The organism is Pseudomonas sp. FP2309 (genome assembly GCF_030687575.1).
Taxonomy (GTDB): Bacteria; Pseudomonadota; Gammaproteobacteria; order Pseudomonadales; family Pseudomonadaceae; genus Aquipseudomonas.
Genome location: NZ_CP117439.1, coordinates 3,589,133 through 3,816,926, shown reverse-complemented (window position 1 = coordinate 3,816,926; position 227,794 = coordinate 3,589,133). Strand labels below are relative to the sequence as shown.

Here is a 227,794-nt window from a genome sequence, read left to right as displayed (position 1 = left end):
AAGGCCTCCAGCTATATGCTCAGCGAAGGCTTCGATGAGGTGTACCACCTTAAGGGCGGGATCCTGAAGTACCTTGAAGAGGTGCCGCAGGAAGAGACCAAATGGCAGGGCGACTGCTTTGTTTTCGATAATCGCGTGACCGTGCGTCACGACTTGAGCGAAGGCGACTACGATCAATGTCATGCCTGCCGCACACCCGTAAGCGTCGAAGACCGCGCGTCCGAGCACTATGTGGCCGGCATCAGTTGTCCGCATTGCTGGGATAAGCTGCCGGAGAAAACCCGTCGCAGCGCGATCGACCGGCAAAAGCAGATTGAGCTGGCCAAGGCCCGCAATATGCCGCACCCGATTGGCTTCAACTACAAGCAAACCCCTTCCGAGGTCTGACCCATGTCCGCGCGCCTGCTCTATGTAATGGACCCGATGTGTTCCTGGTGCTGGGGCTTTGCCCCGGTGGCGCAGGCGCTGATTGAGCAGGCCCAGGCGGCCGGCGTCGACGTGCACCTGGTGGTGGGCGGTTTGCGCACCGGCAGCGGCGCTGCGCTGGAGCCGACCACCCGGCGCTACATTCTTGAGCACTGGCAGGCGGTCACCGACGCCACCGGCCAGCCGTTCAAACGTGAAGGTGCGCTGCCCGATGGTTTTGTGTATGACACTGAGCCGGCGTGCCGGGCCCTTGTCACGGCACGCAGCCTGGCGCCGGATTGTGCGTGGACGCTGCTTGGGCTCATCCAGCACGCATTTTATGTCGAGGGCCGCGACGTGACCCTCGCCAGCGTGTTGGTGGAACTGGCCGAACAGGCAGGCATCCCGCGTATCGAATTCGCCGGCGAGTTTGACCGTGCCGAGCAACACGCTGCCACGGCGGCGGATTTCACCTGGGTGCAGGATCTGGGCATCGCCGGGTTCCCGACCTTGCTGGCTGAGCGCAATGGTCAGTTGGCACTGCTCACCAACGGCTATCAGCCGCTGTCCGAGCTGTCACCGCTGCTCGCTCGATGGCTGGAGAGAGCGACCTGTGCCTGATGAGCCCAAACGCACGGATCGCCTGACCTGGGCGGAAATTCGCCGCCTGGCCCTGCGTCACAAAAAGTCCCTGTGGATCGCCAATGGCGTCGCCGTGTTGGCGACCCTGTGCAGCGTGCCGATTCCTCTGCTGTTGCCGTTGCTGGTGGACGAAGTCCTGCTGGGCCATGGTGATGCTGCGCTCAAGATGATGAACCACGCGTTGCCGCTGGTTTGGCAGAAAGCCGCCGGCTACATCGGTCTGATGCTGCTGGTGACCCTGCTGCTGCGCTGCGGCGCGCTGGTGTTCAACGTGGTGCAGGCGCGGCTGTTTGCGCGACTGGCCAAAGACATCGTGTACCGCATCCGCGTGCGCCTGATCGAGCGCCTCAAACGCATCTCCCTGGGCGAATACGAAAGCCTGGGCAGCGGCACGGTCACCACCCATCTGGTGACCGATCTGGATACCCTGGATAAATTCGTCGGTGAAACCCTCAGCCGCTTCCTGGTCGCCATGCTGACCCTGGTCGGCACTTCGGCGATCCTGGTGTGGATGCATTGGCAACTGGCATTGCTGATCCTGCTGTTCAACCCGCTGGTGATCTACGCCACGGTGCAGTTAGGCAAGCGCGTCAAACACCTCAAGAAACTGGAAAACGACAGCACCTCGCGCTTCACCCAGGCCCTGACTGAAACGCTCGACGCCATACAGGAAGTCCGCGCGGGCAACCGCCAGGGCTTTTTCCTCGGGCGTCTGGGCCAGCGTGCCCAGGAAGTGCGCGATTATGCGATCCATTCCCAGTGGAAAACCGATGCGTCCAGCCGTGCCAGCGGGCTGCTGTTCCAGTTCGGTATCGACATCTTCCGTGCGGCAGCGATGCTCACTGTGCTGTTTTCCGACCTGTCCATCGGCCAGATGCTCGCGGTGTTCAGCTACTTATGGTTCATGATCGGCCCGGTGGAGCAGTTGCTGAATCTGCAATACGCCTATTACGCCGCGGGCGGCGCGTTGAGTCGCATCAATGAGCTGCTGGCGCGTGCCGACGAGCCGCAATATGCCGGTGGCGCCGACCCGTTCACCGGGCATCAGACCGTTGGCATCGAGGTACGCGGCCTCGACTTTGGTTATGGCGACGAGCTGGTACTCAACCAGTTGCACCTGCAGATTGCCCCGGGTGAAAAAGTCGCGATTGTCGGCGCCAGCGGCGGTGGCAAAAGCACCCTGGTGCAGTTGCTGCTCGGGCTGTACACGCCCCAGGCGGGCAGCATCCGATTTGGTGGTGCAACCCAGCAGGAGATCGGCCTGGAGACCATCCGCGAGCATGTTGCGGTGGTGCTGCAACACCCGGCGCTGTTCAACGACACCGTGCGTGCCAACTTGACCATGGGCCGCGAGCGCAGTGACCAGGCCTGCTGGCAGGCGCTGGAAATTGCCCAACTGGACGCCACCGTCAAAGCCCTGCCACTGGGTCTGGACAGTGTGGTGGGGCGTTCCGGTGTACGTTTCTCCGGGGGGCAGCGCCAACGCCTGGCAATTGCGCGCATGGTGCTGGCCGAGCCGAAGGTGGTGATACTCGACGAAGCCACGTCCGCACTGGATGCCGCCACCGAATACAACCTGCATCAGGCCCTGGCGCGGTTTCTCAGTGGGCGTACTACACTGATCGTTGCCCACCGTCTGTCGGCCGTTAAGCAGGCGGATCGAGTCCTGGTGTTCGACGGCGGTCATATCGCTGAGGATGGCGATCACCAGCAATTGATCGCCGACGGTGGTCTTTACGCCAAACTGTATGGACACTTGCAACAAGTGCGCTGATTTAGCCTAGTCTGTGCCATCGGAAGCGGATGTTTGCGTGCGTATCCAGCAGTGCATATGCAAGGGACTTCATGAAGCAAAAGCGGACTCTCGGAACGCCTCGGCTGTTGGGCATCGTCTGGCCTTTCATCGCTGTCGTTCTGTTTCAGGCATTGTTGGGTTGCGTCAGCCTCTACGTGCTTTCAGCGGTACGTGGTTATGTGGGCGGCGAGAGCTTGTGGTCCAAGGGCCAGAAGGACGCGATCTATTACCTGACGCTCTACGCCGATAACCGTGATCAAGCCACCTACCTCAAATACCAGCAGGCGATTGCCGTGCCCCAGGGCGGGCATGAACTGCGTATCGCCCTGGACCGACCTCGTCCTGACCTCTCTGCGGCGCGCCAAGGCATCCTCAAAGGCGGCAACCACGCTGATGACGTCCCCAGCCTGATCTGGCTGTACCTCAATTTTCGGCACTTCAGTTACCTGGAAAAAGCCATCGAACTGTGGACCATTGGTGATGGTTACCTGATTCAACTGGACGACCTGGCGCGGGAGATGCACGACGCGATCAGCCGCGACCAAGTCAGCGCCAACGACGTACGGCGATGGAAGGCGCATATCACGGCCATCAATGAGGGCGTGACACCCGCCGCCAAAGCCTTCAGCGATGCGTTGGGCGAGGGCTCGCGCATGATTCTGCGGCTGCTGCTGATCACCAACCTGGCCACTGCGCTGGGGCTGATCGTGCTGGCGCTGCTGCGCACCCATAAATTGTTGGCCCAGCGCCATGCATTTGCCGACGCTCTGCAGCAGGAGAAAGAACGGGCCCAGATCACACTGGAGTCGATCGGCGATGGGGTGATCACCACTGACGTAGACGGAGCGATCGCCTACATGAACCCGGCGGCCGAGGCGCTCACTCACTGGAACTCCGCCCAGGCCCAGGGCCTGCCCCTGGCAGCATTGTTCAGCCTGCTGGATGACGATGCCCAGCCCGACGGCTTTACCCTGATCGAACACATCGTCAAGGGCCAACTGCGCGGCGGCAGCGAGCACGCCAAGACCATCCAGCGTCTGGATGGCAGCACGGTGTCTGTCACGCTGGTCGGCGCGCCTATCCGCAGCGCCGGCAAGATCAGCGGTGCGGTACTGGTGCTGCATGACATGACCCAGGAGCGTCAATATATTGCCAACCTGTCCTGGCAGGCGACCCACGACGCCTTGACCGGCCTGGCCAACCGCCGCGAATTCGAGTATCGCCTGGAACAGGTGCTGCACCCTGCCGGGCACCAGCAGGGCGAGCGCCATGCGCTGATGTTTCTGGACCTGGATCAGTTCAAGCTGGTCAACGACACCTGCGGCCACGCGGCGGGCGATGAGTTGCTGCGCCATATCTGCGCGTTGCTGCAATCGGATCTGCGTGAAGGCGACACCCTGGCGCGTCTGGGGGGGGATGAGTTCGGCATCCTGCTGGAGAACTGCCCGGCGTCGGTGGCGGAAAAAATCGCCGAGAGCCTGCGGCATACCGTGCAAAACCTGCATTTTGTGTGGAAGGGCCGGCCGTTCATGACCACCGTGAGCATTGGTCTGGTGCATCTGTCATCCAACACGCCGACTACTTTGGAGACCTCGCTGCGCGCCGCCGACATGGCCTGCTACATGGCCAAGGAGAAGGGACGTAACCGCGTGCAGGTCTACCATTCCGATGACTCCGAACTGTCCCTGCGCTTTGGTGAGATGGCCTGGGTCCAGCGCCTGCACATGGCCTTGGAGGAGAACCGGTTTTGCCTGTATGCCCAGGAAATTTCACCACTCGGCCACACGGATGCCGGCAACGGACACATCGAAATCCTGCTGCGGCTGCATGATGAAGCGGGCCGAATTATCCTCCCCGACAGTTTTATTCCCGCCGCCGAACGTTATGGCTTGATGACATCCCTGGATCGCTGGGTGGTGGAAAACGTATTCAAGATCATCGGCCGTTGCATGCACGAGCGTCCGGCCCGGCCTATGGCCATGTGTGCGATTAATCTGTCAGGAATAACCATCGGCGATGATGATTTTTTAGGATTTTTACGAGAGAAATTCGAGAGTTACAGCATCCCTCCAGAAATGATTTGTTTTGAAATAACTGAAACCAGTGCGATTGCGAACTTGGGCAGTGCGATTCGTTTTATTAATGAACTCAAAGCGTTAGGTTGCCATTTTTCACTCGATGATTTTTGCGCCGGAATGTCCTCGTTCGCGTATTTGAAACATTTACCTGTAGACTTCCTGAAGATCGATGGAAGTTTCGTAAAGGATATGCTGGACGACCCGATTAACCGCGCCATGGTCGAAGTGATCAACCACATCGGCCACGTCATGGGTAAGCGCACAATTGCCGAGTTTGTTGAAACACCGCAAATCGAACAGGCTTTACTCGAAATTGGTGTGGATTACGCTCAGGGTTACCTGATTGAACGACCGCAATTGTTTACCTTTGATAGCTTGCAGTGTCGACCTGTGCGGCCGCAGCCTCTGTTATTCAAGGCGCCCGGCACATTCCGCTGAAACATCTGTTGGTCTGTACAATCACACTAAAAAAGGAGCGTTACAGTGATCGACACATTCATCAGAACCGGTCCGCTTATGGAAGCCTCGAGTTACCCAGCCTGGGCTCAGCAACTGATCCAGGACTGTAGCGAGAGCAAGCGCCGCGTTGTCGAACACGAACTGTACCAGCGCATGCGCGATAACACGCTCAGCGCCAAGACCATGCGTCACTACTTGATCGGTGGCTGGCCTGTGGTGGAACAGTTTGCTTTGTACATGGCACAGAACCTCACCAAAACCAAGTTTGCCCGCCATCCTGGTGAGGACATGGCGCGACGTTGGCTGATGCGCAATATTCGTGTGGAACTCAACCATGCCGACTATTGGGTACATTGGGCTCGCGCCCACGGTGTCAGCCTGGACGAGTTGCAAGCGCAGAACGTACCGCCGGAATTGCACGCACTCAGCCATTGGTGCTGGCACACCAGCTCAGCCGACTCGTTGATCGTGGCGATTGCCGCGACCAACTACGCGATTGAGGGGGCCACCGGGGAGTGGTCTGCGGTGGTGTGTTCCACCGGCGTCTACGCGGCGGCCTTCCCCGAGGAAGACCGCAAGCGTGCGATGAAGTGGCTGAAGATGCATGCCCAGTATGACGATGCGCACCCTTGGGAGGCTCTGGAAATCATCTGCACTCTGGCGGGGATGAACCCGAGCAGGTCCTTGCAGGTCGAGCTGCGCCAGGCTGTGTGCAAGAGCTACGACTACATGTATCTGTTTTTGGAAAGCTGCATCCGCCTGGAAAAAGAGAAAGCACCTGCGTTGGTGCGCGAACGCCAGATGCGCGTCGCCAGCGAAGCGTGATGTAACACAGATGGCGGGGTTTTACCCCGCCATTGCCAAACGGTTACGGCCTTCGCGCTTAGCCACATACAAGGCGCTGTCGGCCCGGCGCAACAGGCTTTCAGCCGACTCAGCGGCCAGCAAGGTCGAGCACCCCAGGCTCACCGTCAGTTCAACGCGTTTATCTTCCACCCAATAATCGTGGGACTGTGCCGCCTGGCGCAGTCGTTCGCCGATCATCCCGGCCGCGTCCCGCCCGGTGTTGGACAGCAGGATCAGAAACTCTTCCCCGCCAAACCGGAACACCATGTCCACGTTACGCAACTGGCTCTTGATTACGGCAGCAACGCTGCGCAATACGCTATCGCCTGCTGCGTGGCCGTGGGTGTCATTGACGATTTTGAAGTGGTCGATGTCCAGCATCAGCAATGACAGTGGGCTCATGTGTCGACGGGCTATATCGATCTCGCGATGCAGCGTCTGGTCCATGGCAATGCGATTGCCTGTCTCGGTCAACGGGTCGCGCAGTGCGCTACGGGTGGCTGCGCGATAAAGCAGGGCGTTGCGCATGGGGTAAAGCAGGGTGGCCAGCAGGGATTCGAGTTGGCCGAGTTCGTCTTCAGCCAGGCGCTGGTTGCGCCGAAAAGCCAGCTCGCCCAAATGCTCGCCTTCATGGCTCAGGTTGTAGCTTACGCAGTGGTGGCCACGCTGGCCGAACTCAAGGCGCAGGTCGCTGGCTTCGTGGCGGTAGTGCAGGGCGTCCAACGGAACCAAGCGTTGAATCTCACGAAAGAACACGCTGAGGATCCGCTCCACCTCCAGGCTGACTTGCAGCTGCTGCACCAACTGCTGGCGCAGTTGCACGACGGTCGTGGGGCGACGGGGGAGCGAAGAAGGCTGGCCAAAGCCCAGGCGTTGCAATTTGGCACTGTCGAAATCGATTGCGTGGGTCTGGGTAGGTGTTTTCATCAGCAATCGGCCTCTAAGCACTTAACTGTCTTACAGGCTCGATGAGCGTGGCGAGTACCAAGCGTTTTGCTGTTCCTTCAATTGCGTAAAACAATGGAAACAGCTTGGATCGCTTTACCAAGGGCTAATGCCCCTGGACCCTGCCGCACGTCTTGTCATCGTTTAACCTGATTGAACAGACATAGAGCCAGATTCGTGCCAGATCGTTCAGTTTAAAAAAACTCCATATTAATCAACGACTGTTTTTAAGCCGAAAAACAGTCGCTGGGTGGAGTGGCAGTTATTTGGCTGACTGCACCAGGGTGCTGGTATCAATCTGCTCAATCGAGGTCACACCGGTCAGCGTCATCGCCACGCGCATTTCCTTGGCGAAGATGTCCAGCAGGTTTTCCACACCGTGCTGGCCATCCGCCGCCAGGGCGTACGCGGTCGCGCGACCCAGCAAGCAAGCCTTGGCCCCCAGGGCAAGCATGCGCACCACGTCGAGGCCGGAGCGGATCCCCGAATCCACCAGCACGGTAAGGTCATCACCCACAGCGTCGGCAATCGGCGGCAACGCCTTGGCGGTGGACAGCACGCCATCGAGCTGGCGCCCGCCGTGGTTGGACACCACGATGCCATCGGCGCCAAAGCTCACCGCGTCCTTGGCGTCCTGAGGGTCGAGGATGCCTTTGATGATCATCGGGCCTTTCCAGAATTCGCGGATCCACTCCAGGTCTTTCCAACTGATCGACGGGTCGAAATTGTTGGCGAGCCAGCCGATGTAATCTTCCAGATGAGTAGGTTTGCCCAGGTATTTGGAGATATTGCCCAGGTCGTGGGGGCGGCCCATCAAGCCGACATCAAAGGCCCATTGCGGTTTGGTGACGGCCTGCAGCATGCGTCGCTGCGCGGCAAACGGCCCGGACATGCCCGAGTGGGCATCGCGATAACGCGCGCCCGGTGTCGGCATGTCGACGGTGAACACCAGTGTCGTCACGCCGGCCGCCTGGGCCCGCTCCAGCGCGTTGCGCATAAAGCCACGGTCCTTGAGCACGTAGAGCTGAAACCAGATCGCCTGCGGGCTTTGCGCCGCCACTTCTTCAATCGAACACACCGACACCGTCGACAGGCAGAACGGGATGCCCTTGTTGGACGCCGCCTTGGCCGCCTGCACTTCGCCACGTCGCGCGTACATGCCGGTCAGGCCCACGGGGCTGAGGATCACCGGCATGTCCAGGGCCTGACCAAACAGCGTGGTCTTCAAGCTCAGGCTGTCCACATTGCGCAGCACGCGTTGGCGCAGGCTGATATCGGCCAGGTCCGAACTGTTGGCGCGCAGCGTGTGTTCGGCGTAGGCGCCACCGTCGATATAGTCGAACAGAAAGCGCGGCAGCTTGCGCTTGGCGGCGGCGCGGTAGTCTGAGGCGGACGAAATGATCATGGACGGTGTCTCTCCAGGGCAGGGTAGCTCCAAGATAGGCAAACATCTGTCATGATAAAAGCAACTTTTATCGCTAGTAGTCAGTCGCTGAAGGAATACTGATGAACCTGAGAACATTGCGTGCCTTTGTTGAAGTGGTGCGCCAAGGCGGCTTCTCCCAGGCGGCCGAGGTGGTGTCTCTGACCCAATCGAGCGTGAGCAAGGCGGTCAAGACCCTTGAAGAAGAATTGGGCATGCCCTTGCTCAATCGCCTGGGGCACAAGAACGAACTCACCGCTGCCGGCGAAATCGCCTACAGCCGCGCCCTGATGCTGTTGGCAGAGCACACTGACCTGGTGGCGGAAATCAACGATCTGCGAGGCCTCAAGCGCGGCGTCTTGCGCATCGGCCTGCCGCCGGTGGGGTGTGGCGTGCTGTTCGCGACGATGTTCGCCACCTACCGCAATCGTTACCCGGACATCGACATCGAACTCACGGAATACGGCAGCAAAAAACTACGCGAATGCCTGGAAGCAGGAGAGGTCGACCTGGCGGCGCTGCTGTTGCCCATAGACGAAGGTTTCGACTATCAACCCGTGCGCAACGAGCCGCTGATGGCCGTACTGCCCAGCAACCACCCGCTGGCCACGCGGGCACGCATCGACTTCCTTGACCTGGCGGATTCACCGTTCATCCTGTTCGAAGCCGGTTTCGCCCTCAACGCCAAAATCCTCGCCGCCTGCGAGCATAAAGGTGTGCAGCCCCGCGTCGCCGCCCGCAGTGGCCAGATCGACTTTATCGTTGACCTGGTCTGCGCCGGCCTAGGCGTTGCCTTTCTGCCACGCATGCTGGCGCACAAACACCAACATCCCGGCATCGCCCTGATCCCCCTGGACGAACCCCACACCGACTGGCACATCGCCCTGGCCTGGCGCGCCAGCGCTCACCTGCCTCCAGCGGCACGCGCCTGGCTGGAACTCGCCAGGGAATCGCAGTGTTCAACCGGTCATCCGGATTAATCCGCCAAAACCGCAGGCAAGGCTTGACTTCTCCTTTTCAATCAGTAACATACGGCGAATTCCGCGATAGCTCAGTTGGTAGAGCAAATGACTGTTAATCATTGGGTCCCTGGTTCGAGTCCAGGTCGTGGAGCCAGATAGGGAAAAGCCTGCAGCGATGCAGGCTTTTTTTTTGCTTTGGATTTTTCCGGGGTGATCAAAGCGCACAGCGTGACCCGCATGAGTTCGTCTCTAATCCCACGATTCAGAGGTAAATGTCATGAAAGTCGCTGCAGTCGTTTCAACCAAAGGCGGGCCGGGTAAAACCACGGTTGGCTTTAATATGGGCGCGTTCTGCGCCTACGCAGGGATCAGTACCCTGCTCATCGATCTGGAGAATCAGCCGTTGCTGTCGTCGTTTTATGCGATATCGCTTGAGAATGGTGCGTGCGTACCTGTTGATCGCCACAACCTCAAGCCTATCGACCTGCCAAATATTTAAATAGTCAGTCCGATCTCTAGAAAGTGTCTCGTCATTGCTATGATCTTCTAGTGGCTTGGCTTTTGGATTTAGTTCTACATTGTCCATCGAAGATTTCAGAACTATTAGAATCTAAGTGAGTGCAGTTCGCGGATTGCTTATATAAAAGGCGTAGTAGTGTGCGCACGTGTATATGAAAGTGCGCAGCAACTTCTTGTTTAGAAAGACCATGCTGCACAATCAACTGATGAGCTAGCTCGCATTGCTGCGACGTGAGCGAAGGACGGCGTCCTACCGTCTTGCCCTCAGCGCGCGCGGCTAACATCCCCGCGCGAGTGCGCTCACTTATAAGTGAACGCTCAAATTCTGCCAGGGCCGCCATCATATGGAAAACTAAACGCCCTCCTGAAGAAGTTGTATCAATATTCTCTGTAATCGAATGAAACTTTACGCGTCGTTTTGCTAGTTTAGCTAACAATTGCACCAGATGTGAAAGAGAGCGCCCTAACCGATCAAGGCGCCATACTACTAATTTCCCTTCTGGTTTGAGGCTTCGAATTGCACTATCCAATCCAGGGCGAGAACTTAGACTGCCGGAATACCCTTGATCTGTATAAATCTTAACACATCCTGCTGCCTTCAAAGCTTGTATTTGGAGGGTCAGATTCTGGTCTTCGGTTGAAACTCGCGCGTATCCAATAATCAAAGCTTTTTACCTTTATAGCTGAAGAGTTCCATCAGCTTAATTCTGCGCTAGAAAAATAGCTGTTAAATGCCTGTCGAACCATTAATCTCTGTTTGCACACCGAAGTTTGCTTCAAGTGAATTCCCAGATTTTTAATCTCTCGAAGTTTAAGATAGAAAACTATAAAGCTGCGAAAAAAGCTTTCGCATTGCTTGTTTACGAAAGCTTCCTGTTTTTCACCGTTAAAGTTCTACTGGCCTATATTGAAATGAGATCCTCGCCCAGATCATAAAAATACTCTTTATTAATAACCATGGTTATCGGCAGCAATGCTTTCGCCGCTGACATCGGCGTAGAACGGCTGGCGCTTGGCGATGAGCCCGTACAGCAGCCCTGCAATACCGGCGCCAAACAGCCAGGAAAACGGCGAGACACTGGCGAACCCAGGCAGCAGCGCCAGCAGGATGGCGATCACCGCCGCAGGAATAAACGCCGCCACCGCGCGCAAATTGACCCCCCGGCTGTAGTAATAAACGCCATTAGGGTCTTCGCTGTACAGCTGCGGCACGTCCACCTGGCTTTTACGGATCAGCCAGTAATCGACCATGATCACGCCGTACAACGGCCCCAGCAGTGCGCCCAGGCCGGAAAGGAAGTACACGATCACCAGCGGGCTGTTGTAGAGGTTCCACGGCAGGATCAGTACGGCGACGGTGGCGCTGATCAACCCGGCGCGGCGGAAGTTGAGGTACTTGGGCGCCAGGTTGCTCAGCACAAAGGCAGGGGCGACGAAGTTGGCCATGATGTTCACCGCCACGGTGACGATCAGAAAGGCCAGGCAACCGAGCACGAGGAAGAAGGTATTGGGGATGGCGGCGATGATCTCGGTGGGGCTTTCGATCACTCGGCCGTTAAGTTGGAATTGCCCGCCGCACAGCAGCACGGTGATGGCGGCAAATATCAGGATATTCACCGGAAGGCCCCAGAAGTTGCCGACCTGAATGGTCTTGCGGCACGGTGAGGAACGCGCGAAATCGCAGAAGTTGAGGATCAGCGTGCCGTAGATCGCCAGCCACAGCGCGCCGCCGGCGAAGATATTGCGCCACATCTCGCCGCCGCTCAGCGGCTCACGGATCGACCACGCAATCTGGCCGCCCGCCTGAAAGTACATCCAACCGGCCAATGCGGCCACCGTAGCCAGAATCACTGGACCGGCGAAGCCCTCATAGCGCCGCACCATCTCCATGCCGTAGGCCAGGATTACCAGTTGCACGAACCAGATCGCCACAAAACAGGCCCAGCCCAGGGTGGATAAGCCCAGGATTGAGTTGTGGTCATAGTCGGCGAATCCAGGATGAATCGCCGTCAGCAACACGCGGAAAACCACCGAGGCCAGGTAGGTCTGGATGCCAAACCAGGCAATCGCGATCACCGCGCGGATCAAGGCCGGAATCTGCGCGCCATGGATACCAAAGCTGATTCGGCTGATCACCGGAAACGGCACGCCGGTCTTCTGCCCCATATAGCCCGACAGGTTCATGAAGAAGTACACCAGCGCCGCGCCGATGCCCAGTGACAACAGGATCTGCCAACCGCCCAGGCCCAGCGCATACAGACCGATGGCGAACGAATAGTTGGCGATGTTGTGCACGTCATTGGTCCACAACGCAAAGATGCTGTAGCGCCCCCAACGTCGACCTTCCACCTTGGTGGGCGCCAGGTCTTTGTTGTGCAGCCGCGGGCTGAGCACCAACGGGCCGGGTTGGGTGGCGTCGGGGGGCAGGGCTGAGGAGGGCAGATCCAGTGCGAGGTCATTCGAGAGGCTTGTACGCATTCCGGCAGGCTCTAGGGCATTTGCAAGTACGCCGCAAATGCAAGGTGTATGTATGTTAGCTGTTTATTGTATACAAGCTGTCCATACCATAAGCCACATGCGTGCCATGTTTTGGATTCATTAACGTCACAGGTAAGTCGTTATTCATAGGTTACTTAACTAACTATCTGATTTTTATGAAATATAAATTGACCGTTTGGATAGTTATTTATTTTCCCTTGTGGGGCGGGGCGAGGTGAAAAATTATAAGCGAAATAGAAGTGTTACATTTAGTGGCGTAATGCGTGAGATTTTTGCGTTAATTGTTACGAAATTACACATTAATGTGTGCAGATTACACATCAAGCGAAATAAGAGAGTCTTGATCCATTCCCATTTGCTTGACGAATCGCGGGTATTGCTCTATAGCGATCGCGGGCGGTCTCCCGTTTAGGGTCATGATTTCAAGGTTGTCTGGCGACGGGGGGAGTAGGTTTAGGTTCATTGGTCTACACGGCGAGTATGCTCTGGTCCTTCGAGATCTCTTGCAGAGCCGTTACAGCTCGACATCTGAGAGCGCAGCCGTACCGTTCGAGTCTGAGCGCCTTGATGGTTTTTTCTGCTTCCATATCCTAGATATCGCTGAAGAATATTTAAAAGTATTATCCTCAAACTGATTGAGCACCAGTTTGAGGATGTCCTAGCCGGAGTTATTGAGATAAGTTCTGACGAGTTCAGCGAAGCTTACGCAGCAGCAGTTCACTTGCCTGTCCTTGGCCAGCGAACTGCGAATCGCGATGGAGCTTCCCACCGCGCCGCGCATATCAAATATATGAGATAGACGCGGTAAAACCTTAAACTTCCACGCGTTTTAAGGGGCTGAAAGGTTTTGTTTTTTATAGAGTTTCAGCTCTCCGCGCATGTTTAAAACACCGCCCTTCGCTTTTTCCCTGATTAGCATTCTTTGCAATGTTCTTGGGTGTACTCTCAATAATTTTGCTACCTCTCGCTGTGTGTGGTGCTCCTTCTCAATTAAGGATCGGGCTCTATTAACCTGCTCGGGCGAGAGCAAATGCGGACGACCTATGGGTTTTCCGCGCGCCCTTGCAGCCGCGATACCTGCTCGCGTGCGTTCGCTGATGAGTGAGCGTTCAAACTCGGCGAGCGCAGCCATCATGTGAAATACCAGCCGGCCCCCAGATGAACTGGTGTCAATGTGTTCGGTTATCGAATGAAAGCGAATATTTCGCCGCCCCAATATTTCTAATAGTTGTACGAGGTGTGCGAGCGAACGACCTAGTCGGTCTAGACGCCAAACTACTAGCTTATCGCCTGATCTGAGGCGCGCCATCGCTTGGTCCAGTCCCTGGCGAGAGTTTTTCGCTCCCGAGACCCCAAAATCTGAATATATTTTGTCGCATCCCAGCTTCTGAAGAGCTTGAGTTTGCAAGTCGAGGTTTTGTTCCTCGGTTGATACACGTGCGTACCCGATCAGCATGGATGATTGCCCTCATTTAAAGGGGGCGAGATCTTTAAGCTGCAGCCATGGTGACTCGTTGAAGCGCACCAAACGTGAAAGCTATCTTTTAGACGCGCCCCCTGTGTTGACAGAAAGGTTCCTTTTTGTCACGAGGGCTGACGCTCATCCAAAATGCCGCGATTGCGACACTTTTCTACATGTTTTCGAACGTAAAAACATCGTTACATAAGGGAACCCTTATGTACACCAGTGGAAGCGATTCGCAAAGAAAAGGAGTTATCGGAGCGCCTTCACGATCGTTCGGTGGCTATTTTGAGGGGCGGGATAATGTCCGTTCCGAAGGCGCTGTATGAGCGACGCCTTTGATGTGCGGACCCATTGCTTGGTTGAATTGCGTAATTACGCTCATTTGGCGGCTGCTTATGGGGACGATTTTGCGGCAGCGGCGATGCGTAAATTGCAACTGTGCACGCATCTGTGGGGCGGCTCGGTGTTTGTTATTGGTTCAGATTGCTTCCTGGTTTCGCTTGCGCAGTTACCGCATGAAGAGCGCCCACTCATTGCTCTTATAGAGCGTTGGCAGTGTGCCTTATTCATGACGGCTTTGAATTTTGGCGGTGTCACGGCGCTGCCGGCAGTGACCGTTGAAGCCGTGAGTGTTTCAAGTGTGGGATTGACTGATGGTTGTTTGCGCTATCCCGATGAGTTGGAGCGCCACGTAGCGCCCTTGTCGTTACCGCCTGTCTGTTATGGAAAACGATGGGCACTGAGCTATGAGCGTGACATGGAGGTGGCGCTCACCTTTTACCGAGCCTTGGCCCAGGGGCAAGCCAACTTAGTGTTTCAGCCAATCGTCCAGCATGGTGCCCCTAGTTCGGTGCTTTATCAGGAAGCGCTGGTTCGTCTAGATACTGGGCTGAGTCAGTCAAATTCAGGGCCCGCACAAGTTGTTCATGTTCTTGAGCGATTGGGGCTCGTCCGAGTGCTAGATCACGCGGTGATGATGGCTGTTGTCAAACGCCTTGAGATCGATCCTTTTATACAGTTGGGTTGCAATATCTCTGCCCAAAGCCTTAGTTCAGATGCACTGTGGGAGTCTCTCATTGAGCGCCTCGTCATTAATCCTGACGTCGCAGCTCGGCTAACGCTGGAGATCACCGAAACGGCGCCACTTTCAAATTTTGATGCTGCGTGCATTTTTGTGCGTCGTCTTCAGAAAACGGGGTGTCGGATTGCATTGGACGACTTTGGGGTTGGGCACAGTAGTTTAGCTTTCGCGAACGCGATTAATCCTCACGTCATAAAAATCGATAGCACTTATGTGCATGCTGCACGCAGCGATCTATCAGCTGCCGATCGGCTTCGTAAGCTTGTTGCTTTTTGTCAGACATTAGCACCTTACGTTGTTGCGGAAGGAATTGAGAGTGCGGACGACATCGAACTAGCCGCCGTGGCTAACATCCGCTGGCTTCAGGGCTACTGCATTGAACGTCCTCATCCCCTTAAACCTCAAGTCGATCTTTGTGTGTTTTACGAAAAAGAGACAGCTTTATGGGGTGGAGCGTATGAGTTTTTATGAGGCGCTTACATGTTTGGCACAAGTCGTCGACTAATTATTTCCGCCTGCCCGGGGTTCGACTTTCATTTAAAAATACGTTTGTTGTTATGTTTAAAAGTTATCACGGGATAGCGCACAAATTTACGAGGCAGGCGACTTGGTCCAATGCGTATTTTATAAATTTGGCCTTACGAGTTATGGATGGCTGCCTTAATTATATAGCACTGAGTTTCGTGATGTCGCGGTGAAGCCAATGCTGGCAAGGGGGTGCCTATTATAAGCCTGTCTTGATCTATACCCCTAGCACTATTGGCCTTACGTGCTTCTTGGGCTGAGGTGACTTATTCGAATACTAAAGTTTTTAGTAATCGGCTCTCTGCGTTCTTACACAGGGCATTGTTCTGTCTTTGAATAAGTTAACCAATAGCACGTATAGCGGTAAATATCTACATGCAATAAGCCTGATGGACTGCTGCACTTATATTCTAGGAAAACTATAATGAATAAAATATACAACGTCGTATGGAATCATGCTCTTCATCAACTGGTAGTTACGTCCGAATTGGCGAGTAAAAAAGTTTCAAGTAGTGCGGCGGGCTGTGCTGGTGACAATCGAGCGCTTTCTGGTCGTTCAAATGCACAGCGGCGGCCTCGTAGGGGCGGGGCGACTAGAGTAGCTGCGCTGGTGGGCGTCATGACGCTCGGCATGTTGGTCTCCGGTGCTTCGATAGGAGCGACTGTCTCGATGGGTAGCAATGGCGTGACCGTCGACGACGGCACTACCGTCGCGATCTACACCTCCACCGGCATGACGATCAGCAATGGCCCTAGCGTCACAACCAGTGGCATCGATGCGGACAGCCGTAAGATCATCAATCTTGCTGCTGGGACATCAGCCACAGATGCCGTTAATTTGAGTCAGTTGGACGCGGCGAAGGCAGCGGCTACCACCCACTACTACAGCGTTAGTTCGACGGGGACGGGAACAGGAAGCAACTACAACAACGACGGCGCATCTAGTTTTGATTCTGTCGCAATCGGTCAGTACGCCCGGGCCTCCGACGCTAGAGCGATGGCAATTGGCTTTAATAGCCAAGCTCAATCAGCGTTTTCGGTCGCAATCGGAGATGCGAGTGTAACGTCTGGCGATAGCGCCGTCGCCATAGGTGCTCGAACTATTTCCAGCGGCGGTAGTTCCATTGCGCTTGGCAATTTGGCAGTAGCCAATTCCGCGCAGGCCATCGCCCTTGGCGGTGGGGCAACAGCCAACTCCTCGCAGGCCATCGCCCTTGGCCCTGGGGCAACAGTCAATTCCACGGGGGCCATCGCCCTTGGCACTACGGCAATGGTGATTGCGAGCGCCCGCAATGCAATAGCTCTGGGCTCCAGCGCGACTGCCACTCACGAAAGTGATGTCGCACTGGGCGCGAACTCAGCTACAGGTTCGGCAAGCTCTCACGCAAGCGACACAATCGATGGTAAGACGTACAGCTATGCTGGCACCTCACCGAGGAGTGTGGTCAGCGTGGGCTCTGCCGGAAATGAGCGGCAAATCACTAACGTGGCCGCGGGCAATGTCGCCTCTAATTCGACGGACGCGATCAACGGGTCGCAACTATCTGCAACTAACCAGGCTATAAACGGCGTTGGTCAGCGTGTCGACATGCTCGGAAATTTGACCGCAACGGCGCTCGGCGGTAACTCGGCTTACGACATCCAGACCGGTCAGCTCAGCATGAGCAATGTAGGGGGCACAGGCCAGGACACAGTCGATGGCGCGATCTCCTCGGTGAGCGCGACGGCTAACAAGGGCTGGAACCTGACCGCTCAGGGCGTTAGTAGCTCCAATGTGGCACCGGGCGCCTCAGTTGATCTGAAGAATAGCGATGGCAACGTTGTGGTTAACAAGGATACCAACAGCAATGGCGTGACCTTCGATTTAGCCAAAAACCTCAAGGCAGATAGCCTGACTACGGGCAACAGCAAGCTTGGTACCAGCGGTTTGACCGTCAATAACCTCGCGAACAGCACGAGCTACACCTCTACCGGCATGACGATCAGCAATGGTCCTAGTGTCACGACAAGCGGCATCGATGCGGGCAGTCTGAAGATCCTCAATGTGGCCGATGGAATGGTGTCGTCGACCTCCAAGGACGCGGTCAACGGATCGCAATTGTTCATCACCAACCAGAACGTGGCGGGCAACACGACGGCGATCAATAACATCAACAACGGCGCGGGGATCAAGTATTTCCACGTCAACTCGACCCTGGCTGACGGCACTGCCACCGGAGCAGACAGCGTGGTTATCGGTCCGAGCGCTAGTGCCACGGCGACCAATGCGATGGCTTTGGGTAACGGTGCCGTTGCGGGAACTGCCAACTCGATAGCCCTTGGCAGTGGTGCCATGACAGCGGCAGCTAATCCCAACACTGGCGGCACAATCAATGGTGTGACGTTCACCTATGCTGGTGGCGCTCCGATTGGAGTGCTTAGCCTGGGAGCCGCGGGTAGCGAGCGTCAGATCACCAACGTGGCGGCGGGTAGCCTCACACGCACCAGTACAGATGCGGTCAACGGGTCGCAACTATTTGCAACCAACCAAACCGTCACCGGCGTTGGACAGCGTTTCCGTACGTTCGGAAGTTCGACCGTAACACTGCTGGGCGGTAACTCGGCTTACGACATCCAGACCGGTCAGCTCAGCATGAGCAATGTAGGGGGCACAGGCCAGGACACAGTCGATGGCGCGATCTCCTCGGTGAGCGCGACGGCTAACAAGGGCTGGAACCTGACCGCTCAGGGCGTTAGTAGCTCCAATGTGGCACCGGGCGCCTCAGTTGATCTGAAGAATAGCGATGGCAACGTTGTGGTTAACAAGGATACCAACAGCAATGGCGTGACCTTCGATTTAGCCAAAAACCTCAAGGCAGATAGCCTGACTACGGGCAACAGCAAGCTCGGTACCAGCGGTTTGACCGTCAATAACCTCGCGAACAGCACGAGCTACACCTCTACCGGCATGACGATCAGCAATGGTCCTAGTGTCACGACAAGCGGCATAGATGCGGGCAGTCTGAAGATCCTCAATGTGGCCGATGGAGTGGTGTCGTCGACCTCCAAGGACGCGGTCAACGGATCGCAATTGTTCATCACCAACCAGAACGTGGCGGGCAACACGACGGCGATCAATAACATCAACAACGGCGCGGGGATCAAGTATTTCCACGTCAACTCGACCCTGGCTGACGGCACTGCCACCGGAAAAGACAGCGTGGTTGTCGGTCCGAACGCTCTAGCATCGTCCCTCAGGTCGATGGCGATTGGCAGTTTCGCATCGGCTTCTAATGAGGACTCCATTGCGATTGGCGCTGACGCCAAAGCCAGTGCCTGGGACTCGGTCTCAATCGGAAGTATCAGTACCGCGAAAGGTGTTGCTGCACTCGCCATGGGAACCAGCAGCGCTGCTAGCGGGGACTATACCATAGCAATCGGACCATACAGTTCTGCGCAGGGGATTGGCTCTGTCGCGCTCGGTACAGATGCACGAGCACTTTTTGCTGATTCCATCGCCCTCGGTAACGGCGCATTTGCCAATAACACCAATGACGTCGCGTTGGGGGCTCACTCGACTACAAGTTCGGCAAGCTCTCACGCAAGCGACACAATCGATGGCAACACCTACACGTACTCGGCTATCTCACCGAGCAGTGTGGTCAGCGTCGGCTCCGCTGGACGAGAGCGGCAAATCACCAATTTAGCCGCAGGCAATGTCTCGTTGACTTCTACGGACGCGATCAACGGTTCGCAACTATTTGCAACGAACCAGGCCGTCAACGGCGTAGGTCAGCGTGTCAACACTGTTGGAAATTCAACCGCAACGGTCCTTGGTGGCAACTCGACTTACGACATCCAGACCGGCCAGCTCAGCATGAGCAATGTTGGGGGCACAGGCCAGAACACAGTCGATGGCGCGATCTCATCGATGAATGCCACGGTCAACAGGGGCTGGAACCTCACCGCTCAGAGCGCTGGTAGCACGAACGTGACACCTGGTGCTTCTGTTGATCTGAAGAATAGCGATGGCAACGTGGTGGTGAGCAAGGACACCAACAGCAATGATGTGACTTTCGATCTGTCCAAAAATCTGACGGCGGACAGTCTGACGACGGGTAACAGCAAGCTCGCTACCAGCGGCCTGACCATCAACGATGGCACAAATAGCGCCACCTACTCTTCTACCGGCATGACGATCATCAATGGTCCTGGCGTCACAATCAGCGGCATCGACGCGGGCAGTCTGAAGATCACCCACGTGGCCGATGGCGCTCTGTCCTCGACCTCCAAGGATGCGGTCAACGGGTCTCAGCTGAACACGACCAACACAACGGTTGCGACTAATGCCACCAACACCAACACCTATTTGGGTGGTGGTGCAAACGTTATGAACGGCACGGCCCCTAGTTACTCAGTGGGCGGCACTACTTACAACAATGTGGGTGATGCGTTCTCTGCTGTCGATAGCGGTGGAGCGGGTGTGGTGCAACGCACTAGCGTAAGCGATGTGGTGACAATGGTGGCTGGTGGCGGGACAGCGGCTAATCCTGGCAGCGCGCAGAAACTGACGAACTTGGCCGCGGGTACTATCAGCAGCAGTTCAACTGATGCAGTAAACGGCTCGCAACTGAACGCGGTTAGCCAGCAGGCCAATGCAGGGTGGAACGTTACGGCACAGGGCGCCAATAGCACGAAGGTGGCGCCGGGCGCTTCGGTGGATCTCAAAAACAGCGATGGCAATGTAGTAGTGAGCAAGGACATCAATAGCAACGATGTGACCTTTAATCTGGCCAAAGACCTGACGGCCGACAGCATGACGACCGGAAACACGTTAGTGAATAAGTTCGGTGTGCAGGTAGGTACCGATGTGAGACTGGGTACCACCGGTTTCACTATCGCGAACGGTCCTAGTGTGACGAATGTAGGTATTGATGCTGGCAGCAAGAAAATCACTCATGTCGCCGACGGTACAGACGCTACCGACGGAGTGAATTTTTCTCAACTCACGAGTGTAGTAGCTGGTAGCAAAAGCCATTACTACAGCGTAAGTGATGGCGGGGCTCAAGGCGGCAACTACAACAACGATGGCGCCACGGGAGCCAATGCAGTGGCTGCAGGTGTTGGAACTGTGGCCTCCGGTATAGATGCGACAGCGTTGGGCAGCAGCAGTCAGGCGACTGCCGCTGGTGCTAGCGCCATGGGGGCGGGCGCTGTAGCCAGTGCTGGCGGTGCAACCGCTGCGGGTAGTGGTAGCCAGGCTAGCGGAACAGGTTCTGTCGCAATGGGTGATCGTGCAAAGGCCTTTGCTGACGGCAGCGTAGCGTTAGGTTCGGATGCCAGTGATGGCGGGCGGGGTGCCGAGAGCTATATCGGCGCTTATTCCGGCGCTCAGAACAACGCCGTGGGCACTGTGTCGATGGGTAATGCTTCAGCCGGTAAAACCCGCACCGTGAGTAATGTTGCGGACGGTAGGCAGGCAACTGACGCCGTAAATCTTCGGCAACTAGATGGCGCGGTAAAGGAGTCCAAGACCTATACTGACACTCAATTGACTAACGTCAACACCAGCGTGACCACGCTGGGCAACCAGGTCACGCAGAACACCGCGAACATCAGCAACCTGCAAAACGGTACCGATAGCTTCTTTCAGGTCAATAACAAAGATGGAAAGAGTAAACCTTCTGCCACCGGGACAAATGCGGCGGCAGGTGGTGCAGGATCTGTGGCTTCGGGTAACAGCAGCTTGGCGTTGGGCACAAGTGCAAACGCTACTGCCAACAATGCTGTTGCGCTGGGCAGCGGCTCTGTCGCTGATCTTGCTTACAGCGTTTCAGTAGGCTCTGTCGGTAACGAGCGGCAGATTACGAACGTAGCAGCAGGTACTGCCTCTACAGATGTCGTCAATGTCAGCCAGCTTAAAAGCTCTGAACAGGGTGGCTTGCGTTACGACTCCAATACCAATGGCAACACTAATTACAACCAAGTAACCCTAGGCAATGGTCAGGCCTCTGGCGGCACGCGTATCTCCAATGTTGCGCCAGGCACTGCCGGCACAGACGCGGTCAATGTAAACCAACTCAATCAGGGTATGACGAGCGCTATTCAGTACACAGATGATCGTTTCAACAAGCTTAATCGCGATATTGGCTCTCTGCGCCAGGACACGTATGCGGGCATCGCGGGTGCGCTGGCCACTGCCAACCTGCCGCAAGCGTATAGCCCAGGCGCCAGCATGGTTGCTGCAGGAGTGGGCAACTACCAAGGGCAGTCGGCTGTTTCTGTTGGGCTTTCGACTCTTTCTGATAACGGTAAATGGGTCCTCAAGGTAAGTGGTACGACGAATAGTCGTGGTCAGACTGGCATAGGCGCTGGGGTTGGGTACCAATGGTGAGGTGCTTGATACACGGATATAAAAATCAAACAGCCAGAGGAACCCATGTGGACAAGAGTCGCAGGCAGCGGTCGAAAAGATTTGCATCGGACGTGGCTTATTATTTAGCTGGGAATGAAAGTACCGTTGTACATGTTTTGTTAGCGCCGAAGGCGTCTAATGATGCGCCAACACTCCGTTGTCCAGTAATTGATCCAAGGTCTTCGCGAATTGAGAATGTGGAGTTTCATCTGCACAAATATAGCACCGTAATACGGACTGACTATTCAAACTACATGGTCTGCGCGGATCAACATTGGGTAACCGTAGACAGGAGCGGGCGCCATGATTTATAAATACTTACCTAGTCTGTCTTCCGGCATAAAAGTTGGCTCAGTGTTCGCGATGCTTGGAGTACTGATTCTTGCTGCTTGGGGGGCGGAGCGGCCTCACACGAAGCCAGAGATCGCTGCCACTGATACAGCTAAAGCTAGCTCAAGTGAGCGTTTTCAGGACTGGGGTATCAATTGCAATGGAGAGTCCAACCAGCGATTTTGCACGTTGGCTTATGAGCTGAGGCGGCGCGAGGACAATCGCCGGATCGTTTTGCTAGAGGTCAAGCCACTCGATACGGACCAAGCCTTGGCGGGCTTGACGTTACCTTTCGGCCTAGCATTGGAGGCGGGTGTAACATTGCAGATAGACGAATCACCCACAGTGCTCACCAAGCGCTATCACTCCTGCATGCCAGAAGGCTGCCTAGTGGCTTTGAAGCTTGATGCCGGTACATTGGATGCGATGAAAAATGGTCAAACACTCAAGGTAAGCGCGCCGATTGTGACGGGAGGCAAAGCAAACTTTATCCTTTCACTCAAAGGCTTTACGACAGCTTATTCGCGTATGGTGCAAATTGCTGCGGCAAATCAGTCAGCCAACCACTAAGGTTTGACAAGGTTGAGTCGCGCCCATTTCCGCCACACCCTTTGAGCTCTTATCGGCGGCACGTCCAACGTATTGGTTGGTGGGGGGTGTCGCTACCAAATAGAAGTCATCGATATATCAACAGTAAAAACCTCAGGAACTATTAGCCATCAGCGCTTACTAAAAATAATTACAGAACCTCTGGATATGAAAAAGCGACTTGTTATAAAAACAAAAAAAGTTCATAAAAGTTCATATTTTGGCAAGGAAGTGAGGGTATGTCGAAGAGCGATGCTGAATACAACAATGATTTGCTTCAGCAATTGCGCCTGCCTTATGGTGCTAGCGGTGTTCACGTTGCTGCGCTTATGCATGAAAGCAACGCTAACATGACGCATACGTGCTTTTCATGTGTGGATATTTTGCCAGGAGACACATTGTTGGAGATTGGTCACGGCAACGGTGCGCACGTGCCTAAATTTTTTGAGACAGTTCCACATATGCGCTACCAAGGGCTTGAGGTGTCTTGGCTAATGCATCATGAAGCGATGAAACTCAACGAAGCCTCAGTAGCGAACGGAACAGCTCGCTTTAAAGTTTATGATGGGAAAAAATTTCCGTTTAATGACCAAGTGTTTGAGAAGATTATAACGGTAAATACGCTTTATTTTCTATCTGACTTGGTGATGTTCTTGAGCGAGTCTTATCGTACTCTAAAAGTTGGTGGAAAGTTTGGAATTGCTTTTGCCTCACGTGAGTTTATGCGATCACTGTCATTCATTCCTCCAGCTTTTAATTTGTATGAGGTAGAGCAGGTTAAACGATTAATCTCAAATGCTGGGTTTGTCGACGAAATAGAAATCAATGTGCATGAAAGGTCAATCATGGGTAATGAATTAACTAGCTCGAAACTTGGTAGGGAGTTTTCCGTCATAGTGGCGAGCAAAAGTCATGCGTAATTATAGTTTATTTGTCTGCGATGTATGAGTTTGATTTTGAGGGGGGATTCTACCCCAGTCCATTGGTAGCTTGAACAAGATGCCAAAATAGATGCTAAAGAGAATAAAATTTAAGTGTTTTCGACGTGGTATCGATCAAATCTATTCAGTACTCATAGCACTAAGCCCCACCTGCTGGCTTTATACCTCTTCTAGGCTAAACTAATACGACAGACTGACATCGACCACTTCTGTCGAATACGATGGGATAGAATTGACTCGAAGCAAGTATTCAGCGATATACGCGACGCTTTGAGGAATCCAGTGCTAAAGAATGATACTTATGAAGGTGGCAAGGATTCAGTGGCTATGTAGGCTGAAAAAGACATCATTGACTCGATCGGAATGTGCTCGTAGGTTGAGGACAACACCGCACTGAGTCGAGCGCCCAACAGGTTCCAGGCACGCCTCTTTTCTTCGGCATAATCATGATGCAGGTAATGGCGTCTCTCCCGAGAGCCGGCCAGTACATGATTTTGGCAGCGATCGATGACATCGAGACTAACGTCTAAGGCTTGTATCATGGTCGCCCCCTTACGGCGCAGGCCATGCGGCGTCCACTCGCTGTTTTGGCCGTTGGCAAGGCCAGGGTATTGTCGCGATGCCGCCTGGAGAGGGCCTTGCGGTTTTTGAACCGGGCCTGGCGATAGACCATTCCTAACCTCTCACTCATTCACGCCAATCATCCGGCCAGCCTGTAGGGCGATTCCTACTGGCTTCGCAGATCCCCAACGCAATATCAGGATTTCCTGATGGCTCTTTGACATGCCTCGAGCTAGAGTGATTGAAAGCTCTAAAAAATCTTGGTTTCTACGCCTCGAATGAAGCCGCAGAACACATTCATAAATGTGGAGTTCATCATGAAAGTCTTAATCGCCGATGACTCATCCATGTCTCGTAAGATGGTCTTGCGTGCCCTGCCAGAATCATTGACCGAGGACGTTCGCCAGGCCTGTAACGGTGCCGAGGTGATGGAGGCCTATCACGCCGGTTTGGTGGACCTGCTTTTTCTCGACCTGACCATGCCGGTCATGGATGGCTTCCAGACTCTCGAGGCGCTCAAGCATGAAGATGCCAATGTGGTAGTCGTGGTGATCAGCGCAGACATCCAACCTCTGGCCAGGCAACGAGTATCCGATCTTGGCGCTGCTGCATTCGTAGCCAAGCCGATTACGTCTGAAGCTTTGCACAATGCTTTGCACGTCATAGGAGTGCTTTGATGGAAACCTTGGACGCGCTCACCGAAGACCAACGTGATGCCCTGCAGGAACTGATGAATATTGCCATGGGGCAAGCGGCCGAGAGATTAGCCCTGCTGACCAACACCATGGTGACGCTTTCGGTTCCCTTTATTCACCCGCTGATCCGGGAACGGAATAACCTGTCCATTCCGGCCCATCTGCGGCAAAGTTTCATGATCGTCACCCGCCAGTCTTTTCTGGGTGAGTTACGCGGAGAGGTGTTCGTTTGCTTCGGCTCAATGGGGGCCGATAAGCTCGCTGAACTGCTGGGCTATAACGACGGCGACCCCGCGCAGCAGGAAGAATTGATGCTGGATGTCACCAACATCCTTTCCGGCGCCTGCATCAGTGGCCTGGCCAAGCAGGTGGGGATACAAGTGAGCTATGACGCGCCGTCGATTCTGGTCCACAGAGAAGAGTCCGCGAACGCACTGGATGAATTGAACTTGAATGAACACCTTGCGATGGTGTTGGAAATTCGCTTCGAGGTTCAGGCTCATCAGTTCTCCTGCGACCTGTTGATCTGCATCACTGAACGAACAGCGAGTGTTGTCGTTCGGGCCATCAATCGTTTGCTGGACGAGCTTTGAAGAGGTCTTATGACAGACACCAAGGCGATTTCCCGGGAAACCCTTGAGTCTATGCTCAAGGCCATCAACATGGGTGTGCTGCTGGTCGACCAGGACTGCACAGTGCTGTTCTCTAATCACTTTATGTCCATCAATAGTGGACGCAGCGCTGAAGAACTTGTCGGCCATACGCTGTTCGAAGCATTTCCTGAGCTGCCAGAGGTCTGGACCAGGCAGAAGATTAACAGCGTCGCCACCCTGCAAAATTTTGCTTTCACCTCATGGCAGCAACGGCCGCATCTGTTCAATTTCGAAAGCACACGGCCGATCAGTGGTCTGGTCCGGCACATGTACCAAAACTGCACCTTCTTCCCCGTGCAAGATGCCGATGGCAGCAATCTGGGCGTGGGCCTGGCCATCAGTGATACGACCGACACTGCTGCGCGCCAGCTCGAACTGACGCACCTTAACAAGTTGCTGGAAGAGGAAAAGGGCGCTCAAGCGCTGCTTATCGCACGGCTGGAAGATGCACAGGCGCAGTTACTGCAGTCCGAGAAGATGGCGGCGATAGGGCAACTCGCTGCGGGCGTGGCCCATGAGATCAATAACCCGATCGGCTTCGTTTGCTCCAACGTCAACAGTCTGCGTCGTTATCTCGTGGACATTTTCGCGCTGCTCGAAGCTCATGAACAGGCGAGCGATGCAGAGCATGCCAATGTGCATCCCGAGCTTGCTGCCATGCGGGACAAGATGGATTACAAATTTATGCGCCAGGACATCGACGACCTGCTTGCCGAGTCGGCCGACGGCCTTGACCGGGTCACTCGCATCGTCAAAGACCTGCGTGAATTCTCCCACGTCGACAGTTATGAATGGCAGTTGAGCGATCTGCACAAGGGGCTCGACAGTACCCTTAACGTTATCTGGAACGAGATCAAGTTCAAGGCTCAGGTGATCAAGCGCTACGGCGATATTGAGCCCATCGAATGCATGGGTTCACAGATCAATCAGGTGTTTATGAACTTGCTTATCAACGCGAGCCATGCGGTGGGCGTGGACGGCGAAATCGTCATCAGAAGTGGCCGGGAAGAGGGCGGAGTGTTCGTCGAGATCGCCGACAACGGTCATGGAATTCCCCTTGAAATCCAAAGCCGAATATTCGAACCCTTCTTTACAACCAAGCCGGTGGGGATGGGGTCGGGTCTTGGCCTGTCGTTATCCTATAGCATCATCGTCAAGCACCACGGAAGGCTCACCGTGGAAAGCGAGCCGGGCAGGGGTAGTCGTTTCCGTGCGTGGCTACCATTACGCCAGCCTGTGATACAGGCCGTCTCTACCTCTGCCAATGAAGGATGCTGAGCATGGAAACTATCTCTCATTGCGCAGAACGCCACACTGTCATGCTGGTGGATGATGAAGAAAGCATCCTCAACAGCCTCCGACGCTTACTGCGTGCAAAACCTTACGACTTGCTTTTGGCCACAAGTGGCGCTCAGGCACTTAGTCTTTTTGAACAGCACCCTATAGACCTGATCATCTGCGACGCACGCATGCCATTTATGGATGGGCCGACGCTGCTTCGCGAGGTACATAAGCGCGACCCGGAATGCATGAATATCTTGCTGACGGGTTACGCTGATATGAGCATGATCACTCAAGCGATCAACGACGGGTACATCTTCCGCTACATCAGCAAACCCTGGAACGATGACGAGCTTCAGCTCAGCCTTGATCAGGCTTTAGAAGTGCAGAGAGCGCGGCGTGGTTGTGACAACTCAATCCAGCCCGACTGATTTTCGTGGCGTGCTGCGCTTATGCGGCTCACGCTATGCAGCAATCCTATCTCTCCACCCTGTTCTTCCGTGGCACCGTTGCGACTAACAGCCAGCAAATGACTGTTAATCATTGGGTCCCTGGTTCGAGTCCAGGTCGTGGAGCCAGATAGGGAAAAGCCTGCAGCGATGCAGGCTTTTTTTTGCTTGAGATTTACCCCCACCCCCAAGCGCATTCATCACCGCACAGACCTCTTTCAATAGCCTTGCCCCCCGGAAAACCCCTCAACACCGCCGTTAGATGCCAAAATCTCCCGACTCGATTGTTTTGGAGAGCTCCATGCTTGGCCTATTTGAACGACGGCTCGACCCTTTCCCGCCCGACGAGGCGCCGCCACCGCCCGAGGGATTGGCGCGGTTTCTGTGGGCCTGCACACGCGGCGCTCGCGGTTATGTCCTCGCGCTCGCACTGCTCAGTGCGGCGGTGTCGATTTACGAAGCCTGGTTGTTTTCCTTTCTTGGACAAGTGGTGGACCTGCTCTCGACCTGGCAGGCCGGTGGCGACGCGGCCGGGCAGGAGGGGCGCGTGCTGTGGGGGATTGGCATCGTATTGGTCACCAGCATCGGGCTGGTGGCGTTGCGTACGATGGTGCAGCACCAGGTCTTGGCGATTAACCTGCCGTTGCGGCTGCGCTGGGATTTTCACCGGTTGATGCTGCGACAAAGCCTGTCGTTCTTCTCCGATGAATTCTCCGGCCGGGTCACGACCAAGGTGATGCAGACCGCGCTGTCGGTGCGTGAAGTGCTGTTCACCCTGATCGAGATTGCGCCGGGGATCGGCGTGTATTTCATCGCGATCATCACCCTGGCCGGTGGCTTCGCCCCCAAATTGATGCTGCCTTTCATTGCCTGGCTGGTGTTGTTCGGCCTGGCCATGGGCTACTTCGTGCCTCGCCTCGGGAAGGTCGGGCAGGAGCAGGCCAATGCACGCTCGTCGATGACCGGGCGCATCTCGGACGCCTACACCAACATCACCACAGTGAAGCTGTTTTCTCACTCCAAACGTGAAGCTCACTTCGCGCGCGCGGCGATGGAGGACTTTAAGCAGACCGGTTTTCGCCAGATGCGCCTGGTCAGTCAATTCGAGATCGTCAACCAGGCGTTAGTAGTCGGGTTGATCATGGGCGCAGGTGGGTATGCCTTATGGATGTGGCACCAGGGCGAAGTCGGTACCGGGGCGGTGGCGGCCATCACAGCCATGGCGTTGCGCATCAATGGCATGTCGCACTGGATCATGTGGCAAATGACCTCGCTGTTCGAAAACATCGGCACCGTGCAGGACGGCATGGAAACCCTGGCACGCGGTCCCAAGGTGCAGGATGCTCCGGACGCCGGCGTGCTGGCCACCCGTGGCGGCGCGGTGACGTTCGACAACGTGAGCTTCAACTACAACGGTGAACGCCAGGTGCTTGATGGCCTGAGCCTGAGCATTCAGCCAGGTGAAAAAATCGGCCTGGTGGGACGCTCCGGTGCGGGCAAATCCACGCTGATCAATCTGCTGTTGCGCTTCTACGACGTGGATAAGGGGGCAATTTGCATTGATGGGCAAAACATCGCCCATGTCACCCAGGACAGCCTGCGCAGTGCCATCGGCATGGTCACTCAGGACACGTCCCTGCTGCACCGTTCCATTCGCGACAACATTGCCTATGGCCGTCCTGATGCGACTGACGAACAGATCCGCAGCGCCGCAGCCAACGCCCAGGCCGATGGTTTCATCAGCCAACTGAGTGATAAACAAGGTCACTCCGGCTACGACACCCTGGTCGGTGAGCGCGGTATCAAGTTGTCGGGTGGCCAGCGTCAACGCGTTGCCATTGCCCGCGTCATGCTGAAAAACGCGCCGATCCTGCTGCTTGATGAAGCCACCAGCGCACTGGATTCAGAAGTCGAAGTCGCCATCCAGGAAAGCCTCGACGACATGATGCAAGGCAAGACGGTGATCGCCATCGCCCATCGGCTGTCGACGATTGCGGCCATGGACAGGCTGATCGTGATGGATGACGGCCGTATCATCGAACAGGGCACCCACAGCGAACTGCTGGCGAAGAACGGCACCTATGCACGGCTTTGGCATCACCAGAGTGGTGGGTTTCTCGGGGAGGATCAGAACGTGGTTGAGACGGTCGACTAGGCGTCGCTGAGGAACGGGTTTACTTCGCGCCCGGGCGCGGGCAAGCCTGCTCACCACTGCGATCTATTCATCACCGAGAGGAGATGGCCGATTTTTTCGGGCCATCGCAGCGCGCAAAAAATTTTTTTGGGTATGCCGCTTGAAAATTTTTCCCCTGAACCTACTTAGGTTTTACGCGATGCCGAAGGCGGGTCGCGTATCAAATCACTTGGAGAAAACTCAGGAGATTTTGCAATGGCTACTACTCTCTCGTTGGCCCCACTGTTCCGTCATTCCGTTGGTTTTGACCGGTTCAACGACCTTTTTGAATCGGCGCTTCGCAGCGAGGCCGGTACCACCTATCCACCCCACAACGTCGAAAAGCACGGCGATGATCATTATCGGATCGTCATCGCGGCCGCAGGCCTGGTGGAGGACGACCTGGAGATCCAGGTGGAAAAAGGCGTGTTGACCGTCGCCGGCGGCAAGCGTGAACACGATGAGGGCATCACTTACCTGCACCAAGGCATTGCCCAGCGCGCGTTCCGTCTGTCGTTCCGCCTGGTCGATCACATAGAAGTGCAGGGCGCGCAACTCGCCAACGGGTTGCTGAGCATTGACCTGCTCAGGGTGGTACCGGAGGAAGCCAAGCCGAAACGCATCGCGATTGGCGGTGCGGCCAAGGCTGAGGTGAAATCCATCAGCGAGCAGTAATGCAGCAATGAATAAAGGCGCTCTTCGGAGCGCCTTTATTCGTATGCCCCACCGATGGGGCGGCTGCACACCAGGGTTGAGCGCATTGTTTGAGCAGGGGACGGCTTTTGTGGTGGGCCTGTCAAATCGTCGCCCCGCAGCGAAGCAGCCCTCAAACCCGCCGCTGCTTCACTCCACCTGCGCGTTCTGCTGCGCAACCTGCGCCTCACGCCCCTCCCACTTGGCAATCACCAGCGGCGCCAACGCATTGCCCAGCACATTCAGCGCGGTGGTCGGCATCTCCATCAAGCGATACACCCCGGCAATAAACGCAATGCCCTCCAGCGGTAACCCTGCGCTGGCCAAGGTGGCGGACAGAATCACGAACATAAAACCCGGCACCCCGGCAGCGCCCTTGGACGTGAGCACCATGGTCACCACCAACAGCGCCTGATCGCCCAGGCTCAGGTCGATGCCATAGAGCTGCGCGACGAACAAGGTGCCGATGCCGAGGAACAGCGAGGCGCCGTCGAGGTTGAACGAGTAACCCACCGGCACCACAAAGCTCACCAGCGAAGGCGGCACGCCGTAGGTTTCAAGCTTTTTCATCAGTTGCGGCATCACCGCCGCCGAGCTGGCGGTGGAGAAGGCCAGTACCAGTTCATCCTTGATATGGCGCATCAAGGCAAACAGGTTGATCCCGCACAGCCGCGCCACCAGGTTGAGCACCACCAGCACAAAGAAGGCGATTGCCAGGTAGCTCACCATGATCAGCTTGGCCAGCGGCAGCAATGAGCTGAAGCCGAAGTTGGCGACGGTCACGGCGATCATGCCGAACACGCCGATGGGCGAGTAAGCCATGATCATCGAGGTGACCTTGAACATCGCGTCGCTCACCCCACGCAACAGCGCGATCACCGGGTCTTTGCGTTCGGCGGGCAAGCGCGCCACACCGAGGCCGAACATCACCGCAAAAAACAGCACCGACAACAGGCTGCCCTGAGCCATGGCGTTGATCACGTTGTCGGGGATGATGCCGACGATGATCTGCCCCAGGCTGTGGCCCGCGCCGTTGCTGGTGGGCAGGGTGATATTCGCTGCGTGCAGACTCGACAGCTCGGTCCCGGCACCGGGTTTGAGCAGGTTGCCCATCACCAGGCCAATGATGATCGCCAGGGTGGTGATACAGAAAAAATAGCTCAGGGATTTAACCCCGATACGCCCCAGGGATTTGCCGTCACCGTGACCGGCGATGCCCACCACCATGCAGGAAAACACGATCGGCACCACAATCATTTTCATCAGCTTGATAAAGATATCGCCCGCCGGTTGCAGCAGGTTCTCCACCAGCCAGGGCCGGGACTCGGGAAAGCGGTGCAACAGGGCGCCAATGGCGATGCCGGCGAGCAGGCCGATCATTATTTGCCAGACCAGCGCAATACGGGGCGTGTGCATGGGATTGCCTCATTTACGATCAATGATTTTAAGTTGTTGTTCTAGGCAGTCAAAAGGCAGCCATCCGCTGGCCACCGGGTGTTGCGGGAAGCCGTCAGCGCAGGTCGAGGCATGCGTCTTTGAGACGACGGCAACCTTCCTCGATCACCTCCGTTGAACTTGCGAACGACAGGCGCACATACGGCGACATGCCGTACGCCGCACCGCTGACCGTGGCCAGGCCGTAGTCGCGCAGCAGGTAGTCGACCAATTGGGTGTCGCTTTCCAGACGATCACCTTGGGGCGTGAGCTTGCCGATCAGCCCACTCACGTTGAGAAACACATAGAACGCACCGTCCGGGGGGGTACACGTCACGCCGGGGATGCCCTCGAGCAGCGCCAGCATGTGCGCGCGGCGTCCTTGATACTCCTCGCGCATGCCGGCGATGGGCGCCTGGTCGCCGGCAAACGCGGCCACCGCGGCGGCCTGGCTCAATGAACTGGGGCAAGTGGTGGTTTGCGAGAGCAGCTTGGCAATGGCCGCGATCAACCACGCGGGCCCTGCGCCAAAGCCCAGGCGCCAGCCCGTCATCGCATAGCCTTTGGAGGCACCGTTGACGATCAGCGTGCGTGGCTTGAGGTCGGGCGCCAAACGCGTCAACGGCACATGCCGGGCATCGCCGTAGACGAAGTGCTCGTAGATCTCATCGGCCATGATCAGCACATGGGGATGACGACGCAAAACCTGGGCCAACGCCAGCAGCTCGGCCTCGCTGTACACCGCACCGCTGGGGTTGTTCGGGCTGTTGAGGATCACCCACTTGGTGCGCGGGGTGATCGCCTGTTCCAGGGCCTGGGGTGACAGTTTGAACCCCAGGCTTTCGTCGCCGGGGATGATCACCGGCGTGGCATCGTTGAGCCGTGCGATGTCCGGATACGACACCCAATAGGGCGTGTGCACGATGACTTCATCGCCACGATTGAGGGTGGCGGCCAGCGCGTGATAGATGATGTGCTTGCCGCCGCAGCCGGCGACGACTTCATCCAGGCCATACGCCAGGTCATTGTCGCGCTGCAGCTTGCGGCAGATGGCCTGGCGCAAGGCGAGGGTGCCGGTGGTGGGGGTGTAGTGGGTGTCGCCGCTGTGCATGGCCAGGCTGGCGGCCTCCAGAATGTGCGCCGGGGTGTCGAAGTCCGGCTCGCCGACGGTGAAGTTGACGATATCGCGACCCTGGGCGCGTAGCTCGGTGACCAAGGCGTTGGCGGCGATGCTGGGGGAGGGCGCGATGCCCAGCACACGGTCAGATAAAAAGTTCATGGCCGCCTCCTTCATGGCGCCAGCCCGGCGTTATCCAGCACCTTGTCGATCCAGCTCTGGCGCACCGCACCGCTGGCGATCTCAGCCTTGACCGCTTCTTCATGCGCGGCATGTTGTGCGGCACGGCGCAGCACTTCGGCGGCGTCGGCCTGGGAAAACGCCACCAGGCCGTCTTCATCGCCCACCAGCACATCGCCAGGGTTGATCAGCATGCCGCCGATGGACACCGGCACATTCACTTCGCCAGGCCCGGTTTTGTACGGCCCGGTGTGCACCACGGCGCGGGCGTAGCAGGGCGTATCCTCAAAACTGGCGACATCACGGATCGCGCCGTCGATCACAAACCCCACGCAACCGCGCTGCTGGGCATACAGCTTGACCAGCTCACCGATCACCGCGTTGTTGGTGTCGCCCTGGCCGTCCACCACCAATACATGGCCCGGTTGCAGCAGGCTCATGGCTTTGTAGATCAGCAGGTTGTCGCCGGGACGGGTCTTGACGGTGATCGCCGTGCCGACCAGCTTGCCGGTGCGGTTGTAGCGCGTCAGGCCCCGGGCGCCGATGTGGCGGCCCAAGTTATCGCTGATGTGCGGCGTGACCACCTGGGCGAATGCTTCGAGCATTTCGGCCGGGGCCATGGGCGCATTGGGAAGGATGCGTGAACCGGGCAAGGACATGGCAAAACTCCAGAATCGTTGGATAGCGTCGGGCTATGGCTGGATCTTAGGAGCGTTAAACGAGGAGTTTTAGCGATATTTTATGATGTGTTAGCATCGCTTTTTCGCATGATTGGCCGGCCATGATCACCTTCAAGCAAATCGACGCGCTGTACTGGATCGCCGAACTCGGCAGTTTCGAAGCGGCAGCCAACAAGCTCAACATGTCTCAGTCGGCCATCTCCAAGCGTATCCAGGAGCTGGAAGACACCTTCGACGTGGCGATTTTCGACCGCAGCAAGCGCAATGCGCGGCTCACGGAAAAGGGCGGCGAGCTGCTGGATTACGCCCGCGACCTGCTCAAAAGCCGCGACCAATTGCTCGAACGGGTCAGCGCCCGGGAAGTGCTGGTGCGCAGGTTCCGCCTGGGCGTCACCGAACTGACCGCGCTGACCTGGCTGCCGGCGCTGGTCGACGCCTTGCGCCAGGCCTACCCCAAGGTGCAACTCGAACCGTCGGTGGAGCTGAGCAGCGAGCTGTTCCGCAAACTGGAAAACGACCAGCTGGACCTGGTGATCGTGCCCGACGTCTACAGTGACCCGCGTTTTCACAGCACACCGCTGCAACGCGTGGACAACGCCTGGATCTGCGCCCCCGGCCTGATCCCCGACCCCGACCCGGTCAGCCTGGACACCCTGGCCAGCTACACCGTGCTCACTCAAGGGTCACAGTCCGGCACTGGCCTGATCTACGAACGCTGGCTGGCCGCGCACAACGTGCAACTGCCACGCACGCTCACCAGCCACAACCTGCTGGTGCAGGTGGGGTTGGCGTTGTCGGGGATTGGCGTGAGCTATTTGCCCAAGGTGTGCCTGTCGCACCTGATCGAGCAGGGCGCATTGCGCGCGCTGGTCACGCAGCCGGAGTTGCCGAGCGTGCAGTACATGGCGCTGTACCGTGCTGATCGGCAATTCGGCTTGAATCAGGACGTGGCGCGAATGGCGCAGGCGTGCTGCGATTTTTCGCGGTTATTGTTTTAGGGCGGTTACCAGCGATACGTCAGCGAACTGACCAACTGCCGCTCATCGCCATACCGGCAAATCGCAAACTCGCAGTAGGTATAGCGTTTGTTGGTGACGTTGTTGGCGTTGAGCGCGATCTCCCAATGCGGGTCGATTTCGTAGCTGGCCCGCGCGTCGTACAGGGTGTAGGCCGGCATCGAAGAAGGCACGCCGGAGGCCTGGGTCGTGCCCTTGTAGCGCGCGCCGCCGCCGATGCGCAGTTGCGGGACACCCAGCGCGGCCAGGCGGTAATCGGCCCAGAGGGCGGCTTGGTGATAGGGCGTGTCTTCGCTGCGCTGGCCGATTTCGCTGGCGATATCGCTTTGGGTGATGCGGGCGTCGATGTAGGCGTAGGACGAGATCAGGCTGAGGTTGGGGGTGACTTCGGTCTTGGCTTCCAGTTCGAAGCCACGGGAGCGCACCTCGCCGACCTGTACTGAGAAGTTGATGTCGGTGCGGTCCTGGCTCAGTACGTTGCGCTGCTCCAACTGGTACACCGCCGCACTCAGCAGCGTGGCGCTGCCTTCGGGTTGATAGCGGATACCGATTTCATATTGCTTGCCTTCGGTGGGAATAAAGCTCTCTCCGGCCTTGTTGGTGCCGGCCACCGGAAAGAATGATTCGCTGTAGCTGATGTAGGGCGCCAGGCCATTGTCGGCTTTGTACACCAGGCCGGCGCGCCAGGTGGTCGCTTCATCGCTTTTGCCACTGTCGGCTCCATTGCGGAACAGCTCGGTGTGCTGGTCGGCCCAGTCGTGACGGCCGCCCAACAGCAAAATCCAGCGTTCGTCGAACTTGATCTGGTCCTGGAAGTAGATGCCTTTTTGCAGGGTGTCGATCTGCGAGCCACGGTCGGTGGCGGGGTTTTTATTGACCACCACTGGCTGGCCGTACTGATAGGTCGCCAGGTTCAACGGCTGGGCGGTGCCGCGGAAATTGTGCGAGTCGTAGCTGGTGTCGTAACCATCGAAGCCCAGCAGGAAGGTGTGCTGCCAGTCACCGAACTGCCATTTGCTTTCAAGGTTGGTGTCGCTGGCCAGGCCCCGCGAGCGCTCTTGGCGGTCGCTGTATTGGCGGCGCAGCAAGCCGGTGGTCTGTGCGGTGGCGATGTTGGTGCCGGCGGTATTGACCTGCAGGTAGCGCCAGGTCACGTCGGATTGGTAGTAACGCAGCTTGTGACTGATGCGCGTGTGCTCATCGAAACGGTGTTCGAACTCATAACCCAGCGCCGACATCTCGCCGTTCATTTCGTCGTAGTCCGGCTCGCCGATAAAGTCGTGGCGGCCGATCTGGAACCGGCCGCTGCCCACACCCTTGGTCAGTTGATAAGGCAGCGGCGCAGAGAAACCGGTTTCGGTCTTCTGATAGAACGACAGCAGGGTCAGCGAGGTGTCGTCATTGGGCCGCCAGGTCAGGGCCGGGGCGACGTAGACCTTATCGTTGTTGATGTGATCGGCCGCAGTGTCGCTCTTGCGGTCGAGCAGGGTCAGGCGGTAGCTCAAGGTGTCGCTGTCGCCCAAGGGGCCGGTGAAGTCGGCGGACAGTTGCTTGCGGTTGTTCTGCCCGGCTTGCAGGTTGACCTCATGGTAGGGCGTTTGGCTGGGACGTTTGCTCACGGTATTGATCAGACCGCCCGGTGACAGTTGCCCGTACAGCACCGATGCCGCACCGCGGATCACTTCGGCGCGTTCCAGGCCGTAAGGTTCCTGTACGCCATCGTAGGAATTGTTTTGCAGGCGCAAGCCATCGCGCAGGGAGCCGCCGGTGGCCGATTCCACATCGAAACCGCGAATGCGGAAGCGATCCGAGGTGCGGTTGAAACTGGTGGGTTGGCTGGTGAAACCCGGCGTCAGGTCGAGGGTTTGCGAGAGGGTTTCCGATTGCCGGTCGCGGATCTCGTCGCTGGTGACCACCGAGAGCGATTGCGGCGTTTCAATGATTGGGGTGTCGGTCTTGGTTGCGCTGAGATTGCGGGTGGCCACATAGCCTTTGACGTGCTCGGTGCTGCGCTCTTCGGCCAAGCCGGTGATGGCTGTGGGCGCCAGTTCCAGCGAGCCGCCTGTGTTGACCGGCACCAGAACATAGCCGTTGGCGCCTTGCACCGCTTGTAAACCACTGCCGCGCAGCAGTTGGGCAAAGCCCAGGTCGATCTGGAAACTGCCTTGCAAGCCTGACGTACTCAAACCGGCCACGGTTTGACTGTCGAACAACAGAGCCACATGGGCCTGTTGGGCGAACCGGTTGAGCGCCGGGCCCAGAGGGCCTGCGGCAATCGCATAACGCGCCGCTTCCTGCGCGGCCACCGGGCCGCACAGGCCCAGGCTCAGCGCAGCAACGCTGGCCAGGTTGATCGCCAGGGCGAGAGGTAAGGGAGAACGCTGGAAGTGGCGCGGCATGGAAGACAGTCCTGTGATTGAAGTGCTTTCTTCCTTGACGGGGCAGTACGCAAAAGCGGAACCCGGCACGCGAGATTATTTTTCGTGACGCTCGATCTGCAACCACAACGGGCTGAACGTGCGGATGCGCACCGGCAATCCGTCGGCAATCAATTGCAGGGCGCGGCGCGGGTTATCCAGGGGCAACACGGCGGACACGCGCAGGTCGGCCAATTGCTCGCGATCGAACTGCACATGGCCGCGATATTGACGCGCCAGTTCATCCAGGACTTCGGGCAAGGGCCGGTCCTGCACCACCAACTGCCGGTAGTGCCAGGCGTCATTTGTGGTGCGCGTGTCGATGTTGCCCAGCAGTTTGACCGTGTCCGGTGTGATGCGCGCCTGTTCGCCGGCACTGACGTTCACGGCGCTGTGATGGCCGGCGTCGGTGGCCGCGACGCTCGATTCGAGCATCGTCAGCAGCGTGCCCGGTGTTTCGCGCCTGACCGTGAAACGCGTGCCGAGGGCGCGCATCTGGCCGTCGTCGGTCACCACCACAAAAGGCCGCGTGGCGTCGTGGGCCACCTGCACCAGGATTTCGCCTTGCAGCAAGCGCACCTGGCGTTGTTGGCCGTTGAAGGTCAGGTCCACCGCGCTGTTGCCGCTGAGGGTCAGTTGCGAGCCGTCCTCCAGGTTCACGCGCCTCCATTCGGCCGGCGCGGTGCGCTGGTCGGCCAGCAGGTAGCTCGGTGGATACGTGCGCAGTGCCAAGGCTATCGGCAACGCCAGCAACAGGCCCAGCAGCACGCGGCCGGCGGGATTGCGTCGGCGTACGCGGGCGGCTTCCAGTGCAGCCTGCACCGGCGCCTGTTGCGGGCGCAATGCCTGCAGGCGCCCCACGAACCCTTGCAGGCGCTCAAACGCCGCCGCGTGCTGTGGGTCGGCGGCCTTCCAGCGTTCAAATTGCTGTTGCTCGCGCTCGCTGAGGTGGCCTTCGTTCAGGCGAATCACCCAGTTGGCGGCCTGCTGGTCGAGGTCGGCGCTCATACGTCCAGCGCGTGGTGGCAGTGCAGCAGCGCACTCATCAGGTGTTTGCGCACCATGCGCTCGGAAATCCCCAGGCGGCTGGCGATGTCGCGTTGGCGCAGGCCCTCAAGGAAGTACAACAGGAACGCCTGCCGCGCCTTCAGCGCCAGCCCGTCGAGGACAAAGGCGATCTGCTCCAGCGCTTGGAGGGTGACCAGGATCTGTTCCGGTGACTGCTGACACTGCTCCATCATGTCGATGGTCAGGGCGAGTTCGCGCAGGTAGGCGTCTTCCAACTGACGGCGGCGTGCCCGGTCGATGATCAGGTGGCGGGCCGTGGTCGTGAGGAAGGCACGCGGCTCGCGCACGGCGCCCAGAGCGTCGCGCGACGCGAGGATGCGCACAAACGTGTCGTGGGAAAGGTCCGCAGCGTTATGCGGACAGCCGAGTTTTTTTCGCAGCCAGCCGAACAACCAGCCATGGTGCTCGGTGTAGAGCGCATGGACGGCCTGATTCAGGGGAAGGTCGCTGGCCGACATGATAGGTACGTCTGCGGATAAGAATTATTCGCAAGATTAGCGGTGTGCCATCAGCGAAAGCAAGCGTGGCCGGATCAATTGTGTCGTAAAGCCCTGAAATCGGCCCGCCGAACGGATTCCCTCGCTGAATCGACGCAGCTGAACGCTATCCGCGGGGCTGACTGTCGGCCAGCGGCAAACCGAGTGCCCGGGTGTAACGCCGGCCGCCGCACTAAAGTGCAAAGTCAGGGTCCATAGGTCCCGCTCAATCCTCACGATAAGATTTAAAAACATGCACTTACGCAGCATTGCAGTCGCGCTCTCAAGCCTTGTATTTCTATCCGCCGGGGCACATGCCCGGGGGGCGATGGACCTCTATTCCAGCCAGGAGCAACGCCTTTCGTTCGACAGCTGCGCCGATATCTTCCCCGCCGCCCCGATCAACACCGCCACCGTCCCTGCGGGTATGAAACCTCTTGCCCTGTGTTCCGATCATTTCGCCGTGCTGTATTCGCAAACCAGCAAAACCCCGCTGCTGGTGGTCGAACGCTTGAACGCTCGCCAGCTCAAGGACGCCAAGGGCGAAGAGCGCACCAACCATTTTTACGCCGACCCGCGTATCCCCAGGAATGGGCGCGCGGAGTTGAGCGACTATCGCGGTCAACACCCGGCCATGGACCGTGGCCACCAGGCGCCGGCGGCCGATGCGCCTGACGCCAAGGCCATGGCCCAGTCGTTCGCGCTGTCGAACATGGTGCCCCAGGACCCCACCAACAACCGCAAGATCTGGAGCAAGGTCGAGGCCGACGTGCGCAAATTCGCCGTGCGCGCCGGCGGCGATGTATTTGTATTCACCGGGCCATTGTTCGATGCCGGCCACGGCACCCTCGGCGACAACAAGGTCTGGGTGCCAACGCGCCTGTTCAAACTGGTGTACGACGCCTCGTCCAAACGCGCCTGGGCCTACGTGCTGCCCAATGCCGAAACGCGCATTCAACGGCCGATGGATTACGCCACCTTTGTGAAGACCACCGGGCTTAAGTTGCTGGGTGATCTTCCGGTATCGGGGTCGGTGGGGCGCGGTTGATCAACGGCGGCGCATCTCGCTCAAGGCCGGTCGTGTGACCCGCCTTACCTGGCCTTTTTCAACGCTTTCAAACGCTGAGTTGCGCGTTGCACGGCGGCCATTTTTTCGGGGCGCTTCATGCGCTTCCATTTACGAATGTCGTCCTTGGTGCGCCCGCAGCTGACGCACAGGTCGCCGCTGAGCTGGCAGGTTGAAACGCATGGGTTTTCGATGTCTTTGGCCACGGTTGCACCTGGGGTATGGAGTAAAGGGGCGGACGCCTGTGTGCCAGTCAGTCAAGCCGTAGAAAGTGCAAAACATACCCTGTGGCGAGCGGGCTTGTCCCGCGCGAGACTGCGCAGCAGTCCCATCGTGAGGCTGCTTCGCGACCCAACGCGAGCAGGCTCCATTCACCTGTGAGGCGGCTCACTTCATGGACGGCGTTGAGGCGTTCGCGACAGCGCCCACGGTATGCGCCCCGACCTGTCATGCGGCGGATACTGGCATCCCCCCACGGCCCGATGCAAGGTGGTCGATGCCCCTACCCACTGGAGGCTGCTTTATACTCACCGCCATTCTTTGAATTGAATCGAGAGACCCATGAGTACCTCCCTCCCCATCACTCCCGTGCGCAAACCTGTCGCGCCGCTGCTGGCCTTTATCCTCCTGGTGCTGGGCGCCGTGTTCCTGCAAAACGCCGTTAGTTCGCGCCAGGTGCTGTTGCTGGTGGTCGGCGCCGCGCTGGGCCTGACCCTCTACCACGCGGCCTTCGGCTTCACCTCGGCCTGGCGCGTGTTTATCAACGAGCGCCGCGGCGCTGGCTTGCGCGCGCAGATGGTCATGCTCGCGCTGGCGGTGTTGCTGTTCTTCCCGGCGCTGGGCGCGGGCACGCTATTCGGCCAGCCGGTGACCGGGCTGGTGGCGCCGGCCGGGGTGTCGGTGGTGTTCGGTGCGTTTATTTTCGGCATTGGCATGCAGTTGGGCGGCGGTTGCGCCTCCGGCACGCTGTTCACCGTGGGCGGCGGTAATGCGCGCATGCTGGTGACGTTGTTGTTCTTTATCTGCGGTTCGCTGATCGCCACGCACCATGTGGATTGGTGGTTTGCGTTGCCGGCGTTCCCCGCGGTGTCCATCGTCAAAAGCTTTGGCGTGGTGCCGGCGTTGCTTGCCAGCCTGGCGATGTTCGCGCTCATCGCGGCGCTCACCGTACGCCTGGAAAAGCGCCGTCATGGCCAGCTTGAAGAGGGTGTGAAAAGTGAGCGCCAGGGCCTGCGCCGCTTTCTGCGCGGTCCGTGGCCATTGGTGTAGGGCGCGATTGGCCTGGCGCTGCTCAACTACGCCACCCTCGCACTCGCCGGGCGGCCGTGGGGCATTACCTCGGCGTTCGCGCTGTGGGGCGCCAAAGTGGCGAGCGGCCTGGGTGTGGATGTGAGCGCCTGGGCGTTCTGGCAAATGCCGGGCAATGCCAAGGCCCTGGCGGCGCCGGTATGGGAAGACATCACCAGCGTCATGGACATTGGCATCGTCCTCGGCGCGCTGTTGGCCGCCGGCCTGGCCGGGCGTTTCGCGCCCAGCCTGAAGATCCCGGCCCGTTCGCTGATCGCCGCGGTGATCGGCGGCCTGCTGCTCGGTTATGGCTCGCGCCTGGCGTACGGCTGCAACATCGGCGCGTACTTCAGCGGCATCGCCTCGGGCAGCCTGCATGGCTGGGTGTGGCTGGTGGCGGCGTTTATCGGTAACGGCGTGGGCGTGCGGTTGCGGCCGTTCTTCTTTGCGGGCGAGCGGCCGCAGGTGGCGTTGAGCGGTTGCTGAGTCAGTCCTGCGGGGAAAGGCTGGGCGCCTGATCGGCCTGCGCCGCCAGCTTTTCCCGTTCCGCTTTGCTGATGTATTTGTCTTTGGATTTGGGCGCCAATTTGGCGCTGGCCTTTTTGGCCTTGGCCTTGAACAACTGCTGCAGTTTTTTCTGGCGATTCATGGGGGCTACCTGGTTATACGTGCCCGGATGATACCAGCTTAAAAACCGCAGCCAATGCCTAGCAGGGCTGTGCCGACAGGCTGTTACTGATGTTGCGCCCCAACACCAGCACCGTCACAAAACCGCAGCCCACCAGGGCCGTGGCCAGGCTCAACAGCACCGCGCTGCCCATCTGGTCGACGATCTGCCCGCCAAAGAACGAGCCCAACGCAATAATCACCTGGAACAGCGCGACGAACAGCGGCATGCCGCGTTCGACATCCTTGGGCGCCACCACAAACATCCAAATGCTCGCGCAGGCCGGGAACGCACCAAAAGCGAAGCCCCACAGCGCGATCAGCATCGCCGCGCCGGTCATGCCGGTGGCGAAGTACGGGAACAGCGCGGTGCTGGTGCCGATCATCAGCGCCACCAGCAGCAGGGTGTGCCGCACGCTGCGGTTGGCCGCGAACCCGGCAAACACATTGCCCATCACCCCCGCCACGCCATACAGCAACAGCAGCGAACCAATGGTCGGGCCGTCAAACCCGGAACTGTGCTTGAAGAACGGTGCGACGTACGTGTAGGCGGCAAAGTGCGCCAGGCCAATCAGCAGCACCGCGATCAAACCGACCCGCGCCTGCGGGTTGAAAAACAACGCCGGCAGGTCACTGACGCGAATGGCCTTCTCCGGGGTGAGCCGCGGCAGCAGGAATACCTGCGCCAGCAACACCGGGATGCCCACCAGCGCCGTCACCAGAAACGTCATGCGCCAGCCCATCAAACCACTGAGCCAGGTGCCGACGGGCACGCCGAGCACGGTGGCCAGGGTCACGCCCATCATGATGATCGAGGTGGCCTTGGCCACGCCCACACCCTTGGGCGCCAGGCGGCCGCTCAGGGCAATCGCCGTGGCCCAGAAACCGCCGATGCTGATACCCAGCAACACACGGCCCAACAACAGCAGGTTGAAGTCGCCGGCAAAGGCCACCACCGAGTTGGCGATGATCATGATCAGCGTCAGGCCGATCAGCAGATAACGCCGGTCCATGGTGCCGATGCTCACCGACAGAAACGGCGCAGCAAGGGCGGCCATGATGCCGGGCAGCGTCACCATCAGGCCCGCATGGCCGGCGCTGATACCGAGGTCGGCAGCGACATCGTTGAGCACACCCACCGGCAGAAATTCACTGGTCACCAGGGCAAAGGCCCCCACGGCAACCGAAAGTATGGCCAGCCACTGCTGTTTGACACTTTGTTGATTATGTTCGGGAAGGCCGCTGGGGGCCTGGCTCGCGCTTGGCATGTATTGAGTTCCAAGAGGGGGATGGCGCCTGAAGACAGGCGCAGGAGAAGAATGGGAGGCGATTATAGGAATCGGTTGCAGTGGCGCCATAGGCGAGCGGTTCGATAGTAATCATCAGTGCTATCGATGCGATGCCCCTGAGCGAGTCGCCTCGATAGCGCATGGCGTCGCGTTTTGCGCGTTATTCAGTGCCGAAACGAACGCCCCCCCACCAAGGGGGGCTGCTTCGCGGCCCGGCGCGGGGCAAGCCCGCTCACCACGCACGGAGGTGGTTGCCTTAAGACCGCCCTACGCATGGGTCAGCCCCGTTAACGTATCCGCAATGGTTTTGGTGCGCTGCGCCGTGCCCTCCGTCGCGCGGCTGGACGCCTCCAGCGCATCGAGCATCTCGCGCAGCGCGCCGACGCCGGTGGACTGGTCTTCGATCTGCTGCGCCACCCGCTGGATCTCGCCCGACAACACATCAATATCCACGCCAATTTCCGCCGCATTCTTGCGCGTGATTTCCGCCAGTTTGCGCACCTCGTCGGCCACCACCGCAAAGCCACGGCCCAGGTCGCCCGCGCGCGCCGCTTCGATGGCCGCGTTGAGCGCCAGCAAGTTGGTCTGCCCGGCGATCTGCTGGATCACCTGCACAATCGACTGGATCCGCAAACTCGACCCCGCCAGCGTACGCGCGCCTTCCACCGCAACATCCGCCTGGCTCGACAACCCCTCCACCGTGGCCCCGGCCTGTTCAGACACTGCATTCTGCTGGTCGATCGTGCTTACCAGCTCATCCATCGAGGCGTGCAATTCACCCGAGTAATGCTTGAGCTGCGCCGCGATGTCTTCCTGCTGACGCTCAGCCTGAGCCAATACCAGGCCCAAGTCCGCCAGCCCTTCGAACACCGGCAGGATATTGCTGTCCAGCCCGCGGGTATTGAGGGTGTTGGAGAAGTCATTGTTCTTGAACGCAGCAATCTGCTTGACCACCACATGGTTCAACCCCGCCAGCTTCTTCACCTGGCGACGTAGGAAGAACGCCTTGAACTCGCCGTAGTGGGCGATGAAATTGTCCACGTACTCGTCCGAGAAACTCGCCCCCTTGGTCACCCGAAAGAAGAAAATCGCCGTCAGCGTCTGGTTCAGGTTCAGCCCCAGAATCTCTCCAAAGGTCGAAAACCCTGCCAACGGCACATCACCAAACGTACCGGCCATGCTGGCCAACTCGGCGCCGTTGTTCAGCCGGCGCAAGATGCAGTCGTTCAAAATCCCCGCTACCGGCTGGCCGCCTTTGCCGCGCAAAAACTGCTCGTAGTCCACACGCGTGGCTTCGCGCAACGGCGTACGCCGCACCATCACCAGTTCCTCGCCGGGCGCCACGTCGCAAAACAACTGCACGATCTGCTGCTCAAAGTCGATACGCGCGATGGACCGCACAAACAACTCACTGCCCACCCGGATTGCAAACGAGTAATCGGCCAGCTTCGATTCCAGCGCCTGGGGCGCGCAACTGAACGCATCACACAGTGCCTGCACCATGCTCTTGATATTGCCGCTGCTGTCGATCACCTGGTCAATCGTGCGGTCCTCCACCGAGGCCGTCAGCACGCTGAAGGTCAAATCCGCCGGTTTGAAATTCTGGCTTTTGAATACGCCAAATCGCACATGCGCGGCGGTCTTCAGAAACACAATCTGTGCATGGTTCTGATAGCTGCGCTGACCATCGTGGATCAGCGTCTTCTGGAAGTCCGACTTACCCCCGGCCGATCCCCCTACAAACAAACACGGAAAACGCCCCGACTCATACAGCGCTTCCATAAAAAACGATTCCGACGCCGACAGCCCATCGAACACCACATAAGCCAACGTATCGCGGTGATCGATCGGCGTACGCACCTGCACCCGCTTGATATGCCCCACCAACTTGGCAATCCGCTCCTGCATCCCCAACCGCTTACCGCCTCCACGAATGTCCTCACACTCCAGCGGCACCATCACCACTTCGGCCGAGGCAATCACACTGTCATCGAACAACTGCAACACCACCCGATCCCAACGCTCGCCCGTGGCGCAATACAACGCATTGGGCGCATTGCACAATTCCCCCGACGTGGTGCACAGGCTGATCGTGGCTTGCGGGAAACGACGCTTGAGCTTCGTGGCGATCTGGTCGATGTCCAGATGCGGCGAAATAAAGCCGGTGATCAGGGTCGGCGTGATGCGCAGGGCGGCGAGGGCGGCGTCCAGCTCGCTGGAGGTGCTGGTGAGCGTGGCGGTGCCTTGACGATCGGCCCGGGCCTTTTTTAGGAATGAGAGTGGGTTCATGGGGTCGACTCGATTGAGTGAGGATGCTGGAATAGGCTTGGAGTTTGTAGGGTTATCGGCAGGTTGGGCGGGGACTGGAGGAGGGATGTAGCAGAACCGGTTGCCCACCCGTTGTGAGGGGCCAAAACGGGGAGTCGGAGAAGAATGTCGCCAAGCCGGGCCGGACGTTGATGTGAAGTCGCGGATCCGCCCGAGGAGGGGTGGTTCAGACGCGTCAGCCGTTGCGCCTTGGATGATCGCTTGCGGTTACTGTCCGTATACCAGATGGAGCCTCACTTAACTGAGAGGCTCAAGAGAAGCCTCTGCCCGTTGTAGCGCCGGTTGTTTGTGCCTGAACATTTGCTGCCAGGCGAGCTGCGCCTGGACAACCGCGACCGCATCCAGGACTTTCTGCGCCCAGCGGTCATCCTCCGGATGCACCACGACCACGCGAAAGCCGTGGTCATGCCCCTCGAGCTGCACGCCCTGCGAATCATCGACGTGCAAGTCGATATCGAACGCCGGCGGATACTTTGAAGGCGCATGCGTCATTCCATGCAGTGTCAGGGCACGGTTGTGCAGGACGCTGTTGACCACGCCGTCGACGCGGATGCCGTACAGCAGCAGCCAGCGCCGAATATAGGCCGGCGTGCGGCCGGACGAGGTGTAGACCCAGATGCTGCAATCCTGGCGACGCAGTTCCCGGATCAGCGAGCGAGTGCCCTTGCGCAGCGGCTCACCCAGCCACCGATGAACACACGCCGGCAGCCGGCTTTGCTCGACATCGCAGTGGTGGAGTTGGCAGGCGAGTGTGTCATCGATATCAAACGAAATCCGCACGCGCTGGCGCTTGAACAACGGCATAGGTAGAACGCCGCGGATGGCCCGCGCGACCTGACTGCCGACGGTGCTGCGTTTGACGCTCATCAATGGCTTCCTTCAGAGACGGACAAAGACGGGCCTTTGAGAAAAAATTTCATGGGGTCGTGTGCTTGTTCTTCTAAAAACGCTGCGTATTTTTTCTTGATCTTGGGCAATTCGTACAACGCCTTGACGCCATGCTTGGCAGAGTTGCGTATCACCGAGGACGGGTTGAAATAGCCTTCGGCGTTTTCCAGTGTCAACACAAAAGGGGGCAGGCCTGCGCGCATCAGCAGATAGCTGACAATAAGCGACCCACTGCGGTGGTTACCCTCGATGAACAACTGCGGTTTGCTGAGAATGCGGACATAGACGCCCGCTGCGCGCTTCCAGACCGAGTCGCTGTGATAGGCACAATACCAGTTGTACAAATCCTTGATGCCCCCCTCGACATTGTTGAAGAAGTGCGCCTCGGTCGCTGCCAGATGCTGCGCGTACTCCAACCGGCGCGCCGGGTCCCGGCCACAGAGCACCGTGGCGTTGATCTCCAGCATCAGGTTCAGTTGCCGAAGATCAAACAGGTCGACGCCGCGGGCAACATACTCGTCAACCAGCGCATAACCTTCAAGCACGTTGTGCAGCACTTCATCGGTCAACGGGTCGCGCGGCTCGGTGAAGTGCTGGCTGAGCTGGGTAAAGCGGCTCTGCACTTCGCGTAGTGCGCGTTCAATCGCGGGTAAATCAAGGCGATGCGTAGCAGGCATTGGTACTCCCTGGAAACACTTGGTAAAAGTCTACCGGATGCCCGCCAAATCCATTTGGCTTCTGCAGGTATGCGGCCTTGACCCGATGTATGGCTTAGCTGAATTTGCCGCTGATGTAATCGCTGGTCATCTGTTCACGCGGGTTGTCGAAAATCTGCGCCGTCGGGCCCATCTCGACCAGATAACCGGTACGCGTACCCTGGGAAATATCCACAGAGAAAAACGCCGTGGTGTCAGCGACCCGAATAGCCTGCTGCATGTTGTGGGTGACCAGGGCGATGGTGTAGTCCTTCTTCAACTCAACCATCAGTTCCTCGACCCGCCGGGTAGCGATCGGGTCGAGCGCCGAACAGGGTTCATCCAGCAGCAGGACTTCCGGCTCGGTGGCGATGGCGCGGGCGATGCACAGGCGCTGTTGCTGGCCGCCGGAGAGCGACAGGCCACTGACCTTGAGCTTGTCCTTGACTTCGTCCCACAGCGCGGCGCCTTGCAGGGCATGCTTGACCCGGTCACCGATGTCGCCCTTGTAACGGTTGAGGCGCAGGCCAAACGCGACGTTATCGAAAATGCTCATCGAAAACGGGTTCGGTTGCTGGAATACCATGCCGATGTAACGGCGCACGACCACCGGATCAACGCCTTTGCCGTAGACGTCCTGTCCAAGGAAATGCACGTGGCCCTCGAAACGAAACCCCTTCACCAAGTCGTTCATGCGGTTGAGGCTGCGCAACACGGTGCTTTTGCCACAGCCGGAAGGCCCGATGAACCCGGTGATCTTATTTTTTTCGATCGGCACATGGCTGTCCCGGACCGCCATGAAGTTGCCGTAGAAAATCTTGTCCAGTTTGCAGTCCATGACTACAGGTGCCTGGGTGACAAACGGAGCGGCTATTTGCGCAGTGGATACGTTCAAGATTAGATGCTCCCGTTCTTAGTACTTGGGCTTGCCGAAAATACGGCTGATGATGTTCACGAACAGCACGATCATCACCAGCACCAGTGAGGCCGCCCATGCGAGCTCAAGCTGGTTATCAAAAGGCATCCCGGAGAAGTTGTAGATCAGCACCGCCAGCGAGGCAGTGGGGTTCATGACTTCGAGGTTGCCCTGGTGGTAAATCCAGTAGTTGCTGAACAGTGCGGTAAACAGCAGCGGCGCGGTCTCGCCAGCGGCACGCGCCACGGCCAGCATGACGCCGGTGAGGATGGCCGGCATGCCGGTTGGCAAGACGATTTTCCAGATCACCTGCGAGCGGGTGCAGCCCATGCCATAGGCGGCATCCTTCATGATCTTGGGCACCATGCGCATCGACTCTTCCGCCGTCAGCACGATGATCGGCAGCATCAGCACAGCCAGCGCCACACCGCCCGCCGGCGCCGAGTAGGTGCCCGTGGTCATCACCACCAGGGCGTAGGCGAACACGCCGGCCAGAATCGACGGCAGACCGGTGAGCATCTTGGCGGCAAACCGTGCGGAATTCCCCAATTTGCTGTCCGGTCCAAGCTCAGCCAGGAAGACTGCGGCCATGATGCCGACCGGCACCGCGATGGCGGCCGCGATGCCGACCATCACGAAGGTACCCGCCATGGCATTACCGAAGCCGCCACCCATCTCGAAGCCGGTCGGCGGCAGCTCGGTAAACACTTCCAGGTTCAGTCGCGCGCCACCGCGGGTGATGAGCATGTAGAGCACAGAAATCAGCGGCACACTGGCCAGCAGTGCGCCCGCCCACACCAGGGTGGTCAGGATCAGGCTGCGCAGCGCGCGGCCTTCGAACTTGCGCTGCAAGCTGGGCAGCGCGCCCGCTGGCGCGGTCAGGTCTGTTGCGGCGGTCAGGTCGGTCATCACTTATTACCCCGTTGCGCATACATCATGATCATCGAGCCAATAATGTTCACGATCAGCGTAATCAACATCAGCACCAGGGCGGCATACATCAACACTTCGATCTCGTTCGGCCCGGCTTCGGGGAAGTTCAACGCCAGCAGGGCGGCGAGGGTGTTGGCCGGAGCAAACAGCGAGAGGGAAATGTTGTTGGCATTGCCGACCAGCATGGCCAGCGCCATCGTTTCACCCAGTGCGCGCCCAAGGCCCAGCACCAGAGAGCCGAAGATGCCGGTGGCGGCAGAGGGCACCATCACTTTGAGAATCGCTTCCCAGTGCGTCGTCCCCATGCCGTAGGCAGCCTGCTTGGTTTTCATCGGTACGCCGGTGAGCGCATCCTGCGACACGGCGGCGATGGTTGGGAGAATCATGATCGCAAGCACCAGCGCGGCGGGTAGCAGCCCGGGCCCGCTCAGGGACGTGCCGAAAAAGGGGACCCAGCCGAGTTCGCTGTTCAACCAGGTAGTCAGCGGCCGAATCGCCGGGATCACCACGTAGATCCCCCACAAGCCATAGACCACGCTGGGAATGGCCGCGAGCAGTTCGACGATGGTACGGAAAACGGCGGCGAGCTTGGGCGGCAGGAAATCCTGGGTCAGGAAAATCGCCATGCTGACGCCGAAAAAACCGGCGATCAGCAACGCAATAAAGGCGCTGTAGAGCGTGCCCCAGATAGCCGGCAGAATCCCGTATTTGCCCTGGTTGACGTCCCAGACGCTGCCCAGGAGCACGTCGAAACCGTGTTTCTCCATGCCGGGAATTGCCTTGCGTCCCACCTCGAACACCAGCGCAAACACCAGCGCCAGAATCAGCACCACGCCGATGCGCGCAAGCGCACGAAAAGTGCGATCAACCAGGAAATCCTTCGTCGAGGGTGGCTGACAGGCTGAGTCCGGATTGACCGGTACGACAAAAGGTTTGTTCATGGGCTAAGTCCGGAACAGGGGGGGCTCTCACGGCGTGGCGCAGACACACGCCGAGAGAGGCCTCACGGTTTTACTGAATGTTGGCGGATGCCTTGCGAACCTGCTCGACGACCGATTGCGGCAATGGGATGTAACCCATCGAATCGGCAATCTTCTGCCCTTCGGTCAGGCTGTATTCCACCATTTCCCGCATCGCCTTGGCCTTGGCCGGGTTGCCGTTGTCCTTGCGGAAGATCATCCAGGTATAGGACGTGATCGGGTAGGACTTGGCGCCTTCCGGATCCGGCAGCCAGGCCACCAGGTTCTCCGGCATTTTCACCGCCGCCAGGGCCTCGGCACCGCTTTCAGCGTTCGGCACGACGTACTGGCCGGCCTTGTTCTGCAACTGAGCAAAGTCGACCTTGGCGAGCTTGGCGAAGCCATATTCGATGTAGCCAATTGCGCCTGGGGTCTGGCGCACGGTAGCCGTCACACCGTCATTTTTCGGCGACTTGATGAACTTGTCACTGGCCGGCCAGTTGACGGTGTTGCCTTCGCCCAGCGCCTGTTTGAAGTCTGCGTTAATAGCTGCCAGGTGCTTGGTGAATACCGCGGTCGTACCGCTGGAGTCCGCACGTACAACCACAGTGATCGGCGTATCGGTCAGTTTCAGGCCAGGGTTGGCGGCAGCGATCTGCGGATCGTTCCAGCGCGTGATCTTGCCCAGGAAGATGTTCGAGTACACATCGCGTGGCAGCTTGAGGCCCTTGGGATTGCCCGGCAGGTTGTAGGCCAGCACGATTTCACCGGCGGTCATCGGCAACAACTGCACGCCTTCGGCGACCTTGGCGATGTCTTCATCTTTCATGGCCGAGTCACTGGCCGCGAAGTCTACGGTCTTGTTCAGGAAGTCCTGTACGCCCGCGCCGCTGCCCTTGGATTGGTAATCCACGGTGACAGTGTCGGATTTCTTGCTGAAGTCCTTGAACCAGGTCAGGTAGATCGGTGCTGGAAAACTCGCCCCAGACCCCGTCAGACGGACATTCTCCGCAGCGAAGGACACGGAGGTGGCGCAAAGAGAAAGCGTAGCGACGAGCGCGGCAGACTTCATAAAACGTTTCATTGGGGACACCTAGTGATTACGGGCTCCCGCACCCTGCATTATTTTTATGACATTTTCATGAAAGCCGAATGGCGGCAGGCCTTTGCTGTTCTGATGATCTGGACAGGATTTTTGCAAGGTGTGGCGGAGGAATTTGAGTTGGTGGAGGTCCTGTAAACCACAGGAACCCAGCGTGGCCAGCTTTTTTAGCCTATACGGCACACGAGATCAGGTCGCGCGTGTGGATGCGTTTTGCGTTCAGTCAAAGAACTGCATACCGGCATACGGCTGGCGCCGGCATTGCTCAAGGCGTGAAGCCAAGCTGCCTACGTGCACTTCCAGGCGGTGCCCATCGGGGTCCAAAAAGTAAAACGAGTGACCTTCGCTCGTATTGGATTTCCACTCAATAACCTTACGCAGGCGCAACAAGGCGGTGACGTGTTCAAAGTCGTCCTGGCTCACCGAAAACGCATAGTGCGTGTAATCGGGCTGTTTTTCCGTCGATCGGCGTTCGTCCAGAGACAGGCACAGCCACAGATCTCTGAGGCAAAGATAAGCCCCGGCGTCCCAGCGTGCAGCCAATCTGAAGCCGGGCAGGGCCGCATAAAACTCAATGCTGCGGGGGAGGTTCGCAACCGCCAGCGTCAGATGATTCAAGCCAGTCAACATGAGCATCTCTCCCGAATACGTGAGGGTATCAATAACGGTGCTGCTCGACGCAAAGGCCAGCGCCGGCGTCCATTGTCGACACGCGTTTCAATTGCCGGGCACGACCCACAGCCATGGGGGGCGTGGATGAACGCTCCACAGCATAGAGAAGAACCGGCGCCGGCCTTAGGTCACCGGACTCGACCACCCACCCGTTTTTCTTTAATTGAACTTGGTATTGCCCAACACTGCCCCATAACTACCCTGTCTCCCTTAACCGCAAGGACAAACCATGACCAACTCAACCGAAACCGCCATCCTCGCCGGCGGCTGCTTCTGGGGCATGCAAGACCTGTTGCGACGCTACCCCGGCGTGCTGCACACGCGCGTCGGCTACACCGGTGGCGACGTAGCGAACGCCACCTACCGCAACCATGGCAACCATGCTGAAGCAATCGAGATCGTGTTTGACCCGGCGGTGATCAGCTATCGGCAGATTCTTGAGTTCTTTTTCCAGATCCATGACCCGAGCACGCCTGACCGGCAGGGCAATGATCTTGGGCCGAGCTACCGGTCGGCGATTTACTACCTGAGCGAACAGCAACGCGACATTGCCGAAGACACCGCGGCTGACGTCGATGCCTCCCAGTTGTGGCCGGGGCCTGTGGTCACGCAGATCGAGCCTGCCGGCGCGTTCTGGGAAGCCGAGCCGGAGCATCAGGATTACCTGGAGCGCATACCCAACGGCTACACCTGCCACTTCATACGGCCAAACTGGAAGCTGCCCAAGCGGGCTTGAACCCGCTTGGCGCCAGCGGCCGCCTCAGGCCGCGCAGCTCTGCCTGGTGACTTCGAACCGTCCAACTTCTTTTACGTGTTGACTGCCAAAAATGTAAATAATGGTGCGACCCACGGAAAGTATCGACTGGTCGCTTCGCATTTGTGCGGCGCAGGCAGCCTTGGTGATGCTTGATTGGATCGCGGTCAGATCGACCCTATCGGGATCGGTGTCGTAGTGGGTCAGCGTTTAATAAAACTCGAGCGCATGATGTCCTGGTTTCCTTTATGTCGGGCCCGCATTAACGGCGCAATGGTTTCAATCAGGCGAAATGCTTATTGCTGTGTCGCTCGGCGTGGCCTGAGTCCAGCCGACCGCGAACACCCCCACAAAAAACAGCAGCGAGCCCCCGTAGGCTTTGTAGGGCAGCCATACGTCAACCGGTGCTAACCAGGAAATTAAGGCGTTCAAGGTGCCCAGCAGCGTGAGCAGCAATGACAGTTTAAGCACGTCGCTTCGCCATGCTGCGGGCGGGCGGTTTAACCGGCGGCCGAACATAAAACGCAGCAAATTGATGTGACACCCTGTCTCCAGAAGCGTGAGCAGCAGCGCAAAAGACACGAGTCCAAAGGCCGGTACATACAGCAACAGGCCTCTGTGGGCGGCTATCAGATCAATGAATGCAAACCCAAGTACCAGGCTCAGCACAAAGGTGTAGGTGAAATACAACAGGTAGGTGCGCCAGAGAACGCTGAACCCCAGGGAAATTCGTTGCTTGATCATGACTTATCTTTCCAAATCACCCACCGCCAACACGTCGGGGGCGTAGCGCAGGTACCACTCGCGCTGGCTGGCCACCAGATTGCGCGTGCTTTTAAGCTCTGCCTCGGACATCGCGGCATAACGCTCGCCCCGATGGCTGATCCGTTGCAGTTGGCTGGCAATTACGCTGTAGAGCCCCCAGCCCTTGCTTTCCATACACAGGCGGCTGCCCTCGTTGATGATTTGTGCTTCGGAGTAGCCCAGTGAGCGGAAGACCTGCACGCCCTGACCATTCTGTTGGTAGTAAATTATTTGAGATTGAACGCAGGCGTTCAAGCTTTCGCTGAACTGAGGGGCGGAAGCGGTGTTGTGCGAGACTTTGAAATAGACGCCGCCATCTTTGAAGTCCATATCCGCGCGGTCCGACACCACGCTTTGTGCCGTGCTCAAATAACTGCCGGAGGGCATAGTAGAGGCGCAGCCGTTGAGCAGGCTGGCGACGAGGGCAAGCATCAGCAGGGAAGGGGGGGTGCGCATCGAGACATCCTTGATCAGTGGAATGGGTCCATCCAGCGGCTGACGTGCCGCCCTAGAGGTGCGCGCATTCTACGGCAACCCCGCCTGTTCTACAGAACTGTCGCGCAGTCCGACGCACCTGACATTTGATTGAACAGTGGCCCCCTCAAGGCGCCTAACCCAGACAGGCCACTTGACGGCAAAGCCCGCTCAATTGGCGTTTACCTGGCTGCGGCTGGTGCTGCGCGACAACGCGTGGGCCGTCACAGGCTTCAAAAGGGGGTTTGCATGACTGAGGATTTCGCAGGATTTTTCACCACGTACACACTGTTAGGCATTTCACTGGCGAACTGGGCCCTGGCCTTGTGCGCCGCCGCACTGAGCTACCTGTTGGCCCGGACCGCGATCGGCTTTGTGTTCCGCAAGGTCCAGGCCAGGGCGTCCGCCGGCAATCGGCATTTGAGTTTCATGGCCAGCGAAGTGTTGTCGGCCACCAGCACCACCTTGCTGTTGTTGGCCTCGATCCTGGTGGGTATCGGCTTGCTGGACTTGCCGGAGCGCTGGCTCGGTCGGGTCAGCAGCCTGTGGTTTGTAGTGGCGGCGTTGCAGATCGGGCTCTGGGCCAACCGCGCCCTGGCGCTGGGGCTGCACCGTTATTTCTCTCGGCACAGCACCAACGGTGCGTTTCAAACCAGTGCCCTGGCCACCTTGAGTCTGTGGGGCGTCAAGGTGCTGTTGTGGACGGTGATCCTGCTCGCCATGTTGTCGAACCTGGGCGTCAACATCACCGCGTTCGTCGCCAGCCTTGGGGTGGGCGGTATCGCCGTAGCGCTGGCGGTGCAGAACATCCTGGGCGATGTGTTCGCCTCGCTGTCGATTGCCGTCGACAAGCCCTTTGAAGTGGGCGATTTCATTGTGGTAGGTGCGCTCGCCGGGACGGTCGAACACGTGGGGCTCAAGACCACGCGCATCCGCAGCCTGGGTGGCGAACAGATCGTGATGGCGAACGCCGACATGATCGGCAGCACCATTCAAAACTACAAGCGCCTGCAGGAGCGCCGGATTGTGTTCGAGTTTCGCCTGACCTATGAATGCTCGCCCGACCAGATCCGGCAGGTTACGCAGCAGGTGGAAGCCATCATCCGTAATGAAGAACTGGCCCGGTTTGACCGGTGTCACTTCAGGAGCTTTGGTGAAAGTGCGCTGGAGTTCGAAACGGTCTATATCGTCCTGGACGCGAGCTACAACGTGTACATGGATGTTCAGCAGCGGATCAACTTGCAGATCATGGAAGCGGTGGCAGATCTTGACGCTTCGTTTGCCTTCCCCTCGCGCACCGTGCATGTGGCGTCATTGCCTGATGCTGCACCCGTGCCTTCGCGCTTACAGCATTCAACGCGCGCCGAACATGCCTGATCGCGTTGCCGACGCTTCTGGAGAGGCCGCCATGCTCACGCGGCCACTCCAGCGACGCAGTTTTGCTTACTGCTTGTAGGCCATGTAGGCGTTCTGCAGGGCAATGTGGTCGGCCACATATTTCGCGTCATGCCATACCCCGTAGATAAACGACGACGCACGGTTCACTAGGTTCGGCAGCCCCAAAAAGTAGATGCCACTCTCTGCCGAAATTCCGCGTTTGTGGAACGGCTCGCCTTTTTCATCAAACGCAGCCACTTTCAGCCAGCTGAAATCGAACGTGAAACCGGTGGCCCAGAGGATGGTGGTGACCCCGGCCTCAGCCAGATCCAGGCTCAGGATCGGCTTAACCAAACACTCGGGGTCTGGCAATAATTCCCACGCGGACGGTTCCGGTGGAAACGCCAACCCGTTGGCCTCGATATACGCGTCCGCATCACGCAGTACCTCAAAATAGGCGCGATCGCCTTCGGCGATGTTGTCGGCCAGCCCCGGCTGAAAAGTCATCACGCCTTCGTTCCACGCCTTGGTCACGCCCACCAGGGTGACGCCCTGCTGGGCCAGGCGACGAAAATCAACGGTCTTGCCGCCCTCGTAGCCACTGACCGCGAACGCTACGTGCTTTTTCTTCGGCTGGATCTTCACTTCGTCCCACAAACCCAAAGCCCCCAGCCACCAGCAGTAGTCGCGGCTGCGGTAAGCGCGGGGCGGGCGGTAGTGTTCGCCCACCGAGAGGTACACGGTTTTGCCGGCTTTTTGCAGTTCTTCGGCGATTTGGGAGCCGGACGCGCCGGCGCCCACCACCAATACCGCGCCTTCGGGCAGTTGGCCGGGGTTTTTGTAGGTGCAGGAGTGCAGTTGGTGAATCGGTGCGGTGGTGGGGACAATCTCGGGGATCGACGGACGTTGGAAGGGGCCGGTGGCGGCGACGACGTTGGCGGCTTCGATCACACCGGCGGAGGTGGTGACTTTGAAACCGGGGCGACCCACGTGACGTTCCACTTGCTGGACTTCTACGCCCGTGCGTACCGGGGCGTTCAATTTGTCGACGTAAGCTTCGAAGTAGTCAGCCATGCGCTCTTTGGGCGCAAAGGCTTCGGGGGAAATACCTTCGAAGGTCAGGCCGGGGAAGCGGTCGTGCCAGGCCGGGCCGTTGGCGACGAGGGAGTCCCAGCGCTCCGAGCGCCAGCGTTCAGCGATGCGGTGGCGTTCGAGCACGATGTGCGGCACGCCCATCTGGGACAGGTGTTCGCTCATGGCGACGCCGGCCTGGCCGGCGCCGACGACCAGGGTGTTGATGGTTTCTACTGACATGGGCGGCTCCTGGAAGTGAGTTGTACGGTTTTGAATACAGGTAAAAGCAACGTTCTCGGGGCTGGCGTGCTTGTTGTGGGGTTGAGAACGGGCTTGTTGCAGTGAGCCGGGCAAGCCCGTTCACCCCCAAAACCAGGCTCGCCCGCAAAAAATTCGCAGGCCATACCTTCAGGGTCCGAGCAGACGGGCCACGGCCGTCAGTGCCAGTTCATACCCCAGCGCCCCGAGCCCGGCGATCACACCGGTGGCGGCCTTGGAGACATAGGAGTGATGCCGGAAACCCTCGCGCTGCCAGAGGTTGCTCATGTGCGCCTCGATAATCGGGCCGTCGAACGCCAGCAGCGCATCCAGGATCGGCACCGAGCTGTAGCTGAGGCCGGCGGCGTTGATCACGAGGGCGTCGCCGTGCAACCGCGCCTCTTGAATCCAGTCCACCAGTACGCCCTCGTGGTTGCTCTGGCGAAAGTCCAGGCTCAGGCCCAGTTCCGTGGCGTGGCGTTGGCAGCGCGCTTCGATGCCGGCAAAGCTTTCGCTGCCGTAGGTGCCGTGTTTGTCCAATCCGTAGAGATTGGCATTGGGCCCGTTGAGGAAATACACGCGGTGGGTCATCGGTGGCTCCAGGTCATTCGGCGACGGTCAGCACCAGGTGGCTGCTTTCATACGTTCCAGTCGTCCGGCACCACGGCGATCACGTCGATTTCCATCAGCCATTCCGGCTGGCCCAGGCCTGAGATCACCAACCCGGTGGAGATCGGAAACACGCCCTTGAGCCACTTGCCGACTTCCTGGTACACCGGCTCGCGGTAGCGCGGGTCGATCAAATAGGTGGTGGTCTTGACGATGTGCGACAGGTCGGAGCCGGCTTCCTCAAGCAGTTGCTTGACGTTTTTCATCGCTTGTTCGGCCTGGGCCCGCGGGTCGCCGAGGCCGACCAGATTACCGGCGAAATCGGTGCCGATCTGGCCGCGCACGTAGATGGTGTTGCCGGCGCGCACGGCCTGGCACAGGTCGTTGTCCAGCGCCTGGTTGGGGTAGGTTTGTTTGGTGTTGAACATGCGGATGCGGGTGTGGGTCGGCATGGCGGGCAACTCGTGGTGAGCGGAATGGGGCCAGCTTCACACCGCCTCCGTTGCGGCGAAACCAGCATTTGTGCGGGGTAGTGCTTAGGAAAAACCGAAGCCCGTAGTCCCCATCGGTTCGCCGGGTACCCGGCACGAACCCTGCAAAGCTGCTTGCACAGTCATTGTTGAGGGGCAGGTGTGATGCTCAGTCGTATTACTCAGCGTCAACTGGAGTATTTCGTGGCGTCGGGCGAGGCGGGCAGCATCAGTGCGGCGGCCGAGCGCATCCATGTGTCGTCGCCGTCGATCTCGGCGGCGATCACCCATATGGAGGCCGAGCTGGGCATCCAGCTGTTTGTCCGCCATCACGCCCAGGGCATTTCGCTGACGGCGGTGGGACGCCTGGTGATGCAGGAAGCCAAACAGATCCTGGAGCAGATGAGCAACCTCTACACCATCGCCTCGGAATCCTTGAATACGGTGCGCGGGCCGTTGCGGGTAGGGTGTCTTGAGTCGTTGGCGCCGATGATCACCCCGGAGCTGGTGTTCGGTTTCGGCCGCGCATTTCCCGGCGTGCGCCTGACCCAGGCTGAGGGCAATCACGAAGAACTGCTGGAAAAACTGCGCAGCGGCGAGCTGGATATCGCCCTGACCTACGACCTGGTGAGCAGCCCGGACATCGACTTCCAGCCCCTGGCGCACCTGCCACCCTATGTGATGGTCGGCGAGTACCACCCGTTGGCGAGTCTGCCGGCGGTCAGCATGCAGGACCTGGAGGCGTACCCGGTGGTGCTGCTTGACACGCCCTGGAGCCGTGACTATTTCCTCAGCCTGTTTATCCAGGCAGGCACCACGCCGAACATCATCATGCGCTCCACCAACCTGGAAACCGTGCGCGCCATGGTGGGCAACGGGATCGGTTACTCGTTCGCCAATGCGCGGCCCAAATCGAACATGTCCCAGGATGGCAAACGCGTGATCCGCCTGCGCCTGGCGGGTGCGCATCGGCCGATGAAACTGGGGTACGCCACGGCCAGCAACACCCAGTTGTCCCGGGTGGTGTCAGCATTTGCCGAGCGTTGCCGCCTGTTTGTCTCCGACCAGTACATCCCCGGCATGGCGCCGCCGAGCTTTTTCGACCCGCATGCGGTGCGGGTATTGAGTGATGTGAGCTGAGGCTGCACTGATAAGTGGCGTGCGCAATGCGGCGACTTCAAGCGTGCACCAAATGTGGGAGGGGTAAGCGCCTTCCCACACTGAGTTTCGGCCCGCTCAGGCCTGCATAGGTTCTGCCTACCCAGTGCCCCGGCTTTTACGAATTGACCCCAAGGCCCCGCCGCCACGACTCTCGTTCCATCGAGGCAGACCCACTTCTTTTTCTGCAAGGCGCAGCGACGATGACATTCGACTGGAATTACCTGTTTGGTTTGCTGGACGATGCCGAGTTCTGGCGTGCGACGTGGACGGTGATCAAGCTCAGTACCCTCACCTGGCTCTTGAGCATCGGCCTGGGCTTTTTGCTGGCGCTGGCCAAACAGTCCAAACACGCCGTGCTCAGTGTGCCGGCCCGTGGGTACATCTGGTTGTTCCGCAGCTTGCCGCTGCTGGTGCTGCTGATCTTTATCTACAACTTGCCCCAGGCGTTGCCGGGTACCTCGGCGGTGCTGGCCGACCCGTTCTGGTCCGGCCTGTTGGCGCTGGTGATCTGCGAGACGGCGTACGTGGCCGAGATTCATCGCGGCGGTCTGCTCTCGATTCCCAAAGGCCAGGGCGAGGCGGCGCGGGCGTTGGGCCTGAGGTTTTTCGGCACCCAATGGCGCGTGGTGATCCCCCAGGCGCTGCGCGTGGCATTGCCGGCGCTGGCCAACGAATACATCTCCATCGTCAAGCTGACCTCGTTGGTGTCGGTGATCTCCCTCACCGAGATTCTGATGGTTGGCCAGCGCCTGTATTCGCAGAACTTTTTAGTGATCGAAACCATGGCGGCGGTGGCGTTCTTCTACGTGTTTATCGTCACCGTGTTCGATTTTTTGCTCAAACGCCTGGAGCGCTTTCTCGATGTGAACACGCGTAACGTGTCCCGCGTGCCCGACGCCCAGGTGCTCGCCCTGGCGACTCAACAACGCACGGTCCTGCAACGCCCGGAAAGTAACGGCGCGGCGGCGCTGCAAGCCTCGCGGTTGCACAAGGCGTACAACGACATCGAGGTGCTCGGCTCGGTCAACCTGCAGGTGCAGCCGGGTGAGGTGGTGTCGGTGATCGGCCCGTCTGGCTCGGGCAAGACTACGCTGATCCGCCTGCTCAACGGCCTGGAGCAGTTGGATAACGGCGAGATTCATATCAACGGCCTGCCGTTCATTCGCCTGAGCAAAGTCGGTGCGCAGAAGCCCCAGTACATCGAGCACGCCGAGCACCGCCTGAACATCGGGATGGTGTTCCAGAGCTTCAACCTGTTCCCGCATTTGAGCGTGCTCGACAACCTGCTGATGGCGCCGAAATACCACCGCCTGGGCCGTACCGATGAGCTCAAGCAACAGGCCTACGCGCTGCTGCACAAGGTCGGCATGCTCGATCACGCCTGGAAGTACCCGCACCAGTTGTCCGGCGGTCAACAGCAACGTGTGGCCATCGCCCGGGCCTTGATGATGCGCCCGCAAATCATGTTGTTCGACGAGCCGACCTCGGCGCTCGACCCCGAAAAAGTCAACGAAGTGCTGCAAGTGATCGAGGCCCTGGCCGAGGAGGGCATCACCATGGTGATCGTCACCCACGAGATGAACTTCGCGTTCAAGGTCTCCGATCGCATCGTGTTCATGGAGAAGGGGCGCGTGGTCTGCGATGACACGCCAGGCGCCTTGCGCAGCGGGCACAACCCACGCGTGGAGGCGTTCCTCAAGGACGTCTCGCTGGCGTGATCTCTCTAACGTTCAGGACAACTCCACATGATTGAACAAGCACACATCGAACAGTTCCAGCGTGACGGCTTCCTGGTGGTAGCAGGGGTGCTCTCGATGGACGAAGTGGCCGCGCTGCAACACGACTTCGACCAGTGGGTCGAAGAGAGCCGCCGCCACGACCAGGGCTGGGGCGCCACCGTGGACGGTCGCGCGCGCTTTGACCTCGAAGGCGACCACCGCGCCGATCACCCGTCGCTGCGCCGGGTGAGTTCGCCCACCGAGATTTCCCCGGCGTATGAGCGCGTGGCCTTGCATTCGCGCATGGCGGCGATTTCCGCGCAGTTGATCGGCGCCGCCGGCACGCGCTTTCACCACAGCAAGATCAACTCGAAACTGCCGCACACCGCCACCCAAGTGAAGTGGCACCAGGACTTTCTGTTCACGCCCCACAGCAACGACGACATCGTCACCGCCTTGTTGATGGTCAGCGAAGTGACCCCGCAGAACGGCCCGCTGAACGTGATCCCCGGCAGCCACAAAGGCCCGCTGTGGTCGCACTGGCAGCAGCAGCGCTTCACCGGTTCGGTGGACGACGCCGTGGTGGCCGAACATTGTCGGCAACCGGTGGCCTGCTACGGCCCGGCCGGTTCCGTGTGCTTCATGCACACCCGTCTGTTGCATGCCTCCAGCCCTAACGAGACCGAACTGCCGCGTACCTTGTTCATCAGCGTGTATGCCGCTGAAGACGCGCTGCCATTCGGCGAAAACCCCTTGCCCAGTGCGCACGCCGGCCTGCTGGTGGCCGGTGAAGAAAGTGGCTTGGTGCGCTGCACCACCAACCATATGCGTCTGCCACAGAAGCCTCGTGGCGCGTCGTTCTTCGTGCAACAGGCCGGACAAGACTCTGCCACTGCCTAACCTCCCTACAACCTTGCGGGTAATGACCATGACAGCCTTTCGTAACAGTGTTCGCCCCTTTGCCGTGTGCCTGCTGGGCGCTGCGGTTGCAGTGACCTCGTTGGCGGCGTCGGCGTTTCAGCAGGACGGCAAGATCATCGCCGGTTCCGATGTGACCTTCTTCCCCTACGAGTACATGGACAACAACAAACCCGCCGGCTTCGACATCGAGTTCATGGACGGCCTGGGCAAGGTCATGGGGCGCAAGGTCGAGACCCTCGACACCCGCTTTCCCAACCTGATCACCGGCCTGCAGGCCGGGCGTTTCGATGTGACCAACTCGTCGATGTACATCACTGCCGAGCGGGTCAAGGTCATCGACATGATCCCCTACCTCAAGAGCGGCGAGTCGATCCTGACCCTCAAGGACAGTGCTTTTCAGCCCAAGACGCCGGAAGCGTTCTGCGGCCATAAGATCGGCTCCATGGGCGCCACCTCGTGGCTGGCGCAGATGAACAAACTGTCGGCCGAATACTGCGTGGCCAAGGGCTTGAAGCCGATCCAGATCAGTGAATACAGCACCGACCCGCAAACCACCCAGGCCCTGCTGGCCCATGCCGTGGAAGCGCAGATCACCGACGCCGCTGTGGCCCGTGGCGTGGTCGACAAACTCGGCAATCGCGTGGTGATTTCCTCCGAGACCTTGATTTACCCGGTGCTCAACGGCTTCGGCGTAAAGAAGGGCAACGACACGGTCAAGCAGGCCTTGCTCGAGGGCCTTGAGAAATACCGCGCCACCCCGGAATACGCGGCCTTGCTCAAGAAGTACAACTTCCAGGCACCCACCGATGCCGACATCGCGGCGCTGATGCCCCAGTAATCTTAATGGCGTGCGCCGCAGCCCGCTGCGGCCGCGCCCAGCGGAGTAAGCGTCATGGCGTTATCCCTCGAAGAACAGACGCGCATCGACCTGGCGGCGACCTTTCGTATCATCGCCCACCTGGGCATGCACGAAGCGGTGGCCAACCATTTCAGCGCGGCCGTGTCGGCCGATGGCAAACAGTTTTTGCTCAACCCTAAGTGGAAGCATTTTTCGCGCATCCGCGCCAGTGACCTGCTGCTGTTGAACACCGACGATCCGGCCGCTGCTGATCACCCCAACGTGGATGCCACCGCCTGGTCGATCCACGGGCAGATCCACCGCCTGTTGCCGCAGACCCGTGCGGTGCTGCATTTGCACCCGGTGTACACCACGGCGGTGGCGTGCCTGGCCACGCCGCATATCCCACCGATCGACCAGAACAGCGCCCGTTATTTCAACCGTGTGGCGGTGGACGAACTCTACGGCGGCATGGCCGACACCGAGGCTGAGGGCGCGCGCCTGGCCGGCTTGCTGAACGGTAAAAGCCGCCTGCTGATGGGCAACCACGGGGTGATGGTCACCGCCGGGACCATCGGTGAAGCCTTCGACGATATCTGGACCCTGGAGCGCGCGTGCCAGATCCTCGTCACCGCGTGGTCCACCGGGCAGCCGCTGCGGGTTTTGTCCGATGAAGTGGCGGAGAAAACCGCGCGGGGCTGGGAAGGCATTGCCGACTTCTCGCGCCGGCATTTTGAAGAAATGAAGCAAATGATGATCGACGCCGACCCCTCGGTAGTCGATTGAGGAGCGCTCAATGACCTTTTCCGTTGTCGCCCGCTGCGCCGAAACCGGCCAGTTGGGCATCGCCATCAGTTCGTCGAGTATTGCCGTGGGCGCGCGGTGCCCATGGTTGCGTCCCGGTGTGGGCGCGGTGGCCTCGCAGAACATCACGCTGCCGAGCCTGGGGCCCGACATCCTCGGTTTGCTGGAGCAAGGCATGGCGCCGAACGAAGCGCTGACGGTAGTGTTTGCAGGGCAGGCGCACAGTGACTATCGCCAGGTGACCGTGATCGATCACCTGGGCCGCACCGCGCATTTCAGTGGCACGCACACCTTGGGCCTGCATGCGGCAATCAGCGGCGAGCAGTGCGTGGCGGCGGGCAATATGTTGGCCAACGCCGGGGTGATCGAGGCCATGGTGCGCGCGTTCGAGCAGGCCACGGGGCCTGTGGCCGAACGCCTGCTGGCGGCGCTGCACAGTGGCGTGGCCGAAGGCGGCGAGGCGGGGCCGGTGCATTCGGCGGCGCTGTTGGTGGTCGATGAGGTGTCCTGGCCCATCGTCAACCTGCGCGTGGACTGGGCCGATGAAGACCCGATCGGCGCCCTCGACCGGCTGTGGCAGGCCTATCGCCCGCAATTGCAGGACTACATCGAGCGCGCCCTCAACCCGCCCATCGCGCCCGGCTATGCGGTGCCGGGGGACGATCGATGAGCAGCAGCCGTGAACTGCTGGCGCAACTGGTGCGCTTCGACACCACCAGCCGCGAATCGAACCTGGCCTTGATCGACTTTGTGCGCACCTACCTGCAGGACCACGGCGTGGCTTGTGAGTTGGTGTTCAACGCACAGAAGAACAAGGCCAACCTGCTGGCGACCATCGGCCCGGCCGACGTGCCGGGCATTGTGCTGTCCGGGCATACCGACGTAGTACCGGTGGACGGCCAGCGCTGGAGCGTGCCGCCATTCGAGCTGACGGAAAAGGCCGGCAAGCTGTATGGGCGCGGCACCGCCGATATGAAGGGGTACATCGCCTGCGTATTGGCGTTGGTGCCGGCATTGATTGCGGCACCGCTGCGCATGCCGGTGCATATCGCACTGTCCTATGACGAAGAAGTGGGCTGTCTTGGCGTGCATGGGTTGATCGAGCGGTTTCAGGCGCAGCCGGTCAAGCCGCTGCTGTGCGTGATCGGCGAGCCCACCGAACTCAAGCCGGTGCTGGGTCACAAAGGCAAATTGGCCATGCGCTGCGACGTGCACGGCGCGGCCTGCCATTCGGCGTATGCCCCGTCCGGTGTGAATGCCATTGAATACGCCGCGCAGTTGATCAGCGAACTGGTGCGCCTCGGTGAAACGCTCAAGGTCCCCGAGAAGCTTGATCCCCGGTTCGATCCGCCGTTTTCCACGGTACAGACCGGTGTGATCAACGGCGGCAAGGCGCTGAACATCGTCCCGCAGCACTGCAGTTTCGATTTTGAAGTGCGCGCGCTGCCGGCCCAAAATCCGTGGCAGGTCGCCGACGCGCTGCGCCATTACGCCGAACACTGCCTGCTGCCGGCAATGCAGGCGGTGAGTGCCCACGCCGCGATCAGCCTCAGCGAGTTGTCCAGTTATCCGGGGTTGGCGACATCCGCCCAAAGCCAGGCGGCCGAGTGGGTGGCGCAGTTCTGTGGCTCAACGAATTACGGCACCGTGGCGTTCGGCACCGAAGGTGGCTTGTTTGATCGGGCCGGTATCCCCACGGTGGTGTGTGGGCCGGGAAGCATGGCGCAGGGGCATAAGCCGGATGAATTCATCGATGTTGAGCAGTTGCAGGCATGCGACCAAATGCTGCAGCGGGTGCTCGCGTTTGTGAGCCAATAACCCAGCACCGTAAACGCTGAAATCACCGAGAACCCTGTGGGAGGGGGCCAGCCCCTGCCACATTGCCCCATGTTGCCTTGAGGACTCAGCGCACCAGGCAAGGCTGTTTGTTGTTGAAGCGCCACCCCGGTATCAGGAATTGCATCGCCACGCTGTCATCCCGCGCGCCGAGGCCCATGCCTTTGTACAGCTCATGGGCCTTGGCCACGGCCTCCATGTCGATGTCCACCCCCAGGCCCGGTTTGGCCGGGACTTTTACGTAGCCGCCTTCGATGGTCAAGGGCTCGCGGGTCAGGCGCTGGCCGTCCTGCCAGATCCAATGGGTGTCGATGGCGGTGATATCGCCCGGTGCGGCGGCGGCCACCTGGGTGAACATGGCCAGGGAAATATCGAAGTGGTTGTTGGAATGCGAACCCCAGGTCAGGCCCCACTCGTGGCACATCTGCGCCACGCGCACCGAGCCTTGCATGGTCCAGAAATGCGGGTCGGCCAGTGGGATGTCCACCGACTGCAACTGGATCGCGTGGCCCATCTCGCGCCAGTCGGTGGCGATCATGTTGGTGGCGGTCTTTAGGCCCGTGGCGCGGCGGAATTCGGCCATGACTTCGCGGCCCGAGTAGCCGTTTTCGGCCCCGCACGGGTCTTCGGCATAAGCGAGCACGTGGTGCTGGTCGCGGCACAGGCGGATGGCTTCCTTGAGTGACCATGCGCCGTTCGGGTCGAGGGTGATACGCGCGTCGGGGAAGCGTTCGGCCAGGGCGGTGACCGCTTCGATTTCCGCGTCGCCGCTCAGGACGCCACCCTTGAGCTTGAAGTCGTTGAAGCCGTAGCGAGCTTTGGCGGCTTCGGCCAGGCGCACCACGGCCTCCGGGGTGAGGGCTGTTTCATGGCGCAGGCGGAACCAGTCGTCATCGGCGTCCGCTTCGTTGCGGTAGGCCAGGTCGGTGGCGTTGCGGTCGCCCACGTAGAACAGGTAACCGAGCATTTTCACCGCATCACGCTGCTGGCCTTCGCCGAGCAGGGCGGCCACCGGGACGTCGAGAAACTGCCCCAGCAGGTCGAGCAGGGCGGCTTCCATGGCGGTGACGGCATGGATGGTGATGCGCAGGTCAAAAGTTTGCAGGCCACGGCCGGCCGAGTCACGCGCGGCAAAGGTGCTGCGCATTTGGTTGAGGATGCGCTGGTACTGGCCGATGGGTTGGCCGATCACCAGGCTGCGCGCGTCTTCCAGGGTTTCGCGGATGCGTTCGCCGCCGGGCACTTCACCGACGCCGGTGTTGCCGCAGCTGTCCTTGAGGATGACGATATTGCGCGTGAAATACGGCCCGTGGGCGCCGCTGAGGTTAAGCAGCATGCTGTCGTGGCCGGCGACGGGGATGACCTGCAAGTGGGTGATGACTGGAGTATTCATGGCAAATTCCTGGGTAGGCTCAAAGTGGTTTGCTGAGGGCGGCGCCGTTGGGCGTCACGTCTGGCGATGCGAGTGCGGCAGAGGGTGCGGTCTTGGCGAAGAACACCAGGATCGCCGCCAGCACCGAGGTGCCGGCCAGGCCGTAGAGGCCGCCCTGGATCGACCCGGTGGTCTGCTCCAAAAAGCCAAAGGTGGTCGGCGCGACGAAGCCGCCCAGGTTGCCGATGGAGTTGATCAGCGCGATCACCGCCGCTGCGATGCGTACATCCAGGTAGCCCTGGGGGATCGGCCAGAACAGTGACGACGCCGACTTGAACCCGATGGCCGCAAAGCAGATCGCCACAAAGGCAAAGACTGGTCCGCCGGTGGTGGACATGAACATGCCTGCCGCCGCAATCAACAGCGCCACCGCCACCCAGGCCTGTTGGAACTTGAACTTGCCCGACAGCGATGCGAAGGCGTACATGGCGATGATCGAGATCAACCAGGGTATCGAGTTGAAGAAACCCACCTGCACATCACTCAAGTCACCCATTTTCTTGATGATGCTCGGCAGCCAGAACGTCGCCGCGTAAATGGTCAGTTGGATACAGAAGTACAGCGCGCAAAACAGCAGGATCTGACGGTCCTTGAGCAGCTTGCCGATCGTTGGTTTGACGCTGGTCAGTGCCTCACGCTGGCGTTGTTCCTCGTCGATAGCGCCGACGAGGGCGTCCTGTTCTTCGCGGGTCATCCATTTGGCATCGTGGGGTTTGGAGTCGAGCCAGAACCATACAAAAAAGCCGATCACCACCGAGGCCAGGCCTTCGATGGCGAACATCCATTGCCAGCCGTGAAAACCAAAGCCTTCGATCTGCAACAGCGCCCCTGACAGCGGGCCCGAGATCAACGAGGCGACTGCCGAACCACTGAGGAAGATCGCGATGGCTTTGCCGCGCTCCACGCCAGGCAACCAGCGCGTGAAGTAGTAGATCACTCCCGGAAAGAAGCCGGCTTCGGCTACGCCCAGCAGAAAACGCAGGATGTAGAAGTGGGTTTCGTTCTGGATGAAGGCCATCAGCGTGGCGACGATGCCCCAGGTGAACATGATGCGGGTCAGCCAGATCCGCGCGCCGACCTTTTGCAGCAGCATGTTGGAGGGCACTTCGAACAGGGCATACCCGATGAAGAACAACCCGGCGCCAAAGCCGTAGGCCGCGGCGCCGATGCCCAGGTCATGTTCCATGTGCGTGCGCACAAAGCCGATATTGACCCGGTCGATGTAGTTGAGGATGAACATGATCACGAACAGTGGAAGCACATGGCTCTTCACTTTGCGCACGGCGCGCGCAAGGACCGGATCACTGCTTGAAGCGGCAGGTGCATGGCGTGTAGGGCTCACCATTGAAAAACTCCCCTTGATTATTTTTATGCGGGTTTGTGCGTCTTGTTGATAGACATCATACAAGTGCTTTTCTTGGGTTCGCAATCCAGGACAGGCGGTTTTTATTTTTATAAGGCTGGGGAGTAGCTGGATGATTCGGTTATTTGCCTTTATTTACTGGGTTTTTTGGATGTTGTTGGGCCATTGAAGTCACAGTAGGTGCCGCAAGCTGAGCCCTGTGAGGCTCGCCAAAAAAGGTCGATAAAGATTGGTTGTCATACAAGTTAAAGGTTTGCGCAATCCACCCTGCGTTGCCCTTGCGCAGGGTGTTAAGCTCCCCGCCAGCCCAGTCCCGTGGACCTGTAGCAATGCCCATTGAAAGCTCGCCTCCTGTGCGTAGACGTTCCAACAACCTGGCCCAAGGCGTGGTCGACGCCTTGACCCAGCGCATCCTGCTGGGTCAACTCAAGCCCGGTGAGAAACTGCCCTCGGAATCCACCATCGTGCTGGAGCACGGCGTAAGCCGGACGGTGGTGCGTGAGGCGCTGTCCAAGTTGCAGGCATCGGGACTGGTGGAGACGCGTCACGGCATCGGCACCTTTGTATTGGCGCAACAGGCCCGGCAAGGCTTGCGCCTGCATGTCGACACGGTCGCCAGCGTGCGCAACATGCTTGAGTTGCGCCTTGGCCTGGAGGTGCAAGCGGTGGCGCTGGCCGCGCTGCGCCGCACCGACGTGCAACTGGCCCACATGCGCCAGGCGCTGGACGACTACCAGGCGTCCCTGGTCAACAACGACAGTTGTGTGGAGGAGGACAAGCGCTTTCATCAGTTGATCGCCGAAGCCACCGGCAATACATTCTTCAGCGAAATCATGCAGCACTTGGGCAATGCGATGATTCCACGTGCCCAGGTCAAGAGTGACGAGCGCGGTGGCGCCGATTTTGCCCAGCTCGGGCAGTTGGCGAGCCGCGAACATGAGGCGATCTTCAACGCGATCAAGCGCCAGGACCCGGACGCGGCTCGGGCCGCCATGGTGTTGCATCTGACCAACAGCCGGGATCGGTTTTCCGGGGAATGATAAGGACCACAGGTTGAACGAACACTCCTTGTCCACGCGCCTTGAGCGCGTGGCAGCGCACGTGCCCCATGGCGCGCGGCTGGCCGATATCGGCTCGGACCATGCCTACCTGCCGGTGGCGCTGCTGCGCCGCGGCGCGATCGAGGCGGCGGTGGCGGGGGAGGTGGCGACCACGCCGTTCCAGGCGGCCGAGCGCACCGTGCGTGACAACGGCCTGGAACAGCAGATCACGGTGCGCCTGGCCAATGGCTTGGCGGCCATCGCACCGGCAGACCGGATTACCGCGATCAGCCTGTGCGGCATGGGCGGCGAGACGATCCGCGACATCCTTGACGCCGGCAAGGCCTGCCTGAACGGGGTTGAACGCCTGATCCTGCAACCCAACGGCGGCGAGCAACCGCTGCGCGTCTGGTTGATGAACAACGGTTACCGCATCGTCAGCGAAGAGCTGCTGCGCGAGAACCGGTTTTTCTATGAAATCATCGTCGCCGAGCGCGCTGAACCGGTGTTGTACAGCGCCGAGCAACTCTACTTCGGCCCGCTCCTGATGCAGGCCCGCAGCCCGGCATTTTTGGCCAAGTGGCAGCGGGCATTGCGCCTGCGACAAAAGACCCTGGCCGGTTTCGCGCAGGCGCAGACGGTGCCCGACGCCAAGCGGCAAGCGATCATTCGGCAGATTCGCTGGATCACCGCGCTGCTGGCTTGATACCCGTTCATTCAACCATCATCACTCTGGAGCCCCGCCATGGCAGACGCCACCGACCAAGCGTTCTACGACCGCGCCGATGCGCACATCGAACTGTCGAACGAACAACTTAAAACCTTCGACAACCTCGGCCAGGTCAGCGCCTCAATGATGTTCGGCACCACCCGCTTCAACGCCTGGGCCCTGGCGCGCAACTTCAAGTCCGGCGAGCACATGGCCGCAGAGCGCGAAGCGATGCTCAAGTATTGCTGCGATCAGTACCGGATGATGCTGGAAGACAACCTGGACGATCACATCAATCATTTTGCTCAGTACATGCAGGTCAAATAGGCGCGGGTGTTTTTGATCAGCCCTTCAAGTTTGTTCGGTTCGCGGCCGATAGATGGCTGTGATTGAGAGCCTTTTGAAATGCGTGTTGGGCAAGCGTCTGCGGCGGTTACAGCTTATCGGCCGCCCTTGAGTGCTTTTGCCCCATTTTCGCGCACACAACTGGCTCCATTACCGTGCCGCCCGCCCTGTTTCGGGGCCCTGGGCCAGCGGCCCGTATCTTGCTAGAGCCAGCCTAATCAATGACATGGCATTTTGCCGTTAGTCATTTCAAGGCTTGGCCCGCTGTTTAATCGAGTGGGTTGTTTGAGGGAGTAGTCGGACATGCACAGCTTGTTAACACCCGGTATCCGCCTGCTCGGACGTTTCGGATTCGCACGTAAATTTCAGATCCTGTTCTTCCTCTTCATGTTGCCGCTGGCCGGCAGCCTGTGGATGATCGGCCAGGACTATCGCGAGAAATTGAACGTGATCGCCAGCGAACAATCCGGCGTGCGCCAGTTGCTGGCGCTCGATACGCTGGACGTTCAACTGAGCGTACAGCGCAACCTGGCGGCGCGCTGGAAAGCGGTCGACCTGCTGCGCGAGCCCACCCCGGCGGCCAAGGCCGCGATGAGTGCGGTGGACGCCAATTACCCGCAGATCGAGCAAAGCCTGCAGGCCCTGAGCGAGACGCTCAAGGCGCAACAGGCCAGCGCGGAGATCCTGTCGCGCTTCCAAAGCCTGCAAGCGGCGGTCAAAGGGATGGACACCCAGTCGCTGCGCACCGTGGGCTGGTGGCCGGACGGGTACGACCGCTTCACCTCGGCGCTCAGTGCCGCGCAGGCGTTGCGCGAGCAGATCGCCCTGGACACCGGGCTGATCCTCGACCCGTGGCTGGAAACCTATCTGATGATGCAGATCTCCACGCAACAGACGTCCGACCTGATCGAGCGCATCGGCCGCATGGCCAGTGTCGGGCAGTCGTCCATTGCCTCGGGGCAGTTCACCCTGCAAAGCCGTTTGCAATTGCGTGACCTGCGTGGCCGCATCGGCGATGCGCGTGACCAGTTGATCAAAGCCGCCGCTTCGCTCAAAGCCAAGCCATACGCAGGCATGGAGCCCTGGACTGCAAAGTACGACAGTGGCCTGCAGGTGCTGGATAACGAACTCAAAGTGCTCGACGACGGTGTGTTCGGCGGCACGATCAAGCTCGACACCGCCGCGTTCGACCGCAGTGTCGACGCCATGCTCGGCGGCCTGAGCGCGCTGCGCAACCAGTCGTTGAACTCGTTGAACGATCGCCTGAGTTATTACCACGATCGCTTGCTCCAACAGTTCATCCCCGTGGCGGCGACCTTCAGCCTGCTGGCGCTGGCTGCGCTGTACCTGTTTATGTGCCTGGAAGCCTCCATCCGCCGCAGCGCCGGTGGCATCACGACGCTGGCCGAGTCCCTGCGCGACGGCAACCTGTGTGTGGAGGTGGAGGTGCAAGGGCGTGACGAACTCGCGGTGATCAGTAAGGCGCTGAACGTGGCGGTGGTGCAATTGCGCACCAGCCTGCTGGGCGTCAACCATGAGACCCAGCAGTTGGGTTCAGCCGTGCTCACCCTCAATTCTCAATCGGGCAGCACCCTCAGCGAAGTGGAAGACCAGCAACACCAGATCAGCCAGATCGCCGCCGCCGCCACCCAGTTGGCCGCGACTTCCATGGGCGTTGCTCGAAGCTGCGAACAGGCGTCCGGCAGTGCCCAGCAAACACGGCGCATCGCTGAAGACAGCAGCCGCGACAGCCAACGCACCACGGCCAGCATCCAGCAACTCAACCAACGCCTCACCGACACCGCCGATGCGTTGCAGCAAGTGAGTCAGCAGGGCCAGCAGATTCAATCGGTGGTCGACACCATTCGCGGCATCGCGGAACAGACCAACTTGCTGGCGCTTAACGCCGCCATCGAAGCGGCGCGCGCCGGTGAGCAGGGGCGTGGCTTTGCGGTGGTGGCCGATGAAGTGCGCAGCCTGTCACAACGCACCCAGGCCTCCACGGCGCAGATCGCCAGCACCGTCGACAGCCTGCGTGCAACGGTCAGCCAGGCAGTCACCCTGATGGGCGTCGCGTGCGAGCAGGCCTTGACCGACGCCGAGTCCGTCACCGGGTTGGGCACGCGTTTGGGCGAGATTGCCGGGGCGGTGCAGAACGTCACCGACACCCTGGCGCAAATCGCCACGGCGGTGGAAGAACAAGCCGCGACGGCCGATGAAGTGAGCGGCAATATCCAGCAGGTCGACCAGGCGGCAGGGCGTTTGCTGGAGGGCGCGCGGGCGGTGAATCGAGCGGCGGACACCCTGAGCAAGGGCAGCCGGGCGTTGAGTGACAACACCGCACGGTTTCGTCTGGGCTGAGGAACGGCTTAACTCACCGTCGGGTTGATAAGGCATTGGGTGACCGCCTCGATCTCTGTGGTGAGCGGCAAGCCCGCTCACAACAACAGTTCAGTTCACCAAAGGGGGCTGACGTTGGAGTCTGGATATATTCGGTCACCACATGACACGGGCGCCTCTCTGGCGGCCAGCTAGCGTCAATGCTCTCCAGACTATTTACGCAGAGCAACGACATGCGCACCCCGCCTCAATCCCATCGACTGCGTCGCGGTCGCTATTCGGAAATCGGCCGCAGTTATCTCATCACCCTGGTGGTTCACCAGCGGCAGCGGCTGTTCACTGACCTGTACCTCGGCCGTCTGCTGGTCGCTGAGTTCCGTCAGGTTCATGAGCTGGGGCTGATTGATTCCCTGGCTTGGGTCATCATGCCCGATCATATTCACTGGTTGTTCGAGCTCAAGCAGCAGAGTTTGGCCGACGTCGTACGTCGTACGACGTACAAAGTCCCACAGCACGCTCACCATCAATCGGCACCTTCGAAGCACCACGCGTGTCTGGCAACCTGGTTATCACGATAGGGCGGTGCGAGCGGAGGAGGACAGTCGCAATATGGCCCGTTACATCATTGCCAACCCGCTGCGGGCGGGTTTGGTGCAGCGCGTGGGGGATTACGCATTGTGGGATGCTGCGTGGCTCTGAACGGGGCTCGCCCGCTGTTCATCGCGACTGAACGCTCCGTGGGTGAGTGATTTATTGCAGTGAGCCCGCTCACTGCAACATGCTCGCTCAGCATAGGTATCGCAGTGACCTCATGGTGTCAGATCGACCCGGTTGCTTGCCCGCAGCTCGCGGTGATGTTCAGTGAAACCGCTGTGGTGAGCGGGCTTGCCCCGCGCTGGGCTGCGAAGCGGCCCCATCAAGCGTACTGCATTCGTCCAGGCGAACCGCGGTGTTGGTTTTAGGGCTGCTGCGCAGCCCGGCGCGGGGCAAGCCCGCTCACCACAACAGGCCTTTTCACAACAAAGCATGCTGACTGGAACAAACCTGAATCAGGAACCTTCGGCCCCCACAGGGCTCACTTGTTAGGTCGCCCTGTTTCACGCCGAAAGGAATCCGCATGCTTTCAGCCTCGCCAGCCATTCCCCAGTACGCCCCCGTAGAACGCGAACTGAGCCTGCGTGCCGTCATCACCGGCACGCTGCTCGGGATTCTGCTCACGCCTTCCAACGTGTACGCCGGACTGAAGATCGGTTGGTCGTTCAACATGTCGATCATTGCCTTGCTGGTGGGGTACGCCATCTGGCAAGGCCTGGCCAGGCGTTCGTCCGCGCAACTGCCGTGGACGTTGCATGAAAGCAATATCAACCAGACCGTCGCTTCGGCCGCCGCGTCGATTATCTCCGGCGGGTTGGTGGCGCCGATTCCGGCCTACACGCTGTTGACCGGTAATCAGCTGGATGCGCTGCCGATGATCGCCTGGGTGTTCTCGGTGAGCTTTCTGGGGATCTGGATCGCCTGGTACCTGCGCCCCTCACTGCTCAATGACAAGGCGCTGAAATTTCCCGAAGGCATGGCCACGCTGGAAACCCTGCTGCACATCTACAACCACGGCCGCGAAGCCGCGACACGCTTGAAGGTGCTGCTCAGCGCCGCGTTGCTGTCCGGGGGGGTGAAGTGGGTGGACACGTTCATGTGGGCCTTCCCGCGCTGGTCGCCGTCGGCCGCGTTGGAGCGCCTGACCTTTACCGCCGATCCGTCGCTGTTGCTGCTGGGGTTCGGCGGCATTATCGGTATTCGGGTGGGCCTCACGCTGCTGCTCGGCGCGTTGCTCGCCTGGGGTGGACTGGGGCCGTGGCTGCTGGCACAGCACCTGGTGACGTTGCCGGCGGGCAGCAGCGGCCCGCAATTTGCCGCGTTGGTGGAGTGGCTGCTGTGGCCGGGTGTGAGCCTGATGGTGTGTTCCACGCTGGCCTCGTTGGCGATTCGATTGTGGGCCTTGCGCACCGCCACCAAGGCCACGGGCGGTGCGCTCTGGGGGTGGCCCAAGCCTGGGCCTGCCGCCGGTTTTATGCTGGCGATCGGTTTGGTGGTGAGCCTGCAAGCGTTGTTGTTCGGCATCAACCTGTGGATGGCGTTGCTGACGATTCCCCTGGCGATCTGCCTGGCCGCCGTTGCCGCGCGCGTGGTGGGCGCCACCGGGATTCCGCCGATCGGCGCCATCGGGCAATTGTCCCAACTGAGCTTCGGCATCGTCGCGCCCGGCCAGGTGCCGATCAACCTGATGAGCGCCAACACCGCCGGCGGCGCGGCCGGTCAGTGCACGGACCTGATGAACGATTTCAAGGTGGGCAAGGCGATTGGCGCCACGCCGCACAAGCAGGTGATCGCGCAGATCCTGGGGATTTTCATCGGCAGCATCGTCGGCGTGTTCGCCTACCTGGCGCTGATCCCCGATCCGCAGTCGATGTTGCTCACCGAAGAGTGGCCGGCGCCGGCGGTGGCCACCTGGAAAGCCGTGGCGCAAACCCTCACCCACGGGCTGGACTCTTTATCGACGAGCATTCGTTGGGCGATTGCAATTGCGGGCGCGGCAGGCGTATTGCTCGGCGTGCTCGACAGCCTGCTGCCGGCGCATCGTGGGCGCTACCTGCCGAGTGCCGCCGCGCTGGGGCTGGCCTTTGTGTTACCGGCGTCTGTGTCGTTGATGATGGCGTCTGGCGCGGTGTTGACGTGGCTGGTGAGCTGCCGTTGGCCGAGCCTGACCGAGCGCTTTGCGATCACCGCAGCGGCGGGCTTGATTGCCGGGGAGAGTATTACGGGGGTAGGGGCGTCGTTGTGGCAGATGGTTTGGCCATAGCCGGTGAGGGGCTGGCATCCCAGCCCCTCACCGGTGTGTCAGTTACCGGGCAAACGCATACTCGCCGCCCTGTTCCAGCGCCTTGTGGTATGCCGGCCGCGCCTGGAACCGTTGCACCCACGCCGCCAGGTGGGGGTAGGCCTGCAACTTGCCCTGGGCCTTGGCGATTTCGCCGATAAAGCTCATCTGGATGTCCGCACCGCTCAACGCTTCGCCCAGCAGGTAGGGCGTGTGCGCCAGCGCATCGTTCAGGTAGCCCAGGTAGTTGGCCACTTCCGATTCGATACGCGGATGCAGCGGCGCCCCGGCCTCACCCAAACGGCCGACGTAGAGGTTGAGCATCAGCGGCAACATGGCCGAGCCTTCGGCGAAGTGCAGCCATTGCACGTACTGGTCGTACTCGGCGCTGGCGGGGTTCGGTTGCAGCCTGTCGCCTCCATGACGGCGAATCAGGTAGTCGACGATGGCGCCGGACTCGATCACCACGCGGCCCTCGTCTTCGATCACCGGCGATTTGCCCAGGGCATTGATGGCCTTGAGTTCAGGCGGGGCGAGGTTGGTTTTAGGGTCGCGCTGGTAGCGCTTGATCTCATACGGCAGGCCGAGTTCTTCGAGCAGCCACAGAATGCGTTGCGAGCGTGAGTTGTTGAGGTGGTGAACAATGATCATGGGAGCTCCGCGGTTGACGAGATGTGTAGGAACAGACTGCCAGTGGGGTGCAGAGTGCCGTTAATCGGCAAAGGCCTCCTGCATAAAGGCGTTCAGGCCATGCTCCTCCAGAATCTCGATGGAGAAATGCCCGAAGCGCTTGGGCAGCCAGATAATGCGCGCGCCGGACGGCGTTTGCAGGTTCTCGCGGGCCAACGGTTGACCGTTTTCGTCCTCGGGCTGCACGCCTGATGCGATCAATTGGTCATACGCCAACTCGATGTCCGGCGTGGAATAGCAGTGACGGTAAATCATGCCTTCGCCGTGGGTGTCCAACAGCGTGCGCAGGTTGCCCGCGATGGGGTGGACCAGCATGAACCGCTCCTGGCCCATCAGCGCCACCGCATAGCGCACGTGCAGGCCGCCGCGGTCCCACACGAACGTCTTGGAAATGCGCGCCTTGAGGGCCATTGCGTAGTAGGCGCAGGCCTCTTCAAGGTCGTTGACCAGTACATCGACGTGGCTGAATTTCAGGTCCATCGCATGTCTCCCTGCGCGCCGTTCAACGCACCACGTCCAGTGCCGTGTATTCATTCACGTAGTGGAACTCGCTCGAGGTCGATTCCAGCGTCAGGGCAATCCCCAAGTCCTCGATAAACGCGCGTGAGGTCTTGTAGTCGCCCTGGTCGCATTCCAGCTTGATGGCATCTCCGCTCAGCGAGGCAAATACCTGCCGTGCCGGGAAGCGTTCGCCGACCTTGCAGGTCAATACGGTGGCGCTCGGTTGGTCGGTAGGCTGGGCGGGGACGTTGATCATCTGCAGGGTGGCGCTCAGGGTTTGGCCCTGCGTCCAGCTGCTCGGCACGTTCAACTCCACCGCGCGGGTTTGCAGGACTCGCCCGTCGCCGATGCCATTCATCTTGGACTTCAACTGAATCAGGTCGGCCTGCACCACGCGGTCGACGTTGAAGGTGTTGGCGTAGACCTCGTTTTTCTTCAACAGGCCACCGTCTGCGGTGAAGGTGACGGAGGTCAGGCTGTCTTTGCTGTTGTCGGCTTTTTTGGAGCGGTAGGTGTAGCTCAATGTCTTGAACTTCGGTTGCAACAGCGGCGAGGTCAGTTGCTGCAGCACACCTGCTGGTATCTCGACATCGTTGATGCTGGTTTCTACCACGGTGCGCGGGTAGTCCACCGGCGCGATGTCCGGGCGCAGCCAGGCCAGCAGCGCGGCATCGACGCCACCCTGTACCGAACAGCTGACGCGGGTCTGCTCGCCGTCCGGCTCTACGATCAGCACACGCTCAACATTGCGCGTACCCGGTGCCTTGCCGGGTTGGGGTTTGATCGCCTGCCAGCGGTCGTCGACCTTGAGTTCACTGCGGATATAGCTGCCATCGATTTTTTGCAGCCGCGCGGGTTGGTCCAACAGCAGGGCAAGACGCCGGGCAACCTCGTCGACACCGCCTTGCACCACAAAGCCCCAGTAGTAATAGCGGCCCAACTGATCCAGGTCGGTAGCCTCATCGGCATACGCCAACAGCTTCAATCCGGCGATGGGCGGTGCACTGACCGGCACTTGGTTGGCCTTGTGATCGCCCCGGTTTACTACAGCAATCCAGCTGAAGTCCTTGTCCTGCTTGAGCGGTGCATAGGCCTGCCACGCCGCGCGGTGGGTGTTCAGGCTGCTGAAGAAGCTGGCGTCGCAGCGCGTGAAGGCCTTGAGCGTGTCGGTCAGCGCGGCATCGTCGGCATGGGCGATAGCCGGCAGGCAGAGGGCGCAAGAGAGGAGCAGGGCGGACGCGGGCAGCTTCATTGAGCGGGATTTCCGTATCGGAGGCGAAGGTGGGCATTATCCAGAGATTGGGCGGCGGCCACTAGCGTTGCAGGCGCACGCGCCAATCGCCGCCGTGCTGGCGCTGGCAGTCTTCTTCAGTGTCCAGGCGCACGCAGCGGTCCACCTGCACGTGCGCCACGTCGGCCTGGTCCAAGGCGGCGGCGGTCAGCTCGCGCATGCGCTGGTCGGCACCGCTTGCGACGGCCTGGTCTTTATTGGCGCGGGTGTCGAACACCCAAATCACCCGCAGGCTACCGGGGAACGCCGCGTAGTCGACGGTGTGGGTCAACCACACGAAGCCGGGGATTTCGGCCTTGGCGGTTTCACAGGCGTCGGTCAGGGTGGCGACCAGGCGCCGTTCGAAGCGGGTGCTTTCACGTGGGGTCAAGGGCATGCGAGGCTCCGGAAGGTAGCGGTTTTTAGACGGGCGTCGGGTATCACCAGGCCGTGTTTATCCTGAAAACACAAATTTCGAGTCGCGGTCGCGGGCGTGTTTCAGTGCCTACGCCTTCAACGCCGTTTGCGCGATTCAAGCGCCTGAAACAGCAGCATTCCCACCACCATCGCCAGCGTGAACAGCGCCGCCTGCCAGCGACCCGTGAGCAACAACGCCAGGGCCGGCCCAGGGCAGAGTCCGGCAATCGCCCAGCCCATGCCGAACACCAGGCTGCCCAGCACCAGTCGACGGTCGATGTGACGCTGAGTGGGCATCTGCATCGGCGCGCCGAGCAATGAGCTGTCGCGCCGTCTGGCGAAGAAGAAAAACACGCTGCTCACCAGCAGCCCACCCAGCATGACCAGGGCCAGCGAAGGGTCCCAGTCGCCGGCCAGGTCGAGAAACCCGAGCACTTTTGTCGGGTCTGTCATGCCGCTGAGGTAAAGCCCGAGGCCGAAGATCAACCCGGCCAGCAACGCGGTGAACTTGCGCATGTTCAGGCTCCCAGCAGATGGCGAATGGCATACACACCGGCGAACCCGCTGCCCATGAAGCAACACACCGCCACCAGCGAACGCACCGACAGCCGCGACAGCCCACAGATCCCATGCCCGCTGGTACAGCCGGCGCCGTAGCGCGTCCCCAGCCCCACCAACAACCCCGCCAGCACCAGCGCAACGCCACCGGCCTGAAACCTTGACTCAGGCAACGTCGCCACCAGCGACCAGATCCAGGGCGATACCAGCAGCCCCACGATAAATAACAGCTTCTCGCCGCGCCCATCGCCTTGCCTGGCCAGCAAACTGCCCAACAGCCCGCTGATCCCGGCGATCCGGCCGTTGAGCAAGATGAACAGGCCGGCGGACAAGCCGATCAGGGCACCGCCGAGCAGGGCGGTCCAGGGGGTGAAGTGGGGGGAGAGGGTCATGGTGGGGGGCCTGGGCGTTTGAGGGGCTAAGCGTATCGATAATGCGGAAGGTAAAACAGTACGGTGCAACAGCCGTTTGCTCGCGGGTCGGCGCAACACTATCGATGTCGACCCGCCTCCTGCTCTATTGGCGCGCTTTCTGACGCTCCCATGCCTGCGTGATGGCGTCCATACTCGGCTGAAATCTGGACAGGTGTCGAATACCGACCACTGGAACCTTACGATCGCCAATGGTCGCGGTAAAGCCGTAGGTCGCTCGATAGGAGGACCTGTCCACGTGGTCGAGTGGGTCCCCGTGTCCGAAGTTCTCCCAAAGAATCTTTGCCGCTGATGGCGCGCCTAAGCCGTTGCTGTAGGCAATGATGAGTTCGGGTTCAGAGAGGCGCATAGTCACCTGCTCGAAAAAATCCATCGATTTATGCGTAAGTGCTTCCAAGTGGTTCACTGAGGATTGTCGCGCAACGTTGCCTATCGACGCCGCATCGCTGGAGCACAGGAGTAACGCGTTGGTATAGATGGTCGAGCGCCAGTCAAAGCCCAGCTCAGTGGGCAGTCGAGTCAAGCGTCGCGCTAATGTCCTCGAACCCCATCCGCCCTCCACACCGTGAGCCACGTTCGAAAATGCGGGCTGTTCGTAACCTGTGCGTACCGCTTCGGCGTTGGTGTGCAGAGCGTCGGCCAGGGAGCCGTTGAAGCCGATCATTATCAAGCGTTTGGTGCTGGGCGGTGCAGCCAGGAGTTCAAACGCGCAGTCGAAGGGACGGGCCGCCAGATCACTGATTTCCAGTGCTTTTAGGGCGCTTAGTATCAAGTCACGCGTGTTGAGTGGCATGGCTACGACCGGGTAACTGCGATTGATATGAAGAGGGGGCCGCCGGTATCGACGGGTCCGCTGCTTGAATTTTTTTAAGCGATAAGCCACGTCGACGTCGGTGTTATCAAATGGTTGATACCCACGGCGTTGCAGCGCTCCAGAATAGGCAGAATGTAAGTAATCGTGCGGTCACCCATCTTACCGTTGGGCTGTCGACGTGCCGCCTGGCAAAGCGGGCCTGCATCAGTTGGTGTCTTATTGGACTGAATGGTGATCGCACGGCTTTCACCGACGTGGCGGTGCTGGTGTAAGTAGTCCAGCGTCTGTTGGAACGCCGCTCGTCGCAGGGTGATGGGGTGTGCGCCACCGCGAGGCGTGATGATCGCGGCGTTTTCATTGATGGAGTCAATGCGAAACCATTTATTTTTTGCCGTGTGCGGTGTCTGCAAATCAACGTCTTTGAGCCGACTGATAAGTGCCCAAAGTGTGCTGTCGACTTGAGTGATGGATCGCATGGGGTAGCTCCTTGCTATTCGGTATTAACAGTCTTTCGTACGGACCACGCGACCCATTTGATCACCCTGGTCCGCCTCGATATCGGCCAGCTGTCATTCTTCCAGCAAGCGGATTCTCCACATGCCACTGTTGCCTTGCTCGCGATAACTGCCTTCGAGAATCAAGCCACCTTCGAACCGGTGCAGCGTCGCACGGCCGTCTGCGAACGAGCGTGAAGACAGTTCGTAATGGCCCTCGCCTTTATCTAAGCCGCGGTACTGCTGGTGGCCTTCATCTTCATACTCAACTGTAATTTCAGCGCCTTCACAGAAGACGACGCACGGTTGGTCCAGCCACGACCCGTGAGCGTTGTAGGTGTCCATCTTCGATTTTGCATACCGCATAGCTATTCTTCCGTTGAATGGGGTGCCGGCATCGTTACAGGGAATCAGGGTGGTGGCAACTGGCTATCTTGGCGCGACGCAGAATTGTTTGGCATGGATGACGGTTTTGTCATCAGCCCCGACTTCAAAGCGGCCTGTCCACCCGCCGCGCATTCCATATCGCCCGATAACGTTCCCCCCAACCGCCCTCCTGGCGGGTGATGCAATGGAGCGCACCTTACCGGTTTGGCTCTGATCTGTCCTCGGTGCAGTGCTGGCTATTTAGCAGTAATGCCAAAAAGTTGTTGGCATAAATGGGCATCTTCTCTCGGGATGAATTCTTCGGGGCTTTCATTACAGGAAAAAGCTTCGAAAACATGGTTGATGATTTTCTTGGCCTGGCTTGCAGTAACGGCTCGCGTGTCTATCACCTCAAGAAGCGCTTCGGCAATCTCGTTTAACCTGATGCAGTATTCTTCGGCAGCCAGCCTGAGCAATGCTCGCATTTCGCTCTGTTTACTCTCTGGACTGACGTTGTTCGTTAGAAACTCAAGTGGGGCTTCCAGGATTTCAAAGGGGTAAATCTTCTGATACCTGTCGCAGTACGCTATGAGGGCCTGCCTAGCTTTCATGCCGTCAAACGATTGAACGCCAGGCTCCAACAGGGCATTGATTTTCGTAGGGGCTATCCAGTTTTTCATGGTGGACTCCGCGTTTGATTATCTGAGTTTGATCCAGGGCGTGATTCATCACCATCAGCGCGGTTGAACCGCCGACGCAAGGAACAACTCGCTGTGCCTGTGCGTCTACCGTTATCTGCTCACCCGTAAGGTACAGCGCAATGGATAAAACGATCACCGTGGATCAACTGCCGACCACTGACCTTGGATCAATCAACGAGATATGGCTCGGCGCAACGCACACCCAGCTATGCCTGTGGCGTGGTGAACAGGTGTTCACCCACGAGATGCTCAGCGAGGGTACCCATGATCAAAATGTTCGACGTCTTTGCTTGCCGTGGGTGGACCCAGGCGATCAGGCTGCAGTGGCCAACGTTGAGCTGATCGTGCGTGAGCGGTTGAAAGTAATCGGCAAGGAGGGCGAGTTTTATCCGGCGCAGGAGGCTGACACTCATCGATAGTCGCTTTGCAGCCACGATAAAGGTGTAGTTGCCAACGGGGCGTGCCGCGACTCCTCGGTAAGAAGGGTCGCGTTATCCAGTTGAGTGATGCCGAGTGCACGGGCGACATTAGCGTGGGCGTAGTGTTCGCGCTGCGACTCGGTGTCACTCCTTGGTCAGATCAACCAACGGCGTCTGCCGCACCTCAGTCTCGCGCCCATCCTGAATCTCGCTCACCTGCTTCAAGGCCTTATCCACCGCCGCCTTATCCGCCAACAAGCTGTAGCTGATGTGGAACTGTTTGTGTTCCTTGGGCCCAATGGTCGGTACCAGGTTCAGTGGCCGCTGATAACGGCGGTTGTAGGAAAAACTTGTGCCCGGCTCCAGACCTGTGACATAGCCCTGGCCTTGGGTATCGGTGTTTTTCCACAGGGAAAACACAGGCAGTGTCTGGGTATTGAAGCCGACCGCAACGCCCAGGCTGCCGGCCTTGTTATGCAACACGGTCAACGTATCGCCCTTGGCATCGGCATACGGCACCACGTTGTAGACCGTTTCGTCGTAGTCCTTGGTCGGCGCGCGGTAGGTTTGCCAGTCGGGCAGATCGCCCTTGGCCTTGTCGTTGAACGGCGACACCTGTTTCACCGGCGCGGCGAAACGAGCGCCTTGCTCCAGGAACGGGGTGCTGAAATTGCTGTGATACAGCGCCTGGTATTCCTTCGGATAGTCGCCGTTGTTGGTCAGGGTGTCGTTGAGGGCGAACACGACGCTGCCGGGTTCGGTGACCAGTTCGGTCGCGACCGAGAAGTCGACCTTCTTGAACGCCTGCTCTTTCAGTTCGCCGCGCAGGGTGATGGCGTACGGTGGTTTTTCATCGATATGCAGGGTGACTTTGTTCGCAGGAATGTTGGCGGCCCGGCCGTGCAGGGTCAGCAGTTCGCCGTTGTCGACGCCGGGGTGGCCGACCCATTCGTATCCGCAACGGGTGACCAGCTCATTGAACCCTTCCAACCAGCCCAGACCACCGCGGCCATTGAGTTCGATGAAGGCCGGGTTGACCACTTCCTTGACCGGGGAATCCCAGCCCATGCGCACGTTGCCGACCGAGGCCTGCAAGACGTTCATCCCGCGAGTCGGTACGACCGAGAGTTTCATCGTGCCGTTATCGATGTCGACGATGCTGACGCCTTCCTGCCGACCGCCGTGCAAGGTACGCAGGGTTACGCTGAAGGGTTTGGCGGTTTTCAGGCCGAGTTGCTGGCTGGTGATCTGCCAGTTCCGGGCGGCTTTGTCGGTGTCGAGCAAAACGTAATCCCAGGCCATGGCGTGGGAGGCAGCGGACAGTGCGCTGAGGGCAACAAAGAGTTTGAGCGGGGTCATGGCAGCAGCCTTTCTTGGAGTTGTGCCATTTTTATAAACCTGATGAAACGTTTCAGCAAGCTTAAAATCGGATTCCCTGGCATCTGCCAAATCGACGATAAGGATTGGCTCTGAGCTCACTTGCGTCTTTGTCTGTTGTTGAAGCACGATGCCGGCTCGACAGTCAGGACAGGCCGATGACCACGCTCCTCGAACAAGGCAGCTCAACGTGAATTCAGCGCATCTCACGGCTAAGAATGACGACCTGGGCAATCGCATGATGAAGGTCGACCATGCAGGCGAGCATGGAGCTATCTGCATCTATAGCGGACAGCTGTTTATGGCCCGGCTTTTCATCCCGGGCATGGTCAATGAGCTCCAAGAGTTCCTCGCCCACGAGCGTCGCCATCGGGCGGTTTTCCAGGATGAACTGCAACGCCGTAGTTATCCCCGCTGCCGTAGTTATTGGTTGTGTGGCATCGGCGGTCTGGCGTTGGGTCTGATGACTGGCATGTGTGGCCGCAAAGCCATTGTCGCTACCACCGTCGCGGTTGAGAGCGTGGTGCTTAAGCACCTGGCTCATCAACTTGATGTGCTGGTCAACATCGATCCTCATGCGGTAGCGGCCATTACTTCGATTGTGGCGGAGGAGCAACACCACCATGACCATTCAGCCTCGCAGATCGATGCGCGCGATCCCTGGTTCAGAGTGTTGGCGCCGATGGTGACTGCATGGACGGAGGCCGTAATCTGGATGGGGATGCGTTCTTAGGCAGCAGGCCTTAACTGGGTTGTTTCAATCCCTCGGAACGATCCGGGCACTCTTTCGATTGAAACCGCGTTGCAGGAGACACAGCACAAATACGGCACCGGTGAAGTCGCGGTACAACAGAGCCGGAAATCGTTTGAACGTCGCTGCAAACGATGCCGGGCGAAGTGGCCGTGATCGGTCAGCAAGCACCGGGGGGGCTTTGTGAGTTTTGTTGCATTACCAAGGCGCAGACGCTCGGATCTGCGGCAGACATCCTACCGATCGGCGCAGCGCCCACTCTGATTTTTCAACGTCGGTAAGCGGCCGAGCTATGGCCGCGGATCAGCAAAATGTGCTGCGTTGCTGGCCACGGCAACTCTGGACATTGCCCTGAATTTCACAGGGCCGTCCACCACCCAATCGGGTATCCGGGCTTATGAAGTCCTCGCACGGCGGACGAAACGGGAAGCCGACTGGCCGAGCGATATTTCTCCGAGTGTCAGGCCCCTATCGAGTCAGACCTGATTGGCGCGTTGGCGCTTTATATGACCCGGCTGAAAGTCGATAGCAACCTGCCGTACGTTTTCGTGCAGATGGCGGCGTGGGGACAACACCGAGCGCAAGAACAACAGTTCTTCGCGCACAGATCTCCACAGGAACAACAACCTCTACTGAGTCAGTGTTGGTTCAGGGGCGACACTTATAAGCGTGGGGCAGCCAACTGCGCTCAATCGACGGTGGAGATTTGTCTGCCGAAATGCGCCAATTAAAGTCAATTAAATGGCGGCAATTTAACGATGTGTGCCGTTCCTCGGCAAAAAAGACGAAATGTTGACAGTGTCTTTCGGATCTAACATTATCGGCCGCGTTTTACTGGCTTAAAGCTACTAAATTGGCATCATTTGACCCGGCGAGCTGAGGCATTTCTCAGGCTATGCAGGGCGATACCCGTGCCACCATCAGCGGACTGAATGCATGAAACCTCCGCTTAAGTCGTCAGGAATAATCTTCATGGAAGTTAAGCGAGTTTTGATTACCGGTGGTGCAGGCTTTATCGGCTCGCATTTGGTCGATGCCTTGCTGGACAGGGGTTACAGCATTCGTGTGCTGGATAACCTGTCGACTGGCAAGACGAGCAATTTGCCGATCGGGAATCCGCTTCTGGATCTCGTTGTGGGGGATGTTGCAGACACCGCCGTGGTTGAGCACGCCATGCTTGATTGCCACGCTGTGGTTCACTTGGCTGCAGTGGCCTCCGTGCAGGCGTCGGTAGACGATCCTGTCGCTACTCACCAAAGCAATTTTGTCGGCACGCTCAATGTTTGCCAGGCGATGCTGAAGGCCGGTGTGAGGCGCGTGGTATTCGCTTCCAGTGCCGCAGTCTATGGCAATAACGGCGAAGGCACGGCCATTGAAGAAGACATCGCCAAGTCTCCCCTGACGCCTTACGCGTGCGACAAACTGGCCAGTGAGTATTACCTGGACTTCTATCGTCGCGAACATGGCCTGGAGCCCGTGATCTTTCGCTTCTTCAATATCTTTGGCCCACGCCAGGACCCGTCCTCCCCGTACTCGGGTGTGATCAGTATCTTCAGCCAGCGGGCAATCGCCAAGCAGCCGATTACCGTATTCGGTGACGGTGGGCAGACGCGCGATTTCGTCTACGTGAAAGATCTGGTGAACATTCTCGTGCAGGCCGTAGAGACCAGCGAAGCGGCGCCTGGCGCTGTCAATGTCGGGTTCAGCCGCGCGACGAGTTTGAACGACCTGATCACCGAACTGGGCGGCGCGACCGGTACTGCTCTGACCGTGACGCACCAGGCGCAGCGCCAGGGCGATATTCGTCATTCCCGTGCGAATAACACGCGCTTGCTGCAACGCTATGTGCTCTCGGAACCGACGTCCGTGGGCCAGGGGTTGGCACAGCTACTTCGCAGTTTGTAACGCGCCGGTATCACCTGTTCGACCTCAACGCCCTCCCAGTCTCAGTCATTTCAAGAGTGCATTATGGAAATCGTTTTTCGCCGGACGCGCGTCCGCGCAATAGCCGAGCGGCTGCTGGCCGCTTTTGCGTTGTTCGTTGGCGGGTCGACTGCGCAGGCCGCGACGTCGCCACAGCCGGCCAGCGTGGCTTTCTGGTATGCCGAGCAGCCGCCCCTTGCGGAGCTGGCGCAGTTCGATTGGGCGGTGGTCGAGCCCGGCCACATGACGCCCGCCGATGTCAAAACCCTGCGCACGCTGGGCAGCGAACCCTTTGCTTATTTGTCCGTGGGCGAATTCGACGGCAATAAGGCGGAGCTCGAAAAAGCCGGCTTGAGCAACGCGGGTTCCCCAGTGCGTAACGATGCCTGGGACAGCCAGGTCATGGACCTCACTTCGCCAGCTTGGCGTGAGCATTTGTTTGCTCGCGCCAAAGCCCTGCAAGCGCAAGGTTATGGCGGTGTGTTTCTCGATACCCTCGACAGTTTCCAACTCTTGCCCCCAGCCCAGCGTGAAGCTCAGCACGTGGGCCTGGTCAACCTGCTGCGTGAATTGCACAAGCGTCAGCCAACTTTGAAGTTGTTCTTCAATCGCGGTTTCGAGGTATTGCCCGAGCTGGATGGAGTTGCCGTCGCTGTGGCAGTCGAGTCGATCCACGCGGGCTGGGATGCCTCCGCCAAACGTTATCGTCCGGTGTCGGAGTCCGACCGAGAATGGCTTGAAACGCATTTGAAACCGTTGCGCGCCAAAGGCATCCCGCTGGTGGCGATCGACTATTTGCCGCCGGAGCGCCGTGAAGAAGCGCGCAAGCTGGCAAAGCGTCTGCGCGAAGAAGGCTACATTCCGTATATCAGCACGCCTGACCTCAATAGCCTGGGCATCAGCAGCATCGAGGTTCAGCCACGCCGTATCGCGCTGATCTTCGACCCGCGCGAAGGCGCGCTGGAAGATGCTGCCGGTCATAGCGATCTTGGCGGCTTGCTGGAATATCTGGGCTATCGCGTCGATTATTTTCCAGCCGACAGCAATCTTCCGCTGTACAGCTTTAGTGGCTTGTATGCCGGCGTCGTCAATTGGATGACCAGCGGTCCGCCGCAGGACCCGGCTGCGTATAATCGCTTCATCAATGCGCGCCTGGACGAACAGGTGCCTGTGGCGTTTTTCAGTGGGTTGCCGGTTGAAGACAAGCTGCTGCTCAAGCGCCTTGGCCTCAAGCGTGATGCGCCGCCCGCCACGCAGGTGGTGACGGTTACTCACCAGGACAAAACCCTGGTAGGGGCATTTGAAGCGCCGGTGGTGCCACGCTCGCGCGACCTCACCGCCGTTTCAGTCATGCCCAATGGCCCAACAGCCGCACTGTCGTTGAAGGGGGCTGGCGGTGAAGTGTTCACGCCGGTGGTGGTCGGCAAATGGGGTGGCTTGGCACTTGCTCCCTATCTGCTTGAAACCAACAACGAGCGCAGCCGCTGGATCCTCGATCCCTTTGCGTTTCTCCAGGCCAGCCTGCACCTGCCAAGCCAGCCGCGGCCGGACAGCACCACCGAAAATGGCCGTCGCATTGCGACCGTGCACATTGATGGTGATGGCTTTCCTTCCCGGGCCGAAGTGCGTGGTACGCCCTATGCTGGGCGCCACACGCTGGACGACTACATCAAGCCCAACCCGTTCCTGACGTCGGTGTCGATCATCGAAGCCGAGATTTCACCGCGCGGCTCGTTCCCCTTCCTGGCCCGGGAACTGGAGCCGATTGCGCGCGAGATCTTTGCCAACCCTAAAGTCGAAGTTGCTACGCATACCTACAGCCACCCATTTTTCATGCAGCCGGATAAAGCCAAGAAGCGCGAGAACTTCAACCCGGAATACGGCATGAACATGAAGGTGCTCGGCTACGACAAAATTGATTTTCGTCGCGAAATATTCGGCTCGCGCGACTATATCAACCAGAACCTGACCACCCCGCAGAAGCCAGTGAAATTGGTGTTCTGGCCAGGTGACGCGCTGCCATCGGCAAGCACTATCAAATTGGCGTATGACGCGGGCCTGAAGAATGTCAACGGTGCCGAAACCATCATGACCAAGGCCAATCCGTCGCTGACCGGACTTAACCCGTTGCTGCGCCCGACCGCGGGCGGCTTGCAGTACTACGCACCGATCATCAACGAGAACCTGTACACCAACTTGTGGAAGGGGCCGTATTACGGATTCCGCGAGTTGATCGAGACGTTCCAGCTCACCGACAGCCCGCGCCGTCTGCGGGGTCTGCACCTGTATTACCACTTCTACTCCAGCACCAAGCAGGCTTCGATCAAGGCCATGCACGAGATCTACGGCTACATGCGCGAGCAGCAGCCAATGTCGTTGTGGATGAGCGACTACCTCGACCGCCTGCACGGCCTGTATCAAGCAAGCCTGGCGCGCACGGCCGATGGCGCCTGGCAGATTCGCGGGATGGATGCACTGCGCACCGTGCGCCTGGACGCCCAAATGGGCTGGCCGGATCTGTTGCAATCGCAGGGCATCGCTGGTGTGCGCGATTTACCGCAAGGGCGCTACGTGGCCCTGAGCAGTGACAAGGCCTTGCTGGTGCTGCGCCCGGATCGAGACCCAAGACCGGCGTTGGAAGAAGCCAATTTGCCCTTGCTGGACTGGCGTTACCTGGATGAGCGCCGCGTGAGCTTTGCGTTCGCCGGCCAGTTCGACCTGACCTTCTCCGTACGCTCGGCCACGGCCTGCCGCGTTGAAGTGGATGGGCAACAATTTGCGGGCAAGGCTTCGGCCGGCCTTTGGACGTTTCAATTACCTATGAAGCAGGTGAGTAATGGTCAGCTCCTCTGCAACTAAAAGCAGCCGCCTGCTCAATCCTTGGGCATTGGCGGTAGTGACAGTCGCAGTGGGTGGCCTGTTGTGGGCGACCTTCCAGCGCGAAGAAGTGTTCCAACCCGACGGTCGCCAGCCTGATGCAGTATCGGCCAACTATGCCGAGCTGCTGCTCACGGCGCACCCGGACGACGATCACTTGCGCCTGCAACTGGTCGATCTGTTGATCCGCCTCGGTGACTACACCAAAGCGCGCCAGCACCTGGATGCGTGGCCCAAGCCGCAGCCTGAAACCCAGGCTTACTATCGCCTTGAACTGGACGCGCTGGTTGCCACCAGCAGCGACGACCTGATTGCGCAGCAGGCGCTGGTCGAGCGTCTGGGGAGCTTCGATTATCACAAGCTGCCCATGCCTCAGTTGCAAAACCTGGCGGCGCGGGCGCTGGCTTTACAGGCGCCCGAGTTCGCCGCCGGGGTGTACGAAGAAATCGCCGCGCGCGATCCGGCACAGCGTGCCGAGGCACTCAAATCGGCCGCGCAGTGGTACATGGCCAGTGGCAAACCGGAGCTTGCTGCAGATATTTACCTGCAACTCAGGCGCGACACCCAGCAGCCGGCAGAGCGCCGTGACTATGCGCAATTGGCGTTCGACAGCCTGCTGTCGGCGGGTCGCGATGAACAGGCCGCGCAGGTGCTGTCCGACGAATTGCCCCAACTGACGAACCCCCAGACCGATGTGGCCTGGCTGGAGCAGGGCGTCGACGTGGCGGTGGCAACCAAACGCTTTGACTTGGCGCAACGCGTACTCAAGCAGTGGCGCGAGGTGCAGCCGGACAACCCGAAAATTGCGCTGAAAGAATTCCACGTGCGCCTGGCCATCAACGACCTGGCAGGCGCCTGGGAAACCGGTCAGCAATTGACGGTCGATTATCCGGACGACATTGAACTGCTCGAGCAAATGGCGCTGCTCGGTGAGTGGCGCGGCGATAACGCAGCAGCCTTGGGTTATTGGATTCGTGTGCTCAAGCTGAAGGAAGACCCGAAAACCCGCGAGCACGCCTGGCGCCTGGCCAGCCAGCAGTTCGATTTCGACCGTTCAATCCCGCTGCTTGCCGAGATCATGCAACAGCGCGCGCTCACTGATATCGAGCTGGACGCATTGATCTACGGCCACGAATCGCGCGGCACGCCTGCCGAGGCCGAGGCCTGGTTGCGCACCTACCTGCGCAAATACCCAGGGCACCGCCTGGCGTGGACGCGCTTGCTGCAAAATGTGGACAACACCGGGCAGTTCGCCGCAAGAAGCAAGGTTTACAACGACTACGCCCAACGCTTCACCCTGACCTCGGCCGAGCGGGTGGACTGGGTCGGCACCGAGATGAAGCTGTTCGACGAGCAGGCTGCATGGGACATCGTGAAGTTGGACGATCCGTCGATCAAGGACCCGGAGTACTGGCACGCACGCGCCAGCCTGGCCTGGGATTTGGAGCGTGATGACGACTTGCGCGTTTCGCTGGAGCGCCTGCTCGCCATCAACGGCAAGCTGGTCAGTGGTGACGAAAGTCAGCTGATCACCCTTTACCGCACCCGTGACCCACAGCGCGCCCTGGCCCTGATGGTCGCCAGTTGGAAACGCGCCCAAGACCCGCAACGCTTGGTCGAGGCCTTGCAGCTCGCCCAGGAATTGCAGGAGTGGGACCAAGTGGTCGCATTGCTCGAAGACGCTAAACAGTACCCGGAGGCCTACGAGCAAGCCCAGGTCCTGGCCGTGCGGGGTGCATTGGCGATTGAGCAGGGCGACACCGCCGAAGCCGAGCGTTTGTACCTGCTGGGCCTGTCGCGCTACCCCAATGACAACCTGTTCCGCGAGCGCATGATCTGGCTGTATGTCGACCAGGGCTACACCGAGAAACTCAAGCCACTGCTGTCCAAGTGGCGCGCCTATGCGCGTGAAGACCGCCTGCTCTGGCTGCCGTTTGCCAGCGCCAGTCAATTGCTGAGTCGCGATACCGAGGCGTTGGCGTGGTACCGCATGTACCTCAAGCTAACCCCGAACGACTGGCTGGTGCAGGCGGCCTACGCCGATGCACTGGACACCGCCGGCTACCAGGACGCAGCGCAACGGCTGCGCTTGAAACTGCTGCGCCATCCCGAGGCTGAAGGGCTGCAACCTTCGTCCCCGCGCTACGCAATCTGGTTGCGATTGATGTCCAGCAGCTACTCGCCACGCAAGGCGCAGCAGGAACTATTGAAGTGGAAAGACGGTTCGCCGTCGATGAAGCAGATGTGGTTCGAGCGCCTGCTGGCACGGCTGGATGCGACCAATCAGGAGTCGCAGAAAGACCAATGGCTGGAATGGGCGCGTGGCCAAGGCCTCAAGGTCGACCGTTACGAGCAGATTCAGGAAGCCCTGCGCAGCCGCAACAAGGCTCAGGTTGAAACCCTGTTGGCCAGCAGCGACTTGAACCCTGCGCAACGTGCGCAGGCACTCAGCCGGTTGGGTCGCGACAACGAAGCGCTGGATACCAGCCTGACCGCACTGGGTGACGAGCAACCGGAGTCGGTGCGCGAGCAACTGCGCCGTCAAGCCGTGGAGATCCACGAAAGCACCCCGCAAGGCGCGCTGCTGTCCTACCAGAAGCAGGACTTCGGTGGTCTCTCGTTTGATGCGCCGCGTTTGGAAATCGCGCACAACCTGGGTGACAACTGGTACGCCGATCTCGAAATGGAGCACGGCAACTACAAGGGCGACGACATTATTTCATCGAGGATCGGTGACGAGAGCAACGCAGCCCTGACCTTGATTCGTTCGGTGGAAAACGGCAGCTGGAAGGTGTTCGCCGACACCAGCCAGCGTAAGGACGACGATCGCAACGGCCTGGGGCTGTCGCGCATGTGGCAACTGGGTACCCGCCATCAACTCGAGACCGGCCTGGACTGGCATCGCAAGAGTGACGACAGCGGCTTGATGCGCGCCTTCGGCCAGCAGGACCGTGCCTGGGTCGGCGGGCGTCATGGCCTGACCGCGCGGGACCAGTTGAGCTGGGAAGTGGCGCAGCGCTCGTTCTCTACCCGTGCCGGCGACTCGCTGGGTACCGGGCATGCGCTGAAGGTGGAGCTTAACCACACGCTGGAATTCGCCGGGCCTAACTGGACGGTGCGCGGCGGTGCGGATTATCAGAAAAACAACGTGAAGGATCGGGAGCTGGAGTACCTGTCCAGCCGCAACGGCGGTGCCGTCAGGGTCACGCCTCAGTCCATAGAGGTCGATACGGGGCTGCCAGATCCTCTTGATGTAGACCCGGTCACCGCCGACAACCTGCTGCAAAGCCGCTACGGCCAACTCTACGTCGGTACCACCTGGCGTCGCGGCATCCCTGGCGCGCTGGTGCGCACCAAGCCGCAATACACCTGGCTGGTGGACGTGACGGCAGGCTGGCAGTGGACAGACCAAACCTTTAACTACGGCATGAACACCGGCATCGGCTTTGAAGTGCTGGGTGACGACGAACTGGCCCTGACCGTCGGGTACCAATCTGCGCCACAAGGCGGGGATGGCAAATCCGGCGGAACACTGGGCATGAGCTACGGCGTGCGTTTCGGGCGCTGATTACAGAATCTCTACGGGAGAAAACCTATGCAAGTAATTCGTAACCTGAGCCTGGCTCTGACAGTCCTGTTCGTTGCCGGCTGCTCAAGCTTCACCAGTGAGACCAGCCCGAACCTGCCGCGCAATGCGCAGTGGGGCATCATGCCGATGGTCAACTATTCGCAGACCCCGCAAGCCGGTGAGCGCAGCGAGCAGATCCTGCTCAGTGTGCTCAGCAGCCATGGTCTGCAACCACGGGTTTACCCTGTCACCACCCAGGGCGAACAAGCCTTGATGGACGACAATGAGCGTCTGGCCGGTGCCCTCGATTGGGCCCGTGAGCAGAAACTCGATTACGTGGTCGCGGGCAGCGTTGAAGAGTGGCAGTACAAGAACGGCCTGGACGGCGAGCCGGCGGTGGGCATCAGCCTGCGCGTGCTGGAAGCCAGCAGCGGCCGTGTGCTGTGGAGCAAAAGTGGCGCCCGCGCCGGCTGGTCCCGTGAAAGCCTGGCGGGCAATGCTCAAACAGTCATCGACAAACTTGTTGGCGCCCTTCGGTTCGAGTGAACGCAATGAATTCTCCACACATGGATTACAGCCTGGCACCGCGAGCCAGCGGGCCGGTGTCTTGGCTGGAAACGATACTGGTGACCGGTCTGGCGATCGGTCTCGGCTTCTGGTTGACGCCTGAAGACCCGTTGCAGATGCATGCCGGTTTCCCTTGGCCGATCCTTGCGCCGCTGCTGTCAGGGGTACGTTACGGTTTTGTGCGCGGGTTGTTCAGCGCGGTACTGGTGGTGGCGGTGCTGTTTGCGCTGCGCAGCAGCGGACACGAAGGTTATACGCAGATTGATCCGTCGTTTATCGTCGGCGTGCTGGTGTGCGGGATGCTGGTCGGTGAAGTGCGTGACCTGTGGACGCGCCGTCTGGAACGCCTGCAAATGGCCAATGAATACCGTCAGTACCGTCTCGACGAGTTCACCCGCGCGCACCAGATTCTGCGGGTCTCCCATGACCTGCTCGAACAGCGTATGGCGGGCAGCGACCAGAGCCTGCGCAGCTCCTTGCTGGGCCTGCGGGACAAACTGCGCGGCATGCCGGTCGAAGGCGATGCACTGGGCGAGTTGGCCGAGCCCATCGTGGCGATGCTCGGTCAGTACGGCGCCTTGCGCGTGGCTGGTTTGTACCGCGTCGACGACAGTGAAAAAAACATACTGCCTCAAGCCCTGGCGATGATCGGTGTGATGGGGCCGTTGGACGCTTCAGATGAGCTGATCAAGCTGTGCCTTGAGCGCGGTGAGCTGGTCAGCGTGCGCCAGGAGTTGATTGATTCCGGCAACTCGTCGCAGTTTTCTTCGCTGCAAGCGTGCATCCCGTTGATCGACGCCGAAGGGCGCCTGTTGGCCATCCTGGCGGTTCGGCAAATGCCGTTCTTTGCGTTCCAGGACCGCACCCTGAGCCTGTTGTCGCTGCTGGCCGGCCACATCGCCGACCTGCTGCGCCGCGACCCGCAAGTGCTGCAACTGCCGAACGCCGACGCCCAGCAGTTCACACTGCAACTCAAGCGCTCGCTGGTGGACATCGAGCAGCATACATTGCCGGCCGGGTTGTTCGCGTTTGAGATGACGCGCCCCAATGACGAGCTGACGCGCCTGATGGAACGCAGCCAGCGCGGCCTGGACCTGCACTTGCCGGTGCGCAACAACCGCGATCACGCGCTGCTGCTGGTGCTGTTGCCGTTGACCAGTCCGCAAGGCACAGAGGGCTACCTGGCCCGTATCAGCCTGTTGCTGCACGAGCATTTTGGTATCGACAGCGACTTCCAGAGCCTGGGCGTCCGGATTATGCCTTTCAATCTGGAGCCTGGCTGTGACCGAAACGGGCTGCGTAATTTCCTTTACAACGAGTGTGGCCTGAATGATCAGCAAGTGGCTGTTTAGCGGAGCCTTGGTGTTAGAGTCGGGCAGCTTGGCGAGCTTGTGGCTCGACGCGCCTCAAATCGACCAATTGCTGGTCTTCACCTTCAGCCACGGCTTCGCCTGCCTGATGCTGTGCGCGGCCGTGTGGCTGTTGCTGCCAGCCCGCTACCGCAAGCCCTTGCCCTGGAGCCCGCTGTTCATCTTCAGCCTGGCGTTCTTTGTTCCGCTCATCGGCACCCTGGGTGTGATGGCCGCGATCTTCCCGGCTCTGTACTTGCCGCGCAAACGCGACAGACAAGCCTGGCAGGCCGTTGGCATTCCAAGCTTGCCGTACCGCGCGCAGACGCAGTTGCACAAGCCGGTTTTCGCGGATGGCGGCTTACAGGATGTGTTGCGCCACGCGCCCGATCCGGACCAGCGTTTGTCGGCCTTGTTGGCCACGCGACGGATGCCCGGCAAGGACGCGGTGCCCATTCTCAAGTTGGCGCTTGGCGACCCCAGCGATGACGTACGCCTGCTCGCTTACTCGATGCTCGACAAGCAGGAAAGCGACATCAACCTGCACATCCAGATGGCCCTTGAGCAACTGGTGGATGTCAGTTCGCGCACTGCAGGTCCGGTCCACAGTATGTTGGCGCGCTGGTATTGGGAACTGGCCTACCTCGGTCTAGCGCAAGGCAGCGTGCTGGAGCACGTCCTCAACCAGGCCAGCGAGCATGCCGAGCAGGGCCTGGCGGCGGGCGAGGGCGGCGAGTTGTTTCTACTGGCTGGCCGTATCGCACTGGAGCGCGGCGAGAACGAGCGCGCCGAATCACTTCTGCGCCTGGCGGAAGAAAACGGCATGGGCTCGGCCCAGGTCTTGCCATTTCGCGCAGAGCTGGCGTTCGAGGCCGGTCGTTATCACGAAATCCCCGGGTTGCTCGCCAGCCTTCCCGAGGAAACCCGCCAGCGGCCACCGTTCGCTGAGTTGGTGAGGAGCTGGAATGAGTAACAAGCAAGAAGCACCGGTTGCAGATATCTGCCTGCTGCTCGAAGGCACCTGGCCTTACGTGCGCGGCGGCGTTTCGAGCTGGATTCACCAAATGATCCTCGGCCTGCCGGAGCTGACCTTTTCGGTGATGTTCATTGGCGGCCAGCGCTCGGCGTATGAGAAACGCCGTTACGAAGTGCCGGCCAACGTGCTGCACATCGAAGAAGTGTTCCTGGAGGATGCGACTCATCCCACCCACCTGCGTGGCGCGCCGCGAGAAGCTAACCCACAGCAGTTGGCCGACTTGTATCGCTTCTTACATCACCCGGACCCGCCTGAGCGTGAGTTGGGTGAGAAGCTGCTCGATTACATCGCCAGCGGCGACATGACCCTCGACGACGTCGTGCGCAGTCGCGCCAGTTGGGAGACGCTCAGCGAAGGTTATCGCCAGCATTGTGCCGACCCGTCCTTCGTCAATTATTTCTGGACCTTGCGCTCACTGCAGTCGCCTTTGCTGATGCTGGCCGAGGCCTCGCGCAAGATGCCGCAGGCACGAGTGCTGCATTCGATTTCCACCGGTTACGCCGGGCTGTTGGGCTGCATTCTCAAGCAACGCTGGAACTGCGCCTATGTGCTCAGCGAGCACGGCATCTATACCAAAGAACGCAAGATCGACCTGGCCCAGGCCTCGTGGATCGCCGAGGCCTCCGGCCAGGCGCTGAACCGCAGCCTCGACGGCGGCTCGGGTTACATCCGTACGCTGTGGGTGCGCTACTTCGAGCGAATTGGCCAACTGGCCTACAACAGCGCCGACAACATCATTGCCCTGTATGACGGCAACCGTCAGCGCCAGATCAAGGACGGCGCCGAACCTGCGCGCACGCAACTGATTGCCAATGGCATCGACCTGTCGCAGTGGAACCGCGTGCTTGAAACACGCGCGCCAGGCATTGCCCCGCGGGTGGGCCTGATCGGGCGTGTGGTGCCGATCAAGGACGTGAAAACCTTCCTTCGGGCCATGCGCGGTGTGATCAGCGCCATGCCTGAGGTCGAAGGCTGGATCGTCGGGCCTGAAGAAGAAGACCCGGAGTACGTCAGCGAATGCCGCAGCCTCATGGCCAGCCTGGGCCTGGAAGGCAAAGTGCACTTCCTCGGCTTCCAGCGTATCCAGGATATCCTGCCCCAGCTTGGCCTGATGGTGTTGACCTCAATCAGTGAGGCGCAACCCTTGGTCATCCTTGAAGCCTGGGCCGCCGGCACGCCGGTGGTCAGCAGCGACGTGGGTTCGTGCCGCGAACTGATCGAAGGCGGCAGCGCCGAAGACCGAGACCTCGGCATGGCGGGCAAGGTTGTCGCGATCGCCGACCCACAGGCCACCTCCGCCGCCATCCTGGAACTGCTGCGCAGCCCCGAACGCTGGCAAGCCGCGCAGGCCAGCGGCCTGGCGCGGGTCAACCGTTATTACACCGAAGCCCTGATGCTGCAGCGCTACCGCGACCTGTACCAGGCAGCCATGGAGAACAGCTAATGGCCGGTATTGGCTTTGAACTGCGCAAGATCCTCTCGCGCGACTCTTACACCGCCACCCTGCATGCCTACGTCTATGCCGGGTTGATCAGCTCCGGGCCGTGGGTGCTGTCGATCATCAGCGTCATGCTGGTGGGCATCATCAGCCTGGGCTTAATGTTGCCCAACTCGCTGGTCGGGCAGTTTCTGGTGACGGTCACGTACCTGATGGCCAGCTCGTTGATCCTGACGGGCGGCCTGCAACTGTTCTTTACCCGGTTTGTGTCCGACCAACTGTTCCAGCGCAACTACGAGCACATCCTGCCCAACCTGTTGGGCATATTGTTGCTGGTCACCGCGGGTGCCGGTGTACTGGGCATCATCCTGCTGGCGGTGCTGTTCGACCAGCCGCTGATCTACCGCGTGCTGGTGCTCTCGAACTTCGTAGTGCTGTGCAACCTCTGGATCGTGATCATTTTTCTGTCGGGGATGAAAAAATATAACCGCATCCTGCTGGTAATGCTGGTGGGCTATTCGCTGATGGTCGCCAGCGCCTACCTGCTGAGCTTCCTGCAAATGCCAGGCCTGCTGCTGGCGCTGTTGATCGGGCACAGCACGCTGCTTTTTCTGTACCTCTACGACATCCTGCGCGAATACCAGGCTGAAAAGCTCATCGCTTTCGACTTCCTCGACCGTCGCAACGTGTTCCTGAGCCTGCTGGTGACCGGGTTCTTCTACAACTTCGGCATCTGGGTGGACAAGATCATGTTCTGGTTCAATCCGGCCACCTCCAACGCCGTCATCGGCCCACTGCGTGCATCAATCCTCTACGACATGCCGATCTTCATTGCCTACCTCGCGATCATCCCCGGCATGGCCGTGTTCCTGGTGCGCATCGAAACCGACTTCGCCGAATGGTACGACCGCCTGTTCCGGGCCATTCGCGACGGCGAAACCCTGCAACACATCGGCTCCCTGAAGACCGAAATGACCTTGTCCATCCGCCAGGGACTGCTGGAAATCTGCAAAGTCCAGGGCCTCACCGTGGTGCTGCTGTTCCTCTTCGCACCACGCCTGCTGGACTGGCTGGGGATCTCCAGCTACTACCTGCCACTGTTCTACATCGACTTGATCGGCGTGAGCATCCAGGTCGTCTTCATGGCGCTGCTCAACGTGTTCTTCTATCTCGACAAACGCCGCGTGGTGCTGGAACTGTGCGTCCTGTTCGCAGTGCTCAACGCCGGCCTTACCCTGCTCAGCATGCACCTGGGCCCGAGCTTCTTCGGGTATGGGTTTACGCTGTCGTTGCTGATGTGTGTCCTGCTGGGACTGGCGCGGTTGTCGTCGGCGCTGGAGGATCTGGAGTACGAGACGTTCATGTTGTCGCGTTGATCGCGGTTTCAGTCGTACGAAAATCCGCGACCACGCCTGCAACAGTCGTTCCGGCATGAAGCCTACGTGGTGAGGTAGGACTTCACAATGTCTTCAAGCATGCCCACCCGTTCAGGATCCATGTAGCGGTAATCATCGGGAATATCGAGAGAGTGGAGCCGTTTGTGTTCCAGAAGACGGGCGTATTCAGCCTGAAGACGATTAAGATGTTTGCGTTCCATGACAAAGATCACGTCAGCCCAGCGAATGTCCGCTGGGCTGATAGGTTTACGTGCATTTGGACTGGTTCCTGCGGAACGGGCATTAAAGCCGGGGCGACGGCGCCAGATCGCTTGCGCAGTAGGACTACGCCATTGGTTACGGCTATAGACGAACAGGAGGTTAGTCACTCTTGATCCAGTAGTTGGCGGGTTGCGCAGGTGGGATAGCTCATCCCGAGTGGGGGTGCTCTGTACCGTTTGGCTGCACGGGTATACATCAGTTTCCAATTTTTTTCTGGCTTGAACTCCAGCGGACGAACTTCTTACCTGAGCGCAATTTGCCGGCGAGCCATGACAGCGCGATCGCCGGAATTGAGAGAAAGGCCGCAATGATGATACCGGCTGCGAGCAACGGGGATGTACCCGAAGTCGCTAAAACCACGGGGATCTGAGAGAGCATTACAATGGCGCCTGCTGACCACTGTGAGCTTTTTAGAACGGCCCCAAGGATCACGGACAACACGAGCGCGGCGGGATAGATGAGGGTCCAGTAACTGGCCAGGTCCCAGGGCTCCGCAGCGCCTGTGATTGCTGAAACAACAGTCCAAAAAAACAGGGACACAACGCAGGTAATAATGAATGGCATGAACAATTCCTGGAACTTGGGGGCAAATCGGCTTTGGTGGTTATCGTAATCGTGGTCGATGGTTCAGTGTCTTGATTTTGTTCTTAACCCTCTCGTGAAAAAATCACAAATTCCCGCGATTGCAGCCATCTTGGAAGTTTTCGGCCTCTGGCCCGCTTCGTCGGCGTGTTCGCGCCAACATCCCCGATATAAGTCATATGCCATCTGAATGTTCACGCACGCCATCGCGGAATTTACTGATCCAGGCGTTGACGAAACCGAGGAACAGCAAAATCCAGAAATCGCCTCATTTTCAGGGGCATGTGCCCAGGTGACATGTGGATCAGGTTGATAGGCGCCGACGAAGGCTCATATTTATCCAGCACAATCTCCAGCAGTCCCTCGCTGACCGCTTCCGCGACTTGATAGTGCAATAACTGAACGACTCCAACGCCATCAATGGCGGCCTGCGCTGCGGCTTCAGCGGTCGTCACCGATAAGCGCGGGGTAATCCGCCTCGTCGATTCCGCCACGCCATGTTTTGAGTGTTGAAAAGGCATAGGGGCGTCAAGTCGCACGGTTGGCAAGTGCTGCAGATCTGCGGGACATTCAGGTCTTCCATACGCTTCCAGCAGCCTGGGACTCGCGCACATTACGGTTCTCATGGCCCCCACCTGAGTGGCGATCATGCCGCTGTCAGCGAGTGTTCCGATGCGTACTGCCATGTCCACGTGGTCGTCAACGAGGTGCGCGTTGCGATCTGAAAGCAAGAGCCGAATGTTGATTTCGGAAAACTCCGCTAAAAACGCGTTGACGATCGGCAGCACATGCAGCCGACCGAACATGATTGGCGCGGTCAGGACCAGCTCGCCTTTGGGGGCAATGAATTCTCCGGCAGCTTCGCGTTCGGCCACCTCCAACTGCTCCAGTATTCGGCGCGCCGCAGCCACATAAGCCACCCCTGCATCGGTCAACGAGAGCCTGCGCGTGGTTCGAATCAATAAGCGGCTGCCTATCAGCATCTCCAGGTCAGAAATTTTCCTGCTGATGGTGGGAAGAGGGATGTCGGCTAGCCGGCCGGCCGCCGTCAGGCTGCCAGCATCAATCGCAACCACGAGCAGCTTCATTGCCTCAAATCTGTCCATGGAATGTTCCGATATTTGGTAGATAGGTTACCGATATTCTCAGATTATGCGGGCTTATTGAAACAGGCAATATAGCCCTATCAAGTGGGTGCGCCTGACGCTCGACAAGCCATGAACTCACCGCCTGATAGACCACTTATCTTTTTCATTCAGTGTCCAAGGAGTTTGCATGAGCATTAAAAGTTTATTAGCGGCAACGGCCCTCAGTGCAGCGCTTGTCAGCGCAGGCGTCGAAGCGGCGGACATTAGCCATCAAAGGGCAAGCGACGTCCAACACCATTTTGTCGAGGTAAAAGGGGTCCGCATCTTCTATCGGGAAGCGGGCGACCCTTCGGCGCCAACCATCGTGTTGCTTCATGGGTTCCCTACCTCATCCTTCATGTATCGCGACTTGATGTCGAAGCTGGCGGACCGTTACCACGTGATTGCCCCTGACTTCCCGGGTTTTGGATTCTCGGACAGCCCTGATCGGGCGAAGTACTCATACACGTTCGACAACATTGCCAAAACCATGGACGGGTTTACTGAAGCGCTTGCGCTTAAGCGCTACGCGCTTCAAGTTTTCGACTATGGTGCGCCTGTAGGCTGGCGGATGGCCGTCGCACACCCCGATAGAATCACCGCAATCATCAGCCAAAACGGGAATGCTTACGTTGAAGGCCTCAGCGAGGGCTGGAACCCGATTCAACGTTACTGGACGGCGCCAACTGTCGAGAACCGCAACGCATTGCGCGAGCTGCTCAAACCAGAATCAATCAAGTGGCAATACACTCATGGCGTAGCGGACCCAGACAGTATCGCGCCGGAAACCTACACCTTGGATTACGCGTTCGTGTCGCGACCAGGTAACGATGAAATTCAGCTGGACCTGTTCGGGGACTATGCCACCAACGTGAAGCGCTACCCCGAGTTCCAGGCATATTTCCGCAAATACCAGCCGCCGATGTTGGCCGTCTGGGGAAAGAACGATCCGTTTTTTCTCCCGGCAGGCGCGAACGCATTCAAGCGTGATATTCCCAAAGCTGAAGTACATTTCTATGACACCGGGCACTTCGCACTGGAAACACACTTGAACGAGATCAGTGGCGAAATCCACCGTTTCCTCGACCGGAATGTCGTGCCGCAAAAATAAGTCCCGTCGCACGTCTGCAGCGGCGGGCCGTGGGCTCGCCGTCTGTGCGGCTTTTTAATCTCACAACCCGTAGCGTGGCGTGGACTGAAGCGGGACAACGTTTATACGCCCGGCTCAAACCCGCTTTTCGAGACGTCTTTTTCGTACTGCAATAATGCAAGCCCGACAATCGCGGCAATCAATCGCCTCACTCATTAAGACTTATCCGGCGGCGGGTGCGCCCGGATCATGTCGTCAGGCCAGGCACCGGACGTACCCGCACGGTGGCCGGAAAACACCCCCTGTTACCCAGAACCGTCTACCATGCCACCCCCGGCAGTGGTTCCACGCGCTACCGATCTCTCTTTTGCAAAGGTATCGCCCATGTCCATCGACCAAATCAGCCTGCCCAAGGGCGTCGGCCCTCATGCCGCCAAGCTGCTGGATGCCATCACCGGCGCGGCCACTCATGAAGAACTCAACCGCGCAGGCGGCAAGGCCGAGGGGTTTGTGTTGGGGTTGGAGTCCACCAAGGCCATCAAGAGCCAGATCGCTGAATCGTTGTACGTGGCTTATGATGACGCGGCGAGTCATCGGGCTGCGGAGTTGAAGGGCTGATACGCAGCCGGTGCGGGGCGTTTCGCTTGTTCCAGGACCTGGGGGTTAACGTGGAGGTTAAGAACCAGGCGCGGGTACACCTTTGGTACGCGCAGCGGTTTGGCCGGCCTTACCCTCAGTTGCATTCGGCGAGGCAGGGGGTGGACCGGTATTTGGTGGCGGGGACCTGCATCGGCTTGGAGATCGCCACCGGCGAGGTGTATGCGCCTTACGGGTTGACGGATGTGGAGCAGGGGGTGTTGCGTATCAACCCACGGCACCCGGAGCCGGTGTTGTTTGCGCAGAAGGCCGGCAGCTATCAGGCGCGCTGGCCTTGGTTGAGGATTGTGGCGCCGGGCTCAACCGACGGTCACGCTTAATAACCAGCCCAAGCCGCCGCTGGCGAGCACCACCAGCCACGGCGGCAACTTCCAGATCATCAGCGCCACCAGGGCGAGCAGTGCCAGGCCGATGTCATAGGTGCTGAATATCGCGCTGGTGATGACCGGTCGGTACAGCGCCGCCAGCAACAACCCCACCACGCCCGCATTCACCCCCGCCAGCGCGGCTTGGGTACGTGGGCTGCGGCGCAGGGCTTCCCAGAACGGCAAGGCGCCGAACACCAGCAGAAACGATGGCGCGAAGATCGCCAGCAGACAGATCAGACCGCCCAGCCAGCCATTCGGGGCCGCGTACATAGCGGCGCCGAGGAAGGCGGCGAAGGTGAACAACGGGCCGGGCACGGCTTGCGCGGCGCCGTAACCGGCGAGAAACAGGTCTTTGCTGATCCAGTGCGGCGCGACCACTTCAGCTTGCAGCAGCGGCAGCACCACGTGGCCGCCACCGAACACCAGCGCGCCGCTGCGGTAGAACGCATCCACCAGCGCCAGGCTTTGGTTGTGCAGCGTTTCGGCCAGCAGCGGCAACGCCACCAATAACAGCGCAAATAACCCTAACCACAGTGCGCCGGTGCGACGGCGGATCGGCATGGGCAGCGCTTCGTGCTCGGTGTTCGGCGTGGGCGTGAACAGCAGCAGACCGGCCACCCCCGCGGCGGCGATTACGCCCACTTGGCCCCAGGCGGAGGCGGTCAGCAGCGCCAACACGGCGGCGATCACCATCAGCGTCACCCGCACCACGCCCCGGCACAGGTTGCGCGCCATGCCCCACACTGCTTGGGCGACCACGGCCACGGCGACCACTTTAAGGCCATGCAACACGCCGCTCGGCAGAGCCTCGCTGTGCTGGGCGAGGCCCAGAGCCAGCACTATCAACAGCAGGGCGGACGGCAAGGTAAATCCGGCCCATGCCGCCAGCGCGCCGCCGTAGCCCGCCCGTTGCAGGCCCAGCGCGATACCCACCTGGCTGCTGGCCGGGCCGGGCAAGAACTGGCACAACGCGACCAAGTCTGCGTAGCTGCGTTCGCTCAACCAGCGGCGCCGGGTGACGAACTCGGCGCGAAAGTAGCCCAAGTGCGCTATAGGCCCACCGAAGGAGGTGAGGCCCAGGCGCAGGAAGATAAGGAAAACCGACAGGGGGCTGTCAGGGCGATGGGTCATGGGCACGGTCGGGATTCCCAGTGTGATCGTCTATATTTCGCAAACCATACTCAATTTTCATGACGCGCAGCGTGGCATTTTTGCGGCATGGATTGAATTTATGCACGGTGGTTTGTGTCACTCAAGCAACGCGCTGCTTTCTCTTCACACCCTTTCAAGGACCGACCATGACTTTTTTTATCTTCCTGCTGGCCTGCGCCGCCGCCGCCAGCACCGGGGTTATCTTCAAGCCCGGTGCCTGGTATGAATCCTTGGTCAAACCCAGCTTCACGCCGCCCAATTGGTTGTTCCCGGTCGCGTGGACGATCATCTACCTGCTGCTGGCCTGGGCCGGTTACCGCCTCAGCCTGATCCCCGGCAGCCAAATGGTGCTGGCGCTGTGGGCTGCGCAGATCGCCTTGAATACGCTGTGGACCCCGGTGTTCTTCGGCGCTCATCGGCTGCTAGCCGGGATGGTGATCATCGTATTGCTGTGGATCACCGTGGCGGCCATGGTGGTGTTGGCCGTGCGCCTGGACCTGATCACCGGCTTGATGTTGTTCCCTTACCTGGCCTGGCTGTGCGTCGCGGCGGCGCTGAATTTCTCGATTCTGCGCAATAACCGCTGATGGCTTATCAACCCTGGCCGGCCAGCGAGCCGGAACTGGCCCAGATGCGCCGCTTCAATCAAACGCTCGCCTGGCTGCCGCGCTTTAAAATTCGCAACCGGGTGACGCCGCGTCTGATCCAGGCGCTGCTGCGCGTCAGCCAGAAGGTCAAGCGTGCAGCTGCGGCGCAAAGCCGCGTCGTGAACGGTGTGCCGGTGCGCATTCTGCGGCCCGCTGGCAAGCCCAGGGGCGTGGTGCTGGATATCCATGGCGGCTGCTGGGTGATCGGCAATGCGCAGATGGATGACGACCTGAACCTGGGCATGGTCAACGCGTGCGACGTGGCGGTGGTGTCGGTGGATTATCGGCTGGCGGTGGACACGCCGATTGAAGGGCTGCTGGAAGATTGCCTGGCGGCGGCGCGCTGGCTGCTGGGTGCCGAGGAGTTTGCCGGCCTGCCGGTATTCTTCGTGGGGGAGTCGGCGGGTGGGCACCTGGCCGCGGCGACCTTGCTGACGCTCAAGCAATGGCCCGAGTTGCTCGCGCGCGTGGCCGGCGCGGTGTTGTACTACGGCGTTTACGATTTGACTGGCACGCCGAGTGTGCGCACCGCCGGGCCGGACACCTTGTTGCTGGACGGACCGGGGATGGTGGACGCGCTGCGCATGCTCACGCCAGGCTTGAGCGATGACGAGCGCAGGCAAGCGCCGTTATCGCCCTTGTTCGGCGACTTAGACGGCCTGCCGCCGGCGTTGATGTTTGTGGGTGAGTTGGACCCGCTTAAAGACGACACGCTGCTGATCGCCGCGCGCTGGCCCCAGGCAGAGGCGCATCTGCTGCCGGAGTCGGCGCACGGGTTTATTCATTTTCCGGTGGCGATGGCGGACGCCGTGTTGGCGTACAGCCGGCGGTGGATCACGATGTTCATCGGTGGTCATCGGGCATAGCGGTCTGCGCAGCGTTGCGTACAGGTCCCGCTCTGCGTTGAACGAGCTCTGCCGCCAAGGGCTGGAGTCGATGTCAGTCTTGGGCGCCTCGAGCGAAACGCGCAGGCTGTCGGCGAACGCCTGGCGGTCTGGCGAGTTTGTCCGCCAGAGACTGGAAGATGCATGTTGGGCCGCGTAACCTTTCGTCCTCCACTCCAGCAAAGGAATGCATGTGAAAAATCTTCAAGGCGCCTTCAGCCTCTGCGCCCTGGCTCTGCTGTGCGCTTGCAGCCCCGCCACCGAACAAACCCTGACCTTCGATGTGCCGTACGGCCATTACGAAACCGTGCTGCGCAAAAACGTCACGGGCAAAGGCCAGTTGACCTGCAAGGTCACCACCGACAACCAGAACCGAGGCGAGAAGTGGGTGCCCTCGGTGATCCTTGCCGCAGCCGAGGATCAGGCCGAGGACGATACGCTGTTCCTGTCCAGCTATTCGCCGCCCGGCACCGACCAGCGCGTGTTCAACCTGCGCACCTTCAACAAGGCCAAGCCAATCATCGACAGTCCATTCCACAAGGTGCCCGATCAAAACGGCGTGTACAGGCTGCGCCTGACCTGGCAGGCGGATGGCGCTATCGGTTACCAGGTCGCCAGCGGCGATACCTGGGATGAAAAGAAGATCGTCCAGGCGCCAGGCTTTACCGTACGCCATGTGAGCGTGCATGCATCGGGGATGAAGGGCAGTGCGGTGTGTGAGTTGCGGGAGTGATCATTCAACTTGTTGTCGCGGCTGATATCCCCGAGGTAATGACCTTCGTCCTGCACGCCCGCGCCGAGCTGTTCCCCGCGCTCAGCGCCACCGGCCTGCCTGCGGACCTGGCGCATTTCGACACCACGTACCTGCAGGGCAATGGGCGCTTTCTGATCGCTCGCAATGGCGATCAAATCGTCGCCGCGATCGGCTATTTACCTTACGACGGGCGTTTTCCGCAGTTGGATTACCAGCACCGCAAGACCGTGGAAGTGGTGCGCCTGTTCGTGCTTCCAGCCTTTCGCCGTTTCGGGCTGGCGGGTCGGTTGTACCGTGCGCTGGAGGAGATGGCCCGGGGGCAGGGGGTTGAGGTGATGTACCTGCATACCCATCCTTTTCTGCCTGGGGCGATTGATTTTTGGGCGCGTCAGGGCTTTGCCGTGGTGGATGTCGAGGCGGATCCGGTTTGGCGCACGACGCATATGCAGCGGTATCTATAGGTCTTTGGCATGCAGGGGGTTGTTGGGGTAAGCCTGCTCACACAAAGCGCCATCTGACCTGGCCCTAGGAGCGCATCCGCAATATCTGTGCCCCGTCAAACGGGTCCGTCAGGTAATGCCCCTGCACCCCGAAGGTGTCCTGCAAGCGCTGTGGCGTGAGCACGTCCAGTGGCGCGCCCAGCGCCACTAACCGCCCGTGATCAAGCACGGCCAAGCGATCACAGGTCAGCGCCTGGTTAAGGTCGTGCAGCGCAATCAGCGTCGTCACCGGTAACGCTTGCACGCCCTTCAAGATCGACAGTTGATGCTGGATATCCAGATGGTTGGTCGGCTCGTCCAGCAACAGAATTTGCGGTCGCTGCGCCAAGGCGCGGGCGATGTGCACGCGTTGACGTTCGCCGCCCGAGAGGCTGCGCCAGGCGCGGCTGCTCAGGTGTGTGGCGTCCACGTCGTGCAGGGCCTGGCGCACGATGCGTTCGTCGTCGCCGGACCACGGGCTTAGCGCCGACAGCCAGGGGGTACGGCCCAGCGCCACGGCGTCAAACACGCGGATGGCGTCGTCGGTGTCGGCCTGTTGCTCCACCACCGCCAGTTGCTGGGCAATGGTGCGGCGGGAGAGGTCGTCCAGGCGTTGGCCGCCCAAGCGCACCTCGCCGCTGCCTGGCTTGCGCAGGCCCGCCAGCAGTTTGAGCAGGGTGGACTTGCCGGAGCCGTTGGGGCCAACGATGCCGAGGGTTTCGCCTGACTGAACGTCCAACTGAATATCGCGCAGCAGCTCGGCCTCGCGCACCTTGAAGCCCAGGCCTGTGCAACTGAGCACGCTCATCGCGCGTTCCTCCGACCGACCAATATCAGCGCGAACACTGGCGCGCCGACCAGCGCCGTGACCACACCCACGGGGATCACCTGGCCCTTGATCAGCGTGCGCGACAGCACATCCGCCGCGATCAGAAACAGCGCGCCACCCAAGGCGCTGGCCGGCAGCAAGCGCGAATGCCCGGTGCCCAGCAGCAGGCGCACGGCGTGGGGGATCACCAGGCCGACAAAACCGATGGAGCCGACAATCGACACCATCACCGCGGTGACCAGCGCGGCGCAGCCCACCAGCACAAATTGCACGCGGCGCACCGGGATGCCCAGGGACGCCGCCGAGTCGCTGCCGAACGTGAACGCATCCAGCGCGCGCCGGTGCCACAGGCACACCGCCAACCCTGCGACCGCCACCGGCACCGCCAGCCACACCGACGGCCAGCGCACACCACTGAGGTTGCCCAGCAGCCAGAACATGATGCCGCGCGCTTGTTCGGAACTGGCGGATTTGGTGATGAGGAACGCGGTAAGTGCATTGAACAACTGCGAGCCGGCGATGCCCGCCAGGATGATCTGCCCGGTGCCGCTCACGGAACCGCTGGCCCGCGCCAGCAGAATCACCAGCGCAAACGCTGCCATGGCGCCAACAAAGGCGCCGGCCGACAGCGAGATCAGCCCGCCGCCTACGCCCATCAACGCCACCAGCACCGCGCCGGTCGAAGCGCCGGCGCTGATGCCCAGCAGGTACGGGTCGGCCAACGGGTTACGCAGCAACGACTGCAAAATCACCCCGCAGGTGGCCAACCCCGCCCCGCAGGCAGCGGCGACCAGCGCGCGGGTCAGGCGATAGTTCCACACCACGCCTTCGTCAATCGGGTCGAGTGCGTAGCCGGCGTTCCACAGTTTATTGGCGAGCACCTGGAGCACCACCTGCGGTTCGATGGCGGTTTCACCGATGGCCACGCCGGCGAGTACGGCGGCCAGCAGCAGGACCAGGGCTATTAGCGTGCGGGTCATTGGGGCAGGTCGTAGCCGTCGATGGCGCCCGCCAGTTGTTCAAGGCCGTCGAACGTGCGGATGCTGGCCTGCAGCGCCAGGGCGTCGAGGATGATGATGCGATTGTGTTTGACCGCGTCCATGTTGCGCGTGACCGGGTCGCTGCGCAGGAAGGCCAGTTTCTTTTCATGATCGTCGGCGGGGTAGCGGCGCCGGTCCATGCGGGCGATCACCAGGAAGGTCGGGTTGGCCCTGGCGATGGTTTCCCAGCCGACGGCGGGCCATTCTTCATCGGACTGCACCACGTTATGCAGGCCGAGGGTCTCGAGCATGAACTCGGGGACACCTTTGTGACCGGCCACGTACGGGTCGCTGGCCATCTCGGCGCTGGAGAACCATACCAATGCACTGGCGTGCTTGAGGCCTTTGCTCTGCACAGTGGCCACCGAGTGGGCCAGGCGCGCCTTAAGCCCGTCGTTCAACTGCTGGCCGCGATCCTGTACGTCGAAAATCTGCGCCAGTTGGCTGATGCTTTTGTAGAGCGTGTCGATGCGAAACGGCTCCAGTCGCGTGCCGTCGGCGCCCACCAGGTTGTCTTTGTTTTCGCAGTCGGAGGGCAGCAGGTAGGTGGGGATCTTCAGCTCGTGGAATTGCTCGCGCGTACCCACCACGCCTTGCGGGCCCACCACCCATTCCAGTTCGGCAGCCACCAATTGCGGGCGCTTGGCGATCACCGCTTCAAAGCTCGGCTCGTTGTTGGCCAGGCGCTCGATGCCATCGTTCTGCGCCTTGAACTGCGGCAGCACGCTGTTGAACCACAGAGAGGTGCCAACCACGGTATTACCCACGCCCAGGGCGTAGAGCATTTCGGTAGCGGCCTGGCCGATGGTCACGCTGCGCGCGGGGGCCTGCCCGAAGGTCAGGGTGCTGCCGCAGTTTTCTACCGTCAGCGGGTAAGCAGTGGGTGCCGCCTGGGCCAGGGCACAGAAAGCCAGGCCAGTGATCAGGGCAATAACGCGTGGCAGCATGGGGCGATCTCCGTTTGAACCGTACGTGGAACTGGGGAGGTACGATTCGGAAATACACCCTCGAGCGTCGTGATAAAGGCAGGCAAGGATGTGCTTCCCGGACACCCCGCCGGTGAGTGATGTTGCTGGGCCGGCAGGTCTCCTGACTGATGCGTCGTCGCCTCGCTCCAGCCTTCCCGGACGGCGTCCAGTGGCGTTGAGGAGCGGGCTCGGCACCTACAGTTGCGGGGGCAGTTTCGATTGGCGCCGCGTGCGGCGTTTCGAATTCCCTATTAGTCCCGTGGGGGAACCGGCGCGGTATGGTAGTCCATCTTGGGCGCTGGGTGGAGGTACAATTTGGGTCCGTCCATAACCAACCCAAGGAAGGCCATGTTAATACGTCTGAGAATAGTGCCACTGTTGTTTTGCATGAGCGCACACGCCGCTGACCCTGCGCTCGCCCGCTACACCGACGCGATCGGCGACAGGGCCCGCGCCATCGCCCAGTTGGATGACGCAACCATTCTTGCCGAGGAAGCCAAACTGGCGCCCGTCGCCAGTGACCTGTTGCGCAAGGTCGCGCCGCTGATCCGCAAGGGCGGCACCGGCACTGCGGTCCAGGAATTTTTACTCGACCAGTACGCACAGCACGGCTGGCTGCCGATGATGTTCGGTTATCGCGGCTACCCGGCAGCGGTGGCGGTGTCGGTGAATAACCAGGTGAGCGCCGCGCCGCCCACCGATGTGCCGTTCCCGGACGCGGCGCTGGTAAAAGTGGAGTTGATCGCGGCATCGGCGCAGGCCCATGTTGCCCAGGTCTGGACGTTCGCCACACCCAATGCCACCCCGGCGCAACGCCAATTGCTGATGACTGCGCGCCGTGCGCTGGCCAACGGAGTCGCCCACGTTCAGGGCGGCCAGCGGCTGGCCAATGTGGGGGCGGCGATACAACAGGAACTGGACGCGGGCCATGCCGTCGCGGTGCGTGAGTTTGCGGGCTATGCCATGGGGCAGGCGCGCATACAAAAGCCGCAAGTGCTCGGTTACAAGGTCGAGGGTGACAGCCCGTTGATGCAACCCGGGCAAGTGCTCAACGTGTATGTGATCGCCAAGGCGGGCACCGTTGGTGTGAGGTATCAGCCACCGGACTTTTGGAGCCTGCTCTCCACGGACGGTGCCGACGGCGTGATGTTGTCGGCGATGGTCGAGGTGACGGCAGATGGGCACCGGCTGCTTAGCCGGATGCTGGATTGATGCGCTGTACCGCCCTGCGAATGCTTGAGCGATGGGGTGACACGCAGTGATGGCTCAATGATATTATTTGCCGCGCCCTTTCGATTCGCCTTTGTTCATGGAGAACTTATGTCTTTTCGCAACGTCCTTGTCCTGACCCGGCTTTGCACCTTGTTACTGCTGGGTGGTTGCGCCCAGTCAGTGTCGTCACCCCCACCTGCTGCGCCAGTGCCGCTTGAACCGTTAGGACAGGTTTTGCCCTCGAACCCTTCAAGGCTGGGCTGGATCGACCAGATCATTGATCAAGACCCCGTCGTCACTTCTGCGCGCAAGCCCGTACTCCAACCGGCTCCGGATAACGACGCGCGCATTGCCAAATTGCGTAAACAAGACGGTGGCGTGCTGCCCGCGGGCTATTGGGCGCTCTACAAGCAGAACCTGGAAGCCATGCAGTACGACTTGAACCACCAGCATGACGCGGCCCGTGCCGAATACGTAAACACCTACCGCGATGAGTTGAGTCGTTTGAACGACGTGACACTGCAAACCATAGCCACCGCGCCCCAGGCACTGGATGCCCACACCCGCAGCCAGTTAAACGCACGCCTGACTGACCGCACCGCGGCCTATATCACAACCAGCAATCAGTCGTTCCGGGCGGCCACGGACGCCCACATTAACCGCATGGCCTTGATGGATCGCCAATACGATGTCTGCGCACGCCACCCGGATTGCTGGGATGCACCAGTCAAGCACTAGCCTCGATACGTCATACACAGGGAGTAAGTCATGAATGCTGATCAATGGATTGTTTTGTTCGAGCGGGCCTTTCGTGAAATGGGCGATAAACTCGAACAGGTGTTGCAACTGAACAGTTGCCGCGAGCACTGGATTCAGGCCGAAATCAGCTTGTATGCCTGGTTCAAGAATGAGATCAGCCTCTGGACCGATTTGCCGATTGGCGAGCGGCGCAAAGCCGACCTGTATGCCCTGGACGACAGTGGCTCAACGAGCATGGTTGCTGAAATCAAGTGTCTGGGCGACATATCCCAAGCCAAGTGCCTGGAGGGCAATTGGTCAGTGAGGGCTGATGTTGAGCGGTTGCGCTCATTCGAATGCCCGGTCCGGTTGTTTGTGCTGGTGATTGCCAAAGGTGAGCGCGAGACCAACACCGGACGACGCCTTCGCGGGGATGAGTGGGTAGATGGGCGTGACTGCGTCAACGTAGACCTGGGGTTTGCCTTGATCCGCCTGTGGGCGCTTTGACGCAGCTGCTTTCCTGTCGGGCATGCGACTGGCTTACTGCGCGAGCAACTGCTGGAAGCAAGTAAGGGCATGCTGCAAAAGCAGTGGGGGAAGTGACGGTCGATTGGTCGAAAAAGCACCGCAGGTCAAAGGTGGGAGCAAGCCCGCTCCCACAGTTGACGGGTGTTGCCTGTTTTATTTGCGGTCCAGCCACACGGTCTGCGCGTTGCAGAACTCGCGCACACCAAAGTGCGACAGCTCGCGGCCGAAGCCGCTCTTCTTCACGCCACCAAACGCCACCCGTGGGTCAGAGACGCTGAAGGCGTTGACGAAGATCCCGCCGGTTTCCAGTTGATCGGCGATATGCCGGGCTTTTGCCGCATCGGCGGTGAAGATGCTGGCGGTGAGGCCGAACTCGCTGTCGTTGGCCAGCGCCACCGCGTGGTCAGCGTCGCGGGCGGTGATGATCGAGGCCACCGGCCCGAACAGCTCCTGTTTGAACGAGGTCATCCGGTCGGTGACGTCTGCCAGTACGGTCGGTTCGTAATAGTTACCGGCCCCTGCGACTTTATTGCCGCCCAATAACAATGTGGCGCCTTCTTGCAGAGTGGCCTGGACCTGGCCGTGCAACTCGTCCCGCAGGTCGAAGCGGGCCATCGGGCCGACGTAGGTGTCGGCTGAGGTCGGGTCGCCCATCACCATGGCGCGGCTGGCCTCGACGAATTTGGCGGTGAAGGCTTCGACCACACCGGCCTCAATGATCAGGCGCTTGGCGGCGGCGCAAACTTGGCCGCTGTTTTGGAAGCGGCCAATCAGCGCGGCCTGTACGGCGGCGTCGAGGTCGGCATCGTTGAGCACGATGAACGGGTCGGAGCCGCCCAGTTCCAGCACGCATTTTTTCAGCGCCGCGCCCGCCTGGGAGCCGATGGCGATGCCGGCACGCACACTGCCGGTGAGGGTGACGGCGGCGATCCGTGGGTCGGCGATGGCGCTGGACACACCCTCGGTGGTCACGTTGATCACTTCAAACAGGCCTTCGATAAAACCGGCTTTCTGGAAGGCTTGCCTGATCAGGTACGCGCTGCCCATCACGTTCGGTGCGTGTTTGAGCACGTAGGTGTTGCCGGCCAGCAAGGTCGGCACTGCGCCGCGCAGGACTTGCCAGACCGGGAAGTTCCACGGCATTACGGCGAGGATCGGACCCAGTGGGCGGTATTCGATGTGCGCGGTGCCGTTGTCCACCAGGGTCGGTTCCGGGGCGAGCATGGCCGGGCCTTGGGCGGCGTACCACTCGCTCAGTTGCGCGCACTTTTCGATTTCGGCACGGGCCTGGGCAATGGGCTTGCCCATTTCCAGGGTGATCATCTGTGCCATCTCCTCCGCTTGTTCGCGCAGGGCAGCGGCCAGGGCCAGTAACCGCTCGGCGCGTCCGCTGACCGGCTGGCGGCGCCAGGTGCGGAAGGCTGCGGTGGCACGCTCGAGCGCGGCGTTGAGCTGCGACGCGGTTTCATACGGATAGCTGCCGACCGTTTCGCCGTTGGCGGGGTTGATCGACAGGGCGTGGGTCTGAGGGGAAATAGCGTTCATGGCACCGTCCTGCGTGTGCGTTGGGATGGTGGTCAGCGTAAGGCGCTGGCTCTTTTCTGGAAACTGAATAATATTAAGCAATACATTCACGATTGGAGAATGACTTGGATCTGGTGCAGCTGGAAATCTTCAAGGCCGTTGCCGAGCAAGGCAGTATCAGCGCCGCCGCGCAGTTGATTCATCGTGTGCCGTCGAACCTGACCACACGCATCAAGCAACTGGAGCAGGACCTGGGCGTGGCGTTGTTTATCCGCGAGAAGAGTCGTCTGCGCCTGTCGCCGGCCGGGTGGAATTTCCTCGGCTATGCGCGGCGTATCCTCGACCTGGTGCAAGAGGCCCGCGCCACGGTGGCGGGGGAGGAGCCCCAAGGCGCGTTTGCGCTGGGGTCACTTGAGAGCACGGCGGCGGTGCGCATTCCGGCGTTGTTGGCGGCGTATAACCAGAAGCACACCAAGGTCGAGCTGGACCTGAGCACGGGGCCTTCGGGCACGATGATCGAAGGCGTGTTGTCGGGGCGGTTGACGGCGGCGTTTGTCGACGGCCCGGTGTTGCACTCGACGCTGGAGGGCGTGGCGGTGTTCGAGGAAGAGATGGTGGTGATTGCGCCGCTGCATCATGCGCCGATCACGCGGGGCAGGGAGGTCAACGGCGAGAACATTTACACGTTCCGTTCCAACTGCTCTTACCGGCACCACTTCGAGCGCTGGTTTGCGCAGGACGGCGCGGTGCCGGGCAAGATCTTCGAGATCGAGTCGTACCACGGCATGCTCGCGTGCGTCAGCGCCGGTGCCGGCCTGGCACTGATGCCGCGCAGTATGTTGGAAAGCATGCCGGGGTCGGCTGCGGTGAGTGTATGGCCGTTGGCCGACAGCTTTCGCCTGTTGAATACCTGGTTGATCTGGCGGCGCGGCACGGTGTCGCAGAGTTTGAACAGCTTTGTGAAGTTATTGGAGGCGCGCGGGCTGGTAGCGGCGTGAATCGAAGGCGGGAGTAGGCAAGCCATCTCCCACTTTTTTTGTTTATCAGCCGCCGAACTGGAAGGTGCCCATGGCCAGCTTCGCCATGATTGCCGTCGCGCCCAGTTGCACCAGCCATAAGGCCAATCCGCCGAGAAAGACCCCCAGGGCCACTTGCAGCACCAGGCTTTTCTGGCGTTTGGCTTGCGGGGCGCGTGGGGTGTAGTCGTGCAGTTCGTCGCGGTCGGCGCGCAGGTCCAGGTCGTCGTTTCTCATAGGGCTCTCACAGCAAAGGGGCGATCAGGGTCAGTCTAGGGGAGCAGGGTGTTTTCCGACAGGCATTAAAAAGGGAAGCCGCGGCTTCCCTTCGTATAGCGCCGTCAGGGTTATAGAACCTGAACGATTGCCTTTGTTACCGCGTCAATGTTCGACTGGTTCAGCGCCGCCACACAGATACGCCCGGTATCCAGCGCGTAGATGCCGAACTCGGTGCGCAAGCGGGTGACTTGCTCAACGGTCAGGCCGGAGTAGGAGAACATCCCACGCTGGCGGCCGACGAAGCTGAAGTCGTGGCCTGGAGCGGCCTTGGCCAGTGCGGCGACCATCTGCTCGCGCATGCCACGGATGCGCAGGCGCATCTCGGCCAGTTCGGCTTCCCACTGGGCGCGCAGCTCGGGGTTGTTGAGCACCGCGGCCACAATCGCTGCGCCATGGGTCGGCGGGTTGGAATAGTTGGTGCGGATCACACGCTTGACCTGGGACAGGATGCGCGCGCTTTCTTCCTTGGAGTCGCCCACGATCGACAGCGCGCCCACGCGCTCGCCGTACAGCGAGAACGATTTGGAGAACGAACTGGAAACGAAGAAGGTCAGACCGGACTCAGCGAACAGACGCACAGCCGCAGCGTCTTCGTGGATGCCGTCGCCGAAGCCCTGGTAAGCCATGTCGAGGAACGGCACCAGATTGTTGGCCTTGACCACGTCCAGCACGTTTTGCCAGTCGGCCGGGCTCAGGTCGACGCCGGTCGGGTTGTGGCAGCAGGCGTGCAGGACCACGATGGACTGGGGTGGCAGGGCTTTGAGGTCTTCGAGCAGGCCGGCACGGTTCACGTCGTGGGTGGCCGCGTCGTAGTAGCGGTAGTTCTGCACCGGGAAACCGGCGGTTTCGAACAGCGCGCGGTGGTTTTCCCAGCTTGGGTCGCTGATGGCGACGACGGCGTTCGGCAGCAGTTGCTTGAGGAAGTCAGCGCCGAGCTTCAGGGCGCCAGTGCCGCCGACGGCTTGTACGGTGACGACGCGGCCGGCATTGAGCAGCGGCGATTCGGTACCGAACAGCAGGGTTTGCACGGCCTTGTCGTAGGCGGCGATGCCATCGATCGGCAAGTAGCCACGGGCGGCGTGTTGGGCCACACGAATGGCTTCCGCTTCGGCAACGGCACGCAAGAGTGGAATCTTCCCCTCCTCGTCGCAATAAACGCCGACGCCAAGGTTGACCTTGGTGGTTCGTGTGTCGGCGTTGAATGCTTCGTTGAGGCCCAGGATAGGATCGCGTGGTGCCATTTCGACAGCGGAGAACAGGCTCATTTTTGCGGCAGCTCTATGGGGGAGGGGAGGGACGTGTCGCGCTCCAGCCGAATGCACTAGAGCGGTGCACAAACGGGGAGCTAGTATAGAGGCCATCACCGCTGAGGGCGACAGGCTAAACGGCTTTTCGGCCAAGTTTTTCGGTTTATTTGCCGACCGTTAGTCTTATTGCAACCTGGCTACGGGACGGCTGGTAGGACGATTGCCTTGAAACCCGTCACATCCGTCACCACTTCTAAAGCTATCATGGTTTTTTCCTGCAACCTGCGATGACTATTCGTGGGTTGCTGAGCTATTTCGTCCCTGGCGGTTTCGAGTCCGGGGTGACTTCACGAGGTACGTTATGTCGGATTTCCAACTCGTCACCCGTTTTGAACCCGCCGGCGATCAACCGGAAGCCATTCGCCAGATGGTCGAAGGCATCGAAGCCGGGCTGGCGCACCAGACGCTGCTTGGGGTGACCGGTTCAGGCAAGACCTTCAGCATCGCCAACGTGATCGCGCAGATTAACCGCCCGACCCTGGTGCTGGCACCGAACAAGACCCTCGCCGCGCAGTTGTACGGCGAGTTCAAGGCGTTCTTCCCCAACAACGCGGTGGAGTACTTCGTCTCCTACTACGACTACTACCAGCCCGAAGCCTATGTGCCGTCCTCCGATACCTTTATCGAGAAGGACGCCTCGATCAACGACCATATCGAGCAGATGCGGCTGTCGGCGACCAAGGCGTTGCTCGAGCGCAAAGACGCGATCATCGTCACCACGGTGTCGTGCATCTACGGCCTGGGCAGCCCGGAAACCTATTTGAAGATGGTGCTGCACGTCGACCGTGGCGACAAACTCGACCAGCGCGAACTGCTGCGCCGTCTGACCAGCCTGCAATACACCCGCAACGACATGGACTTTGCCCGCGCCACCTTCCGTGTGCGCGGCGATGTGATCGACATTTACCCGGCCGAATCCGACCTGGAAGCGATCCGCATCGAGCTGTTTGACGATGAAGTCGAGAGCCTGTCGGCCTTCGACCCGTTGACTGGCGAGGTGATCCGCAAACTGCCGCGCTTCACCTTTTACCCCAAGAGTCACTACGTGACCCCCCGTGAAACCCTGATGGGCGCGATCGAGGGCATCAAGGTCGAGTTGGCCGAGCGCCTGGAATACCTGCGCGCCAACAACAAATTGGTGGAGGCCCAGCGCCTGGAGCAGCGTACCCGCTTTGACCTGGAGATGATCCTCGAACTGGGCTACTGCAACGGCATCGAAAACTACTCGCGCTACCTCTCGGGTCGCGATTCGGGCGCGCCGCCGCCGACGCTTTACGACTACCTGCCGGACGACGCGCTGCTGGTGATCGACGAATCCCACGTGAGCGTGCCGCAAGTGGGTGCGATGTATAAGGGTGACCGCTCGCGCAAGGAAACCCTGGTGGAATACGGCTTCCGTCTGCCCTCGGCGCTGGATAACCGGCCGATGCGTTTCGATGAATGGGAAGCCATCAGCCCGCAGACCATCTTCGTTTCGGCCACACCGGGCAACTATGAGGCCGAACACGCCGGCCGGGTGATCGAGCAACTGGTGCGCCCGACCGGCTTGGTGGACCCTGAGATAGAGATCCGTCCGGCGCTGACCCAGGTCGACGACCTGCTGTCGGAGATCAATAAGCGCGTGGCCCTGGAAGAGCGGGTGCTGGTCACCACGCTGACCAAGCGCATGTCCGAAGACCTGACCGACTACCTCGCCGACCATGGCGTGCGCGTGCGCTACCTGCACTCGGATATCGACACCGTCGAGCGCGTGGAGATCATCCGCGACCTGCGCCTGGGCACCTTTGATGTGCTGGTGGGGATCAACCTGCTGCGTGAGGGTCTCGACATGCCGGAAGTCTCGCTGGTGGCGATCCTCGATGCCGACAAGGAGGGCTTCCTGCGCTCCGAGCGTTCGCTGATCCAGACCATCGGCCGTGCCGCGCGCAACCTCAACGGGCGGGCGATTCTGTACGCCGACCGCATCACCGGCTCCATGGAGCGGGCGATTGGCGAGACCCAGCGTCGGCGCGACAAGCAGATCGCATTCAACCTGGAAAACGGCATCACTCCCAAAGGGGTATTCAAGGACGTTGCCGACATTATGGAAGGCGCCACCGTACCTGGCTCGCGCAGCAAGAAGCGCAAGGGCATGGCCAAGGCCGCCGAGGAAAGCGCCAAGTACGAGAACGAACTGCGCTCGCCGAGTGAGATCACCAAGCGTATCCGTCAGTTGGAAGAGAAGATGTACCAGCTGGCGCGAGACCTGGAGTTCGAGGCGGCGGCGCAGACGCGCGATGAGATTGGTAAGTTGCGTGAGCGCTTGTTAACCGTTTGAGTGACGGTGAGGGTGCTCGCCTCTTCGCGAGCACCTCGGTCTGCCAGAAGCCCCCACGCTGGTGTTAACATTCGCCCCTTGTTTCAATTTTCAGTTCTATCGCCCATTCGAGACCTGCCATGACCACCGTCCGCACGCGCATTGCGCCATCGCCTACTGGGGATCCCCACGTCGGCACTGCCTACATCGCCTTGTTCAACTACTGCTTTGCCAAGCAGCACGGCGGTGAATTCATCCTGCGGATCGAAGACACCGACCAACTGCGTTCCACTCGTGAGTCGGAGCAGCAGATTTTCGATGCCTTGCGCTGGTTGGGCATCACCTGGGCCGAAGGCCCGGACGTCGGCGGCCCGCATGGCCCGTATCGTCAGAGCGAGCGCAGCGACATCTACAAGCAATACACCCAGCAACTGGTCGACATGGGCCATGCGTTCCCGTGCTTCTGCACTGCCGAAGAATTGGACCAGATGCGCGCCGAGCAACAGGCCCGTGGCGAAACCCCGCGCTACGATGGCCGCGCGCTGCTGTTGTCCAAGGAAGAAGTGGCCCAGCGCCTGGCCGCCGGCGAGCCCCACGTGATCCGCATGAAGGTGCCGAGCGAAGGCGTGTGTGTGGTGCCGGACATGCTGCGCGGTGACGTCGAGATCCCGTGGGACCGCATGGACATGCAAGTGCTGATGAAGACCGACGGCTTGCCGACGTACTTCCTGGCCAACGTGGTCGACGACCACCTGATGGGCATCACCCATGTGCTGCGGGGTGAAGAATGGCTGCCGTCGGCGCCGAAATTGATCCTGCTCTACGAATATTTCGGCTGGGAACAGCCGCAGTTGTGCTACATGCCGCTGCTGCGTAACCCGGACAAGAGCAAGCTGTCCAAGCGCAAGAACCCGACCTCGGTGACGTTCTATGAGCGCATGGGTTTTATGCCTGAGGCGATGCTCAACTACCTGGGCCGCATGGGCTGGTCGATGCCGGACGAGCGCGAGAAGTTTTCGCTGCAGGAAATGGTCGACAATTTCGACCTGTCCCGCGTGTCCCTTGGCGGGCCGATCTTCGATATCGAGAAGCTGTCGTGGCTCAACGGCCAGTGGCTGCGTGACCTGCCTGTGGAGGAGTTTGCCAGCCGTGTGCAGCAGTGGGCGTTGAACCCTGAGTACATGATGAAGATCGCGCCGCTGGTGCAGGGCAGGGTGGAGACGTTCAGTCAGGTCGCACCCTTGGCAAGTTTCTTCTTTGCTGGCGGCGTGAACCCGGATCCCAAGCTGTTCGAGTCCAAGAAGCTCTCGGGTGATCAGGTTCGCCAACTGATGCAGTTGATCCTGTGGAAGCTCGAGAGTCTGCGTCAGTGGGAGAAGGATGCGATCACCGCGACGATCCAGTCGGTGGTTGAATCCCTGGAACTGAAGTTGCGCGACGCCATGCCGCTGATGTTTGCCGCGATCACCGGGCAGGCCAGTTCGGTGTCGGTGCTTGATGCAATGGAAATTCTCGGTCCGGACCTTACCCGGTTCCGCCTGCGCCAAGCCCTTGATTTGCTTGGTGGTGTATCGAAGAAAGAAAACAAAGAGTGGGAAAAGCTGCTGGGCGCTATCGCTTAAGCACGCTGTTGCAGCGACGAAACCCCGGTTTTCCGGGGTTTCGTCGGTAAGTGATTGTTATCCCGGCAAAAAAATTTGGAAAATGTTGAAAATAAATTTGACACACTTCCAAGCCGCCATTAAGATTCGCCCCGTCCTCACCGATGAGGGGCTATAGCTCAGCTGGGAGAGCGCTTGCATGGCATGCAAGAGGTCAACGGTTCGATCCCGTTTAGCTCCACCAATTACAGGTTCAAGGTCTGGCCACACCGTCCTTGAATCGATCAGTTCTCAGCGCTGATCAGTTGTACAGAAGGTTTTGTCCCCTTCGTCTAGTGGCCTAGGACACCGCCCTTTCACGGCGGTAACAGGGGTTCGAGTCCCCTAGGGGACGCCAGTTTCAACAAGCAGCCCGAAAGATCTGCTGCGCCGCGAGGCGAAAAATCCGGGGCTATAGCTCAGCTGGGAGAGCGCTTGCATGGCATGCAAGAGGTCAACGGTTCGATCCCGTTTAGCTCCACCAATTTACAGGTTCAAGGTTTTGGCCACTCCATCCTTGAATCGACCGATCTCAGCTCGGTCAGTTGTATAGAAGGTTTGTGTCCCCTTCGTCTAGTGGCCTAGGACACCGCCCTTTCACGGCGGTAACAGGGGTTCGAGTCCCCTAGGGGACGCCACGATTACCCGCTCTGCGGGATTTTTAAGGGTCATTCAATTATTGAATGGCCCTTTTGTTTGTCTGGCGTTCGGCCAATTCTCTCCTTATTTCCTTTCTTGCGTTCTGACAGATGGTCGTGACGGTCGCTTGCTAAATATTATTGTGGTAATAATATCCGGTCCATGAGATTTGGAGGCTTTATGAGCGATAAAAAAGCGCAAACCCGCGAACGTATCTTGCAAGCCGCCAGCGCCGCGTTGATTCAGCGTGGCCCGGCCGAGCCGAGTGTCGGTGAAGTCATGGGCGCTGCGGGGCTGACAGTCGGTGGTTTTTACGCGCATTTTGAAAGCAAGGATGCGCTGATGCTCGAGGCGTTCAGCCAACTGCTTGCGCAGCGCCGCGCGTCCATCGACGACATCGACACCCAGCTCCCCGACGAGGAGCGCCGTGCGCTGGTGGCGGCTTTCTACCTGTCGCGCAAGCACCGTGACTCCACGTCCCAGGCGTGCCCGTTACCGGCCACGGTCGGCGAGATGGGGCGCTTGCCGGACGCGTTTCGCGAGGTATTGAGCGAGCATGTTGAGTTGATGGCCGCACAATTGGCCGGCAGCCCGGAAGACACCGACAAGGCCCTGGCGGACATGGCCTTGATGGTGGGCGGGCTGACATTGGCGCGGGCGTTGGGCCCGGGCGAGTTGTCCGATCGCGTGATACGTGCGGCCAAGTCGGCGGTGCGCTGACGGAGGGTTTGCGTAATGACTGCTTTGACGTGGATTCGTCGTTTCAACGGCACCGTCGGCCACCTGGCTCCCCAAGCCGTCGCCAGCAAGATGCGCCGTACCTTCATGACGCCGCGCGAACTGCCGCCGCGTGATTGGGAATTGCCGTTGTTGGCGCAATCGGAGCGCATCACGTTGCGCTTTGGTTTGTCGGCGTTGCGCTGGGGTGAAGGCCCAGCGGTGCTGTTGATGCATGGTTGGGAAGGGCGGCCGACCCAGTTCGCCAGCTTGATCACGGCCCTGGTCGACAACGGCTACTGCGTGATTGCCCTCGACGGCCCCGCCCATGGCCGCTCGCCGGGGCGTGAGGCGCATGTGCTGCTGTTCGCCCGCGCCATGCTTGAGGCCACCGCCGAGTTGCCGCCGCTGCGCGCGGTGATCGGCCATTCCATGGGCGGTGCCAGCGCGATGCTGGCCGTGCAATTGGGGTTGCGTACCGAGGCGTTGGTGAGCATTGCAGCGCCGTCGCGTTTTCTCGACGTATTGCGCGGCTTTACCAGGATGGTCGGCTTGCCGGCGCGTGCGCGTTCGGCATTTATGCAGGAGGTCGAGCTGAGCTTCGGGATGGCGCTCAAACACCTGGATGTGGCCCATTACCAGATGAACATCCCCGGCCTGATCGTGCACGCCGAAGACGATACCTTCGTTCCGGTCAAGGCGTCCCAGGCTATCCACGAGGCCTGGTCCGACAGCCGCCTGCTGCGCCTGGAGAGGGGCGGGCACCAGAAAGTGCTGGCCGACCCGCGGGTGATTGACGGCGTGCTGGCGCTCCTGGCCGGCTGCCATTTACCGGCACGGCAGAGCGCCTGATACACTGCTGCCCGCCGACATTAATCGACCGGGAGCACCGCATGGGCTGGGATTTGGCAACGCCGTTCATCATCGATCTGCAGGTCGCGCCTGAAGACATTGACGGCCTGGGGCACGCCAACAACGCGGTGTACGTGTCCTGGCTGGAGCGCTGCGCCTGGCGTCACTCCCAGCGCCTGGGGCTGGACCTCACTGAATATCGCCGTCTGGATCGCGCCATGGCGGTGGTGCGCCATGAGATTGACTACCTGGCTGCAGGCTATGAAGGCGACGAACTGCAACTGGGCACCTGGATCGTCGACTGGGATCAGCGTTTGAAAATGACCCGCCGCTTCCAACTGGTCCGTCCGCGCGACGGAGTGACCCTGTTACGGGCGCAGACCACCTTTGTGTGCATTGAACTCTCCAGCGGTAAGCCCAAGCGCATGCCCGCCGAGTTTCTGGACGGATATGGTCCTGCGCTGACGGGGGGTTAACGGTTGCTGTGGGAAACCCAGTAAACTGCGCCACGATTTTTGTTGAGTGTTTTCCATGCAAATTGCTTTGGCGCCCATGGAGGGGTTGGTCGACAACATCCTGCGGGACGTGTTGACCCGCGTGGGCGGTATCGACTGGTGCGTGACCGAGTTCATTCGCGTCAACGACCGCCTGCTCACCCCCGCCTATTTCCACAAGCTCGCCCCGGAGTTGCTGCACGGTGCCCACACGGCGGCAGGTGTGCCTTTGCGTGTGCAATTGCTCGGTTCCGACCCGGTGTGCCTGGCGGAAAACGCGGCGTTGGCCTGCGAGCTGGGTTCGCAGGTGATCGATCTCAACTTCGGCTGCCCGGCCAAAACCGTGAACAAGTCGCGCGGCGGTGCGGTACTGCTCAAGGAGCCGGAGTTGCTCAACCAGATCGTTGAGCATGTGCGCCGTGCGGTTCCCGCCCACATTCCGGTGACCGCCAAGATGCGCCTGGGCTTCGACAGCCCCGACGGTGCGCTGGTGTGTGCCACCGCCCTGGCCGAGGGCGGCGCAGCGCATATCGTGGTGCACGCGCGCACCAAGACCGATGGTTACAAGCCGCCCGCCCATTGGGAGTGGATCCCACGCGTGCAGGACGTAGTCAAGGTTCCCGTCTTCGCCAATGGTGACATCTGGAGTGTCGATGACTGGAAGCGCTGTCGCGAGGTCAGCGGTGCTGAAGACATCATGCTCGGTCGCGGGCTGGTGGCGCGCCCGGACCTGGCCCGCCAGATTGCCGCGGCGCGTGCAGGCGAGGAAGTCGTGGAGATGACTTGGGCGCAGATGCAACCCATGCTGCACGAGTTCTGGACCCAATCGGTTGCACAACTGACGGAGAAGCAGGCGCCCGGCCGCTTGAAACAGTGGCTGGCGATGCTGACCCGCAATTACCCGGAAGCGGTGGAGTTGTTTACGGCCATGCGGCGCGAGACCGATCTTGAGCAGGTCAGTCGACTGTTGGGGATGGTTCACCCGGTCTCGGCGCACTGAGCAGACCGTTTGTTCGACCGACCTGAAAAGGGCGCTGCGGCGCCCTTTTTTGCGCGTGTGCGTTAGCACGAATACCTCAACAAACAGCGGAGTAAATATTGTCCATTAGTTGCGCTTGTGCGGTGTATTAGTGCATGTAACCGCCTGTGCAGGTTAAACCCTGCTTTCATCACGCTTCGCGTGCAAGGTGTAGGGGCAATTTCCGATAAATAGACATTGGTTTCCTTATATTAAAAGCGATTTTCGGAACCCGATCGCCTAACTCTCCACGAATGGAATGACTGTGAAGCAGCCTAAGTGCCTCCAGCGAATAATCCATAAGTTCCCAGGTTGCTCATCAGGGCTGAGGAACTTTCAACTAAGGAATACGATTAATGTCTCTATCCGTCAGTCATACTCCCCGCGTCACTGTCGACGCGTCCCGTGTTGAGAAGAATACTGTTTCGCCAGCGACGCCGCACACGCCGTCACAACATCATGCTGAGTCCGCGTTTTTTAACAATGAAGTAATGAACCCTGCGGCTGCGCTTACCAAGTTATTTGACATGCTTGACATGGTCTTCCGAGCCATGCGCGAGATGATGTCTTTGAAGCGTCCGGCCTTTGAAGTGCGGGCCGAGCCTGGCAAGCAACCGGCCGCACCCGCCGCTGCGGTGGTGCCGACGCAGACCCCAAGTCAGCCGGCGAACGTCGTACCGCAGGAAGCAGCAAAACCCAGTAAGCGCGATGTGCCAGCGACGCAGACGCACCCACACTCGGTAAAACCGGATGACGGCAGGTCGGCGGTCGTCAGGTACCCCTATGAAATACCGCCATTTTCTCCACATCCGGAGGTTGAGCCTTTCGACGTTCAGCAACCCGAGCGCGCTGTGATCAATGACGCCAAGGCGAACGTGCACTTGAACGTCAATGTGGGTCGCTGCCCTTGCCCTGACACCAGCGCACCGCCGATCGAGCATATGACCAACCGCATGGAGCCGCAGCCAGGCAGGCATTTCAGCCCTGCACAGCGTCATTATGTACCCATTGATAACACCACGCCTGAGCGAGCAGCCGTAACCGAGCCGAAGTTAGAAGTTAACCGCCACGTGCAGTCAGTGACAACTTCCCATGCTGTGCCAGATACCGCGCCAACAGCGTTACGCCACAGCCCAACCTCTGAAATAACCAGCCCTGGCCATGCCGGAAGTCGTCCTAAAAAGACAACCGCTCGCGCAATGTGAGATGAGCATAAACGTTCTGAAATGAACGGACTTCTTTCAATGTCTTGAACAGTGCGTGCACTTCTGCGGTACGTCCAACTGAAGAAGTGCGTGCACTTGGAGAATGCTATGTCGAGCTATTCAATCAATAATATTGCCCGCATTGTTAATGTATCGCATGTGCTGAACGCTGGCCCATTGGCTGCCAGTAATGAAACGTGCGCCACATTAAGTTCCGAAGCTCGGGACGCTTCAAGTTCTGTCGCTTATCGATCAACTGCTGAGGGCGCTGGCAAAGCCTCAGGCATGGCCGGGGTCAGTGCTTTGATCGCCTTGTTCACGTCATTTTTCACTCGGTTGTTGGGGTTGGTCTCTCCTGAAACAGATCCTGCAATGCCCGATAGCGCGCCGTCGCCCGCAGTGACACCTGCACCGGTGCCGAACGCACCTGTGCCGGGCCAGGCGGTGGACATCCCCGGCCTCTCGGGCAAGAGGCGGGGTGAAAAGCCGGCCAGTATCTGGAGCGGCTTTCGCCAAGGGCCTGATGGTAATTGCGTGACGGTTTCGGCCATCAAGGCAGCAATGTATCGATTTGGCCAAAGCCCCACGGATATTTTCAAACAGGTGCACACAATGGGTAATGACTATCACGTGGTCATGCGTGATGGCTTTCAACTTACGCTGAGCGCGCATGAACTGGCCGAAGGCGCGCGCGGCGCACGGTTCTACGGCCCGGACAAAGGCATGCTCAAGGATGCGCGATTTCTCTTCGCCGTCAGCGCCAAGCGCGCGCAGATGGAAAACAACGATCGCACGGCCGGCAGAAGCTACGCGGCGGCCATTCGCAGCTTGAACGATGGTGAGGACGAGTATGGGCCCGGGGAGGGTTTTGTGCGGCTCGGGCTGAGGCAGCACATGAAGCGTGTGTCCGTGGGGCAACTCGCTCGCGGTCAGTTGGGGATGTGCAATCGCACCGGGCATTCAGTTGCGGTCATCAATGGTCGCGAAGAACTGTGGGGCAGTCGCGGCCCTGTTCCCACCCGTGGTGACGCCGTAGCGCTGATCTAGGGCTCTGCGAGCTGAGTATGGCTTCGATAAATATGAGGGATCCAGTGGATGAAGAGCTCTGCGGGTGTGCGTCCGGGTATACCGGAAAAAGGGCAAAGCGCAGCGTTTGCGATGCTCTCTTCAAAGGGTGTGGGGGAAAAGCCAGTGGATATCCTGCAGGCTTTCGACGTGCCGCAACGCCGGTTTGCCCAGGCCTTCGACTGCAGCACCCATGCGGCAGTGATCAAATTGATGATGATGACCTTTGGTCAGCATCCGGCGGGAATGTTCAAGGCGTTGGTCTGTGTCGGTGATGGCTACCGAATCACCATGAAGGATGCTTTCGAGGTTCAACTGACCGGCCAGGCGCTGCAGCAGGCGGCCGAGGCTTCGCGTTTTTACGGCGTTGATTCAGGCGCAGTAAAGGATGCGAATTTCATGTTTGCCGCCTTTGTGAGCCGCAAACAATTAACCGGAGGGTACGGCGGTTTCGAGGCGGCCCTGGCAAACACCCTTGAGGGCGAGACGACTCAGCGATGTCTGCAGGGGATGGGTGTATTCGGTCTCGCTCAATTTGTGTCGTCGGAAAAAATGACCGCAGACGGGGCGATAGGCGTCGTCGGCACCCATCACCGTGGCTCGGCCCTGGTCATGGACGGGATGAACCATTTGTATGGCGAGCGCCACAAGGCGGATGGGCGATACGGATACGTACTTGCCGGCGACCACCCCATGGCCGGCGAGGAGGCCGGGCATGCCGTCGATGCAGCCCGCAGCGCCACGCCGGCGCGGATCTGGAGTGGCTTTTATCAACGCGTGGAAGGCAATGGTGTCACGGTCTGCGCGATCAAGGCCGCCATCCTTCGGTTCTGGAAGGATCCCCAAGGGATCTATAAGCAGGTTCAAGTCGCCTCGGACGGCTTCGTTATCGTCATGAGGGATTCTTTCAGGCTGGAGTTGACCCATGAGCACATTCGTCAGGCCGCCGCGGCCTCGAATTTTTATGGCAGTGACCCACGGTTGTTGAATTACGCCAACTTTCTGTACGCCGTCAGCGCCAAGCGCGCGCAATTGGAGAGCAACGACGTTCGTGTGGCGAAGAGTTATGGGGCTGCCCTGCAAACGCTGAATGACGGCAAGGACCCAGGGCAAGCGCTTCGGCGTCTTGGGGTGTACGGCTACATGCGTGAAAGCGCCGTAAAGGAGCTGGCCGAGGAGCAATCGGTACCTTGGCAGGTGGTCAATACGCCGTCCCGTTGACCAATGGTTCGCTTGGCCGTCAGGCGCAAAAACCGGCATTGGCTTTAGCGCGACGCTTCAGAGTAACCGTCTGAATTGCTCTATCGGCAACGGGCGGCTATGCAAATACCCCTGGAATAAATGGCACCCCAGCTTTTGTAGAAAGGCCAGTTGTTCCAGGGTCTCCACGCCCTCGGCGATCACTTCCAGGTTCAGGCTGCGCGCCATGGCCACAATGGCACGGATGATTTCGGCGTCGTTGGGGTCGTGCGTGGCATCGCGCACGAATGATTGGTCGATCTTCAGCGCATCCACCGGCAGGCGCTTGAGATAGGTCAGCGACGAGTAGCCGGTGCCGAAGTCATCCATCGCAAAGCTCACGCCGAGCTTCTTCAAACGGCGCATTTTATTGATGGTGTCGTCCAGGTTTTGAATCACGATGCCTTCGGTGATTTCCAGTTTCAGCAAGCTGAAGGGCAGTGAATGCCGCTTGAGGCTGTGCTCCACCCGTTCCACGAAGTCGTTCTGGCGAAATTGCCGGGGGCTGATATTCACGCACAGGCTGAAGTTCAGCGGGTCCACCAGGCCGTCGGCGATTAACTGCTCAAAGGCGGCGCAGGCCTCATCGAGAATCCAAGTGCCCACCTCGAGGATCAGGCCGCTGTCTTCCAGCACTTTGATAAATTCGGATGGCGACTGGGCACCCAGTTGTGGGTGCTGCCAGCGCACCAGCGCCTCGGCGCCGACGATCTTGTTGCCGCGCGCATCCACCTGGGGCTGGTAATGCACGCTGAACTCGCCACGCGCCAGGGCCAGGCGCAGGTCGGTTTCCATGCGCAGCCGCTCGCTGGCGGTCCTTTGCATGCTGTTGTGGAACATTTGCGTGGTGTTGCGCCCGGAATCCTTGGCGCGGTAAAGGGCGATGTCGGCGCGCTTGAGCAGGTCGGCCGGGGTGGAGCCATGGTCGGGAATCAACGCCACACCGATGCTCGGCGTGACCTGCAGGCGCTGCCCATCGAGGAACATCGGCTCCGAGAGCAATTCGCGCAAGGTGTCGGCCAGTTCCTGCACCTGGTGGCTGACCTGCGCGCGCGTGCCCTCCAGGCCGCTGAGCAGCACCACAAACTCATCGCCGCCCAGGCGCGCTACGGTGTCTTCCATGCGCACGCTGGCTTCGAGGCGCGCGGTGACGATTTTCAGCACGGTGTCACCCACCGGATGGCCGAGGGAATCGTTGATGTGCTTGAAGTGGTCAAGGTCGAGAAACAGCAGCGCACCCCGCAGGTTATGGCGCTTGAGCAGGGCGATCTGTTGGCTCAGGCGGTCCATCAACAGTGCGCGGTTGGGCAGGTTGGTCAGCGGGTCGTGGTAGGCCAGGTGACGGATCTGCGCCTGGGCATTTTTCAGCAGGCTCACGTCCCGCGCCGTCAGCAGCAGGCACGGGGTCTCATTCAGCGTGATGGGCTCCACCGAAACTTCCACGGCCAGCAACTCGCCCCGCTTGTTGCGCCACAGCATTTCCAGGTGATGAATGCGGCCCTTGATCGTTACCTCGGCCAACAGCGCCGAGCGCTGGTTCTCATCGGCCCAGATACCGATCTGGTAGAGGGTGAGGCCGATCGCGTCTTCGGCGCGGTAGCCGGTCAGGCGGCAGAACCCGTCATTGACCTCCACATAACGGCCCGTATCGCGTTCGGTGATGGAAATCGCGTCGGGGCTGGAATGAAAGGCCTTGGCGAACTTCTCTTCACTGGCCTTCAGTGCCGCCTCCGAGCGTTGCTGCTGGGTGATATCACGCAAGGTGGTAACGATGCATGGCTGGTCGCCGACCTTGATCAAGCGACTGGAGATCATGCAGGTCAGGCTCTGACCGTTTTTGTGATGCACCACCACGGCCACATTGCTCAGCGCCTGTTCGCGAATCACCCGTTCGATACGTTCCAGGCGCTGGTGGGGGGCTTCCCACAGCCCGATCTGGTCGGCGCTTTTATCGATGACTTCGGCGGCGGTCCAGCCGAAGGTCTGAGTAAAGGCTGGGTTGATCTCGATAAACGCAGCGCTGTCCAGGCGCGTGACGCAGATCGGGTCCGGGCTGGCCTGGAACAGGCTGGCGAATTTTTCTTCGGAGGCGCTCAGGCGTTGTTCGCGCTCCACCTGGTCGGTGATATCCAGCAGGGTGCCGGCCATCCGCAGCGGCGCGCCTTTCTCGTCGCGGTAAAGGCGGGCGCGGCTTTCGAGGTAGCGCGAGGTGCCGTCTTCCATGGGCACACGGTAGGTCAGTTGATAATTACCGGCTGGGCCTTCGCGCAGCGTGCGGTAGGCATTGCGCATGCTCTCGCGTTCTTCATCAGGCATGCCCTCGAAAAACGCCTCGAAGGATTCATGGAACGGTTCGGGCGGCAGGCCGTGCAACTGGGCGGCGCGCGCCGAGCCGTAGAGCATGCCGCTGGGGATGTGCCAGTCCCAGGTGCCCAGTTGCGCCGAGTCCAGGGCCAGGTCCAGGCGTTCCTGGCTGTCCTTGAGTGCCTGCTCGGCATTTTTGCGTTCGGTGGTGTCGAGAAATGTGCTGATCAGGTACGCCTCGCCCTCCAGCTCGACCTTTTGTGCGCTGAGCGTGCCATCGTGGATCTGGCCGTTGCTGGCGCAAAACTGCACTTCCATGCTGATCGGCTCGCCCTTGCGTTGGGTGGCCTTGACTAGCTGCGCGCGCTGCTCGGGGTGACGCCACAGGCCCAATTCCAGGGTGGTACGGCCGATCACATTGGCGAGCGGCCAGCCGAACAGCATCTCGAAATACTGGTTGGCTTCACTGATCAGGCCGTCCGACTGACGTGTGAGCAACACCATGTTCGGGCACAGGTGAAACAGCGTAGCGAAGCGTTTTTCGGAGTGACTGAGGGCGCTTTCCCGTTCGCGCTGGTGGGTGATTTCGCGGATGACCCCGATCATCCGGCGCCGACCGGTCTTGTCCGGCAGCAGGCTGCCATTGATCTCCAGCCAGTGAAAGCTGCCATCGGGCCACTGGATACGGTGATGCATGGCCTGCTCGAACGGCTCGCCTGCCAATACCGCGTGAAAGGCGCGTACAACCTTCCCGCGATCGCTGGACGCCAGCAGGTCAAGGTAATCCAGGTCCTTGGGCAGCGGTTGGCGTGGGTCAAACCCAAACAGCGCCTGGGTGCCCCGGGACCAACTGATTCTGCCGGTGTCGATTTCCCAGGACCATGCGCCCAGCCGAGCGGCATAGAGGGCCGCCAGCAATTGCGGGGCGCTGTCCCAGCTTTGCTCGGCCGCTTGGGGATCCAGGGCGTAGATGCGCGGCAGGGGTGGCACGGGATCAACGGGGTTGCGCATTATCAAAGGGCCTTGATTCGATGGGCAAACAGCGCGGTGTGACTCACTACCTGAGGCCGCACAATGTCATGCCTGTATCCCTGGCAGATCCACCTGTGCATCCAATAGGCTCATGAAAGCCCGCGCAGCATTCGACAGCGTCCTTTCGGTGTGCACGATATAGCCTAGCTGGCGACTGAGTTGTATGCCTGGCAAAGCGATACTTGCCACCTGCTCGTCGAGCATGGTGCGCGGCAACACGCTCCAGGCCAGGCCGATGGACACCATCATCTTGATGGTTTCCAAATAGTTAGTGCTCATGGCGATATTCGGCGTGAGGCCCTGGGCCTCGAACAGTCGACTGACAATATGGTGGGTAAAGGTATTGCCGCCGGGGAACACCGCCGGGTGCCCGGCAATGTCGGCCAGGCTGATGGCGCCGTTGCTGATCAGGCTGTGTTCCGGCGCCACCACAAAGTCCAGCGGGTCGTCCCATACCGGGGTGGCACGCACCAGGTGATGCGGGTCGGGTGCCAGAGTGATGACGGCCACTTCGGCGCGGCCATGGAGGATTTCTTCGTAGGCCACTTCCGAATCGAGAAACTGAATATCCAGCGCCACGTTCGGGTATTCCCGGGTAAAGGTGCGCAGCACAGGCGGCAGGCGGTGCAGGCCGATATGGTGACTGGTAGCCAGGGTCAGACGGCCGCTGACTTCGCCGGTCAGGTTGGTGAGGGCGCGGCGCGTGTCGTCGAGCACGTTGAGGATTTGATAGGCCCGTGGCAGCAGGGCGCGCCCGGCCTCGGTCAAGCCCACTTCACGGCCCAAACGATCGAACAGACGCACGTTCAACTGCTGCTCAAGACCGGCGATGCGTTTGCTGATGGCCGGTTGAGTCAGGTGCAGGCGCTCACCGGCGCCGGAGAAACTGCCGCTTTCTGCGATGGCAATAAAAGCATTGAGGTTGGCCAAGTCCATGGTGGTATTCCAGTTGGTAATCCAAAGCATAAAAAATATGAATTTGAGTTATTTAATGTAGCGCCATACCATCAGCCTCACAAGCCAAAGGGTTATTGAAAAGCCCGGCGCATAGAAACACCGCTGATGAGGACCGACTGATGGCCGGCAAAACGCTTTACGACAAGCTTTGGGATTCCCATGAAGTGAAACGGCGCGATGATGGGTCGTCGCTGATCTACATCGACCGTCACATCATCCATGAAGTGACCTCGCCCCAAGCGTTCGAAGGCCTGCGACTGGCCGGGCGCAAGCCTTGGCGCGTCGACTCGATCATCGCCACCCCGGACCACAACGTACCGACCACACCGGAGCGCAAGGGCGGCATCGACGCGATTGTCGACACCGTATCGCGTTTGCAGGTACAGACCCTTGACGACTATTGCGATGAATATGGCATCACCGAATTCAAGATGAATGACGTGCGTCAAGGCATCGTGCACGTGATCGGCCCGGAACAAGGCGCCACGTTGCCGGGCATGACCGTGGTCTGCGGCGACTCCCACACCTCCACCCACGGTGCGTTCGGCGCCTTGGCCCATGGCATCGGTACGTCTGAGGTGGAGCATGTATTCGCCACCCAGTGCCTGGTCGCTAAAAAGATGAAGAACATGCTGGTCAAGGTCGAAGGCACGTTGCCGTTCGGCGTGACCGCCAAGGACATCGTGCTGGCCGTGATCGGCAAGATCGGCACCGCCGGCGGTAACGGCCATGCCATCGAATTTGCCGGCAGCGCTATTCGCGACCTGTCCATCGAAGGCCGCATGACCATCTGCAACATGTCCATTGAAGCCGGCGCCCGTGTGGGCATGGTGGCCGCGGACGCAAAAACCGTTGAATACGTCAAAGGCCGCCCCTTCGCCCCGCAAGGCGCCGATTGGGATGCGGCGGTTGAAGCCTGGAAGGACCTGGTGTCCGACGCCGACGCGGTGTTCGACACCGTCGTCGAGCTCGACGCGGCCCAGATCAAGCCGCAGGTGAGCTGGGGCACGTCGCCGGAAATGGTGTTGGCGGTCGACCAGAACGTACCGGACCCGGCTAAAGAAACCGACCTGGTCAAGCGTGGCTCCATCGAGCGCGCCTTGAAATACATGGGCTTGCAGGCCAACCAGGCGATCACCGACATCCAGTTGGATCGCGTGTTCATCGGCTCGTGCACCAACTCGCGGATCGAAGACTTGCGCGCCGCCGCTGTGATCGCCAAGGGGCGTAAAGTGGCCTCCACCATCAAGCAGGCGATCGTGGTGCCGGGCTCGGGTCTGGTCAAGGCGCAGGCCGAAGCCGAAGGGCTGGACAAGATTTTCCTCGAAGCCGGTTTTGAATGGCGCGAGCCGGGCTGCTCCATGTGCCTGGCAATGAACCCGGACCGCCTGGAGTCGGGCGAGCACTGCGCGTCCACGTCCAACCGTAACTTCGAAGGGCGTCAGGGGGCCGGTGGGCGTACTCACCTGGTCAGCCCGGCCATGGCCGCCGCCGCCGCCGTTAACGGTCGTTTCATCGACGTTCGCGAATTGATCTGAGGAATACCCGATGAGAGCTTTTACCCAACACACAGGTCTTGTCGCGCCGTTGGACCGTGCCAACGTGGACACCGACCAGATCATCCCCAAGCAGTTCTTGAAGTCGATCAAGCGCACCGGTTTCGGCCCCAACCTGTTCGACGAGTGGCGCTACCTTGACGTGGGCTACGCCTACCAGGACAACTCCAAGCGCCCGCTTAACAAGGACTTCGTGCTCAACGCCGAACGTTACCAGGGCGCTAGCGTGTTGCTGGCCCGGGAAAACTTCGGTTGTGGCTCCAGCCGTGAACACGCGCCGTGGGCCCTGGAAGAATATGGCTTTCGCAGCATTATCGCGCCCAGCTATGCCGACATCTTCTTCAACAACAGCTTCAAGAACGGCCTGCTGCCGATCATCTTGACCGACGAAGAAGTCGATGAACTGTTCAAACAAGTGGAAGCCGAGGTGGGCTACCAGTTGACCGTCGATCTGGCCGCGCAAACCGTGACCCGTCCGGACGGCAAGGTGTACCACTTCGAAGTGGACGCGTTCCGCAAGCACTGCCTGATCAATGGTCTGGACGATATCGGCCTGACCTTGCAGGACGGCGATGCGATTGCTGCGTTTGAAGCCAGGCACCGGGCCAGCCAGCCCTGGTTGTTTCGCGACGCGTGATTTGAGGTAGACCGTGCGGGCCCCATCGCGGGCAAGCCCGGCTTCCACGGGGGGATGTATTCCAACTGTGGACGCTGGCTTGCCTGCGACAGCGGCCGTACAAACACCCCAAAACCCGAGGAAGTCCATCATGACCAGCACCGCCCACACCCAAGTCGTGCAAAAACAATTCGGCGAACAGGCCGCGGCCTACCTGAGCAGTGCCGTGCACGCCCAAGGCACCGAATTCGCGCTGCTCCAGGCCGAACTGGCCGGGCAGGGCGGTGCGCGACTGCTGGACCTGGGCTGCGGTGCCGGTCATGTGAGTTTTCACGTCGCGCCGCTGGTCAAAGAGGTGGTGGCTTACGACCTGTCTCAGCAAATGCTTGATGTGGTGGCCGCCGCTGCGCAAGAACGCGGGTTCACCAATATCAGCACCGTGAACGGTGCCGCCGAACGCTTGCCGTTCGCCGATGGCGAATTTGACTTCGTGTTCAGCCGTTATTCGGCCCACCACTGGAGCGACCTCGGCCTGGCGCTGCGTGAAGTGCGCCGCGTACTCAAGCCAGGCGGCGTGGCGGCGTTTGTCGACGTCTTGTCGCCGGGCAGCCCGCTGTTGGACACTTACCTGCAAACCGTCGAAGTGCTGCGCGACACCAGCCACGTGCGAGATTATTCCGCCGCCGAGTGGATGCGTCATCTCAGTGAGGCCGGTTTACATGTGCGCAACAGCACCCGCCAGCGTCTGCGCCTGGAATACACCTCGTGGGTCGAGCGCATGCGCACGCCGCAAGCGTTGCGCGCCGCGATCCTTGAGTTGCAGCAGGCGATGGGCCAGGAAGTGCGCGACTATTACGAGATCCAAGCCGACGGCACCTTCAGCACCGACGTGCTGGTGGTGTGGGCCGAGCGCTGATTAATTTTTCCCGACCTGCCTGCGGGCGGGTCGCTTGATGAAATGAGGAACGCATGAGCAAGCAGATTCTGATTCTCCCTGGCGACGGTATTGGCCCGGAAATCATGGCCGAAGCGGTCAAGGTCCTGGAACTTGCCAACAGCAAGTACAGCCTGGGCTTCGAGCTGAGCCACGACGTGATCGGCGGTGCGGCCATCGACAAACATGGTGTGCCTCTGGCTGACGAGACGCTGGACCGTGCCCGTGCGGCCGACGCCGTGCTGCTCGGCGCGGTGGGTGGTCCGAAGTGGGACAAGATCGAACGTGATATCCGCCCTGAGCGCGGCCTGCTGAAAATCCGCGCGCAACTGGGCCTGTTCGGCAACCTGCGCCCAGCCATCCTCTACCCGCAACTGGCTGACGCGTCGAGCCTGAAGCCGGAAGTGGTGGCGGGCCTGGACATCCTGATCGTGCGGGAACTGACCGGCGGCATTTACTTCGGTTCGCCACGGGGTGTGCGCGAGTTGGAAAACGGCGAGCGTCAGGCCTACGACACGCTGCCGTACAGCGAGAGCGAAATCCGCCGTATCGCCCGTGTCGGTTTCGACATGGCCCGTGTGCGCGGTAAAAAGGTCTGCTCGGTGGATAAAGCCAACGTGCTGGCCTCCAGCCAACTGTGGCGCGAAATCGTCGAAGAAGTGGCCAAGGACTACCCGGACGTCGAGCTGAGCCACATGTACGTCGACAACGCCGCCATGCAACTGGTGCGTGCACCCAAGCAGTTCGACGTGATCGTCACCGACAACCTGTTCGGCGACATCCTGTCCGACCAGGCGTCGATGCTCACCGGCTCCATCGGCATGCTGCCGTCGGCGTCGCTGGACACCAACAACAAGGGCATGTATGAGCCTTGCCACGGTTCGGCCCCGGATATCGCAGGCCTTGGCATTGCCAACCCATTGGCGACGATTTTGTCGGTGTCGATGATGCTGCGTTACAGCTTCAACCTCAGCGATGCTGCGGACGCGATCGAGAAGGCCGTGAGCCTGGTCTTGGACCAGGGCTTGCGCACCGGTGACATTTGGTCACAGGGTTGCACCAAAGTCGGTACGCAAGAAATGGGCGACGCAGTAGTCGCCGCGCTGCGGAATCTGTAATCTCTCGGGCCCGCTTGCAGTTGTTGCTGCAAGGCGGCCCACTTTTTAACAAGGTGTAGTTGCGATGAAACGTGTAGGTCTGATCGGTTGGCGCGGTATGGTCGGTTCCGTGCTCATGCAGCGGATGCTGGAAGAGCAGGATTTCGATCTTATTGAGCCGGTGTTTTTCACCACCTCGAACGTGGGTGGCCAAGGGCCGTCCGTGGGCAAGGATATTGCTCCGCTCAAAGACGCCTACAGCATCGACGAGCTGAAAACCCTCGACGTGATCCTGACCTGCCAGGGCGGCGACTACACCAGCGAAGTTTTCCCCAAGCTGCGCGAAGCCGGCTGGCAGGGTTACTGGATCGACGCCGCTTCGAGCCTGCGCATGCAGGACGACGCGGTGATCATCCTCGACCCGGTTAACCGCAAGGTCATCGACCAGCAGCTGGATGCCGGCACCAAGAACTACGTCGGCGGCAACTGCACCGTCAGCCTGATGCTGATGGGCCTGGGCGGTCTGTTCGAGGCCGGTCTGGTGGAGTGGATGAGCGCCATGACCTATCAGGCGGCGTCCGGCGCCGGCGCGCAGAACATGCGCGAGCTGATCAAGCAGATGGGCGCGACCCACGCCGCTGTCGCCGATCAACTGGCCGACCCGGCCAGCGCGATCCTCGACATCGATCGTCGTGTGGCCGAAGCGATGCGCAGCGATGCCTACCCGACCGAAAACTTCGGCGTGCCATTGGCCGGTAGCCTCATCCCTTGGATCGACAAGGAGCTGCCGAACGGCCAGAGCCGTGAAGAGTGGAAGGCCCAGGCCGAGACCAACAAGATCCTCGGTCGCTTCAAGAGCCCGATCCCGGTGGACGGTATCTGCGTGCGCATCGGCGCCATGCGCTGCCACAGCCAGGCACTGACCATCAAGTTGAACAAAGACGTGCCAATCGCCGATATCGAAGGGCTGATCAGCCAGCACAACCCGTGGGTCAAGCTGGTGCCGAACAACCGCGACATCAGCATGCAGGAGCTGAGCCCGACCAAGGTCACCGGCACCCTGAATGTACCGGTGGGCCGCCTGCGCAAGCTGAACATGGGCAGCCAGTTCCTCGGCGCGTTCACGGTTGGCGACCAGTTGCTGTGGGGCGCGGCCGAGCCGCTGCGCCGCATGCTGCGGATTTTGCTGGAGCGTTGATCGCTGCCTGTCTCGACAAACCCGTGCTCTGGTGACAGGCGCGGGTTTTTTATTGTTTTTTCGAGCCTTGTCGGGGGCAAGCCCCTCCCATATGCGAAGGTGTTCGCAGATCAAGCTGCGGATATCCATGCCCCGACACGGCGATCGGCCGCACCCCAGGCCCCAGGCTAATTGCCTCACCCCCAGCCACCCGGTAAAGTGCCGCTCCCCCCGCAATGCCCGAGGCAGCCCCCATGACCCAGACCTTTGAAATCGCCGTGATCGGCGCCACCGGCACCGTCGGTGAAACCCTGGTGCAGATTCTCGAAGAGCTGAAGTTTCCGGTGGGCACCCTGTATTTGCTGGCGGGCAATAACTCTGCCGGTGCGTCGGTGCCGTTTCGCGGCAAGAACGTGCGGGTCAAGGAAGTCGATGAGTTCGACTTCAGCAAGGCACAACTGGCGTTCTTCGCTGCAGGCCCGGCGGTGACCCTGAGTTTCGCCCCACGTGCCGTGGCGGCCGGCTGCTCGGTGATCGACTTGTCGGGTGCCTTGCCCGCCGATCAGGCGCCTGGCGTAGTGCCCGAGGCCAACGCTCACGTCCTCAAAGGCCTGAAAAAACCGTTCCTGCTCAGCAGCCCAAGCCCGTGCGCCACTCACCTGGCGGTGGTGCTGGCACCGTTGCGCGGTTTGCTCGACATCCAGCGTGTCAGCGTTACCGCCAACCTGGCGGTGTCGGCCCAAGGTCGCGAGGCGGTCAGTGAACTGGCTCGTCAGACGGCGGAGCTGCTGAACGTGCGCCCTCTGGAGCCGACGTTCTTTGATCGGCAGATGGCCTTCAATCTCCTGGCCCAAGTCGGCACGCCTGATGCTCAAGGTCATACGGCACTTGAGAAGCGTCTCGTACATGAACTTCGTGCGGTTCTGGATTTACCTTCGCTAAAGATTTCCGCGACGTGCGTTCAAGCCCCGGTGTTTTTTGGCGATAGCCTGACTGTGTCGTTGCAATTGGCCGCGCCGGTCGACCTGGCGGCGGTCAACCGCACGTTGGACAGTGCGCCAGGTATCGAGCGGGTGGAGGAGGGGGATTACCCAACCGCCGTGGGCGATGCAGTGGGGCAGGACGTGGTGTATGTAGGCCGGGTTCGCGCCGGTGTGGATGACCCGGCGGAACTAAATCTGTGGTTGACGTCAGATAACGTACGCAAGGGCTCGGCGCTTAACGCTGTGCAGCTGGCGCAGTTGTTGATAAAAGGCCTTGCGTAAAAGATACTTGGCGGCAATTTGTAGATTGATTCTAACCAGGCGCTATGCTTGGCCCCAAGCAGGAACAGTTGCGCGTCGGTGACCTATCGGCTCGCCATGCCTTATGGCAAGCGGTTACCAACCTTCTCGCAGGCCGGGGAGTGTTCAAACAAAGGATGAGGCTATGGTTCAAGTTCGCAAACTGGTGTTAGCAATAGCGGCCGCCTCGGCGCTGTCCTCCGGTATGGCGCAGGCGCTGCAGCTGGGGGAAATGACCCTCAAGTCGAAGTTGAACCAGCCCTTGTCGGTGGAAATCGAATTGCTCGATGTCGGCGGCCTCACGGCGTCCGAGATCACCCCGAGCCTGGCTTCATCCCAGGCATTTGTGGATGCCGGCGTGGATCGCCAGGCGTTTCTCAACGACCTGACGTTTACCCCGGTGATCAACCCCAGCGGCCGCAGCGTGGTGCGGGTCACCTCCAGCAAGCCGCTGCCCGATTCCTACGTCCGTTTCCTGCTGCAGGTGCAGTGGCCCAACGGCCGCCTGATGCGCGATTACAGCGTATTGCTGGATCCTGCCAAGTTCGACCCGTCCGCTCCAGGCGCCACCGCGCCGGCTCCACGCTTGAGTGCGCCCGCCAGCGCCACGCCTGCCGTGAGCAAACCGGCCCAGCACACCACCTCTTCTCGCGACACCTTGTGGGAAATTGCCGAGAAGTACCGCAATGGTGGCTCGGTCCAGCAGACCATGCTGGCCATCCAGGCACTCAACCCGGGCGCCTTTATCGATGGCAATATCAACCGCCTCAAAACCGGCCAGGTGCTGCGCCTGCCCGACACCGTGCAAAGTACCGCGTTGCCGCAACCCCGTGCGATTGCTGAGGTTCGTGCGCAGAACGAGGCTTGGCGTCAGGGCCGCCGCGCGGCCAATAACCCGGCAGCCGGCAAGCAGCAACTGGATGCGACCAAGCGCGCTCAAGCGGGCAACGCCCCATCGACCACCAATGCCCAGGACAACCTGAGCCTGGTCTCGGCCGAAGCGGCCAGGAAGGGCGGCAAAGGCAAGGCCGGTGACAGCCAGGTCTTGAGCGACAAGCTGGCGATGACCCAGGAACAACTGGACACCACTCGCCGCGACAATGAAGAGCTGAAAAGCCGCGCAGCCGATTTGCAGAGCCAGTTGGACAAGCTGCAAAAGCTGATTCAACTGAAGAACGATCAACTGGCCCGCCTGCAGGCGGAAAAAGCTGACCCGGCGGCGCAAGCCACGACGGCGATGCCCGCCCAATTGGCAAGTGACCCGGCGGCCGCCCCAGCGACACCCGCTGCGCCGGTCGCCACGCCGACGCCTGCTGCGCCGGCAGCGGAGCCGGTAACGCCGGTCGCCGCTGCAGACACCACACAAGGCAAGTTCGACGAGCTGCTGACCAACCCTGTCGTCCTCGGTGTCATCGGCGGCGCAGCGGGTCTGCTGGTGTTGTTGCTTCTGCTGCTGTGGGCGCGTCATCGCAATGCGCGCCGCGAAGAGGAAAAGCACTTGCGCATGGCGCGGGCCCTGGCCGAAGAGCCGCTGTTCAGCTCGGACATCCAACAGGACCTGCCACCGGACAGCTTTGAGGGTCTGGAGGTCTCGCCTCCCAGCGTAAAGCTGGCGGCCGCGCCGGCTCCGGCTCCGACACCCGTCGTTGAGCCTGCCGTCGCGGCGCCTACCGTTGCCTCCGTGCTCGCCCCGTTGGCGGTGGCCGTGGCCCCGCAAAACGCCAATGACGCGCTGGCCCAGGCACAATCCCATATTGATCGCGGTCACCTTAACCAGGCCGCCGATGTGCTGGAGCAGGCAATCAAGCACGAGCCCAAGCGCAGCGACCTGCGCTTGAAACTGATGGAAGTCTACGGCCTGCAAAGCGACAAGGACGGCTTCGTGACTCAGGAGCGCCAACTGGTGGCCAATGGTGAAAACCACGCCCAGGTCGAGCAACTCAAGTCGCGCTTCCCGGCCATGGCGGTCGTGGCGGCGGGTGTTAGTGCCGCGGTGGCCGCCGCCGCCCTCGACGCTCAGTACGTCAAGGAACTGCTGGAAGACAAGCCGGTTGCCCCTGCACCTGAGCCGGACGCGCTCGATACGGATTTTGATCTGAGCCTGGATGAGCTGGAAGCCGCGTCACCGGCCAATCTGGACGACGAGCTGAGTTTTGAATCGGTGCTGGCGCAGCAAACCGAAGCCAAGGCGAGCCCGGATGATTTGTCCGACTTCGACCTGGACCTGCAGTTGGACGCACCGGCATCGGCGCAATCGGATGACGACTTCCTTTCGGGCCTGGAAGAGGAGATGAAGGACGTCCCGGCAGTCGAGCCGCCGACCCTTACGCCTGCGGCACTGGACGATTTCGACCTGCCGGAAGATTTTGACCTGTCCCTGGCGGACGAGCCGGATGCAGCGGCTACGCCCGACGCCTTTGCGTCGGAACTCGATGACGTCAACGCTGAGCTGGATCGCTTGTCCCAGAGCCTGGAACACCCGCCGATCGAGCCGACCTTTACCGCTGAAGACGCGGCGCTGGGTGATGATGAACCAGAGTTCGATTTCCTCTCCGGCACCAACGAGGTCTCCACCAAGCTGGACCTGGCCCAGGCCTACATCGACATGGGTGATGCCGATGGCGCGAAAGATATCCTCGCCGAAGTGCTGACCGAAGGGGATGAGTCCCAGCGCGGCGAGGCCAAGGAAATGCTCAGCCGGTTGGCATAAAACCCGGTAACTGACGCTGCGGCGGCCTTCGGGTCGCCGTTTTGCCTTATACACACCCACCCATGGCGTCTGCGGCGTGTCGCTCTATAATGGCCGCCTTTGCGCAACTCATCAGGCTCTCAGTTCTTGGCAAATATAGATAACGCGGCCGCCGAAATGGCGGCCGCAGGCTTTTACCGCATCGCCCTGGGCGTGGAATACAAAGGCTCGCGCTATCGCGGCTGGCAGCGCCAGGCGTCGGGCGTGCTGACGGTGCAGGAAACCCTGGAGAAGGCCCTGTCCAAGGTTGCCGATTCACCGGTCTCGCTGATGTGCGCCGGGCGCACCGACGCCGGGGTTCATGCGTGTGGCCAAGTGGTGCATTTTGATACCCAGGCCGAACGCACGATGAAGGCGTGGGTCATGGGCGCCAATATCAATTTGCCCCATGACGTCAGCGTCACTTGGGCCAAGGTGATGCCTGCGCATTTCCATGCGCGCTTCAAGGCGATTGCCCGGCGTTACCGCTATGTGATCTATAACGACCAGATCCGTCCGGCGCACCTTAACGAAGAAATCACCTGGAACCACCGCCCCTTGGATGCAGAGCGCATGGCCGAGGCTGCGCAGCATCTGGTGGGCGTGCATGACTTCAGTGCGTTCCGTGCCGGCCAGTGCCAGGCCAAGTCGCCGATCAAGGAGGTCCATCACCTGCGGGTGACCCGCCACGGCAAGATGATTGTGCTGGACATCCGCGCCGGCGCGTTCCTGCATCACATGGTGCGTAACATCGCCGGCGTGTTGATGACCATCGGTACCGGCGAGCGTCCCGTGGAGTGGGCCAAAGAAGTGCTGGAGAGTCGCATTCGTCGTACCGGTGGGGTGACGGCTCACCCGTTTGGCCTGTATCTGGTGGACGTGGAGTACCGTGACGAGTTCGAATTGCCGGAACGCTTTATCGGGCCGCACTTCCTCACCGGCTTCAGCGAACTTGGCGGCTGACGCCCTTAAAAGCTTTTGTTACCATCCGGGACTTTCTCGGCATACTCCTGAGGTTTTCACCACATGTCAGCCGTTCGCAGCAAGATTTGCGGGATTACCCGCATAGAAGACGCGCTGGCGGCAGTCGAGGCGGGTGCGGATGCGATCGGCCTGGTGTTTTATGCCAAGAGTCCGCGGGCGGTGAATGTGTTGCAGGCGCGGGCGATCATCGCCGCGCTGCCGCCCTTTGTGACCACCGTGGGCTTGTTCGTCAACGCCAGCCGTTGCGAGCTCAACGAAACCCTGGATGCTGTAGCGCTGGACCTGCTGCAGTTTCATGGCGATGAAAGTCCCGACGAATGCGAAAGCTATCAGCGCCCGTACATCAAGGCGCTTCGCGTCAAGGCCGGGGATGATATCGCCGCCGCCTGTGCCGCTTATGGCGGCGCGCGCGGGATTCTGCTCGATACTTATGTCGAAGGTGTGCCGGGGGGCACGGGTGAGGCATTCGATTGGTCGCTGATTCCCGAGGGGCTTAGCAAACCGATCATCCTGGCTGGTGGGCTCACCCCCGCGAATGTCGCGGCGGCCATCGAGCAGGTTCGCCCGTATGCGGTGGATGTCAGCGGTGGAGTGGAGCAGGGCAAAGGCATCAAGGATCACGGCAAGATTCACGCGTTCATGCATGCAGTGCGCAACAGCGGTGCGGGGATGTGACGGCTGGCAGTCTGCCGCCGTCCATAACTACCACTGTGTAAAACAGCCCGGCGCCGCCTGTGGGTGGCCTGGAAACAGAAGTGGCAACCCTGCGCTGGCAGGTTGTCTGGAAGGCTGAGGATACAGGCTGGAAATGGCAGGTCGAACGTCTGACCCCGTCTACTCTGTGTCATCGCCACATATGAATTTAGCTCAAGGGCATACGCGGGGCTGTGTTCAAGCCACCGGTACTGGAGAAAGAAAGCATGAGCAACTGGTTAGTAGACAAACTGATCCCTTCGATCATGCGTTCCGAGGTGAAAAAAAGCTCGGTTCCTGAAGGTCTGTGGCACAAGTGCCCTTCCTGCGACGCGGTGCTGTACCGCCCGGAGCTGGAAAAGACCCTGGACGTTTGCCCTAAGTGCAACCACCACATGCGTATCGGCGCCCGTGCGCGCATCGATATCTTCCTCGATGCCGATGGCCGTCAAGAGCTGGGCGCTGACCTGGAGCCGGTTGACCGTCTCAAGTTCCGCGACGGCAAGAAGTACAAGGACCGTCTGACCGCTGCGCAAAAGCAGACCGGTGAGAAGGACGCGTTGATCTCCGTCAGCGGCAAGCTGCTGGGCATGCCTGTTGTTGTGTCGGCGTTCGAGTTCTCCTTTATGGGCGGCTCCATGGGCGCCATCGTCGGTGAGCGCTTTGTTCGCGCCGCCAACTACGCCCTGGAAAACCGTTGCCCGATGATCTGCTTCGCCGCTTCCGGCGGTGCGCGCATGCAGGAAGCCTTGATCTCCCTGATGCAAATGGCCAAGACCTCTGCGGTACTGGCGCGTCTGCGCGAAGAAGGCATTCCGTTTATCTCTGTCTTGACCGACCCTGTCTACGGCGGCGTTTCTGCAAGCCTGGCGATGCTGGGCGACGTGATCGTCGGCGAACCGAAGGCCCTGATCGGCTTTGCCGGTCCGCGCGTGATCGAGCAGACCGTTCGCGAAAAGCTGCCCGAAGGCTTCCAGCGCAGCGAGTTCCTGCTGGAGCACGGTGCGATCGACCTGATTATCCCGCGTAGCGAGCTGCGTCCACGTCTGGGTAGCCTGCTGGCGCAAATGATGGGCCTGCCGACGCCGGTGTACGTCGCGCCTAAAGTCGAGCCAATCGTCGTGCCGCCGGTGCCTGCGAACCTATGACCCAACGTACCCTGGGCGAGTGGCTCGCCTACCTTGAGCAGTTGCATCCGTCCGCCATCGACATGGGCCTGGAGCGCTCGCAACAGGTAGCGGCCCGCCTCGGGTTGGGCCAGCCGGCACCGCGTGTGATCACGGTGACCGGCACCAACGGCAAAGGCTCTACCTGCGCTTTTGTCGCTGCGCTGCTGCAAGCCCAAGGGCTGAAAGTGGGCGTGTACAGCTCGCCGCACCTGCTGCGCTACAACGAGCGGGTGCAGCTCAATGGCGTCGAAGCCACTGACGAGCAACTCTGCGAAGCCTTTGCCGCACTGGATGCCGGCCGCGGCGACACTTCCCTGACTTACTTCGAAATGGGCACTCTGGCGGCGTTCTGGCTGTTCGAGCGTGCGCAACTGGATGTGGTCGTGCTGGAAGTGGGCCTGGGTGGGCGTCTGGATACGGTGAATGTGGTGGATGCGGACCTGGCGCTGGTCACCAGCATCGGCGTGGACCATGCTGATTATCTGGGCGATACCCGCGAATCTGTTGCCTACGAAAAGGCCGGGATCTTCCGTCAGGGCAAGCCGGCGCTGTGCGGCGACCTGGACCCGCCACCGCCGTTGCTGGACAAGGTGCGTGAGTTGGACTGCCCGTTCTTTTTGCGCGGGCGCGAATTCGACCTTGAGATCGGCGAGCAGCACTGGCAATGGCGTGGGCGCGATGCGCACGGCCAGCTCGTCGAGCTGCGCGATTTGCCCTTGCTCAACCTGCCGATGGAAAACGCCGCGCTCGCGCTGCAAGCCTATCTGTTGCTGGGCCTGCCGTGGAACGCCGAGCAGATTGTCGCGACCTTGCTGGCGACCCGGGTGGTCGGACGCCTGGATCGTCGGGCGTTCGAGTGGCAAGGCAAGCGTCTGAACCTGTTGCTCGACGTGGGGCATAACCCCCATGCAGCCAACTACCTGGCGCGGCGTTTGGCGCATACGCCCCCGGTCGGGCGTCGCCTGGCGGTGTTCGGTTTGTTGGCGGACAAGGACTTGGACGGTGTGGTTGCGCCATTGTTGGGCTGCGTTCAGGCTTGGGCGGTCGCGCCGCTGGATACGTCGCGCAGTCGTCCGGCGGCTGAGTTGCAGGTGGCGTTGCAGAACCTTGGTGCAATGGTGGCGTCGTATGCAAGCGTCACGGCGGCTCTTGAAGCGCAGTGCGCAGTAGCCACGGCCGAGGACGAGATTCTGTTGTTCGGATCATTTTATTGTGTTGCCGAGGCGCTCGAGTGGTTGGCCCGGCGCTCCACGGAGGAAGCTGCACATGGCATTACTGGATAGCGCATACAAGCAGCGAATGGTTGGGGCTCTGGTCCTGGTGGCGTTGGCGGTGATTTTCCTGCCGATGTTGTTTTCCCGTCAGGATGAGCAGCGCCAGGTTGTCGTCGAGGCTCCGGCAGCGCCGCAGGCCCCGGCGGTGCCGCAGGTGCAGGTCGAGCCGGTGGTGGTGCCTGAGCCCCAGGCCCTGCCCGAGGAAGAGCCGGTGCCGACCGATGAGGAAGTGGCTGCGCAACAGGCGCCGTCGATGCCGGTGCAACCAAGCGTGCCGGTGGTCAAGCCTGCACCTGCCGTGGCTGCCAAGCCCGTTGTGCCGACACCTGCGCCCAAGCCGGTTGCACCGCAGCCTGCTGCGCCGGGCAAGCCGGATGTGGGGCAGAGCCGGATCGACCCGAATGGTTTACCGATCAGTTGGTCGATCCAGGTCGCCAGCCTGGGCAATCGCGAAGGCGCCGACGCTTTGCAGAAGAAGCTGCGCGCCCAGGGCTACAACGCTTATATCCGCAGTGCCGATGGCAAGAACCGGGTATTTATTGGGCCGCTGATCGAGCGCGCCGAGGCGGATCGCCTGCGCGACCTGCTGGATCGTCAGCAGAATCTTAAGGGGTTCGTGACCCGCTTCCAGCCCGAGCGCGGCTGATTCAAGCCGATCACTCGGTGCGCGTGTGGGAGGGCGCTCGCCCTCGGTGGTGGTGTGACAGTCGACGGATGAATGACTGATCCGCCGCTATCGGAGGCGAGCCCCTCCCATTTTGGTTTTGTGGTGGGGTTGAGATCGGATTCGCTCGTCCCAAACTATTGATTTGCAAAGCAGCCGCAAACACCGCTTACCGACAGCCCGACGCTCTGCTAAAATGCGCCGCCTTATCCGTCCGTAGGCTCTAACGTGCCATTTACCTGGGTTGACTGGGCGATCGTTGCAATCGTCGCCATCTCCGCTTTGATCAGTCTAAGCCGCGGCTTCGTAAAAGAAGCACTGTCGTTGCTGACTTGGATCATCGCAGGAGTCGTAGCCTGGATGTTCGGCGGTTCATTGTCGGTCTATCTGGCCGGATACATCGAAACACCTTCGGCCCGCGTCATCGCGGGCTGCGCCATCATGTTCATCGCCACGCTGCTGGTGGGGGCAATGGTCAATTATCTTATTGGCGAGTTGATACGTGTCACCGGCCTCTCCGGGACCGATCGATTTCTGGGCATGGCTTTTGGTGCCGCGCGTGGCGCGTTGCTGGTGGTCGTGGCAGTCGGGCTGTTGAGCCTGGGGCCGGTACAGCAGGATGCGTGGTGGCAGGAGTCGGTACTCGTGCCAAAGTTTCTATTGGTTGCAGACTGGTCCAAGAACCTCATATTGGGGTGGAGCAGTCAGTGGCTGGCCAGCGGAATCAGCGTACCCGCTGATCTTCCGTTCAAGGAACACCTCTTGCCGGCCAAAACGCCTCAGTAAGAGTGTTCAGTCAAGATTCATTAAGTAGGGGTTGCGTCGCATGTGTGGCATCGTCGGTATCGTCGGTAAGTCGAACGTCAATCAGGCGCTGTATGACGCGCTAACCGTCCTCCAGCACCGCGGCCAGGACGCTGCCGGTATTGTGACCAGCCACGACGGCCGGTTATTCCTGCGCAAGGATAATGGTCTGGTACGTGACGTGTTCCATCAGCGTCACATGCAGCGCCTGGTCGGGCACATGGGTATTGGCCATGTGCGTTATCCGACCGCTGGCAGCTCGACGTCGGCCGAAGCTCAACCGTTTTACGTCAACTCGCCTTACGGCATCACCCTGGCGCATAACGGTAACCTGACCAACGTTGAACAACTGGCCAAGGAGATCTACGAATCTGACCTGCGCCACGTCAACACCAGTTCCGACTCGGAAGTGCTGCTTAACGTGTTCGCACACGAACTGGCCCAGCGCGGCAAGCTGCAGCCGACCGAAGAAGACGTGTTTGCCGCCGTGATCGACGTGCACAACCGTTGTGTCGGTGGTTATGCCGTGGTGGCGATGATCACCGGTTACGGTATCGTCGGTTTCCGCGATCCGCATGGCATTCGTCCGATCGTGTTTGGTCAGCGTCACACCGACGAAGGCGTCGAGTACATGATCGCTTCCGAAAGCGTGTCCCTGGACGTGCTGGGCTTCACCCTGATCCGTGACCTCGCGCCGGGCGAAGCGGTGTACATCACCGAAGATGGCAAGCTGCACACCCGTCAGTGCGCTGTAGCGCCGAAACTCACCCCTTGCATCTTCGAACACGTCTACCTGGCGCGTCCGGATTCGATCATCGACGGTGTTTCGGTGTACAAGGCGCGCCTGCGGATGGGCGAAAAGCTCGCCGACAAGATCCTGCGCGAGCGCCCTGAGCATGATATCGACGTGGTGATCCCGATCCCGGACACCAGCCGCACCGCTGCGCTGGAATTGGCGAACCATCTGGGCGTCAAGTTCCGCGAAGGCTTCGTGAAGAACCGCTACATCGGCCGTACCTTCATCATGCCTGGCCAGGCTGCACGCAAGAAATCAGTGCGTCAGAAGCTCAACGCCATTGAGCTGGAGTTCCGCGGCAAGAACGTGATGCTGGTGGATGACTCCATCGTGCGCGGCACTACGTGCAAGCAGATCATCCAGATGGCCCGTGAAGCGGGTGCGAAGAACGTTTACTTCTGTTCCGCAGCTCCCGCCGTGCGTTACCCGAACGTGTACGGTATCGACATGCCGAGCGCCCACGAACTGATCGCCCACAACCGCACCACCCAGGATGTGGCTGACCTGATCGGCGCCGACTGGCTGATCTACCAGGACCTGTCGGACCTGATCGAAGCGGTGGGCGGTGGCAAGATCAAGATCGAGCAGTTCGACTGTGCCGTGTTCGACGGCAAGTACGTGACCGGAGACGTCGACGAGGCCTACCTGAACAAAATCGAGCAGGCACGTAACGACTCGTCGAAGATCAAGACCCAGGCGGTCAGTGCGATCATCGATCTGTATAACAACTGAGTAACCACCGGCCCTGAGGGGCCGGTTTTGTATCTTAAATAAAGAATTCGAGTAAGGAGTGGCAGCATGAGTCAGGAATGGGATGCCGGTCGGTTGGACAGCGACCTCGATGGCGTGGCTTTCGATACCCTGGCTGTGCGCGCCGGCCAGCACCGCACCCCGGAAGGTGAGCACGGCGATCCGATGTTCTTCACCTCCAGCTACGTGTTCCGTACCGCGGCTGATGCGGCTGCACGGTTTGCTGGCGAAGTGCCGGGCAACGTGTATTCGCGCTACACCAACCCGACCGTGCGTGCGTTCGAAGAGCGTATCGCGGCCCTGGAAGGCGCTGAGCAGGCGGTGGCAACGGCCACCGGCATGGCGGCGATCATGGCTGTGGTAATGAGCCTGTGCAGTGCCGGCGACCACGTGTTAGTGTCGCGCAGCGTGTTCGGCTCGACCATCAGCCTGTTCGAGAAGTACTTCAAGCGCTTCGGTATCGAAGTGGACTACGTGCCCCTGGCGGACCTGTCCGGCTGGGACGCGGCGATCAAAGCCAATACCAAATTGCTGTTCGTCGAGTCGCCGTCCAACCCGCTGGCCGAGTTGGTGGACATCGCCGCGTTGTCGGAAGTTGCCCACGCGAAGGGCGCGATGCTGGTGGTCGATAACTGCTTCTGCACGCCTGCCCTGCAACAGCCGCTGAAGCTGGGTGCGGACGTCGTTGTGCACTCGGCGACCAAGTTCATCGACGGCCAGGGCCGTTGCATGGGGGGCGTGGTTGCCGGTCGCGCCGAGCAGATGAAGGAAGTGGTGGGCTTCCTGCGCACCGCCGGCCCGACCTTGAGCCCGTTCAACGCTTGGATCTTCCTCAAAGGCCTGGAAACCCTCAGCCTGCGTATGAAAGTCCATTGCGCCAACGCCCAGGCCCTGGCCGAGTGGCTGGAGCAGCAGGACGGTATCGAAAAAGTCCACTACGCCGGCCTCAAGAGCCATCCGCAGCACGAACTGGCCCAGCGTCAGCAGCGCGGCTTCGGTGCGGTGGTGAGCTTTGAGGTCAAGGGTGGCAAGGAGGGCGCCTGGCGCTTTATCGATGCGACGCGCCTGATCTCGATCACTGCCAACCTGGGCGACAGTAAAACCACCATTACCCACCCAGGTACCACGTCCCATGGGCGCCTGGCGCCGCAGGAGCGTGAAGCGGCCGGTATCCGTGACAGTCTGATCCGCGTCGCTGTGGGTCTGGAAGACGTGACTGACTTGCAGGCGGACCTGGCTCGCGGGTTGGCGGCCTTGTGATTGAATGGTCACTGGAGGCCGCAACGGCCAGTAACGGGCGCGTCGCGCTGGTGACGGGCGCTGCGCGGGGCATTGGTCTGGGCGTTGCCGCGTGGCTGGTCAGTGAAGGCTGGCAAGTGGTGTTGGCTGATCTGGATCGCCAGCGCGGATCCCAGGTGTCCAAGGTGCTGGGTGAGAACGCCTGGTTTATCACCATGGACGTGGCCGACGAAAAACAAGTTGCCGCAGGCGTCGCCGAAGTGCTTGGGCAATTCGGGCGTCTGGATGCGCTGGTATGTAATGCGGCGGTGGCCGACCCGCGTAACAGCACCCTGGAAAGCCTCGATCTGGCTTACTGGAATCGTGTGCTGGCGGTGAACCTCAGTGGGCCGATGTTGCTGGCCAAGCACTGCGCGCCGTACCTGCGGGCCCATGGTGGTGCGATCGTCAACCTGGCGTCGACCCGCGCCGGTCAATCCGAGCCGGATACCGAGGCCTACGCGGCGAGTAAGGGCGGCTTGTTGGCGCTGACGCACGCGTTGGCCATCAGCCTCGGACCTGAAGTACGGGTCAATGCGGTCAGCCCGGGTTGGATCGATGCACGTGATCCGGCCGCGCGCCGCGCCGAGCCACTGACCGATGCCGATCATGCCCAGCATCCGGCGGGCAGGGTGGGTACGGTCGAGGACGTGGCGGCGATGGTGGCGTGGCTGCTGTCGCGTCAGGCGGGCTTTGTGACCGGGCAGGAGTTTGTGGTGGACGGTGGCATGAGCAAGAAGATGATTTACAGCGAGTAGGGCGTGCAGGCGTCTTGAAGCAATTTTGTCTTTTTTAGAAAAACTTCAAGCGGGCTATTGACTTAGGTCCGTTACCTGCGTAAATTTCGCGGCCTCAACGAAGCAAAGGGTGATTAGCTCAGCTGGGAGAGCATCTGCCTTACAAGCAGAGGGTCGGCGGTTCGATCCCGTCATCACCCACCACTTCTTGAGAGTTTTGCCCCAGGGCAAGACGCAACTTTATAGGTTGCACCGACGCGCAGCGGTAGTTCAGTCGGTTAGAATACCGGCCTGTCACGCCGGGGGTCGCGGGTTCGAGTCCCGTCCGCTGCGCCATATTTTCCAGGTTCGATGTATCGGGCCTGAGATCGAACAGCCAAGGTTGATCGATCAGATGTTTAAAGACGGTTGGCGGTTTTCGCTCAACTGGTCAAGCGATACGCAGCGGTAGTTCAGTCGGTTAGAATACCGGCCTGTCACGCCGGGGGTCGCGGGTTCGAGTCCCGTCCGCTGCGCCATATCTGCCTCAAGGCCCACTGAACGCCTTGGAGCACAAAGCAAGCGTCAAGCTTCTTTGACCCGATAGCAAAGACCCTGGTCGAAAGACCGGGGTTTTTTGTGTCTGCGATTTGATGTCCGGTTGCGGGAGCCGGCGAACCGGCTCCCGCAATGGCGTCAGAACCCCAGCTTATCGCGCAAGCCGTAGTACCAGGCGCCCAATGCTGCAAAAGGTGTGCGCAACAGTTGGCCGCCCGGGAAAGGATAGTGCGGCAGGTCGGCGAACGCATCAAAACGCTCTGCCTGGCCTCTGAGTGCCTCCGCCAACACTTTGCCCGCCAGGTGCGTGTACGTCACGCCGTGGCCACTGCAGCCCTGTGAATAGTAGATATTGTCGCCCAGGCGCCCTACCTGCGGCAGGCGCGACAGGGTCAGCAGGAAATTGCCGGTCCAGGCGTAATCAATCTTCACATCCTTGAGCTGCGGGAAGGCCTTGAGCATTTTTGGTCGGATGATCGCCTCGATATTCGCTGGGTCGCGCGCGCCATACACCACGCCGCCGCCGAAGATCAGGCGTTTGTCGCCGGTCAGGCGGTAGTAGTCGAGCAGGTAGTTGCAGTCTTCCACGCAGTAATTCTGCGGCAGTAGGGTCTTGGCCAGTTCATCCCCCAGCGGTGCGGTAGTGATCACTTGTGTGCCGCAAGGCATGGACTTGGCGGCCAGTTCCGGCACCAGATTGCCCAGGTAGGCATTGCCCGCCACGATGATGAACTTGGCTCTGACCTTGCCCTCGGCGGTATGTACTACCGGGTTGGCGCCGCGTTCGATACGCACCGCCGCCGATTGTTCGTAGATGGTGCCGCCCAGGGATTCCACCGCAGCCGCCTCACCCAGCGCCAGGTTCAGCGGATGGATATGCCCACCGCTCATGTCCAGCAGGCCGCCGACATAGTTGTCACAGGCCACCACCTCGCGGATGCGGCGTTCGTCCAGCAATTGCAGTTGCGTGTGGCCGTAGCGCTCCCACAGGCGCTTCTGCGACTCCAGGTGGCCCATGTGCTTGCTGTTTAGCGCGGCGAACACGCCACCGTCCTTCAGGTCGCACTGGATCTGATACTTGGCGACCCGCTCACGAATGATCCTGCCGCCTTCAAACGCCATCTGCCCCAAGAGCTGCGCCTGCTGAGACCCGACGCTGCGCTCGATCACATCGATATCGCGGCTGTAGCTGTTGACGATCTGCCCGCCATTGCGGCCCGAGGCGCCAAAACCCACTTTGGCGGCTTCCAGGACAGTCACGCGAAAGCCGTTCTCCAGCAGGAACAGCGCGCTGGATAGGCCGGTATAGCCGGCGCCGATCACGCAGACATCGGTTTCGACATCGCCTTGCAGCATCGGGCGAGGCGGAACGGCATTCGCTGACGCCGCGTAATACGACTGGGGGTAGGGGGTGTTCGCCATCCTGGAACCTCTGTTTTATATTTTTTACGAGTGTGCCGATCCTACCTCAGTTGAAAATTGCCTGCCAGCCAGCAGGAAAAGAGCTACGCGCGGGCTGCAAATAAAAAATTCGCATATTCATAGGGTTAGCTGCAAAAAAGATGTTGACACACCTTCTGAATTCCGTAGAATGCCGCCTCACAGCAGGCACGTAGCTCAGTTGGTTAGAGCACCACCTTGACATGGTGGGGGTCGTTGGTTCGAGTCCAATCGCGCCTACCAAACAAAATCCGTTCTGCTGGGCGGTCTAGAAGGGCTCACCGAAAGGTGAGCCCTTTTTTGTTACCTGCGATTTGTCAGTGCTAAAAGGACCTCTTCCCAAAGCAACCTGGATCGGGTGGTGACGGCTACCAGCGAGATCAGGCAGTCACCGCGGCTGTCTTAGCCGCCACCTGCAAACCAGACGTTGAGCAGAATCAGTTCAACTACGGCCACGCACAGCAAAAACATCACGAACCCGAGTGAGAAAACGCGTTTGCGCCGTGGTGGTGTGTAATCGTTGCTGAGCTCTAATAGCTTGAGCAGCAGGTCGATCAGACGCCCGATGAACTCCAGAAACTCGCTCATCCCAGGGGCGTCTCACTTGCCTTGGCGTTCTTGATATCACTGATCATCTGCTTGGCAATCGCCTGCACCTGTTTTTTGGTAAGGGCCGGGGTAATCCCTTCCCGCGCTGAAGAGCACATGTCGTAAGTACGCGAACCTGCGGCGACCTGTCTACTTCTTGTTACCTGCACCGGCGTCATTCACCAACAAAATTTATTGGTGCGCAGCAACAATTTTTCTTGTTGGACACCTCGCGCTTCCAGGCAGCAAAGTTGCCGCCACTGACGCTCGCCCTTACGGGTCAACAATAAAAAACCGAGCCGACTGCACGCCACTTCTTGCTGTGAACCCCTTGTTCACATCCTGCTGTAATGGCGCCGCAGCGCGCACTTAAGGACTTCATCGCCATGCAAACTGTTGTGAACCTATGGCCGTTGATCGGCGTACTTGTGATCGTGGTTGGCTTTGTTTTGCGCTTCAATCCGTTGTTGGTGGTCACCGCCGCCGCTATCACCACCGGGCTTGCCGCCCATTTCCCGCTGGAAAAAATCCTCGCCACCATGGGCGATGGCTTCCTTCAGACCCGTGCCCTGCAATTGATCCTCTTGTTGCCCCTGGCGGTCATCGGCTTGCTGGAGCGCCATGGGTTGCGCCTGCACGCGCAGAACTGGATTGCGCGATTCGAGCGTGCCACGGTCGGCCGCCTGCTGATCATTTACCTGTTTGTGCGCGAATCCACGGCTGCCATGGGCTTGACCAGCTTGGGTGGACACCCGCAGATGGTGCGCCCGTTGCTGGCCCCCATGGCCGAAGGCGCGGCGGAAAAACGCTACGGCAAACTGCCGGACAAGCTGCGCCACAAGGTGTTGGCCATGTGCGCGGCGACCGACAACGTCGGCCTGTTTTTTGGTGAAGACATCTTTGTAGCCTTTGGTGCGATCGCGCTGATGCACACCTTCCTGTTGGGCTCGGGAATCGATGTCGAGCCGCTGCACATTGCAGTGTGGGGCATTCCCACGGCGATCTGCGCCTTCATCATCCATGCGATCCGCCTGCATCGGTTTGACCGCCGGCTGACCCGCGAGATGACGCCTGCGTCCACCACTGTGGAGGCCGCCCAATGATTATTTCCATTCAATACCTGTACTGGCTCGCCGGCGTGCTGCTGCTGATCACTGCTAGCATGATCCTGTTGGACCGCACGCACCCCAAGCGCCTGTCCAGCGCGCTGTTCTGGTTGCTCTTCGCCATCCCATTCCTGGTGGGCGAGCGCCTGCCATCGGTGGTGGTCGGCGCAGGCGTGGTGGTGATGGCGTTGATCGCAGGCCTGGGCGGCGTTGGCCGTGGCAGCCATGTCGAGTTGCACGACAAGGCGTCCCGTGCCAGCGCCGGCCGCCTGGGGCATAAGTTGTTCATTCCGGCGCTGGCGATCCCGCTGACCACGGTGATCGGTTCGGTGCTGCTCAAGCACACTGAGATCGGTGGCGTTGCGCTGCTGGACCCGAAAAACACCACCTTCGTGTCCCTCGGCATTGGCTGCCTGATCGCCCTCGGCCTGGCCTGCTGGCTGACCCGTGATACGCCGGTGCAAGCGTTGCGTGAATCGCGCCGCCTCACCGAGGCCTTGGGCTGGGCCATGGTGCTCCCGCAAATGCTGGCGATGCTCGGCCTGCTGTTCAATGACGCCGGTGTGGGGACGGCCGTTGCCCACGTCACCACCACTTATATCAACCTGGATTTCAAGTTGGTGGCGGTGATGGTCTATGTGTTGGGCATGGCACTGTTCACAGTGATCATGGGCAATGGTTTTGCCGCGTTCCCGGTGATGACCGGCGGTGTCGGCGTGCCGGTGCTGGTGGGCATCTACGGCGGGAACCCTGCGGTGATGGCGGCCATCGGCATGTTCTCCGGCTACTGCGGAACGCTGATGACACCGATGGCCGCCAACTTCAATATCGTGCCGGCCGCGTTGCTGGAGTTGCCGGACAAAAACGCGGTGATCAAGGCCCAGTTGCCAACGGCGTTGATGATGCTGGTGGTGAATATCGTGCTGCTTTATCTATTGATGTGAGGCCAGGATGAAAACCGTACTGCTGATGGGGTTCGAGCCTTTTGATCAAGAACCGGTGAACCCGTCCTGGGAAGCCGCGCGCCAGTTGGACGGGTTCAAGATTGACCAGGATGTGAGGGTCGTGGCCCGCGAACTGCCGTGTGCGTTCGCCACGGCGGGCGAGCGCATGCTGCAATTGATTGACGAATTGCGCCCAGCCATGGTCATCGCCACCGGCCTGGCGCCGGGGCGTAGCGAGATTTCCATGGAGCGGGTGGCGATCAATATCAACGATGCGCGCATCCCCGATAATTTGGGTGAGCAGCCCGTGGATACGCCCATCGTGAACGGCGGTCCGGCGGCCTACTTTTCGACGCTGCCGATCAAGGCCATGGTCAAGGCGGTGCGTGAGGCGGGGATTGCAGCGTCTGTGTCGCAGACGGCGGGTACCTTTGTGTGCAATCAGGTGTTTTATCGTTTACAGCATGAGCTGGTGGGTTCGGCTGTGCGCAGTGGTTTTATCCATGTGCCAGGTGAGTCACTGATGCCGCTATCGCGCCTGGTAGATGGGCTGCGCGTGGCGGTGTCTGTGGCGTGGAACACCTCAGTGGATGCGGTGGAGGTGGGCGGCCAGGTGAGTTGATTCAGCGCGTGGCGCGGGAACTTCAACTACAGTCCACCTACGTTCCTGCCTTGGAAAATCGTCATGATCAGGTCGTTGAAGTTTGCGTCTGTTGCGTTGTCGCTTGTGCTGTTTGCCGGCAGCGGTATGGCCCTGGCAGATCCCGGTAACGGCAAGGGGCAAGGTAATAACAAAGGCAACAGCCAAGGTGGGCAGGGGCATGAAAAGCCCAAAGGCAAAGGTGGCGCGGGCAATCACGGGCCTGCTGTCGACCGTGGCGGCGTACTGAGTGTGCTGGGCGGCTATCGCGATTACTGGAGCCCAGGACCTGCACTGCCGCCGGGTATCCGCAAGAACCTGGCGCGCGGCAAACCGCTGCCGCCGGGTATTGCCAAGAAGCTGGACGGGCGTTTAGCCGGGCGCTTGCCCCATTACGATGGGTATGAGTGGCAGCAGGCAGGCACCGACCTGATACTGGTGACCATCGCGACGGGCATCATTTACGAAGTGCTCAATGGCGCGTTGGACTGAGCCTGCGTCCTTCATGCTTCAGGCCCTGGAAAGAACAGCTCGAAACACGTCACGCCGTCCTGGCTGCTGACGCTGTACCGGCCGTTATGCAACTGCATGATGGTCGCGACGATGGACAGGCCCAGCCCGTTGGATTGGGCCGACCGTTCCCGTGATTCATCCACCCGATAAAACCGTTCGAACAGCCGCGACAAGTGCTCGGCCGGGATGGTTTCGCCGTGGTTATTGACCCGCAGACGGATACCGTCGGCCTGTGCAACGGCCTGGATCACCAGCTCGGAGCTCGGCGCCGCATATTTGATGGCATTGGCGCACAGGTTCGCCAGGGCGCGGCGCAGCAGCATCGGCTCGGCCCAGATCACGCCGTCACCCTCGGCCCGAATGGTGATATCCCTGTCGCCCGCCAAGCCTTCGAAGTAATCGGCGATGCGTTCCAGTTCATCCGTCGCACTCAATGCCTGGCGCTGGCGCAAGGCGCTGGCCGGGTCTGTGCGGGCCAGAAACAGCATGTTGTCGAGCATTCGCGCCAGGCGCTCCAGTTCCTCGACATTGGAGGCCAGGAGTTGCTGGTAGCTCTCGACGCTGCGCTGCTGTTGCAGGGCAACTTGGGTTTCCCCCAGCAGGTTGTTGATCGGCGTGCGCAGTTCATGAGCCATGTCGGTGGACACCTGGCCCAGTTGTACAAAGCCCTTGGCCAGGCGTTCAAGCATGGTGTTGAACGAATCGATCATCGGCAGCAGCTCTTTTGGTGCCCCGTGGCTGTCGAGACGTTCGGCCAGATTGCCGACGCCGATCCCCTGGGCGTGTTCGGCCAGGCGGCGCAGGGGTTGCAGACCCCGATGCACCAGCAGGTAGCCCACCAATGCGAGGATGATGGCGGCGATACTCGCCAGGATATATACGCTCAACCGGTAGCTGGCGAGCATGGCGGTGCGCTCGGTCATCAGGCGCCCGCTGGTGACTTGCAGGCTGCCCAAGTCGCCGGAGTCGATGGACGCGGCCAGGGTGGAAAAGGGCACGCCATTGACCCCCGGCAGGTGTTGCACATCGCTCAGCGCAAGCACGTGGCCCTTGGGCACTGGCTTGATCGCCGGCAGGTCGATATTGGCCGGGTTTACCAGCAGCAGCGGTGCCTGGCCGGGCGCGGCAATGCTTAGCACCGACTCGCGATTGCCCAGCATGTTCTGGAACAATTCCGGCTTGGTCTTGATCAGGTCCAGGGTGTTGCTGTCATTGAGCAGGTTGCGCAGTTGGTCCACGCGGGAAATCAGCTGCGCGTCGTCGCGGCGGATCAGCTCGCGTTCCAGCTCACGGTACAGCGCCACGCCCAGGCTGGCCAACAAGGCAAAAGCGAGCAGGGCGAAGATCAGCGCCAGACGCAGGGTCAGGGAATAATGGCGACGATTGCTCATGGCTGGGTGTCGAAACGGTAGCCGATGCCGCGCACGCTGTGGATCAGCTTGAGCGGGAACGGGTCGTCGATCTTCAGACGCAGGCGCCGCACGGCCACGTCCACCACGTTGGTATCACTGTCGAAATTCATGTCCCATACACGTGAGGCGATCAGCGAGCGTGACAGCACCTGGTCCTGATGGGTGGCGAACAGGTGCAGCAGGGCGAATTCCTTGTTGGTCAGGGTGATACGCGTGCCTGCACGGGTAACACGGCGTTTGAGCACGTCGATGTGCAGGTCGGCGATTTGTAGCTGTTCTTCCTCCCGGCTCGGACCTCGGCGGGTCAGGGTGCGCAGGCGTGCTACCAGTTCGGCGAAGGAGAACGGCTTGATCAGGTAGTCATCAGCGCCCAGTTCCAGGCCTTTGATGCGGTCGGCAATGTCATCGCGGGCGGTCAGGAAAAGAACCGGTGTGTCGATTTCCTTGCGCAGGCGGCGCAGCACTTCCCAGCCGTCCATTTTCGGCATCATCACGTCCAGCACGATTACGTCGAACGCGGTCTCCAGCGCCTGGTGCAGGCCGTCCACGCCATCACGGGCGAGGCTTACGGAGTAACCCTGTTCCTGCAGGCCATTGAGCAGGTAATTACCGGCCTTGGGTTCGTCTTCGACAACGAGGATGTTCATGGGAAATGCCCTGATTCAATACGTGGCGCCAGTGTAGCCCGATCAATTGTCACTGGCGCAGCCGGTGGCCTGGACCTGATAGTCGAGTACGTGTTCGCGACCCTGGTGATCGAGGTAGTCGAGCCTTGCCGGGACGACGCCGCACTGACCATAGGTGTCGGTGCTCGATAGTACTTTGGCCACATCCAGGTGAACGAAAAAGCCGGTCTTGTCGTGGATCACGTTGGCGTTATCAGCCGCGAACACCGAGCCGGTAGCAAGTAAGGCGGTCAGTGCGAGGATAAAAAGTTTCATAGCGGTCTCTCTGTTGGTAACGGGATGGCTGCCAAGTTGTGGCAGTGGCGTCACGGTAACCAGAGGACCCGAACAGCCCGCCAACAGGAGGATGACAAGTTTGTAATGATTGGCGGCGCGAAGTGCTCGTCGCGTTTACAAGTCATGAGGTGATCCGTAGATTGCACCGGGCCGATTATTCGTTTCAGCCCACGAGGAAGCCACGCCGTGTCCATCCGAGGTTCAGCCGTATTTAACCGTCCTTACCGCGCTTTCCTGTTCGATATGGACGGGACGCTGCTCAACTCCATTGCCGCCGCCGAACGGGTGTGGAGCATCTGGGCTGAGCGCCATGGGCTGGATGTGGCGGCGTTCCTGACCACCATTCATGGCGCCCGTGCGATCGATACCATCAGGCGTCAAGCGTTGCCCGGCGTCGATCCGGAGGTTGAGGCGCAGTGGATCACCGAGGCGGAAATCAACGATGTGCAAGGTGTGGTCGCGATTCCTGGGGCTGTCGACTTTCTAAAGCGCCTGCCTGAAGACCAGTGGGCGCTGGTGACGTCTGCTCCCAAGGCGCTGGCAGTGCGACGACTGCAGGCGGCGGGTATCACGCCGCCGGCGGTATTGGTCACCGCCGAAGATGTCGCGATCGGTAAGCCGAACCCAGCCTGTTATGTGCTGGGAGCCCAGCGCCTGGGTGTGCCGGTGCAGGACTGTCTGGTGTTTGAAGATGCCGGCGTAGGTATTCGCGCGGGGGAGGCGGCCGGGGCGGATGTGATGGTGGTGACGGCCACCCACCACGCGCCCATGGACACGGTGCATCCGTCGATTGAGCGGTATGAGCAACTGCAGGTCCGGCGCGACGTCAATGGCTTATTGTGCGTGGAGCGCACGACGCTCTGATGCAAAAAGGCCGAGCCCGTTACCGGTCTCGGCCTGGTTCGTAACTAGCGCACGCAGGTGGCGCGTGCATTCGATCACTGCGCATGGCTTGGCGTGACAACACCATTTCCCTGAGGATTTCGTTGGCCAGCCGTGCAATCGCTTCGGCGCCGCGATAGTGCGCGCGCACAATGCCGGTGATTGCAAAGTTGTCGGTGTCCGGACCGCTCAGGACGGCCGAGAGGGTTCCGTCAGCGTTTAAGGTGCAGGTGACCTTGTAGCTGGGCAGTCGGGCTGCCAGTTCAGATTCGATTTGGGTTTTACTGAGGGTATCCATCGGCTTCAGCACCTTTACTGGCTGTGCGAACAATCCCAAGAATAGGTCCTGTTGCGAGCCTGTAAATACCGGCGATCTGATGGCAGGCAGCGTCGGTCAGCCTGCGGCTTTTTGCGCGGTTCGCTGGCAAAGTTTGCGCTGCACTGCCTTCTGGATAGGCTTGAGGCAGAACATGAACAGGTAGCCGCACAGCAGTAGTGTCAGGTCCAGCCAGGAACGGGGGCCGCCGGCGTCTTCCAGTTTCAGCTTAAGGGCATATTCCAAGCCGACGAACGCCATCCCAATCAGCAAGGCGATTGCCCACGATCGGGAAAGAAACGGCTGCACGGTAGTGGGCCTCATCGACGGGCTCCTGAGTGCACACAGACGGCTGTGATGTCAGTCAGTGGATTCGGCCTTAGATAATGTAACAAGTTCCATACGTGACGACAGTTTCATACTGAGGGCAGATGAACGTATCGACAAAGCAAGTGGCGCAACACACAAGAGCAATTCGAAGGGGTTTTCGCCAGCCGTTACAGTGCACGAAAGGGCTGGCTACTGAGGGCGCTTCAAGGCGTCTGGTTTTTGTCCGGAGCAGTCAGGCCGGCCTGGATGCGTTGGTAGATCTCTTCGCGATGTACGGCAACATCTTTGGGCGCGTTGATGCCGATTCGTACTTGCTGGCCGCTTACGCCGAGGATGGTGATCGTGATGTCATCACCGATGTTTATGCTTTCACCGACTTTGCGGGTGAGTATAAGCATGGACTTCTCCTTGATTACTTTTAAGGACACATGTTTCAGACAGGGCAGGTGTCGGATGTGTGTAGCTTACTGCTAAGCGCTTCCCTGTGACTGCCTCTTTTAGGACGCATAGAGGCGACATTAATTCCCATGGCGGCATCATACAGGTCTGGGATACATCATTCGCATTGTTTAAGCCAACGTTTATGACGGCCAGAATAGACAGTGAATGATAAAGTCGCCTCTTTATCCTTTAAAGGAGCAGGGCAGTGCGTAAAGTAGCGATGGCAATGGCGGTGTTGGCACTGGCCGGATGCGGTGAAGGCAAAAGCGTCGATGCGCCCAGGGCCAAGCCTGCCGTCACCGAAACCCAGCCACAAACCGGCGCGATTGCCGCCCAGGAATGGGATCTGCGGGTTGGTCCGCCAGACCACAAGTTGCAGGCGATCACCGACCTGACCGCGTGGTTGCTCGAACATGGTTTCAATTTTTATATCGTGAAGGTCGACGGTAAGGACGAGGTGCTTTTGGGGCCGTTCGCAACCAAGGCAGAAGCCGAAGCCAAGCAGACGCTGCTCAACGAAAAAATGGCCCGCGCCAAGAAAACCGACACCGTCTCCGAAATCATCGAGCACAACGCCGCGCAATGACTGGCTGGATCGGGCGGCATGCCGCCCACGTTCAGCCGCAGGCTTTGAGGTTCACAGGGCCTACAAATTCATTGCCGCGTCCCATGACGCACGCCACGGTCTGGTTACGCTGGCGCTCCCAGGCCTGCACCGGGTAAGTCTTGTTCCAGGCTTCATACAGCCGGCGATCCTGTTTTGACAGGCGCAAGCCATACTGCTTGCTCATGTAGAAATAGGTACGTGCAATCATCCCGCGAATGGACGGACGCGGCATGACCTTTTTGGCTTTGAAGTCCACCTGGGTCAGGCATGAGCCGTACTGCCCGCGTTGCACCGGCAGCCAGCCGAAACTGAAGTTATTCCGGTCGCCATTCACCTCGCCGATGCTCGGCACCAGGTTGTGCAGGTCGGCTTCAGCGCGCTTGAACACCTCATCACGGCGCGTGCAGTTCTTGCGCCCGCCATCCTGCCAGCACTGGCGCTGATGCCCTATCTGCCAGGCCGGAACAATGTGCTCCCACTCGATGCGCCTGGCGCGGCTGGAGTTTTTACGCGGGATATAGCCGCAGGCTTTCAGGTCCACGCGGTTGCCGGTGTATTTGCAGCCGCAATAGAACTCGGTGGATTGCGGTGCGTAGAGCGTCCAGGCGACTTTCTTGGCTTCACTGAAGGTTCGAGGTGCCTGAGCGTGGGCGGCAACGGCAAAAAACAGACAACACGCAGCAATAAAACGGGCACTCATTGAATCAATCTTCCTTCGGCACAACCCAGAAAATCTGCACACCGCCGTCGTCGCGATAGGCGAGGGTGACGTTGTCGTTCTCCGCGATTTCCTCCAGTAAACGCTGCCACTCGTCCTCGGGCTCGTCCGGCAAGCGGAAGATCAAGGCGGCCCTGGCCTTTTGCGCATTGGTGGAGTTGATGATCTTTTGCACACGAACAGCCAGGCGTTCGTAGGCATCCGGTGGAGTTGGCGCTGCAGAAGAAGACTTTGCCACAGAGTATTCCTTAGTTTGCTGTATGTGCATACAGTATTTAACTGTAGGCGATTTCGCAACTGCTTAAACTTCAAGAAGTTCGTCTTACAACAAATTGGAGTGTTGGATGTAGGGCGGGGAGGCGTTTACGGCGGGATTCAGCGAGGGAAGCAGGAGCGGTCAGACCGCCCCCGCGTGGCGTTTCACCAGGAATCAATATTCCCAGAACATCCGTTGTAGCTCTTTGCTGTCCTGGGTCTTGGTCAGCGCAACCATCGCCAGAATCCGCGCTTTCTGCGGGTTCAGGTCAAGGGCGGCCACCCAGTCGTACTTGTCGTCCGGCTGTTCGGCGTTACGCAGCACCATGCCGCCGGCATTTACGTGGGAAGAGCGAATGATCTGCACGCCTTGCTTGCGCAGCTCAACCAGTGCCGGGACCACCTTGGAGGATACCGAGCCGTTGCCGGTACCGGCATGGATGATGGCCTTGGCGCCAGCCTGGGCCAGGGCCTTGTAGGCGGTGTCGCTCACGTTGCCGTAGCCGTAGGCGATTTCGACGTCCGGCAGGCTCTTGATGTTCTTGATGTCGAATTCCGAATCCATGGTGTGACGCTTGGCAGGCAGGCGGAACCAGTAGGATTTGCCTTCAACCACCATGCCCAATGGGCCCCAGGGGCTCTTGAACGCTTCGGTCTTGATGTTGATCATCTTGCTGACGTCGCGACCCGATTGGATCTCGTCGTTCATGGTTACCAGTACGCCTTTGCCGCGCGCGTCTTTGCTGCCGGCCACGGCCACGGCGTTGTACAGGTTGAGCATGCCGTCGGCCGACATGGCGGTGCCTGGACGCATGGAGCCAACCACGACGATGGGCTTGTCGGTTTTTTCCACCAGGTTCAGGAAGTAGGCGGTCTCTTCGAGGGTGTCGGTGCCGTGGGTGATCACGATGCCGTCCACGTCCTTGCTGTCGGCAAGTTCAGCAACGCGACGACCCAGTTGCAGCAGGTTTTCGTTGTTGATGCTTTCGGACGCGATTTGCATGACTTGTTCGCCACGTACATTGGCGATCTGACTAAGCTCAGGAACGCCGGCGATCAGTTGTTCGATGCCGACTTTGGCCGCCTGGTAGGTGGCACTGTTGGCCGCACTGGCGCCTGCGCCCGCAATGGTGCCGCCGGTAGCGAGGATCACCACATTGGACAGTTTGGTCTTGGATTCAACTTCCTTTGCCTGGGCGGCAACGGGGAACAGCAGCAGAAGGGCTAAGGCGCCCGGTACAAAGTTCTTCAATGCAGATTTCATTATTTTTCTCTCTGGTTTTTGATGAGTGCTGTAGCAGGTTCATCTAGAACACCTGGGCGTCGCTGCATGCCCAAGGCGCTGTGTAGGAGCAGGATCCGTACCAGGCTGATCGTGTTCCCGTATATTAATTAATCTATTGATATATAACGTTTTTATTTGTTTTGTTGAGGCGTGGCGCCGGACAATTGTCCGGCTTTCCGAACAACCTGAGTCGTTGCGTTCGGTTGTCCGAAAAAACTGACGGAAAAATCCTGATCGTGCGCCAATACCTGTCGTTTCAAGGAGCGGCGGTGCAGCGCAGAGGGTGCGAAGGTCTTCCACGGGTGTGTGAGGCAGGGCTGGAGGCATTGCAATGAAAGGCTGTGTTGTACCGTTGACAAATCGCTGCAACGTTCTCATAGTTTGACTAACGCAAACGTTTGCGAGATGTTTCACCGAGTCCGGTGAACGCTCGTATCAGCCACCCGGGTGGGAGGGCGCCGAAACGTTCTTCGGTGCGAGCGTTGCTCACAATAATCATAAGATCGGAGTAAACCCATGAAGCTGCCATTCGCTGGACGTCTTCTTGCTGTCGCTGTGCTTGCTGCCGCATCCGCCGCTTTACCTCTTTCCTCTGCATTTGCTGATGACGCCGCCGCCAAACCGAAGGTCGGCCTGGTGATGAAGTCCCTCGCCAACGAATTTTTCGTGACCATGCAGGACGGTGCCAAGGCCTACCAGAAAGACCACACCGCCGATTTCGACATGATCACCAACGGCATCAAGAACGAAACCGACACCAGCGCGCAGATTGATATCGTCAATCAGATGATCCTCGCCAAGGTCAACGCCATCGTCATCGCGCCTGCCGACTCCAAAGCACTGGTCACCGTGCTCAAGAAAGCCTCCGACGCCGGTATCAAGGTGGTCAACATCGACAACCGTCTGGACCCGGATGTGCTGAAAAGCAAAAAGCTCGAAATTCCGTTCGTAGGTCCGGATAACCGCAAAGGCGCCAAGCTGGTAGGCGACTACCTGGCCGAAAAGCTGAGCAAAGGTGACAAGGTCGGCATTATCGAAGGTGTACCGACCACCACCAACGCCCAACAGCGCACCGCAGGCTACAAGGATGCGATGGACGCGGCCGGCATGAAGATCGTCTCGACTCAATCCGGCAACTGGGAAATTGACCAGGGTCAGAAAGTCGCCTCGGCCATGCTCAGCGAATACCCGGACCTCAAGGCCCTGTTGGCGGGTAACGACAACATGGCTCTGGGTGCGGTCTCTGCCGTCCGTGCCGCAGGCAAGGCCGGTAAAGTCCTGGTCGTAGGCTACGACAACATCGAAGCGATCAAGCCGATGTTGCAGGACGGACGCGTCCTGGCCACTGCCGACCAGGCTGCAGCCCAGCAAGCGGTATTCGGTATCCAGAATGCCCTCAAGCTGGTCAAGGGTGAGAAAGTCGATGCCAAGGACGGCGTGATCGAAACCCCGGTCGAGCTCGTCATCAAGAAGTAATTCCGGCAGCACCCAACAGCGTCCGCTCGTCCTGAGCGGACGCCTGGAGATTTTCCTATGTCATCTTCCGCCCCGAACGCTGTCCTCTCGGTCAGCGGTATCGGTAAGACCTATGCCCAACCGGTTCTGTCCGACATCACACTCACGCTTAATCGTGGTGAGGTGTTGGCGCTGACCGGTGAAAACGGCGCAGGCAAAAGCACGTTGTCGAAGATTATCGGCGGGCTGGTCACGCCGACCACCGGGCACATGCAATTCATGGGGCAGGATTACCGTCCTGGCAGCCGCACCCAGGCCGAGGCGTTGGGTGTGCGTATGGTCATGCAGGAACTCAATCTGCTGCCGACCCTTACCGTGGCCGAAAACCTGTTTCTGGATAACCTGCCGAGCAATTGTGGCTGGATCAGCCGCAAGCAACTGCGCAAAGCCGCGATCGAAGCCATGGCGCAGGTCGGCCTGGACGCCATTGACCCGGACACCCTGGTTGGCAGCCTGGGCATCGGTCATCAACAGATGGTCGAGATCGCCCGTAACCTCATTGGCGATTGCCATGTGCTGATCCTCGACGAACCCACGGCGATGCTCACCGCCCGTGAAGTCGAGATGCTGTTTGAGCAAATCACCCGCCTGCAGGCCCGGGGGGTGGCGATCATCTATATTTCGCATCGGCTCGAAGAGCTGGCCCGTGTTGCCCAGCGCATTGCGGTACTGCGTGACGGCAAGCTGGTCTGCGTCGAGCCGATGGCCAATTACAACAGTGAGCAACTGGTGACCTTGATGGTCGGTCGCGAGCTGGGTGAACACATCGACCTGGGCCCGCGCACCATTGGTGGTCCGGCCTTGACGGTCAAAGGGTTGAGCCGTTCGGATAAGGTGCGCGACGTGTCGTTTGAAGTGCGTGCCGGCGAGATCTACGGCATTTCCGGCCTGATCGGCGCCGGTCGCACCGAGCTGCTGCGCCTGATCTTCGGCGCCGACCTCCCAGACAGCGGCACCGTGGCCCTGGGCTCGCCGGCTCAGGTGGTGAGCATCCGCTCGCCGGTGGACGCGGTCGGGCATGGCATCGCGTTGATCACCGAGGACCGTAAAGGTGAAGGCTTGCTGCTGACGCAGTCCATCAGCGCGAATATTGCGTTGGGCAACATGCCGGAAATCTCCGGTGGTGGGGTTGTGAACAGCCGCGACGAAACCGCCTTGGCTACGCGCCAGATCGACGCGATGCGTATCCGCAGCTCCAGCCCGGCGCAGTTGGTATCCGAACTGTCGGGCGGCAATCAGCAGAAAGTCGTGATCGGCCGCTGGCTTGAGCGCGACTGCTCCGTAATGCTCTTCGACGAACCAACCCGAGGTATCGACGTCGGGGCCAAATTCGATATTTACGCCTTGCTTGGCGAACTGACTCGTCAGGGCAAAGCGTTGGTGGTGGTGTCCAGCGACCTGCGTGAACTCATGCTGATCTGCGATCGCATCGGCGTGCTGTCTGCCGGACGTTTGATCGAAACCTTCGAGCGCGACAGCTGGACCCAGGACGAATTGCTCGCCGCCGCGTTTGCCGGCTATCAAAAACGTGATGCGCTGCTCAACGAAGCCGCGCCTAGGAATACCCCATGAAAACCACAACTTCCCCCGGTAAAACCGGCGGCAACTTCTACGGCCTGGGCACATACCTGGGCCTGGCGGGCGCCTTGCTTGCAATGATTGCGTTGTTCTCGGTACTCAGTGATCACTTCCTGTCCTACGACACCTTCAGCACCCTCGCCAACCAGATCCCGGACCTGATGGTGCTGGCGGTCGGCATGACCTTCATTCTGATCATCGGCGGCATTGACCTGTCGGTGGGCTCGGTGCTGGCGTTGGCCGCGTCGGCCGTCAGCGTAGCGATTCTCGGCTGGGGCTGGAGCGTATTACCGGCCGCGGTGCTGGGCATGGGCTGCGCCGCGTTGGCCGGCACTATCACCGGTTCGATCACCGTGGCCTGGCGGATTCCCTCGTTTATCGTGTCCTTGGGTGTGCTGGAGATGGCCCGCGGCGTCGCGTACCAGATGACCGGCTCGCGCACGGCCTATATCGGCGATTCGTTCGCCTGGCTGTCGAACCCGATTGCCTTTGGTATATCGCCGTCGTTCATCATCGCCTTGCTGGTGATCATCGTGGCGCAACTGGTGTTGACCCGTACCGTATTCGGTCGTTATCTGATCGGTATCGGCACCAACGAAGAGGCCGTGCGCCTGGCCGGGATCAACCCAAAACCCTACAAAATTCTGGTGTTCAGCCTCATGGGGTTGCTGGCGGGGGTGGCGGCGTTGTTCCAGATCTCGCGCCTGGAAGCGGCAGACCCGAACGCGGGCTCCGGCCTGGAACTGCAAGTGATCGCCGCGGTGGTGATCGGTGGCACTAGCCTGATGGGCGGCCGCGGTTCGGTTATCAGTACCTTTTTTGGTGTGTTGATCATTTCGGTACTGGCCGCCGGCCTCGCGCAGATTGGCGCCACGGAACCGACCAAGCGCATCATCACCGGTGCTGTGATCGTGATTGCCGTGGTGCTGGACACTTACCGCAGCCGACGCGCCAGTCGGCGGGGCTGAACCATGGCAACGATCAAGGATGTGGCAGCGCTTGCAGGTATTTCCTACACCACGGTGTCCCATGTGGTGAACAAGACGCGCCCAGTGAGCGAGCCGGTACGGATCAAGGTCGAAGCGGCCATCAAGCAGCTCGACTACGTACCCAGCGCGGTTGCGCGCTCGCTCAAGGCCAAGACCACGGCCACCATTGGCTTGCTGGTGCCCAACAGCCTCAACCCATATTTTGCGGAGCTGGCGCGGGGCATTGAGGATTACTGTGAGCGTAATGGTTATTGCGTGATCCTTTGTAACTCCGATGACAATGCCGAAAAACAGCGCAGCTATTTACGGGTTTTATTGGAGAAGCGCGTCGACGGTTTGATCGTTACGTCGGTGGGCGGTGACGACAGCGGTTTGGCCGCAGGCTTGAGCGCGGTACGCACGCCCATGGTGATTGTCGACCGTGCGCTGGATGGCATCGACGTCGACCTGGTGCGTATCGATCACGAGGAGGGCGCTTATCTGGCGACTCGCCACTTGCTTGAGTTGGGTCATCGCGACATCGCCTGCATTGGTGGGCCGGCTCACACCCGCGTTGCGCAAATGCGACTGGCGGGCTACCACCGTGCGCTGCATGAGGCCGGTGTGGAGGTGGCGGCTGGGCGCACCCAGGAAAGCGACTTCACCAGCACCGGTGGTTATGCCGCGGCCGTACAATTGCTGGCGCATAACCCGCCAAGTGCGATTTTTGCCAGCAACGACATGATCGGCTTCGGCGTGCTGCGGGCAGCGGCGGAGCGTAATATCCGCGTGCCCGGCGAGCTGTCGGTGATCGGCTTCGATGACATTCAAATGAGTCGCTACGTCTACCCGGCGCTGACCACGGTCGGGCAATCGATCCTGCAACTGGGCGAGACGGCAGCCGAACTGTTACTGCGACGAATTGCAAAACCCCAACTGCCGATCGATCAGCGCATCGTGACGCCTAGCATTGTATTGCGTGAGTCGACGGCACCGGTTGCCGGTGTATTCGCTCAATACCGCTGAACCGAATTGATGAGTACTGATGTATGCCAGCAAAAGTAGTGATAGTAGGCAGCTTGAACATGGATCTGGTCACTCGTGCCAGCCGGCTGCCCCGTGCCGGTGAAACTTTGATCGGCCAGACGTTTTCCACGGTCCCGGGTGGCAAGGGTGCCAATCAGGCCGTGGCGTCAGCGCGACTGGGTGCGGATGTGGCGATGATCGGCTGCGTCGGCTCGGACGCTTACGGCGTTGAGTTGCGTGACGCGTTGCGGGTGGAAGGTATCGATTGCCAGGCTGTCGGCACCGTGGATGGCTCCAGCGGCGTGGCGCTGATCGTGGTGGATGACAGCAGCCAGAACGCGATTGTGATTGTTGCCGGCAGCAACGGCGAGCTGACGCCAGCCTCACTGCGGGGTGCTGATGCAGTGCTGCAGGCCGCCGACGTGATTGTCTGCCAGCTTGAAGTGCCGATGGACACCGTAGGTTATACGCTCAAGCGCGGTCGTGAGCTGGGCAAGGTCGTGATCCTTAACCCCGCGCCGGCCAGCGCTCCATTGCCGGGCGATTGGTACGCCTCGATCGATTACTTGATTCCCAACGAGAGCGAAGCCACTGCATTGAGCGGCGTTGTGGTCGATTCTCTGGACAGTGCCAAGGTGGCCGCGACGCAACTGATCAAGGCCGGTGCAGGCAAAGTCATCATTACCCTCGGTGCCCAAGGCGCATTGTTTGCCGATGGCGGCCGCTTTGAGCATCTTGCGGCACCCGTGGTCAAGGCGGTGGACACCACCGCCGCTGGCGACACCTTTGTCGGTGGCTTTGCCGCAGCCCTGGCCAATGGCAAAAGCGAGGCCGAGGCGATCCGTTTTGGCCAGGTCGCGGCAGCGCTGTCGGTCACCCGTGCCGGTGCGCAACCCTCCATTCCTACGCTGCACGACGTTCAAGGTTTTGTGTCCCAATGAAAAAGACGCCTTTGCTCAATATCGCCCTCTCGCGGGTCATCGCCTCCTTGGGCCATGGCGACATCCTGGTGATCGGTGACGCTGGCTTGCCGGTGCCGCCGGGTGTCGAGCTGATCGACCTGGCGCTGACCCAGGGCATCCCCGACTTCATCAGCACACTGCGTGTGGTACTCAGTGAAATGCAGGTGGAGAGCCATGTGCTGGCCGAAGAAATCCTGCTCAAACAGCCGCCTGCACTGGCAGCGTTGAATACCCTGACTGAGCAGGCCGCCCTTGGCGAGCGGCGTCTGGTCAATCATGAAGCGTTCAAGCAACTGAGCCAGAAGGCGCGTGCTGTGGTGCGCACTGGCGAGTGCCAGCCTTATTGCAATATCGCGCTGGTGTCCGGCGTGACGTTCTAGCGTTCCCCAACGACAAGGAGTGTTTTATGCAACGTGGTCTCCCAACCCTGAGAAATTTGTTTCGGAGTGTCCTGCTTTTGTCCGCGCTCACTGCTGCAAGCGCCCATGCGGCGGAGAAAATCGACCTGATCATCGACACCGACCCCGGTGCTGATGATGTGGTGGCCTTGCTCTTCGCCATGGCGTCCCCGCAAGAGTTGAGTATTCGTGCGCTGACCACCGTCGCCGGCAACGTGCGCCTGGACAAAACCTCACGCAACGCGCGCCTGGCCCGCGAGTGGGCAGGGCGCGAGGACATCCCGGTGTACGCCGGGGCGCCCAAGCCGCTGCTGCGCACGCCGATCTATGCCGAGAATATCCATGGCAAGGAAGGTATTTCCGGCGTCACCGTGCATGAGCCAAAAAAAGGCCTGGCTGACGGCAACGCGGTGGACTATTTGGTCAAGACCCTTCGCGCGGCCAAGCCTCACAGCATCACCATTGCCATGCTGGGCCCGCAGACCAACCTGGCCTTGGCCTTGACCCAGGACCCGGAAATTACCCAGGGCATCAAGGAAGTGGTGGTGATGGGCGGCGCGCACTTCAACGGCGGCAATATCACGCCAGTTGCCGAGTTCAACCTGTTCGCCGATCCGATCGCGGCCGAAATCGTACTCAAGAGCGGCGTCAAACTGACCTATCTGCCACTGGATGTGACTCACAAGGTGCTGACCAGCGAGGCGCGCTTGAAGCAGATCGCCGCAATCAACAATCACGCGAGCAAGGTGGTTGGTGACATTCTCAACGAGTACGTAAAAGGCGATATGGAGCACTACGGCATTCCTGGCGGCCCAGTGCATGACGCCACGGTCGTGGCCTACCTGCTCAAGCCTTCGCTGTTCAGTGGTCGTGAGGTCAACGTGGTGGTGGACAGCCGCGAGGGCCCGACCTTCGGCCAGACCATCGTGGATTGGTACGACGGCCTGAAACAACCGAAGAATGCCTTCTGGGTTGAAAGCGGCGACGCCCAGGGCTTCTTCGATCTGCTGACCGAGCGCCTGGCGCGCTTGAAGTAAATCGCTGGCGGTCGACGTTCGTTGGCCGCGGCCTATTCGCGTTCGGGGTTGTGTGCCCCCCTGTGATCGGCCGGGTATTTCTCGAATACCTGGCCGATGAATGCTTGGGCCGCCTGGGTGCCCAGTTCCTTGACCAACAGGTCGATGCCGATGATTGCCAATTCCTCCGGGCTTCCGGGGCTGTAGGAGCTTTGTCCCAGGGGCCACTTGGCTTTGATGTCGGCTTGGAGCGTTACGGTGGTCATGGAAATCTCACGGGGCTGAAGGTCCTGGGCGATGCGCTGGAACGCGGTTCCAGCGGGCGCAGTTAAGCACTTTGCGCGGCATTTGGCACTGCTACTTAGGCATGAAGCGTTTCTGGATGAGGCTGGTGCTGTGCGACACTGTCCCTCTGTTTAATTGCCGGGGAATACCGCGTGCAGATCGATTTGAGCAACCCCGAAAATCTGACGCTGGCTGCCGTGCGCCAGTTGATCGCCAGTGCCAGCGATGACGAACACACCCAGTTGCGTGTGACCAAGGGCGGTATCGCCTATATCTCCTCTGGGAAGACAGTGGGCGGTGTGGATATCGATGGGCTGCTGTTCCGCCTCGAGACCTGGGCCAAGGGCTCTGGTTATGTCGGTAACGTGGCCGCCAGCGATGAAGTCTGGGTTACGCAGATTTTCAATGCGTTGAAGCAGAACTGGCCGACGCCGCCGTTTGATTACATCGATATTTACTGATTTCGTTCATATCTGGTCACGATTGATCGGGCGAATGACCACTGATAGTCAGGCAGACTTGCCGCTCGGTGGTTTACGTCTTGAAACCAATCCGTTACACCGCTGTCGCACGATCTCTGTCCATTTTTAATCATAGGAGGCTTCATGCCTTGGAAGCTCGCATCATTCGGCACTTTGTTGGCAGCACTCGCGTTGGCGGGTTGCAGCACCCCGGGTGCCTCTGAGCCAGCCAAAGACGCCGCCGTGACCGATGCCGGTCATAGCCGCTGTGAGGCAAAGGCCGCCGAATTCACCATCGGCCAGAAAGCTTCGCCCCAGTTGCTGGATCAGGCCCGTACACGCGCCGGTGCGCAGAACGCGCGGATCCTCAAGCCCAACGATATGATCACGCTGGAATACCGCTCCGACCGCTTGAACCTGAACACCGACGACAATCTGGTGATTACACGGGTCAATTGCGGCTGATCGTTCCAAGACTTTTGCAACACCCATAAAAAACCCCGTCACTTGGACGGGGTTTTTTTAGCTCAGCTCAGAATTACTCTGGGCGAACCTGTGCAGCTTGCATACCCTTTTGGCCTTTCTCAGCCACGAAGGAAACGGTTTGGCCTTCTTTCAGGCTTTTGAAACCGTCGCTTTCGATAGCTTTGAAGTGTACGAACAGGTCGTCACCGCCACCTTGAGGAGTGATGAAGCCGAAGCCTTTTTCATCGTTGAACCATTTAACGGTGCCGGTTTGGCGATTAGACATGGTGTATCTCCAAGAAACATATATTTTCAGTAGTGCTGTGCTGCTCAGGCCAACTGGGCACACCGGGCTATCATAGTCGAAATGTTCGGCTTGGGAGCCCCCCCAAGGCATTGTTTGCTAATCAATCGCGTTGCGTTCAATCCCTGCTTCGGCTGAAAGCCCCGATCTACGGGGCTTTTGCGCGAAATATCAGCTCGTAAAAAAAGCCGTAAAAGCTGTGTATTTTGTGAGAAAAGGCAGTTTTCAGGCTGTTTTTTGCCCTGAAAACTCACCTGATCGCTGGTCGTTCTTACTTTTTCTTCACGACTTTGCAGGACGAAATCGCGGTCACGGCTTTGTTTTTGAGCTCAGGGCTGGCGTTCTGATTGGTCATCAGCTCTTTGATTTCGGCAGTGCTCAATTCAGCGTTGATTTTGTCTGCGCCACATTCGCAGTGGGCTTTGGCCGTTTTGACGTCCACGTTCTGGCTCGCGGCAGCGCTGCAGTCGCTGACGAAGCTGTCACGAGCGCCCGCAGGCCAGTTCGACGGTGCCGCAGCCTGCGCGCCGAGGGAAAGGAGGGTCAGGGAGGCGGCGAGCGCGAGGGTAGAGGTAAAACGCATCATGAAGTGCTCCTTTGATTCGAGGACAAACGGCGATTCTCATGGGGTTTGAGGGCCTGCGTACAGCCCAAGTTCACTTTTGCCGCTATTTTGTCTTTACAGAGGGCACCGCCGGCGCGATGACCGTTCATCTGTGCTAGCATCGTCCGCCTGGCTTTTACAGGTGCGCCATTTGCCGCCTCGCCATGTTTTTTTAGCTCACTCCAGTCACTCTGGTTCGATTATCGGTTGGCCGAAAGGCTCCTGCCGCTGTAAGGCAGGCGTTCAGCATTGAACGGCCTGGTGTTGGATCTTGTACTGGCTCATCCCAACCCACGTGACCTTTGGTAGGGGTCACCACTAGGAGAGGAGGCGCCATGCCAACTATTACTCTTCCCGATGGCAGTCAACGTTCATTCGATCATGCTGTTTCTGTCGCTGAGGTCGCCGCATCCATTGGTGCCGGCTTGGCCAAAGCCACCGTCGCCGGTAAGGTCGACGGCAAACTGGTCGATGCCAGCGACCTGATCACCGCCGATGCCAGCCTGCAAATCATCACGCCCAAGGATCAAGAGGGGCTGGAGATCATTCGCCACTCCTGCGCGCATCTGATTGGCCACGCGGTCAAGCAGTTGTACCCAACCGCGAAGATGGTGATCGGCCCGGTTATCGAAGAAGGCTTCTATTACGATATCGCCTACGAGCGTCCTTTCACTCCGGACGACTTGGCGGCCATCGAGCAGCGCATGCACGCGCTGATTGAAAAAGATTACGACGTCATCAAGAAAGTCACCCCGCGCGCCGAGGTGATCGATGTGTTCACCGCTCGTGGCGAAGACTACAAGCTGCGGCTGGTGGAAGACATGCCGGAAGAGCAGGCCATGGGCCTGTACTACCACGAAGAATACGTCGACATGTGCCGCGGCCCGCACGTGCCGAACACGCGTTTCCTCAAGTCGTTCAAGCTGACCAAGCTGTCCGGTGCCTACTGGCGCGGCGATGCTAAGAACGAACAATTGCAGCGGATCTACGGCACCGCGTGGGCTGACAAGAAGCAGCTGGCCGCTTATATCCAGCGCATCGAAGAAGCCGAGAAGCGCGACCACCGCAAGATCGGCAAGCGCCTCAACCTGTTCCACCTCCAGGAAGAAGCGCCGGGCATGGTGTTCTGGCACCCGAACGGCTGGACCCTGTACCAGGTGCTCGAGCAGTACATGCGCAAGGTTCAGCGCGACAACGGTTACCTGGAAATCAAGACGCCTCAGGTCGTTGATCGCAGCCTGTGGGAAAAATCCGGGCATTGGGCCAACTATGCCGACAACATGTTCACCACTCAGTCTGAAAACCGCGACTACGCCATCAAGCCGATGAACTGCCCTTGCCACGTGCAGGTGTTCAATCAGGGCCTGAAGAGCTACCGCGAGTTGCCGATGCGTCTGGCCGAGTTCGGTGCCTGCCACCGTAACGAGCCATCGGGTGCGTTGCACGGCATTATGCGCGTGCGCGGCTTTACCCAGGATGATGCCCACATCTTCTGCACAGAAGAGCAGATGCAGGCTGAATCCGCTGCGTTCATCAAGCTGACCATGGATGTGTATCGCGATTTCGGCTTTACCGAAGTCGAAATGAAGCTGTCCACTCGTCCGGAAAAACGCGTCGGTTCCGATGAGTTGTGGGACCGCGCTGAAGCGGCATTGGCCGCAGCGCTAGACAGTGCGGGCCTCTCGTACGATCTGCAGCCGGGTGAGGGCGCTTTTTACGGTCCTAAGATCGAATTCTCGCTGAAAGATTGCCTTGGCCGTGTCTGGCAATGTGGTACCTTGCAGCTCGATTTTAACCTGCCGATCCGTCTGGGAGCCGAATACGTCTCCGAAGACAACAGCCGTAAACACCCGGTTATGTTGCACCGGGCGATCCTCGGTTCGTTCGAGCGGTTCGTCGGTATCCTGATCGAGCACTACGAGGGCGCATTCCCCGCGTGGTTGGCTCCGACCCAGGCAGTGATCATGAATATCACTGATAAACAGGCAGATTTTGCCGCTGAAGTTGAAAAAACTCTCAATGAAAGCGGATTTCGTGCCAAGTCCGACTTGAGAAATGAAAAGATCGGCTTTAAAATCCGCGAGCATACTTTGCTCAAGGTTCCCTATCTTTTGGTTATCGGAGATCGGGAAGTCGAGATGCAGACTGTCGCTGTGCGTACTCGTGAAGGTGCTGACCTGGGCTCGATGCCCGTCGCCCAGTTCGCTGAGTTCCTCGCGCAAGCGGTTTCCCGGCGTGGTCGCCCAGATTCGGAGTAATTATTATTAAGCGTGAAATGAGACAAGATAAACGAGCTGCACCGAAAGCCCCGATCAACGAGAATATCTCGGCACGCGAGGTTCGGTTAATTGGCGCTGACGGCGAGCAGATTGGCATCGTCTCGATTGATGAAGCGCTTCGTATTGCAGAAGAGTCCAAATTGGACCTGGTGGAAATCTCCGCCGATGCAATCCCACCCGTATGCCGGGTGATGGACTACGGCAAGTCGATCTTCGAGAAGAAGAAACAGGTTGCCGCGGCGAAGAAGAACCAGAAGCAGATTCAAGTAAAAGAAATCAAGTTTCGTCCAGGGACGGAGGAAGGGGATTACCAGGTAAAACTGCGCAACCTGGTACGTTTCCTGAGTGATGGGGACAGGGCCAAGGTATCCTTGCGATTCCGCGGCCGTGAGATGGCCCACCAGGAGTTGGGGATGGAACTCCTCAAGCGGGTTGAAGCTGACCTGCTCGAGTACGGTTCGGTCGAACAGCATCCTAAGATGGAAGGACGCCAGCTGATCATGGTCATCGCCCCGAAAAAGAAGAAGTAATCAACAGGGCACGGCAGGCCTTCTGATTATGTTTATCAACTGAATGCGGAGTATCCGAACATGCCAAAGATGAAGACTAAAAGTGGTGCTGCTAAGCGGTTTCTGAAAACTGCTAACGGTATCAAGCACAAGCACGCTTTCAAGAGCCACATCCTGACCAAAATGTCGACCAAGCGTAAGCGTCAACTGCGCGGTAGCAGCTTGCTGCATCCGTCTGACGTGGCAAAAGTCGAGCGCATGCTGCGCCTTCGTTAATTTTTGGATCAAGAATAGAGGAAGTAACTCATGGCTCGTGTAAAGCGTGGCGTCATTGCCCGTAAGCGTCACAAAAAAATTCTGAAACTTGCTAAAGGCTACTACGGCGCGCGTTCACGCGTATTCCGTGTTGCCAAGCAAGCGGTAATCAAGGCTGGCCAATACGCCTACCGTGACCGTCGTCAGAAAAAACGTCAGTTCCGCGCTCTGTGGATCGCTCGTATCAACGCTGGTGCTCGTGTTAACGGTCTGTCCTACAGCCGTTTCATTGCCGGCCTGAAAAAAGCATCCATCGAAATCGACCGTAAGGTTCTGGCTGAACTGGCCGTGAACGAAAAAGCGGTGTTTGCTGCGATTGTCGAGAAAGCTAAAGCCTCTTTGGCTTAAGTACCCCCGACAGTCACCCCGGGCTACTCCTGTAGCCTGAGGTGGTAAACGTCATAAATAGGGGAAGAGCCTTCAAGCTCTTCCCCTATTTTGTATCTGGAGTCTGTACATGGAAAACCTGGACGCGCTCGTTGCTCAAGCTCTTGAGGCTGTGCAAAGCGCTGAAGATATCAATGCCCTGGAGCAAATCCGGGTTCACTACCTTGGCAAAAAAGGTGAATTGACTCAGGTGATGAAGACCCTGGGGAATTTGCCGGCTGAAGAGCGTCCGCAGGTCGGTGCGCTGATCAACGTCGCCAAGGAGCGCGTCACAGAGGTACTCAATGCACGCAAGGCGTCGCTCGAGGAGGCCGAACTTGCGGCCAAGCTCGCCGCCGAGTCCATTGACGTCACCTTGCCCGGCCGTGGCCAGGCCTCGGGCGGTCTGCATCCGATCACCCGGACTCTGGAACGTATCGAGCAGTTCTTCACCCACATCGGCTACGGTATTGCCGAAGGCCCTGAGGTCGAAGACGACTATCACAACTTCGAGGCGCTCAACATCCCAGGCCATCACCCGGCCCGGTCGATGCACGACACCTTCTATTTCAACGCGAACATGCTGCTGCGCACCCATACCTCTCCGGTCCAGGTCCGCACCATGGAAGCGAACAAGCCGCCGATCCGCATCGTCTGCCCAGGCCGTGTGTACCGCAGCGACTCCGATATCACCCACTCGCCGATGTTCCACCAGGTCGAAGGCCTGTTGGTAGATCGTGATATCAACTTTGCCGACCTCAAGGGCACCATCGAAGAATTCCTGCGGGTGTTCTTTGAAAAAGAGTTGGCGGTACGTTTCCGTCCATCGTTCTTCCCGTTCACCGAACCGTCCGCTGAAGTTGATATGGAATGCGTGATGTGCAGCGGTAAAGGCTGCCGTGTCTGCAAACAGACCGGCTGGCTGGAAGTGATGGGCTGCGGCATGGTTCACCCGAACGTGCTGCGTATGTCCGGGATTGACCCGGAAGAGTTCTCGGGCTTTGCCTTCGGCATGGGCGTTGAACGTCTGGCCATGCTGCGTTACGGCGTGAACGACTTGCGTCTGTTCTTCGACAACGACTTGCGGTTCCTCGCGCAATTTCGCTAGTCGTAACGAATCTTTAGGAGAGCAGGATGAAATTCAGTGAACAATGGCTGCGTGGCTGGGTAAGCCCGCAGGTAGATCGAGACGCGCTGGTTGCTCGTCTGTCGATGGCCGGTCTTGAGGTCGATAGCGTGACGCCGGCCGCCGGTGTATTCAGCGGCGTGGTCGTGGGCGAGGTGCTGAGCACCGAGCAGCACCCGGATGCTGACAAATTGCGTGTGTGCCAGGTCAGCGATGGCGCGCAAACCTTTCAGGTCGTGTGCGGAGCGCCGAACGTGCGCCCGGGCCTGAAGATCCCGTTCGCCATGATCGGTGCCGAACTGCCGGGCGACTTCAAGATCAAGAAGGCCAAGCTGCGTGGTGTTGAGTCCAACGGCATGCTGTGCTCCCAGGCTGAGCTGCAGGTCGGCGAGGGCAATGATGGCCTGATGGAACTGCCGGCCGACGCACCGGTGGGGCAGGACATCCGTGTTTATCTGGAGCTGGAAGACGCAAGCATTGAGGTCGACCTGACTCCGAACCGCGGCGATTGCCTGTCCCTGGCAGGTCTGGCCCGTGAAGTGGGCGCGTTGTACAGCGTTCCGGTCACTCGTCCAGTAGTGGCGACGGTGTCCGCTGTGCACGATGAAGTGCGTCCGATCGAAGTGCTGGCACCCAATGCCTGCCCTCGTTATCTGGGACGTGTGATCCGTAACGTTGACCTGTCAAAACCCACCCCATTATGGATGGTTGAGCGTCTGCGTCGCGCTGACGTGCGCAGCATCGACGCCGCTGTCGACATCACCAACTACGTGATGCTGGAGCTGGGCCAACCGCTGCACGCATTCGATCTCGCCGAAATCAACGGCGGCATCCGCGTACGCATGGCAGAAGAGGGCGAGAAGCTGGTGCTGCTCGACGGCCAGGAAGTGGCCCTGCGTGCCGATACTCTGGTCATTGCCGACCACTCCCGCGCCCTGGCGATTGCCGGCGTGATGGGCGGCGAGCACAGCGGTGTGTCCGCGACCACGCGCGACGTGTTCCTTGAAAGCGCATTCTTCGACCAGATCGCCATCGCCGGCAAAGCCCGTTCCTATGGCCTGCACACCGATGCTTCGCACCGCTATGAGCGTGGCGTTGACTGGAAGCTGGCTCGTGAAGCCATGGAGCGCGCCACTGGCCTGCTGCTGGAGATCACCGGCGGTGAAGCCGGTCCGATCACTGAAACCGTCAGCGAACAATACCTGCCGTCCGTGGCGCCGATCACCTTGCGCGCCAAGAGCGTTGAGCAAATGCTCGGCCTGGTAATCGAGCCTGCTGAAATCGAGCAATTGCTGTCGGCCCTCGGCCTTGGTATTTCTGCCGGTGAAGCGGGGCAGTGGCACGTCGAGGTGCCAAGTCATCGTTTTGACATCAGCCTGGAAGTTGACCTGATCGAAGAACTGGCGCGCCTGTATGGCTACAACCGCCTGCCGGTTCGTTATCCGCAAGCGCGTCTGGCCCCGCAACCCAAGGCCGAGGCGCGTGCGCATTTGCCTGAGCTGCGCCGTCTGTTGGTTGCCCGTGGTTATCAGGAAGCGGTGACCTACAGCTTTATCGATCCTAAGCAGTTCGAACTGTTCAACCCAGGCGTTGAACCGCTGTTGCTGGCCAACCCGATTTCCAACGACATGGCCGCCATGCGTTCTTCGTTGTGGCCGGGCCTGGTCAAGGCACTGTCCCACAACCTGAACCGCCAGCAAGACCGCGTGCGCATGTTTGAAAGCGGCTTGCGTTTCGTCGGTCAGTTGGACGGTTTGAAGCAGGAGCCGATGCTCGCAGGTGTGGTGTGCGGCAGCCGTCTGCCGGAAGGCTGGGCACAAGGCCGCGATGCCGTGGACTTCTTCGACGTCAAGGCTGACGTCGAAGCGGTGCTGGGCTTTGCGGGTGCATTGGATGCGTTCACGTTTGTCCCAGGCAGCCACCCCGCGCTGCACCCTGGCCAGACTGCGCGTATCGAGCGTGAAGGTCGCCTGGTCGGCTTCGTCGGTGCTATTCACCCGGAGCTGTCGAAAACCTTGGGTCTTGACCGTTCAGTCTTCGTTTTCGAGCTGGTGTTGGCTGAAGTGGCCTCGGGCAAGATGCCTAAATTCAGCGAGCTGTCGCGCTTCCCTGAGGTGCGTCGCGACCTGGCCCTGATCGCAGACCGTGAAGTCGCCGCCACTGCCGTTCTGGATGTAATCCGTGAAAATGCAGGGGAATGGCTGACAGACCTCAGGCTATTTGACGTCTATCAGGGTAAAGGCATTGATCCGCATAGAAAAAGCCTCGCGGTTGGCTTGACCTGGCAGCATCCATCGCGCACTCTTAATGACGATGAGGTGAATACCACGACACAAAATATCCTCACCTCGCTCGAACAAAGGTTGAACGCCACGTTAAGGAAGTGACGTATGGGGGCTTTGACGAAAGCTGAGATGGCGGAACGTCTGTACGAAGAGTTGGGTCTGAACAAGCGCGAGGCCAAGGAATTGGTCGAGCTGTTTTTTGAAGAGATCAGACACGCTCTGGAAGACAACGAACAGGTCAAATTGTCCGGCTTCGGCAATTTTGACCTGCGGGACAAACGCCAGCGGCCTGGCCGCAATCCAAAAACGGGAGAAGAAATCCCGATCACGGCTCGCCGTGTGGTCACCTTTCGTCCAGGGCAGAAGTTGAAGGCCCGAGTTGAGGCTTATGCTGGAACCAAGTCATAACGACGAGCTACCCGTCATCCCAGGCAAACGGTACTTCACCATTGGTGAAGTCAGCGAGTTATGTGCGGTAAAACCGCACGTGTTGCGCTATTGGGAGCAGGAGTTTCCTCAACTCAACCCCGTCAAACGCACTGGGAACCGTCGGTATTATCAGCGCCAGGATGTGCTGATGATCCGACAGATCCGCGCGTTGCTGTACGACCAGGGATTCACCATAAGCGGCGCACGCCAGCGCATGTCCGGTGATGAAGCCAAAGACGACACCACCCAGTACAAGCAACTGATCCGCCAGATGATCTCCGAACTCGAAGATGTGCTGGTGGTTTTGAAGAAGTGACAGAAGCTTTTAAAATACTTCCACATTTCAAAAGCTTGCGGTATATTCCTGATCGCTTCGTTGCGAAGCAAACCCAGTAACACGCCTAGTCGGGGCGTAGCGCAGTCCGGTAGCGCACTAGCATGGGGTGCTAGGGGTCGAGTGTTCGAATCACTCCGTCCCGACCATATTTTTCAATGACTTAGCCCAATCTGAAAAGATTGGGCTTTTTCATGTCTGCGATTTGGCAGTCGGACAGTGACCGGGCTGTGAATTCAGGCGCGCTGGCCCATGGCGCTCGGATGCAGGGTTAAAGAGCTTAGAGAATGCAAGGTTACACTCCATGCACTTGAAAAGTGTGGACCTACCCGCGCACCTGTTGACTCTCAGAGACCGTCGACTGCTAACGGCTGAACGACCCGCTGGTGAGTCCTTGGCCTGCTCACTTGAGCATTGCCTCCACGTGCTCAAGTGATAACCGCGGCACAACGCTCTGCGGAATCCTCGAACCCTCTGACAAGTTGTAAACCCTGAAGTCATCACTGATCACCTTCTCGGCCATCAGCTCAAGCGACGGCAGAATACGTGTGTGATAGTGCTGGTCGAGCCCGCAGGGCGAGTTGGCTGAGTCGGCGCTTTCGTAAAACCTGCCGGCGTTTTCCCGCAGGTCAACGCCCACCAGAAAAACCTGATTAAAGCCCAAATGAAACGCCAGTTGTATCGCCAGATACGCCACCGTCCGCGCATCAAAAAAACCTTCGCCCATGTCCTTGCTAAACCCAATGGGGCGTTTGCGCAGTGGCAGTAGCGAGTGATCGGCAACCAAGGCCTCGTTTCGGCCCATTAACGCGTCGAGCCAGGACGGCCTTTCAGCCTTGGACAGCGGGTAAAACGCGCCGGCCGGGCGGATGCCTGCTGCGCGCACATGGTCTTCCCATAGTGCGACTCTTTGGCTGTTAGCCATGGCGTATTTGAATAAACCCGGCTGCTGTTCGGAAAAGCTCTTATCGGTACAGGCGTAGAAATACGGTTTGACGTCGGTGTTCAAAAACATCGAAATCGCACCATTCATGGTGATCATCGGCACGTGCGCGAAGGTTTCGAGGGGAAACGACTTGGCCGAAGCCCCCGAGGCGATGATAAACACCGCGCCCGATTCGATGTTCCGGCAGCTTTCAAAATCATGTGGGGTCAGGTCCTGCAGGGGTGCTGGTGAACGCTCTGCATCAGTTCGGGGCATTGGTTTCATGTGATCCAACCCAGTAATGACGTTAAGGGGCTTATTTAGCGGACCACATTTTTGATTGAGGGTTTCTTTGTAAAAAAAACGATACGCAGCGGTACTGTCAGAACGTTTGCCCGATGGAGAACTGGAACACCTGCTTGTCCGCGTTCTCAGGGGTGCGAATCGGATACGCGAAATTCACACTCAACGGCCCCAGCGGGCTGTACCAGGTCAGCCCCACGCCCACCGAACTGGCCATCTGGCTCAAGTCCACACTGCCGCAGCCCTGGGTGGTGCTCAGGTAGCACTTGTCCGAATACACCGTGCCCACATCCCAGAACAGCGAAGTACGCACCGAACGGTTGTCTTTGATAAAGGGCACCGGGAACAGGTATTCCATGCCCCCTGTGATCAGGATATTGCCGCCCAGTGCTTCGGTGTCGCGGTCCGAGTAGTACGCTTGGCCAGCGCTTGAATACGCACCGGTGGCCGGCGTGTTGCGGGGGCCGAGGGTGCCGCTTTTAAAGCCGCGGACCGTGCCTTCGCCGCCGGCGCTGTAGGTTTCGTAGAAGGGCAGCCCGTCGGTGGCGCCGTAGCCATTGCCATAGCCAAGTTTGGTGTGAAAGCGCAGTGAGGTGTCGTTGCTCACTGGCACATAGGTTTGCCCGGTGTAATCGACTTTGTAGAAGCTCAGGTCGCTGCCGGGCACGGTCACCATCAGGTTGAGGTTCTGCGAGTGGCCGCGTGTGGCCAGTACGCCCTTGTTCAGCGTCGACTCCGACCAGCCCAGGTTGGCCTTGAAGTTGGTGAATTGCTTGCCTTCGCGGTCGACAAAATCGTAGATCTCGTCGGCGCTGTAGGTGCCGGGTTCAATGCTGTCGTGTTGCGCGGTCAGGCCGAAACTCAGGCGCGAGGTTTCGTTGATCGGGTAGCCCAAGGTAGTGCCCAGGCCAAAACTGTTGATGGCGTAATAGGAAACGCCATCATCGTAGTACTTGTTGTAGTCAGTCTTGCTGTAGAACGCGTTGTAACCCAGGCTGACCCCGTCAGTGGTGAAGTAGGGGTCGGTAAAGCCGATGTTGTACTTGCTCTGGTAGGACGAACGGGTCAGTCCCAGGCTGGCGGAGTTGCCGGTGCCGAGGAAGTTGTTCTGGCTGATCGAGCCGCCGAGGATCAGCCCCGAACTCTGGGCAAACCCGACGCTGGCAGTAATCGAGCCGGACGCTTGTTCTTCCACGGCGTAATTCACATCCAGTTGATCATCCACGCCCGCCACCGCCGGGGTCTGCACATTCACTTCCTTGAAGTACCCCAGGCGCTCGAGGCGCACCTTCGATTGGTCGATCAGGTAAGTCGAGGCCCAGCCGCCTTCCATCTGGCGCATCTCGCGGCGCAGCACCTGGTCGTCGGTCTTGGTGTTGCCACGGAAGTTGATGCGATTCACGTAGGCCCGCTTGCCTGGGTCGATGCTGAAGGTGATGTCCACCGTGCTGTCCGCTTCATGCACCTGGGGGGTGCCGATGACGTTGGCGAAGGTGTAGCCCTCGTTGCCCAGGCGACGGGTAATCAAGTCAGACGTGGTGGTCATCAACTTGCGTGAGAACACCTGGCCCTTTTGCACCAGCCGCAGGGACCTGACCTGGTCCTCGGGGACTTTCAGCTCACCACTGAGCTTTACCGCGCGCACTGTGTATTTGCGGCCTTCCTGGATGTTCACGGTGATGTACACGTGCTTCTTGTCCGGCGTCATGGAGACCTGGGTCGAGGCGATATCCATGTTGATATAGCCACGGTCCAGGTAGTAGGAGCGCAACCGTTCCAGGTCACCGGAGAGTTTCTCCCGCGCGTATTTGTCGTCGTTCTTGAAAAATGACAGCCAGTTGCTGGTCTTGAGGGTGAACTGTTCGGTCAGCACCTCGTCGGGGAATACCGTATTGCCCACCACATTGATGTGCTGGATTGACGCCACTTCGCCTTCATTGATCGTGATCTTCACCCCGACCCGATTGCGCGGCTGCGGCACCACCTCGGTGTCGACCGAAGCCGAGTAACGGCCCTGGGCGACGTACTGGCGTTGCAACTCGTTGCGCACCCCTTCGAGGGTGGCCCGTTGGAATATCTCGCCCTCGGCCAGGCCGGACTGCTTCAAGCCTTTCATCAGATCGTCGGTCGAAATCGCCTTGTTGCCGTCGAACTCGATACTGGCAACCGACGGTCGCTCGACTACATTGATGATCAGCACATCGCCTTCGCGGCCCAGTTGGATGTCCTGGAAGAACCCGGTCCTGAACAGCGCGCGGGTCGAGTCCACCAGGCGCCGGTCGTCGACTTCGTCGCCGACGTTCAAGGGCAAAGCGCCAAACACGCTGCCCGCAGAGACCCGTTGCAGGCCGTTGATGCGAATGTCCGAGATTTTGAAGCCTTGGGCGAGTGCCATTGAGGCATTGAGCAGCAGCGCAACCGAGCAGAGCAGGCGCGAAAAATTCATCAAGATCTTTTCCAGAATACAGCGCCGGCGCGGCCGGACGGGTGAACGTCCAGCTTAAGAGCGTGCTGCGTTTGATGCGGTTAACCAAGTGTCAAGTTAGGTAAAGGTTGGCCTGCCGGCGCCAGACAAGGCCGATAATGTTCAACCTTCCACTGATGAGCCCGTGATGATCTCCGTACTGTTGGTCGACGATGACCAGGAACTGACTGGAATGCTGAGCCAATACCTGGCGAATGAAGGCTTCGAGGCCACCGCCGTGCACACCGGCGAGGAGGGCGAGGTGCATGCGCTGTCCGGGCGCTACAGCATCGTAGTGCTGGACGTCATGCTGCCCCGGCGCTCGGGCATCGAGGTGCTGCGGCGCATCCGCATGGTCAGCCAGGTGCCCGTGGTGTTGCTCACGGCCCGGGGTGACAACATCGACCGCATCAGCGGCCTGGAACTGGGCGCCGACGATTACGTACCCAAGCCCAGCTCACCCGGTGAACTGGTCGCCCGCCTGCGGGCGATCATGCGCCGGGTGCAGCCGGCGGGCCAGGCCACCTCGGAAGTGATCAGGACCGGCGCGCTGGTGTTGTGGCCGGGCAAGCGTCAGGCCCTGTGGCACGGCGTCGAACTGGGTGTGACCAGCACCGAATTCAGCCTGCTCGAAGAACTGGCCCGCAGTGCCGGCCAAGTGGTGAGCAAAAAAGACCTGTCCCTCAATGCTCTGGGCTGCCCGCTGACCCGCTACGACCGGCGCATCGACGTGCACATCAGCAGCATTCGGCAAAAACTCGGACCACGTCCGGACGCCAAGGCCTGGATCCAAAGTGTACGTGGCCTCGGCTACCTGTTGATCGCTGAATGAGCAAGCCCAGCCTGCTGTTCTGGAAACTGTTCCTGGCCTTCTGGCTGGCCACCACCCTGACGTTTCTGGTGGGGGTCGGCGTGCTGGAACTGGGCCGGTTCCGCCCGGGCGACCCGCATGTGCAAACGATCCTGGCGGCCCAGGAGCGCTTGTTGCAGCAGTTCGGCGTTGAGGCGGCCGGGCAACTCCTGAGCGTTTGGGAGCATCCTCCGGACGAGGCCATCGGCGTCTACGACAGCGCCGGCCAACTGCTCGCGGGTTTGCCCGTCGCGCAGCCGGTCTATGAGCGCGCGGTGATCAGCAAGGACGGCCGGACGCTGTCGATTCGCTCCACCCATGCGCCCGATGAGCGGGGCCGGCCCTGGCCGCACACGCCGCTACTGATCGGCACGCTGATGAGCGCGCTGTTCAGCGGCTACATGGCGTATTACCTGGCCTGGCCGCTGGCGTACCTGCGACGGGCGATGAGCGACGCGGCCCAGGGACGCTTTGAAACACGGGTCAAGCCGGCGATGGGCAAGCGCCGCGATGAAATCGTCGACCTGGCCGAAGACTGCGACCGGATGGCCAACCAGTTGAAAGTTCTGGTGCAGGCCCAGCAGCACCTGTTGCACGACATCTCCCATGAACTGCGCTCGCCGTTGACGCGGCTGCGGGCCGCCATCGGCCTGTTGCGTCAGGACGCCACTCGCCTGGAAATGCTCGAACGCATCGAGCGTGAGTCCGAGCGCATGGACACCCTGATCGAAGCTCTGTTGACCCTGGCCCGCCTGCAGGGGCGGCCCGAAAGCATCGAGCGCGAACCGGTGGATATCGTCGAGCTGCTGGCGATGATTGTCGAAGACGCGCAGTTCGAAGCCGGCATCAAAGGCTGTCGTGTGCAATTGCAGGCGTGTCCGCCGTTTATCGCGTATGCCAGTGGCGAGTTGTTGTACCGCTGCTTCGAAAACGTGATCCGCAACGCCGTGCGCTACACCCGCCCCGGCACCACCGTGAGGGTCTCGGCCCAGATCAGCGAAGACGCCAGTCGCCTGCGGGTGCAGATCACCGATCAGGGCCCCGGCATAGAAGACTGCCGGCTGCAGAGCATCTTCCAACCGTTTGAGCGCGGTGTCGGGGACACCAGCGTCGGCTTCGGTCTGGGGTTGGCCATCGCGGCCAGGGCCGTGCATATGCATGGCGGCAACATTGCCGCACGCAACGAGGCGGGCGGTGGGCTGACGGTGGAGATCGATCTGCACAGCGCGCGATCTTTACACGATATTACATTGGCTTGACCGCCCTGTACGTCACGCCTGATTACACTTGCCGCCATTGAGCGAGTGGAGGTGGCGATGTTTCAGGTGCATAAAAAAGGCTTCGTGCCCGGCAAAAAGATGGTCGACGGCCTGGTGCCATACGACTTTTTTTGCGAAGACAGCCCGGCGATCAATCTGTTTGTGTTCACCGGCGCCGCGACACCGGGCGCAAGCGTGAAGGAACAGACGCTGTGGGGCTTCACCCGGCTGGAGCGCTTCGAGGCGATGACCGGCGCCCTGGTGGGCGGCAAAAAAAACGCCGGCTGGTTCCAGAGTGTCAGCGTCCTCACCGGGCCGGATCAGAACGGCACGCAAAGCGTGAAATTCCAGCGCGTGCTGAAGATCATCAAACACGCAAGCGCCACGCGCACCGTCGACTATGAAATTCTGACCGACGAAGGCGACACCTACTTCACCCGGCGAGCCGTCGCGCAACACAGCGCGCAGACCATCATCTATTCGGCCGAGCATTAATAAATACGGCGTAATCCTGCTCCCCAATGGCCAAACCAGGCCGGAAGTGCCCGTTGGCTAAAAAATAAGGGTTGAAGCCTGTCCCTTTTTTTCACCTCGCCTGTCATTCCAGGTAAGTGAATAAAATCGAGAGCTTCCCCCAATGCCCGCAGTCCTTCCTTTGCGCTTGCGCCCGTTGCTCAAACTGAGCCTGATGCTGAGCCTCAGCGCCAGCCCGCTGTTCGTCCCCCTAAGCTTTGCCGAAGACACCGCCACCCGCCGCAGCTATCAAGTACCGGCCGGCAGCCTCACCGCGGCATTGACCCGCTTCGCCGGCCTGGCGGGGGTCAACCTGTCGGTGGACCCGGCGCTGGTCAGCGGGCGCAGCAGCAGCGGGTTGTCCGGCGAGTACGGGGTGGAGGAGGGCTTTGCGCGCTTGCTGCAAGGGTCCGGTCTGCAACTGCAGCCGGTGGGCGAGCAGGCCTACAGGCTGATGCCGGCGCCGGAGGGCAGCAGCCTGGAACTGGCGCCTACATCGATTCTCGGCACCACCGGCCTGGCCGACGGCGATGCTTACGCCGGCGGGCAAGTGGCACGGCGTGGCTCCCAAGGTTTGCTGGGCACCCGGGACTTTATGGAGACCCCGTTCAGCATGACCACCTACACCGCCGATGCGGTGAAGAACCAGCAGGCGCGCACCCTCGGCGACCTGATCAACAGCGACCCCTCGGTACGCGCCACCAACCCGGCCGGTGGGCGTTACGAGCAGTTCACCATTCGCGGCTTCAGCCTGTTCAACAGTGATGTGTCCTACAACGGCCTCTACGGCGTATTGCCGACCTACACCATCGACATGGAAATGGCCGACCGCGTCGACATCTTCAAAGGCCCCACCCAGTTGATCAATGGCATCTCGCCGCGCGGCAGCGTGGGCGGCGGCATCAACGTGGTGCCCAAGCGCGCCACCGACAAGGACATCACGTCACTTACCGGCACCTGGGCCTCCGGCAGCCAGGCTGGCGGCGCGGTGGATGTGGGGCGGCGCTTTGGCGAGGACAACAAATTCGGCCTGCGCTTCAACGGCGTGAAGCAGTCCGGTGATACCGAGTGGGACCATCAGAGTGTCGACCGTGAGATGGCCGTGCTGGGCCTGGATTTCCGTGGCGAGCGCCTGCGCCTGTCCACCGACATCGGCCGCACCGAGCGAGACACCGATGCGCCGCAGGAACGTGTGCAAGTGGCCGCCGCTGCGCCGGTGCCGAGTGCCAACGATGTGCGCCGCAACTACGCGCAGTCCTGGACCAAGGCCCGCACCAAGGACACCTTCGGCACGGTGAACGCCGAATATGACCTCAGTGACTCGCTGATGCTCTACGGCGGTGTGGGCGCGCGTAAAAGTAACCACGAGTTCCTGCGCCATGCGGTGTCGGTCAGCAATGCCGCCGGCGCGTTCATCGTGTCGCCGCGGGATTTTACCCGCGATGAAAACGTGCAGACCGCCACGGCCGGCGTGCGTAACTGGTTCCACACCGGGCCGGTGAGCCACGAGGTCAACCTGGCCGCCAGCTACTTTTATATGGACTTCACCAACGGCGGTGCGCGTTACGCGAACGCCACGAGCAACCTCTACAACCCTGTACAAACCCCGACGCCGACCGTGGCCACGCGCCAGGATGCCAAGGTGTACACCGAGAATAAATTCAGCGGCGTAGCCTTGTCCGACACCCTGGGCTTCTTCGATGACCGCCTGCTGCTCACCCTTGGCGCGCGCTGGCAACGCGTGATCGTCGACGACTGGAGCGATGGCATCAAAGGCAAAACCAACTACGACGAAGAAAAAATCTCGCCGTCGGGCGGGCTGCTGTTCAAGGCCACCGAGGAGCTGTCGCTGTACGCCAACTACATGGAAGGCCTGAGCCAGGGCAAAATCGCACCGTCCACCTCGAGTAACGAAGACCAGATCTTCCCGCCGTTTATCAGCCGCCAGCTGGAAGTGGGCGCCAAATACGACGCCGGTGCCTTCGCCGTGACCGCCGCGGTGTTCCGCATCAAGCAGCCGGCCTACGAGACCAACGCCACCACGCGGCTGTTCGGCCCCAACGGCAAACGCCAGAACACCGGTGCCGAGCTGAGTCTGTTCGGCGAACCGCTCAAGGGCGTGCGTTTGCTCGGCGGCGTGATGTACATCGACAGCACGCTCAAGGACACCACCAACGGCACCTACGACGGCAACCGCGCGCCGGCCACCCCCAAGTACAACGTCAATCTTGGCGCCGAATGGGATGTGCCGACCCTTGAAGGCCTGACCCTGACCAGCCGTGGCATCCATTCCAGTTCCCAATACCTGGACCAGTCCAACGTCAAGGAAATCGACGCCTGGAACCGCATCGACGTCGGCGCACGTTATGCATTCAAGGTGGATGACAAGCACGTGACCTTGCGCGCGAATGTGGAGAACGTTGCCGACAAACGCTACTGGAGTTCGGCGGGTGCCTCGGATGACAGCGAGCCGGGGTTGACCTTGTCGACGCCACGTACCTACCTGCTGTCGGCCACGGTCGACTTCTAAACGTTGCAATCAATAGGCTTTATGGGGCTGTGGCGAGCCGGCTCGCCACAAGAAGCATGCGCATGACAATGCGTCGTTAATGAGAATGTTTTTTGATCCGCTCGCCACGATATGGAATAGTACCCGCCGTTTTCCCCGGCCCGTCCAGCCGGGGTGTGTTAACGCCGAGGTCTTTGTCATGCGAATGCTGCGCTCCATCCCGATTCTTGCCGCCTGCGTCCTGGCGTGCTGTTCAAGCGTACTGAGCGCTGCCCCCATCGACCTCAATGACGGCCAACACGCGGTGCACCTGCCCGACGCGCCCAAGCGCGTGGTGGTGCTGGAATTCTCCTTTCTCGACAGCCTCGCTGCCGTAGAGGTGACCCCCGTCGGTGCCGCCGACGATGGCGATGCCAACCGCGTTCTGCCCCGCGTGCGCCAGGCCATCGGTCAGTGGACATCGGTGGGCCTGCGCTCGCAGCCGAGCATCGAGGAAATCGCCCGGCTTAAGCCGGACTTGATCATCGCCGACCTTAATCGCCATCAAGCGCTGTACAGCGACCTGGCCAGCATCGCGCCGACCCTGCTGCTGCCGTCACGTGGCGAGGACTACGAGGGCAGCCTCACGTCTGCCGAGCTGATCGGCAAGGCCCTGGGCAAAAGCCCGCAGATGCATGCGCGCATCGCGCAGAACCGCGACAACCTGAAGAAAATTGCCGGACAGATTCCCAGCGGTGCCAGCGTGCTGTTCGGCGTCGCCCGTGAAGACAGCTTTTCTGTGCACGGCCCGGATTCTTACGCCGGCAGCGTGCTGCAAGCCATCGGCCTGAAAGTCCCGTCGGTACGCGCGAACGCCGCCCCCACCGAATTCGTCAGCCTGGAGCAGTTGCTCGCGCTCGACCCTGGCTGGTTGCTGGTCGGCCATTACCGCCGCCCGAGCATCGTCGACACCTGGAGCAAGCAGCCGCTGTGGCAGGTGCTCGGTGCTGTGCGTAACAAGCACGTGGCCGAGGTGGACGGCGACAGCTGGGCGCGCAACCGTGGCGTGCTGGCTTCGGAGCAAATTGCCGAAGATGCGCTGGCGATTCTCAAGGGCGGCAACGCCGTACTGAGCCAATAAACATGGCGCGCAGTCTCGCCGCGGCGGGCATTGTGCTGCTTGGCGCCGTGCTGTTCTGGTTGTCGTTGTACAGCTGGTCGCCGTTTACCCTCACCGCGACGGATGCGTGGAATGGCCTGGTGCACCAGGGCAGTGTGGGCGGCAACATGGCCTATATCGTCGCCCAGTTGCGTGTGCCCCGCGCGGTGTGCGCGGCGTTGGTGGGCGCGTGCCTGGGCTTGGCCGGGGCACTGATGCAGGGCATCACCCGTAACCGCCTGGCCTCGCCGTCGTTGTTTGGCGTGACGGCGGGCGCAGCGCTGGGTCTGGCGTTATTTTCCACGGGCCTGGTGGCGCCGCCGTTTGCCGGTGGTGCGTTGTTAATGACCTGCCTGGGCGGCGCGCTGGCCTGGGTCACGGTGTTCAGCCTCGGTGGCGCCTGGTCGCCGACCACCGCCCAGGGTCGCCTGGTATTGGCCGGCGTTGCCGTGGCAGCGTTGTGTGCGGCGCTGACCCGGCTCACGGTGATTCTGGTGGAGGCGCAGGCGCAAAGCGTACTGAACTGGCTGGCCGGGTCCCTGGCCAACGTCGGTGCCACGCAGGTGCAATTGCTCTGGCCGTGTACCTTGATCGGCGGCCTATGGGCGCTGTGGTGTGCACCGCGTCTGAACCTGATCAACCTTGGCGAAGACGCCGCGCGCTCGTTGGGCGTGGGCATTGCCAGCCTGCGCCTGCAGGTGTTTGTCGCCAGCCTGTTGCTGGTGGGCGCCAGTGTCTGCGCGGTGGGGCCGATTGGTTTTGTCGGGCTGATTGCGCCGAATATCCTGCGTCAGTTCATGGGTAACGACTACCGCTGGTTGATCCCGCTGAGCGCGGCGCTGGGCGCGGTGATCGTGCTGGGTGCCGACCTGCTCAGCCGCGCGGTGGCGTTTCCGGTGGAGACCCCGGCGGGGGTGGTTACCGCCTTGATCGGCGCGCCGTTCTTTCTGTTTCTTGCCAGGCGCGCCCTATGATCCGTCCACGTTTTCGCCTATGGCTGCTGTTTGCCCTGTTGCTGCTGGCCGCCTTCGTCAGCCTCAGCGCCGGCACTCTGTGGCTCAAGCCGGCGGCCGTGATCGACCGCCTGCTGGCCCACGATGCGCTCGATTTTGAAGTGTGGAACCACCGTCTGCCGCGCAGCTTGATCGCGATCCTCGCGGGGTGCGCGTTCGGCCTGGCCGGGGCGATTGTGCAGGGCGTGATCCGCAACCCGTTGGCCTCACCGGAAATTCTCGGTGTGACTCAGGGCGCAGGGCTGGCGCTGACCGTGGCGATCATCAGTTGGCCGCAGTTGCCGATTGCCTGGCTGCCAGCGGTAGCCTGCCTGGGCGGGGCAGGGGGCGCCGTGCTGCTGGCGTTGTACAACACCGGCGTGAGTTTCTCCGGGGCGCGTTTTGCGCTGTCCGGGGTGGCGATTGCGGTGACGTTATCCAGCGTCACCGAGTTTCTGATCCTGTCTCATCCGCTGGATATCAACACGGCGTTGCTCGCCCTCACCGGCAGCCTGTGGAGCCGCAACTGGCACCATGTGGCGCTGGTGTTGCCGTTTCTGCTGCTGATCCCCCTGGGGCTGTGCCTGGCCAAACCGCTGAACCTGATCGCCCTGGGCGACGAAGCCGCCCACAGCCTGGGCACCGCCCTGGGCCGTACACGCGGCTGGGCGATGGTCTGCGCGGTGCTGCTCACCAGCCTCGGCGTGGGCGTGATCGGGCCGATCGGGTTTATCGGCCTGGTGGCGCCACACATGGCGCGCCGGTTGGTGGGTGGGCATCACCAGTACCTGTTGCCGGCGGCGATGCTGATCGGCGCGTTGCTGCTGGTGCTGGCCGATACCCTCGGGCGCACGTTGATCGCGCCCAGCGAAATCCCCGCCGGGGTGCTGACGGCAGTGATCGGCGCGCCGTATTTTCTTTGGTTGCTGGCACGGTTCAAGGGCTGATCACATGAGTATTCTCCAGGCACGACAGCTCGATATCGGTTACGGCGCGACGCGCATCGTGCAAGGGCTGTCGTTCACGCCGCCGGTTGGCAAGGTCACCGCATTGATCGGTCCCAATGGGTGCGGCAAATCCACCTTGCTCAAGGCTTTTGCACGCATCCTCACACCCACCCACGGCGAGCTGACCCTGGACGGCCACGCCTACGCCAGCCTGTCCGCGCGCCAACTGGCCCGGCAGATCGCGTTTTTGCCCCAGGTGTTACCGGTGCCCGAAGGCGTCAGCGTGCGCCAGTTGGTCGCCTATGGACGCAGCCCGCACAACTCGCTGTGGGGCCGCCTGAGCGGCAACGACCAGTCCCATGTGACCCAGGCCATGCGCCGCCTGGAGCTGGACACGCTCGCCGACCGTGCCCTGGCCGACTTGTCCGGTGGCCAGCGCCAACGCGCCTGGCTGGCCATGGTGCTGGCGCAGAACGCCCCGGTGGTGTTGCTCGACGAACCCACCACCTACCTGGACATCAGCCATCAGGTCGAACTGCTCGACCTGATGGGCGAACTGGCTGCCGAGGGCAAGACCGTGATCACCGTGCTCCACGACATCAACCAGGCCTGCCGCTACGCCGACCACCTCGCGGTGATGCACGCCGGCAAGCTGGTGGCCGATGGCGCGCCCGCGGCGGTGATCAACGCCGATTTGATGCGCCAGGTCTTTGAGGTGCAAGTGCAGATCATCAATGAGCCTGTTTCCGGTACGCCGATGTGCGTGGTGGAAAAAAGCATCCGCACTCACGACTCAAGCCGTGTGCAATGAGGACGCGTTGAATCTGGCTGATCGAGGCCGCACCGGCCTTACCGTTTAGATGGGCCCAGGTTGATGACGTGCTTTTGGGTAAGCCTTGTTCGCCCAGGCGATATCGTCTGCACTGAGCATCGCGTTTCTTGAGTGAAAGGTGTTGTCGGTACTCCATGAGGGGGCGATGGAGTAGTGCATGATCGAATCCGGGTCGTAGCGCGAGAAATCATAAATGTCGCTGCGAGGCAGCGGACGAAAGTTGGTCTGCAGCTCAGATTGATCGAAGAGCCGATCAAGGTTGGGCCGGTTCCACGGGATATTCGCGTCGGGATGCTGGTGTTCATGGTGGGCACCCAGCATGTGCCCGAACTCGTGCATGACGGTGACGGCGAATGAACTGGTGCCAGGGTCTGCCGGCAGGCTCATGGTCGGTGCGTAGGGGGGGGCGTTTTTCGCATCGGTGCCGATCATCGACCTGCCACCGTGGTCGCCAGGCAGGTTCTGTGTGATACGAACGTCACCGTCTTCCCCGCAGACGAATTCGAATGTCAGATTGATATGGGGCAGCCATTCGCTGGCGGCCTTTTTCACCGCCAGCACATAAGGGTCATCCATGGCGTAGTCGTACAGGGCGATTTTCAGGATGCTGTTTTGTGGCCAGTATTTGCCAGGCTCACCCACGCTGCGTTTGCCGCGTGAGAGCGGTTCGGGCTGAGCGGCACTGTCGGGGGCTCGGGCAGTGGGCGAGGGCAATGGATAGGCAGGCGGCGAGATCATGGCGTTTTTCTCCAAGGCGTCAGGGAAGAGTCTTGCGCATAGTTCGTCCAGACCCCGGGGATGGTTCCGTGGGAGGGGGACGAAATGATGTTCTTGCCGGTCTTTATTTGCGGGGGGGGGGGCAGTCAATTTGGATAGGGTGCAGGTCTGCGCTCAAGGACTTTTCCATGATCGACCTGCTTCCCAGGACTCGACGCGCGCCCAAAGGTGAAAAACGCCGCGAAGAGCTGTTGGACGCAGCCCTGCAGGTGTTTTCCCTGGAAGGCTGCAGCGGCGGGTCGATGGCCCTGGTGGCGGCGATCGTGGGCATTTTGGTGGCCGGGTTGCTGTCATCACTTCTCTCATAGCCATCACCGTCACGTGTACCGCTGTCGGCCTCGTTCTTGGCGTTCAGGCGAATGTCCTGGGACGACACTCGTCACTTTTCTGCCGATAATAGTTCGTCTTGAACGCAACGTTTAAGCGATGGTTAATTGCAACTACTTAACACTTTTTGCTGTTATCAAGTTCGGATAATTGTATTAACGATGGGTGTAAGTGATGTCTATGTGATATTTCGTGATGGCATTTTGAGCCACATAAATGCATGGGATAAGGCGATTATTGCGCTTAAAGGTCAAACGGAAGCTAATTTTTGCGCTAAATAAGAAATATTTCATTACGCTTTTGAACTTGAACTAAACCTACCAGTCGATTGGCTTAAGAAAATAGATGGCGGCATGGCGAATGAATGGCTCTGCGCAGTAGTTCTAAAAGGCCATGTTTTATACACGCTGTCATACACAACGCTTTGGTGTAGGGTCTTGAACCCATTCAAGGCCCCCTTGAGCTGTCCGGCGTTTTTTATCGGGAGAATTGTTTATGAAAAGGCTCCGTTGGGTGCCAGCTTTATGCTGGGTATTGCAGTGAGTGACGCGGCCATGGCGGCGCACGCCACGAACGCGGATGCCACCTTCGACTGACCGCCAACGTATGTCCCGGCGGGAGCGAGCAAGTGCGCTGCCGCAGGGTTTCCACATCGCCTCTCAGATTTGGCCCTATGCCCCAGCCTATCGATGCCTGCCAGATGCATGTCCCGCACACCGAACAGGTGTGCGCGTGGCTGATGCAAAACGCCGGCTTGAAAACCGTCGACTTGGAACGCGCCCGGCGCTTGTCCCAGGAGTCCGACGACCCCGAGTTGCTGGGCTTGCTCACTCGCCTGGGGCTGGTCTCCGAAGTGCAGCTGGCCCGCGCCTGGGCCGACTTGCTCGACGCCCCGCTGCTCATGGCGGACGCCGCGCCACCGCTGCTGGACCCATTGCCGGCCCTCACCGAGCGCTTCATGCGCCATTACCAGGTGGTGCCGGTGGGCTGGAGCCAGGGCGGTGTGCGGGTGTTGGCAGCGAACCCGGCGGCGGTCTACCCGTTCCAGGCCCTGGCGTATGCCTGCGGCGTACCGGTGTGGCTGGCGGTGGGCCCGCGCAACGAGGTTGAAAGCCTGATCGAGCGCTACTACGGCCAGGGCCGTTCGGCCATGGGCACGCTGATCGAAAATCTGGACGAGCAGGGCGGCGCGCTGGAAGACATCGAACACCTCAAGGACATGGCCTCCGAAGCGCCGGTGATCCGCCTGGTCAATCTGATCCTGCAGCGCGCGGTGGAACATCGCGCCTCGGATATCCACATCGAACCTTTCGAGAACCAGCTCAAGGTGCGCTACCGCATCGACGGCGTGCTGCACGACGCCGAGGCGCCGCCGGCCAGTTCGTCGGCGGCGGTGATCTCGCGGGTCAAGATCATGGCGCGCCTGGACATCGCCGAGCGCCGCCTGCCCCAGGACGGGCGCATCATGTTGCGCATCCAGGGCAAGGAACTGGATTTGCGCGTGTCCACGGTGCCCACCAGTTTTGGCGAGTCAGTGGTCATGCGTTTGCTCGACCGCCAGACCGTGCAGTTCGATTTCCAGAGCCTGGGGTTCGACGGCCAGCGCCTGGAGACTTTCCTGGAAGTGCTTGAACGGCCCCACGGCATCCTGCTCGTCACCGGGCCCACCGGCTCGGGCAAGACCACCACGCTCTATACGGCGCTGTCGCGGCTCAATACCGCCGAGCGCAAGATCATCACCGTCGAAGACCCGGTGGAATACCAGCTCGAAGGCATCAACCAGATCCAGGTGAAACCGGCCATCGGCCTGGACTTTGCCGGGGCGCTGCGTTCCATCGTGCGTCAGGACCCGGACGTGATCATGATCGGTGAGATCCGCGACCTGGAAACCTGCCGCATCGCCATCCAGTCTTCCCTCACCGGCCACCTGGTGCTGTCGACCCTGCACACCAACAGCGCGGCGGCGAGTATCACGCGCCTGCTGGACATGGGCGTGGAGAGCTACCTGATCGCCTCCACCGTCAACGGTATCCTCGCCCAGCGCCTGGTGCGCCGCCTCGACCCGGCCACCCGCGAAGCCTTCGAAGCACCGGCGGAGTTGATCGCCGAACATGGCCTGGATCGGTTTACCGAGCAGCGTCCGATCATGCTTTATCGCCCCCGTGCCGATGCGCCGGGCGGCGGCTATCACGGGCGCAGTGCAATCACCGAATTGCTGGTGATGAACGACGAACTGCGCAGCCTGTTGATGCGCCAGGCCGACGCCGCCACGTTAGAACAGGCCGCGCGCCGGGGTGGCCTGCGCACCCTGCATGAAGAGGGCCTGCGTCAGGCGGTGGCGGGTGTTACCTCCCTTGAAGAAGTGCTGCGCGTCACCCGTGGAGAGGGCGCGTGAGCCTGTTCAAATACCGCGCCCTCGACAGTCAGGGCACTCCACAAAGCGGCACCCTGGAAGCCACGGACCAGAACGCCGCGGTCGCTGCGCTGCACAAGCGCGGTTTGTTGTTATTGCACATCGATCTGGCCGGTGCCCAAGGGCTGCGCAACGCGTTTGGCCGGGGTCAGTTGAACGGCGCGGCGTTGGTCAGCTTCACCCAGCAACTGGCCACGCTGCTGGGGGCCGGGCAACCGTTGGAGCGCTCCCTGGGCATTCTGCTCAAGCAACCCGGTCAGCCCCAGGTCCGTGCGTTGATCGAGCGCATCCGCGAGCGGGTCAAGGCCGGCCAGCCGTTGTCCAAAGCCCTGGAAGAAGAGGGCGGCCAGTTCTCGCCGCTGTACCTGAGCATGGTGCGCGCCGGCGAGGCGGGCGGCGCCCTGGAAAACACCCTGATCCAGCTCAGCGACTACCTGGAGCGCAGCCAGTTGCTCAGGGGCGAGGTGATCAACGCGTTGATCTATCCGGCCTTTCTGGTGGTCGGCGTGCTCGGTTCCCTGGCGTTGTTGCTGGCGTATGTGGTGCCGCAGTTCGTGCCGATCTTCAAGGACCTGGGGGTGCCGATCCCGCTCATCACCGAGGTGATCCTGGGGCTCGGCCAATTCCTCGGTGCCTATGGCCTGGCGGTGCTGGCCGGGTTGATTGTCGGCGCATGGACGTTTGTCGCACGCCTGCGTGATCCCCAGCGCCGTGAGCGCTATGACCGCCGCGTATTGGGCATCCGCATTCTTGGCCCGCTGCTGCAACGGGTCGAAGCCGCGCGCCTGGCGCGCACCCTGGGCACCTTGCTCAGCAATGGTGTGGCGCTGCTGCAAGCGCTGGTGATCGCCCGCCAGGTGTGCACCAACCGCGCGCTGCAGGCGCAAGTCGCCCAGGCCGCCGAATCGGTCAAGGGCGGCGGCACCCTGGCCAGCGCGTTCGGTACGCAGCCCCTGTTGCCGGACCTGGCCCTGCAAATGATTGAAGTCGGCGAACAGGCCGGTGAACTCGACAGCATGTTGCTCAAGGTCGCCGAGGTGTTCGATGTCGAAGCCAAACGTGGCATCGACCGCCTGCTCGCCGCGCTGGTGCCGTCCCTGACCGTGGTCATGGCCGTGCTGGTGGCGGTGATCATGCTGGCGATCATGCTGCCGCTGATGAGCCTGACCAGCAATATATGAACCCTCAAGGAAGCCAACCGATGCGTCAGACCCGATTCAAACACGCCCGCCGCCAGGGCGGTTTTACCCTGCTGGAAATGCTCGCGGTGATCGTACTGCTGGGCATCGTCGCGACCATCGTGGTGCGCCAGGTCGGCGGCAATGTGGACAAGGGCAAGTACGGCGCCGGCAAGGCGCAACTGGCCAGCCTGAGCATGAAGATCGAAAGTTATGGACTGGACGTCGGTTCGCCGCCCAAGACCCTGCAGCAACTGGTCGACAAGCCCGGAAACAGCGCCGGTTGGGCCGGCCCGTACGCTAAACCGTCGGATCTAAAGGACCCGTTCGGCCATGCCTTCGGCTATCGCTTCCCCGGTGAGCACGGCGCGTTTGATCTGATCTTCTACGGCCAGGACGGTCAGCCCGGCGGCGAAGGCTACAGCGCCGACCTGGGCAACTGGGAATAAGCCACGACCATGGCAGACGCTCAACGCGGCTTTACCTTGCTGGAAATGCTGGCGGTGATCGTCTTGATCAGCGTCGCGGCCGGGTTGGTTGGCTTTGGCCTGCAACAAGGCCTGCGCGCTGCCAAAGAGCGTCAGGCGGTCGGGCAGATCGTGGAGGCGTTGCGTAGCACGCGGGCGCGGGCGATTGTCAGCGGCACCACCGAAAGCACGCTGTTCGATTTGCGCAACCTCAGCGTGCAGGCGCCGGGGCGCCCGAAAAAATACTGGCCGGCCGACCTGCACGTGACGCTGCATACCGCCGAACAAGCCGGCTCCGCCGTGGCGTTCTACCCCGATGGCAGCTCCACCGGGGGCAACCTGCTGTTGGCCAATGGCAGCCGGCGTTGGCGCATCGATATCGGTTGGTTGACCGGCAGCGTGCAATCCAGGGCCTTGCCATGAAGCGCCAACGCGGTTTCACCTTGCTGGAAATGCTCGCCGCCCTGACGCTCATGGCGATCTGTTGCACGGTGCTGCTGGTCGCCTTCGGCCAGAGCGCGCGCGCGTTATTGCACGTGGCCCATAGCGACCGCCTGACCCATGCCGCCTTGAGTGTGATGGACCAGGAGGGTGCGGGACCGTTGGCCAGCGGTACGCGCCAGGGCGAGTTGGACGGCATCGCCTGGCAACTGCGCATCGCCCGGCAGCCCGGCCGTGTCGGCCAGGCGCATCTGTTTCGTCTGGACCTGACGGTCAGTGAAGGCCCGCGCCAGGCGCAGTTCAGCACCTTGAAGCTGCGAACGTCCGGGGTCGGTTTGTGACGCGGCGTCAGCAGGGCTTTACCCTGCTCGAGGTCCTGATCGTGCTCAGCCTGCTGGGGGTGTTGCTGACCCTGGTGGGCGGCGCGTTGCTCGGCGCCAATCGCGCGGTGCTCAAGGCCCAGCGCTACACGGTCAGCCTGGATGAAATGCGCGCCGCCCAGCAGTTTTTGCGCACCGCCATCAGCGAGGCATTGCCGTTGGATGTCACCGAAGACGACAGCCAGGTCGATGGTTTTTTCGTCGGCGAGCCGCAGCGCATGCAATTTGTCGCGACCCTGCCCGGCGTGCTGGGTGGCGGTATTCAGCGCTTCACCTTGCAGTTGACCGGCGCCGAGGCACCGCGCGATTTGCAGGTGGCGTTCGCCCAGTTCGAGTCCAGGGCGCAGGTCAGCGTGCCAGCCTCGCGCAGCGAACCGCAGGTGTTGCTCAAAGGGGTTGAAGACCTGCAGTTCAGCTATCGCGGCGTGTCGCCAAAGGGTCAGGCCACCGGCTGGATCAACGCGTGGCCGTGGACCAGACGCCTGCCGTCCGCCGTGCGCATTTCCGTGCGCGTCGACGGGCCCGTGCAGTGGGTGACCCAGGTGGTTGCGTTGCGCCTGAACCTGTCCGGCGGGGCGCCCGAATGATCAAGCATCAACGCGGTGTCGCGCTGTTGCTGGTGCTCTGGGTGCTGGCTCTGCTCAGCCTGTTGCTCGGTGGGCTGGCCGGTTGGGTGCAGTTGGAAACGCGCCAGGCGGCCTGGCATCGCCAGCACACCCAAGCGGTGCTGGCGGCCGAGGCGGGCGTGGCGCTGGCGATGCAAGCCGTGGCCGATCCGTTGCAGCGCAAACAGTGGGTGGTCGACGGGCGTGAAATCGCGTTGGTATTTGACGACGCGCAGTTGCACGTAAGCCTGCGCAGCGAACGCGGCAAGTTGTACCTGCACAGCGCCGACGTGGCCGACTTTGCCCGCCTGGCGTTGGCGTGCGGCGCCACACAGGTCCAGGCCAGGCAAGTGGCCAGAGCTCTGGAAGTGCGCCGAAACCAGGGTCTGGCGCCGTTTCGGGTGGTGGAAGAAGTGCGACAACTGCCGGGCATGAGCCAGGCGCTGTACAGCGCGCTGGTGCCGGAAGTCAGCCTGTGGAGCGGCCTGGACCGGCCCGACCCGGCCTTCGCCAGCCCGTTGATGCGCCACGCCCTCAACCTGCCGCATCCGAGCGCGGTGGGCGCCGACCCCGGCGACGTGCTCGTGGTGAGCAGCCGCGCGCAACGCCCCGGCGGCTATCACGCCGAGTTGCAAGCCACGGTTTTATTGAGCCCCGCGCAAGGTAGCGCACAACCTTATCGAGTACTGCGTTGGCAAGAATGAATGAACACCTGACGTCGCGGCTTGAGCCGCTCGCCCGGCGCTGGCACGGCAGCCTGCTGCAGCAGGGCTGGCGCTTGTGGGTCAAGGAGCTGCGCGACTGCCTGCCCCGCTGGTTGTCATTGCATGACATCCCCGAGCACCTGTACCCGTGGCCGCTCACTGCGCCCGTGAACGCACCTTCCGGTGAGGCGCGCCAGGTGTTGCTGCTGGCGCCGGATGCGGTGTTGGTGCAAACCCTGCAATTGCCCTTGGCCGCCGCGCGCAACCTGTCGACCGTGGTCGGCTATGAACTGGACCGCTTCACCCCGTTCGAGGCCGCGCAGCTGTACTTTGTCGCGCGCCAGGAGCGGCGCAGCGCCAAGCATGTGCACGTGACCCTGGTGGCGATGCTGCGCGAGCGTCTGGACCAGATCCTCAGCGACTGCACCACCCTCGGCTTGCAGCCCCATGCGGTGGATGTGGCGGATGCGACCGGCACGCCCATGGGCATTGACTTGCTGCCCACACCGCTGCGCCCGCGCCAGCGCCCCACGGGCAAAGGCCTGCAACGCAGCCTGCCGTGGCTGTGCGGGGCGCTGCTGGTTGGCGCCATGGTGCTGTGGCTCGACGACCGCCAGCGCGTGCTCGAGGCCATGCAACAGAGCGTACGCGCGCAAAAGGCCCAGGTTGCCCAGGTCCAGGCGCTGCGCCAGCAATTGCTCAACACCCGGGGCGCGGCCCAGTATCTGATCCGCCGCAAGACCGCCCAGCCGCCGTTGGCTGCGCTGCTCAACGAGTTAACCGCCTGCCTGCCGCCCGACACATGGATCGACGAATTGGACGTCAACGACGGCGCCGAGGTGTCCTTTTCAGGGCAAAGCGCCAAGGCCAGTGCCCTGATCGCCCGCATCAAGAACTGCCGCAGTCTGCAGAACGCCAAGTTCGAAGGGGTGATCCAACCCGATGCGCAAACCGGCAAGGACCAGTTTTCCTTGCGCGCCCATCTGCACCAGGAGGCCGCCGATGCGCCGACCACTGACACCCCGTGAACGCCGTGGCGCGGCCTTGATCGGCCTGGCCCTGGTACTGGGCGGCGCTTACTGGTTGTTGATCGATAGCTGGTTTGCCGGCCCCTTGCGTGCCATGGGCGAGCAGGCCGAACAGCTGCGCGAACAACAGCAGCGCTATGCCGGCGTGCTGCGCCAGGAGCAGGGCCTGCGCGAGCAGTTGGAACAGGCGCGACAGGGCCCGGCCAGCAGCACCAGCCTGTTGCCCGGTGACGATCCCAGCGCGGTCGCGGCCGACCTGATGCAGCGCATTGCCGACCTGATCAACAGCCGCGCCGGCCTCGGCGGCGGCTGCATGCTCACCCAGCGCATGCCGATCACCCCGGAGCAGGACGATGCCGAGCCGTATCGCCAGGTCAAGGTCAGCCTGACCCTCAACTGCGCCATCGAACCGCTGACCGCGATCCTGCATGAACTGGAGTATCAGCGCCCGTTTCTGTTCGTGGATGACATGAGCATCCGCCGTCGACCGGATGCGCCCGCCACCGGCGGCGCCGGCAAACTGGTGGTGCACCTGCTGGTGCGCGGTTACCTGCAACCGGCCGGTGCCGGGCAGGAGGCCCGATGATCAATGCACTGCGCCCCATCGAGTGGGGCTTGCTCGGTTTGTCCGCCGCCCTGGGCGTGCTGATGCTGGGTATTTTGAGCAGCATCGGCGATGCCCCGCAGTGGCTGCCGGAACCCGCACCCAGCGCCAGCGCGAGTGCTTCGGCCAAGGTGCTGGCCGCGCCGCAAGTCAGCCTCGACAGCCTGGCCGGCACCTGGCAGGCGCCGCTGTTCAGCACCGACCGCAGTCCGGACCGTGCGATCGGCCAGGCGGCGGTTTCCAGCCTGTCGAGCCTGACCCTGACCGGCATCGTGCTGGACGGCGACCTGCGCGTGGCGCTGCTCAAACGGGCCGACGGCCCGCCGCTCAAAGTTCATCAAAACCAGACCCTGCCCAATGGCTGGCGCCTGGAGCACCTGACCCCGCGCGACGCCCGCTTTGTGCAAGACGGCCGCAGCCAAACCCTGAGCCTGCGGGCCTTGCGTTTGCCGCCGCCGTCCAGCACCGCCCCGATTACCCTTCCTCACGAGCCAACCCCTTGATCGATACATTCCCTGACGCCTTGCGCACCACCGTGCTTTGCCTGGCGACCGCTGTTTCCCTCGGCGGTTGCGGCACATTCCCCGACCATCTCGACCCGGACGACGCGCTGTTGCATGAGGCGATGCAAGGCACCGGCGCGCAGCGCCCCCCCGTCGACCCGGCCAGCGAGCGCACGCCGCTCGACAGCGGCCAGCCCGCCACAAGAGCCCCAGCCCAGCGCCAACTGATCCGCGGCAACCAGCAGTTCGTGCGTCCACCGGCTGTGGCGGCGGTAAAGGAGGAGGGTGGCGGTGACATCGTGTTCAACTTTGCCGACCAGCCGATCGAGGCGGTGATCAACAGTGTGATGGGCGACTTGCTGCACGAGAACTACAGCATCGCCCAGGGCGTGAAGGGCAATGTAAGTTTTTCCACCTCCAAACCGGTGAACAAGCAGCAGGCGTTGTCGATTCTCGAAACCCTGCTGTCCTGGACCGACAACGCCATGATCAAACAGGGCAACCGCTATGTGATCCTGCCGGCCAACCAGGCGTTGGCGGGCAAGCTGGTGCCGCAAATGCGCGTGTCGCAGCCGTCCAGCGGCTTGTCGGCGCGGCTGTTTCCGCTGCGCTATATCTCCGCCACCGAGATGCAGAAACTGCTCAAGCCGTTCGCCCGCGAGAACGCTTTTTTGCTGGTGGACCCGGCGCGCAATGTACTGAGCCTGGCCGGTACGCCGGAAGAATTGGCCAACTACCAGGACACCATCGACACCTTTGATGTGGACTGGCTCAAAGGCATGTCGGTCGGTGTGTTCGGTCTGCAACGGGCCTCGGTGGCCGAGCTGATGCCCGAACTGCAAAAGATGTTCGGCCCCGACAGCGGCATGCCGTTGGCGGGCATGGTGCGGTTCCTGCCCATCGAGCGCACCAACTCGGTGGTGGCGATCTCGTCCCAGCCGCAGTACCTGAGTGAGGTCGGTGACTGGATCCACACCATCGACGAAGGCGGCGGCAACGAACCGCAGATGTACGTCTACGACGTGCGCAACATGAAGGCCACCGACCTGGCCAAATACCTGCGACAGATCTACGGCAGCGGGGCGATCAAGGACGATGCGCCGGCCAAAGTCGCCCCCGGTCTGCGCACGGCGACCTTGTCGTCACCGGGCACCAACAGCACCGCCGGCAGCACGCCGGGCGGACTGAATGACACCTCGCCTGTCGTCGACGATCAAGCCCAAGCGTCCGAAGCCGAGGACAGTGCCGAGCCGGACACCACCGAAGGCGCCCCGGCCAAAAGCCTCGACGCCGGCACCCGCATCACCGCGCAAAAAAGCAGCAACCAACTGCTGGTGCGTACACGACCGGTGCAGTGGAAGGAGATCGAATCGGCGATCAAGCGCCTCGACAATCCGCCGCTGCAAGTGCAGATCGAAACGCGCATCCTCGAGGTCAAACTCACCGGTGAATTGGACCTTGGCGTGCAGTGGTACCTGGGGCGGCTGGCCGGTAATTCCACCAGCACCACTGTGGCCAACGCCTCCGGCAGCCAAGGCGCGCTGGGCGGTGGTGCGGCCGGGTTGGGCGCGGCGGATTCGTTGTTCTACTCCTTCGTCAGTTCCAACTTGCAAGTGGCACTGCACGCGCTGGAAACCAACGGCCGCACCCAAGTGCTGTCGGCGCCGTCGCTGGTGGTGATGAACAACCAGCCGGCGCAGATTCAGGTGGGCGACAACATCCCGATCAGCCAGACCACGGTCAACACGGGCACCTCCGACACCACGTTGAGCAGCGTTGAATACGTGCAGACCGGGGTGATCCTGGATGTGGTGCCGCGCATCAATCCGGGCGGGTTGGTGTACATGGATATTCAGCAGCAGGTCAGCGATGCGCAGGATCAGGCGAGCAACAACGGCGACACGCCGGCTAATCCGAGGATCTCGACGCGCTCGGTGTCCACCCAGGTAGCAGTGCAGAGCGGCCAGACGGTGTTGTTGGGCGGCTTGATCAAGCAGGACAACGCGGAGTCTGTGAGTGCGGTGCCGTATCTGGGCAAAATTCCGGGGTTGCGCTGGTTGTTTGGCACTACCAGCAAGTCCAAGGACCGCACGGAGCTGATTGTGTTGATTACGCCGAGGGTCATTACCAGCAGCAGCCAGGCGAGGCAGGTGACGGATGATTATCGCCAGCAGATGCAGTTGTTGAAGCCTGGGGGCTGAGGTTGAGGCCACGGCAGCATCGCCGCGATCACTTCAATTGAGATGCCCGATGGCGCGAGTGGGTTGCATCGCAGGTGGGCGATTGTTGGCAGACAACGCACTGGATAAAACCTAGCTGGCTGCATGAAAGTTTGAGACGGCACGGCGGGGTATTTTTCTGAGAAAAATCCTACATTTACAGAGGATTTTTCATCGTTCTAATTCGTGTTTTTCCTCCTAGGATGGCGGCGTCGCTTTAACCCAGGCGAGACCTCAAGGGCCACTCCAACCCCCTGCTTAGGAGTCAAAACATGAAGATGACCAGTGTGAGTAAACACCTGCGCCGCTCGGCTTTTGCCGTGCTTGTCGCCGGCGCATTGGCAGGCTGCGCCGCAATGCCGCCTGCGGAAAAAATCTCCCTGGCCCGTGATTCGGTGGACCGTGCGCTGTCGGCACAAGCCACGCAATTCGCACCGCTGGAAATGAAAACGGCTCAGGACAAATTGGCGCGCATGGAGCAAGCCATCGGCGAGAAGAACTACGTCCAGGTCAATGCCTTGGCCGAGCAGATCGAAGTCGACGCCAACCTGGCCGAAGTCAAGGCCAAGGCGGCGCGTAAGCAACAGGTCTTGAAGCAGGCGCGCGAGGGCATCCAGGTGCTCAAGCAAGAAATGCTCAACGCCCCCGCGACCACCCACTAAGGACCTTGCCATGCGTGCCATTTTTTTCATTCCCGCTCTGTCGGCCCTGGGCCTGGCGCTGGCCGGCTGTGCCACCCCGCCGGAAAACGCGCAACTGCTGCAAGCGCGCAGCCAGTTCTCCGAGCTGCAACAAAAGCCTGAGTCCAACACCCTGGCGGCGGTTGAAACCCGCATGGCCTCCAACGCTCTGGACCGTGCCAACCAACTGTCGCTGAACAGCCGCACCGATCCGCAGGTCAACCAGTTGGCCTACCTGGCATCGCAGAAAATCGCGCTGGCCGAGCAGATCATCATCGGTCGGCAAACCGATGCCCAGCTCGATAACGTCGCAGTCGACCGCACCCAGGTGCAGCTTGACGTGCGCACCGCGCAGCTCAAAGCGTTGCAGGCGATGAAGGCCAAACCGTCCGAGCGCGGCCAGGTCATCACCTTTGGTGACGTGCTGTTCGATACCGGCAAAGCTGATTTGAAGCCGGGCAGTCAGCGCGACTTTCAGGAACTGGCGCAATTTCTGTTGAAAAACCCCGAGCGTCAGGTTCGCGTGGAAGGGTTCACCGACAGCACCGGCAGTGATGCCTTCAATCAGAGCCTGTCGGAGCGCCGTGCCTACGCGGTGGCACGAGGACTGGAGCGTTTCGGCGTGGGGGCTGAGCGTGTCACCGTGCGCGGCTACGGCAAACAATTCCCGGTAGCCGACAACCGCAGTTCGCACTCGCGGCAGTTGAATCGCCGTGTGGAAGTGATCGTGTCCAACGACAGTTCGGCGGTCAGCGCGCGTCGTTAAGCGACCGGCGTCAGCGTGGTTGGCAATGATCTGTGATCAGTGATGGTCATTGCGTCTGATGATTGACAGGGCTCTGTAACGCCTTTCACACGCCGCGTGCGCATCAAGGTTGTGCTCCATAGGCGCGCGACCTTGATGCCCGACTCACCCCGCCGGTTTCAACGTCGTTTCAGCATCGCGGTGATGGCTTGACGTTTAAGCCGCAGCTCGTGGGATTTTTGTCGCAATTCGCGGCAGCGGTGGCTGTTGAGGATCAGCAGACCGACAAGGGGGCTGAGGAGGGCTATGAAATACAGCGTAGTCGGTGGACGGTAAGCAATCGTGGTTAGAGATATCAGCAAGCAAATCAAATAAATTCCAGCATTTATCCAAACAAGCTTTACTCGCCCGCAAATGACCTCGATCTTTGCAAAGAAAAACACCAGTCCTATGACGAGACAGCCAAAGAAGAACATTTTTGCAGCCTGGTGTTCTGCGAGATTGGAGAAGTAAGTCGTCAACAGCAAGACGGAGGTCATCGCAATAGTGAGGCAACCGGTAACCAGTTCGGCCCCGATCACCAGTCCGTAGCGTCTCCTGAACGTTCTTGGATCTTCAAGGTAAAAATAGTGGGAGAAACGGGAATCGGCGCCTCTTGTCTCAAAGTCGCTGCATGGACCATGTGTTTTGAGTTTTTCGACACGATGTAATTTTGTTCGCCCATTCATCCTTTCAATTCCTCATAAATGCCGATAGCCAGGCTGTTGATGTTTCCACTCATAGCACTACTCGTGAAGCCGGTTGTGGCAGCCCATACCTCTCTAATATGGTAAGTGGTGGCATGTCGCATTGTTGTGCTGCTAATCCTCTTCGGAAACTCTCCTGATGCTTGTTTAAGCTTTAGAAGTTTCGGCGTTAAGTGAGGGTTTTGGAGGGTGAGCAATTCTTTATTTAGCTGTACCCGCTCTTGCCGAGAAAGGCCTTTTAATACTTGACTAAGTGATTTTCCGGTGACTTTGGTTGTGGTGTTAATGGCTTTTATTGTGGTCATGGCGGAAGTGCCGACACCGAGCAAAGCAACCGCATCCAGCGCTACGGTCACGGCGTGGTACCAGACGTCATTATCCAAGCGGTCAAGAGTCTGAGGCGCGAATGCTTCAGCGCCTGTGCGACCCAATCCGATAAAGCATTGCGAAGCGCTTGCCAATAGCGCCGCTTTGCCGATGAACGTAATCACGGCACTGGCTCCTGCGGAAACAGGCATCAGCGCGACCCCACTGCCAATTGCCAGCCAACTCAGTGTCGCTCCCGCGCACGTCACGGCCGTATTCAACGCCTCCCCCATCAACCTCGACTCCCTAGGTTCATGCTCCAGCATCCGCTTGAACTCGACGGGCCCCACGTACCTGGGTGCCTCGCGCAGTACGACCTTGATCGGTCGCACACTGCATATCGCCTGAAACTCACGCAGTACCACCACGTTGAAATCCCCGTCGATATACACCACCCCCGCGCCGATCAACGCCGGGTCGGCGTCTATGGCCAAGAACAACCGCTGCAGGTCGATGCTGCTTTCGATGCGTTGGCGTGTGGTGCGATGGGCTGAGGGGAATCCATCCTTGAACAGGGCGACTTTCATTCCTTAACTCCTGGGTCGGTGGGAGTCGAGAAGGTATCGACGTCGTGATGCAAATTAATGTAGGACGTTTCGTCTTATCAATACGGACGCTTCCCGATCTCGCATTAGCGTCTTGTGAGCACACGCCGGGCTCCGCAACAGTGCGCCCACGTCAATCCCGACGTACAACAGGACAAGGACTCAACATGGCCGTCGATATGTTTTTGAAACTGGGTGACATCAAGGGTGAATCACGGGACCAGGCTCATCGTGACGAGATCGACATCAGCAACTGGGGCTGGGGATTGTCGCAAACGGGCTCGATGCATGGCGGCACAGGTGGCGGTTCGGGCAAGGCTGACTTTGCCAACCTGAACCTGACCAAACCCCTGGATAAATCCAGCCCCAACCTGATGATGGCCTGCGCCACCGGCAAGCATTATCCCGAAGCCAAGCTGGTGGTGCGCAAGGCCGGCGGGGCCAGCACGGTGGAGTATTTGGTGATCACCTTGAAGGAAGTCATGGTGGTGTCCTACAGCACCCGCGCTGAAACAGCCGACGACCTGTTGTACGACAGCATCGCCCTGAACTTCGCCAGCGTCGACGTCAGTTATCAGCCGCAGAAGGCCGACGGCGCCAAGGACGGTGGGGCGGTGAAGTTTGGCTGGAATATCCGGCAGAACGTCAAAAACTGAGTGTCATTTGAGCGTATACACCGTGCTGCTTCACGGACACGGGCGCTCGCTTGAGTGAGCCTGGCCGAGCGGCACGAGCCACTCGACCGAGGTTCACAGGGCTGTCAAATCGTGGGTATGTGGCGCGATATATTTACCGCTACCAGCGATATCGACAGGTTAGCCTGCCGCCTTTTCGTCCTGTTTTTCATAACCTGCCCCCGCTATGGAAAACGTCAGTTCATCGCCTTTTTTCGCGTGTTTGACGATCTCTTCGTTGCCGACGCGTGAATTCTTGAACCTGCCCGGCGTATGAGCCGGTGCGGTAACGAGGCTGGTGCGTTGCTTGGTCGAGCGCGCGGCGGTAGCTGACATGCGCGGTGTCGCTGTCGTCCAAGCGTTGAAGCTCAGCCGCGCCACACCGGTTGGGTGTCGTCGCTTAACGCCCAGTGGGGCTGGCGCGGGTTCAGGCAGACCCCGCCCACCCATCGCACCTGGTCGGCGTGGTCCAGCCAATAAGCGTTGGCGTCCAGCACCTGATGCCCCAAGGGCGTGAGCGTCAACTCGCGGCGAGGCCAGTCCTGGTCCTGCCGGGTTTCCTGCAGCAACGGCTGTCGTGCATCGATCAACGGGCGCATCAGCGCATGAAACATCATGTCCCCCAGAAAGGGCAGCGGGTCGTGCTTGGCCATCAACTCGGCGAAGACCTGGCCAAAGGCGACGGGCCCGGTTTCGGCAATGCACCTCAGGGCCAGGCGTTCGGTGAGCGACAGGCCATCGTGAATGCCCGGCAACTCCTGCAACTGTCGCAACAGCGCCGGCGCCAGCAAGGGCAGGGCGGGGTGCGGGGCGTGGGCCAGTTGCGCCAAGGCGCCCGGTGTACTGTCGCAATACGCCGCCCAGGCCTGTTTGGCCAAGTGCACCGCCTCGTCATTGATCAAGCGCCGTTGCGGCCATAACCACGCCAATACGTCCGGCGCCAGTTGGCCAATGCCGATAAAACGTTCGACACCGGGGATGCGGTCCACCTCGATCAATTCCAGCTTTGGCGGCGCCTGCTCAAGACCGGCCAAGGCGCGGATCAGGAACAGTTGGTCATAGGCGTCGGCCTCGCACCACAACACGCTGTGTTCGGCGTTGGCCAGGGTCTCAAGGTGGCTGTATTCATCGTCGACGCGGCGCGCGGCATCGCTTGGGTCCAGGCCGAACGTCTGGCTGATGAACGCGCTGCGCATCGCGCGAAAGGCCTGGCCTGGCAGGTCACGCACCGGGCCCATGCACAGCGGGTCGCTGAGCATGCGGAACTGGCCCTTGAACCCCGCCACTTGCAGGCGATGGGCGATGTCATTGCCGCAGCGCCAGTGAGTGGTGCGCGCCTCGTCGCAGGCCTCGAAATCGGGGTGGCGTGCCGCGAAGTCGAGGGCGTCGACATGGGCCTTGAGTTTGGGCCAACTGCTGAAACCCAAGTGCCTGGCAACCTGCCACTGGGCCAGGGCCAGCGTGGCATTGGGTTCTTGGGCTTTGAGGCGCCGCAACAGTTCCTTGGCGCGCTTGCGCTGCTGCTCAAGGTTGAGACGGCCGTCGGTGGTGGAGGATAAAGGGCGTGGCGACATACGAGCTCCTTGCACAAACCTTTTCCGCTTTCAGGTTGGGAGTCGTAGAAATGTGATGTTCAGTCAAAAGTCCTGGGCGCAGCCCTTTCCGCGGAAGGTGGCGTAGAAGGCGCCAGGCACGAAATATAAGCAGCGGGGTAGTTGATTGCAAGCCGTAAAACCGAGTCATTCATTGACGCCAGACGTGGTCCTGATCGGAACCCGTGCCGATCATGTGTCCATCACCGGGTCATCCGGCTCGGGCAAAAGTGTGTTTCTGCTTGCGCTGGGGAGGGCTGTCGGAATTAGTAATAAACATGCTCATGCACTGAAACCTTAAGCAGTTCGTTCTCTCCACCTCTGCGCTTAAATCCGATTGCTGATAATTAGCGGCTGCGAGAGACGAACGGTGGGATTTAAACAATATGAGGGGTGTGTGTCGTAGGAAAGTTCTCAACTGTGTTTCTCTGTGTGGATTAATTTTTGTGGGTTTTTTCTTACGGAAAAATCGAGTATTCGTATTGCGATTTGGTACTACCTATCCGTTCGGTTAGTTATTTTTTGTAAGGGGGATGTGTTAGCGTCAAGGTATTGTACATGCGGCGGAGGACCTTCAGAGTGAAGCTTTCAGATATTGGCAGTACGCCACTTTTGGAGTTGAAAACACTCTCGGTGAATGAGAATAGAGTTTTCTCTAAATGTGAATTTTTAAACCCTACAGGAAGTCATAAAGACAGGACGTACCTGAATATTGTTAACCGGTTGGAAGAAGCAGGTGTTATTAGGCCTGGCATGACGTTGATAGATTGCTCTACGGGGAATGGTGGGGCGGCGCTTGCTTGGATCGGAAAAATGAAAGGCTATAAAGTTAAAATTTTTATGCCGGAAGGTATGACTGAGGAGCGCACGGTACAGATACGTTCTTATGGGGCTGAAATAGTTGAGACATCAAAAGACGATTTTTTATCGGGCGCTGTACTAACAGCTAAGCGTTATGTGGCAGAGTGCGCAGATAAAGAAAATTATTTTCTGGATCAGTCCAGTAACTTATTAAATAAGCAGGGTTGGACATCCTGTGGTGAGGAAATAATAAGAAGCTTGAAGATGCTTGATATAGTGCCCGATTATTTCATCTGCTCGATAGGTACGGGTGGGACTTTTTCCGGTATTGCTGAGGTCCTGAAGCACGCCTACAGCGAGATTATAACAGTTGGTCTTGAAGTCAATAATTCTGCTCCATTGTTTGCAGCGCGAAATCACATGGCTTTTGAGCACCGTCCTCATAACTTGATGGGGCTAGGTGCCGGCGTGTTGTCGGCTAATACGAGCGCTGAATTGGTTGATGAAGTGAGGCTGATTGATGGTGCTGAGGCTTGGGATCGAATGAAACGCTTTATTGATGAAGAAAAAATTCCAATTGGTCCGACCTGTGGAGCGAATCTGTTGGCCTGTGATGAGGTTGTAAAAAACGTCAATAAAAAAAATATTGTCACTTTGTTTTTTGATGGCTCATGGAAGTACGCGAGTCGCTGGAATGGTGTTTATCCAGAATACAGTGAGGTGAGTGATGCTGCTCGAAGATATTTATAAAAATGCCAAGGTTGTAAATTCCGGTAAGGCGTGGACTACGGTGAACGAGTTCACTGATCAGATTCCAGCATTAAGGCCGGAGGTCCTAATGGAGGTTGCGCATGAAATAATTAAGTGTATGGATTTGAGTGTTTCAAAAATAGTCACTGAAGAAGACAAAGGCGCTGCGCTTGCTACGACAGTCTCGTTGTTGACAGGTATCCCGCTGGCAATGGCTAGATGGTATTCGTATAGCCTGAGTGATATTAATGAGCAGGTAGTCAATATACAGTCTGAGTACTTTGATGGCGTTGTGTACCTTAATGGGGTGGATGTCGGAGATCGAGTCACTATTATTGATGACACACTGAGTACTGGCGGTACGATTATTGCGCTGGCTAGAGCCGTAAGTGGCGCAGGCGGCGAGTTGGTGGATGTTATTTGTGCAGTCGAGAAGGTAGAGAGCAATGGATTTAAAAACGTTAAGAGTCACACAGGTGTTGAAGTAAAAACACTTATGAAGATAATGGTTAGGGAAGAAGGTGTGAGTGTTATTTCGTAGTGTGATAATTTTCGGTTGAGTATGTATGCTTAGAATAGGCGTAATAATTGGCTTGGTGTTCTGCTTGCTCAGCGCAGCCTTCGATGTGTACGTTGCTTACGTCACACAGTCGATCAATACCTTACTGGTTGTTTTTTACTGCTTTGTAACGTCTGCGGTGTTCTTTATCGTGTATGCACTGTGTCGCGATGCACACGCTCTGGTGGCGAGGCTGAAGTCCTGTTGGAAATTCGTGTTAATCGTCAATGTGGCGGTTTTACTCAACTGGGGGGGGCTGTTTTATGCCCTGCGTTATTTAGAGCCTGCCGTGGTCGGCGTCGCCTCGGTCGCCTGCGGACCCGCACTTACGTTAGTTATTTCGCTGCTGAGTAAACGCGGCGCCAAGGTCGCTTTAGCCGATACGCTGGTGTCCTGCCTGGTGCTCACGTCGGTAGCCATCATGTTGTTCAATTCCTTTACCGGCGACAGTGGCGTCGTTGCGACCACCGTGGAGGAGCGGCTGCTGGGCATTGCCAGCGTTTTGGTTTGCGCGTTGGGTACGGTCATGTACACGGTTTTCTCCAAGGAAATGTTCGCACGTCAGTGGACGGTCTACGAAATTCTGGCTGTCAGGAGCGTTGCGATGATCGGTGTCTGCGTTATCGCAATACCTGTTGGCGTAGGGAGTTTTTCGCTCGACCGCGAGTTGATTCTGCCGATGATGATATTGGTGGTCATCGGACATTTGCTGCCGATCTACCTGATTCAGAAAACCATTTACTACTTGACGCCTATCCATGTGTCCCTGGTGTTGCTGACCCTGCCTGTATTTGTGCTGTTACTCCAATACCTGGACACCAGAGTTGAATTCTCCATGGCCAGTATGCTGGCGGTCGGCATCATTGTGTGTTTGCTGTCGGGTCGGGCGATGTATGCAATCAGGAAGGAGGCAACATGATCAACGTGGTCGTGGTTGACGGTTTCTCTTCTGGGAAATTTGTAGCGAAGCGCTTGAGTGAAAAGGGCTGCGTGCTTATGCATGTGGCGTCATCGCAGGCTTTGGACAGTTACTATTACAAGGGTTTTGATTATTCGGTTTATGAACGGATCCTCGTAAGTGGCGATTTAGCGAGCACTGTGGTGAGTGTCGAGTGCTTCCAGCCGTACTTCATCATTGCGGGCGCCGAAACCGGTGTACCCCTGGCGGACCTGCTCAATGAACGACTGCAACTGCCCTATCACAATGACTTCGACAAGACCGAGGCCCGTCGCAACAAGTACGACATGATCCAGTGTGTTGCCCAGGCACAGTTGTCCGCAGCTCGGCAATTCGCCGCAGCCAGTTGGGCTTTGGCCGATACCTGGATCAGGGAACACGGACGCTTTCCCGTCGTGATCAAACCGCTGGCGAGCGCAGGTGCCGATGGAGTGTTCGTCTGCGTGGACAGGAAAGCGTGCGAAGTTGCCGTGGGTAAGCTGCTGGGCACCACAAACAAATTAAACCTGCCGAATACGCAGGTGCTGATTCAGGAGTACCTGGCGGGGGTGGAATATGTGGTGAACATGGTTTCACTCAACGGCCAATCGCTCGTTACGGAAGTGGTGAGATACCAGAAGCAGCGTACAAAAGAGGGAGGCATCCTGTATGACATTGATGAGCTGATCGGCTCTGATTCGGCGGTTTACCCGGTACTGGTGGATTACACCCGGTCCGTTCTGCGGTGCCTGGGTATTCGCAACGGACCCAGTCATGCAGAAGTCATGCTCACTGCAGAGGGGCCGAAACTGGTAGAAATTGCGGCACGAACCGATGGCATTCTGCGCCCCAGCGTATCCAGGCAAACCACCGGGCTTGGGCAGATTGAAGCCGTGGCCTTATCCATCGTTGAGCCTGAATTTTTTTCCCAGTTATTGGCTAGGGATGTCGACTATCGACTGCTGCAACATACCTACAATGTATGCCTGATCAACCGTTCACATGGCTGTTTTTATAAGGATCTGTTTTTGCAAGAGCTGCTCAAGCTTGAGTCTTTCTTCGACGTGGTTTTCTACGTCGAAAATGGCCAGTCCTTGGGAGTAACGCAAGATGTGTTCAGTCAACCGGGTACTGTGTACCTGGTTCATACCGACCCGAAAGTGATCGCAGCGGATTACCTTAGGATTCGCACACTTGAAGCCGAAGGAGGGTATTTGACTGTCGGTTAGCACGCCTTCAAGCCAGGTCGCACACCCCAAAATTCCACCCGCCTGTATCGCTTGGTTTTTGTCGCCGCATGGTCGAACGCCCGCACCGCTAGCTTGAGCGGCACTGGGTGAGTAATCACGGGCGCATTGAGCTGGAGTTCAAGGACGTGTCAGGCCCGTATCAAGCGGCAACCTTTGGGACCAGCCGGATAAAGTATTATTTCGTCAGGTGAAATACTGGATTGTAAATCCTGGTGATTCCATCCTTCAGGGCTGCGGTGGAACATGCCTGGCGTCGATACCTCACTTTTGGAGCCGTTCATGTCCCAGTCTGCGATCAAACTGTATGGTTTTCCCCTGTCCGGGCATTCCCATCGGGCCGAGTTGATGCTTTCCCTGTTGGGCCTGCCCATGGAATTTGTCCTGGTGGACCTCAAGCAGGGCGCCCATAAATCCGCCGAGTTCACCGCCACCGTCAACAGTTTTGGCCAGGTGCCGGCGATTGATGACAACGGCAATGTGGTGGCGGACTCCAACGCGATCCTGGTTTACCTCGCCACGAAATACGGCAACGGCCAATGGCTGCCGAGCGACCCGCTGGGCCAGGCGCGCGTGCAGCGCTGGCTCTCGGCCGCCGCCGGCCAACTGCATGCCGGGCCCGCCACTGCGCGGTTGGTCACGGTGTTCGGTGCGGATGTGGATGCTGCGTCCGCCATTGAGCGTGCCCATGCCTTGCTCGCGCTGGTGGAGCAGCAACTGAGCGAGACCTGCTACCTGGCCGGCGAGCAGCCGAGCATCGCCGATGTCGCGTTCTACACCTACGTGGCCCACGCGCCGGAAGGCAATGTGTCGCTGGCCGACTACCCTCAGGTACGCGCCTGGCTCTCCAGTATTGAGGCGCTGCCGGGTTTTGTCGGCATGCCGCGCACGGTGATCGGCTTGCAAACCCCATGATGCGAACGCCCTGTGGCAAGCTCGCTCGCCACAGGGGTGCTCATTGAGTCAACAGGAGTCGCGATGGACCGGTTTCACGAAATGCAGGTGTTCATGGCGGTAGCCGAGGAGGAAGGCTTTGCCGCCGCGGCGCGCCGCCTGAACACCTCGCCACCGAGTGTGACCCGGGCCATCGCCGCGATGGAGCAGCGCATCGGCACGCAGTTGCTGGCGCGCACCACCCGCAGCCTGCACCTGACCGAGGCCGGCCAGCGTTACCTGGAAGATTGCCGGCGCATCCTCGCCGAGCTGGACGAAGCCGAGGAAGCGGCGGCGGGCAGTTATTCGATCCCCTGTGGCCATCTGACGGTGACCGCGCCGGTGCTGTTTGGCGAACTGTATGTGGCGCCGGTGCTGGGCGAGTATCTGAACCGCTTCCCTCAGGTCAACCTCAACGCGCTGCTGGTCGATCGCGTGGTGAGCATGGTCGATGAGGGAGTCGACGTGGCTGTGCGCATCGGCCATCTGCACGAGCCGGGGCAGCAGGCGACACACGTGGGGGAGGTGCGCCGCGTGGTGTGCGCAGCGCCTGCCTTCCTCGACCAGTATGGTCGGCCGGAGCACCCTGGGCAGTTGCGCGAGGCGCGCATCGTCACGCCGTCGTCTGCCGGCCAATCGGTGAGCGAGTGGGTGTTTTCCCAGGGCGACCAACAGCTGAAGGTGCCTATCCAACCGCGCCTGGTGGTGTCGGCGAACAACGCCGCAATCAACCTGGCGCGCCTGGGGTGGGGCATGACGCGGGTACTGTCGTATCAAGTGGCCGCGGCGGTGGCGGCGGGTGAGTTGGAAATCGTGCTGGAGGCGTTCGAGCCGGCGCCGCTGCCGATCCAGGTGCTGTACCAGAAAAGCCATCGCATCCCGGCCAAGATCAGCACCTTCGTGGAATTTCTCAGCCAGCGCCTGGGCCAGGACGCCGCGCTCCAACGGCGCGGCTGATGGAGCGTTATCGCGATATGCAGTTGTTCGCGGCGCTGGCCGCGCAACCGAGCCTGGCCGCGGCGGCGCGCAGTGCGCGTGTCTCCGGCCCAACCCTGGTGCGCGCGGTGGCCCGTCTGGAAGCGCGCCTGCACCTGCCGTTACTGCAACGCAGCACCCGCGGGGTAAGCCTCACCGATGCCGGCAACGCTTACCTGGCCGACTGCGTACGGTTGCTGGCGGCGGTGGATGCCGCCGAGGCCTCGGCCAAGGGTTTGCACGTGCAGGCCCAAGGCAACCTGCGGGTGTTCCTGCCGTTGCTGTTCAGTCGCTATGTGATGGCGCCTGTGTTGGCCGGCTATCTGGAGCGCTACCCCGAGGTGCGCCTGCACGCGTCTTATCACGATTACTACCCGAACCTGCATGAAGAGGGCCTGGACGTGGCGATCCTGGTGGGTGGCCTGCCCGACTCGGCGCTCATCGCACGGCCCATCGGGCACGTACGACAGGTGGTGTGCGCCAGCCCCGATTACCTCGCCGCCCATGGCGAGCCGCGGCACCCGAGCGAGCTGAAACGGCACGCACTGGTCGCCGCTGCCGAGTCGGTGTTTTGGGAATTTCCGGGCTATTCACTCAAAGCCCGCGCCCGGTTGGGCTGCGCCACGGTGCAAGGCGCGATCAATGCCGCCGTGCACGGCGCGGGCGTGATGCGTGGCCTGAGTTACCCCGTGCATGAACCCCTGCGCAGTGGGCAATTGCGCCGGATCCTGGCGGGCTATGAAGGACCGCCGCTGCCCGTGCACGTGGTGTACGGCGAGGGCCGTCATGCGCCGATGCGCGTGCGCAGTTTTGTCGAGCACTGCGTGACCGCGTTGCGCGCCCATCCGGCATTTCAGCTGGCGTAACAGTGGATTGCCTGGCGTGGCTATTCTCTCGTTTGATGCGAGGGCGCAGCATCGAACCATCCCATAGGAGGTGGCCCTTATGAACCCTGTCGAACAGTCCCCCTGGCACGCCGGCGAACGGCAGATGCAGCACAGTGCCGGCGTTGCCGAGCGCATGGCCGTGATCGGGCCCAAAGTGATTCGTGATCATCTTCCCGAGCAGCACCGCGACTTTTATCCCTTGCTGCCCTACTTGTTGCTGGGCGTGGTTGACGCTCAAGGCATCCCATGGGCGACGTTGGTGGAAGGCGCGCCGGGGTTTGCCCATTCGCCCGACCCACATCGTTTGCTGGTCGACAGCCTGCCCTCCAGCGCCGACCCCGCCCGCGCCGCGCTGCACCCCGGTGCCGCAGTGGGCGTGCTGGGTATCGACCTCAGCACCCGCCGCCGCAACCGCATGAACGGCCGTGTCGGCGCCCTGGATCACGCGGGGTTTTCGGTGGACGTGGTGCACACCTTCGGCAACTGTCCCAAGTACATCCAACTGCGCCCCGTGGAGGGCATCGCACGTAAACCCGGCACCGAGGCCGAGCATTCCAACGGCCTGGACGCTGCCGACCAAGCGCTGATCCGCCACGCCGACACCTTCTTCGTCGCCAGCTACGTTGACGTCGAGGGCGAACGCTCGGTGGACGTGTCCCATCGCGGCGGCAACAGCGGCTTCGTGCGCGTGGACGCAGACGTGCTGACCATTCCGGATTTCGCCGGCAACCTGTTCTTCAACACCCTCGGCAACCTGGCGACCAACCCGGTGGCGGGGTTGTTGTTTATCGACTTTGCATCGGGCGACGTACTGCAAATCGCCGGGCGCACCGCGTTGATCCCTGACGGCCCTGACGTGGCTGCGTTCGAGGGCGCGCAGCGGTTGTGGACGGTAACCGTTGAGCACGTGGTGCGGCGCCCGGCCGCCTTGGCATTGCGCTGGCAGTTTGCTGAGTTTTCGCCGTTCAGTCTGGCGACGGGGCGTTGGTAGCACGGCTGCGCGCGCCGCGCGTCAAGGCGGCGTCGGTACAAACGCCACACTTCCCTCATCACGTTTGTGAAACAAGCGCTCGCCATTATCCGGCCCGGTGGTGATCACCTTATTGCCGGCACCCAGGTACGCCAGTGGTGTCGGGTCGTCCTTGGAAAAGGGCGCGACGATTATCGTGCGCTGCGGGTCGAAGCGCTGGCCGCTGGTTTTTTCCAGCCAGGCCATGAACGCCTCGCGGGTGCCTTGGCGCGGGAAGTCCTGGGTCTGGGCCACGTAGTAGAACGGCTTGCCGGCGTTTTGCAGGTACATCGGGGCTTTGTTGTCGACCTCTACCAGCACCAGTTGCCATTGTTGCCAGGGCGCGCTTTTTTCTGCCTGCGCGCGCACGTCTTCGGCGAACCGGGTCACACCGCCGTTGCCGTTGGACCAGGGATAAGCCACGCCCACTATCAACAGCATGAGCGCGGCAGCGATGCCGAACCCGTTCCTCCAACGCGGCCAACGGGCGGGATTGTTCCTCAGTCGCTCACTCAACCACCACGCCGCCAGCAGTTGGGCAAAGGGCACTAACGGCAGCACGTAGTAGCTGCGTCGGCTGCCGCTGGCGGTGAAGAACACAAAGAGCAGGCCCAGGCCTGCGACCAGCCACCGCACGTTGGGCGGGGTGTGGCGCCAATTGCGTACGGCCAGCCACAGACCCAGCAGCCAGCAGGGTGTCCAGGGCAGGGTGTAGGCGGGGAGGTAGATCAGGTAGGTGTAGATCGGGCCCATATGGTCGAAGGGGTCGAAAAAGCGCACCACGTTTTCCCGGAACACCAGCGCCAGTCCGCTTGCACCATAGGTTGCGGCGCCGTAGACATGGGATAACACGAACGGAACGGCATACACCGCGCCGGCAATCAGCAGTGCCAGTAACAGCCGCAGGTTGAGGTGGCGCCTGTAACGCTGCTCGCTCAGCAGGTGCGGCAGCAGCACCAGGGCCGGTAGCACAAAACCGATCAACCCCTTGAGCAGCGAGGTCAGTGCGAGCAACAGGAAAAACACCGTATAGCGTCCCAGCCGTGTGTCATCCGGCCCACGCCAATACCACCACACCGCCGCCAGCACGCCGCAGACGGTCAGCACATCCGCGGTGGCCACGCGTGCCCAGAACAAAAAGTAGAAGGTGGTCGCGAGCATCCACCCTGCAATCAGCCCGGTGCCTTTGTGAAACAGGCGTTCGCCCAGCAAGTAGATCAGCCACACGCTCAGCCACGCGGCAATTACCGACGGCAAGCGCAGTGACCATGGACCAAGGCCGCCCATCAGGTGCGCCGTGGCGGTGATCAGCCAATAGGAGGGCAGGGGTTTGTCGTAATACGGCACGCCTTTGAGGTACGGGTCGAAGTAATCGCCGCTTTGCAACATCTGCAAGGCGATGTTCGCCCAGCGGGTTTCAGGGCCCCACAGGTCACGTGCGCCCAGGCCCGTGAGCAACAGCACGGCCGTGACACTCAGCAATAAAAGCAGGGCGCCGCGTTGGGTGTTCCAGAAAGGCCGCATCATGGCAACTGCGGGTAGAGGATCAATTGCAGGGAGCCTTTCTTATAGCGTTTGCCGCCGAGCGGCAGTTGCCCGGCCTCGCGCATTTCGCTGGTGCTGCTCACGCGCAACAGCACGCCGACGGCGCCGTGCCGGCGGGCATCGGTGAGCCAGTTTTGCACCTGTTCCAGCTCGACTTTGCGTCTGACGCTACCGGCGTACTGCAAGCCATAGCGCAGCTCGCCCTCGGTGTCATACAGCGCCACGTCGGGGCGTTGCAGGCGCCAGGCCAAGGCGCTGGCACTGGCCAGCTCATTGCTTAACAGGGCGTGTGTTTGCTGCAGTTCCTGCAAGTGTTCCAGCACGAACTGGTCGGGCATTTGGTTATCAGCGATCTGCGCCGGCATGCTCGCGGGCAGCAGGATCACCAGCACACCGATGCCCAGCGCCGGCATGGCCCACAACGTGAGTGGTCGAAACGCTTGCAGCAGGTGGGTAAGGATCCACACCAGCAGCACGATAAACGCCAGCGACAGGTTGAACATCTCGGCGTGGCTGTTGCTGTAGAGCGGCCTGGCGATTTGCAGGTAGATCAGGCCGATCATCGCCAGCATGCCGATGGCGAAATTGAGCAGACCATTGAGGCAAATCGTGCGTGCGCGACCGTCGCGCAGCAGGTCACTCAGGGTATGGCCCATCAACAACGCCAGGGGCAACAGGCACGGCATGATGTAGGTGGGCAGCTTGCCGTTGCTCAGGCTGAACAACCCCAGGGGCAGCAGCAGCCACAGGGCCAGGAAGCCGATTGCCGGCTGGCGTTTTTCTCGCCAGGTTTTGCGCAGGGTTGCAGGCAGCAGACCGGTCCACGGCAGGCACGCCACGGCGATAATCGGCAGGAAGAACCACCATGGCCGCACGTGTTGCGCGTCGGCGGCGCTGAAGCGGCGAATGTGTTCGTTCCAGAAAAAGAAGCGCCAGAAGTCCGGTTCCCTGGCGTGGATCGCCAGCACCCAGGGCAAGCACACCAACACCGCGACACCGATCGCCACGGGGCCATACCGCAGCAGGTCAGCCAGGCGCCGTTGCCAAAGTACGTACGGCACGGCAATCAGCACCGGCAGCGCCCAGGCCAGAAACCCCTTGGTCATAAAACCCATGGCGCAGGCAAAGCCCACCGCCGCCCAGGCGCCGAGACGGCTGCGCGGGCTGTTGCTGTCGAGGGCAAACCACAGCGCCACCAGGCTCAGGTTGACCCAAAGCGTGAACGGCGGATCGAGGTTGGAATAACCCGCCTGCCCCGCCACCAGGCCAAAACTCAAGTAGAGCAGGGCGCAGGCGAAGCTCTTGCGAGGGTCGTTCCACAGGCGGCGAGCGATGAGGTAGGCCAGCAGCACGCTTAAGCCCGTGGTCAGGGCCGATGCGATGCGTACACCGAACAGGTTCTGGCCGAACACCGCTTGGCCCAGGGCGATCAACCAGTACCCGGCGGCGGGTTTTTCGAAATAGCGGATGCCCATGAAGTGCGGCGAGACCCAGTTGCCCGTCTGGAGCATCTCCTGGCTGATTTGGGCGTAGCGCGTTTCATCCGGGATCCACAAACCGTGCAGGCCCAACGGCAATAGATAAAACGCAGCGAAGGCGAGCAACAGCAGGTGCAGGCGGTTCAAACGAATCATGAAAACGTCGCTCCTTGACGTTTAATTAATAAGTGACGAACTAAAAAGGCAGTCGCTGAAAAGGTCACGGGATTCACTAAGTTGCAGAACATGTAGACGACGTCCTTAATTAAAAGGCGCAACTCAACATGCCAGAACATGGCTGTCTTTTGGCTGAACAGTCAGTCGTGGCGGCCGAGGAGAGTGCTTAGATTTGCTTGAGCGCGGCCGGCCAGTCCGGGTTGTTCACAAGGCCCAGGATTTTGAGTTTGCCGTTGGGCAATACCTGCACGAACAGCGAGCTGCCGTATTCGGGGAACGCGGCATGCGGGAAACCCTGGGTTGTTTCGAAGTCGGCGATGCAGCCGCTGTGGGTGACGAACACCAGGTTGCGCCCCGGCTGTTTGTAGCGCAGCAGTTCTTCGCCCATGGCCGCGCCGCAGACCGCTCTTTCGCCCGAGGTCAGCTCATGTTTACCGAACATAAAGCGCAAGGTTTGGGCGGTACGAATGGCGGGGCTGGCGAGTACGTCGCTCTCGGCCATGCCCAAAGATTTAAAGGCGTTGCCGAGTTTTTCTGCGTGTTGGCTGCCGTTGATGGTGAGGCCTTCGACCGGGCCCAGGCAGGGGTTGGTCGAGCGGTCGCAGCGCTCTTCATGGCGCACCAGCACGATGATCTCGCCGTCGCGCCACAGAGGCAGCACTTGGGAACTCAACAGGCGGTCGCCGACGCCCAGGTCCCTTGGCGATACCGGCCAGAAGAGTACACAGCCGAGCAATAACGCCGTCACGCCTGCACCTATCCAGCGCAGTCGGGGGCGCTTGATCCAGGCGCGGCGCGAGCGTGGTTTAGTCAGGGTAAGGTCAACCACTTCATTCACCATGTTCACTGTCGGCAGTGTTGTAATTAGTTAGGTGCAACGTGTCGGCGAGTACCCGAAGTGAAGCGAGAGGCTGTCACAGGGCCGCTGTCTTTTCGCTGAACATGTGGCGGTTAAAAGTTGCCAGGCACGGCAACTAACAAGTTGCCCGGGCGTAACGCTTGGCCGGTAATTTAAAGAGGGGCGGGTGGGCAGCCGGTGAAATCCATGTGAAAAATTCGCGTGGTTTCAACCGGTAGCCGTTATCCTCGATTGCCACCCATCAAACGAGTCTTCCCATGTTGCAGGTGCAAGGTGTCTTCAAAAGCTATGCCACGCCCCAAGGCCCTTTGGCGGTGCTGGCGGGGGTGGATGTGCACCTGGCGCAGCGCAGCAGCCTGGCATTGATGGGTGAGTCGGGCAGTGGCAAGAGCACGCTGTTGCACCTGGTGGCCGGGCTCGATCGGGTCGATCGCGGCAGTATTGAGGTGAGCGGGCAGCGCCTCGATCAACTGAGCGAGGCGCAACTGGCGCACTGGCGGCGGACCGAGATCGGCCTGGTGTTCCAGCAGTTCAACCTGATCGGCAGCTTGCGCGTCGACGACAACCTGGCGTTCCAGGCTCGGCTGGCGGGGCGCTTTGATCCGCACTGGCAGGCGCAGTTGGTGGAGCGCCTGGGCCTGGGCGACGTGCTCAAGCGTTACCCGGAGCAACTGTCGGGCGGCCAGCAACAGCGGGTCGCGGTGGGCCGGGCGCTGGCGTCCAGGCCTGCCCTGTTGTTGGCGGACGAGCCCACCGGCAACCTTGACGAAGCCACCAGCGACGAGGTGCTGCAACTGCTGCTGGACTTGCTGCGTGACAGCCCCACCAGCCTGTTGATGGTCACCCACAGCCCGCGCATCGCCGCGCGGCTGGACCGGCAGGTGGCGTTGCACCACGGCCTTATCGTGTCGGCGGATGCGCGCTGACATGGCCGTGTTTTATTGGACGTTGCGCGCTTTGCTCAGCCATTGGCGACGTCATCCCGTACAGTTTTTCAGTGTGCTCACCGGCCTGTGGCTGGCCACTGCGCTGTTGACAGGGGTGCAGGCGCTGAACAGCCAGGCGCGCGACAGTTATGCCCGCGCCAGCCAGTTGATCGGCGGCGAAGCCCAGGCCAGCCTGAGTGCGCCGGACGGTGCCAGCGTCCCCCAGGGGCTGTTCGCCCAACTGCGCCGCGCCGGCTGGCCGGTGTCGCCGGTGGTGCAGGGGCGGGTGCAGCTCACGGGGCGTGAGGACGTACGCCTGCAATTGATGGGCATCGAGCCGCTGTCACTGCCGGGTGGCGGGGCGGTGGCGGGGAAGCAGTTGAGCCAGGCGCAACTGCTCGCCTTCTTTGACCCGCCAGGGCGCACCTGGATCGCGCCTCAAACCCTGCAGGCGCTGGGTTTGCAGGAGGGGCAGCAGCCGCAGACAGTCGACGGTCAGCGCCTGCCGCCGCTGCACGCGCAGCCGGACATGGCGCCCGGTTTACTGCTCACCGATATCGGTTTCGCCCAACCGCTGCTCGGGATGCAGGGGCAGCTGTCGCGCCTGCTGGTGGACAAGGCCTTCGCCGCCGGCGACCCCAAGCCTCCTGTCACGCTGCAACTGCACCAGGCCGAGGACAATAACCTGGCACGCCTTACCGAGAGCTTTCACCTGAACCTCGATGCCCTTGGGTTCCTGTCGTTTGTGGTGGGGCTGTTCATCGTGCACGCCGCCATCGGCCTGGCGCTGGAGCAACGTCGCGGGTTATTGCGCACCTTGCGTGCCTGTGGCGTCAGTGCGCGGCTGTTGATCTTCAGCCTGGGCGTGGAGCTGGGCGCGTTGTCACTGCTGGGCGGCGCACTGGGTGTCGCCAGCGGTTACGTGCTGGCCAGCCTGTTGCTGCCGGATGTGGCGGCCAGCTTGCGCGGCCTGTACGGCGCCGAAGTGCCGGGGCAACTGAGCCTGAGCCCGTGGTGGTGGCTGGCGGGGCTGGGCTTGAGCCTGCTTGGGGCCCTGCTCGCCGGTGCCAGCAGCCTGTGGCGGGCGGCGCGTTTACCGTTGCTGGCGCTGGCCAATGCCCAGGCCTGGCATGAGGCCCACGGCCGTTGGCTGCGGCGCCAGGGTTGGGTGGCCGGCGGTGCGTTGCTGATCGCACTGTTGGCATTGGGGCTGGGTGACAGCCTGGCGGCGGGTTTTGTGTTGATGGGCGCCTTGCTGCTCGGTGCGGCGCTGGGCTTGCCGGTGTTGCTCAACGGCTTGCTCAAGGTCGTGCTGGGACGCAGTCGCTCGGTGCTGGGCCAATGGTTTCTCGCCGATTGCCGGCAACAGTTACCGGCCCTGAGTTTGGCCCTGATGGCCTTGCTGCTGGCGTTGGCCGCCAACATCGGCGCCGGCTCCATGACCTCCGGTTTTCGCCACACCTTCAACAACTGGTTGGAGCAACGCCTCACTGCCGAGCTGTACCTCAACCCCCAGACATCGGCCCAGGCCGACCAGCTCAGCCAATGGCTGGCGCAACAACCCCTGGTGCGCGCCGTGCTGCCCACCTGGCAGGTCGCGGTGCAGGTGCAGGGCTGGCCGGCGGACCTGTTCGGCGTGGTCGACGACCCGACCTACCGCGAGCATTGGCCGTTGCTGGAGGCGGTTGATGCACCGTGGGACCAGTTGCAGCACGGCGACACGCTGATGCTCAGCGAACAGTTGGCGCGGCGGCTCGCGGTGAAACTGGGGGATGCGGTGGGTGTCCCGACGCCGCAGGGTGTGTGGTCACCCACGGTGGTTGGCATCTATGCCGACTATGGCAACCCCAAGGGTCACGTGCTGGTCAATTCGCAGCACCTGCTCAAGCACTGGCCGACGCTCTCGCCGGCACGTTTCAACCTGCGTGTCGCACCGCCCGATGTTGCGCCGCTGGTGCGCGAGGTGCAGCGGGTATTTGCCCTGACGGACAGCCGTATCGTCGATCAACAGCAACTCAAAGGCTGGTCGAGCCAGGTGTTCGAACGCACCTTCGCCGCCACCGCCGCCCTCAACAGCCTGACCTTGGGCGTGGCCGGTGTGGCGTTGTTCATCAGCCTGCTCACGCAAAGCCAGAGCCGCCTCGGGCAACTGGCGCCGCTGTGGGCGTTGGGCGTGACACGCCGGCAATTGATGCTGTTGAACCTGGGCCAGACCTGGCTGTTGGCGGTGCTCACGCTGCTGTTGGCGGTGCCGCTGGGCTTGCTGCTGGCGTGGTGTCTGGACGCGGTGATCAACGTGCAGGCCTTTGGCTGGCGTCTGCCGTTGCAGGTGTTCCCGTGGCAGTTGGCGCAGCTGCTGGGGCTGGCGCTGCTGGCCACGTTATTGGCCTCGGCCTGGCCCTTGTGGCAGCTGTACCGCAGCCAGCCCACGGACTTGCTTCGGACCTTCGCCCATGAAGATTAAGCTGCTGATGTGTGCGTTATGGCTGTTGAGCGCCTGTGACAAGGCCCCCGCGCCGCAGGCGAGTTTCGCCGGCCTGGGCAGTGAGGCGGCGGATTTTGCCCAGGTGGTGCCGGGCAAGGTCTTTCGTTTCCCCGACGACCACGGCCCTCACGAGGGCTTTCGGATCGAATGGTGGTACGTCACCGCCAATCTCAAGGATGCCCAGGGCAACGTGTTTGGCGTGCAATGGACGCTGTTTCGCAACGCCCTCAAGGCCGGGCCGACGCAGGCCGGTTGGCAGGACTCGACGGTCTGGCTCGGCCACGCGGCGGTCACCTCCGCCAACCGGCACTACGCCGCCGAACGCCTGGCCCGTGGCGGCGTTGGCCAGGCCGGGGCCCAGGCGGCGCCGTTCAGTGCCTGGATCGACGACTGGAATTTCACCACCCGTCCTGGGGCGACGGATGCGTTGGCGGACATGCAACTCAACGCCAGCGGCAAGTCATTCGCCTACGACTTGCACCTGACCTCCCAGCGTCCGTTGGTGTTGCAGGGCGACAACGGCTACAGCCGAAAGTCCGATCAGGGCCAGGCCTCGTACTACTACAGCCAGCCGTTTTTTACCGCGAGCGGCAGCGTGAGCATCGATGGCCACACCTATCAAGTCAGCGGCCCGGCCTGGCTCGACCGCGAGTGGAGCAGCCAGCCGCTGAGCAGCCAGCAGACCGGCTGGGACTGGTTCTCCCTGCACCTGGACGATGGTGAGCGACTGATGCTGTTTCGCGTGCGGCAGCAGGACGGCGGCGGCTATCTCACCGGCACCTGGATCGACCGCCAGGGCCGCACCGAGACCCTGCACAACGCCGACATCCAACTGGCTCCGCTGGCAACCACGGCCATTGACGGACGCACGGTTCCAACGCGCTGGTCGCTGAAAATTCCGGCCAAGCAGTTGGATATCACCACCGAAGCCGTCAACCCGAACGCCTGGATGAACCTGAGTATTCCTTACTGGGAAGGGCCGGTGCGATTTGAGGGGGGAGTGGGGTATCTGGAGATGACGGGGTATTAGGTGCGAGGAAATTTCCTACATAAAACACTGGACATGCATACAGTATTTAGCTAGATTCCATCCCAGGTGACCGGATGTCACCTGACCTTCACTTTTTAACTATGGATGGATAAAAAATGAAATCTAAAAAAGCCTTTATGCTGGGCGCAGCCGTGGCGGCCTCCTGCTTCGTGTCGGCCTTTGCCCTGGCCGAGCAATACCCTCATCTGGCGGCGCAAGCGGCCCAACCTTCGATCAAACAAAGCCTGAAAGCTGCTGGCAACGTCCAGTCGACAAAGGCGCCGGCGGGGCTCAAACAGCAACTGCGCGCGGGTGCTCAACTCAAAAAGTCGCAGCCCGCCGTGAAAGCCAAGGCTGACTCGGTGGTGGTGGACCATCCCGCGCAAGCTCCCGTGACCCAGGTCAAGAAGCCCAGCGCACAGTCGGCGACGGCGGTGCAGGCAGCGTTGGTTCAAGGCTGCGAAACCACGCTGGATGTGAACCAGCTGTACACCATCAACGGCGTGCAGACCGGCGATTTGCTGTGCTACCACTTCAACCTGCCGAGCAAGGCCCGGATCAATGCGCTGTTGGTCGGCCAGACCGCCGGCACCAACATGGCGTTGACCCTGTTCCAGGACGATGGTCAAGGCAACCCGATTCCACTGGGCACCTCCGACAATCCGGGCACGGGCGATGAAAGCCTCGAAGGCGTGCTGCCGGCCGGTGATTACTACTGGTTCATGGAAGCCAATGCGGCAGTCCAGGGCTCGAGCTTCCAGTTCGGCGTGGCGGTGGATGCCAACATCGATGCGTTCGAACCCAATGACACCCCGGATACCGCGTTCCAACTGCCGGACACGCTGAACTACCTCCAGGGCAACGCGGACAGCGTCAATGATGTGGATTACTTCGACTTCACCGCAGTGCGCGGCCAAAGCGTGGGTATTGCCTTGACGCCCGATGCGGCCAGCGGCAGCACGCGCAACAAGTGGATCCTGGAACGATGGGATGGCAGCCAATGGGCGCAGGTGGACCCTGCACTCAAATCCACCTCTGTCCCAAGCCCCGGTGTGGGCGGGGTGGTGAAGGTGCGTGTGCGGCCCAACCCTGGTGACGCGTGGAGCGCGACGGGAAAATACAACCTGTCTTTGGGTTCCAACCCGCGCATCAACACCTCGGACGTGAAGGGCGAGCCGAGCGTGATTCGCATCCCGTATTCCGCGTCCGATGTGGGCTACGGTTACATGACCACCCAGGCCTATCGAAACCTGACCTGGACCATGAACCTGTCGGACAGCACCGGCGCGCCGCTGGTGGGGTTGCACCCGATTGTGTATCTCGATCAGCACATCAACCCCGATACCGGCAACATCGTCTACAAGGCGTATTCGGCGGCAACCGACAGTGCCGGCGAAGCGGCCGGTACGATCAACGTGGGCACCTGCTCCGGTGATTTCCAGACCACCTTTGTGCATTACTCCCAGGGCTACAACAACACCTGGCGTACCACCTTCAACTACGGTGTGTGGCGCATGGAAGTACTGGAATATCCGGGGATCGGCGTGGGCGGCGACAATGTGCCTTACGTCAGCTTCGGTCACCTGTGCAACCAGACCTTGTTGAGCAGCACCAAGGCTTAACGGGCGATTTTCTTTGACCTTAAGGGCATACAGGCCGCGCGCCTGTATGCCCTTTTTGCGTTATGGCGCCAGTGCCACCGCCAACGGCAAGCGCGCCATGCTGGTGTTCTTCAAGGAGCCCAGGTACAGCCGGTCGCCATACTCGCACGCGGTGGTGACCGGCGAATAATTACCGGCGCTGCCATCCTGCAAATTGGCGATGACTTTCCCCTCGGTATCGAGCTCCAACACAAAGCCTTTGCGCTTGATGGGCTTGGGCGCCAGCCCTAGCGGGCGTCCGCCGGTGTTGGCCAGTACGTCGAGGGTTTGGCTGTCGGGCGCGGTGCGAATGATGCGCCCGTCATGCAGGCCGCTGATCAGCATGCCCTGGGCGGTGTCCAGTTCACCGGCTGCACGTGGGTGGGCATCAGCAGCAGAAAGGCGACCACCGCCAGCAGCAACACAAACAGCACAGGCGCGGTTTCTTTGGG

At 60.2% G+C, this 227,794-nt stretch carries 210 protein-coding genes, 10 tRNA genes, 11 pseudogenes and 1 riboswitch (2 of these 232 cut by a window edge); of the genes and pseudogenes, 153 read left to right on the top strand and 78 right to left on the bottom strand.

Going from position 1 to position 227,794, the window contains the following annotated elements; translation table 11 throughout:
* From PSH59_RS17490 to PSH59_RS17470, 5 genes are all read left to right on the top strand, one after another.
* A protein-coding gene (locus PSH59_RS17490) for a rhodanese-related sulfurtransferase (protein WP_248077748.1) crosses the window boundary here: on the top strand, window positions 1-387 show its 3' portion. The gene continues 555 nt to the left of window position 1, outside the view; only the last 387 of its 942 coding nucleotides appear in the window; the start codon falls outside the window, past its left edge; its stop codon occupies window positions 385-387.
* Window positions 388-390: 3 nt separating this feature from the next.
* A complete protein-coding gene (locus PSH59_RS17485) occupies window positions 391-1,026 on the top strand; it encodes a DsbA family protein (protein WP_305393307.1) in 636 nt (211 codons plus the stop codon).
* Complete coding sequence (locus PSH59_RS17480) at window positions 1,019-2,821, top strand: ABC transporter ATP-binding protein (RefSeq protein ID WP_305393306.1); 1,803 nt, start codon at window positions 1,019-1,021, stop codon at window positions 2,819-2,821. Before PSH59_RS17485 ends, PSH59_RS17480 begins: the two co-directional genes overlap by 8 nt.
* A 71-nt stretch (window positions 2,822-2,892) precedes the next feature.
* Window positions 2,893-5,358: an EAL domain-containing protein gene (locus tag PSH59_RS17475; protein ID WP_305393305.1), complete on the top strand. Its 2,466-nt coding sequence runs from the start codon at window positions 2,893-2,895 to the stop codon at window positions 5,356-5,358.
* A gap of 45 nt (window positions 5,359-5,403) precedes the next feature.
* Window positions 5,404-6,204 (top strand): TenA family transcriptional regulator, encoded by an 801-nt coding sequence (locus tag PSH59_RS17470; protein ID WP_248077744.1) that lies wholly within the window; start codon window positions 5,404-5,406, stop codon window positions 6,202-6,204.
* 21 nt (window positions 6,205-6,225) lie between these two features.
* Here PSH59_RS17470 and PSH59_RS17465 read toward each other — a convergent pair whose 3' ends face one another.
* Both PSH59_RS17465 and lldD read right to left on the bottom strand, forming a co-directional pair.
* Entirely contained in the window at window positions 6,226-7,152 is a 927-nt protein-coding gene (locus tag PSH59_RS17465) for a GGDEF domain-containing protein (RefSeq protein WP_248077743.1), read from the bottom strand.
* Between the two features lie 280 nt (window positions 7,153-7,432).
* Window positions 7,433-8,575 carry an FMN-dependent L-lactate dehydrogenase LldD gene (gene lldD / locus PSH59_RS17460; protein WP_305393304.1) on the bottom strand — a complete coding sequence of 381 codons (1,143 nt, stop codon included), beginning with the start codon at window positions 8,573-8,575 and terminating at the stop codon, window positions 7,433-7,435.
* A gap of 101 nt (window positions 8,576-8,676) precedes the next feature.
* On the opposite strand from lldD, the gene PSH59_RS17455 reads away from it, so the two are divergent.
* The 3 genes and pseudogenes from PSH59_RS17455 to PSH59_RS17445 all read left to right on the top strand — a co-directional run.
* Window positions 8,677-9,573: a LysR family transcriptional regulator gene (locus PSH59_RS17455; RefSeq protein ID WP_248077738.1), complete on the top strand. Its 897-nt coding sequence runs from the start codon at window positions 8,677-8,679 to the stop codon at window positions 9,571-9,573.
* A 60-nt stretch (window positions 9,574-9,633) separates the two neighbouring features.
* Window positions 9,634-9,709, top strand: a tRNA-Asn gene (locus PSH59_RS17450).
* A gap of 123 nt (window positions 9,710-9,832) precedes the next feature.
* Window positions 9,833-9,985 (top strand): annotated as a pseudogene (locus tag PSH59_RS17445) (ParA family protein); the annotation flags it as partial.
* A 106-nt stretch (window positions 9,986-10,091) separates the two neighbouring features.
* On the opposite strand, the gene PSH59_RS17440 reads toward PSH59_RS17445, so the two are convergent.
* The 3 genes from PSH59_RS17440 to PSH59_RS17430 all read right to left on the bottom strand — a co-directional run bounded on the left by PSH59_RS17440 (window position 10,092) and on the right by PSH59_RS17430 (window position 14,029).
* On the bottom strand, window positions 10,092-10,676 hold the full coding sequence (locus PSH59_RS17440) for a recombinase family protein (RefSeq protein WP_305395308.1): 585 nt from the start codon (window positions 10,674-10,676) through the stop codon (window positions 10,092-10,094).
* 346 nt (window positions 10,677-11,022) lie between these two features.
* Complete coding sequence (locus PSH59_RS17435; RefSeq protein WP_305393303.1) at window positions 11,023-12,552, bottom strand: NCS1 family nucleobase:cation symporter-1; 1,530 nt, start codon at window positions 12,550-12,552, stop codon at window positions 11,023-11,025.
* Between the two features lie 850 nt (window positions 12,553-13,402).
* Window positions 13,403-14,029, bottom strand: a complete 627-nt coding sequence (locus PSH59_RS17430) for a recombinase family protein (RefSeq protein ID WP_248077729.1) — start codon at window positions 14,027-14,029, stop codon at window positions 13,403-13,405.
* Between the two features lie 331 nt (window positions 14,030-14,360).
* Here PSH59_RS17430 and PSH59_RS17425 point away from each other — a divergent pair, with 331 nt between their 5' ends.
* From PSH59_RS17425 to PSH59_RS17410, 5 genes and pseudogenes are all read left to right on the top strand, one after another.
* On the top strand, window positions 14,361-15,590 hold the full coding sequence (locus tag PSH59_RS17425; protein WP_305393302.1) for an EAL domain-containing protein: 1,230 nt from the start codon (window positions 14,361-14,363) through the stop codon (window positions 15,588-15,590).
* 478 nt (window positions 15,591-16,068) lie between these two features.
* Window positions 16,069-16,125: pseudogene (locus PSH59_RS26410) on the top strand (ESPR-type extended signal peptide-containing protein); the annotation flags it as partial.
* Between the two features lie 138 nt (window positions 16,126-16,263).
* A complete protein-coding gene (locus PSH59_RS17420) occupies window positions 16,264-22,017 on the top strand; it encodes a YadA-like family protein (protein ID WP_305393301.1) in 5,754 nt (1,917 codons plus the stop codon).
* A 324-nt stretch (window positions 22,018-22,341) separates the two neighbouring features.
* Entirely contained in the window at window positions 22,342-22,938 is a 597-nt protein-coding gene (locus tag PSH59_RS17415; RefSeq protein ID WP_248082509.1) for an invasion associated locus B family protein, read from the top strand.
* 257 nt (window positions 22,939-23,195) lie between these two features.
* A complete protein-coding gene (locus tag PSH59_RS17410) occupies window positions 23,196-23,876 on the top strand; it encodes a class I SAM-dependent methyltransferase (protein ID WP_248082507.1) in 681 nt (226 codons plus the stop codon).
* A 320-nt stretch (window positions 23,877-24,196) separates the two neighbouring features.
* Here the strand turns inward: PSH59_RS17410 and PSH59_RS17405 are convergent.
* Window positions 24,197-24,561 (bottom strand): annotated as a pseudogene (locus PSH59_RS17405) (site-specific integrase); the annotation flags it as partial.
* Between the two features lie 214 nt (window positions 24,562-24,775).
* On the opposite strand from PSH59_RS17405, the gene PSH59_RS17400 reads away from it, so the two are divergent.
* The 6 genes and pseudogenes from PSH59_RS17400 (at window position 24,776) to PSH59_RS17375 (ending at window position 30,384) form a co-directional block, all read left to right on the top strand.
* Window positions 24,776-25,135, top strand: a complete 360-nt coding sequence (locus tag PSH59_RS17400) for a response regulator (RefSeq protein ID WP_248082499.1) — start codon at window positions 24,776-24,778, stop codon at window positions 25,133-25,135.
* Window positions 25,135-25,746 (top strand): chemotaxis protein CheC, encoded by a 612-nt coding sequence (locus PSH59_RS17395; protein ID WP_248082492.1) that lies wholly within the window; start codon window positions 25,135-25,137, stop codon window positions 25,744-25,746. Before PSH59_RS17400 ends, PSH59_RS17395 begins: the two co-directional genes overlap by 1 nt.
* Before the next feature lie 9 nt (window positions 25,747-25,755).
* Complete coding sequence (locus tag PSH59_RS17390) at window positions 25,756-27,084, top strand: ATP-binding protein (RefSeq protein ID WP_248082483.1); 1,329 nt, start codon at window positions 25,756-25,758, stop codon at window positions 27,082-27,084.
* A gap of 2 nt (window positions 27,085-27,086) precedes the next feature.
* Window positions 27,087-27,488, top strand: a pseudogene (locus tag PSH59_RS17385) (response regulator); the annotation flags it as partial.
* Window positions 27,489-27,837: 349 nt separating this feature from the next.
* Window positions 27,838-29,691: an ABC transporter ATP-binding protein gene (locus tag PSH59_RS17380; protein ID WP_248082481.1), complete on the top strand. Its 1,854-nt coding sequence runs from the start codon at window positions 27,838-27,840 to the stop codon at window positions 29,689-29,691.
* A gap of 234 nt (window positions 29,692-29,925) precedes the next feature.
* Window positions 29,926-30,384, top strand: coding sequence for an Hsp20 family protein (locus PSH59_RS17375; RefSeq protein ID WP_112196305.1), 459 nt, complete (start codon window positions 29,926-29,928; stop codon window positions 30,382-30,384).
* A gap of 168 nt (window positions 30,385-30,552) precedes the next feature.
* Here the strand turns inward: PSH59_RS17375 and PSH59_RS17370 are convergent, their stop codons facing one another.
* The 3 genes from PSH59_RS17370 to PSH59_RS17360 form a co-directional block, all read right to left on the bottom strand.
* A complete protein-coding gene (locus tag PSH59_RS17370; RefSeq protein WP_248082479.1) occupies window positions 30,553-31,818 on the bottom strand; it encodes a cation:dicarboxylate symporter family transporter in 1,266 nt (421 codons plus the stop codon).
* A 94-nt stretch (window positions 31,819-31,912) separates the two neighbouring features.
* Window positions 31,913-33,115, bottom strand: a complete 1,203-nt coding sequence (locus tag PSH59_RS17365; protein WP_305393300.1) for a pyridoxal phosphate-dependent aminotransferase — start codon at window positions 33,113-33,115, stop codon at window positions 31,913-31,915.
* A gap of 11 nt (window positions 33,116-33,126) precedes the next feature.
* The gene (locus tag PSH59_RS17360; protein ID WP_305393299.1) at window positions 33,127-33,792 is read right to left on the bottom strand and encodes an RraA family protein; all 666 of its coding nucleotides are present in this window, start codon (window positions 33,790-33,792) and stop codon (window positions 33,127-33,129) included.
* Window positions 33,793-33,914: 122 nt separating this feature from the next.
* On the opposite strand from PSH59_RS17360, the gene PSH59_RS17355 reads away from it, so the two are divergent.
* Window positions 33,915-34,811, top strand: coding sequence for a LysR family transcriptional regulator (locus tag PSH59_RS17355; protein ID WP_248082474.1), 897 nt, complete (start codon window positions 33,915-33,917; stop codon window positions 34,809-34,811).
* Window positions 34,812-34,816: 5 nt separating this feature from the next.
* On the opposite strand, the gene PSH59_RS17350 is transcribed toward PSH59_RS17355, so the two are convergent.
* The 3 genes from PSH59_RS17350 to PSH59_RS17340 all read right to left on the bottom strand — a co-directional run bounded on the left by PSH59_RS17350 (window position 34,817) and on the right by PSH59_RS17340 (window position 38,772).
* A complete protein-coding gene (locus PSH59_RS17350) occupies window positions 34,817-37,228 on the bottom strand; it encodes a TonB-dependent siderophore receptor (protein ID WP_305393298.1) in 2,412 nt (803 codons plus the stop codon).
* Between the two features lie 75 nt (window positions 37,229-37,303).
* Window positions 37,304-38,254 carry a FecR family protein gene (locus PSH59_RS17345; protein WP_305393297.1) on the bottom strand — a complete coding sequence of 317 codons (951 nt, stop codon included), beginning with the start codon at window positions 38,252-38,254 and terminating at the stop codon, window positions 37,304-37,306.
* Window positions 38,251-38,772, bottom strand: a complete 522-nt coding sequence (locus PSH59_RS17340; RefSeq protein WP_305393296.1) for a sigma-70 family RNA polymerase sigma factor — start codon at window positions 38,770-38,772, stop codon at window positions 38,251-38,253. Before PSH59_RS17340 ends, PSH59_RS17345 begins: the two co-directional genes overlap by 4 nt.
* Window positions 38,773-39,043: 271 nt before the next feature.
* On the opposite strand from PSH59_RS17340, the gene PSH59_RS17335 reads away from it, so the two are divergent.
* Complete coding sequence (locus PSH59_RS17335) at window positions 39,044-39,838, top strand: DNA/RNA non-specific endonuclease (protein ID WP_248082466.1); 795 nt, start codon at window positions 39,044-39,046, stop codon at window positions 39,836-39,838.
* 44 nt (window positions 39,839-39,882) lie between these two features.
* Here the strand turns inward: PSH59_RS17335 and PSH59_RS17330 are convergent, their stop codons facing one another.
* A complete protein-coding gene (locus PSH59_RS17330) occupies window positions 39,883-40,062 on the bottom strand; it encodes a DUF1289 domain-containing protein (protein WP_248082464.1) in 180 nt (59 codons plus the stop codon).
* A gap of 355 nt (window positions 40,063-40,417) precedes the next feature.
* Between PSH59_RS17330 and PSH59_RS17325 the strand changes: the two are divergent.
* Window positions 40,418-41,629: pseudogene (locus PSH59_RS17325) on the top strand (YeeE/YedE family protein).
* A 1-nt stretch (window position 41,630) separates the two neighbouring features.
* On the opposite strand, the gene PSH59_RS17320 reads toward PSH59_RS17325, so the two are convergent.
* The 10 genes from PSH59_RS17320 to fos form a co-directional block, all read right to left on the bottom strand.
* Window positions 41,631-41,792 (bottom strand): DUF2986 domain-containing protein, encoded by a 162-nt coding sequence (locus tag PSH59_RS17320; protein WP_248082460.1) that lies wholly within the window; start codon window positions 41,790-41,792, stop codon window positions 41,631-41,633.
* A gap of 58 nt (window positions 41,793-41,850) precedes the next feature.
* Complete coding sequence (locus tag PSH59_RS17315; RefSeq protein WP_248082458.1) at window positions 41,851-43,077, bottom strand: MFS transporter; 1,227 nt, start codon at window positions 43,075-43,077, stop codon at window positions 41,851-41,853.
* 288 nt (window positions 43,078-43,365) lie between these two features.
* The gene (locus PSH59_RS17310; RefSeq protein WP_305393295.1) at window positions 43,366-45,387 is read right to left on the bottom strand and encodes an FIST N-terminal domain-containing protein; all 2,022 of its coding nucleotides are present in this window, start codon (window positions 45,385-45,387) and stop codon (window positions 43,366-43,368) included.
* A gap of 276 nt (window positions 45,388-45,663) precedes the next feature.
* Window positions 45,664-46,230 carry a hypothetical protein gene (locus PSH59_RS17305; RefSeq protein WP_248082521.1) on the bottom strand — a complete coding sequence of 189 codons (567 nt, stop codon included), beginning with the start codon at window positions 46,228-46,230 and terminating at the stop codon, window positions 45,664-45,666.
* Window positions 46,231-46,292: 62 nt separating this feature from the next.
* Window positions 46,293-46,991 carry a hypothetical protein gene (locus tag PSH59_RS17300; RefSeq protein ID WP_305393294.1) on the bottom strand — a complete coding sequence of 233 codons (699 nt, stop codon included), beginning with the start codon at window positions 46,989-46,991 and terminating at the stop codon, window positions 46,293-46,295.
* Window positions 46,992-47,085: 94 nt separating this feature from the next.
* Window positions 47,086-47,847 carry a phosphate ABC transporter ATP-binding protein PstB gene (gene pstB, locus PSH59_RS17295; protein WP_053187889.1) on the bottom strand — a complete coding sequence of 254 codons (762 nt, stop codon included), beginning with the start codon at window positions 47,845-47,847 and terminating at the stop codon, window positions 47,086-47,088.
* Window positions 47,848-47,922: 75 nt separating this feature from the next.
* Window positions 47,923-48,834, bottom strand: coding sequence for a phosphate ABC transporter permease PstA (gene pstA, locus PSH59_RS17290; protein ID WP_248082447.1), 912 nt, complete (start codon window positions 48,832-48,834; stop codon window positions 47,923-47,925).
* Window positions 48,834-49,799 (bottom strand): phosphate ABC transporter permease subunit PstC, encoded by a 966-nt coding sequence (pstC, locus tag PSH59_RS17285; RefSeq protein WP_248082445.1) that lies wholly within the window; start codon window positions 49,797-49,799, stop codon window positions 48,834-48,836. Before pstC ends, pstA begins: the two co-directional genes overlap by 1 nt.
* A 70-nt stretch (window positions 49,800-49,869) precedes the next feature.
* Window positions 49,870-50,901 (bottom strand): phosphate ABC transporter substrate-binding protein PstS, encoded by a 1,032-nt coding sequence (gene pstS / locus PSH59_RS17280; RefSeq protein WP_248082443.1) that lies wholly within the window; start codon window positions 50,899-50,901, stop codon window positions 49,870-49,872.
* A 237-nt stretch (window positions 50,902-51,138) separates the two neighbouring features.
* Complete coding sequence (fos, locus tag PSH59_RS17275; RefSeq protein WP_248082441.1) at window positions 51,139-51,549, bottom strand: fosfomycin resistance glutathione transferase; 411 nt, start codon at window positions 51,547-51,549, stop codon at window positions 51,139-51,141.
* A gap of 271 nt (window positions 51,550-51,820) precedes the next feature.
* Here fos and msrA point away from each other — a divergent pair, with 271 nt between their 5' ends.
* Window positions 51,821-52,327 (top strand): peptide-methionine (S)-S-oxide reductase MsrA, encoded by a 507-nt coding sequence (msrA, locus tag PSH59_RS17270; RefSeq protein ID WP_248082439.1) that lies wholly within the window; start codon window positions 51,821-51,823, stop codon window positions 52,325-52,327.
* A 297-nt stretch (window positions 52,328-52,624) separates the two neighbouring features.
* Here the strand turns inward: msrA and PSH59_RS17265 are convergent, their stop codons facing one another.
* The gene (locus PSH59_RS17265) at window positions 52,625-53,089 is read right to left on the bottom strand and encodes a septation protein IspZ (RefSeq protein WP_248082437.1); all 465 of its coding nucleotides are present in this window, start codon (window positions 53,087-53,089) and stop codon (window positions 52,625-52,627) included.
* A gap of 3 nt (window positions 53,090-53,092) precedes the next feature.
* The gene (locus PSH59_RS17260) at window positions 53,093-53,605 is read right to left on the bottom strand and encodes a hypothetical protein (RefSeq protein WP_305393293.1); all 513 of its coding nucleotides are present in this window, start codon (window positions 53,603-53,605) and stop codon (window positions 53,093-53,095) included.
* Between the two features lie 267 nt (window positions 53,606-53,872).
* Between PSH59_RS17260 and PSH59_RS17255 the strand changes: the two genes are divergently transcribed.
* A complete protein-coding gene (locus PSH59_RS17255) occupies window positions 53,873-55,000 on the top strand; it encodes a mechanosensitive ion channel family protein (RefSeq protein WP_305393292.1) in 1,128 nt (375 codons plus the stop codon).
* 66 nt (window positions 55,001-55,066) lie between these two features.
* Here the strand turns inward: PSH59_RS17255 and PSH59_RS17250 are convergent, their stop codons facing one another.
* The 3 genes from PSH59_RS17250 to PSH59_RS17240 form a co-directional block, all read right to left on the bottom strand.
* A complete protein-coding gene (locus tag PSH59_RS17250) occupies window positions 55,067-56,314 on the bottom strand; it encodes an NAD(P)/FAD-dependent oxidoreductase (protein WP_248082432.1) in 1,248 nt (415 codons plus the stop codon).
* 168 nt (window positions 56,315-56,482) lie between these two features.
* Window positions 56,483-56,923 (bottom strand): type II 3-dehydroquinate dehydratase, encoded by a 441-nt coding sequence (locus PSH59_RS17245; protein ID WP_248082430.1) that lies wholly within the window; start codon window positions 56,921-56,923, stop codon window positions 56,483-56,485.
* Window positions 56,924-56,970: 47 nt separating this feature from the next.
* On the bottom strand, window positions 56,971-57,393 hold the full coding sequence (locus tag PSH59_RS17240) for a RidA family protein (protein WP_305393291.1): 423 nt from the start codon (window positions 57,391-57,393) through the stop codon (window positions 56,971-56,973).
* A gap of 183 nt (window positions 57,394-57,576) precedes the next feature.
* Between PSH59_RS17240 and PSH59_RS17235 the strand changes: the two genes are divergently transcribed.
* The 7 genes from PSH59_RS17235 (at window position 57,577) to argE (ending at window position 64,671) form a co-directional block, all read left to right on the top strand.
* Window positions 57,577-58,551, top strand: a complete 975-nt coding sequence (locus PSH59_RS17235; RefSeq protein ID WP_305393290.1) for a LysR family transcriptional regulator — start codon at window positions 57,577-57,579, stop codon at window positions 58,549-58,551.
* 221 nt (window positions 58,552-58,772) lie between these two features.
* A complete protein-coding gene (locus PSH59_RS17230) occupies window positions 58,773-60,290 on the top strand; it encodes an amino acid ABC transporter permease/ATP-binding protein (RefSeq protein WP_248082424.1) in 1,518 nt (505 codons plus the stop codon).
* Between the two features lie 27 nt (window positions 60,291-60,317).
* Complete coding sequence (locus PSH59_RS17225) at window positions 60,318-61,190, top strand: phytanoyl-CoA dioxygenase family protein (RefSeq protein ID WP_305393289.1); 873 nt, start codon at window positions 60,318-60,320, stop codon at window positions 61,188-61,190.
* A 28-nt stretch (window positions 61,191-61,218) separates the two neighbouring features.
* A complete protein-coding gene (locus tag PSH59_RS17220) occupies window positions 61,219-62,049 on the top strand; it encodes an ABC transporter substrate-binding protein (protein ID WP_370694384.1) in 831 nt (276 codons plus the stop codon).
* Between the two features lie 54 nt (window positions 62,050-62,103).
* Complete coding sequence (locus tag PSH59_RS17215; protein ID WP_305393287.1) at window positions 62,104-62,835, top strand: class II aldolase and adducin N-terminal domain-containing protein; 732 nt, start codon at window positions 62,104-62,106, stop codon at window positions 62,833-62,835.
* 10 nt (window positions 62,836-62,845) lie between these two features.
* Window positions 62,846-63,523, top strand: a complete 678-nt coding sequence (locus PSH59_RS17210; RefSeq protein WP_305393286.1) for a DUF1028 domain-containing protein — start codon at window positions 62,846-62,848, stop codon at window positions 63,521-63,523.
* Window positions 63,520-64,671 (top strand): acetylornithine deacetylase, encoded by a 1,152-nt coding sequence (gene argE / locus PSH59_RS17205; protein ID WP_305393285.1) that lies wholly within the window; start codon window positions 63,520-63,522, stop codon window positions 64,669-64,671. Before PSH59_RS17210 ends, argE begins: the two co-directional genes overlap by 4 nt.
* Before the next feature lie 85 nt (window positions 64,672-64,756).
* On the opposite strand, the gene gudD is transcribed toward argE, so the two are convergent.
* Together gudD and PSH59_RS17195 are read right to left on the bottom strand one after the other, a co-directional pair.
* Window positions 64,757-66,082 carry a glucarate dehydratase gene (gene gudD / locus PSH59_RS17200; RefSeq protein ID WP_248082415.1) on the bottom strand — a complete coding sequence of 442 codons (1,326 nt, stop codon included), beginning with the start codon at window positions 66,080-66,082 and terminating at the stop codon, window positions 64,757-64,759.
* Between the two features lie 19 nt (window positions 66,083-66,101).
* Window positions 66,102-67,466 carry an MFS transporter gene (locus PSH59_RS17195; RefSeq protein ID WP_305393284.1) on the bottom strand — a complete coding sequence of 455 codons (1,365 nt, stop codon included), beginning with the start codon at window positions 67,464-67,466 and terminating at the stop codon, window positions 66,102-66,104.
* A gap of 347 nt (window positions 67,467-67,813) precedes the next feature.
* Here PSH59_RS17195 and PSH59_RS17190 point away from each other — a divergent pair, with 347 nt between their 5' ends.
* The 6 genes and pseudogenes from PSH59_RS17190 (at window position 67,814) to PSH59_RS17165 (ending at window position 74,775) form a co-directional block, all read left to right on the top strand.
* Window positions 67,814-68,524, top strand: coding sequence for a FadR/GntR family transcriptional regulator (locus PSH59_RS17190; protein WP_248082411.1), 711 nt, complete (start codon window positions 67,814-67,816; stop codon window positions 68,522-68,524).
* A gap of 13 nt (window positions 68,525-68,537) precedes the next feature.
* Window positions 68,538-69,230: a tRNA (adenine(22)-N(1))-methyltransferase TrmK gene (locus PSH59_RS17185; RefSeq protein ID WP_305393283.1), complete on the top strand. Its 693-nt coding sequence runs from the start codon at window positions 68,538-68,540 to the stop codon at window positions 69,228-69,230.
* A gap of 39 nt (window positions 69,231-69,269) precedes the next feature.
* A complete protein-coding gene (locus PSH59_RS17180; RefSeq protein ID WP_305393282.1) occupies window positions 69,270-69,560 on the top strand; it encodes a DUF3144 domain-containing protein in 291 nt (96 codons plus the stop codon).
* Window positions 69,561-69,881: 321 nt separating this feature from the next.
* On the top strand, window positions 69,882-71,939 hold the full coding sequence (locus PSH59_RS17175) for a methyl-accepting chemotaxis protein (RefSeq protein WP_305393281.1): 2,058 nt from the start codon (window positions 69,882-69,884) through the stop codon (window positions 71,937-71,939).
* A 212-nt stretch (window positions 71,940-72,151) separates the two neighbouring features.
* Window positions 72,152-72,617, top strand: a pseudogene (locus PSH59_RS17170) (transposase).
* A 418-nt stretch (window positions 72,618-73,035) separates the two neighbouring features.
* Window positions 73,036-74,775, top strand: a complete 1,740-nt coding sequence (locus PSH59_RS17165; protein ID WP_305393280.1) for an OPT family oligopeptide transporter — start codon at window positions 73,036-73,038, stop codon at window positions 74,773-74,775.
* Window positions 74,776-74,817: 42 nt separating this feature from the next.
* Here the strand turns inward: PSH59_RS17165 and PSH59_RS17160 are convergent, their stop codons facing one another.
* From PSH59_RS17160 to PSH59_RS17115, 10 genes are all read right to left on the bottom strand, one after another.
* Window positions 74,818-75,444, bottom strand: a complete 627-nt coding sequence (locus PSH59_RS17160; protein ID WP_248082399.1) for a glutathione S-transferase family protein — start codon at window positions 75,442-75,444, stop codon at window positions 74,818-74,820.
* 60 nt (window positions 75,445-75,504) lie between these two features.
* Window positions 75,505-75,963 (bottom strand): VOC family protein, encoded by a 459-nt coding sequence (locus tag PSH59_RS17155; protein ID WP_305393279.1) that lies wholly within the window; start codon window positions 75,961-75,963, stop codon window positions 75,505-75,507.
* Window positions 75,964-75,985: 22 nt separating this feature from the next.
* On the bottom strand, window positions 75,986-77,236 hold the full coding sequence (locus tag PSH59_RS17150; RefSeq protein ID WP_305393278.1) for a hypothetical protein: 1,251 nt from the start codon (window positions 77,234-77,236) through the stop codon (window positions 75,986-75,988).
* Between the two features lie 61 nt (window positions 77,237-77,297).
* On the bottom strand, window positions 77,298-77,651 hold the full coding sequence (locus PSH59_RS17145; RefSeq protein ID WP_305393277.1) for a hypothetical protein: 354 nt from the start codon (window positions 77,649-77,651) through the stop codon (window positions 77,298-77,300).
* Window positions 77,652-77,767: 116 nt separating this feature from the next.
* Window positions 77,768-78,187: a YeeE/YedE family protein gene (locus tag PSH59_RS17140; protein WP_248082386.1), complete on the bottom strand. Its 420-nt coding sequence runs from the start codon at window positions 78,185-78,187 to the stop codon at window positions 77,768-77,770.
* A 2-nt stretch (window positions 78,188-78,189) separates the two neighbouring features.
* Window positions 78,190-78,621 carry a YeeE/YedE family protein gene (locus PSH59_RS17135; RefSeq protein ID WP_248082384.1) on the bottom strand — a complete coding sequence of 144 codons (432 nt, stop codon included), beginning with the start codon at window positions 78,619-78,621 and terminating at the stop codon, window positions 78,190-78,192.
* Between the two features lie 124 nt (window positions 78,622-78,745).
* The gene (locus PSH59_RS17130) at window positions 78,746-79,453 is read right to left on the bottom strand and encodes a hypothetical protein (protein WP_248082382.1); all 708 of its coding nucleotides are present in this window, start codon (window positions 79,451-79,453) and stop codon (window positions 78,746-78,748) included.
* A 74-nt stretch (window positions 79,454-79,527) separates the two neighbouring features.
* A complete protein-coding gene (locus tag PSH59_RS17125) occupies window positions 79,528-79,950 on the bottom strand; it encodes a hypothetical protein (RefSeq protein ID WP_248082380.1) in 423 nt (140 codons plus the stop codon).
* A gap of 93 nt (window positions 79,951-80,043) precedes the next feature.
* A complete protein-coding gene (locus tag PSH59_RS17120; protein WP_248082378.1) occupies window positions 80,044-80,334 on the bottom strand; it encodes a hypothetical protein in 291 nt (96 codons plus the stop codon).
* A gap of 257 nt (window positions 80,335-80,591) precedes the next feature.
* Entirely contained in the window at window positions 80,592-81,014 is a 423-nt protein-coding gene (locus PSH59_RS17115) for a hypothetical protein (protein ID WP_305393276.1), read from the bottom strand.
* Between the two features lie 140 nt (window positions 81,015-81,154).
* On the opposite strand from PSH59_RS17115, the gene PSH59_RS17110 reads away from it, so the two are divergent.
* On the top strand, window positions 81,155-81,454 hold the full coding sequence (locus PSH59_RS17110; RefSeq protein ID WP_248082374.1) for a hypothetical protein: 300 nt from the start codon (window positions 81,155-81,157) through the stop codon (window positions 81,452-81,454).
* Between the two features lie 144 nt (window positions 81,455-81,598).
* Here PSH59_RS17110 and PSH59_RS17105 read toward each other — a convergent pair whose 3' ends face one another.
* Complete coding sequence (locus PSH59_RS17105) at window positions 81,599-82,813, bottom strand: aldose 1-epimerase family protein (RefSeq protein WP_248082373.1); 1,215 nt, start codon at window positions 82,811-82,813, stop codon at window positions 81,599-81,601.
* A gap of 256 nt (window positions 82,814-83,069) precedes the next feature.
* Between PSH59_RS17105 and PSH59_RS17100 the strand changes: the two genes are divergently transcribed.
* The 9 genes from PSH59_RS17100 (at window position 83,070) to pelG (ending at window position 97,716) form a co-directional block, all read left to right on the top strand.
* Window positions 83,070-83,564, top strand: coding sequence for a demethoxyubiquinone hydroxylase family protein (locus PSH59_RS17100; RefSeq protein ID WP_305393275.1), 495 nt, complete (start codon window positions 83,070-83,072; stop codon window positions 83,562-83,564).
* Window positions 83,565-84,554: 990 nt separating this feature from the next.
* Window positions 84,555-85,487 carry an NAD-dependent epimerase/dehydratase family protein gene (locus PSH59_RS17095; protein ID WP_248082369.1) on the top strand — a complete coding sequence of 311 codons (933 nt, stop codon included), beginning with the start codon at window positions 84,555-84,557 and terminating at the stop codon, window positions 85,485-85,487.
* Between the two features lie 63 nt (window positions 85,488-85,550).
* Window positions 85,551-88,364 carry a bifunctional glycoside hydrolase 114/ polysaccharide deacetylase family protein gene (locus PSH59_RS17090; protein ID WP_305393274.1) on the top strand — a complete coding sequence of 938 codons (2,814 nt, stop codon included), beginning with the start codon at window positions 85,551-85,553 and terminating at the stop codon, window positions 88,362-88,364.
* On the top strand, window positions 88,342-91,950 hold the full coding sequence (locus tag PSH59_RS17085; protein ID WP_305393273.1) for a tetratricopeptide repeat protein: 3,609 nt from the start codon (window positions 88,342-88,344) through the stop codon (window positions 91,948-91,950). The genes PSH59_RS17090 and PSH59_RS17085 overlap by 23 nt, the downstream gene beginning before the upstream one ends.
* 27 nt (window positions 91,951-91,977) lie before the next feature.
* On the top strand, window positions 91,978-92,496 hold the full coding sequence (locus tag PSH59_RS17080) for a penicillin-binding protein activator LpoB (RefSeq protein WP_248082357.1): 519 nt from the start codon (window positions 91,978-91,980) through the stop codon (window positions 92,494-92,496).
* Between the two features lie 5 nt (window positions 92,497-92,501).
* Window positions 92,502-93,869: a PelD GGDEF domain-containing protein gene (locus PSH59_RS17075; protein ID WP_248082355.1), complete on the top strand. Its 1,368-nt coding sequence runs from the start codon at window positions 92,502-92,504 to the stop codon at window positions 93,867-93,869.
* Entirely contained in the window at window positions 93,847-94,839 is a 993-nt protein-coding gene (locus PSH59_RS17070; RefSeq protein ID WP_248082353.1) for a HEAT repeat domain-containing protein, read from the top strand. The genes PSH59_RS17075 and PSH59_RS17070 overlap by 23 nt, the downstream gene beginning before the upstream one ends.
* Window positions 94,832-96,346 (top strand): GT4 family glycosyltransferase PelF, encoded by a 1,515-nt coding sequence (gene pelF, locus PSH59_RS17065; RefSeq protein WP_305393272.1) that lies wholly within the window; start codon window positions 94,832-94,834, stop codon window positions 96,344-96,346. Before PSH59_RS17070 ends, pelF begins: the two co-directional genes overlap by 8 nt.
* A complete protein-coding gene (pelG, locus tag PSH59_RS17060) occupies window positions 96,346-97,716 on the top strand; it encodes an exopolysaccharide Pel transporter PelG (protein WP_248082349.1) in 1,371 nt (456 codons plus the stop codon). Before pelF ends, pelG begins: the two co-directional genes overlap by 1 nt.
* Before the next feature lie 62 nt (window positions 97,717-97,778).
* On the opposite strand, the gene PSH59_RS17055 is transcribed toward pelG, so the two are convergent.
* From PSH59_RS17055 to PSH59_RS17045, 3 genes are all read right to left on the bottom strand, one after another.
* Window positions 97,779-98,105 (bottom strand): low molecular weight protein tyrosine phosphatase family protein, encoded by a 327-nt coding sequence (locus PSH59_RS17055; protein ID WP_305393271.1) that lies wholly within the window; start codon window positions 98,103-98,105, stop codon window positions 97,779-97,781.
* Window positions 98,106-98,193: 88 nt separating this feature from the next.
* A complete protein-coding gene (locus PSH59_RS17050) occupies window positions 98,194-98,562 on the bottom strand; it encodes a hypothetical protein (protein WP_305393270.1) in 369 nt (122 codons plus the stop codon).
* Between the two features lie 233 nt (window positions 98,563-98,795).
* Window positions 98,796-99,686 (bottom strand): LysR family transcriptional regulator, encoded by an 891-nt coding sequence (locus PSH59_RS17045; protein WP_305393269.1) that lies wholly within the window; start codon window positions 99,684-99,686, stop codon window positions 98,796-98,798.
* A 169-nt stretch (window positions 99,687-99,855) separates the two neighbouring features.
* Here PSH59_RS17045 and PSH59_RS17040 point away from each other — a divergent pair, with 169 nt between their 5' ends.
* The 4 genes and pseudogenes from PSH59_RS17040 to PSH59_RS17025 all read left to right on the top strand — a co-directional run.
* Window positions 99,856-100,818: an alpha/beta fold hydrolase gene (locus tag PSH59_RS17040; protein ID WP_305393268.1), complete on the top strand. Its 963-nt coding sequence runs from the start codon at window positions 99,856-99,858 to the stop codon at window positions 100,816-100,818.
* 44 nt (window positions 100,819-100,862) lie between these two features.
* Window positions 100,863-100,955 (top strand): annotated as a pseudogene (locus tag PSH59_RS17035) (LysR family transcriptional regulator); the annotation flags it as partial.
* Window positions 100,956-101,181: 226 nt separating this feature from the next.
* A complete protein-coding gene (locus PSH59_RS17030) occupies window positions 101,182-101,415 on the top strand; it encodes a hypothetical protein (protein ID WP_248082340.1) in 234 nt (77 codons plus the stop codon).
* A gap of 26 nt (window positions 101,416-101,441) precedes the next feature.
* Window positions 101,442-101,774, top strand: a pseudogene (locus PSH59_RS17025) (nucleotidyltransferase family protein); the annotation flags it as partial.
* Here PSH59_RS17025 and chrA read toward each other — a convergent pair.
* Window positions 101,754-102,953 carry a chromate efflux transporter gene (gene chrA / locus PSH59_RS17020; protein WP_305393267.1) on the bottom strand — a complete coding sequence of 400 codons (1,200 nt, stop codon included), beginning with the start codon at window positions 102,951-102,953 and terminating at the stop codon, window positions 101,754-101,756. The pseudogene PSH59_RS17025 and the gene chrA sit on opposite strands and share 21 nt — an antisense overlap.
* Window positions 102,954-103,120: 167 nt before the next feature.
* On the opposite strand from chrA, the gene PSH59_RS17015 reads away from it, so the two are divergent.
* The 4 genes from PSH59_RS17015 to PSH59_RS17000 all read left to right on the top strand — a co-directional run bounded on the left by PSH59_RS17015 (window position 103,121) and on the right by PSH59_RS17000 (window position 105,720).
* Window positions 103,121-103,561 (top strand): TspO/MBR family protein, encoded by a 441-nt coding sequence (locus PSH59_RS17015; protein ID WP_305393266.1) that lies wholly within the window; start codon window positions 103,121-103,123, stop codon window positions 103,559-103,561.
* Window positions 103,561-104,487 (top strand): alpha/beta hydrolase, encoded by a 927-nt coding sequence (locus PSH59_RS17010; protein WP_305393265.1) that lies wholly within the window; start codon window positions 103,561-103,563, stop codon window positions 104,485-104,487. Before PSH59_RS17015 ends, PSH59_RS17010 begins: the two co-directional genes overlap by 1 nt.
* A 211-nt stretch (window positions 104,488-104,698) precedes the next feature.
* Window positions 104,699-105,238 carry a hypothetical protein gene (locus PSH59_RS17005; protein WP_248082332.1) on the top strand — a complete coding sequence of 180 codons (540 nt, stop codon included), beginning with the start codon at window positions 104,699-104,701 and terminating at the stop codon, window positions 105,236-105,238.
* Window positions 105,239-105,276: 38 nt separating this feature from the next.
* Window positions 105,277-105,720 (top strand): GNAT family N-acetyltransferase, encoded by a 444-nt coding sequence (locus PSH59_RS17000; RefSeq protein WP_282446001.1) that lies wholly within the window; start codon window positions 105,277-105,279, stop codon window positions 105,718-105,720.
* Window positions 105,721-105,784: 64 nt separating this feature from the next.
* Here PSH59_RS17000 and PSH59_RS16995 read toward each other — a convergent pair whose 3' ends face one another.
* From PSH59_RS16995 to PSH59_RS16985, 3 genes are read right to left on the bottom strand one after another with little or no spacing between them, the layout of a single operon-like run.
* Entirely contained in the window at window positions 105,785-106,546 is a 762-nt protein-coding gene (locus tag PSH59_RS16995) for an ABC transporter ATP-binding protein (protein ID WP_305393264.1), read from the bottom strand.
* Window positions 106,543-107,547: an iron ABC transporter permease gene (locus PSH59_RS16990; RefSeq protein ID WP_248082327.1), complete on the bottom strand. Its 1,005-nt coding sequence runs from the start codon at window positions 107,545-107,547 to the stop codon at window positions 106,543-106,545. Before PSH59_RS16990 ends, PSH59_RS16995 begins: the two co-directional genes overlap by 4 nt.
* The gene (locus tag PSH59_RS16985) at window positions 107,544-108,554 is read right to left on the bottom strand and encodes an ABC transporter substrate-binding protein (RefSeq protein ID WP_248082325.1); all 1,011 of its coding nucleotides are present in this window, start codon (window positions 108,552-108,554) and stop codon (window positions 107,544-107,546) included. Before PSH59_RS16985 ends, PSH59_RS16990 begins: the two co-directional genes overlap by 4 nt.
* 114 nt (window positions 108,555-108,668) lie before the next feature.
* A riboswitch (cobalamin riboswitch) is annotated at window positions 108,669-108,863 on the bottom strand.
* A 99-nt stretch (window positions 108,864-108,962) separates the two neighbouring features.
* On the opposite strand from PSH59_RS16985, the gene PSH59_RS16980 reads away from it, so the two are divergent.
* From PSH59_RS16980 to PSH59_RS16970, 3 genes are all read left to right on the top strand, one after another.
* The gene (locus PSH59_RS16980) at window positions 108,963-109,787 is read left to right on the top strand and encodes a M24 family metallopeptidase (RefSeq protein WP_305393263.1); all 825 of its coding nucleotides are present in this window, start codon (window positions 108,963-108,965) and stop codon (window positions 109,785-109,787) included.
* 234 nt (window positions 109,788-110,021) lie between these two features.
* Window positions 110,022-110,525 (top strand): hypothetical protein, encoded by a 504-nt coding sequence (locus PSH59_RS16975; RefSeq protein ID WP_305393262.1) that lies wholly within the window; start codon window positions 110,022-110,024, stop codon window positions 110,523-110,525.
* A gap of 30 nt (window positions 110,526-110,555) precedes the next feature.
* On the top strand, window positions 110,556-111,032 hold the full coding sequence (locus PSH59_RS16970) for a hypothetical protein (RefSeq protein WP_017527818.1): 477 nt from the start codon (window positions 110,556-110,558) through the stop codon (window positions 111,030-111,032).
* 174 nt (window positions 111,033-111,206) lie between these two features.
* Here the strand turns inward: PSH59_RS16970 and PSH59_RS16965 are convergent, their stop codons facing one another.
* Complete coding sequence (locus PSH59_RS16965; RefSeq protein WP_305393261.1) at window positions 111,207-112,598, bottom strand: aldehyde dehydrogenase family protein; 1,392 nt, start codon at window positions 112,596-112,598, stop codon at window positions 111,207-111,209.
* 104 nt (window positions 112,599-112,702) lie between these two features.
* Here PSH59_RS16965 and PSH59_RS16960 point away from each other — a divergent pair, with 104 nt between their 5' ends.
* Window positions 112,703-113,575, top strand: coding sequence for a LysR family transcriptional regulator (locus PSH59_RS16960; RefSeq protein ID WP_305393260.1), 873 nt, complete (start codon window positions 112,703-112,705; stop codon window positions 113,573-113,575).
* Between the two features lie 45 nt (window positions 113,576-113,620).
* Here the strand turns inward: PSH59_RS16960 and PSH59_RS16955 are convergent, their stop codons facing one another.
* Window positions 113,621-113,830 carry a hypothetical protein gene (locus PSH59_RS16955; protein ID WP_016970937.1) on the bottom strand — a complete coding sequence of 70 codons (210 nt, stop codon included), beginning with the start codon at window positions 113,828-113,830 and terminating at the stop codon, window positions 113,621-113,623.
* 110 nt (window positions 113,831-113,940) lie between these two features.
* Complete coding sequence (locus PSH59_RS16950) at window positions 113,941-115,137, bottom strand: amino acid aminotransferase (protein WP_305393259.1); 1,197 nt, start codon at window positions 115,135-115,137, stop codon at window positions 113,941-113,943.
* Window positions 115,138-115,480: 343 nt separating this feature from the next.
* Between PSH59_RS16950 and uvrB the strand changes: the two genes are divergently transcribed.
* From uvrB to PSH59_RS16885, 13 genes are all read left to right on the top strand, one after another.
* Complete coding sequence (gene uvrB, locus PSH59_RS16945) at window positions 115,481-117,496, top strand: excinuclease ABC subunit UvrB (protein WP_248082314.1); 2,016 nt, start codon at window positions 115,481-115,483, stop codon at window positions 117,494-117,496.
* Window positions 117,497-117,615: 119 nt separating this feature from the next.
* Window positions 117,616-119,097 carry a glutamate--tRNA ligase gene (gene gltX / locus PSH59_RS16940; protein WP_248082312.1) on the top strand — a complete coding sequence of 494 codons (1,482 nt, stop codon included), beginning with the start codon at window positions 117,616-117,618 and terminating at the stop codon, window positions 119,095-119,097.
* Window positions 119,098-119,244: 147 nt separating this feature from the next.
* Window positions 119,245-119,320: transfer RNA gene (locus tag PSH59_RS16935), tRNA-Ala, on the top strand.
* Between the two features lie 77 nt (window positions 119,321-119,397).
* A tRNA-Glu gene (locus PSH59_RS16930) sits at window positions 119,398-119,473 on the top strand.
* 50 nt (window positions 119,474-119,523) lie between these two features.
* Window positions 119,524-119,599, top strand: a tRNA-Ala gene (locus PSH59_RS16925).
* 78 nt (window positions 119,600-119,677) lie between these two features.
* Window positions 119,678-119,753 (top strand) — tRNA-Glu (locus PSH59_RS16920).
* A gap of 181 nt (window positions 119,754-119,934) precedes the next feature.
* On the top strand, window positions 119,935-120,474 hold the full coding sequence (locus tag PSH59_RS16915) for a TetR/AcrR family transcriptional regulator (protein ID WP_248082311.1): 540 nt from the start codon (window positions 119,935-119,937) through the stop codon (window positions 120,472-120,474).
* Window positions 120,475-120,489: 15 nt separating this feature from the next.
* The gene (locus PSH59_RS16910; protein ID WP_305393258.1) at window positions 120,490-121,323 is read left to right on the top strand and encodes an alpha/beta hydrolase; all 834 of its coding nucleotides are present in this window, start codon (window positions 120,490-120,492) and stop codon (window positions 121,321-121,323) included.
* 41 nt (window positions 121,324-121,364) lie between these two features.
* Window positions 121,365-121,799: a thioesterase family protein gene (locus PSH59_RS16905; RefSeq protein ID WP_248082309.1), complete on the top strand. Its 435-nt coding sequence runs from the start codon at window positions 121,365-121,367 to the stop codon at window positions 121,797-121,799.
* Window positions 121,800-121,854: 55 nt separating this feature from the next.
* Window positions 121,855-122,817 (top strand): tRNA-dihydrouridine synthase, encoded by a 963-nt coding sequence (locus PSH59_RS16900; RefSeq protein ID WP_305393257.1) that lies wholly within the window; start codon window positions 121,855-121,857, stop codon window positions 122,815-122,817.
* A gap of 374 nt (window positions 122,818-123,191) precedes the next feature.
* Window positions 123,192-124,040 (top strand): hypothetical protein, encoded by an 849-nt coding sequence (locus PSH59_RS16895; protein WP_305393256.1) that lies wholly within the window; start codon window positions 123,192-123,194, stop codon window positions 124,038-124,040.
* Window positions 124,041-124,148: 108 nt separating this feature from the next.
* Window positions 124,149-125,087, top strand: a complete 939-nt coding sequence (locus PSH59_RS16890) for a hypothetical protein (RefSeq protein WP_305393255.1) — start codon at window positions 124,149-124,151, stop codon at window positions 125,085-125,087.
* A 48-nt stretch (window positions 125,088-125,135) separates the two neighbouring features.
* Window positions 125,136-126,326 (top strand): hypothetical protein, encoded by a 1,191-nt coding sequence (locus PSH59_RS16885; protein ID WP_305393254.1) that lies wholly within the window; start codon window positions 125,136-125,138, stop codon window positions 126,324-126,326.
* Between the two features lie 57 nt (window positions 126,327-126,383).
* On the opposite strand, the gene PSH59_RS16880 is transcribed toward PSH59_RS16885, so the two are convergent.
* Window positions 126,384-129,659: an EAL domain-containing protein gene (locus tag PSH59_RS16880; protein ID WP_305393253.1), complete on the bottom strand. Its 3,276-nt coding sequence runs from the start codon at window positions 129,657-129,659 to the stop codon at window positions 126,384-126,386.
* A 66-nt stretch (window positions 129,660-129,725) separates the two neighbouring features.
* Entirely contained in the window at window positions 129,726-130,616 is an 891-nt protein-coding gene (locus PSH59_RS16875; RefSeq protein WP_248082296.1) for a LysR family transcriptional regulator, read from the bottom strand.
* Window positions 130,617-130,756: 140 nt separating this feature from the next.
* Here PSH59_RS16875 and leuC point away from each other — a divergent pair, with 140 nt between their 5' ends.
* The 19 genes from leuC to PSH59_RS16780 all read left to right on the top strand — a co-directional run bounded on the left by leuC (window position 130,757) and on the right by PSH59_RS16780 (window position 149,695).
* Window positions 130,757-132,175 carry a 3-isopropylmalate dehydratase large subunit gene (gene leuC / locus PSH59_RS16870; RefSeq protein WP_248082294.1) on the top strand — a complete coding sequence of 473 codons (1,419 nt, stop codon included), beginning with the start codon at window positions 130,757-130,759 and terminating at the stop codon, window positions 132,173-132,175.
* 10 nt (window positions 132,176-132,185) lie between these two features.
* Complete coding sequence (gene leuD, locus PSH59_RS16865; RefSeq protein WP_248082292.1) at window positions 132,186-132,830, top strand: 3-isopropylmalate dehydratase small subunit; 645 nt, start codon at window positions 132,186-132,188, stop codon at window positions 132,828-132,830.
* Window positions 132,831-132,960: 130 nt separating this feature from the next.
* The gene (locus PSH59_RS16860) at window positions 132,961-133,725 is read left to right on the top strand and encodes a class I SAM-dependent methyltransferase (protein WP_305393252.1); all 765 of its coding nucleotides are present in this window, start codon (window positions 132,961-132,963) and stop codon (window positions 133,723-133,725) included.
* A 53-nt stretch (window positions 133,726-133,778) separates the two neighbouring features.
* Window positions 133,779-134,861 (top strand): 3-isopropylmalate dehydrogenase, encoded by a 1,083-nt coding sequence (leuB, locus tag PSH59_RS16855; RefSeq protein WP_248082281.1) that lies wholly within the window; start codon window positions 133,779-133,781, stop codon window positions 134,859-134,861.
* Between the two features lie 64 nt (window positions 134,862-134,925).
* The gene (gene asd / locus PSH59_RS16850) at window positions 134,926-136,038 is read left to right on the top strand and encodes an aspartate-semialdehyde dehydrogenase (protein WP_017530189.1); all 1,113 of its coding nucleotides are present in this window, start codon (window positions 134,926-134,928) and stop codon (window positions 136,036-136,038) included.
* Between the two features lie 233 nt (window positions 136,039-136,271).
* Entirely contained in the window at window positions 136,272-137,282 is a 1,011-nt protein-coding gene (locus PSH59_RS16845) for an aspartate-semialdehyde dehydrogenase (protein ID WP_305393251.1), read from the top strand.
* Between the two features lie 163 nt (window positions 137,283-137,445).
* Window positions 137,446-140,010 (top strand): FimV/HubP family polar landmark protein, encoded by a 2,565-nt coding sequence (locus tag PSH59_RS16840; protein ID WP_305393250.1) that lies wholly within the window; start codon window positions 137,446-137,448, stop codon window positions 140,008-140,010.
* 156 nt (window positions 140,011-140,166) lie between these two features.
* Entirely contained in the window at window positions 140,167-140,991 is an 825-nt protein-coding gene (gene truA, locus PSH59_RS16835) for a tRNA pseudouridine(38-40) synthase TruA (RefSeq protein WP_305395307.1), read from the top strand.
* A 63-nt stretch (window positions 140,992-141,054) separates the two neighbouring features.
* On the top strand, window positions 141,055-141,687 hold the full coding sequence (locus tag PSH59_RS16830) for a phosphoribosylanthranilate isomerase (protein ID WP_248082267.1): 633 nt from the start codon (window positions 141,055-141,057) through the stop codon (window positions 141,685-141,687).
* A 245-nt stretch (window positions 141,688-141,932) separates the two neighbouring features.
* A complete protein-coding gene (accD, locus tag PSH59_RS16825) occupies window positions 141,933-142,853 on the top strand; it encodes an acetyl-CoA carboxylase, carboxyltransferase subunit beta (RefSeq protein WP_248082265.1) in 921 nt (306 codons plus the stop codon).
* A complete protein-coding gene (gene folC / locus PSH59_RS16820) occupies window positions 142,850-144,157 on the top strand; it encodes a bifunctional tetrahydrofolate synthase/dihydrofolate synthase (protein WP_305393249.1) in 1,308 nt (435 codons plus the stop codon). The genes accD and folC overlap by 4 nt, the downstream gene beginning before the upstream one ends.
* On the top strand, window positions 144,141-144,794 hold the full coding sequence (locus PSH59_RS16815; RefSeq protein ID WP_248082261.1) for an SPOR domain-containing protein: 654 nt from the start codon (window positions 144,141-144,143) through the stop codon (window positions 144,792-144,794). Before folC ends, PSH59_RS16815 begins: the two co-directional genes overlap by 17 nt.
* A gap of 246 nt (window positions 144,795-145,040) precedes the next feature.
* The gene (locus tag PSH59_RS16810) at window positions 145,041-145,598 is read left to right on the top strand and encodes a CvpA family protein (RefSeq protein ID WP_003234314.1); all 558 of its coding nucleotides are present in this window, start codon (window positions 145,041-145,043) and stop codon (window positions 145,596-145,598) included.
* Window positions 145,599-145,638: 40 nt separating this feature from the next.
* On the top strand, window positions 145,639-147,144 hold the full coding sequence (gene purF / locus PSH59_RS16805) for an amidophosphoribosyltransferase (RefSeq protein ID WP_248082252.1): 1,506 nt from the start codon (window positions 145,639-145,641) through the stop codon (window positions 147,142-147,144).
* Window positions 147,145-147,210: 66 nt separating this feature from the next.
* Window positions 147,211-148,422, top strand: a complete 1,212-nt coding sequence (locus PSH59_RS16800; protein ID WP_305393248.1) for an O-succinylhomoserine sulfhydrylase — start codon at window positions 147,211-147,213, stop codon at window positions 148,420-148,422.
* Window positions 148,423-148,433: 11 nt separating this feature from the next.
* Window positions 148,434-149,198 (top strand): SDR family oxidoreductase, encoded by a 765-nt coding sequence (locus PSH59_RS16795; RefSeq protein WP_248082519.1) that lies wholly within the window; start codon window positions 148,434-148,436, stop codon window positions 149,196-149,198.
* Between the two features lie 107 nt (window positions 149,199-149,305).
* A tRNA-Val gene (locus tag PSH59_RS16790) sits at window positions 149,306-149,381 on the top strand.
* A 55-nt stretch (window positions 149,382-149,436) separates the two neighbouring features.
* Window positions 149,437-149,513 (top strand) — tRNA-Asp (locus PSH59_RS16785).
* A 105-nt stretch (window positions 149,514-149,618) separates the two neighbouring features.
* Window positions 149,619-149,695 (top strand) — tRNA-Asp (locus tag PSH59_RS16780).
* Between the two features lie 157 nt (window positions 149,696-149,852).
* Here the strand turns inward: PSH59_RS16780 and PSH59_RS16775 are convergent.
* Complete coding sequence (locus tag PSH59_RS16775; RefSeq protein WP_248082242.1) at window positions 149,853-151,136, bottom strand: FAD-binding oxidoreductase; 1,284 nt, start codon at window positions 151,134-151,136, stop codon at window positions 149,853-149,855.
* 184 nt (window positions 151,137-151,320) lie between these two features.
* Between PSH59_RS16775 and PSH59_RS16770 the strand changes: the two genes are divergently transcribed.
* Window positions 151,321-151,397 (top strand) — tRNA-Val (locus tag PSH59_RS16770).
* A 159-nt stretch (window positions 151,398-151,556) separates the two neighbouring features.
* Here PSH59_RS16770 and PSH59_RS16765 read toward each other — a convergent pair.
* Complete coding sequence (locus tag PSH59_RS16765) at window positions 151,557-151,742, bottom strand: hypothetical protein (protein ID WP_248082240.1); 186 nt, start codon at window positions 151,740-151,742, stop codon at window positions 151,557-151,559.
* A gap of 386 nt (window positions 151,743-152,128) precedes the next feature.
* On the opposite strand from PSH59_RS16765, the gene PSH59_RS16760 reads away from it, so the two are divergent.
* From PSH59_RS16760 to PSH59_RS16745, 4 genes are all read left to right on the top strand, one after another.
* Entirely contained in the window at window positions 152,129-152,845 is a 717-nt protein-coding gene (locus tag PSH59_RS16760) for a DUF969 domain-containing protein (protein ID WP_248082238.1), read from the top strand.
* Window positions 152,842-153,792 carry a DUF979 domain-containing protein gene (locus tag PSH59_RS16755; protein ID WP_305393247.1) on the top strand — a complete coding sequence of 317 codons (951 nt, stop codon included), beginning with the start codon at window positions 152,842-152,844 and terminating at the stop codon, window positions 153,790-153,792. Before PSH59_RS16760 ends, PSH59_RS16755 begins: the two co-directional genes overlap by 4 nt.
* Before the next feature lie 7 nt (window positions 153,793-153,799).
* Window positions 153,800-154,414, top strand: coding sequence for a pyroglutamyl-peptidase I (gene pcp, locus PSH59_RS16750; RefSeq protein ID WP_305393246.1), 615 nt, complete (start codon window positions 153,800-153,802; stop codon window positions 154,412-154,414).
* Between the two features lie 63 nt (window positions 154,415-154,477).
* Entirely contained in the window at window positions 154,478-154,924 is a 447-nt protein-coding gene (locus PSH59_RS16745) for an anti-virulence regulator CigR family protein (protein ID WP_305393245.1), read from the top strand.
* 11 nt (window positions 154,925-154,935) lie between these two features.
* On the opposite strand, the gene PSH59_RS16740 is transcribed toward PSH59_RS16745, so the two are convergent.
* The 3 genes from PSH59_RS16740 to PSH59_RS16730 are packed head-to-tail and all read right to left on the bottom strand — an operon-like array spanning window position 154,936 to window position 157,298.
* Complete coding sequence (locus tag PSH59_RS16740; protein ID WP_305393244.1) at window positions 154,936-156,336, bottom strand: heavy metal sensor histidine kinase; 1,401 nt, start codon at window positions 156,334-156,336, stop codon at window positions 154,936-154,938.
* Window positions 156,333-157,004, bottom strand: coding sequence for a heavy metal response regulator transcription factor (locus PSH59_RS16735; protein WP_248082228.1), 672 nt, complete (start codon window positions 157,002-157,004; stop codon window positions 156,333-156,335). The genes PSH59_RS16740 and PSH59_RS16735 overlap by 4 nt, the downstream gene beginning before the upstream one ends.
* A gap of 42 nt (window positions 157,005-157,046) precedes the next feature.
* A complete protein-coding gene (locus PSH59_RS16730) occupies window positions 157,047-157,298 on the bottom strand; it encodes a DUF2790 domain-containing protein (RefSeq protein WP_305393243.1) in 252 nt (83 codons plus the stop codon).
* Window positions 157,299-157,505: 207 nt separating this feature from the next.
* Between PSH59_RS16730 and PSH59_RS16725 the strand changes: the two genes are divergently transcribed.
* Window positions 157,506-158,183: an HAD family hydrolase gene (locus tag PSH59_RS16725; protein ID WP_305393242.1), complete on the top strand. Its 678-nt coding sequence runs from the start codon at window positions 157,506-157,508 to the stop codon at window positions 158,181-158,183.
* 19 nt (window positions 158,184-158,202) lie between these two features.
* Here PSH59_RS16725 and PSH59_RS16720 read toward each other — a convergent pair whose 3' ends face one another.
* From PSH59_RS16720 to csrA, 3 genes are all read right to left on the bottom strand, one after another.
* Entirely contained in the window at window positions 158,203-158,499 is a 297-nt protein-coding gene (locus tag PSH59_RS16720) for a hypothetical protein (protein ID WP_305393241.1), read from the bottom strand.
* A gap of 96 nt (window positions 158,500-158,595) precedes the next feature.
* Complete coding sequence (locus PSH59_RS16715) at window positions 158,596-158,841, bottom strand: hypothetical protein (protein WP_248082221.1); 246 nt, start codon at window positions 158,839-158,841, stop codon at window positions 158,596-158,598.
* Between the two features lie 209 nt (window positions 158,842-159,050).
* Window positions 159,051-159,245, bottom strand: coding sequence for a carbon storage regulator CsrA (csrA, locus tag PSH59_RS16710; RefSeq protein ID WP_003192511.1), 195 nt, complete (start codon window positions 159,243-159,245; stop codon window positions 159,051-159,053).
* Window positions 159,246-159,508: 263 nt separating this feature from the next.
* Here csrA and PSH59_RS16705 point away from each other — a divergent pair, with 263 nt between their 5' ends.
* Complete coding sequence (locus tag PSH59_RS16705) at window positions 159,509-159,874, top strand: SPOR domain-containing protein (RefSeq protein WP_248082517.1); 366 nt, start codon at window positions 159,509-159,511, stop codon at window positions 159,872-159,874.
* 31 nt (window positions 159,875-159,905) lie between these two features.
* Here PSH59_RS16705 and PSH59_RS16700 read toward each other — a convergent pair whose 3' ends face one another.
* The 3 genes from PSH59_RS16700 to PSH59_RS16690 all read right to left on the bottom strand — a co-directional run bounded on the left by PSH59_RS16700 (window position 159,906) and on the right by PSH59_RS16690 (window position 162,132).
* Window positions 159,906-160,595, bottom strand: coding sequence for an endonuclease I family protein (locus PSH59_RS16700; RefSeq protein WP_305393240.1), 690 nt, complete (start codon window positions 160,593-160,595; stop codon window positions 159,906-159,908).
* Between the two features lie 4 nt (window positions 160,596-160,599).
* Window positions 160,600-160,851 (bottom strand): DUF1654 domain-containing protein, encoded by a 252-nt coding sequence (locus PSH59_RS16695; protein ID WP_305393239.1) that lies wholly within the window; start codon window positions 160,849-160,851, stop codon window positions 160,600-160,602.
* Window positions 160,852-161,043: 192 nt separating this feature from the next.
* Entirely contained in the window at window positions 161,044-162,132 is a 1,089-nt protein-coding gene (locus PSH59_RS16690; RefSeq protein ID WP_010209102.1) for an asparaginase, read from the bottom strand.
* Window positions 162,133-162,669: 537 nt separating this feature from the next.
* On the opposite strand from PSH59_RS16690, the gene PSH59_RS16685 reads away from it, so the two are divergent.
* Genes PSH59_RS16685 through PSH59_RS16655 form a run of 7 tightly spaced genes read left to right on the top strand, consistent with a single transcriptional unit; the run spans window position 162,670 to window position 169,637 of the window.
* On the top strand, window positions 162,670-163,629 hold the full coding sequence (locus PSH59_RS16685) for a sugar ABC transporter substrate-binding protein (RefSeq protein WP_305393238.1): 960 nt from the start codon (window positions 162,670-162,672) through the stop codon (window positions 163,627-163,629).
* 57 nt (window positions 163,630-163,686) lie between these two features.
* Window positions 163,687-165,240: a sugar ABC transporter ATP-binding protein gene (locus PSH59_RS16680; RefSeq protein ID WP_248082213.1), complete on the top strand. Its 1,554-nt coding sequence runs from the start codon at window positions 163,687-163,689 to the stop codon at window positions 165,238-165,240.
* Entirely contained in the window at window positions 165,237-166,214 is a 978-nt protein-coding gene (locus PSH59_RS16675; protein ID WP_017528200.1) for an ABC transporter permease, read from the top strand. Before PSH59_RS16680 ends, PSH59_RS16675 begins: the two co-directional genes overlap by 4 nt.
* A gap of 3 nt (window positions 166,215-166,217) precedes the next feature.
* Window positions 166,218-167,240, top strand: a complete 1,023-nt coding sequence (locus tag PSH59_RS16670) for a LacI family DNA-binding transcriptional regulator (RefSeq protein WP_305393237.1) — start codon at window positions 166,218-166,220, stop codon at window positions 167,238-167,240.
* Between the two features lie 23 nt (window positions 167,241-167,263).
* Window positions 167,264-168,181 carry a ribokinase gene (gene rbsK, locus PSH59_RS16665; RefSeq protein WP_305393236.1) on the top strand — a complete coding sequence of 306 codons (918 nt, stop codon included), beginning with the start codon at window positions 167,264-167,266 and terminating at the stop codon, window positions 168,179-168,181.
* Entirely contained in the window at window positions 168,178-168,582 is a 405-nt protein-coding gene (gene rbsD, locus PSH59_RS16660) for a D-ribose pyranase (RefSeq protein ID WP_248082205.1), read from the top strand. The genes rbsK and rbsD overlap by 4 nt, the downstream gene beginning before the upstream one ends.
* A 26-nt stretch (window positions 168,583-168,608) precedes the next feature.
* Complete coding sequence (locus PSH59_RS16655) at window positions 168,609-169,637, top strand: nucleoside hydrolase (RefSeq protein WP_305393235.1); 1,029 nt, start codon at window positions 168,609-168,611, stop codon at window positions 169,635-169,637.
* Between the two features lie 32 nt (window positions 169,638-169,669).
* Here PSH59_RS16655 and PSH59_RS16650 read toward each other — a convergent pair whose 3' ends face one another.
* Window positions 169,670-169,882, bottom strand: a complete 213-nt coding sequence (locus PSH59_RS16650; RefSeq protein ID WP_305393234.1) for a hypothetical protein — start codon at window positions 169,880-169,882, stop codon at window positions 169,670-169,672.
* A 171-nt stretch (window positions 169,883-170,053) separates the two neighbouring features.
* On the opposite strand from PSH59_RS16650, the gene PSH59_RS16645 reads away from it, so the two are divergent.
* Both PSH59_RS16645 and PSH59_RS16640 read left to right on the top strand, forming a co-directional pair.
* A complete protein-coding gene (locus PSH59_RS16645) occupies window positions 170,054-170,362 on the top strand; it encodes a hypothetical protein (protein ID WP_248082200.1) in 309 nt (102 codons plus the stop codon).
* A gap of 144 nt (window positions 170,363-170,506) precedes the next feature.
* On the top strand, window positions 170,507-170,827 hold the full coding sequence (locus PSH59_RS16640; RefSeq protein ID WP_248082198.1) for an I78 family peptidase inhibitor: 321 nt from the start codon (window positions 170,507-170,509) through the stop codon (window positions 170,825-170,827).
* 73 nt (window positions 170,828-170,900) lie between these two features.
* Here the strand turns inward: PSH59_RS16640 and PSH59_RS16635 are convergent, their stop codons facing one another.
* Together PSH59_RS16635 and PSH59_RS16630 are read right to left on the bottom strand one after the other, a co-directional pair.
* Window positions 170,901-171,113 carry a cold-shock protein gene (locus PSH59_RS16635; RefSeq protein WP_003179963.1) on the bottom strand — a complete coding sequence of 71 codons (213 nt, stop codon included), beginning with the start codon at window positions 171,111-171,113 and terminating at the stop codon, window positions 170,901-170,903.
* 289 nt (window positions 171,114-171,402) lie between these two features.
* Window positions 171,403-171,717 carry a hypothetical protein gene (locus PSH59_RS16630; protein ID WP_248082196.1) on the bottom strand — a complete coding sequence of 105 codons (315 nt, stop codon included), beginning with the start codon at window positions 171,715-171,717 and terminating at the stop codon, window positions 171,403-171,405.
* Between the two features lie 353 nt (window positions 171,718-172,070).
* Between PSH59_RS16630 and thrS the strand changes: the two genes are divergently transcribed.
* The 9 genes from thrS to PSH59_RS16585 all read left to right on the top strand — a co-directional run bounded on the left by thrS (window position 172,071) and on the right by PSH59_RS16585 (window position 179,527).
* Window positions 172,071-173,993 (top strand): threonine--tRNA ligase, encoded by a 1,923-nt coding sequence (gene thrS / locus PSH59_RS16625; RefSeq protein WP_248082195.1) that lies wholly within the window; start codon window positions 172,071-172,073, stop codon window positions 173,991-173,993.
* Window positions 173,993-174,544, top strand: a complete 552-nt coding sequence (gene infC, locus PSH59_RS16620; protein ID WP_015884933.1) for a translation initiation factor IF-3 — start codon at window positions 173,993-173,995, stop codon at window positions 174,542-174,544. The genes thrS and infC overlap by 1 nt, the downstream gene beginning before the upstream one ends.
* Before the next feature lie 60 nt (window positions 174,545-174,604).
* Window positions 174,605-174,799 carry a 50S ribosomal protein L35 gene (gene rpmI, locus PSH59_RS16615; protein WP_002553160.1) on the top strand — a complete coding sequence of 65 codons (195 nt, stop codon included), beginning with the start codon at window positions 174,605-174,607 and terminating at the stop codon, window positions 174,797-174,799.
* A 30-nt stretch (window positions 174,800-174,829) separates the two neighbouring features.
* Complete coding sequence (rplT, locus tag PSH59_RS16610; protein ID WP_005789679.1) at window positions 174,830-175,186, top strand: 50S ribosomal protein L20; 357 nt, start codon at window positions 174,830-174,832, stop codon at window positions 175,184-175,186.
* Between the two features lie 109 nt (window positions 175,187-175,295).
* Entirely contained in the window at window positions 175,296-176,312 is a 1,017-nt protein-coding gene (pheS, locus tag PSH59_RS16605) for a phenylalanine--tRNA ligase subunit alpha (RefSeq protein ID WP_247395785.1), read from the top strand.
* Window positions 176,313-176,338: 26 nt separating this feature from the next.
* Window positions 176,339-178,717: a phenylalanine--tRNA ligase subunit beta gene (pheT, locus tag PSH59_RS16600; RefSeq protein ID WP_305393233.1), complete on the top strand. Its 2,379-nt coding sequence runs from the start codon at window positions 176,339-176,341 to the stop codon at window positions 178,715-178,717.
* Between the two features lie 3 nt (window positions 178,718-178,720).
* Window positions 178,721-179,023 (top strand): integration host factor subunit alpha, encoded by a 303-nt coding sequence (ihfA, locus tag PSH59_RS16595; protein ID WP_002553164.1) that lies wholly within the window; start codon window positions 178,721-178,723, stop codon window positions 179,021-179,023.
* Entirely contained in the window at window positions 179,004-179,360 is a 357-nt protein-coding gene (locus tag PSH59_RS16590; RefSeq protein WP_003174972.1) for a MerR family transcriptional regulator, read from the top strand. The genes ihfA and PSH59_RS16590 overlap by 20 nt, the downstream gene beginning before the upstream one ends.
* Before the next feature lie 90 nt (window positions 179,361-179,450).
* A tRNA-Pro gene (locus tag PSH59_RS16585) sits at window positions 179,451-179,527 on the top strand.
* 254 nt (window positions 179,528-179,781) lie between these two features.
* On the opposite strand, the gene PSH59_RS16580 is transcribed toward PSH59_RS16585, so the two are convergent.
* Both PSH59_RS16580 and bamA read right to left on the bottom strand, forming a co-directional pair.
* Window positions 179,782-180,579, bottom strand: a complete 798-nt coding sequence (locus PSH59_RS16580; RefSeq protein WP_248082515.1) for a lipopolysaccharide biosynthesis protein — start codon at window positions 180,577-180,579, stop codon at window positions 179,782-179,784.
* A gap of 106 nt (window positions 180,580-180,685) precedes the next feature.
* Window positions 180,686-183,074 (bottom strand): annotated as a pseudogene (bamA, locus tag PSH59_RS16575) (outer membrane protein assembly factor BamA).
* A gap of 144 nt (window positions 183,075-183,218) precedes the next feature.
* On the opposite strand from bamA, the gene PSH59_RS16570 reads away from it, so the two are divergent.
* The 8 genes from PSH59_RS16570 to fecE all read left to right on the top strand — a co-directional run bounded on the left by PSH59_RS16570 (window position 183,219) and on the right by fecE (window position 192,089).
* Window positions 183,219-183,902 (top strand): response regulator transcription factor, encoded by a 684-nt coding sequence (locus tag PSH59_RS16570; protein WP_248082189.1) that lies wholly within the window; start codon window positions 183,219-183,221, stop codon window positions 183,900-183,902.
* Window positions 183,899-185,179, top strand: a complete 1,281-nt coding sequence (locus PSH59_RS16565; RefSeq protein ID WP_305393231.1) for an ATP-binding protein — start codon at window positions 183,899-183,901, stop codon at window positions 185,177-185,179. The genes PSH59_RS16570 and PSH59_RS16565 overlap by 4 nt, the downstream gene beginning before the upstream one ends.
* A gap of 57 nt (window positions 185,180-185,236) precedes the next feature.
* Window positions 185,237-185,674, top strand: coding sequence for a hypothetical protein (locus PSH59_RS16560; protein WP_305393230.1), 438 nt, complete (start codon window positions 185,237-185,239; stop codon window positions 185,672-185,674).
* A 142-nt stretch (window positions 185,675-185,816) separates the two neighbouring features.
* Entirely contained in the window at window positions 185,817-188,222 is a 2,406-nt protein-coding gene (locus tag PSH59_RS16555; protein ID WP_305393229.1) for a TonB-dependent receptor, read from the top strand.
* A gap of 184 nt (window positions 188,223-188,406) precedes the next feature.
* Window positions 188,407-189,321, top strand: coding sequence for a Fe(3+) dicitrate ABC transporter substrate-binding protein FecB (locus tag PSH59_RS16550; protein WP_248082513.1), 915 nt, complete (start codon window positions 188,407-188,409; stop codon window positions 189,319-189,321).
* 2 nt (window positions 189,322-189,323) lie between these two features.
* Complete coding sequence (gene fecC / locus PSH59_RS16545) at window positions 189,324-190,313, top strand: iron-dicitrate ABC transporter permease FecC (protein ID WP_305393228.1); 990 nt, start codon at window positions 189,324-189,326, stop codon at window positions 190,311-190,313.
* A complete protein-coding gene (locus tag PSH59_RS16540) occupies window positions 190,310-191,278 on the top strand; it encodes an iron ABC transporter permease (RefSeq protein WP_248082181.1) in 969 nt (322 codons plus the stop codon). The genes fecC and PSH59_RS16540 overlap by 4 nt, the downstream gene beginning before the upstream one ends.
* A gap of 4 nt (window positions 191,279-191,282) precedes the next feature.
* Window positions 191,283-192,089 (top strand): Fe(3+) dicitrate ABC transporter ATP-binding protein FecE, encoded by an 807-nt coding sequence (gene fecE, locus PSH59_RS16535; protein ID WP_305393227.1) that lies wholly within the window; start codon window positions 191,283-191,285, stop codon window positions 192,087-192,089.
* A 45-nt stretch (window positions 192,090-192,134) separates the two neighbouring features.
* On the opposite strand, the gene PSH59_RS16530 is transcribed toward fecE, so the two are convergent.
* Window positions 192,135-192,848 carry a M12 family metallopeptidase gene (locus PSH59_RS16530; protein ID WP_305393226.1) on the bottom strand — a complete coding sequence of 238 codons (714 nt, stop codon included), beginning with the start codon at window positions 192,846-192,848 and terminating at the stop codon, window positions 192,135-192,137.
* 167 nt (window positions 192,849-193,015) lie between these two features.
* On the opposite strand from PSH59_RS16530, the pseudogene PSH59_RS16525 reads away from it, so the two are divergent.
* The 15 genes and pseudogenes from PSH59_RS16525 to PSH59_RS16455 all read left to right on the top strand — a co-directional run.
* Window positions 193,016-193,177: pseudogene (locus PSH59_RS16525) on the top strand (TetR/AcrR family transcriptional regulator); the annotation flags it as partial.
* Window positions 193,178-193,651: 474 nt separating this feature from the next.
* Window positions 193,652-193,810 carry a hypothetical protein gene (locus PSH59_RS16520; protein WP_305393225.1) on the top strand — a complete coding sequence of 53 codons (159 nt, stop codon included), beginning with the start codon at window positions 193,652-193,654 and terminating at the stop codon, window positions 193,808-193,810.
* A 104-nt stretch (window positions 193,811-193,914) separates the two neighbouring features.
* Complete coding sequence (gene gspE / locus PSH59_RS16515) at window positions 193,915-195,609, top strand: type II secretion system ATPase GspE (protein ID WP_370694434.1); 1,695 nt, start codon at window positions 193,915-193,917, stop codon at window positions 195,607-195,609.
* The gene (gene gspF, locus PSH59_RS16510) at window positions 195,606-196,808 is read left to right on the top strand and encodes a type II secretion system inner membrane protein GspF (RefSeq protein ID WP_305393223.1); all 1,203 of its coding nucleotides are present in this window, start codon (window positions 195,606-195,608) and stop codon (window positions 196,806-196,808) included. Before gspE ends, gspF begins: the two co-directional genes overlap by 4 nt.
* Window positions 196,809-196,828: 20 nt before the next feature.
* Window positions 196,829-197,254, top strand: a complete 426-nt coding sequence (gene gspG, locus PSH59_RS16505; protein WP_248082168.1) for a type II secretion system major pseudopilin GspG — start codon at window positions 196,829-196,831, stop codon at window positions 197,252-197,254.
* Between the two features lie 9 nt (window positions 197,255-197,263).
* Window positions 197,264-197,695: a type II secretion system protein gene (locus PSH59_RS16500; protein WP_248082167.1), complete on the top strand. Its 432-nt coding sequence runs from the start codon at window positions 197,264-197,266 to the stop codon at window positions 197,693-197,695.
* Window positions 197,692-198,054 carry a prepilin-type N-terminal cleavage/methylation domain-containing protein gene (locus PSH59_RS16495; protein WP_248082165.1) on the top strand — a complete coding sequence of 121 codons (363 nt, stop codon included), beginning with the start codon at window positions 197,692-197,694 and terminating at the stop codon, window positions 198,052-198,054. The genes PSH59_RS16500 and PSH59_RS16495 overlap by 4 nt, the downstream gene beginning before the upstream one ends.
* Window positions 198,051-198,680, top strand: coding sequence for a prepilin-type N-terminal cleavage/methylation domain-containing protein (locus tag PSH59_RS16490; RefSeq protein WP_305393222.1), 630 nt, complete (start codon window positions 198,051-198,053; stop codon window positions 198,678-198,680). Before PSH59_RS16495 ends, PSH59_RS16490 begins: the two co-directional genes overlap by 4 nt.
* Window positions 198,677-199,402 (top strand): type II secretion system minor pseudopilin GspK, encoded by a 726-nt coding sequence (locus PSH59_RS16485; protein ID WP_305393221.1) that lies wholly within the window; start codon window positions 198,677-198,679, stop codon window positions 199,400-199,402. Before PSH59_RS16490 ends, PSH59_RS16485 begins: the two co-directional genes overlap by 4 nt.
* Window positions 199,399-200,430, top strand: a complete 1,032-nt coding sequence (locus tag PSH59_RS16480; protein ID WP_305393220.1) for a PilN domain-containing protein — start codon at window positions 199,399-199,401, stop codon at window positions 200,428-200,430. Before PSH59_RS16485 ends, PSH59_RS16480 begins: the two co-directional genes overlap by 4 nt.
* Window positions 200,405-201,016: a type II secretion system protein GspM gene (gene gspM, locus PSH59_RS16475; RefSeq protein ID WP_305393219.1), complete on the top strand. Its 612-nt coding sequence runs from the start codon at window positions 200,405-200,407 to the stop codon at window positions 201,014-201,016. Before PSH59_RS16480 ends, gspM begins: the two co-directional genes overlap by 26 nt.
* Window positions 201,013-201,537 carry a general secretion pathway protein GspN gene (locus PSH59_RS16470; protein WP_248082144.1) on the top strand — a complete coding sequence of 175 codons (525 nt, stop codon included), beginning with the start codon at window positions 201,013-201,015 and terminating at the stop codon, window positions 201,535-201,537. Before gspM ends, PSH59_RS16470 begins: the two co-directional genes overlap by 4 nt.
* Entirely contained in the window at window positions 201,534-203,738 is a 2,205-nt protein-coding gene (gene gspD, locus PSH59_RS16465; RefSeq protein ID WP_305393218.1) for a type II secretion system secretin GspD, read from the top strand. The genes PSH59_RS16470 and gspD overlap by 4 nt, the downstream gene beginning before the upstream one ends.
* 290 nt (window positions 203,739-204,028) lie before the next feature.
* A complete protein-coding gene (locus tag PSH59_RS16460) occupies window positions 204,029-204,418 on the top strand; it encodes a DUF4398 domain-containing protein (protein ID WP_305393217.1) in 390 nt (129 codons plus the stop codon).
* A gap of 10 nt (window positions 204,419-204,428) precedes the next feature.
* A complete protein-coding gene (locus PSH59_RS16455; RefSeq protein ID WP_248082129.1) occupies window positions 204,429-205,202 on the top strand; it encodes an OmpA family protein in 774 nt (257 codons plus the stop codon).
* Between the two features lie 158 nt (window positions 205,203-205,360).
* On the opposite strand, the gene PSH59_RS16450 is transcribed toward PSH59_RS16455, so the two are convergent.
* Window positions 205,361-205,909 carry a hypothetical protein gene (locus PSH59_RS16450; RefSeq protein ID WP_305393216.1) on the bottom strand — a complete coding sequence of 183 codons (549 nt, stop codon included), beginning with the start codon at window positions 205,907-205,909 and terminating at the stop codon, window positions 205,361-205,363.
* Window positions 205,906-206,820, bottom strand: a complete 915-nt coding sequence (locus tag PSH59_RS16445) for an NAD synthetase (RefSeq protein ID WP_305393215.1) — start codon at window positions 206,818-206,820, stop codon at window positions 205,906-205,908. Before PSH59_RS16445 ends, PSH59_RS16450 begins: the two co-directional genes overlap by 4 nt.
* A 185-nt stretch (window positions 206,821-207,005) precedes the next feature.
* Between PSH59_RS16445 and PSH59_RS16440 the strand changes: the two genes are divergently transcribed.
* Window positions 207,006-207,494, top strand: coding sequence for a type VI secretion system tube protein Hcp (locus PSH59_RS16440; RefSeq protein WP_305393214.1), 489 nt, complete (start codon window positions 207,006-207,008; stop codon window positions 207,492-207,494).
* Between the two features lie 159 nt (window positions 207,495-207,653).
* Here PSH59_RS16440 and PSH59_RS16435 read toward each other — a convergent pair whose 3' ends face one another.
* On the bottom strand, window positions 207,654-207,848 hold the full coding sequence (locus PSH59_RS16435; protein WP_305393213.1) for a hypothetical protein: 195 nt from the start codon (window positions 207,846-207,848) through the stop codon (window positions 207,654-207,656).
* A 32-nt stretch (window positions 207,849-207,880) separates the two neighbouring features.
* Window positions 207,881-209,086 carry a DUF1835 domain-containing protein gene (locus PSH59_RS16430; protein ID WP_305393212.1) on the bottom strand — a complete coding sequence of 402 codons (1,206 nt, stop codon included), beginning with the start codon at window positions 209,084-209,086 and terminating at the stop codon, window positions 207,881-207,883.
* A gap of 597 nt (window positions 209,087-209,683) precedes the next feature.
* Here PSH59_RS16430 and PSH59_RS16425 point away from each other — a divergent pair.
* The 8 genes from PSH59_RS16425 (at window position 209,684) to PSH59_RS16390 (ending at window position 217,184) form a co-directional block, all read left to right on the top strand.
* Window positions 209,684-210,655 carry a cysteine synthase family protein gene (locus PSH59_RS16425; protein WP_305393211.1) on the top strand — a complete coding sequence of 324 codons (972 nt, stop codon included), beginning with the start codon at window positions 209,684-209,686 and terminating at the stop codon, window positions 210,653-210,655.
* Entirely contained in the window at window positions 210,633-211,196 is a 564-nt protein-coding gene (locus PSH59_RS16420) for a phosphoribosyltransferase family protein (RefSeq protein WP_305393210.1), read from the top strand. The genes PSH59_RS16425 and PSH59_RS16420 overlap by 23 nt, the downstream gene beginning before the upstream one ends.
* A gap of 55 nt (window positions 211,197-211,251) precedes the next feature.
* Window positions 211,252-212,133, top strand: a complete 882-nt coding sequence (locus PSH59_RS16415; RefSeq protein ID WP_305395306.1) for a DMT family transporter — start codon at window positions 211,252-211,254, stop codon at window positions 212,131-212,133.
* Entirely contained in the window at window positions 212,130-213,380 is a 1,251-nt protein-coding gene (locus tag PSH59_RS16410; RefSeq protein WP_248079759.1) for an ATP-grasp domain-containing protein, read from the top strand. Before PSH59_RS16415 ends, PSH59_RS16410 begins: the two co-directional genes overlap by 4 nt.
* A gap of 300 nt (window positions 213,381-213,680) precedes the next feature.
* A complete protein-coding gene (locus PSH59_RS16405; protein ID WP_305393209.1) occupies window positions 213,681-214,313 on the top strand; it encodes a glutathione S-transferase family protein in 633 nt (210 codons plus the stop codon).
* A 63-nt stretch (window positions 214,314-214,376) separates the two neighbouring features.
* Window positions 214,377-215,288 carry a LysR family transcriptional regulator gene (locus tag PSH59_RS16400; RefSeq protein ID WP_305393208.1) on the top strand — a complete coding sequence of 304 codons (912 nt, stop codon included), beginning with the start codon at window positions 214,377-214,379 and terminating at the stop codon, window positions 215,286-215,288.
* Window positions 215,288-216,172, top strand: a complete 885-nt coding sequence (locus PSH59_RS16395; protein WP_305393207.1) for a LysR substrate-binding domain-containing protein — start codon at window positions 215,288-215,290, stop codon at window positions 216,170-216,172. The genes PSH59_RS16400 and PSH59_RS16395 overlap by 1 nt, the downstream gene beginning before the upstream one ends.
* A 79-nt stretch (window positions 216,173-216,251) precedes the next feature.
* Window positions 216,252-217,184: a pyridoxamine 5'-phosphate oxidase family protein gene (locus PSH59_RS16390; protein WP_305393206.1), complete on the top strand. Its 933-nt coding sequence runs from the start codon at window positions 216,252-216,254 to the stop codon at window positions 217,182-217,184.
* A gap of 21 nt (window positions 217,185-217,205) precedes the next feature.
* Here the strand turns inward: PSH59_RS16390 and PSH59_RS16385 are convergent, their stop codons facing one another.
* The 3 genes from PSH59_RS16385 to PSH59_RS16375 form a co-directional block, all read right to left on the bottom strand.
* Window positions 217,206-218,726: a glycosyltransferase family 39 protein gene (locus PSH59_RS16385; RefSeq protein ID WP_248079772.1), complete on the bottom strand. Its 1,521-nt coding sequence runs from the start codon at window positions 218,724-218,726 to the stop codon at window positions 217,206-217,208.
* Complete coding sequence (gene arnT / locus PSH59_RS16380; protein ID WP_305393205.1) at window positions 218,726-220,381, bottom strand: lipid IV(A) 4-amino-4-deoxy-L-arabinosyltransferase; 1,656 nt, start codon at window positions 220,379-220,381, stop codon at window positions 218,726-218,728. The genes PSH59_RS16385 and arnT overlap by 1 nt, the downstream gene beginning before the upstream one ends.
* Window positions 220,382-220,568: 187 nt before the next feature.
* Window positions 220,569-221,243 (bottom strand): histidine phosphatase family protein, encoded by a 675-nt coding sequence (locus PSH59_RS16375; protein ID WP_305393204.1) that lies wholly within the window; start codon window positions 221,241-221,243, stop codon window positions 220,569-220,571.
* A 275-nt stretch (window positions 221,244-221,518) separates the two neighbouring features.
* On the opposite strand from PSH59_RS16375, the gene PSH59_RS16370 reads away from it, so the two are divergent.
* The 4 genes from PSH59_RS16370 to PSH59_RS16355 all read left to right on the top strand — a co-directional run bounded on the left by PSH59_RS16370 (window position 221,519) and on the right by PSH59_RS16355 (window position 227,324).
* Window positions 221,519-222,187: an ABC transporter ATP-binding protein gene (locus tag PSH59_RS16370; RefSeq protein WP_305393203.1), complete on the top strand. Its 669-nt coding sequence runs from the start codon at window positions 221,519-221,521 to the stop codon at window positions 222,185-222,187.
* Window position 222,188: 1 nt separating this feature from the next.
* On the top strand, window positions 222,189-224,651 hold the full coding sequence (locus PSH59_RS16365) for an ABC transporter permease (protein WP_305393202.1): 2,463 nt from the start codon (window positions 222,189-222,191) through the stop codon (window positions 224,649-224,651).
* Window positions 224,641-225,702: a lipocalin-like domain-containing protein gene (locus PSH59_RS16360; RefSeq protein WP_248079741.1), complete on the top strand. Its 1,062-nt coding sequence runs from the start codon at window positions 224,641-224,643 to the stop codon at window positions 225,700-225,702. Before PSH59_RS16365 ends, PSH59_RS16360 begins: the two co-directional genes overlap by 11 nt.
* 116 nt (window positions 225,703-225,818) lie before the next feature.
* On the top strand, window positions 225,819-227,324 hold the full coding sequence (locus PSH59_RS16355) for a hypothetical protein (RefSeq protein WP_305393201.1): 1,506 nt from the start codon (window positions 225,819-225,821) through the stop codon (window positions 227,322-227,324).
* A gap of 60 nt (window positions 227,325-227,384) precedes the next feature.
* Here PSH59_RS16355 and PSH59_RS16350 read toward each other — a convergent pair.
* Window positions 227,385-227,585, bottom strand: a pseudogene (locus tag PSH59_RS16350) (SMP-30/gluconolactonase/LRE family protein); the annotation flags it as partial.
* An 81-nt stretch (window positions 227,586-227,666) separates the two neighbouring features.
* On the opposite strand from PSH59_RS16350, the gene PSH59_RS16345 reads away from it, so the two are divergent.
* Window positions 227,667-227,794, top strand: the beginning of a protein-coding gene (locus tag PSH59_RS16345; RefSeq protein WP_305393200.1) for a hypothetical protein. Its footprint extends 160 nt past the window's final position; 128 of the gene's 288 nt are visible here — the first part of the coding sequence; it begins with the start codon at window positions 227,667-227,669; its stop codon lies beyond the right edge, outside the window.

Coding starts and splice junctions, on each gene's coding strand:
- PSH59_RS17485 (WP_305393307.1), top strand. CDS start 391: ATGTCCGCGCGCCTGCTCTATGTAATGGACCCGATGTGTTCCTGGTGC.
- PSH59_RS17475 (WP_305393305.1), top strand. CDS start 2,893: ATGAAGCAAAAGCGGACTCTCGGAACGCCTCGGCTGTTGGGCATCGTC.
- PSH59_RS17465 (WP_248077743.1), bottom strand. CDS start 7,152: ATGAAAACACCTACCCAGACCCACGCAATCGATTTCGACAGTGCCAAA.
- lldD (WP_305393304.1), bottom strand. CDS start 8,575: ATGATCATTTCGTCCGCCTCAGACTACCGCGCCGCCGCCAAGCGCAAG.
- PSH59_RS17455 (WP_248077738.1), top strand. CDS start 8,677: ATGAACCTGAGAACATTGCGTGCCTTTGTTGAAGTGGTGCGCCAAGGC.
- PSH59_RS17435 (WP_305393303.1), bottom strand. CDS start 12,552: ATGCGTACAAGCCTCTCGAATGACCTCGCACTGGATCTGCCCTCCTCA.
- PSH59_RS17430 (WP_248077729.1), bottom strand. CDS start 14,029: ATGCTGATCGGGTACGCACGTGTATCAACCGAGGAACAAAACCTCGAC.
- PSH59_RS17425 (WP_305393302.1), top strand. CDS start 14,361: ATGAGCGACGCCTTTGATGTGCGGACCCATTGCTTGGTTGAATTGCGT.
- PSH59_RS17420 (WP_305393301.1), top strand. CDS start 16,264: ATGACGCTCGGCATGTTGGTCTCCGGTGCTTCGATAGGAGCGACTGTC.
- PSH59_RS17415 (WP_248082509.1), top strand. CDS start 22,342: ATGATTTATAAATACTTACCTAGTCTGTCTTCCGGCATAAAAGTTGGC.
- PSH59_RS17410 (WP_248082507.1), top strand. CDS start 23,196: ATGTCGAAGAGCGATGCTGAATACAACAATGATTTGCTTCAGCAATTG.
- PSH59_RS17400 (WP_248082499.1), top strand. CDS start 24,776: ATGAAAGTCTTAATCGCCGATGACTCATCCATGTCTCGTAAGATGGTC.
- PSH59_RS17395 (WP_248082492.1), top strand. CDS start 25,135: ATGGAAACCTTGGACGCGCTCACCGAAGACCAACGTGATGCCCTGCAG.
- PSH59_RS17390 (WP_248082483.1), top strand. CDS start 25,756: ATGACAGACACCAAGGCGATTTCCCGGGAAACCCTTGAGTCTATGCTC.
- PSH59_RS17380 (WP_248082481.1), top strand. CDS start 27,838: ATGCTTGGCCTATTTGAACGACGGCTCGACCCTTTCCCGCCCGACGAG.
- PSH59_RS17375 (WP_112196305.1), top strand. CDS start 29,926: ATGGCTACTACTCTCTCGTTGGCCCCACTGTTCCGTCATTCCGTTGGT.
- PSH59_RS17370 (WP_248082479.1), bottom strand. CDS start 31,818: ATGCACACGCCCCGTATTGCGCTGGTCTGGCAAATAATGATCGGCCTG.
- PSH59_RS17365 (WP_305393300.1), bottom strand. CDS start 33,115: ATGAACTTTTTATCTGACCGTGTGCTGGGCATCGCGCCCTCCCCCAGC.
- PSH59_RS17360 (WP_305393299.1), bottom strand. CDS start 33,792: ATGTCCTTGCCCGGTTCACGCATCCTTCCCAATGCGCCCATGGCCCCG.
- PSH59_RS17355 (WP_248082474.1), top strand. CDS start 33,915: ATGATCACCTTCAAGCAAATCGACGCGCTGTACTGGATCGCCGAACTC.
- PSH59_RS17350 (WP_305393298.1), bottom strand. CDS start 37,228: ATGCCGCGCCACTTCCAGCGTTCTCCCTTACCTCTCGCCCTGGCGATC.
- PSH59_RS17345 (WP_305393297.1), bottom strand. CDS start 38,254: ATGAGCGCCGACCTCGACCAGCAGGCCGCCAACTGGGTGATTCGCCTG.
- PSH59_RS17340 (WP_305393296.1), bottom strand. CDS start 38,772: ATGTCGGCCAGCGACCTTCCCCTGAATCAGGCCGTCCATGCGCTCTAC.
- PSH59_RS17335 (WP_248082466.1), top strand. CDS start 39,044: ATGCACTTACGCAGCATTGCAGTCGCGCTCTCAAGCCTTGTATTTCTA.
- PSH59_RS17320 (WP_248082460.1), bottom strand. CDS start 41,792: ATGAATCGCCAGAAAAAACTGCAGCAGTTGTTCAAGGCCAAGGCCAAA.
- PSH59_RS17315 (WP_248082458.1), bottom strand. CDS start 43,077: ATGCCAAGCGCGAGCCAGGCCCCCAGCGGCCTTCCCGAACATAATCAA.
- PSH59_RS17310 (WP_305393295.1), bottom strand. CDS start 45,387: ATGAACCCACTCTCATTCCTAAAAAAGGCCCGGGCCGATCGTCAAGGC.
- PSH59_RS17305 (WP_248082521.1), bottom strand. CDS start 46,230: ATGCCGTTGTTCAAGCGCCAGCGCGTGCGGATTTCGTTTGATATCGAT.
- PSH59_RS17300 (WP_305393294.1), bottom strand. CDS start 46,991: ATGCCTGCTACGCATCGCCTTGATTTACCCGCGATTGAACGCGCACTA.
- pstB (WP_053187889.1), bottom strand. CDS start 47,847: ATGGACTGCAAACTGGACAAGATTTTCTACGGCAACTTCATGGCGGTC.
- pstA (WP_248082447.1), bottom strand. CDS start 48,834: ATGACCGACCTGACCGCCGCAACAGACCTGACCGCGCCAGCGGGCGCG.
- pstC (WP_248082445.1), bottom strand. CDS start 49,799: ATGAACAAACCTTTTGTCGTACCGGTCAATCCGGACTCAGCCTGTCAG.
- pstS (WP_248082443.1), bottom strand. CDS start 50,901: ATGAAACGTTTTATGAAGTCTGCCGCGCTCGTCGCTACGCTTTCTCTT.
- fos (WP_248082441.1), bottom strand. CDS start 51,549: ATGTTGACTGGCTTGAATCATCTGACGCTGGCGGTTGCGAACCTCCCC.
- msrA (WP_248082439.1), top strand. CDS start 51,821: ATGACCAACTCAACCGAAACCGCCATCCTCGCCGGCGGCTGCTTCTGG.
- PSH59_RS17265 (WP_248082437.1), bottom strand. CDS start 53,089: ATGATCAAGCAACGAATTTCCCTGGGGTTCAGCGTTCTCTGGCGCACC.
- PSH59_RS17260 (WP_305393293.1), bottom strand. CDS start 53,605: ATGCGCACCCCCCCTTCCCTGCTGATGCTTGCCCTCGTCGCCAGCCTG.
- PSH59_RS17255 (WP_305393292.1), top strand. CDS start 53,873: ATGACTGAGGATTTCGCAGGATTTTTCACCACGTACACACTGTTAGGC.
- PSH59_RS17250 (WP_248082432.1), bottom strand. CDS start 56,314: ATGTCAGTAGAAACCATCAACACCCTGGTCGTCGGCGCCGGCCAGGCC.
- PSH59_RS17245 (WP_248082430.1), bottom strand. CDS start 56,923: ATGACCCACCGCGTGTATTTCCTCAACGGGCCCAATGCCAATCTCTAC.
- PSH59_RS17240 (WP_305393291.1), bottom strand. CDS start 57,393: ATGCCGACCCACACCCGCATCCGCATGTTCAACACCAAACAAACCTAC.
- PSH59_RS17235 (WP_305393290.1), top strand. CDS start 57,577: ATGCTCAGTCGTATTACTCAGCGTCAACTGGAGTATTTCGTGGCGTCG.
- PSH59_RS17230 (WP_248082424.1), top strand. CDS start 58,773: ATGACATTCGACTGGAATTACCTGTTTGGTTTGCTGGACGATGCCGAG.
- PSH59_RS17225 (WP_305393289.1), top strand. CDS start 60,318: ATGATTGAACAAGCACACATCGAACAGTTCCAGCGTGACGGCTTCCTG.
- PSH59_RS17220 (WP_370694384.1), top strand. CDS start 61,219: ATGACAGCCTTTCGTAACAGTGTTCGCCCCTTTGCCGTGTGCCTGCTG.
- PSH59_RS17215 (WP_305393287.1), top strand. CDS start 62,104: ATGGCGTTATCCCTCGAAGAACAGACGCGCATCGACCTGGCGGCGACC.
- PSH59_RS17210 (WP_305393286.1), top strand. CDS start 62,846: ATGACCTTTTCCGTTGTCGCCCGCTGCGCCGAAACCGGCCAGTTGGGC.
- argE (WP_305393285.1), top strand. CDS start 63,520: ATGAGCAGCAGCCGTGAACTGCTGGCGCAACTGGTGCGCTTCGACACC.
- gudD (WP_248082415.1), bottom strand. CDS start 66,082: ATGAATACTCCAGTCATCACCCACTTGCAGGTCATCCCCGTCGCCGGC.
- PSH59_RS17195 (WP_305393284.1), bottom strand. CDS start 67,466: ATGGTGAGCCCTACACGCCATGCACCTGCCGCTTCAAGCAGTGATCCG.
- PSH59_RS17190 (WP_248082411.1), top strand. CDS start 67,814: ATGCCCATTGAAAGCTCGCCTCCTGTGCGTAGACGTTCCAACAACCTG.
- PSH59_RS17180 (WP_305393282.1), top strand. CDS start 69,270: ATGGCAGACGCCACCGACCAAGCGTTCTACGACCGCGCCGATGCGCAC.
- PSH59_RS17175 (WP_305393281.1), top strand. CDS start 69,882: ATGCACAGCTTGTTAACACCCGGTATCCGCCTGCTCGGACGTTTCGGA.
- PSH59_RS17165 (WP_305393280.1), top strand. CDS start 73,036: ATGCTTTCAGCCTCGCCAGCCATTCCCCAGTACGCCCCCGTAGAACGC.
- PSH59_RS17160 (WP_248082399.1), bottom strand. CDS start 75,444: ATGATCATTGTTCACCACCTCAACAACTCACGCTCGCAACGCATTCTG.
- PSH59_RS17155 (WP_305393279.1), bottom strand. CDS start 75,963: ATGGACCTGAAATTCAGCCACGTCGATGTACTGGTCAACGACCTTGAA.
- PSH59_RS17150 (WP_305393278.1), bottom strand. CDS start 77,236: ATGAAGCTGCCCGCGTCCGCCCTGCTCCTCTCTTGCGCCCTCTGCCTG.
- PSH59_RS17145 (WP_305393277.1), bottom strand. CDS start 77,651: ATGCCCTTGACCCCACGTGAAAGCACCCGCTTCGAACGGCGCCTGGTC.
- PSH59_RS17140 (WP_248082386.1), bottom strand. CDS start 78,187: ATGCGCAAGTTCACCGCGTTGCTGGCCGGGTTGATCTTCGGCCTCGGG.
- PSH59_RS17135 (WP_248082384.1), bottom strand. CDS start 78,621: ATGACCCTCTCCCCCCACTTCACCCCCTGGACCGCCCTGCTCGGCGGT.
- PSH59_RS17130 (WP_248082382.1), bottom strand. CDS start 79,453: ATGCCACTCAACACGCGTGACTTGATACTAAGCGCCCTAAAAGCACTG.
- PSH59_RS17125 (WP_248082380.1), bottom strand. CDS start 79,950: ATGCGATCCATCACTCAAGTCGACAGCACACTTTGGGCACTTATCAGT.
- PSH59_RS17120 (WP_248082378.1), bottom strand. CDS start 80,334: ATGCGGTATGCAAAATCGAAGATGGACACCTACAACGCTCACGGGTCG.
- PSH59_RS17115 (WP_305393276.1), bottom strand. CDS start 81,014: ATGAAAAACTGGATAGCCCCTACGAAAATCAATGCCCTGTTGGAGCCT.
- PSH59_RS17110 (WP_248082374.1), top strand. CDS start 81,155: ATGGATAAAACGATCACCGTGGATCAACTGCCGACCACTGACCTTGGA.
- PSH59_RS17105 (WP_248082373.1), bottom strand. CDS start 82,813: ATGACCCCGCTCAAACTCTTTGTTGCCCTCAGCGCACTGTCCGCTGCC.
- PSH59_RS17100 (WP_305393275.1), top strand. CDS start 83,070: ATGATGAAGGTCGACCATGCAGGCGAGCATGGAGCTATCTGCATCTAT.
- PSH59_RS17095 (WP_248082369.1), top strand. CDS start 84,555: ATGGAAGTTAAGCGAGTTTTGATTACCGGTGGTGCAGGCTTTATCGGC.
- PSH59_RS17090 (WP_305393274.1), top strand. CDS start 85,551: ATGGAAATCGTTTTTCGCCGGACGCGCGTCCGCGCAATAGCCGAGCGG.
- PSH59_RS17085 (WP_305393273.1), top strand. CDS start 88,342: ATGGTCAGCTCCTCTGCAACTAAAAGCAGCCGCCTGCTCAATCCTTGG.
- PSH59_RS17080 (WP_248082357.1), top strand. CDS start 91,978: ATGCAAGTAATTCGTAACCTGAGCCTGGCTCTGACAGTCCTGTTCGTT.
- PSH59_RS17075 (WP_248082355.1), top strand. CDS start 92,502: ATGAATTCTCCACACATGGATTACAGCCTGGCACCGCGAGCCAGCGGG.
- PSH59_RS17070 (WP_248082353.1), top strand. CDS start 93,847: ATGATCAGCAAGTGGCTGTTTAGCGGAGCCTTGGTGTTAGAGTCGGGC.
- pelF (WP_305393272.1), top strand. CDS start 94,832: ATGAGTAACAAGCAAGAAGCACCGGTTGCAGATATCTGCCTGCTGCTC.
- pelG (WP_248082349.1), top strand. CDS start 96,346: ATGGCCGGTATTGGCTTTGAACTGCGCAAGATCCTCTCGCGCGACTCT.
- PSH59_RS17050 (WP_305393270.1), bottom strand. CDS start 98,562: ATGCCATTCATTATTACCTGCGTTGTGTCCCTGTTTTTTTGGACTGTT.
- PSH59_RS17045 (WP_305393269.1), bottom strand. CDS start 99,686: ATGGACAGATTTGAGGCAATGAAGCTGCTCGTGGTTGCGATTGATGCT.
- PSH59_RS17040 (WP_305393268.1), top strand. CDS start 99,856: ATGAGCATTAAAAGTTTATTAGCGGCAACGGCCCTCAGTGCAGCGCTT.
- PSH59_RS17030 (WP_248082340.1), top strand. CDS start 101,182: ATGTCCATCGACCAAATCAGCCTGCCCAAGGGCGTCGGCCCTCATGCC.
- chrA (WP_305393267.1), bottom strand. CDS start 102,953: ATGACCCATCGCCCTGACAGCCCCCTGTCGGTTTTCCTTATCTTCCTG.
- PSH59_RS17015 (WP_305393266.1), top strand. CDS start 103,121: ATGACTTTTTTTATCTTCCTGCTGGCCTGCGCCGCCGCCGCCAGCACC.
- PSH59_RS17010 (WP_305393265.1), top strand. CDS start 103,561: ATGGCTTATCAACCCTGGCCGGCCAGCGAGCCGGAACTGGCCCAGATG.
- PSH59_RS17000 (WP_282446001.1), top strand. CDS start 105,277: ATGACCTTCGTCCTGCACGCCCGCGCCGAGCTGTTCCCCGCGCTCAGC.
- PSH59_RS16995 (WP_305393264.1), bottom strand. CDS start 106,546: ATGAGCGTGCTCAGTTGCACAGGCCTGGGCTTCAAGGTGCGCGAGGCC.
- PSH59_RS16990 (WP_248082327.1), bottom strand. CDS start 107,547: ATGACCCGCACGCTAATAGCCCTGGTCCTGCTGCTGGCCGCCGTACTC.
- PSH59_RS16985 (WP_248082325.1), bottom strand. CDS start 108,554: ATGCTGCCACGCGTTATTGCCCTGATCACTGGCCTGGCTTTCTGTGCC.
- PSH59_RS16980 (WP_305393263.1), top strand. CDS start 108,963: ATGAGCGCACACGCCGCTGACCCTGCGCTCGCCCGCTACACCGACGCG.
- PSH59_RS16970 (WP_017527818.1), top strand. CDS start 110,556: ATGAATGCTGATCAATGGATTGTTTTGTTCGAGCGGGCCTTTCGTGAA.
- PSH59_RS16965 (WP_305393261.1), bottom strand. CDS start 112,598: ATGAACGCTATTTCCCCTCAGACCCACGCCCTGTCGATCAACCCCGCC.
- PSH59_RS16955 (WP_016970937.1), bottom strand. CDS start 113,830: ATGAGAAACGACGACCTGGACCTGCGCGCCGACCGCGACGAACTGCAC.
- PSH59_RS16950 (WP_305393259.1), bottom strand. CDS start 115,137: ATGAGCCTGTTCTCCGCTGTCGAAATGGCACCACGCGATCCTATCCTG.
- uvrB (WP_248082314.1), top strand. CDS start 115,481: ATGTCGGATTTCCAACTCGTCACCCGTTTTGAACCCGCCGGCGATCAA.
- gltX (WP_248082312.1), top strand. CDS start 117,616: ATGACCACCGTCCGCACGCGCATTGCGCCATCGCCTACTGGGGATCCC.
- PSH59_RS16915 (WP_248082311.1), top strand. CDS start 119,935: ATGAGCGATAAAAAAGCGCAAACCCGCGAACGTATCTTGCAAGCCGCC.
- PSH59_RS16910 (WP_305393258.1), top strand. CDS start 120,490: ATGACTGCTTTGACGTGGATTCGTCGTTTCAACGGCACCGTCGGCCAC.
- PSH59_RS16905 (WP_248082309.1), top strand. CDS start 121,365: ATGGGCTGGGATTTGGCAACGCCGTTCATCATCGATCTGCAGGTCGCG.
- PSH59_RS16900 (WP_305393257.1), top strand. CDS start 121,855: ATGCAAATTGCTTTGGCGCCCATGGAGGGGTTGGTCGACAACATCCTG.
- PSH59_RS16895 (WP_305393256.1), top strand. CDS start 123,192: ATGTCTCTATCCGTCAGTCATACTCCCCGCGTCACTGTCGACGCGTCC.
- PSH59_RS16890 (WP_305393255.1), top strand. CDS start 124,149: ATGTCGAGCTATTCAATCAATAATATTGCCCGCATTGTTAATGTATCG.
- PSH59_RS16885 (WP_305393254.1), top strand. CDS start 125,136: ATGAAGAGCTCTGCGGGTGTGCGTCCGGGTATACCGGAAAAAGGGCAA.
- PSH59_RS16880 (WP_305393253.1), bottom strand. CDS start 129,659: ATGCGCAACCCCGTTGATCCCGTGCCACCCCTGCCGCGCATCTACGCC.
- PSH59_RS16875 (WP_248082296.1), bottom strand. CDS start 130,616: ATGGACTTGGCCAACCTCAATGCTTTTATTGCCATCGCAGAAAGCGGC.
- leuC (WP_248082294.1), top strand. CDS start 130,757: ATGGCCGGCAAAACGCTTTACGACAAGCTTTGGGATTCCCATGAAGTG.
- leuD (WP_248082292.1), top strand. CDS start 132,186: ATGAGAGCTTTTACCCAACACACAGGTCTTGTCGCGCCGTTGGACCGT.
- PSH59_RS16860 (WP_305393252.1), top strand. CDS start 132,961: ATGACCAGCACCGCCCACACCCAAGTCGTGCAAAAACAATTCGGCGAA.
- leuB (WP_248082281.1), top strand. CDS start 133,779: ATGAGCAAGCAGATTCTGATTCTCCCTGGCGACGGTATTGGCCCGGAA.
- asd (WP_017530189.1), top strand. CDS start 134,926: ATGAAACGTGTAGGTCTGATCGGTTGGCGCGGTATGGTCGGTTCCGTG.
- PSH59_RS16845 (WP_305393251.1), top strand. CDS start 136,272: ATGACCCAGACCTTTGAAATCGCCGTGATCGGCGCCACCGGCACCGTC.
- PSH59_RS16840 (WP_305393250.1), top strand. CDS start 137,446: ATGGTTCAAGTTCGCAAACTGGTGTTAGCAATAGCGGCCGCCTCGGCG.
- truA (WP_305395307.1), top strand. CDS start 140,167: ATGGCGGCCGCAGGCTTTTACCGCATCGCCCTGGGCGTGGAATACAAA.
- PSH59_RS16830 (WP_248082267.1), top strand. CDS start 141,055: ATGTCAGCCGTTCGCAGCAAGATTTGCGGGATTACCCGCATAGAAGAC.
- accD (WP_248082265.1), top strand. CDS start 141,933: ATGAGCAACTGGTTAGTAGACAAACTGATCCCTTCGATCATGCGTTCC.
- folC (WP_305393249.1), top strand. CDS start 142,850: ATGACCCAACGTACCCTGGGCGAGTGGCTCGCCTACCTTGAGCAGTTG.
- PSH59_RS16815 (WP_248082261.1), top strand. CDS start 144,141: ATGGCATTACTGGATAGCGCATACAAGCAGCGAATGGTTGGGGCTCTG.
- purF (WP_248082252.1), top strand. CDS start 145,639: ATGTGTGGCATCGTCGGTATCGTCGGTAAGTCGAACGTCAATCAGGCG.
- PSH59_RS16800 (WP_305393248.1), top strand. CDS start 147,211: ATGAGTCAGGAATGGGATGCCGGTCGGTTGGACAGCGACCTCGATGGC.
- PSH59_RS16775 (WP_248082242.1), bottom strand. CDS start 151,136: ATGGCGAACACCCCCTACCCCCAGTCGTATTACGCGGCGTCAGCGAAT.
- PSH59_RS16765 (WP_248082240.1), bottom strand. CDS start 151,742: ATGAGCGAGTTTCTGGAGTTCATCGGGCGTCTGATCGACCTGCTGCTC.
- PSH59_RS16760 (WP_248082238.1), top strand. CDS start 152,129: ATGCAAACTGTTGTGAACCTATGGCCGTTGATCGGCGTACTTGTGATC.
- PSH59_RS16755 (WP_305393247.1), top strand. CDS start 152,842: ATGATTATTTCCATTCAATACCTGTACTGGCTCGCCGGCGTGCTGCTG.
- pcp (WP_305393246.1), top strand. CDS start 153,800: ATGAAAACCGTACTGCTGATGGGGTTCGAGCCTTTTGATCAAGAACCG.
- PSH59_RS16745 (WP_305393245.1), top strand. CDS start 154,478: ATGATCAGGTCGTTGAAGTTTGCGTCTGTTGCGTTGTCGCTTGTGCTG.
- PSH59_RS16740 (WP_305393244.1), bottom strand. CDS start 156,336: ATGAGCAATCGTCGCCATTATTCCCTGACCCTGCGTCTGGCGCTGATC.
- PSH59_RS16735 (WP_248082228.1), bottom strand. CDS start 157,004: ATGAACATCCTCGTTGTCGAAGACGAACCCAAGGCCGGTAATTACCTG.
- PSH59_RS16730 (WP_305393243.1), bottom strand. CDS start 157,298: ATGAAACTTTTTATCCTCGCACTGACCGCCTTACTTGCTACCGGCTCG.
- PSH59_RS16720 (WP_305393241.1), bottom strand. CDS start 158,499: ATGGATACCCTCAGTAAAACCCAAATCGAATCTGAACTGGCAGCCCGA.
- PSH59_RS16715 (WP_248082221.1), bottom strand. CDS start 158,841: ATGAGGCCCACTACCGTGCAGCCGTTTCTTTCCCGATCGTGGGCAATC.
- csrA (WP_003192511.1), bottom strand. CDS start 159,245: ATGCTTATACTCACCCGCAAAGTCGGTGAAAGCATAAACATCGGTGAT.
- PSH59_RS16705 (WP_248082517.1), top strand. CDS start 159,509: ATGGCAATGGCGGTGTTGGCACTGGCCGGATGCGGTGAAGGCAAAAGC.
- PSH59_RS16700 (WP_305393240.1), bottom strand. CDS start 160,595: ATGAGTGCCCGTTTTATTGCTGCGTGTTGTCTGTTTTTTGCCGTTGCC.
- PSH59_RS16690 (WP_010209102.1), bottom strand. CDS start 162,132: ATGAAATCTGCATTGAAGAACTTTGTACCGGGCGCCTTAGCCCTTCTG.
- PSH59_RS16685 (WP_305393238.1), top strand. CDS start 162,670: ATGAAGCTGCCATTCGCTGGACGTCTTCTTGCTGTCGCTGTGCTTGCT.
- PSH59_RS16680 (WP_248082213.1), top strand. CDS start 163,687: ATGTCATCTTCCGCCCCGAACGCTGTCCTCTCGGTCAGCGGTATCGGT.
- PSH59_RS16675 (WP_017528200.1), top strand. CDS start 165,237: ATGAAAACCACAACTTCCCCCGGTAAAACCGGCGGCAACTTCTACGGC.
- PSH59_RS16670 (WP_305393237.1), top strand. CDS start 166,218: ATGGCAACGATCAAGGATGTGGCAGCGCTTGCAGGTATTTCCTACACC.
- rbsK (WP_305393236.1), top strand. CDS start 167,264: ATGCCAGCAAAAGTAGTGATAGTAGGCAGCTTGAACATGGATCTGGTC.
- rbsD (WP_248082205.1), top strand. CDS start 168,178: ATGAAAAAGACGCCTTTGCTCAATATCGCCCTCTCGCGGGTCATCGCC.
- PSH59_RS16655 (WP_305393235.1), top strand. CDS start 168,609: ATGCAACGTGGTCTCCCAACCCTGAGAAATTTGTTTCGGAGTGTCCTG.
- PSH59_RS16650 (WP_305393234.1), bottom strand. CDS start 169,882: ATGACCACCGTAACGCTCCAAGCCGACATCAAAGCCAAGTGGCCCCTG.
- PSH59_RS16640 (WP_248082198.1), top strand. CDS start 170,507: ATGCCTTGGAAGCTCGCATCATTCGGCACTTTGTTGGCAGCACTCGCG.
- PSH59_RS16635 (WP_003179963.1), bottom strand. CDS start 171,113: ATGTCTAATCGCCAAACCGGCACCGTTAAATGGTTCAACGATGAAAAA.
- PSH59_RS16630 (WP_248082196.1), bottom strand. CDS start 171,717: ATGATGCGTTTTACCTCTACCCTCGCGCTCGCCGCCTCCCTGACCCTC.
- thrS (WP_248082195.1), top strand. CDS start 172,071: ATGCCAACTATTACTCTTCCCGATGGCAGTCAACGTTCATTCGATCAT.
- rpmI (WP_002553160.1), top strand. CDS start 174,605: ATGCCAAAGATGAAGACTAAAAGTGGTGCTGCTAAGCGGTTTCTGAAA.
- rplT (WP_005789679.1), top strand. CDS start 174,830: ATGGCTCGTGTAAAGCGTGGCGTCATTGCCCGTAAGCGTCACAAAAAA.
- pheS (WP_247395785.1), top strand. CDS start 175,296: ATGGAAAACCTGGACGCGCTCGTTGCTCAAGCTCTTGAGGCTGTGCAA.
- pheT (WP_305393233.1), top strand. CDS start 176,339: ATGAAATTCAGTGAACAATGGCTGCGTGGCTGGGTAAGCCCGCAGGTA.
- ihfA (WP_002553164.1), top strand. CDS start 178,721: ATGGGGGCTTTGACGAAAGCTGAGATGGCGGAACGTCTGTACGAAGAG.
- PSH59_RS16590 (WP_003174972.1), top strand. CDS start 179,004: ATGCTGGAACCAAGTCATAACGACGAGCTACCCGTCATCCCAGGCAAA.
- PSH59_RS16580 (WP_248082515.1), bottom strand. CDS start 180,579: ATGCCCCGAACTGATGCAGAGCGTTCACCAGCACCCCTGCAGGACCTG.
- PSH59_RS16570 (WP_248082189.1), top strand. CDS start 183,219: ATGATCTCCGTACTGTTGGTCGACGATGACCAGGAACTGACTGGAATG.
- PSH59_RS16565 (WP_305393231.1), top strand. CDS start 183,899: ATGAGCAAGCCCAGCCTGCTGTTCTGGAAACTGTTCCTGGCCTTCTGG.
- PSH59_RS16560 (WP_305393230.1), top strand. CDS start 185,237: ATGTTTCAGGTGCATAAAAAAGGCTTCGTGCCCGGCAAAAAGATGGTC.
- PSH59_RS16555 (WP_305393229.1), top strand. CDS start 185,817: ATGCCCGCAGTCCTTCCTTTGCGCTTGCGCCCGTTGCTCAAACTGAGC.
- PSH59_RS16550 (WP_248082513.1), top strand. CDS start 188,407: ATGCTGCGCTCCATCCCGATTCTTGCCGCCTGCGTCCTGGCGTGCTGT.
- fecC (WP_305393228.1), top strand. CDS start 189,324: ATGGCGCGCAGTCTCGCCGCGGCGGGCATTGTGCTGCTTGGCGCCGTG.
- PSH59_RS16540 (WP_248082181.1), top strand. CDS start 190,310: ATGATCCGTCCACGTTTTCGCCTATGGCTGCTGTTTGCCCTGTTGCTG.
- fecE (WP_305393227.1), top strand. CDS start 191,283: ATGAGTATTCTCCAGGCACGACAGCTCGATATCGGTTACGGCGCGACG.
- PSH59_RS16530 (WP_305393226.1), bottom strand. CDS start 192,848: ATGATCTCGCCGCCTGCCTATCCATTGCCCTCGCCCACTGCCCGAGCC.
- gspE (WP_370694434.1), top strand. CDS start 193,915: ATGCATGTCCCGCACACCGAACAGGTGTGCGCGTGGCTGATGCAAAAC.
- gspG (WP_248082168.1), top strand. CDS start 196,829: ATGCGTCAGACCCGATTCAAACACGCCCGCCGCCAGGGCGGTTTTACC.
- PSH59_RS16500 (WP_248082167.1), top strand. CDS start 197,264: ATGGCAGACGCTCAACGCGGCTTTACCTTGCTGGAAATGCTGGCGGTG.
- PSH59_RS16495 (WP_248082165.1), top strand. CDS start 197,692: ATGAAGCGCCAACGCGGTTTCACCTTGCTGGAAATGCTCGCCGCCCTG.
- PSH59_RS16485 (WP_305393221.1), top strand. CDS start 198,677: ATGATCAAGCATCAACGCGGTGTCGCGCTGTTGCTGGTGCTCTGGGTG.
- PSH59_RS16480 (WP_305393220.1), top strand. CDS start 199,399: ATGAATGAACACCTGACGTCGCGGCTTGAGCCGCTCGCCCGGCGCTGG.
- gspM (WP_305393219.1), top strand. CDS start 200,405: ATGCGCCGACCACTGACACCCCGTGAACGCCGTGGCGCGGCCTTGATC.
- PSH59_RS16470 (WP_248082144.1), top strand. CDS start 201,013: ATGATCAATGCACTGCGCCCCATCGAGTGGGGCTTGCTCGGTTTGTCC.
- PSH59_RS16460 (WP_305393217.1), top strand. CDS start 204,029: ATGAAGATGACCAGTGTGAGTAAACACCTGCGCCGCTCGGCTTTTGCC.
- PSH59_RS16455 (WP_248082129.1), top strand. CDS start 204,429: ATGCGTGCCATTTTTTTCATTCCCGCTCTGTCGGCCCTGGGCCTGGCG.
- PSH59_RS16450 (WP_305393216.1), bottom strand. CDS start 205,909: ATGAATGGGCGAACAAAATTACATCGTGTCGAAAAACTCAAAACACAT.
- PSH59_RS16445 (WP_305393215.1), bottom strand. CDS start 206,820: ATGAAAGTCGCCCTGTTCAAGGATGGATTCCCCTCAGCCCATCGCACC.
- PSH59_RS16440 (WP_305393214.1), top strand. CDS start 207,006: ATGGCCGTCGATATGTTTTTGAAACTGGGTGACATCAAGGGTGAATCA.
- PSH59_RS16435 (WP_305393213.1), bottom strand. CDS start 207,848: ATGTCAGCTACCGCCGCGCGCTCGACCAAGCAACGCACCAGCCTCGTT.
- PSH59_RS16430 (WP_305393212.1), bottom strand. CDS start 209,086: ATGTCGCCACGCCCTTTATCCTCCACCACCGACGGCCGTCTCAACCTT.
- PSH59_RS16420 (WP_305393210.1), top strand. CDS start 210,633: ATGCTGCTCGAAGATATTTATAAAAATGCCAAGGTTGTAAATTCCGGT.
- PSH59_RS16410 (WP_248079759.1), top strand. CDS start 212,130: ATGATCAACGTGGTCGTGGTTGACGGTTTCTCTTCTGGGAAATTTGTA.
- PSH59_RS16405 (WP_305393209.1), top strand. CDS start 213,681: ATGTCCCAGTCTGCGATCAAACTGTATGGTTTTCCCCTGTCCGGGCAT.
- PSH59_RS16400 (WP_305393208.1), top strand. CDS start 214,377: ATGGACCGGTTTCACGAAATGCAGGTGTTCATGGCGGTAGCCGAGGAG.
- PSH59_RS16395 (WP_305393207.1), top strand. CDS start 215,288: ATGGAGCGTTATCGCGATATGCAGTTGTTCGCGGCGCTGGCCGCGCAA.
- PSH59_RS16390 (WP_305393206.1), top strand. CDS start 216,252: ATGAACCCTGTCGAACAGTCCCCCTGGCACGCCGGCGAACGGCAGATG.
- PSH59_RS16385 (WP_248079772.1), bottom strand. CDS start 218,726: ATGCGGCCTTTCTGGAACACCCAACGCGGCGCCCTGCTTTTATTGCTG.
- arnT (WP_305393205.1), bottom strand. CDS start 220,381: ATGATTCGTTTGAACCGCCTGCACCTGCTGTTGCTCGCCTTCGCTGCG.
- PSH59_RS16375 (WP_305393204.1), bottom strand. CDS start 221,243: ATGGTGAATGAAGTGGTTGACCTTACCCTGACTAAACCACGCTCGCGC.
- PSH59_RS16370 (WP_305393203.1), top strand. CDS start 221,519: ATGTTGCAGGTGCAAGGTGTCTTCAAAAGCTATGCCACGCCCCAAGGC.
- PSH59_RS16365 (WP_305393202.1), top strand. CDS start 222,189: ATGGCCGTGTTTTATTGGACGTTGCGCGCTTTGCTCAGCCATTGGCGA.
- PSH59_RS16360 (WP_248079741.1), top strand. CDS start 224,641: ATGAAGATTAAGCTGCTGATGTGTGCGTTATGGCTGTTGAGCGCCTGT.
- PSH59_RS16355 (WP_305393201.1), top strand. CDS start 225,819: ATGAAATCTAAAAAAGCCTTTATGCTGGGCGCAGCCGTGGCGGCCTCC.